Raw genomic sequence first — 230,686 nt, 5'->3', positions numbered from 1 at the left:
CCAGCGCTGCCCGGTTATGTCATGGTGCATCTGGTTCCATCGGCTGCAGCCTTCTGCGGTTTGAGGCATATCGACGGTGTGATCGGCGTCGTCGGCGGGCTGCATTCGCCTCACAGAATCACCGACGAGGACGTGAACAGATTCAAAAGGGTGCTCGGCTCCTGGGATGAGACATCGGAACACGCCGAACGTTTCCATGTGGGCGACTGGGTGCGGTTCGATGAAGGGCCTTTCATTGGCTTCAACGGTCGGCTGGTGAAGCTGAAGCGGGCTGTCCCGATGGCCGGTCTGCGCAAGATCGCCATCGCCGGCAAGGTGGAGTTCGAGGTAGGCGGACAGCAGCACGTGGTGGAAGCCCCCCTTGCTTTGCTGCAGAAGTTGTGACTTTCTGAACGCGGATGATCTGCTGATCCTGTAGCAAGCGTTTGACCAGTCCCGACAGATGCGGGGCCGGAAGAGAGGGAAACCTCCACGTGGGTATGCCGGGCAGACCCTGTCTTGACCGCCTCGATCGAGAGGCGCCGATTCAAGGCCAGTGCGCAAGCTATGTTTGCAGTTCCCCAAGAGGGCCAATTGAGGCGACCGAGAGGTCGCCTTTTCTTTGCATAGAGTATGGGTAGGCTCACGACGTTGAAGCCCCGGCTTTCCACTCTTGCACCACGGTTAGGACGCATGCCCGGCGACGAGGCGGCACGACTTCGTGAGCGTGACCAGAGTGTGAGCTGGCGGGCATGGTACAAAACCGAACGCTGGCGCAAGCTGCGCCACGTCATCCTCCTGCGGGACAATTACACATGCCAGAAGACCGGCGTCTTGTGCATCGGCAAGTATCCCGCACCGAATAGCGCGGTGGTCGACCACAAGGAACCGCATCGCGGTGATGAGCGGTTGTTCTGGGATCAGGGCAACCTGCAGACCGTGAGCAAGGCCTACCACGACAGCGAGAAGCAGAAGCTTGAACGCCGGTCATTCTGATCAACATGTCGATGCGACCGGATATTGGATAGCGGTCTCTCTTGTCGACGATGATGGCCGCGACCCAGTGTGGGTGGCCATGGTGATGCAAGCTAAGGGGCACGGCCACATCGACATCGATCAGGCTCGCGACTGGCTGGGAGCTAACCCGAGGGCGCAATGCTGCTGTCGATCCTGCCGACCGGAGCCGACATTAGTGCAGCTGACCCTGCTCTGACCTTCGAGAAGGCGTAGGTCACAGCAAGCGATAGTGCCTGCAAAACCTCGATAACCTGACAAGGCCGAAACCGTGAGGGGGGGGCGGGTCAAAAGTCTGAAAACCCTCTCCCCTCCGGACCCGCGTCCCCCTCACCATGATATTTTTTTCCGATGACCCCAGATTTTGACCTCTTCGGCAATCCCATTGTGATCGGTGACGCCAAGCGCGGAAGGCCGGAGCATGAGCCGAGTGAAGAAAACATCATATTTGTCATGGTGTTACTGGCTGCTGGTCAGACGAATAAAGAGGTTGCGGCCACACTCGGCCTGTCTGTCCCGACTTTTCGGAAACATTATTTGCATTTGTTGAAGCAGCGGGACCTCATGCTCGATCGTCTCCGCACCAAGCTTCGCGTCTCGCAAATCAAGCAGGGCCTGTCCGGGAATTCGTCCGCGCTCAATGCGGCCTTGGCAACCCTCGATAAGGTCAAGGCCGAGAGCGCTCAGAAGAGCGTCGAGAACCGCGGTAATGCGAAGAGCGAGAAGGCGGCGAAACTCGGCAAGAAGCAACAGCGCCAGCTCACCGCCGAAAATATCGGTGGTAAGTTCGCGCCGCCTTCGGCGCCGAAGCTGATCGTCGACAACCGATGAAACAATGGTCCACAGCCTGCCTCGACTGGGAGAGGCGGATCGTCGAACGCCGATCGCTGATACCGTTCGAGCCGCTCTTTCCCGACGAGGCGGAAGCGGCGCTCGCGGTGTTCAAGTCGCTCCGCATCGTCGATGTTCCTGGAGGGCCGACATTTGGTGAGGCCTGCGAAGAGTATGTTTTCGATTTCGTGCGCGCCGTCTTCGGTGCATACGACCACGAAAGCGCCAGACGGCAAATCGAGGAGTTCTTTCTCCTCATCAGCAAAAAGAACATCAAGAGCACGCTGGCTGCCGGCATCATGCTGACCGCTTTGATCCGCAACTGGCGACACTCCGCCGAATTGCTGATCGTTGCGCCGACTTTGGAAATCGCGGGAAATTCGTTCAAGCCGGCCGCTGACATGGTTCGTGCGGACCCGGAACTCGTGGACCTTTTGCATGTCCAGGACAATCTGAAGCAGATCACGCACCTGACCACCAAGGCAGTCCTGAAGGTTGTGTCGGCCGACGCCAGCACGGTAGGCGGCAAGAAAGCAGCATTCGTTCTGATCGAGGAACTCTGGCTGTTTGGCAAGCGACCTGGTGCCGGTGCGATGCTCCAGGAGGCTACCGGCGGTCTTATATCGCGGCCAGAAGGTTTTGTGATTTATCTCTCGACACAGTCCGATGAGGTCCCGGCCGGCGTATTCAAGGAACGCCTCGACTATTTCCGCAATGTACGGGACGGCAAGATTGACGATCCGCGCAGCCTGCCGGTGCTTTACGAATTTCCGGAGAAGATGATCGAGGACGAGGCCTACCTCGATCCGGCGAACTTCTACATCACCAACCCGAATATGGGCCGGTCGGTGCGGGCGGAGTGGCTTGAGCGCAAACTTGTGCGGGTGAAAAGCGGCGATGACGAGGACGGCGATACCGTCCAGACCTTCCTCGCCAAGCACCTCAATGTCGAGATCGGCATGCGGCTCCGGGCAAACCGTTGGCCGGGAGCAAATTACTGGGAGAAGGCGGCCGATGAAGATCTCGGTAAACTTCCCCATTTTGAAGCGCTGGAACAACTTCTTGACCGCTGCGAGGTGGTAGTAACCGGGGTTGATGGCGGCGGGCTGGACGATCTTTTCGGCTTCAACGTCCTCGGTCGAGAGCCGGCAGAGATACCCATCCGGGTAAAAGTGGATGGTGTTTGGTCGACGCGGTACATGAAGCGCTGGCTGTCCTGGTCACATGCGTGGTGCCATCGCGGTGTCCTCGATATCCGCAAAAAGATTGCGCCTATCCTGCAAGACTTCGAGGCTGCCGGCGAATTGACGATCGTCGATGATGCTCTTCAGGATGTCGGCTCGATTATCGAAATCATCCAGCGCATCAAGGATCGTGGTCTTTTGGGTGGTGTTGCGGCCGACGCCGCAGGCCTGGGGGAATTTGTCGACGCCCTCGAAGATATCGGCCTGACGCAGGAATCGAAACTCGTTGTCGCTGCGCCGCAAGGCTACGGGATGATGAATGCTCTCAAGAGTGCGGAGCGTCGCGTTTCTAGCGGCCTGATCAAGCATTGCGGCGGCCGGCTAATGCCGTGGTGTGTGTCCAATCTGAAGATCGAGCCTACGGCCACGGCGATCCGGGCCACGAAACAAACTGCCGGTGACGCCAAAATCGACCCGGCGATGGCGTTCTTCAACTCCGTCTACCTTATGGGCCGGAACCCTGAAGCGCCGGGGAAGTCGGTATATGAAACCCGCGGCATGAGGATGGTGTAACCGGCATGGGAATTCTCAGCATCTTCAAGCGCGCCGAGGCTGCGCCGGCAGGCCCTGCGGTGGCACCCTCCCGGGTTAGCGCGATGTCTGGTGAGGTCGCGCAGTTCTGGGATATGAGCGATCCCCGCCTCCTAAGCTTCTTGCGTGACGGGAACCAGACGGAAAGCGGCTTCACCGTCACGGCGAAGTCGGCCATGACAAACACGACCGTGATCCGCTGCGTGTCGCTGATCACTTTCGCAATGGGGGCATTGCCGCTTCACCTTCGGGACAAGGACAGCAAGGAGAAGGCTACAGATCATCCTCTGTTCCGCATCCTGCACCGCAAGCCGAACGCATGGCAAACCGCATTCGAATTCCGCTCGCTGATGCAGCAGCGGGCACTCGGCTACAATGGCGATGGCTGCCGAGGCGACGCATTTGCGCGAATAGTTCGTAGCGGCGACCGGCCGATCCAGCTTGTACCGCTTGCCACCGAGAGGGTGCGACCGAAGCAGCGGAGTGATTGGTCGCTGGAGTATGAGTACCAGCGTCCCGATGGTGGCAAGGTCACCCTTCAGCAGAGGGACGTATTGCACCTTCGGTATGGTCTTTCCGAGGACGGCATTTCCGGATTATCGCTGGTGAAGCAGGCGGCCGAAGCCATTGGCCTAGCGCTCCAGACCGAACGTGCCGCCGCCCGATTGTTCAAGAATGGCATGCTCGTGGGCGGCATGATGTCAGTGAAAGAGACATTGTCTGACGAGGCGTTCGAGCGGTTGAAACAGCAGATGGATGAGCGCGAAGGTGCCGAGATGGCGCACAAGTGGATCATCGGAGAGGAAGGGCTGGAGGCGAAACCGTTCTCCCAGAGCGGCCGCGACAACCAGCATATCGAGCAACGCAAGCATCAGATCGAGGATATCGCCCGTGGGTTCGGCGTACCGCGTCCGCTCTTGGGCGTGGATGATACCTCGTGGGGCTCGGGCATTGATGTGCTGGGCCAGTTTTTCGTGCGCTACGCGCTTAACCCATGGTTCGTGGCATGGGAGCAGGCGATCGAGAGATCACTGCTAACCGATGCCGAAGCTGATCGATACGAATGCAAGTTCAACGTCGGGGCCCTGCTTCGGGGATCGATGAAGGACCAGGCTGATTTCTTCGCCAAGGCTCTCGGCTCTGGCGGGCATCAGCCCTGGATGAACTACGAGGAGGTCCGCGAAACCATGGACCTGCCTGAAAAGGAAATCGCACCGAACGCATTGGCGACTGGTGCAGCCCCGTCAAACAGGAGCAATGATAATGAGCCTCCGGAACCTGCCTGAGATCAAGGCTGAGCGGCTGCCGTCAATCTGTGCTTTCGAGCCTGATGCGGACGCAGTCGAACGCTGGAATGCCGGTATATTGGCAACAAAGCAAAGCCCGGAAAACACGATCTCCATCCTTGATATCATCGGAGAGGATTTCTGGACCGGCGGTGGAGTCACCTCGAAACGGGTCTCGGCGGCGCTTCGGGCGATCGGAGATCAGGAGGTCTTTGTCGATCTCAATTCGCCGGGCGGTGATTTCTTCGAGGGTGTCGCGATCTACAATGCGCTGCGCAGCCACCCAAAGAAAGTGACCATCCGCATTCTGGGCCTTGCGGCCTCGGCAGCTTCAGTCATCGCGATGGCGGGGGATGAGATCCAGATCGGCAAGGCCGGGTTTTTAATGGTGCACAATGCATGGGTCGTGGCGATCGGAAATCGGCATGATCTCGCAGAGGCGGCTAAGACGATGGAGCCCTTCGACGATGCCATGGCTACCGTCTACTCCGACCGCGCCGGCGTAAAGAAGACCAAGGCTGCGGAATGGATGGACAATGAGACCTGGTTCAACGGTGAGCAGGCTGTTGCAGAGGGTCTCGCGGACAGCTTTCTGCCGGCCGACCAGGTATCGGAAGACAAGACAAAGGCTGAGGCCGGCAAGTCCGTGAACGCCACCCGGCGCGTGGATGCTCTTCTGGCCAAATCAGGAATTCCCCGCAATGAGCGCCGTAGCCTCATTGGCGAGGTAAAGGGCGGCAAGCATGACGCTGCCGCTTCCGTCACGCAGGACGCTGACGACATCAACGCTGCTCTCGGGCGGCTCGCGAACTCATTCCTCAAGTAAGGAAAACTCACATGAAAAAGTCCTATGTGTTGGCAGGGCTTGCTCTGCTGATCGTCGGCGCCTGCGTCATTCTTGGAGGCGTCCCCGAACTCTATGCTGCCGTCGCTCATCCGTCGGTGCATTTCGACGTTGCAACAGCCATGACGATGGCCCTGCCGGGCCTGCCTCATTCCCGTCGCGGCATCATGGCGGTGCGCGCTGAAACTCCGGTCGACGTAAAGGCGGCGATCGAGGCCGTCAACAAGGCGTTCGAATCCTTCAAATCCGCGCATGCGGATAAGGAGAAGGAACTCCTGAAGAAGTTCGACGATGTCGTGACAACCGAGAAGATGGAGCGCATCAATTCCTCGGTCGGCGATCTTCAGAAGGCGGTTGATGACGCCAACGCCAAGATCGCCGCGATGCAGATGGGCGCCGGCGGTGGAACGGGTGAGGTGCGCGACCGTGAATATACTGACGCGTTCCGCGCCCACTTCCGCAAGGGTGAGGTCCAGGCATCGCTCAACAAGGGCGCCGACGACGAAGGCGGCTATCTTGCTCCGGTGGAGTGGGATCGCACGATCGTCGACAAGCTGGTGGAAGTTTCGCCCATGCGTCAGATCGCGCAGGTGCAGACGATCTCCGGCGCAGGCTTCAAGAAGCTGTTCAATCTGCGCGGGACCGGCTCCGGCTGGGTGGGCGAGACTGCAGCGCGTCCGGAAACCAACACGGCTGAGTTCGGCCCGCTGACGTTTACGCCTGGCGAGCTTTATGCAAACCCGGCCGCCACCCAGCAGATGCTCGACGACGCCGAAATCAATCTCGAGCAGTGGCTGGCAGACGAGGTTGAAACCGAGTTCTCCTACCAGGAGGGCGTTGCCTTCGTCTCGGGCAACGGAACGAACAAGCCGACTGGCTTCCTGACCTACGTCACCGGAGCAGCCAGCGCCGCCGTCCACCCGTTCGGCGCAATCCAGCTCAAGACTGCGGCGGCAGTCGGGGCTGTCACGACTGATGAACTGATCGACCTCGTCTACATGCTGCCGCAGGTCATGCAGCAGAACGCCCGGTTCGTCACCAACCGCAATGCTCTGGGCACCGTCCGCAAGCTCAAGGACGGTGATGGCAATTATATCTGGCAGCCGTCCTTCCAGTTGGGGCAGCCGTCTCAGGTTCTCGGCTATCCGGTGACCGAAATGGCCGCCATGCCGAACATTGCCGCTGGTGCCGTTCCGATTGCTTTCGGCGACTTCCGTCGGGGCTATCTGATCATTGATCGTACCGGCGTCCGCGTCCTGCGCGATCCCTACTCCAACAAGCCCTACGTGATGTTCTACACCACGAAGCGTGTTGGCGGCGGGGTCCAGGATCCGCAGGCGATCAAGGCCCTGAAGATGGCTGCAGCCTAAACCGCATCGGCGATGGAGAAAAGTCGGCGGGCCAATAACGGCCCGCCTGGTTCTCAATCTCAACTAAACAGGAGGCCACCATGGCCAAGAAGACAAAGACCCCGGAGGGGAAGACCCCGGAGCAGGTAGCCGACGAAAATCACGCCAAGCGGGCCGATGCTGCCGAGAAGGCGACGGCGCGTGCCAAGGAAGAGGGCCGGCTGCCCGAAACCATGGCCGTCACAAATCCGGCGCCGGCAACCGAAATGGATGCCGCCAGCGGCGCCTTCATCGAGCCGGAGATCAAGAAGGCTATTCCGGTCGATCATCCCGCGATCGAGAACAATCCGCGTGCGGGAACGTCGGCGATCCAGAATGGCGGCGACTTCAACGATCCGAGCCAGCGCCATCCTTCTGACCCCGATTTTGCCGGCCAGGGTCTGGACCTCAGCGTCTACGGCACGAAGACCGAGAAGTAACCGCCCGAAAGCCGGGCGCTTTGCGGCGCCCGGCTCCGCTCAAATCGAGGCAGACCTATGTTCCGACCGACACTCGTCACGCCCGCCACGGTCCTTCCCGTTACCGTTGCGGAGGCGAAACTCGCTATCCGGACCGACAGCATCGACCTCGACAGCGAGATCGAGAGCGCCATCAAGTCCGCCGTTTCTCACTACGAGGGATGGAACGGCATCTTGGGAATACTGCTCGTCGAACAGACCTGGCGCGCTCGCTTCCGGTGTTTCGAGCGAAGCATGTGTCTGCCGCTTCGTCCGGTGCAAACCATTACCTCCATCGCTTGGCGGGACGCGGAGGGGACGTCCTCTCCCGTAGAGGTCGAAAACTACTCGTTGGATGCAGACGCCGGCGGAACCTATTTCGTCCGTTTCCTCGATGCGTATGGGTTCCCGTCCAGTCTTTATCAGAATGCGCCGATCTCAGTGGATTACGTCGGCGGATGGCCCGTCGTCGATGGCAAGGCAACGACGCCCGATGACATCAAAACTGCGATCAAGATCCGTGTGCAGATGCAGGTCGATGAGGCGGCCACAGTCAACCGCGATCACCTGAAAGCGTTCGAGCGTGAGCTTTCCCGCAAATATCGTCCTCCGAGGATATGATGTCTATCACCGCGCAGCAGCTCGATCGCCGCATCACCATCCAGCGGGTGACGACGGTCAATAACGAGTTCAATGAGCCGGTCGAGACCTGGTCGGATTTGGCAACCTTGTGGGCTCGGCGGAAGGACAGTTCGGACGTGGTCAAGACCGAGCTGCTGGGTGCCGAGCAGATCAGCGCCTATCTGCTCGCTCATTTCACGATCCGGTCATCGACCCTGTCGAAGACGATCACGCCGTTGGATCGTATCAGCTACGACGGCCACGTCTGGAACATCAAGGGCACCAAGGAAGCGGCCGACGGGCGCAACCGGTTTATCGAACTCACAGCGGTGCGGGCGAACAACTGATGGCGCGTGGCGGTTTCACGGTTGGGGTTGACGGTCTCAAGGATCTTGAGAAGGCGCTGAAGGAATTGCCGCAGGCCAATGCGAAGGCCGTTCTGCGCCGGACGATGAAGGAAGCGGGGGAGCCGGTTGCGCGGACAGCCCGTGCCCTTGCGCCGAAGGACGAAGGCCATCTGGCCGAGAGCATCGACGTCAGCACCAAGCTTTCAGAGCGACAGAAGAAGCTCCACAAGAAGCAGTCGCCGGTCGAAATGTTCATCGGCCCCGGCTCGCATCCTTACGGTCCGCTGCAGGAGTTCGGAACCGGTCCGGGCCACCAGGCGCAGCCGTTCATGCGTCCGGCCTGGGATCAGAACAAGGAAAAGGTGCTCGATACCATCGCCAACTTGACATGGATCGAGATCGAAAAGACGGCAACACGGCTGGCCAAGAAAGCGGCGAAGCGTCGCTAACCTCAGGGAGTTGATATGAGAGTTTCTGCATCACCAGATGATCCTGGGTATTTGCGTTGGATCGAGCTCGTCAGCTTTGGTGTCCAAGTTACTCTCAACGGCGAGATCATCGAGAAGGTCATCACTGCCGATGAGGAGGAAGGTTTTATCATCCGCATCAAATGTGACGACGACGGAGAGATGATTGTTTCGGGCTATGAAAGGCTGGAGGGCTCCGTGAAAGTGACATGGGGTCAGGCGTAGCCATGGAACCAGCATTGACCGCGCTACTGCTTGGCGCCGCGCCTTTGACCGCGATTGTCGGCAATCGGATCAACTGGGGCCGCAAGCCGCAGAGCGATGCGAACCGGCCTTACATCGTTCTGCAGCGCATCGACGGCGTGCCGACCTATCACATGACCGGCGCGTCCGATCATGTCGCTAGCCGGGTGCAGGCGGATGTCTATGGCGAAACCTACACCTCGACGAAGCGGGCGTCCTCGGCATTGATCGCTGTCCTCTCCGGTTATTCCGGCGGGATCTTCCAAGGCATGTTTCTCGATTCACAACGTGATTTCCCGGCGGCGGACGCGGGGGAGGTGACCACTCTTTTCCGAACGTCCGTCGATTTTCTCATCCACCACCAAGCCTCATAGGAGAGTTCCCATGACCACTGCCATGATTGGGTATAACACCAAATATCGCATCTGGGATTCCACCCTCACCGTTCCGGCCTTCGTCGAGATTGCCGAAGTTATCAATGTGACGCCCGGCGCTGCGACCGCCGATCGGATCGACGCCACGCATATGCAGAGCCCCGGCCGCCGGCGCGAATATATCGCCGGCCTGATCGATACCGGCGAGGCATCGTTCGAAATCAATTGGGTGCCGGGCAACGGGACTGACGAACTGCTGCGCCGACTGATGGCGTCGGGCGCTGTCGAGCAGCACGAAATCGAGTTCCCGAACGGTGTTACCGTCTCTTATGACGCTGCCCTCACCGGTTATGAAAAAGACATCCCACTTGATGACAAGATGACGGCCACCATCACCGTCGCGGTCTCCGGCGAGGATACCTGGGGAGAGGCCGCGTAAATGGCAAACCCTCTACGCGGCTCCGTCGCGCTCCAGGCTGGCGACAAGGCTTACACCCTCAGCTTTTCCATCAATGCTCTCTGCGAGCTTGAGGAAGAGATGGGACAGCCTGTCGCCAAGATCGCGGCGGGTCTCGGCAAGCCGGAAGAAATGAGGATTGCAACGGTTCGCTCGTTGGTGTGGGCGGCCCTGCGTGACCATCATTCGGAAGTCGACCTGAAATCGGCCGGCGAACTGATCTCCGAAGCCGGCATTTCCAACATCATGCCCGCCATCGGCCAGGCCTTTCAGCTTGCCTTCCCGGCGCCATCGGGGGCGAAAGACACGGCGCGCCCTCAGAAGGCGAAGGACTGAACCCGCATCGTCTGCTCAAGTCATGGGTGGAAAGCGGTCAAGATCCTTCGCATTTCTGGCGCCTCACGCTGAGAGAAATCGGCGTGATCCTCGACGGGGCGGCAAGCCGTCTCAAGCGAGAACACAACGACCGGGCATGGATGGTCTGGCACATCGAGGCGCTGTCCCGGCAGAAGAAGATGCCGAAGTTGGCAGACCTCACCTTCGCGCCGGAGAAGCGGCCGATGAATGCCGCCGAAATCGAAGCGATCACGCGGTCCTGGTTGGGATCTCGAAAAAGGAAAAGCTGAATGGCCGGTAGTGCAGTCATCGGTAGTCTGAGGGTGAACCTCGGCATCGACACGGCAGCCTTTGACAAGGGCCTTGCCGATGCCATGAAAAGCCTCAAGGGCATCGGCAGCTCGATGCAGAACATCGGCAAGTCCATGTCGATGTATCTGACGGCTCCGATCGTCGGCTTTGGTGCGCTGACGGTGAAGACCGCCGGCGACTTCGAAGCGGCCATGAACCGCGTCGGCGCTGCCACCGGTTCGACCGGTGCGCAGTTCGAGGCGCTGGAAACCCTTGCCCGAGATCTCGGCCGCACGACGACGAAGTCAGCGTCGGAATCTGCCGACATGCTGGAGATGCTGGCCAAGAACGGGCTGACGGCCGAGCAAATCCTGGGCGGTGCGGCGGAAGCCGCGATCAAGCTGTCGGAGGCAACTGGCGGCGATCTGTCCAAGTCTGCCGATGTCGCTACCAATATCATGGCGCAGTTCGGCAAACAGGCGAAAGACCTCGCGCCGATCGTCGACCAGATCACCGGCGTCACACTGCAGTCGCAGTTCGGTTTCGAGGACTATGCCCAGGCGATCGGGCAGGCCGGCGGCGTGGCCGGGTCTCTCGGTGTCGACCTGACGGAATTCAATGCGGCGATTGCCGCCACGTCGGACGTGTTCAACTCGGGCTCCGATGCCGGCACGTCCTTCAAGACCTTCCTGCTGCGGCTCGTGCCGCAGAGTGATGGTGCCGCGGCCGCCATCGAAAAGTTGGGGCTGGAATTCTTCGACGCCAGCGGCAAGATGAAGGCCCTGCCTGATATTGCCGAGCAGCTGAAGGTCGCGCTCGCCGGGCTGAGCGACGAGGCGCGAAACGACGCTCTGAATACGATATTCGGCACGGACGCGCTGCGCACGGCGGTCGCCCTGGGCAATGAGGGTGCGGCCGGCATCAATACGATGGTGGAAGCCATCAACAGGAAAGGCATTGCCGACGAACAGGCCGCTGCCCGGATGAAGGGCTTCAATGGCGAGTTGGAGAAGCTCGCCGGCGCTTTCGACGAGTTGAAGCTGGCGATCGCCGATAGCGGGCTGCTGGAAACGATCACGGCTTTCGTCACGAAGCTGGCCGAATGGATGACCAAGCTCGCCAAGACCAGTCCGGAAATCCTGAAATGGGGAACGATCGTCGCTGGCCTGGTCGCGATCATCGGTCCGGTTGTTGTCGTTATCGGAACGCTAGTTACAGCCATTGCCGCCATTGGGCTACCGATCGCTGCGGCTGTCGCCGGCATCGCTGCCATCACGGCGGCCGTTATAGCCTTCTGGCCTGAAATTCAGCGTGCCTGGGAGGTGTTCGTAAAGTTCAACGAGGCGATGGTCCAGATTGGCGCCGGCCTCCTTGAGACGCTTCCGGCGAAGTTCTCCGAACTCACTGCGAAGGTCGGGCAGTTCGTTTTGGACTTTGCGGCTGCATTCGCCGCACTGCCCGGACAGATGCTCACCATCGGCGGGCAAATCATCGACGGGTTGTGGCAGGGTATCCAGGCGAAGTGGGAAGGCCTCAAGGCCAACGTCACCGGGATCGCGTCCAGCATCAAGGATAGCTTCACCGGCTTCTTTGATATCCATTCGCCGTCTCGCGTCATGGCAGAGATTGGCACGAACATCATGCAGGGTCTCGGGATCGGCATGGAAGGCCAAACAGCTGCCGTTGTCGGGGTCGCGCAGACTGCTTCCGATGGCATCACCACGGCAATGAAGGGCGCGGAAACTGCGGTCAAGCAGGTTGGTTCCTCTTCGACGAATGCCTTTTCCGGTCTCGGATCATCCATCGCTGGAGCGATCAAGGGCACCAAGGAATGGTCCGATGTGCTGTCCGATGTCGTCGGCAAGTTTGCCGATATCGCCCTGCAGGGTCTCACATCTTCCTTTGGCGGTGGTGGTGGCGGGATTGGGGGTTTCCTCTCCAGCCTCGTCGGCGGCCTGTTCGGGTTTGCGCGAGGCGGCACAATCATGCCCGGTGGCACCGGCGGCATAGATAGTCAGGTTGTAGCGTTTCGAAAATCCCCAAATGAGCGGGTCGATATCACAAAGCCTGGGCAAACGCTGGATGGTGGACGAGGTGAGATGCAGGTGCATGTCATCCCATCCCCGTACTTTGACGTGCGTGTTGAGGAAATCTCGGACGGCCGAGTGTCCAAGGCCGCTCCCAGCATCGTCGGCCAGGCCAACCGCAACGTCATGCCGACCGTCGCCCATCACCAGACCGCCAAGGCAGGCGGAGATTATCGGAATAGCTGATGAGCGTGATCCCCGTCTGGCCGCACGATCTGTTGATCCCCGCCGAAGTCCGGCCCAACCTTGTCCCGTTCACGCGGACAGGCGGCCGGTCGCTCGGCGGTGCGAAGCCGTCTGTCCGCACGGATCTCGGTTATTGGTCAATCGACTATGCCGGCGTGCTGCTTCACAGCCGCGCCCAGTTGCGGACCTGGGAGGCGATCAAGGACGTCCTGTCGGGATCGTCGGGCCGCATCGCCATTCCGGTCTGGTCGCATCAGACGGCTCCGCGCATCGGCGCCACCGGCAGCTATATCGCATCGCCGGAAGTGCCGCATGACGACGACACGGAATTCTCCGACGAGACCGAATATGAACAGGGCGAGATCTCGGTCGTTGCACATGAGGCGGTTGCTATTGGTGCAACGACAATCATGCTGCGGATCATCAATGCCGAGGACGATCTTGCGGGGGTGCTTTTCAGCTACAATCATGCGCTCTATCGAACCGGGCAGGTGCTCGATGTCGACGGTGATGTCTGGACGATGCGCGTAAGCCCGAGCGTGGTGGCGACTATTCCAGCCGGCGCCAGCCTGGAATTCGATCTGCCGACGTGCCTCTGCAATCTTGCCGACGATCGCGGCATGGACAATGGCGCCAACATCAATGGCAATGAGCGGGTCAATGTAAGCTTCGTCCAGGACATGCAATATTGGAACATCCTGGCTGTGGGCGGTGAGCCCTGATGGCCCTGAAATCCCTTCGCGTCCTCTGCCAGGTTGATCTGCCGTCTGGAACGCTGCGCTGGTATGATGGCTCCGGTGGACCCTTCGTCGACAGTGACGGGGAGATTTATCGCTCCTGCGTGCTCACGGAAGACGCGCTCGACCAGATCGAGCTTGCCATCAATGCCGAGGCGTTCACGCTATCGCTGGTCATTTCCGGGATCGACGGGCCCACATCCGATCAGATCTGGATCGACTACAAGGCAGGCACGATCAAGGGCGCGCGGTTCCGGATCATGATTCAAAAGTGCGACGAATACGAACAGCCGATCGGCGCGCCGACGATCAAGTTTACCGGAAAGATCGACAATCTGATTTTTGGGGACAGTGCCTCCGATACCGAGATCCGCTCGATCATCACCGTGGAAGTCACCAACCGATTTGCCTTGCGCAAGCAATCGAATGGAGGTGTGCTCTCCGACACGAACCAGAGGGCGCGATCGGCCGTGCTTAATCCGACCGCTCCTCCCGACAGGTTTGCAGAGCGTGTCATCATCTACCTCAACAAAGCGATCCGCTGGCCAAAGTGGTGATGCTCGATCAGTGGGTGAGTTTTTCTCGCGCCTATGGCGAATTGCCTTGGGAGCCGGGAAAGGTCGATTGCTGTCTTTGCCTTTCGGCCTGGGCGATGTGGCTCGGCTATTCAGATCCGGCGCGCCATCTGCGCGGCACCTATGACGACGAGGCAGGGTTTCGCCGGATCATAGAACAGGCTGGCAGCGTGACGGCACTGGTCGAGCGTTGCGCCGACAGCATCAGTGCCAAGCGAACCCAGCGCCCGTTCTGCGGCAGCATCGGCGTAATCGGCAGTCCTACCAATATTCACCGGCAGTTCGGCGCCATCCATGACGGGGAGGGCTGGAATGTGCGGTTCATCCACGGGGTCCATCGCATGATCGCCACGCCGCTTGCCATCTGGAGCATCTGATGCCGGGCCTTGAAACGCTTGCGCTGATCATCTCTTCGCTGGCCACCACGACATTCGCGGCGAACGCGCTTTATCTCGGCACCTATGCGCTGGCGCTTGGCGGACTTGCCTATGCGCAATCGCTGTTCGTCGACAAGCCTTCCGTGCCAAAGCCGGAAGACGGCACGTTCAATCTGAAACAGAATGTGCCTTCGCTCGCCTATGTCATGGGCTGGTCAAAAAAGGGCGGCGACTATGCCTTTCTCGAGGAAAAGAACGGTATCGCCTACCACGTCATCGTTGCTGCCGCACACGAGATCGAAGGGTATATCCAGCACTACCTTCACGACGAGCAGGTGTTGCTCGACGAGACTGGCTTTGTCGCAGCTCCCCAGCATTTCACTCCGAATGTCGTCAAGATCCTGGAGCGCACGGGTCTGCCGGCGGAAACGGCCTATCCAGACCTCCTGACCACCTTCCCGACAATCTATTCGGAAGATCATCGGGGCGACGGTTTGGCATCGATCATGATGTCGTGCCGTGGCGTCAGCCAGAAGAACTATATGAAGGTCTATCCGAACCAGATGCCGCAATGGTCTGCGGTGATGGCCGGCTACAAATTCTTTGACCCGAGAACCGAAACCGTCGCCTTCAGCCGCAACATTGCCCTGATGCGCTTGTGGCACCTGACGCATCCTGTTGGTGGAAAGCTCTCGCTCGACGATGTGTATCTGCCGGACTTTGCCCATGCGGCGGATGTCTGCGCCGAGCTCGTTGTCAACCGGGACGGGGAAAACGAGCCGCGTTATTTCGGGGGGTTCTGGTTTCGGGCGAACAATGATCCGACCGAAGTGGGGCGCATCATGGACCAGGCGGCCGAGCTCGTCATCTTCGAACGGCCGGACGGGTTGGTTGGTTGCCATGCGGGCGAGTTCGTCGAGCCGGACATCACGCTCACACGCAACGATGTCATCAGTTTCAACCTCGATGGCAATACGCGCGACACGTCGAATGTGCTGGCGGTGCGCGGCCGCTATGTGCGGCTCGACCTCGATCATGCAACGTCGGATGCGGCGATCTATGGCGATCCCTATGTGGATGGCGACGATACCGAGCGCACCAAGACGATCGACAACAATGCGGTCCAGTCTCACAACCACGTGCAGAGGCTGCAGAAGATCGCCTTTATCCGGGCCAATGCGCCGCGGGTCTCGATCCTGGCGCATTATGAGCCGGCGGAGAATGTGCCCTATCGCCGTTTCGTCTGGGTCAATATCCCACCGAAGCTCGACATGGTACTAGTCGAGATCGCCGAGACGCCGAAGCTTTCGTTGCGCAACCTGACAATGGAGTTTGCCGGCATCATCGTGCCGGCAGATCTCTATGCGTTCGATGCGGCGACCGAAGAGGGTGAACCGGGGAATGATGTGATCCTGCTGGAAAACGGCGGGGTGCCGACCCCGACCGACTTTGATGTGGTGATCCATCGGGACACGGTGAGCGGTTCCAGCGATGTTGCATATGGTCTGGCCTCGTGGGCTCACTATAGCGACGATCTCACCTATGAGCTTGAATGGCAGCCGAGCGACGAGAGCGAACCGCCCCGCTCGATCCTGTCGGAGCCCGAGGAAGACGAGGTCCGTTCCGGTTACCTGATTGATGGGGTCTCCTACCGTTTCCGCTTGCGGGCCTGGGGTGGTGGCACGCAATCAGAATGGACCGATTATGTAACGCGGGTAGCGGTTGCCGACCCGGTCGCGCCGGCGGCGCTTACGGTGTTTACCCAGACTGCAGCTGTGCCCCATCTTGGCAACGCGGTGTTCTCGCTTACAACGGCAAATGACACCCGCTTGAAGAGCGTGAAGCTTTACCGGAAGGCTAGCGGTGCTCCTCTCGATGTTGACGTTGATACGCCGATTGCCACGCTCCCCGTCGCGTCATCCATCGCGGCAACCTACGGCTATACGGACGGAGATGCGAGCCGGGCAAATTTGGTCACCAATGGGACTTTTGGAAGTGACACCGCTTGGACCAAGGGCGCTGGCTGGACGATTGCCGCCGGCGTTGCACACAAAGCATCGGGGTCCGCGACAACCTTGGAGCAAGCAATCGCTACGCTCACCGAAAACCCGGCAGGAGTTTTCCGTGGGTACTTTGAAGTCAGCAACATTGCCGGGGGAAGCACCCGAATGGCGCTTGAAGGCGGCACGCAGAGCAGTGGTGTCTTGCGGACCGTGAACGGCGCTTTCCTGGAGACGCTCGCCAACAACGGGAACACCAAAATTACTATCCGCTCGACGGCACCTTTGGTCTGCGACATCGATAATGTTGCCCTATACCTTCAAACGCTGTCTTGCGTCCCACAGGGCGCGTGGGACTACTACGCAGTTCCAGTCAATGGCTCTGGCGTGGCGGGCCCGCCGAGCGGCCCTGTCGCCGTGGCGATCATTTAAAACATCAAATATTCACTTTCGCGCACCTGCATTAGCAGGACGCTTCTTCATGAGGTATCCGCATGGCTGACGAAATCAAGAACGCCTTCGACAACGCGTTCAGGGACTATGTTTCGACCGGCATCCCAAGTTCCGGGAAATATAAGGTCAAAAAGAGCGAAGTGAGATCGGCGGGCAGAGTAATACAATCTACCATTAACGAGTATGACGCTGCGATCGCGGGCATTGCCCAGGAGGTAAGCAATCTCCTCGCGACTGTCACCACATCCACTCAGTGGAAAACGCCGGTCCGAGCAGCTTCTACCGCCAACGTCAATCTGGCAAATGGCCTTGAGAACGGCGATACGATCGACGGCGTGACGCTCGCGACCGGTAATCGTGTGCTGCTTCTCGGACAGACGGCGCCAGCGGAAAACGGCATCTATACCGTGGTGAGTTCGGGTGCGGCGTCTCGGTCCGCTGACGCCGATCTCGCAACTGAAGTCCTGTTCATGGCTAGTTTCGTGCAGGAGGGGGCAGCGAACGGGAGCAAGGCCTACATCCTCACGACGCCCGGACCGATCACACTCGGCACGACTGCCCTGAACTTCACCTTCATCTTCGATATCGCCACGCTCGTGCCGATCTTTTCCTACCTGCTCGACACGATCAAGGCGCGCCCGGACGGACTGTTCACGGTCTCTGATGAGTATGGAAACGAGATTCTCGGGGCGAGCACCGAGGATGGAGTCTCGTTTGCCGGCATGCGGGCAGTCTCGGCAGATGGATTTCATTGGGTGCTGAAGGACGAACGTGGCAACATCATTGCTGGCTTCGACGAAACTGGTCCGTTCGGCTTCACGTCCGGCGACGACAGCGGCAGTGCCTACACGCCAACTAGTGGCGCCGCTGCGCGCATCTGGACGGGCGCCCTGCAGCCGGACGGTTTTACTGTTGCATGTGATGTCGATGGCGGGACGCCTCAGAGCGTTGCCCAGATAGAGGTGTCAACGGATCAAAACTTCCTCAATGTGGTGCAAACGACTCCAGCGACGGTGCCTTATGCCACCGAGAAATTCGATGGCAGCTACTGGAAATCGATCAAGCAGAGGATTTCCGGACTTTTGGCTGGCACCCAGTATTTCTATCGGGCGCGGGTGGACGGACTTGCGTCACCTGCAATCTCGGTAAAGACGGTGCCGGCCTCCCACGTCGCTACGGCCTTTTCAATCTTGCTTGGGTCCTGCAATGAGTTCGGCGCAGACCCTGGCATCATCGTGCCGAGCTATCGGGCGATGGCAAAAGAGACAGGCATTCTCGGTCTGCTGCATATGGGCGACATCGACTATTCCGATGTGACGGCCGTGGACATCAAGTTGCTGCGGTCGCGCAATGAGCGTCATTTCCGGTCCAACAATGACGTGGCCGCGCTTCTCCGGAAGATCCCGCTGCTGGCCTATATGTACGATGACCACGACTATTTCGGCGGTAACGACAATGATTGGGATAGCTCCAATCCCGGTGGTGCAATCAGGCGACAGGTCTATCGCGAGACAACGCCGCATTACCCGTTCATTCAGCAACAGCTTGGCGAGACTGACCCGGCGAAGATCCTGCCCGTGCAGGTGTTCGATATCGGCAAGGCCCGTTTTGTCATGCTCGACACGCGCTCGCAACGGCGGCTGACCGGCGGTGCGACGATGCTGGGCAACGGCACCAACCCGCCGGGCTCATGGAATCAGCTTGGCTGGTTCACGGGCACATTCCTCCCGCAGGCTGCGACCGACGCTGCTGCCGGAGACATCAACCGGCTGTTCATCGTCTCTCCGACCGGTTGGACCGGCGCGGTCTATGACGGCTGGCAGGACGGATGGTCAACCGAGCAGACGGCAATCTGCAATGCCGTGGTCGCAAATCCGAACCTTCCTCCCATGACGATCCTGAATGGTGACTTCCATTCCTGCGCTGTGGACGATGGCACCAACACCGACTTTTCGACAGCTGGTTCGCTCAACACGAAGCTGACCCAGATCATGGCCTCGCCCTTTATGCGCGACAGCAAGACGGGCGGCGGCCCCTATGTGTGGGATGGCGTCGATAGCCACATTCTGACAGCGCAGGGCTATTGCCGCCTCGACGTTCGCACGGACGGAAGCTGGCTTGCGACATTCAAGGGTGCTCCGTTCGACGGCACCTACACCCCCACTGTGCTCGGCACGTTCGACACCAACGACCTGTAAGGATATCTGACATGGCTACAATATCAGGAACTGGCATCATCGTGTCATCGAACGCCCGTGCCGTTTCAAGCGGATGGACGCCTCCCGTGAGCGACGGCGTCGAACTGATCCATTTCCTCGGAGGAAGTCTTGAGCAGTCCATCCGCAACCGGATGCGCCGCAAGACAAACTCTCAGGTTATCGGCGCTCCGGTTGTGTCTGCCGATTATCTGACGTTCAAGGGGGACACGAACTGGCTGAAGACGGCGTATCGCGACACCGCCGCATTGACCTTCATCGCGGTAGCCAGAACGTCGGATACTCTGGCCGATAACAATACCCGTCCGACGCTTATCGGGACATCCGACGGGTTGGGAAACAGTGGGGCCTCTCTCTATGCCGGAACGGCTGGTCGATGGAGGCAGAACGCATACTATCTCGACGGCACACCTGTGTCTCAGGTGCAGGACAATGTCGCGACGATGACGACATGGAGACTGGTGATCGGCGTTGTCAACACGTCCGGGGTGTCTCTGTATGACCTGACGGATGGTGACGGGGCGACCGCCACCCCGCCATCGTCCACTCGCGTTCTCGGGGGCCAAGCAATCGGGATCGGTGGAAACTACGGCGCGACGACGAAGGGTACTTGCGACATGGCGTTTGCTGCCGTCCTCTCCAGGGCGATGACTGACGCCGACGAGCGCACCGCATGGCTGAACGCACTTCGGGCTGCCTTTGCGGATACGTCGGTGAGTTTCTAGACCAGGAGAATATCTGTGCTGGAAGTAAAGAGTGGGGACCTAGTGGTGGCGGTTTTCGATCCGCGTCGCATGGTAGACCTTAAGCCGAGCGCGCTTGCAGTAGTCGGCTGGAAAGGGGAGTTCGAAGCGTTGTGGATGTTAGAGGAAGGGGAATATCGAGGGGAGTGAGCCATGCGATTGCCTGGAGATTGGCCGGTAGTGGATGCAGTTTGGGTGCCAGAAGGCGACCTCAGGGTCGTTCTTCTATAGATGAATCCCGCCCGACTAGCGCAGCATCAACCGACACATACACGCGAACGGGTTGGTTGCTTGGATCAAAGGCTGCGCGGCGGGCGTATAGTCCGTTTTATCATGGCCATTATACGCGAACTCTGCTCGGTGGGACCGGTGCTTGTCTCTTGATGATCTTTGTCGATTAATTGTGTGAGTTTCTGGGCGACGACGGTCTCTATGTGTTCGTTCAGAACTCGTTCTAACCGATCGCGGGCCGCCTTTAAATTTGCTCCGTCGCCCTTTAGTCCGTAATGATTCCCCCAATCGTCATGACTCATCTCCTTCACAAGTTCGGCGATGGCTTCGGCTATCGATGGCCGCATCTTAAAACCCCCAGCAGGTGCCCATTGTGAGAACAGTATTCTGGTTGCAAACTCGCAATGCGCGATGCCGCCCGATCAGCCCACGTCGGGTCGATAATCGGTTGGGACTCATGAACTGGAGGCATCAGGCGGGCAGTGGACACGATCACCGATAGCGGAACTACTTTCAACTATGCCCCTGCTGGCGGCGTCAATCACTTCGGTCATCACAATCGCCCCATAGTCGGCGTTCATGTGCGCGTATTCTTTCCTCTTGTGGACTACGTTCAGGCCGTCTAGCAGCCGAATTGCTCCCGCGCTGTTTCGATGGTGGGTGAGAAACAAGTTCTGATTTACCGTCTCTACAGGCTGCTCCAAAACCTGGAAGCGGTATTGTTGCTCAAGCTTAGCTAGTTCATCTCTCCATATCGGAGTTATGATCTTCTCGAAGGCCGCTGCATCGCGCCAGACCGACATGCCCTTCTTTCGAATGTGATTACTTGGAAGCGGCTGCTCACAAACGAAGATGGGCTTGTCGGTTGCTTCGCGAAGAAGCTTTACAATTCGGATCGCCAGACACTTTTGGATCCGGCTTCGGACAAGAACTTCGAAAAGCTCGTCAGAAATAATATGATCAAATTCCGATCTGCCCGGGACGGCAGAAACGCGATGCTTTTCCAACGCTTCGATAAGATGGGTTCGTCCAAAATATAGGCCGGCTGTAGCGAATGCGTCAAAATCTGCTGCATCGAAAGACTTGGAGCCTCCCGACGTAAATTGCAGCTGGTGGATAACAACCGGGTCTTTTGAACTGAATACGGTGCCCTTGCGGCGAAGTCTCTTTAGATCGTAGCCCTTGGCGCCGAAGAATGTTGCCTCAGCCTTTGAATGAAGATCGGGCAAAGTGTCCCACCCGGTCTTAAGGGATGCGAGGTGGGAATTCCCGATTATGCAGAGCTTCATGAAAACGCCTCTAGCAATGCTTCTTCGCATACCACATCCTTGGATGAGGCTTTTGCCACTTTCGGCGCCGCGACGATTTTGTGTTGAGAGAAGAACGAGCGCATAACAACTTCGACCCCCTGACTGGCGACCGATCTAAGGTTGTTCTCGTAGAAAAACCCACGAGACGGATGTGCCGCGATGATCTCGTAAGAGGGGAAATAGTCCACATCAGCCAGAGAATCATAAAGGTAGCCGGCCGCGGCACGCAGAACGGACTTGGAATAGATGGTGGCCGGAAGGACATGCGAGGTCGCCCCGGTCGCGGTCAAGGGGACGGGAGAGACAGTCAGAAGAAACCGGACGTTGGGGTTGAAGGTCTTTATTAAATCGCGAAAGGCAATAAAATCCTCAAGCACTTCTGGGTAGCTCAGGTTTTTGAAGCGTATCGAGGCTGGGTCGTGTTCTCCCGCTATAACGCCTGGCGCGCTTGGGTAGACGGTTCCTGATTGGATATGCTCCCAAGTCTCCGTCAGGCCTAACGTGAAAATAAAGACATCAACATCTCTGAACATCTGAGCGACGTGCTTGAGGTGTTGCGTCCGATGGAGGTTCACCTCTTCTTCTGACGGTAATCCAGACGGCTCCACGGACGGCCTCAGAGCGTCAAAGAACCGATCGCCCTTCTGCCACACAGCATTTGACGGGGAGCGTTTTCCACAAGACTCCTGGAACAGCTGCAGCAATTGCCTCGATGTGTAGAGGTTTCCATAGCGGCAAGAATACAGGCCATAACCGAACTTCTGCGCGGTCTCTATGTCGATACCCTTCGGCGCTGGCTCAAGGTCAAGAACTGTGAACCCACTCGCTCGCATGTGACGGGCTATATGCTGTGCAAAGCAGCTTCCTGCCGTTGCAATCCGATCCGTGGCCTTGATCTCGAATTTCTTCTCGTAGAGGTCAACTGGATTCAGCGGATGCTGATCCACAACACCACTGCGCCAATAGGCCTTCTTGGGGAGGTTTTCATATGGGGACGCCATGTCGCTCTCCGTCGCTAGACTGCTTCTTATGGCCATCAGCAAACGGCCCGTCAATCGGTTCGCTTCGCCAAGACCATCAGGACGTGACCAATAGCCAAGGAACCGTCAAGACCGGAGATCATCAGACTTTCATCCACTCCGGCCAGAGCCCTAGCCGTTCGATACAGACAATCGCGGCCGCTGCAGCTATCACGGCCGCCGCGACGTAAATTCTCTGCCGCGACGGAGGGTGCCTGACCCACAAAGCCATCCGCACTATAAGCCGCGCAAAGTAATCCATAAGCCGGGTTAATCGCTTTTCGTGGCTGCGGGTACAGGGTCGTCCGTTGCAAAGTCGTTCACGAATTTCATAATTTGCGATGAAATCATGTGCGCCAAAGCAAGGGAGTCCTGTCGGCGTTCCGTCGCCTTTATGATGCGATCAGCAACGGTGCAGGCTAGGATCGAAAGGCCTTCAGTAGGCGGCAGGGCGTCCATCAGGGCGTCTAACTGCTCGACCGTTCGCTGAGTCTCTGGTTTTGATGTCATTTTGCTAGGCACAGGTGGCATCTCCCTACCGCTCGAACGAAGATTTAAACGGGAAATACCGCTGCAAGAAGTTTTGCACGAGATCATCAACTGCGTTGGTCCGCTCCGGTGGTACGCCGACATCGTTGAGGCAGAAGGTCTTGTATTGACGGGAAGTCAGAACGTTTTTCAATTGCCCCTCTATGGTCGGCTTCCAAAGTGCCAGATACCGGTTGGTAATCGACGCCGGGACGGCCTGTTTCTGTAGGAAGGCGAATTGATACTGCATGAAGGCGATGGGCCTCAGATCCGTGCTTGCGCGAAAACGGTTCGCCGAGCAGGTGGCCCATGCGTCCGGGAATTCTTCTTCAAGCGAAGTCAGCAGGCTTCGGAGCGCCGGCAACGGGGTATGCTCCATGATAAACCGGCTATGGCGCCCACGTGAGCCCTTCATCAGATTGATGGCGTTCCGGTCTGCAACCAAATAGCCTTCGCGGCTATCGTCGATGTCCGGTTCATACGCCCGCTGGGGAGACGGGAAGAACTTCATAAGCCCGTTTGACAGGAAGAAATCATCCGGGGTGCAAAAATCACCGAGAAAAACGTCATCGTTGAAATAAAGGAAGTGCTCGGCCAGCCCCTCGACATGATGCAATTGCGTTTCAATCGAGCTTGAATTGAAGGTCGGAAGATCGCTTTTGGTCTTGTAAATTTCAGAGTGCGGGACAAGCTTGAGGCGCGGGTTATCCAGGTTGAGCCATTCTGGAATCTGCCCGTTCGTCACCAGATAGATGTTTCGCACGAACGGCGCGAACATTTCGATCGACCGCATGGAGTAGCGAAGCTCATCCCTGTTTCTAAACCGTTCGTCATGGTTGGCGCGGTCGGTTAGAACGACCTTGCCGGAATAGGACGCCCGCTCGGCCTGCCAGTTTTCGTCCCTATCGTTGACCCATGTGTAAACAACGTCGATTGGGAAATCATGTTCAGTCGACAAATGTCCGGATGCTCCGGTCAGATCAGAGGATTCCGCCGTCAAGCTATCGAAACTATGCCCCCTCAACCGGCAGACATAAGGGTTATAAACCCCCGTTTCGAAAATCGGCTCCTCTGAAAAATTGTTCATTTTTCGCCAGAAATTGATCGTGATTTGGCCAGACGCAAAAGTACCGTTCTTGCCTTCGCCGTGTTTTTTTTCAATGCACAGCACGTTGAATGCCAGCAACTTCCCTTTGGCTGCTATCTGGATGAGCTTGGATGCTTGAAACGCACTAATGGGTCCCGGGAGCGTGTACATCACATCCGGGTCGTTCTCGAACCAGTTCTTGAAAATGTTGGTAACGATAGGGCGATCGGTCTCCTTCACGCTAATCGACAGCGCCCACGGATCGGAAAGGTTGCCGACGAAAAACGGGATAGACATTTCGCGAAGGATGTTTTTCAACCGCTCGTAAGTCGCCGTCGTTTTTGGGCCCGGCGCGATACGCAAGTGATTGGCGGCCGGCTTGGTCTGAGACTTGCCATTTTGCAAACTGACACCGCGCGCATTGGCCATGACTTCCAGCTTTGAAAGCGGAGGTAGGTATCTGTCGTTGAGGAAATTTCGGAGAGCGATGCCTGGGTGCTTGATGTGCTTGAAGGGATTCATAGGGTTCCTGCTCAAACGACGTTCTCGGTTCATCGGGCCATTGGCCGTTCCAAGGTTGCTACCGAAAAATAGGCTGCGTTGCAATTAATCCATGGCGACGGGCTAGAATTTTTACCAAACAGCTTCCCAACATCAACAGGAGATACCCAATGACACGACGCATCAATGCGGCGGGGCTTTCGCACATCATGCAGTGGGAGGGCAAAGAGCTTGTCGCCTACCGCGATGTGGCGGGCGTCCTTACGATCGGCTACGGCCATACCAGCGCCGCCGGCATCCCGAAGGTGCGTGAGGGCATGCGCATCAATGATACCGAAGCCGCCGAGATCCTGCGGCGCGATCTCGGCAAGTTCGAGGAGCGCGTCGAGCACCTGGTGAAGGTGCCGCTCACCGACAACCAGTTTGCCGTGCTCGTTTCCTTCGACTTCAACACCGGGGCGCTGCACAAGTCCACGCTGCTCAAGAAGCTCAACGCAGGCGACTATGACGCCGTGCCGGTCGAGCTGATGAAATGGGTCAATGCTGGGGGCAAGAAGGTGAAGGGCCTCGTGAACCGTCGTTCGGCTGAGGCTGGCCTGTGGGCCAAGGGCGAGTTCGTGGCCAGCAACACGGTGGACGCGGACAAGGCCGTCAACAAGAAGGACGTGGCGGTCATCGTCGGCACTGGTGCCGGCGGCGCGGCAACCTCCGTTGTTCCGGTGCTGCCGGATCTCATCGATGCGGTGACGAAGCAGCACGACGACCTTACAAGCGGGGAGTGGGCTCGGATCATCGTCGCCGTCGTGATTCTGGGGCTGACCGGCTACGGCATCTATCGCAAGGTGCGGTCATGATCAGCAAGTTCGCAGCCATCGTTGGCGGGGTAGGCGGCCTCCTGCTGGCCTTCGCCATCTTTCAGCTTGCAAACACGCTCTGGCTGCTGCCAGCGGCGCGTGACGAGGGCAGGGCGCTGGAGCGGGCCGACGCCCTCAATAAATCCATGGAACTCATTCAGAAGCGGAGCCAAACCAATGCGGAAATTCGCAACCTTGATAGCGCTGGCTTGTGCGTTGCCCTTGGCGGCCGCTGGGTGCCAGAAGACAGCATCTGTGAATGATGGCGCTGGGTTCGAAGCCTTGACGCCATCAGCCGCGACACGGTCCTTCATCGTCGCCAATGATCAGCCGTTCGCCCGGCAGGTCGCGGGCCATAACCGGACATGCGAAGCGCAGCCGGGGTGTAGAAAATGATGGGCGGGAGCTACGTCGGGCCGGGGATATGGATCAGGATACAGCACCGCTTCGGGCCGCGCATGACCGAGTGGATCTGGGCAACCATCATGTCGCTCTGGGGCGTGTCGCTGCTCTTGCCAGATCCGGTCTTCCATCAGCCGTCATTTGCCTTTTTCCGGTCCTTCATCCGTGAGGACACACTCGGTTGGCTCATGGTCTGCATCGGACTTTTGCGGATCGTCGGCCTGATCATCAACGGCGCCCGAAAAAACGTGACCCCCTGGATACGGGTCTTCTCCGCCTGCATGGGGTTTCTGATCTTTGGCGGGATTGTCTACTGCTTCGCATCTTCCGGCGTCGTCAGCACCTGGATTGCGATTTATCCGATGCTCGCGCTGGTCGAGCTTCTGAACGCTTACCGCGCAGCGCATGACGCCGGAGAGAATTATGCAGTTTCAGGACATCAGTGATCTTCCACCTCTCGCCATCATCGCATTCGGCATATCCCTTGGCATTCTGTATTTCGTGACCAAAGGCGGGTTTGCCAGCGGGCAAAAGGTGAACCCGGCTTCCGCGCCATCGAGCGCACAGGTGGCGGCCGTCATCGTCGATCCCACAGCGCTCAACAAAGCAACGGCGGCGCTTGAAGCGCAGACGATGGAGAACATCAACGGTCGGAAATCGTTTGAGCGTGGGATAGAGGCTCTGTGCAGGTCTGTGGAGCGGCTGTGCGAGGAAGTGGACGACCTCAAGAAAGAAATGATCCGGAAAGGGCACTGACTGTCGCCGCTCGAATCGTGCTATACCGAAGCTGCAGTGCAACTATTCCTGCCCCGCTTGCCCTCACCGGTAAGCGGGGCTTTTTTGCGTTTGTAATGCAATGCTCAATAAGAGTTCTTTCGAACTAAGTGCAGTTCCCAATCGAGCGCGCTGCGGATGATGCCGGCAAGATCGTCATGCTGCGGCACCCAGCCGAGTTCCTCTTTGGCGAGCGACGGGTCGGCGACTACCATGGCCGGATCACCCGGCCGGCGCTCGGAGAAGCTCACGGCAAAGTCGCTGCCGTGCACATTGCGCACCGCGTCGAGCACTTCGAGTACCGAGAAGCCGCGCCCGTAGCCGCAATTGGCGGCCAGCGAGCCGCCGCCGGCGCGCATCCGCTGCAACGCCTTCAGATGCGCCTGCACCAGGTCCCAGACATGGATATAGTCGCGGACGCAGGTTCCGTCCGGGGTCGGATAATCGGTGCCGAAGACGCTGATCGACGGGCGCATGCCGAGCGCCGTGGCGCAGGCCACCTTGATCAGGTGGGTGGCGCCGGCGGTAGATTGGCCGCAGCGACCCGCGGGGTCGGCGCCGGCCACGTTGAAATAACGCAACGCCGTATAAGTGAAGGCATGGGCGCTTGCCGTATCCCGCAACATGATCTCGGTCATCAGCTTGGAGGAACCATAGGGCGATTCCGGTTTCAGGTTGACGCTCTCGGTCACCGGTTCCAGCACGTCGGGCGTTCCATAGACGGCCGCCGTCGAGGAGAAGACGAAATAGGGTATACCCGCCTTCACGGCGCTCTCGATCAGGCTGCGCGATTTGACGGTGTTGTTGTCGTAATAACCGAGCGGGTCGGCCACTGAATCCGGCACCACGACGGAGCCGGCGAAATGGATGATGGCGTCGATCTCATTTTCGGAGAAAATTTGCCGCATCAGCGCGGCATCGGCGATATCGCCCTCATAGAACCGCGCTTCGGGCGCGATCGCCCAGCGAAAGCCGGTCGACAGCCGGTCGATGACGACGACCTCTTCACCAGCATCGATCAGCGCCCAGACCATATGGCTGCCGATATAACCGCCGCCGCCCGTCACCAATACCGCCATCATGCACTCCCGCTGCTCTAAAGCCGCACCATAAATCTGCTTCCCGCAAGATTTGCAAGAGTGTGGAAACCTAGTTTTTAGTCATCACTCTCTATTTTTCGGTCTCTTTCCTCCGCGAGAGCTCTAGCAATTCTCCGAACCAAATCCTCCTGGACAGAGACACTGGGATCGGCTTCCTCACGAAACCACAAATCCACTAAATTGGTTGCCGTTCGTAGTATGTCAGGCGAGATGTTGTCTTCCTGATCAATCCATTCCGGTGAGAGCGACGTAAATCCAGAACCAGGACGGCTGGTATAAAACGCGGGTGTATTCTTTTGTCCATGGTAAATGACATTGCGAGCTTTAGGGCGAGACGGAAACCTGAGAAGTTGGTAGGCAGGATCGTTGTCGTCACCGCTTCGGCTGAGAGGATCATCGGTGAGGCCTTTAGCAACCAAACCGTTCACCGTTTCATCTTCATCGCTCACCACTCTCTCCTTCAGCCAACAACTATTCCAGATAGATCAGTTCGCCATCGGCTTTCAAGATGTGGCGGCATAGGTCGGGCGAATTTCAGATCACTCACTTTGGCCACACCAAGCGCATAGCCCCGACCGAATATCTCAACGCGACCGGAGGTTTTCGGCACAGTCATGGGTTGCCATCCGCCAGGCCGTTATGCGCCATCAAGTGGCTGTAATATTCTTCGACCTTGCGGGATGCGTCTCGGGCCGTGGGTGCATATCCGTAGTGTGGCGTTAGTCGTTCCCGCACCCGGCCGCCGTGGCCGCTCCAATGCCAGAAGCCTTTCTTTGGCCCGTGCGGCTCATACCGAATGCGGCCGACCGGCCTCTCTCCGTCCCATCCCCGAAAATCGGTTTGCCAGCTGTCCTTGTCGCCCTCATCTGGCCAAGTGACGCGCCATTTATAACGGGGCTGGTAGTCGGTCATGGGCCTTCCGTCCCGGTGCATAAGCCTGTGGGCTGTCTGTGTATGTTCTGTTGAAAAGGTTCGCTCACCGTCGAGCGTGTTCTAATTATGTTCTGGTGTGGGAAAGAGTCAAGTCTGCGACGACCGGAGAGGCGCGGGTCGCTCCGCATGTGGGACATTCTGAAAATAAATCGTAATGAAATCGGAGAGCGCTTTATTGTCCCACATTTCAGGAAGCGCTTGACTTAGCGTGGTTCAGGTACTCCGGCATGAGACACATGTTTGCTTATAATCGGCGACGTAACTCCGACACATTGTATTCTCTGTGCAGGCGGGCTAGGCTTTACTTGCTGTCGTTGTGTTTATTAGCGCCTTCAAAACGAGGGTGCCCCTGACCGAAGTTTACACTAAAGCAAATCTGTTCGGCATACCCGCTTCCAATGGTATCCTCGTAGGTAACTCTTGCGACATAGTATAGGCGCTTTGAGGTCGAAGCGATGACTGCGGCGTAGTCCGTAACGCTGACACTCGCCGCTTGGATTACAAAATCGGAGGGCAAGCCAACATGGAGAATAATGTTCGTCCCCAGTGTCGTCCATTTGTCCGGCAGGTTATGATTTGCCGGTAGAGGGAAGTCATCGGTGAATCCTTGCGCTTCGATGTTATGAATCTTCGCAGGAACCACACCGCTGTTGATAATGCCAATTTGGCAACCTGCAGCAGCCGTCAAATTTCGCGGGTCGGGGGCGTTCATTCCGGCCATCCGAATGTAGGACCTGATTTGCGCCCTACCATTAACTCGAGCAATTGTGTTTGCGTCTCGGGCGTGTCGCAGCGCAGTAAGCACTAAGACGACACTAATGAATGAAAGAAGGGCGCTGCCGATCCCAACATAATTGGATATCTTCGTGTAATGCGCGGATTCTTCAGCGGCAATAGCGGAGCGCCACTGAGCGCATAAATCGGCGTCCTCCAAACTGTAAGCATGATAACAATTAGGATCGTCGTAAGCTGGGCGTTTCGGTTCTTTCTCACCGGATGCAATGTCAGGTACTGACCAAGTATTTTCCGTAGCCTGACTAACCCATGGATCAGTGTGTGGCGGATCAGCTTGTGCCGCTCCGGCGATTATCGCTCCAAACGCAATTATGACAAACCAAAACCGCCTAAACATCTCAAAAAACACCACGCTATTTTGCCCGAACACTCATTCCGCACGTTATCTGTTGCTCGTCAACGTATCCCTTGCGGATGCTGGGCGTCGACTAGCAGGAAAACCATCGTGTTGTCGTGAACATACGGGAGATATCGTTGGCTAACCCGGTTATTAGCCCTCTGAAATCGTTCACTTCTGTTAGGCCCTCCGGGCCCACCATCTTCCAATAGAATCAGTATTTGATCACCGATTGGGCATGGCTGCTTATTGCGCGATTCCAGAGATCGGTGCAGGCCTTCTTCGGCGCGGGTCAGGTGTCGAGGGTCTTTAGTGGGGCGGGTTGGTTTTGGAGGGCCCAGGCGGTGAGGGGGGAGAGGTCGTCGGGGCGGACGCAGTTGTTTGCGTAGAGCCAGATGAACCTTTTGATTACATCGATCCCGATTTCCGGTAGAGTTCTGAGCGCATCGCGCAGTTCGGCCTTTGTCCGGGCCCTCGTCGTCGCCAGGCCATATTCCGACTGACCGACAGTGATGACGTTCTTGCCGTGAAGCAGCGCTTCAAGCCCGACGCCGCTGTTCACCGTGACGATCGATCTGGCACGGGGGATGATGTCGTGGATCGAACCGTCCGAGATGAACACGCAAGGAGAGCGGGCGAATCGGGCCAGCGCGTCCTTTACCTTCGAATTCCCGCACAGTGGATGCCGCTTGAGGACCAGCGACATGCCTGTTGGCGCGATCGTTTCGATGACCGTTTCGATCGCTTCCAGCATCGGAATCCAGGCGAGCCCGGAGACGGTGTCCTCCATCAACTGCATTGGAAAGAACAGGTAATCTCCGTTCGGCAGGGAGGTTGCCGGTGGCTGGGCATATTTCGAGATTTTTTTGCCGATGGTCGCTTCGCGGATATCGTTCCAGATGGCGTCCACAGCATCGGGGGGAGCGTCGAGGGCGATCTGCGGCAAATCCCCCAGCGAGGCAAGCGCGGAAAATCCGGCATAGCCTTTGGGGTCGAACCGGTAGTAGCCGGGTATCGCGCTGTCCTTGAGATGAAGCCAGTGCGGCTGGTCGCCTGTCGTGTGGTAGGAGAGGGCGGGCCAGTTCCCCGAAGGGTTTGCGATGTTCAGCCAGAACTGGTGCTGCGGCACAATCGAAAAACCCTGCCTGTCGAATGCGTCGAGCACGTCTCTCAGAAATGTGCAGATGCGGGCATGCGCGGCCGCGTCGGGGCCCGAGGCCGCATCGCCAAAATAGGTGGGCACGAGAAATTTCATGGCCGGGCCGTCCCGGGCATCTTCCAGCCTGGACACCACGCCCGCTCGCTTGCACCAAGGCACGTCTTCCCTGGCATTGCGATTGGCAAGCTCGATCAGGTCGGCCCAGTTTCCGCTGCGGGCGCGAAGCAGGTTCAGGGTGGCTTGCGTCTCGGACCTGATCGCCGGCGCCCCGATCGCCGGCAAAAGCTCTTCGGCATCGCTCCAGAATCTTTGCTGGACGAGGGCTTTTACCGCACGGTGCCGGGATTTGATCGGGAACCGGCTGTCGGCGGCGTCCTTCATCAGGATCTGCCGCGATCGCTCCAGATATTCGTTGGCTCCGTTCATGCCGAGCGCTTCGCAGGTTCGGGCGGCATGCCAGGCGTTGAGAGCAAGGCTTCGCTCCGGCAGGCGTTTGAAAAGGTCATGCAGCTTTGTGAGCAGGGACAGGTTTCTCTGCCGACCCGCTGCCAGCGTGACGGTACCAAGGGCGCGGTCGCTTCCGCGCAGGGCGGCAATTTCCGCAGTCTGGACGGCCGCTGTTTCATGGCCTTTATCCAGCATGGATCTGGCAGCCAGGAACAGCAGGTCGGACGGAAGATGCCTGAACGCATGGCGAAGAAAATTCGGCAATTCCTGGTCGGTGACGGTGCGTTCCGTCAGTGCGGGCGCAGAGGCCACAACTGGCGCCGGGCGCGCGATGACGCTCGAACCGCCATTGGCGATGATCCTGGCGATCCGCAGGAGCCGTTTCGGATTTAGCTGAATATTGGATGGAATGAGCGTCTTGTATTTCTCGATCTGTTCCCGGTTGCGCAGAAGTTCGTCGCGCACATAGAGCTGGTAATAGGCCCTTGGCTCCGTTTTTCCGTTCAGCAGATCGGATATGGCTTCGGCGCCGGCCGCGCCGCATCCTGTCTCCAGCCCGAAACATTCGGATTTCAGCGCACTGTTGACCTCGGCAAAGCGTTCGGGTCGTTCGAACGCCTCCTCGATGGTCGCCGCCAAGGTTTCCGGATCGTCGGCGATCGGCCCGATCTCGTGACGTCTGGCATATTCGATGCTTTCCAGGCCAAATTTCTGCCCTTTCAGCTTTTCCGGCTGGTTCTGCAGGAGAACCACGGGTTTGCGCACATTGACGGCGTCGAATATGGCGCCGGAATAGTCGCTCAACACCATGTCGGAGCAGGCGAGCAGGTAGAGAAGGTCGTCGGAGGCGCCGAAGATCGAGTTCAGGCCGTTCTTTCCCAAGGCGACCTTTTGCTTCAGTTCCAGCGCGTCCGTATTGTGGTGGACCTTCGCAATGACATTGTATCTTTCGGTCAGTTTGCCCAGAGCGGATTGATAAAGGGGAACGGAGGACAACTCGCCCCAGGTCGGAAGATAGAGGATCGTCTTCTTCGACGGGTCGAGATGGGCTTTCGCCCTGTCCAGCCTGCGCTGGTCCAGGGTTCCGTCGAACCAGGGTTCGAACCTCGGATTGCCGATGATCCTGCAGGGCGAAAGCGGCGCGATATGGGCGCGCGAATAGTCGCCATAGACCAGGTTCAGGTCGAACATGGCCCGCCACGCCCCATATTGATGGCCCTCCTTGGTCATCGAATACTGCATGGCGATGCGCCTGGTCTTGCGCAGTCTCTCGATGTGGCGGAAGGGCGTCTGGCAGACGATCGCGGAAAACCGGCCGTCGCTCTGCGCTATGCGCCTGGCTGTGGTTTCGATGACCGGCAGACCCAGTTCGCCAAGGACGGATTTGTCGAAAACCCTGTCGAAATCCATGTTGCCGCGATGCTCGAGCAGGAGCACGCTGTCTGTGTAACTGCGCGCCAGGTCCGCGATCTGGAAGACTTGAAACGGGTTCCAGGCGTGGAAGGCTACTGTCAAGGCCGAAAAATCCCAGGATCGGAGGCGTCGATCGGTGCCGGCGCAGCATGCAAGCGGATGATGTGCTCTTAGGCCAGGCAGCGCGCGATTGCAATGTTCAAGCCGGCCGGCATCTCCTCCGCAGGCGGCATGTCTTCCGGCAAGCAGCGAGCCTCTGTCGCACCAGTGTTACCGTAATGTCATGTGCCTGTCATGGAAGGATGCAAAACTCCGGGTCAATAAAAGGAGATCTCCATGAGATTAGCCGGTTGTTTGTCCTTATTGGTCATTGGCGTGTCTTTCCTGATGCCGTCCGATACCCACAAGTTCCTGCTTTTCCTGCTTGCTGCGGGTTTGGCCTATTTCCTTTTCGAGGACGCCCGTCCTGGTGAGGAAGCAGAAGGTCTAAACGGATTGGAAGGCGACGAGTTCGCCAAGCACTGGTTCGATGAGGGGTTGGCCGAATGTATCGGTGATGCCCGGTCGCGGAAATGAGGAATGGCCGACCGGCGGGCCCGTGACGAGAGCCTGGAATCCTCGGGGTTTTGCGATGCTCGGCTGCCCTGTGAGCGCACTCGACCATCCCAGCTTGCCATATCCCCCATCTCGCCTCGACGTCGCTTGACGGGTTTCTTTGGTGGCCTCGCTTCGGTCGCCAGGCGTCCCGGGGGCAAGTCATGTGCGCGAATTTTCAAACACAGGAAATGATGAATGAAGCCGACCAGCTGGCTCCAACCGTTCAAGGCCATCTATCGTTATGGCCGGATACCCTTTCGAAGATGGAGCGCTAGCGGCAGGCCGACGGCCTATGTGCTTGGCATGTCGCCGTGGAAAACATTCATCAACGACTGGTTTCCGGATCGGAAAATCGTGCGGAGGGATCGAACGGTCTCCAAATGGGAATTCTATACGTCGCTGGTGCCGTGGATGCTCGCGGACAAAAGGTCGGTGCTCTGCGTCTGGGGCTACAAACATCCGCCCTTCATCATTCCGTTCTGCGAGCGCTTCGGCGTGAATTATGTTCGCGTCGAAGACGGGTTCCTGCGGTCGGTCGCGCTTGGGGCGACGAAGGCGCCGCCGCTTTCGCTCTGCTTCGATTCGCCGGCACTCTATTTCGATGCGACGGCGCCCTCGCGGCTCGAGCAAATTCTTCAATCCCATGATTTTGCCGGTGATCCCGTGCTGATGGAGCGGGCGAGGGAAGGGATGCGCTCCCTGATCGAGACGCGCCTTAGCAAGTACAACACGTCCAACGATGTCGACATCGAAACCATCTACGGGCCGAAGGACCGCAAGCGGGTTCTCGTGGTCGGGCAGGTCGAAGGCGATATGTCCATCAAGAAGGGGTGCAATCGCGCGATCAACAACAATGACCTGGTGCGGATCGCAGCCCGCGAAAACCTCGACGCGCAGATCATCTACAAGCCGCATCCGGAGGTTCTTCACGGCACCCGCAGCGCCCCCCCGCAATCCAAGCCCGACGAGGTTCGCGGCATCGCCATGGTCCTCGAGCAGGACATCACGCTTGCCGATGCGTTCGAGACCGTGGATCACGTCTATACGATTACCTCGCTTTCCGGTTTCGAGGCACTAATCCGGGGCATCAAGGTGACCTGCCTCGGCATGCCCTTCTACGCCGGATGGGGGGCGACCGACGATCGTCAGAGATGCGAGCGACGGACCGCCCGGCACACCGCGGAGGAAATTTTTGCGGCGGCCTATATCCTCTATCCCCGTTATTTCGATCCGATCCTGCGCAAGGAAGTCCAGTTCGAGCAGGCCCTCGACCTTCTCTACTGGATGAAGCGAACCCAGCCGGCGAAAAAACCGAGCGCCGTCCCTGCCGTGAAGAAGGTTGCGGCACCCGCCGTGCCGCCGTTGAAACTGGTCAGCAGCAGCGCTCACAAGGCCGAGATACAGGTCATTCGCAAGGTTCTCGATATTCTCGATCCTCCCGCAAAGAAGAGCGTGGCGCCGAAGCCGAAGGAGCCCCTCCTGAAGGTGGTAAAGCCGAAGATGCCGCTGTTGAAGTCGGTGAAGAAAAAGACATGGCGTTAGTGGTAGCAGCCCGTCGCGGACGCGGGGAAACAAGATGAGATTCGCCGAGTTTTTTGCCATGATGCCCGTGTTTCTGGCCAGCATGGTTCCTTACCCGGGAAGGAGCGAGGCCGAAGCTCTTCTGCCAGACAGAAAGCCCCCTAAATTTCGCAACGCGTTCGGGAAGGACAACGCGTTCACCGATCTCGGCGCGACATCGCTGGCAGGCCATGTTTTCGTCGGCAAGGGAACGGGAAATCACCTCTCGATCGGCAAGCAGACGAAATTCAGCGGAACGATCGAGGTCGTCGGAAACAACAACAGTATCATGATCGGCGACAACTGCCACTTCCGGGGAAAAATCGTCGTGAAGGGGAACGGACAGACCATCCGCTTTGGAAACAACTCAACCACTGTCGACGTCTATATCCTGTGCCAGGAAAATTGCGACGTGACGATCGGGGAGTGGTGCATGCTATCGCGGGAAATCGAAATCCGGACGACGGACGCGCATTCCGTGGTCGACCGGGCGACGGGAAGACGTATCAATGCCGCAAAATCGGTGGTCATCGGCGATCACGTCTGGATCGGCGTCGGTGCCATCATCAACAAGGGCGCCGTCGTGCCGTCCGACAGCATCGTGGGGGCAATGGCCTTCGTAAACCGTCGCTTCGAGGAACAGGGCATCGTGCTCGCCGGTGCGCCTGCCGGTATCGTCAAGCGTGGCATTACATGGAACCGCAGCCGCAGGGCGAAGTTCACCTCCGCTGAACTGGATCACTGGAAATCGTCCGACGCGTCATAATCGCGGCAGTCTGCCCAATCACGACCGCTGCTTGTCTCCGGCGCTCTTGCCGTCGGAGCTTCGTGAGCGTTCTTCGACGCGTTCCGCGCCCTTGGCGAGATCGGAGCCCTTGCTGTCCTCGACCTCCTGTTCTTCGATCCTTGTGCTTTCACGCAATCCGCGAGCGGATTGCTTGCCGGTTTCGGTCGGCGCCTGTTCGATGCCCATCTGTCTGTCTCCGGTTGGGGATGCTGTTCAACGTGCAGGTCAACTCATTGTTCCTGCCGTGGCAGGTAGGATTTGACCTGTTCGAGATCCGAAATGAAATGACGTCTCGCCTCGGCCGCGTCACCGCGGCTCCTGATCCGCAGCAGATAGGACGGATGGATGGTCACGAGCAAAGGCGTGCCCGTCACCGTCTCCAGCACCTCGCCGCGCCGTTTCGTCAGGCCGACTGATCTGCCCATCAGGGAATAGAGCGCGGTCGCGCCGAGGGCGACGATCAGGCTGGGGCGAATGAGATCGAGTTCGCCGCCCAGCCAGAATGCGCAGGCCTTTATTTCCCCGGCATTGGGGCGGGTATGAAGGCGCCTTTTGCCGCGAAGTTCGAATTTGAAGTGCTTGACCGCGTTGGTGACATAGCAGAGCGAACGGTCGATTTCGGCCTCGTGCAAGCATTCATCAAGCAACCGGCCAGCCGGCCCAACGAAGGGCCGGCCGGCCAAATCCTCGTGGTCGCCGGGCTGTTCGCCGACAAGAACCACAGCCGCATCCTTCGGACCTTCCCCGAAAACGACCTGCGTGGCGTCGCGATAAAGATCACAGCGCCGGCAATCTTCCGCATCATGATGCAGTTTTCCCAGCGACGATCCCTCTGCGTGGTCGGTGCCGAAGACCGGCGGCAGTTTTGGTGCGCGAAGAGCGGTCACCTTACATCTTATCCCTTGTGGTGCGGGCTCTCCTGGTTGCGTCCGCGCAACTGGTGCCGATCATCGTCCTGGACCGGCTCTCCCGCCCTGAGATCCTGCCCGCGGGCAGCCGGTCCACTCCAGATCCCGTGTCGATATGCGCGCAAGGATGGCCGAGGCGCCACCGGTCGCCTTTCGGCACATGCTGCAATGGCAATATCCGACATGGGCAGGCGCTTTGCGGAGCCGGTAACGCCGGTTTCCGCACAGGCATCCGCCGGTCCACGCGTCCATGCTCATATGGCCATCTCAGGTTTCGAAATGAGACCGTCCGGTCAGTGCTGGCTCTGTTTTTCAGGCGCCGGGTAACCCCAGTGGATTTTTGCAAACCGCTTTGCCGCCTCCTCGGCGGTATCCTTGTTCTGAAAACGATCTTCCAGGACATGGCTTTGGTCGCCGCACTGGAGAAGAACGGTCTTGCTGATGCAGTCATACTGGATGCGGAGATAGTCGGCAGTGTTCATGGTCTTCACCCGTCCCGGCGTTAACTCACTTTCGAACGTTCGAGCGCCAAATAAGTTCCGCGGCACGGCTGATCCGCCTGCCGGCGCAGACGTATTTTCCGCAGCTGCGATCCGCTGAAAATTTCCCCGCGAGACGGGCCATGGACCGGGAACATTGTGACGGGGAGTCAGTTATCGTTGCTGTGTGCGGGTCCAGCCGAAACATCGACTTCAGCCATTGCTTCGCCAGCCAAGGGTTGGCCATGCGGGCACTCTCTCCCGGACGTAAACATGCGCCGGGCAGTGTAGGTTCATGGAAGTCGTTGTGTGGATGGCCCGCACGCGTTCGACGCCGGGACGTCAACGGAATATGTGAGATGGTGCAGCTGAAATGAGAGACATGAACGTCGATTTTCCAAGAGTACAGGAGCGCAAGCCATGAATATTCTTGCGGTTGCTTCCGAGCTTTTTCCCTTGGTGAAAACAGGCGGCCTGGCGGATGTGACCGGCGCCCTGCCGAAAGCCATCGCCCAATATGATATTCGTGTCAGAACGCTGCTGCCAGGCTACCCTCAGGTAATGCGGCCGGTCACCGCCCGCGTGAAACTTGCCGATTTCACCCTGTTGGGGGCCAGGGCATCCCTATGGTCGGTCTTTCACGAGGGACTTGATCTCGTAATCCTCGATTGCCCGGAACTGTATGAACGGCCGGGCGGACCCTATGTCGATGAGGATGGAGTAGACCATCCCGACAATTGGAGGCGCTTTGCCGCTCTCTCCAAAGCGGCGGCCTGCATCGCGGCCGGCCTGCTGCCGGGATGGAAGCCCGACCTCGTGCACATGCATGACTGGCAGTCGGCACTCACCTGCGCCTATTTGCGGGCTGCAGGCGTTTCCATACCCACGGTGTTGACGATCCACAACCTGGCGTTCCAGGGGCAGTTCCCAACATCCGTCTTTCCGGCGCTCGAATTGCCTGATGATTTCCGCGGCATCGATCATATGGAATATTATGATGATATCTGCTTTTTGAAGGCGGGCATCAGGATGGCCGACGCCGTGACGACGGTCAGCCCCACCTATGCCCGGGAAATCCTCGTGGAAGATCTGGGTATGGGGTTGCAGGGGGTGCTCGCCACGCGCCGCGACGTGATGCACGGCATCGTCAATGGCATCGACACCGATGTCTGGAACCCTGCGACCGACCCCCATATCGCGGCGAACTACGATTACCGGTCGATCGGCCGCCGCCGCGTAAACCGCATGAAGCTTGTCGATGCGTGTGGCCTGGAGGACGGGCCGGGTGCGATATTCTCCGTCGTCAGCCGACTTACCTGGCAGAAGGGGCTCGACCTTTTGGTGCCGGTCATCCCGGGAATTGTCGATCGAGGCGCCAAGCTGATCGTCCATGGACAGGGGGACAGGCAGTTCGTCGCCTGGCTCCTCGAGGAGGTGAAGCGCTATCCGGGGAAGGTCAGCGTCAAGATCGGTTATGACGAAGCGACCGCCCATCTCATCCATGCGGGAAGCGATGCGATCATCCAGCCCTCGCGGTTCGAGCCCTGCGGCTTGACCCAGCTTTATGCGCTTCGCTATGGCGCGATCCCGGTGGTTGGGCGCACCGGCGGGCTGGCCGAGACGATCATCGATGCCAATGACGCGGCCATGTCGGCGCGCGTGGCCACCGGTTTTCAATTCCAGGCGGGTTCGGTCGAAGATCTTTATCACGCAATCGACAGGGCGCTCCTCACCTATGACCAGCCGGCCACCTGGCGCAAGTTGCAGACGCAGGCGATGAAAGCCGATTTCTCCTGGGCGAGAAGCGCCAGGCACTATGCCTCCCTGTTCAGCCGGCTAGGTGAAAAGGCACGTCGCGTGCCGTTCCGGCCATTCCACGTGCGCCAGCCCGCGCCTCGCATCGCGCTCCATAGCTAGGGCGGCGCCCCCGCGAAGGGCTCGTCCGGCTTGTAATAGCTTCCGGACCGGTGGTGTTGTTCTCACATCCAAGAGGGTGGTGTCGTACAGCTATATGGGCAGCAATTGCGACAGGCTGTCGGGATAGGTTTCAGATGTATGGCGCAGCTAGGAATGGCCGTGCCAGGTATAGGTGCCGTCGCTTCTGAAGGGAGAGGAGGCGTGGGCCTCGCGCAGCAGCGCAATACGTATCGAGGCTTCAAAAAGGGCGGCAAGGCGGCGTGTGTCGTGGTCGGCCCGCGCAAAGGCGGCATCGAATTTCGCGAGGCGGTTTTGGTGGCGGCCATCGATGGGATCCGCGTGCTTAGCCGGTTCGCGCGCGCCGCCAGGATCGGCCGAAATGGGGATGATCGAAAGTCGCTCTCCGATCCCGCTCTGGAAGCGCGCCAGCATCAGGCCGGCCTTGACAAGTTGATGACGGAAGGCCGGACGGGTTTCCGTAGCGATTGCCAGGCGAAACGCATTTTCCAGCGTACTTTTGCTCGCCGGCAGCATTGCCTCGTCGAGAATGTCATGGCCGATAATTTCGCGCCGCAGGAAGACAAGAAATTCATCGACGAGATCTGAGGCATGATCGAGGATTTCGGCATCGGAAAGCCGGCGCAAAAAGGTTGAACGGCCGTCGTCGGTCGTGGTCGTGTGAGGGTGCGAGGTCGCCATGCAATTGTCTCCGCTTCAAACCGGTAAACGCGTGCGATTCCAAAAGGTTCAATCGCCGCCCCGATATGGAGACGCAGAGCCGGATATGCCGCATGGCAGATGTGCAGATCCGGTGGTTGCCAAGGGCTGGAAATCGCAAATTACCTCCCCATTTCTTTCGCGTGGACAAGAGCGGAGTGGGATATGGCCGGTCTCATCGATTTCAACAGCGCCGAGAAAACAATGGAAATTCTGCCGCCTGAAAGGCGCCGGGAACGACGGGATTTTTTTGAGCGGAGCGTGAGATGCCAATGCTGCCAGCGATGGGTTGATCCGGGTGACGAGCCCTGCCTGGACTATGGAATTTGCGACGATTGCATAGAATGCCCGTGAGGATCGCCACCTACAATGTCAACGGGGTGAACGGCCGGCTGGACGTGCTTCTGCGCTGGCTTGCGGAAACCGGGCCCGATATCGTCTGCCTGCAGGAATTGAAGGCCGTTGACGAGCGCTTTCCCGTTCGCGAGATCGAGGCGGCCGGCTATGGTGCGATCTGGCATGGCCAGAAATCCTGGAACGGGGTCGCCATTCTCGCCAAAGGCCGCGAACCGATCGAAACGCGCCGCGGGCTTCCCGGCGATCCCGATGACAGCCAGAGCCGCTATATCGAGGCGGCGGTCGGGGGCATGCTGATCGGCTGCCTCTATCTGCCGAACGGAAATCCGGCGCCGGGCCCCAAATTCGACTACAAGCTTGCCTGGTTCCAGCGCCTGCAGGACCATGCGGCATCGCTGCTGCAACTGGACGCTCCGGTCGTCCTTACCGGCGACTATAATGTCATGCCCACCGAACTCGACGTCTACAAGCCGGAACGCTGGGTGGATGATGCCCTGTTTCGCCCCGAAGTGCGCGACGCCTACCGGAAGCTCGTCGAACAGGGCTGGACCGACGCGCTCCGAACCCTCAAGGGGCAGGAACGCATCTACACATTCTGGAAATATTTCCGCAACGCCTTTGCCCGCGACGCCGGGCTTCGCATCGATCATGTGCTTTTGAACCCGGTGCTTGCCGGCCGGTTGAAGGCGGGCGGCGTCGATCGGCAGGTGCGAGGCTGGGAGCATACCAGCGACCATGCGCCGGTCTGGGTGGAGATCGCGGACCAATGAACTGCGCCGTGAGCGCGCGAGCGGGCTGGCGGCTTGTCCGTTCCGGGCCGTTAAGGAATATTTTTACCTACGCCGTTATCTAATCGGTTTTCCCTTCGCGCAGGTTCGTCATGTTCCCAGCAAGCCCCAGCCGCCGCTTTTCACTGGTCGTCGCAACGCTTGGCCGGGCCGTTGAAATGGAGCCGCTGCTCAATTCGCTGGTGCTGCAGGCCGGGGTGGATTTCGAGGTCATCATCGTCGACCAGAACAAGGACGACCGGCTTGATGCCGTCATCAAGGCTTATGGCGACAGGCTCGACATCAAGCATGTGCGCACGCCCTTGCCGGGCGTCTGCCGGGCACGCAATCTCGGTGCCGGACAGGCGACCGGTGACTGGCTGATATTTCCCGACGACGACTGCTGGTATCCGCAGGACTTCTTCCTGATGCTTGGGCAGATCATGGACGGCGTAGAGGCCGATTTCTACAGCGGCAGGGCGACCAATATGGCGGGGCAGACGATCATGGGTAGCTTCGCCGATGTACCGGCACCGGTGACCCGCGACAATATCTGGGTGACGCTGATCGAGTGGCTCGTCGTCATCCGCCGATCCGGTTTCGCCGCCGCTGGCGGGTTCGATGAACGGATCGGGCCCGGCTCGGGGACGATCTGGGGCGCCTACGAAATCCAGGACCTGATCCTCAAATGCCTGGCGCAAGGGGCAAAGGGCCACTATTCCCCCGATCTTACCGGCCATCATCCGGAAGACCGCAACGACCAGACGACGCCCGAGAACATCGCCAAAATGTACCGCTACAGCGCCGGCCTCGGCTATGTCATGCGCGGACATGGGTTTTCCGCGCTGGCATTTCTGCCGCGGCTGCTGCGTCCTCTTGCCGGCATGGTCGTCTATCGCCTATCGGGCCGGAGTGGGATGGCGCGCCGTTCGGCGCAGATCCTGCGCGGCCGTATCGACGGCTGGCGCTCCGCGCCAAATCGGCACGGATCGCTCTAATCTTAGCAATTCACCAGAGCAATTTTTAAGTTTTTTCGCCTAGCAATAGGACAGGGCCTTGCGGCGCGGATGGATCGCGCAATTTCGATATGGCAAATGATCGGACGTGTGAATGAGTAAGGGCATCATGACCAATTCGATCATGAACGCCGCGGCGGGCATGATGCTGCTCATTACAGGTTTCCTGTCGTCCATCGTCATTGCCCGCCTGCTCGGGCCGGAGGCGAACGGTATCATCGCCTTCGTTCTTTGGGTGGCGGCCACCGGCGCGCTGGTCGCCGAACTCGGCACCGGCGTCACGCTGCTGCGCATCTTGCCGCAGTTGAAGGTGAGGGGGCTCGACGCCCATCGGCGCCGCGGTTTTGCCGCCTATCTGCTGCATCCGGTCATGGCCGCCACGGTGCTTCTGGTCGCCGCCTATGCCGGCTATTTCCTGAATTTCGGGGACGAGCACTGGATGAGCGCCACGCCGGCGGTCGTTCTCCTGACGGGGATATTGCTGTTCACCCAGTCGATCGGCTCCTACACGAAGAACTATTTCATCGGCGAGCAGAACCTCACGGCATTTTCGCGGATCACCGCCGTGACCTCGGTCATCCAGCTCACCGGCGTCGTCGTCGGCGCCTCCTTTGCGGGTCTCCAGGGCGCTTTGATTGGCTATATCGCCGCGCAGATCGTTCCCTTCGCGGTTGCCGTGCGCATCAGCCTGACGCGACGGGATCGCTGCGGGATCGATGACCGCTATCTGGTGTCCTCCTCCGTGGTGCTGATCTTCGAATTCGTCGTCAGCGCGGTGTTCCTGACGCGGCCGGAACTGTTCTTTCTCCAGCATTTCCAGAGCGTCGAGGCGGTCGGGTTCTATGCCGTCGCGCTGTCGCTTTCGAATATCGCCCTGCAACTGCCCATCCAGCTGACGGGCAGCCTGCTTCCCTTCTATGCCGAGCAGCGCGAACAGGCGAACGGCCATATGCCGTTGAAGATGTTCGAGGGGGTCATTCGCAGCCTGTCCTATATTACGCTGCCCATGTGCTTTGGCCTCGCGGCCATTGCCACGCCGCTGATCGTGGCGCTCTATGGCGAGGCCTTCCGGCCGAGCGGCGAGATTGTGTCGATCCTTTCGCTCGGGGCTCCGATCTTCGTTTTCCTGCAGGTCTGCACGCAATATCTGCTGTCGATGGACCGGGCGAAAGCAAGATTGCTGGTAGCGATCGTCGGCGCGATCGTCATGGTCGCGGGGTGCGTCGCCATCATACCGCTCTACGGAGGCGTGGGAGCGGCCATCGTTCGCAATTGTGTCTTCGCCGTCATGACGATCTTCATCCTTCGGCTGATGCGGTTGGAACGCAGGCCGATGGAGATGTACGGCGTCGTCGCCCGCGTGGCGCTCGCCGCCGCCTTCTGCGGTCTTGTCGCCTTTCTGGTGACGGATGCGGTGGATGGGGTGGCTGGGATCGTTCTAGCGATCGCCGTCGGCGGCATCGTCTATCTCGCAACCTTGCGGCTGCTTGGCGCGGTGCCGGCGCAGGACGCGCTCGTGCTGCAAAGCCTGGCCGGTTCGCTGCCGATGAAGCTGCGGTCGGGTTCCAGGCGGGTTCTCGCCTGGATCGCGCCGGTGGCGCAGCAAAGCCAGCCGGGAGAATAGCGATGCTGGCGGCGCAACTCATCCACGAAGACGAACTGCACCCGGTGCCCCACCCGGAGCCCGACCCTGCCTTGCCAGCCTCGCTGGTCGCGTTGCCGATCAGCTTCAGCCGGACCATCGGCCTGTTCAACGGAGCGTCCGGGCCGCTTTCGACATCGCTTGGCGTCCTGTTTCTCAGTCCCTGGGGGCTGGAGGAAATGTGCACGCGCCGGTTCTGGCGGGAAATGTCCGAGGCGCTTTCGGACGCCGGCATTGCCAATCTTCGCTTCGACTATCCGGGCAGCGGCGATGCACTGGACATAGACGAAACTTCCGGCGGGCTTGGCGTCTGGGAAGAAGCGGCAATGGAGGCTGTCCTGCAGCTGAAGCGGCTTTCCGGCTGCGACCGGGTGGTGCTGGTCGGCCAGGGAGTGGGCGCGCTGATCGCCGCCCGCATCGCCGGACGGATCGAGGCCGTCGAGGGGGTGGCGATGCTGGCACCCGTCGTCAATGGCCGGCGCTATCTGCGCGAACTTTCCATGTGGTCGAACGTCGTCGACGAGGGACTTGGCCTGACCGCGCGGATGCGCGATGACGCCTCCGTATCGATTGCCGGGCTGGTCCTGCCGGATGCGATTGCCGGCGATCTCCGCAAGATCAACCTCAACGATTTCCCGGCCGCGCCGGCGCGCACCTGCCTCGTCTGCGAGCGGCCGGCGAGCGAGGCCGACAGTGCCTATTCCGCCCATCTGGGCGCGCTCGGAGCGACGGTCGAACGCGCTGTGTTTTCGGGTTACGACGAACTCGTTTCCAACCCGGCGATTTCCCGCACACCGCTGACGGTGGTGGGAGATGTCGTCGCCTGGGTGACCGGGATTGCGGGCCCGGTGCAGAACATGCCGCCGGTTGCCGGAGTTGATGACGCCGTGCTGGAGGCAGCCCATTTCAGCGAGCGGCCGGTTCGGTTCGGCGCGGGCGGCCGGCTTTTCGGCATTCTCTGCGCGCCACGGGACGGGCAGGTGCGTGCCAGCGCTTTGCTGATGGGGACAGGCTATGATCGCCATGCCGGCTGGGCCCGCTCGACGGTGGACATGGCGCGCCATTTGGCGGCGTCCGGCGTCGTGTCTCTGCGGTTCGATGCAGCCAATGTCGGCGACAGCCCGCCGGTGCCCGGTGTCGCGCCGCAGGTGCTCTATGCACCGCAGCAGGTGGACGATAGCATAGCCGCGCTCGATCTGATGGCCTCCCTCGGCCTGCCGTCCGCCGTGCTCGTCGGGCGCTGCAGCGGCGCCTATCTCGCCTTCCATACGGCGCTTTCCGACAGGCGCTGCGCTGGTGTCATCGCTGTCAACATCCTCTCTTTCTGGTGGGATCCGCGCGATGATGTCGACAGGATGGTCCGTCATAATCCGCGTTCGCTTGGTGAATACCGGCGCCGGGCCTTCAGCATCGAGACCGTGCGGCGGGCCCTGACCGGCAAGGCCGATCTCCGCCGGGCGGTGATGAATATCGCCAAGCTGGCGCGTCGGCGCATCCTGCGTGTGGTCGCCCCCGTTCTCGGCGGCCTGTCGGCGGATGCACGGCTGCACAATCGGGTTCTCGGTGCGTTTCGAAACCTTCGCGACCGCAATGTGCCGCTGTCGCTGGTCTATAGCGAAAACGATGTCGGACTGGCGCGGCTCGCTGAATATTTCGGCAAACGCCAAGGGCGCTTCGACGCTTATCGCAACCTGTCGCTGACGACGATCGCGCAGGCCGATCACAATGTGACGCCGCTTCAGGCGCGCCTGGTCCTCCAGGCCCATGTCCGCGACACCGTCCTTGCGATGTCGGACGCCAAATAAGCGGTCATTGGCCTGATTTTAAGTCAGAATCGCAGGATCGAAGGGCAGCCGACACTGGTGATTTCGCCGCTTGGCGGCCCACTGCCCTCGTTGCGCCGTTCCATCCGGATGATGCGCGGCTTACCCGGCGCCAGATGGAACCAGTCGTCGGAGGGCAGGAAGCCGTCCGCATCGATATGAACCGACTGGGCAAGGCGATTTGCCGTCAGCTGGAGATGCCAGCCCTCTTCATCCTCTTCCACCTGCGCCGTGATCGCCGCGTCATGGAAGGCCGCGGCCCTGCCCAGGGGAAAATGGAAGGCCTCGGCCAGGCTCTCGCCGGTCTCGGCACCAAGGAGACGCGCCACCGTGACATCGTGGGACGGCGGGCCGAAACGGAAGGCATAGGTGGTATCGAAGAAGGCGCCGAACAAAGCCGTTGCCGGCAGGACTTGATTGGAGCGGGGCGCTAGCACCAGGTCGCGTGAGCCGCCGACCACCTGTTGCTGCCCGCCGCGCAGGCAGGAGAGCTCGATCCTGACCGGCTGCTCGGAAGCCGTCTCGTTGATCAGGTGCACATCGAGTCCGTTGGTGCCCTCATCGGTGAGGGCGACCTGGATCGGGCGGAAGGCGCGTCGCAGCGCGTGCCAGGCGGGTTTCGGGAGGCCGGTTGCATCGACAATTCCCCAGCCGGCGCCGGGCAGGAGATCCTGGAAAGTCCAGACCAGCGCGCCGCCGCAGGTCGAGCCGTGCCTGCGCCACTCGGCAAATGTCGCCTCCATGACCTCGCCGGTCACGGCGCGCGACAGGTCGAGATAGCGGGCGCGATCCTCGCGGCGCAGGCGCGCCGGATCGAAGCCGTAGAGGTCCTGCAGATAATGCTCGCGGATATCCTCGAAATCCCAAGAGGCGCCGCGATCGCGCGGGACGCGTGCCTTCCATAGCGGATCGTGGACCGGGGCCACATCGAGATGGCGGGTCAGCGTTTGCTGCTGCGGCACATGCGCAAAGGCCAGGCATTCGGCGGCAAAGCGGACATTGGCGCGGCGGGCATCCTCGAGCGGACGGCAATAGGCGCCGACGCCGTAATAATGGGTGATGCCGGCATTGGGCGAAAAGGGCATGGCACCGCCCGATGGCGAGTTGGGGACGTAGACGATATCCGGCCGCTCGGCGGCGACGATCTCCGGCAGGATGATTTCGGTCAGCGGGCCTTTCCAGACCGTTTCCGGCAGGCCGAGCATGGCCGCCTGCTGATAGACCTCGCTGCCGCCGCAAAACACGGTCAGCGAGGGGGAGGCGCGAGTGGCGCCAAGAAATTGGCCAATCTCTGTCTTGATGTTTGCAAGGAAGGTCTCATCGCCAGCCGGATAGTCGAAATTGGCCAGCATGCAGTCCTGCCAGACCATAAAGCCCAGTTCATCGCAGAGCGCGAAGAATTCCGGGGTTTCGTAGGCCATGGTGCCGCCGATGCGGATCATGTTCATATGGGCCTTGATGGCCAGTTTCAGCCAGGGCGCATAGTCTTCTCTCGATCCGGAAAGATGGACGATATCGGCCGATGTCCAGACAGCACCCCGGCAAAACACGGGCTCGCCGTTGATTTTCAGCGAGAAGCCGTTGCCGTCTTGCTGGCGATCGACCTCGATCCGTCGGAAGCCGGTGCGGCCGAGCGGCATGACGCCCGCGGCCGTGATCAGGTCGATGGCATGGAGAGCGGGTATTCCATGGGTGTGCGGCCACCATGGGGTGATGGCGGGCAGCGTCATGGTCGCGGTCGATCGCCCGTCCGGTTCAATATTCACCTGCGCCTCGACGCCTGCGCATCGGACACGAAGCGGGCCCGGCATATTGCGGGCGAGGAAGGAGATGTGGAGATACCCGGTTCCGTCGTCGCCGAGGCGGGATTCGATCCGGACATCGTCGGCGATCGGCTCGGCGACGGGGCGTGCGAGGCTGATGGGCCGCCAGGGGCCGACGGCGTGAATTTCGGGACACCAGCCCGGCATGAAGCCGAGGAGCGTCGTGCGCTTGAGACGGACACCGGCCGGGGTAATCATCTGCGGCCGCCAGCGAGCCCGGGGGCCTTTCTTGGCGATCTCCGGCGCCAGCGCCCGGAAACAGATGGCCAGTTGATCGCCGCCTTGCAATGAAACCGGCAGGTCGTGGGACAGGAACATGCTGTCGGAGGACAGAATTCTGTCGCCGTTCAGGAAGACTTCGGCAAGTGTTGCCAGTCCCTCGAAGCGCAGCAATGCGTCACCCGGCGGCTCTTCGTCCAGCACGATGCGATACCAGACATCAACGTCATGCAGTGGCCGTGGCGCCGTGCGGTCGAACCGGCCGGCGGCTTCCAGCGCAGCGGCGGCGGTGCCCGGAACCAAGCCCGGAATATCGCCGGCGTCGTCGGGGAGCGTATCGGGATGCGCATGAGCGCCGGCCGGCGTCAACCGCAATTGCCAGCCTTCACCCAGCAGGCGGGGCTGCCCGAAGGAACGCTCCGTTTGGCTGCCTTGCGCCGCCATGGCCTATCCGATCCGTGCTTCAAGCACGCCCATCATGGCATCCCAGGCATCGGCTGCCGGGTCGAGTGCGGCCGAAAGCGCGTCGAATTTCTTGCGGGAGACGGCGCGGGCGAGCTGGAACTGGACCGTCTTTGCGACCTCGGAGATGCGCAAGGCCTGCAGGCGTGCATCCTCCAGCTGGCCATCCGGGTAAAGCCACTGGAAATGGCTCGCCGCAAGCTCGAAATTGGCGCCGAACTGGCGCAGCGTGTTGAAGGCATATTTGTGGAAGAAGCCGAAGGGCCGCTCTGCAAGCGCCTCGACCTGGGCGGGGAAATCCTTCGAAAAAGCTCGGAAAGGATTGCTGTCGGGGCGCCGGTTGAAATGTTTCGGCAGGAGATCGAGCGCCGCAGCGCGAATGGCCGGCTCGGACGGTGCCGTGCCGGGGAATTTCGCAAATTCCGTATAGGGCAGGAAGGGCAGGGCATCCGGTGTCGCAGCCATCTGGAAGAGCCCGTCGAAATCCTCGCCTGCCAGCTCGAAATAGCCGCCATTGTGGAAATAGCCGAGCCTGCGGGCAGCCATGTCGAGTTGGTTGACGGCGATCGTCGTCTTGCCGTGTTCGATCCGATAGGCGACGCCGGCTGTATCCGGCATGAAATAGCTGTCCATCTCGACAAGGCAGAGCCGGCCGCGCCCGATTTGCGTAGCGATATGGCTTTCCACCCGGTCGTAGATGGCAAGTTCGGTGCAGGTAATGCCGTAGAGGGTTTCGAGATCCTCGAGCGGAACCTTGAAGAAGGTGAATTGGTCGCCCTCACAATCCTGCGTGAGCGTAAAGCCGAGCATCGCCTGCGGCGGCAGGCCGAGCGCGTTCAGAACCTCGATCCACAGATCGACATAGCAATTGGTCTCCGGCCACATGCGCTCCTGCGCGTGGAGGGTATGTGGCCGGTATGTTCCCGGATCGATGTCTGCAAAAATGGCCTGCTTCAAGACATCAGCCCCAAAGCGCCTGGCGCACCGTTTCCGGCCATTCGCCCGAATCGAGGCCATGGTGGTGGAAGAGCGCGAGCGCGATCCGCTCCAGGCCGAAGCCGACGCAGGCGGTATGGGCGGTCTCGTCGTCCTCTGTCTTCAGGTCCCAGGTCTTGCCGAAATGGTCCTGGTGATAATTGAAGCTCATGCAGGCGGTCGGGCTGGCGACCGAATTGATCGGGATCAGCAGTTCGAACTTGAGGTTCTGGCTGCGCTGGTTGTTCTTGTACATCTTGCCGGCGCGGCCGAAGAATGGGTCGTTGGCGACGTCGATCTCGACGGGAAGGCCAACCTGTTCCATCAGTTTCGTGCCGCGCTGCATCCAGTCCTCACGGAATGCCATGACATCCGCCGGCTTGCCCATGCGGACATATTCCCGCATGCGGAAAAGCTGCATGCGGGCCGGATCCTTCGACGGTTCGTGGCGGAAACAGTAGGATTGCAGGTCGAACAGGCCGCCACCGGCCGGCAGGGCGCCGCGCTTGGCAATCGTTGGATAGAGCGGATAGCAGGCTGCCGGCGTCAGCACGATATCGGTCGCCTTCTGCTCGGTCGTCCAGTCCTCGCCGTCGGTCATGCATTGCAGCAGGTTGACGTGGTCAAGCTCGCAGCCGCAGAAACTGTGAATCGTTCCGGCCAGTTGCGGAAAGCTCTTCATGTAGCCGGAGCCCTCGAAATGGGCGCGGTTCATGCCGGGCGGAAAGCGGATCGCCTCGGGGTTGTCGTCGCCGCCGAAGCGGTCGATCAGCCGTTCGAAACGGGTGATCACGTCCTCGAAGGCGCCGCTGCGGCCATAGAGGCCATCGACGCCGGTATCGATCAGCAGGCCGGCGGAGAACAGCCGGTCGAGGAGAGATGATGTCTGCATGTCCATGGTCGGTTACCCCAGAAGGCTGGTGTCCTGTTTGTGAACAAGGAGCAGGTTGGATGTATTGGCGAGAATGCGGTCGTTTGAAATCATCAGCTGCGCCGAATGGGCGTCGCGCAGATGCCGGCCGAGGCTGAAGGGCGTCCCATTCTTGTATCCCATGATGCCGGTGATCTGCAGCGCATGGTTGATGATCGTCAGAATGGTCTGCGACACGCCGATCTTGACGTTGTTCATGGCGACCGCAAAACCCATCGAGGAGAGCAGTTCCGGATCGGCCTTCGCCGCCTCGTTTCGCTCAAGCCCGGCCACGACGCTGGACTTGACCAGTTGCAGCAGGCTTGAGGCTTCAGCGAGATGCAGTGCACCCGGCGGCGGCGCGCCAGGGCTTTTGCGGGCGGCGGCGCGCACGAAGGCCTGGGCGCGCGTGACCGCGTTGACGGCGATCCCGTACCAGACCGCGCCCCAGAGAAGATGGGAGGTTGCAAGCATCGACTGGGCGGCGATCTCGGCGAAGGGTTTTGGCAGGATCTGTTCCTTCGGCGCCTGACCTTTGAAGAGATAGCCGTCCGAGCAGGTGCCGCGCATGCCGAGCGTATCCCAGACATGGGTCCGCTCCAGCGTGTACTGATCCCTGGTGAAGACGGTCATCACCTGGTCGGTCGAAGCGGCCTCGGCATGGGCCCGCGAGGTGATCAGGATCGCATCGGCGTAGTGACCGTAGGAAATGACGGTCGCGTCCTTCTCCAGCCGACAGTCGTCGCCCTCGACGGAAACGGCGCAGATCGAATTGCGCAGATTGCCGCCGATGCCGCCTTCTGTGGTCGCCGAGGCGAGCAGCAGTTGATCGACCACGACCTGGCGCATGAAGCTTCGGTGCCAGGCGCTATCGATGCCGTGGGAAACGAGGCTGGAAAGCTTGATATGGTGCATGGCAAAGACCATGGCGGCCGCGGCGCAGGCCTGGCCGAGCACGGTGCAGATTTCGGCGATCTGCGGAAGGCCTGTATCTTCCCCACCGAGTTCGGCGGGAACCTGGATCGACAGCAACCGCTCAGAGACCAGTGCATCGACGGCCTCGCGCGGAAACCGGCCTTCGGCATCGACGTGATCGGCGTGTTTCTCGGCGATGGCGGCAACGCGGCGGGCGCGTTCGAGAAGATCGGCGCCGCTGGCGTTCAGCGTCAGGTCCATCACGCGGCGTCCCGTTCGCCGACCAGGCCGTTCACTGCGGCCTCGATGGCCGAAATGCTGGCGAAGGTCTTGCGGTTGAGGAGGTTATCAGGAAATTCCACGTCGAATGTATCTTCGAGCGCCAGCATCAGCTGCACGGAACCGTGCGAGGAAAGACCGGCTGCGTAAAGATCCGCATCATTGCCGAGGTCTTCAAGGGCCGCCGGGAGGGAGCCATACTGAGCCAGCAATTGCCTAACCTGCTTATTCATCATGAATTCTCCTTATACGAGGCCATCGTTTCATCGGGTTCGCTCCCCAGAGTTGATACGCCTTCGCCTCTAAAATCGGGCTAAAAGACATGGATAAATTTTCCTAAAGGTTGCAACGCCTTCGGCAACGCGCATCGCGTTACGAGAGGGGAAGAGTGTCCGCCCGCGTAGAGGAATTGTTAACCATGATCTGCGAATTTCGGTTCGTAGCGCAACGCGGCGGCGCCTCCGACGATTGAGATGACAGCGGATGACGCCGGTGGAGCCATCCGGTTTCGAGCCGTTCCTGGACGCCAGCCTGGACAAGAGATGGATATTGATGTTTTCCAATTGCCGGGGATATTGAGGCGTCGCATCCGCTATGTTGTCGCGACCGCTGCCGCCTGCCTGCTGCTCGGCATGGTTTTCATCGTCACGCAAACATCTCTGTACAGCGCCACCAGCCAGATCCTGCTCGACCCGCAGAAACTGCCCGCGGTCGGCGGAACGGTGGCCGACGGCCAATCGCCTACCCAGGTCCAGCAGGATATCGACAGCCAGATCTATGTCATGCAGTCGCAGGAGGTCCTGGCGGAAGCGGTGCGCAAGCTTGGCCTGGAGAAGGATCCCTATCTCCTCGGCCAGCCGGGGTTGCTTTCCCGTCTGTTCGGTAAACCCCAGGCATCGCCCACCCAGGCGCAGACGATCGCCGCCGCCGGGGCGCTCTACAAGCAGGTGACCGTTGCCCGGGCCGAGCAGTCGCTGGTTTTCGACATTACCGTGAAGCACTCCGATGCCGCCCGTTCGGCCGAAATCGCCAACACGATCGCCACCATCTATCTCGACAAGGCAAACAGGTCGCGCTCCGAAAACACGCTGAAGGCGAGCATGAGCCTTCAGGTCCAGGCCGAGGATCTGCGCAAGCAACTGCTTGAAACCGAAGACAAGATCGAGAAATTCCGGATCGAGAACGGCCTGATCAGCACCGGTGAACAGGGCCTTGTCAGCGACCAGCAATTGCAGGATGTCAGCCAGCAATTGGTGACCGCCAGGACCACGCTCGAACAGCAGGAAACCAACTACAACCAGGTCAAGGACCTGACCATGGCCGACATCGAGGCTGGCGCCATTCCCGAGGCGCTGCAATTCACCTCGGTGACGGCGATGCGCACCCGCTATGCGGCCATGCTCGACCGCCAGGTCGAATTGCAGACGCAGTTGGGAAGCCTCCATCCGCAATTGCAGACGGCCCGTTCGCAAGTTGCCGGCATGAAGCAGCAGGTCGAGGCCGAGCTTCGCCGCGTCCAGGCATCGATCCGCAACAATTACGAACGGGCGAAATCGAATGTGGCGGCGCTGCAATCGCGGTTCGACGCCCTGAAGAACCGAAACGGCGAGAACGGCGACGCCCGTACGCGGCTGCGCCAGCTGGAAAGCGAGGCGGCCGCCATCCAGGGCGTCTACAAGTCCTTCCTGACCCGGGCCGAGGAACTGGGTCGCCAACAGGAAATGAGCATCGGCAATTCGCGGATCATTTCGCGGGCCACCCCGCCGACGCGGACGTCGCGTCTATCGGCGCCGCTGGTGCTGGTCGCCTCCCTGCTGTTCGGCGTAGCTGCGGGATCGGTGCTCGCGGTGCTGCGCGATCTGCTCGGCGGCCAGGTCAGCAGCCAGCGGCAGGTGGCCGAGCGACTGGGCATGCCGGTCGTTGCGCGCATCGCCGCGCTGAAGTTTGAAAAACCCGCCCGCCGCCGGAAAATGCCGGACTTTATCGGCCGTTATCTCGATGCGCGCACGCCGGATCAGTCAGGCGATGTCCGCGAAATGGGCATGCTGCGTGTCAGCTACCTGCTGAGCGACGCGCTGGCCGAGCAGACACCGGCAACCGTTCTTTTCATCTCTCCCGGCGGGGAGCGGTCCGATCCGTCGATGGTTGCCGAAATTTCCGTGGCGTTGAGCGCCACCGGTGCGGCGGTGCAGTTTGCGCCCGGAACGGTGCGGCCGCACCGGAAGCGGCAGGCCCATACAAGGCCGATCGGTCTTCTCGGGCAGGGCGGCGTCACCGCCAGGAGCGAGGCGTCTGCCTCCGGCCTCGATTTCCTCGACCTGCAGTCCCTTGATTTCGCCGGTAGCGCCAAGATCGCTTCGATCCGTTCCGGCACGCCGCGCATCTCTACCACCGGCTGGACGCGGCAGATCGATTATACCCTCATCGATGCCTGCGGCACGGATGCCGGACAGCACCTGCCGGTCTTGTTGAAATCGGCTTCGGCCATTCTGGTGGTGGTCAGGCTCGGGCAGACCAGCGGGCGCGATCTCGCCGAATTGTCGGCGATGCTCGCACCCTGGAAGGAACGGATGCTGGGCGGCATCGTCATCGGATGAGCGCCCGCAGGCGGGGTGCGGCCATGGATATCGGGCGGCGCGAGGCAGCCGGGAGCGAATGATTTCGGATGAGCGTTTTTGCAGAAACATCGCGGCGCTTTGCCCTGACGCCCGGGGTGGACCTGCCGATCATCCGAGATGGGCAGGGTGACACCCTTGCCCGGCTTGCGAGTTTCTGCGTCATCGGCGCGCTGGTATTCAACGCGCTTCTCTGCCTGATCAACACGAAGGTCATGGGGATTTCCGACAGTCATGTGATGCTGTCGGAGATGGTGCTCATCGGCTCGATCTTCATCGTCGCGCTCAACCGCCGAACGGGCCTCTATCTCGTGCTCGGCGTCTATATCTCCTACATGCTGTTCCTGTTTGCGCTGCGCGGCCAGAGCGACCTCAAGGCGCTGCGCGATATCCTCATTCCGATCGGCTTCTATTTTGCCGGCCACGGACTTGCCAATCTGAAGCTCGCCGACCGGCTGGTGATTGCCTCGACGGCGATCGTGCTCGGCTTCGGCCTCTTCGAGTATTTCTTTCTCGACCTCTACATCTCCTTCTTCAACGTGATCGGCTACTATCTCGCCCGCGGCAGCGTTACCCTGGACCAACTCTATGGCCAGACGACCGGCCTGTTCATCAGCGGGATGCGCCCGAGCGCACGTACCATCCTGCCCTTTCTCGGCCTGCAGCGCGTGTCCTCGGTGTTTCTCGAGCCGGTATCGGTCGGCAATTTCGGGGCGATCGTCTATGCATGGGCGCTGTTCCGGCCGAGCATGCGGCTGCGCTGGACGACATTTGCCATGGCGCTTGCCATCATCGCGCTCGGCGACGCCCGTTTCGGGCTCTATACCTGCGTGCTGATGACCCTGCTTTACCCCTTCTATCCGCTGATCCCGCGGACGGTCTGGTATGTGCTGCCGTTCTTCATGCTCTCGGTGCTGGCCTATTACGGCATCGTCACGGGGACCAGCGGAGGGCCCAACGATATCGGCGGCCGGTTCCAGGTAACGGCCCATATCCTCACCGAACTCAATCTGCGCGTCGTGCTGGGGGCCGAGACGACGACGCAGTTCACAGCCGATTCGGGCCTCGCCTACACGCTGACGAAATTCGGCCTGTTCGGCTTCATCGGGCTCTGGGCGCTCTTCATCTTCGCACCTGCGCGCGCACCGAAAGCACGGAGCTTCCACTCCATGGTGATCGTCTACCTGATGCTCCTGATGATCATCAGCGATTCCCTCTATTCGATCAAAACGGCAGCCCTTCTCTGGTTCCTGCTGGGCACGGTCAATGCGCTGGACTGGCCCGAAACTTCGGCGAAAGACGGGTTGAAGCCGGGGCAGCAGAGGGTCTTCAAGCGCGGGTTAAGAATAGCCTGACGGCGAGGCTTACTTGCCAGCGGGTGGGGCGAGTGCCGGGCAGGCGGATTTATCGGCGCTTGCGCGTCGGGTCAGAGCCTTCATCTGCAGTCGGTCGCCATCGACGGTTGGCTGGATGTTCAGGGGTTCTTCGGCCGGCCACCAGTCGCCGGCCGCCCAATAGGTCCAGCCGATCCAGACATCGCTCGCCTCGTCGACCGCCTGGGTCATCGTGGCAAGGCCGATCATGCAGTCCGTCGTCGCGGAACCGCCGAACTCGCCCAGAAAGCCGCGCTTTCCGTTGGCGCGGAGCCAGTCGGTCATGTCATTGATCGCAGCAACGGCATCATCGACGCGGGTGCATTCCTTGTGGGTGCCCGAGAAATTCGAATCCAGATACTGGTGCACCTCGAAGGCGTAGTTGTCGGTGGGATCCTCGACATGGATCATGGTGGAGGCGTTGGATGCGCCATCCACATCCGCCTGCCAGCTATGGGCGCCCGTCCAGGCGACTCCGGGCACGAGGACGAGATTGTTCGCGCCGGTCGCCCGGATGGCCGCGAGGCTCGCATTGACCGATTTCAGCCAGAGGCCCGAATCCATGTCGTGCGGTTCGTTCATCAGGCCGAAGAGAACATCGTCCTGCCCGGCAAAGGCCTTGGCGAGACGCTGCCAGAAATCGGCAAAAGCGGAATCGGGCAGGGCAGGCGTGCCGATGATCCTGTCACCGTAGCGCCCGTAGTTGTGGGGGTCGAGAATGACCGTCTGGCCGGCGGCCCTCATGCGTCCGACGCTGTCCTTCAACCGTTCCAGTTCGGCCGCGTCGAGGTCCTTGCCGAGCTGCGGCTGCAGGCGTTCCCAGAGGAAGGGAAGCCGCACCGTGTCAAAGCCGTTGCCGGCAAAATAGTTCACCGTCTTTTTGGAGGGGTAGATATAGCTTTCGCCATAGGCGCCACCCGGCTCGCCGAATTCGGCGCCAGCCAGATTGATCCCGCGCAGGCAGGCGGCCGCGCCAGGCCCGGCCTCCGCCAGGAGAAGGACGGCTGCCGGCAGCAGGGTTTTCAGAGCGCGGCGGCTGCCGTTCCATGCGCTTGGTCGCACCGCGCTCACGGGTTGACGGCCCGTGCGAGGCCGGCGCGCGGCGGTACGGTCGCGCGGGCACCGAGAATGTCCCGGTAAATAGCGGTGTAGCGCTCGACCACGGCGTCCCAGGCATAGGTTTGCGCGGCCTCGATCAGCGCCAGCCGCAGGTTGGGCCCGGTCTCGGACAGCCGGCGATAGGCGGTTTCGATCCGGTCGGCCGCCTGTACCGGCATGGCATAATCGCAAAGCAGAACGTCCGGGTGACGGGTGGCCAGATCGCGATAGGCCTGATTGGCATGCAGGATAGGCAGCAGCCCGGCGCTCATCGCCTCCACGGCGGCAAGGCCGAAGCCTTCATATTCCGAAGCCGAGGCGAAAAGGGAGGCTTCTGCCAGGAGGGCGCCGATTTCCCCGTTGCCGAGGCCGGCATGCACTGTCACGCGGGCCGACAGGCCGCGACCGGCGATCTCGTGGTCGAGATCCTCCAGGCCGAGATCCGAGGCGACGCCGATAATGTCAAGATGCCAGTCGTCATGGCGCCGCGCCAGCACCGCCATCGCGTCGAGCAGCCGGTCCAGCCGCTTGTTGACCGAGAACCGGCCGATAGTGACGATCCGCCGCTTCGGCTCGATGGCGGAGCGGCCTTTGAATTTCCCGGTATCGACGCCGTTCTCGATCAGGCTGGCGCGGTCTCCGGCAATGCCGGCAAACAGCGCCTTGTCCTTGATGCTGCAGGCGATGAGGCGGTTATAACCGCCGGCCGACAGGCGCGTCAGGGTCGAAAACCAGAGTTTCTTCAGCGCTGCATATTTCTGCGTGTGGAAGAAACCGCCATGCGTGGTGACGACCAGCGGGCGGCGATGCAGCCACCGCCCGAGCGACAAAGCGTCGAAAAAGAAATCGATGGCATGCACATGGACGATATCGGCATCGGCAAGATGCCGGAAGACCGCCGGGGCCAGCGGGTATCGCGGCGAACCGGCCCAGGGCACGCGGACCACCTCGACGCCGTCGATGACTTCATGGGCAGGCAGGCGACCGGCCTGTGGGTCCGAGAACAGGCTGTTGCAGGTGACGACGCGCACCCGAAAACCGTTTGCCGGCAGCAGGCGGCAAAGATTGGCGACCACATCCTCGAGCCCGCCGAGATTGGGTTTGTACTGGCGGACGACATGAACGATCAGCGGAGTGTCAAGGGTTTGCGCGGTACTGTCTCTCATGAAGCCTACATTCAGTGTTGAAGAGGAGAGGCCTGCTCGCCGTCGCGAAATGCCGGCCACCAACGCGACTGGTAACGGCGCGGCCGGTAACGCCGCAGCCATCTAAAGCACAAGCCCGTTAAAATTGTGGGAAGCCTATCCCGGCAAATTGAACTATCTGCCGGCGCGGGCCTGCCTTGAACCAATATCCGCCCGTCGGCGCTTTTTAAAAAGGCGTGCATCTTTTTTGAATCGGGCGCGTTTCTCCCCTGATCATATCAGTTGGAGACGAACCATGACGAAGAGAGAACTGATCGATACCGGTACCGACAAACGTTATGTGCGCCGCGACGAAAACGGCCGCTTCGAAGAATCCGTCGATGTCGGCAAGTCACTTTCAGCGGATCGGCGCCGGGTTGCAGAGACCAAGGCAAAGCCGGGTGAAGGCGATCGCGGCGACCATCATCCGAGGAAGTGAGGCGCATCATGCTGGAGCCCAATGACGATACCCAGTTCGCGCCGATGCCGATGCCTGTGGCCGAGTACGACTTGAAACTCAAGCGCGAACTCCTGATGAAGGATCTCAACCTGCTGCGGGCGCGCCTCGATATCCTCAAGCGACAGACGGCGACCGTGGCCCGCTCCGGCGCGTCCTGGGCGCACGGGAGCGCCCGTGCACAGCTCGGACCTTACCCTTGGGCAAAGCTTGCGGCGATCACGGGAGGCTCCTTCCTGGTAGTCTACTTGTTGCGGCGGCCGGCGGCGGCGCTGACGACGAGCCTCTTGCCGCTGCTGCCAGTCATCGCCGCAAAAATCGTCGAGAGGAAAACCTACCATGGCTGATACATCCATTGGAAAGCCGGTGCCGTTGGGCGTGGTCGATGTCGAACATGATTTCGTCGGCATTCCAGAAAATGGTGTGAATGAACACCGGGAGCTGGCGCGCCTGCGCCGGCAGGTTGCCTCCCTCAGAGCGCGGATCGAGGGTGGGCGCGATGCCGCTGATCGCACTGGTGATGGCAGTGGCGGCTACGTCACGCCACTTCTGGTAACGGCGGTCGGACTGGTCAGCCTGGTTTTGACCACGGCCCTTCGCGCACGCCACCAGACGGAAACGCCGATCGGACGTTCAAGAGCGGTTTTCAGGCAAGCCTGGCGGCATTTGCGATAGGTAGTGTCATGATTGCCGATAGCGGGCGTGCCGCCATCGATATATGGTCGTGCGCCATGGTGCGGGCGACCGGCTGGCCTCATGACGCGCTGACGCCGGTCACCCCTCCTTTCGGCGAGACGCTGGTGCTCCTGCCGGAGGGGGCGGAAGCTATTTTTGCATCCTTGCAACCACCATTCCACGAAAACCGTGTCTATCTCTGGTCTGCCGGGCGGGGCTCCACAGGCTTGGCCCTCGGTTTGATACCGGCTCGTATCCACACCAGGCATCCGTATTCTTGCGGCAAGAAAGGCTGAAAAAGCCGATTTTCCGACGTGAGTCTCCGGCCGGCAATCCGCCTGGCCGGCTGGGCGTGGAAAACCGATTGTATCGCTTGCATTTACAACAGTTTATTCCACATTCGTCATGGAATGCGATTTACGCTGAGGCATGAGCTTGCAGTCGCCAAGTTTTGACATCCTGGAGTCCCCATGACCGCCACAATCGATGATGCTGCCGCCGACGAACCGAACCAGCAGGCCGGGGTCGAGGCGGGCGCGCCCGGGTTCGACCTTGCGGATGACGACAACGGCGCGGCGCTGGATCTCGACGCGCTGCTCATGGGGCTCCAGTCCATGCGCAATGGCGATTTTTCCGTCAGGCTGCCGGGCAACCGGATCGGGATCGCCGGCAAGATCGCCGACACGTTCAACGACATCGTCGCCGCCAATCAGCGCATGGCAGAACAGCTCGAGCATGTCGGCCAGGTGGTGGGACGCGACGGCAAGACCAGCACCCGTGTGCGCTTCGGCCTTTCTCACGGCGCCTGGTCGGATATGGAAGGATCGGTCAATTCCCTGATCGACGATCTTCTCTGGCCGACGACGGCCGTTACCCGGGCGATCACGGCGGTTGCCAAGGGCGACCTTTTGCAGACCGTGCCACTGGATGTCGATGGCCGTCCGCTGAAGGGCGAATTCCTGCGCTCGGCCAATATCGTCAATGCCATGATCAAGCAGCTCAGCGTCTTCACCTCGGAGGTGACCCGCGTCGCGCGTGAAGTCGGCACCGACGGCAAGCTCGGCGGGCAGGCGCAGGTGAGCGAGGTCACCGGCGTCTGGAAGGATTTGACCGAGAGCGTCAATTCCATGGCCTCGAACCTGACGGCGCAGGTGCGCAACATCGCCGAGGTGACCATCGCGGTTGCCAATGGCGACCTGTCGAAGAAGAGCACCGTCGATGTGCGCGGCGAGATCCTTCAGCTCAAGGAGGCCATCAACACGATGGTCGACCAGTTGCGTTCCTTCGCCTCGGAAGTGACGCGCGTGGCGCGCGAGGTCGGCACCGAAGGCAAGCTCGGCGGCCAGGCGCTGGTGCCCGGCGTTGCCGGCACGTGGAAGGATCTGACGGACTCGGTCAATGCCATGTGCGGCAACCTGACGGCGCAGGTGCGCAATATCGCCCAGGTGACGACGGCGGTTGCGCGCGGCGACCTCTCACGCAAGATCACCGTCGATGTCTCCGGCGAAATCCTTGAGCTGAAGGAGACCATCAACACGATGGTGGACCAGCTGAACGGCTTTGCCGGCGAGGTGACGCGCGTGGCCCGCGAAGTGGGCACCGAGGGCCGGCTTGGCGGCCAGGCGCAGGTTCCGGGCGTCGCCGGCACCTGGAAGGATTTGACCGACAACGTCAATTCCATGGCCTCGAACCTGACGGCGCAGGTGCGCAATATCGCCGAGGTCTCGACTGCCATCGCCAATGGCAATCTGTCGAAAAAGATTACGGTGACGGTGTCCGGGGAAATCCTTGAGCTGAAGGAGACCATCAACACGATGGTCGATCAGTTGAACGCCTTCGCATCGGAAGTGACGCGCGTGGCGCGCGAGGTAGGCACCGAAGGGCGGCTCGGCGGCCAGGCCAATGTGCGCGGCGTCGCCGGCACCTGGAAGGACCTGACCGAGAACGTCAATTCCATGGCCGGCAACCTGACCTCGCAGGTTCGCAATATCGCCGAGGTTTCCACCGCGATCGCCAATGGCGACCTGTCGAAGAAGATCACCGTCGATGTGAAGGGCGAAATCCTGGAGTTGAAGGAGACGATCAATACCACCGTCGATCGGCTGAACGCCTTTGCCTCGGAAGTGACGCGCGTGGCACGCGAGGTCGGCACCGAGGGCAAGCTCGGCGGGCAGGCGCAGTTGAAGGGTGTTGCCGGGACCTGGAAGGACCTGACGGATTCGGTGAACTCGATGGCGTCCAACCTGACCGGCCAGGTGCGTAACATCGCCGAGGTCGCCACCGCCGTGGCGCAGGGAGACCTTTCGAAGAAGATCACAGTGACGGTCTCCGGGGAAATCCTGGAGTTGAAGGAAACCATCAACACGATGGTGGACCAGTTGAACGGCTTTGCCGGCGAAGTGACCCGCGTGGCTCGCGAAGTGGGCACCGAGGGCCGGCTCGGCGGCCAGGCGAATGTGCTCGGCGTCGCCGGGACCTGGAAGGATCTGACGGACTCGGTGAATTCCATGGCCGGCAATCTGACCGCGCAGGTGCGCAATATCGCCGAGGTTTCCACCGCGATCGCCAATGGCGACCTCAGCCGCAAGATCACCGTGGACGTGAAGGGCGAAATCCTGCAGCTGAAGGAAACGCTGAACACGATGGTGGACCAGCTGAACCGGTTCGCCTCGGAAGTGACGCGCGTGGCGCGCGAGGTCGGAACGGAAGGCAAGCTCGGCGGCCAGGCGCAGGTTCCGGGCGTTGCCGGCACCTGGAAGGATTTGACGGAGAACGTCAATTCCATGGCGTCCAACCTGACGGGCCAGGTGCGCAATATCGCCGAGGTGACCACAGCGGTGGCCCGAGGCGACCTCAGCCGCAAGATCACGGTCGATGTGAAGGGCGAAATTCTCGAATTGAAGAACACCATCAACACGATGGTGGACCAGCTGAATGCCTTTGCCGGCGAGGTGACGCGCGTGGCGCGCGAGGTGGGCACCGAAGGAAAGCTCGGCGGCCAGGCGCAGGTTTCGGGCGTAGCCGGCACCTGGAAGGACCTGACCGACAGCGTCAATTCCATGGCGGGTAACCTGACGGCGCAAGTGCGCAACATCGCCGAGGTGGCGACCGCGATCGCCAATGGCGACCTCAGCCGCAAGATCACGGTGGATGTGCGCGGCGAAATCCTGCTGCTTAGGGATACGCTCAATACCATGGTCGACCAGCTGCGCTCGTTCGCGGGCGAGGTGACGCGCGTTGCGCGCGAGGTCGGCACCGACGGACGGCTTGGCGGCCAGGCCGTGGTTCCGGGCGTTGCAGGTACCTGGAAGGACCTGACCGACAACGTCAACCTGCTCGCCGCCAACCTGACGACACAGGTCCGCAACATCGCCGAAGTGACGACGGCGGTGGCGCGCGGCGACCTCAGCCGCAAGATCACGGTCGATGTGAAGGGCGAAATCCTCGAACTCAAGAACACCATCAACACGATGGTGGACCAACTGAATGCCTTTGCCGGCGAGGTGACGCGCGTGGCGCGCGAGGTCGGAACGGAAGGCAAGCTCGGCGGCCAGGCGCAGGTTCCGGGCGTTGCCGGGACCTGGAAGGATTTGACGGATACCGTCAACGTCATGGCGGTCAACCTTACAGAGCAGGTGCGCGGCATCGTCAAGGTGGTGACGGCGGTTGCCAACGGCGACCTCGAACAGAACCTGACGGTCGCTTCAAAGGGCGAGGTGGCGGCGCTGGCCGAGACCATCAACAACATGACAAAGACGCTTGCGACCTTCGCCGACCAGGTGACCACGGTGGCGCGCGAAGTAGGCGTCGAAGGGCGCCTTGGCGGCCAGGCCAACGTGCCCGGTACCGCCGGCACCTGGAAGGATCTGACCGGCAACGTCAACCTTCTGGCGGCCAATCTGACGACACAGGTGCGCGCCATCGCCGAGGTCGCCACCGCCGTGACCAAGGGCGACCTGACCCGCTCGATCCAGGTCGAGGCGCGGGGCGAGGTTGCCGAACTCAAGGACAACATCAACACCATGATCGGCAATCTGCGCCTGACGACGGAGCGCAATACCGAAGAGGACTGGCTGAAGACGAACCTTGCCCGCTTTACCAGCATGCTGCAGGGCCAGCGCGACCTCTCGACGGTCGGGCGCATGCTGCTGTCGGAACTGGCGCAGCTTGTCGGCGCCCAGCACGGCGTCATCTACCAGGTGGAGGCGGAAGGCGAACTTGCCGGCCTGCGGCTTCTTTCCGCCTATGCCGATGACGGCGTCAAGGGCCATCCCGCGCGCCTGCAGATGGGGCAGGGGCTGATCGGCCAATGCGCCCAGGATGCGCGGCGCATCCTCATCACCGACATGCCGAAAAAGACGGTGCCGATCAGTTCCGGCATCTTCAAGGCGAAGCCGCGCAGCGTCATCGTGCTGCCTGTTCTCTCGGAAGGCCAGGTCAAGGCGGTGATCGAGCTTGCCTCGGTCTCCAGCTTTACGGACCTTGAATTGTCCTTCCTCGACCAGCTGACCACCTCCATCGGCATCGTCCTCAATTCGATCGAGGTAACGATGCGCACCGAAGGACTGCTGACGCAGTCGCAACAGCTTGCGATCGAGTTGCAGACCCAGCAGCGCGAATTGCAGCAGACCAACGAGCAGCTCGAGCAGAAGGCGCAGCAGCTTGCCGAGCGCAATGTCGAGGTCGAGGCCAAGAACCAGGAAATCGAACGCGCTCGCCGGGCGCTTGAGGAAAAGGCGACGGAACTGGCACTGACGTCGAAATACAAGTCCGAATTCCTCGCCAACATGTCGCATGAATTGCGCACGCCGCTGAATTCGATCCTCATTCTCGGTCAGCAGCTGGGCGAAAACCCGGAAGGCAATCTTTCCTCCCGGCAGGTCGAATTCGCCCGCACCATTCATGGCGCCGGCACCGACCTTCTCAATCTCATCAGCGATATCCTCGATCTGTCGAAGATAGAATCGGGCACGGTGTCGGTCGATGCCGAGGAAATCTTCTTCAACAGCCTGCTCGACGTGATGACGCGACCGTTCCGCCACGAGGCGGAAAACCGCAAGCTGTCTTTCCAGGTGGAGCTTGCGCCCGATCTCGAGCGCAGCATCGTCACCGATTCCAAGCGCTTGCAGCAGATACTCAAGAACCTGTTGTCCAATGCCTTCAAATTCACCGACCAGGGCGGCGTCAAGCTGCGGGTCGCGCCGGTGGCAAGTGGCTGGAGCGCCGATCATCCGTCGCTGAAGCACGCGCCGTCGGTGATCGCCTTCGAGGTCTCGGATACCGGTATCGGCATCCCGTCCGAAAAGCAGCGGATCATCTTCGAAGCGTTCCAGCAGGCGGATGCCTCGACCAGCCGGAAATATGGCGGCACCGGTCTCGGACTTGCGATCAGCCGCGAACTTGCCAATCTCCTCGGCGGCGAAATCCAGCTGCGCAGCACGCCCGGTGTCGGCAGCACGTTCACGCTCTATCTGCCGCTGACTTTGGTAGGCGATACGCCGGTCGCCATGCGGCCAAGCGTCAGCGACGTTGCGGCGGTCTCGATCGCGGCACTTGCCACCGGGCTCCTGGGTGACAAGCCGTCCGAGCAGATCGCCGACGATCGCAGCAAGATCGAACCGGGCGACAATGTCCTGTTGATCGTCGAGGACGACCCGCATTATGCCAATGTGCTCATCGATCTCGCCCGCGACAACGGGTTCAAGGTGCTGGTCGCCATGCGCGGCGCCGATGCGCTGGTGCTTGCCCGCGAATATCGCCCGACCGCCATATCGCTCGATGTCTACCTGCCGGACATGCTGGGCTGGACGGTGCTCAACCAGCTGAAGCAGGATCCGGCGACCCGGCATATTCCTGTGCAGATCGTCACCCTCGACGAGGACCGCCAGCATGGGCTGTCGCGCGGGGCGTTTTCGTTCATGAGCAAGCCGACGACCAGCGATGGCCTTGCCCGCTCCCTTGCAAAGCTCAAGGGCTTTGCGCAGCCGCGGCGCAAGCGGTTGTTGCTGGTGGAGGACAATGAGGGCGAACGGCTGGGGGTCACCGAGCTTCTCGGCCATGACGATATCGATATCGTCAGCGTCGATACCGGCGAAAAGGCGCTGGAAATCCTGCGCGAACAATCGGCCGACTGCATGGTGCTCGACCTCAAGTTGCCGGATATGTCCGGTTTCGAGGTGCTGGAGCGCATCCGCGACGATGCCTCGATCGCCGACGTGCCTGTCGTCGTGTTTACCGGTCGGGAGCTGTCGCTGGAGGAGGACGCGAAACTTCACACCATGGCCCGCAGCGTCGTGGTCAAGGGGGTTGAATCGCCCGAGCGCCTGCTCGACGAGACGGCCCTGTTCCTACACCGGGTGGTTGCGGACATGCCCGCATCCAAGCAGGCCATGCTGGAGCGCCTGCATGAATCCGACGACGACCTGATCGGCCGCACCGCCCTGCTTGTCGATGACGACGCGCGCAATATCTTCGCGCTTTCGAGCGTGCTCGAGCGGCGCGGCATGAATGTGCTGACGGCCACCACCGGCAGCGAGGCGATCTCGGTGATCAACGCCCAGCCGGAGGTCGCCATCGTGCTGATGGACATCATGATGCCGGGCATGGACGGCTACGAGACGATGCAGGTCATTCGTTCGAATCCGGCCTTCCGCCGATTGCCTATTGTGGCGCTGACGGCAAAGGCTATGAAGGGTGACCGCGAGAAGTGCCTGGAGGCGGGGGCTTCCGATTATCTGGCCAAACCGGTCAATACCGAGCAGTTGCTCTCCGCGCTTCGCATGTGGCTTCATCGTTGAGGAAGAATGTAAGATGGAACCCGTCAATATCCTGCTTGTCGACGACCAACCCGCAAAACTGCTCAGTTACGAGGTCATTCTCCAGGAATTGGGCGAGAACCTGATCAAGGCGAAGTCCGGGCGCGAGGCGCTGGAGTGGCTGCTGAAGACCGATGTGGCGGTCATCCTGGTCGATGTCTGCATGCCCGACCAGGACGGGTTCGAACTGGTAGCGATGATCCGTGAGCATCCGCGCTACCAGAAGACCGCCATCATCTTCGTGTCCGCCGTCATGATGACCGAACCGGATCGCCTGCGCGGCTACGAGGCCGGGGCGGTGGACTATATGTCGGTCCCGGTCGTGCCGGAGCTTCTGCGCGCCAAGGTCAAGGTGTTTGCCGAACTGTATCGCAAGACCCGCGAACTGGAGCGGCTGAATGCCGAACTCGAACAGCGCGTTTCGGACCGCACCGCCGAACTCGAAGCCTCGTCCGCCCAGCTTCTCGCCCTGAACGAGGTGCTGGAGCATAGGATCGAAGAGCGTACGCGCGAGCGCGAGGAGGCCTTGGCGCAACTGTTCGAAGCGCAGAAACTCGATACTATCGGCCAGCTGACCGGTGGTGTCGCCCATGATTTCAACAATCTGCTCATGGCCATACTCAGCAGCCTGCAATTGCTGAAGAAGCGTCTTCCTCAGGATGAACGCAGCCATCGCCTGCTCGACAATGCCGCCCAGGCGGCGGAGCGCGGCGCGGCCCTGACGCAGCGCCTTCTTGCCTTTGCCCGGCGCCAGGAACTGAAACCACAGGCGGTCGATATCATCCGCGTCGTCACCGGCATGGAAGACCTTCTGCAACGGGCGATGGGGCCCGGCATCCGCTTCCAGAAGGAGCTTCCGGAAAAGCTGGCGGCGGTGCTGGTCGATGCCAACCAGCTCGAGCTGGCATTGCTCAATCTGGTCATCAACGCGCGCGATGCCATGCCGGAAGGCGGCGCAGTGACCATCACGGCGGCCAGCGAAGTGGTTTTAGCGGACGCGCCGCAACTGAGGCTGGCGGCAGGGGACTATGTGCGCGTGCGGGTGGCCGATACCGGCAGCGGCATGGACGAGGCGACCCTGGCCAAGGCCACCGATCCGTTCTTCACCACCAAGGGTCCGGGCAAGGGGACGGGCCTTGGACTGTCCATGGTGCATGGACTGGTGGCCCAGTCGGGCGGAACGCTCGTCCTGTCGAGCCAGCCGCAGGCTGGTACCTCCATCGATCTCTGGCTTCCGGTCGCAGGCGACGCGCCGGTGCGCGCAGTTGCTCCAGCGTCGGCCGAGGCGCCGGCCGACGAAGAAGGCAGAACCTCGCGTACGATCCTGGTGGTCGATGACGATGCCCTGGTCAGCATGGGCACGGCGGCGATGCTGGAGGACCTCGGGCATATGGTCAAGGAGGTCGGCTCCGGCGCAGAAGCGCTTGCCGCGCTCGGTTCCGACCAGCAATTCGACCTGGTGATCACCGATCACGCCATGCCCGGCATGACCGGCGCCGAACTGGCGTCGCGTATCCGCTCCACCTATCCGAACCTGCCGATCATCCTGGCGTCCGGTTACGTGGACCTGCCTGGTGGCGTGGATCTGCCGGATATTCTGAGGCTTTCCAAGCCGTTTTCGCAGCACCAGCTCACCGCGGCACTCTCCGCGTCCCTGGGCGCCGACCTGCCGGGTTGACCACGGACGATCTGCCGCAAGCGTGGGGATTGGGTGCCGCTTCTTGCCATGGCGTCTACTGCCGGTCGGGCAGGTGCGCATAGTAAGCGGCAAGGGCGTCGATATCGGCCTCCTCGAGGTCCTGCACGGCGGCCGCCATGATATGGTGATAGGAGGTGCCGCCGCGTTCGCCGGAAACGAACAGACGCAGTTGCGACGCCAGATAGCGCGACGATAGTCCGTCCAGGCGAGGGAAGAGCGGGTTGCTTCGCCCGGTGCCATGGCAGGCCGCGCAGGCCGGTATCTTTCGCGCCGGATCGCCCGAGACCGCTAGCGTCTCGCCACGGCGCAGCACGACCGGATCGGTGGCGCTGACCGAAGCCGGAACGGCGCTCTGACGCGCATAATGGGCGGCCAGCTTGGAAAAATCCGTATCATCCACGGTTGAAACCGCCGTTTCCATGATCCCGCTGGGCCGGTCGCCGTCATGGTAAGCCTGAAGACTTGCGAGAAGATAGGCTTCTGACTGGCCGGAGAGGATCGGAACCACGCTGTTGCCGACCTGCCGGTCGGCGGCGTGACAGCTGTCGCAATAGGCGATGCGGGCTTCGATCGTCGCCCCTCGCCCGGCAGGCGGTGCGCCGGCCAGGTTTCTGTAGTGGGCCGCATTCATCGACGGCATTTCGCGCAGCAAGGCTACCAGCGCCCAGACCTCGTCGGCACGCGATTGAGATGGCCAGGCGGGCATGCCGGAATAGCGCACGCCGTGCTTGACGATCTCGAACAGCTCCTCATTGCTCCAACTGCCGACAACGTGTGCAAGATCGGGTGCCGGCGGCAGCATGGCAAGGCCAATCGGGGGCCGTTTCGCAGCGGGAGATCCGTGACAGACGGCGCATCCCGTCTCGAAATGCGCCGCCGCTGCCGGCAGCAGGCCGGGATCGTCGAGCGGCGGCGCTTCGGTGGAACCGGCAGCAGCAGTCACCGAGGATCGCATCACCCAGTGCAGGAACCAGTCGGTGACCTGCCAGTGACCGGTGCTCGCGCGCACGTCGATCAGGCCGAGCTGGATAACGAGGAAGCCCGCGACCGGCAAGCCGGCCACGACCGCGACAATGGACTTCCAGCCGATCCGCATCACAGCGCTCCCTTCGCAGGCTCGGGTGGGTCCCGGCCGAGCACGCCGGCAAGGAGCGCGACACCGCCGGCAAGATAGGCGGCCGCGCCGACCAGAAGCATGACGATGCCGCCCAGTTGCTGGTCCTGTCCCGGCGAAAGGGTGAGACCGAAGCAGGTGACGAAATCCTCTCCATAGAGCGGGCGCGGCGACATGGTCAGGAGCACGCCGAGCAGCGTCATATGGATCGAGGTGAGGACGAGCCCGACGGCACCGCCCAGACGCCCCGCCAGCGTCCCGGCTTTCAGGCCGCAGAGGCAGGCAAGCCAGAGGACAAGCCCGCCGGCGAGAAAGGAGGCCTGTTCCAAGGCGCTGACCCAGAAGAACGCATCACTGGCGCGGCGCATCACCGGCGCGTGCCAGATCCAGACGAGCACCAGTTCGAGGAGAGAGGCGGAAAGCGGTGTGATCCAGCGTGTCCGGGCAATCACGTCATACCGGGTGCCGGCAATGCCAAACGCGATCAGCGGGGCGGCGACGGCGACGACGCCCATATGGACCAGCATGTGACCGGTGAAGGAACCGGAGGCAAAATCCAGAAGCAGGAGCAGCCACAGGGCCAGGAGGATGATCGACCCGATTAGAAGCCAACGATGTCTCATGGGAAACATCCCTCGATGAACAGCAGCGGCAAGGCGGTGAAGATCACCGCGATGAAGCTGAGCCCCGACAGGAGCAGGGTCGCAAAGCCTTGGAACAGCCGTCGATCCTTTCGAGTTGCGTCGTCATGCGGGGGATCGTCGGTGCCAAAGCCCCATTGACGCCAGGCCAGCCAGGCCGAAACCACGATGGCCGCGAGGGCAATCGCCGTGACGGCGCCGAGGCCGAGCCGCAGCATGTCATGGTCGAGTCCGGCCGGACGCCGGGCGCAATAGAGCGCCATGCCGACATAGCAGGCGAGGAAATGGAAGGCCCAGACGACAGGGGCGGTGAACAATGTCCAGAGGCTTTCGATCTCGCGCGGGAAAATGGACATGATCTCACCTCGCCAGCGGAAAGAGGCCGATGACGCAAAGCGTCGTGACCGCGGTGACTGTCAGGAAATGCCAGTAGAGCACGACATTGCGCAGATCCATGTCGTAAGCCGCGCTCAAACGGCCGGCAAGGCTGCGGGCAAGGCAATAGAACAGCATGATCAACCCCACTGCCGCATGCGCCATGAGCCAGAGCACGAGAACCCAGACGATGGCCGGATAGACATGCGCCTGCGGATCCATCGCAAAGCTCCAGGGACCGGCAAATGCCGCGATGCCGCCGCCCGCCGTCAATACCGATGCGGCGATCAGCAGGGCCCGGGTCCCCACCGTCCAATCCTTCTCGTTCACCCAGCGGGCAAGGAGCATGGTGAGCCAGCCGGCGACGAACATGGCCAGGCTTGCCATTGGCCAGGCGACGCCCGGACCGGAAATCCCGGCGGTAAAATCCTCGTGGATTGTCCAGTAGAAGAAATAGCCGAAGACCAGGCTTCCGAACGCGGTCCCATCGCCGACCATGGTGATGAACATTCCCCACCAGCCGACGGATTGCGGGCCGGATATGTAGAGCGGCAGGGTAAGACCCAGGCCGACATCCTTTTCCGGTTTTTCCGGAATATCGTTGGTACCGGTCCAGAGCCAGGCCAGGATGGCGGCAAGGGTCACCGCGCCGAAGAGGACGCCGGTGATCCACCAGTGAAAGGTCAGCGCGACGAAGACGCCGCCCAGCGAAAGGGCGCTGACGATGGTGAGCCTTGAGGTTCCGCCGACACGCAGGCACTGGATCGGCTTGGCGTCGAGAACAGAGGTTACCAGTGTTTCGCGACGTCCTTCCCTTGCGTGGGGAAGATAGAAGCGGCCGCTTCTGATGTCGTCCACCAGACCCGGCTGGTCCCACAGGGGATAGCGGCTGTCGATGATCGGGATCGAGCGCACGCCCCAGTTTTCCTCCGGTTCGCTGATCCATTCCAGCGTGCCAGCTCTCCAGGGGTTTTGCTCGCCTTTCGACTGACGGTGCTTGGGACGCACAACGTCGATGACCACGACTGCGACGCCGGCGGCGAAGACGAAGGCGCCGACGGTCGAGAGTAGGTTGAGCCAGTCCCAGCCGATGCCCTCCGGATAGGTGAAGACGCGGCGCGGCATGCCGCGCAGGCCGGTGATATGCATCGGGAAAAAGGCGAGGTTGAACCCGGCGAACATCAGCCAGAAGGCGATCTTTCCGAAACGGTCCGACAGTTTTCGCGAGCCGATCAGCGGATAGTAGTAATAGACGCCGGCGATGATCGGGAACAGCATGCCGCCGATCAGGACGTAGTGGAGATGGGCGACGATGAAATAGGTATCGTGCGCCTGCCAGTCGATCGGCACCAGCGCCACCATGACGCCGGTCAGTCCGCCGATGATGAAAATCGCCAGTCCGCCGGTTCCAAACAGCATGGGCACGGAAAAGATCACCCGGCCGGCCAGCATGGTGGCGATGAAGACGAAGATCTGCACGCCCGTGGGGATCGCCACCGCCTCGGAGGCTGCCGAGAAGAAGGCGAGCGATATCTGCGGCAGGCCGGTCGTGAACATGTGATGGACCCAGAGCCCGAAGCTCAGGAACCCCGTCCCGACCGCCGCCAGCACGATCCAGGAATAGCCGACGATCGGCCTCTGCGCGAAGGTGGGCACGATCATCGCCATCAGGGCGATGGCCGGCAGGAAGATGATATAGACTTCCGGGTGCCCGAAGATCCAGAACAGGTGCTGCCACAAAAGCGGATCGCCGCCGCGCGTCACGTCGAAGAAGGGCCAGTCGAACATGCGCTGCATTTCGAACAGGATGTCGCCGGCGATCAGTGGCGGAAAGGCAAACAGGATCATGCCGGCGACGATCAACAGGTACCAGGCAAAGAGCGGCATCATGTTGATGCGCATGCCGGGCGCCCGGCATTTCATGATGCCGACGATCAGCTCGACCGCAGCCGCGATCGACGCCACCTCGATGAAGGACAGGCCGAGCAGCCAGATATCGGCACCGATGCCGGAATAGTCGGGATCGGTCGATAGCGGCGGATACATGAACCAGCCGCCGTTCGGCGCGGCGTTGAAGAAGATCGAGCCGCAGACGAAGATGCCGCCGAGCAGGAAACTCCAGAAACCGAAGGCTGAAAGGCGGGGGAAGGGGAGTTCGCGCGCGCCGAGCATCGGCGGCAGCAGGAAGACGGCCACGGCCTCGAAGATCGGCACGGCAAACAGGAACATCATTACCGTGCCGTGCAGCGTAAAGGCCTGGTTGAACAGGTCGGCGGAGAGAAAATCATTGTCGGGCACGGCCAGCTGCACGCGCACGAGCAGCGCCAGCACGCCTGCAAACAGCATGAAGGCAAAGGCGGCCGAGCCGTACCAGAGGCCGATCTGCGTATTGTTGACGGAGGTCCAGTAGCCCAATCCGGGAGGATTGCTCCAGACGCGGCGCAGTTGCGCCTCCTCCTCGCGTCGGTTTTCGTCCGTCCGATCGTGCCTGTCGCGGTCGGTCATTGCAAACCTTTCAGATAGGCCGCAAGGGCGGTGAGTTCGGCCTGCGGGATCATCGGGAAGGCCGGCATTTTCACGCCGGGCTTGACCGCGTGGGGGGCGCGGATGAAGCGGGCGATATTCTCCGCCGTATTGGCCAGTGTGCCGGCGGCAATCGTCTGGCGGGCGCCGATATCGGTCAGGTCCGGGCCGATCCGGCCGCGCGCCTGTGTGCCGCGGATCGTGTGGCAGGCGGCGCAGCCATGCCGTGCAAAGAGGCGGGCGCCCTCGGTCTCACGTGGACGCAGCAGGTTTGTCTGCCGTTCCATCCATTCTCGAAACGGCTCCTTTTCCATTACCACGACGGTGAATGCCATCAGCGCGTGCGAGGTGCCGCAGAATTCCGCGCAAGGGGCGCGATAGATGCCCGGGCGGGTGGCCTCGAGTGAGAAGAAATTGGTGCGGCCGGGGATCATGTCCATCTTGCCGCCAAGCGAGGGGATCCAGAAGGAATGGATGACATCCGAGGCCCGCAGCGCGAACCGGATACGCTCGCCGACAGGAAGGCGGAGTTCATTGGCTGTGTCGAACGAGATCCCGTTCTCGGCATCACGATAGGCAAAGCGCCACCAATATTGCTCGCCGGTCGCCTCGATGCGAAATCCACTCGTCTCGTTGTTGGTGAGCCAGGGGCGGGTTGCCGGCATGAGCCAGAGGGCATAGCCGAGCAACAGGCAAAGAATGGACGTGGGCAGGATGGCACCGCCCCAGAGGATGAGCTTCTGGCCCGCGCCGGCACTGTAGACATGCCGCCGTGACCGCCCCGCATAGACGAGCAAGGCTGTGACCAGGCACCATATCACCGCCGCGCCGCAGGTGGTGACGATGAGAAGCAGGTAGATGGAGGAGGCTTCTTCTCCCGCCGGCGAAAGAGCGGATTGAGAGCCCGAGCAACCGGCCAGGCAGAAGGGCAGGATGAAAAGGGGAAGGTGCGGCTTCGCCCGCGGGCGATTTTCCGTCGGCGGCATTGTCCGGTCCCTTTGCAATGTCGCACGACTGCCGCGGATCGCTTCTCTCCAAAACGCCGAAACGCACCGATGGGCGGTTTGGTTCCCTAACTTCCTGGTTTGACTGGCGATTGCCGATTTTCCTGCTGGAGGGAATGCCGTCCCTTTTCTTTGTCGAAAAGACAGCCATATCCGTCTCGCCGACAGCTTGATCGGTGTGAGCGGTGTGATCCACATAGATGGGAGGTTTGCATGACCCTGAGCAATAAAGTGGCGCTTGTGACCGGTGGCGGCTCCGGGATCGGCAGGGCATCGGCGCTGGCGCTTGCGGCAGACGGCGCCGCCATCGGCGTTCTCGGCCGCACCGGCGACGAGGTGAAAAGGACTGCGGACGAGATCGCGGCGTCAGGCGGGCAGGCGATTGCCCTTGTCGCCGATATATCCGTGGAGCAGGAAATGCGCGAGGCGGTCGATCTCCTGATCTCCCGGTTCGGGCGGCTCGATATCGTCGTGGCGAACGCCGGCATCAACGGCGTCTGGGCGCCGATCGACGATCTGAAGCCGGACGAATGGGACAAGACTATCGCGGTCAATCTGCGCGGCACCTACCTCACCATCCATCTCACCGTTCCCCATCTCAAGGCCGATGGCGGATCGATCGTGGTCGTTTCCTCGATCAACGGGACGCGGACCTTCACCACGCCGGGAGCCACCGCCTATACGGCGACCAAGGCAGGCCAGGTCGCCATGGTGCAGCAACTGGCGCTGGAACTTGCGAGACACGGCATTCGCGTCAATGCGGTCTGCCCCGGCGAGATCGAGACGAATATCGATACCAATACCGAATTGCGCGGCGAGGAGGAGACCGCCATTCCCGTGGAATGGCCGGAGGGTCAGGTGCCGATTACCGGCGGCGCGCCGGGGCGCAGCCGGGATGTCGCCGAAGTGGTCGTATTCCTTGCCTCGGATCGCAGCCGCCATGTGACGGGTTCGCCGATCTGGGTCGATGGCGGGCAGGGGCTGTTGCGATAACGGGCAGCCATCCTGCGGGCTGGCCAGGACGATTTAGGAATCTTGGCCACCCGCCGGAACTAAGTGTGCTGCTGATGGTTTGGGAGCAATACTTCCCGGCATACGGAGCTCCCCCATGGCAAAAAATCCATCCACGACCGGCACGCCCCCAAATGCGAGTGCGGAGACGGCGAAAATCCATGACCAGAAACTGCAGCGCGGTGCGGGCGGCGAACTGCATCAGGTGGCCGAAGGCGATACGCCGATCATGACCACGGCCCAGGGTGGGCCGGTTGCGGACGACCAGAACAGCGTGCGTGTCGGCCCGCGCGGGCCGCTCGTAATGGACGATTTCCATTTCCGCGAAAAAATCTTCCATTTCGACCATGAGCGTATTCCAGAGAGAGTGGTCCATGCGCGCGGCTATGGCGCCCATGGCTATTTCGAAACCTATGAATCGCTTGCCGCCTATACGCGTGCCGATCTTTTCCAGCGGCCCGGCGAAAGGACGCCCGCCTTCGTGCGGTTTTCGACGGTTGCCGGCAGCAAGGGCTCCTTCGATCTCGCGCGTGACGTCCGGGGCTTTGCCGTGAAACTCTATACCCAGGAAGGAAACTGGGATCTCGTCGGCAACAATATCCCGGTCTTCTTCATCCAGGATGCGATCCGCTTTCCGGACATGGTGCATGCGGTCAAGCCGGAACCCGACCGTGCCTTTCCGCAGGCGCAAAGCGCCCATGACAATTTCTGGGATTTCATCAGCCTGACGCCGGAAAGCATGCATATGATCATGTGGATCATGTCGGACCGCGCCATTCCGCGATCGTTCCGGTTCATGGAAGGATTTGGCGTCCACACGTTTCGTTTCGTCAACGCCAAGGACGAATCCACCTTCGTCAAGTTCCACTGGAAGCCGAAGCTCGGGCTGCAGTCGGTCGCCTGGAACGAGGCGGTGAAGATCAACGGCGCCGATCCCGATTACCACCGGCGCGACCTCTGGCAGTCGATCCAGTCCGGAAACTTTCCCGAATGGGAATTGCAGGTCCAGCTTTTCGACCAGGATTTTGCCGACAAGTTTGATTTTGACGTGCTGGACGCAACCAAGATCATCCCGGAGGAAATCCTGCCGCCGCAGCCTGTCGGGCGGCTGGTGCTCGACCGCATGCCGGATAATTTCTTCGCCGAGACCGAGCAAGTGGCGTTCATGACCCAGAACGTGCCGCCGGGTATCGATTTCAGCAATGATCCACTGCTGCAGGGGCGCAATTTCTCCTATCTCGATACGCAGCTGAAGCGGCTGGGCGGGCCAAATTTCACCCATCTGCCGATCAATGCGCCGAAATGTCCCTTTGCTCATTTCCAGCAGGACGGACACATGGCCATGCGCAATCCCGTTGGTCGTGCAAACTACCAGCCCAATTCCTGGGGCGAGGGTCCGCGCGAAACGCCGATGCGGGGCTATCGTCATTTCCCGGCAGCGGAACAGGGCGAAAAGGCGCGCCTGCGGCCGGAAAGCTTTGCCGATCACTACAGCCAGGCGCGGCAGTTCTATATCAGCCAGACCCCGCCGGAAAAGCGCCATATCGCCTCAGCTCTGACCTTCGAGCTAAGCAAGGTCGAAACGCCGGTGATCCGCGAGCGCATGGTCGCCCATCTCTTCAACATCGACGAGACGCTGGCGAGAACGGTTGGCCACAAGCTCGGCTTCCAGTCCATGCCCAAGCCCGCCGATGCGGCCATGCCGACACGACAGGATCTCGATCCGTCGCCGGCTCTCAGCATCATCGAGAACGGGCCGAAGCGGTTCGAGGGTCGCAAGCTCGGCATCCTGGCTACAGACGGCGTCGATGCAGCCTTGCTGAGGGCCCTGATCGATGCGGTCACCGCTGAAAAGGCAGTGTTCGAAATCATTGCGCCGAAGGTCGGCGGCGTCACCGCCTCGGACGGGGAATGGGTGCCGGCCCACCAGATGATCGATGGCGGACCCTCGGTGCTCTACGACGCGGTCGCCATTCTGCCGTCCAAGGACGCGATTGCCGATCTGGTCATGGAGGCAACCGCCCGTGATTTCGTCGCCGATGCCTTCTCGCACTGTAAATTCATCGGTTATGTCGAGGTAGCGATGCCGCTTCTGGAAAAGGCGGGCATTGCCGGCGACCTGGACGAAGGGACCATCAAGCTCGGTGCTGCCGCCGATGCGCAATCCTTTGTGGCCGAGCTCGGAAAGCTGCGCATCTGGGGAAGGGAGCCTTCCGTCAAGCTTGGCCAGGCCTCGCCGCCGATCGAATGACACGGTCGCGCGGGGCACAAAGCCCCGCGCGCCTGACGATGGTTGGATTGAGGAAATTGCGTGTGGAGTATCGAGATGCGGTTTTTGCGCGACAATGGATTGACGATCGTTCTGGCGGCCGTCTCGTTGATGACCGTGATCGCCATGATTTTGACTGGCTGGCAGGTCAGCAACCATGAACTGACGGAGCATGGCGCTTCGCCGATGACGCTGGGCGCCTATGCGGTATCGGGGCAGTTTCTGTCCGCCCTGTTTGAAAACTGGGAAAGCGAATTCCTGCAGATGTCGGCCTATGTGATGCTGACGGCCTTCCTCTTTCAGCGTGGTTCGTCGGAATCCCGGGATCCGGACGAGGAGGCGCCACAGGACGAGGACCCTGCGAAACATGCTGATGATCCGGAGGCGCCCTGGCCGGTGAGAGCCGGCGGCATGATCCGTAGCCTCTATTCCTACTCGCTCGGTCTTAGCCTCGCGGCGCTTTTCCTTGTCAGCTTCCTGCTGCATCTGCGCTACAGCGCCGAGGCGGACAATGCCCAGTCCGCCTTGCACGGCCAACCGCCGGCCGGGGTCCTGGAGCATCTCGGCAGCGCCCAGTTCTGGTTTGAATCCTTCCAGAATTGGCAGTCGGAATTCCTGTCGACCGCGGTGCTGGTCGTCCTGTCGATCTTCCTGCGTTTCAAGGGGTCGCCCGAATCCAAGCCGGTGGCTGCGCCACATAGCCAGACCGGCGGCTGACATATGCTTCAAGTGAGTCCCGGTCTTTCCAGGCTGTCTTCGGCTTAAGGTGGGGCGCTCTGTACAATTGCGTGCAAGCGCAGTATGAGGGCGCGCATGTATTGCTGGCGACGTGCCGGCTGCGGCGTCTGCGCTCATCATGGAGCGCATGAATGCCGAATTCCGAGAGATTAAACATATGGCAGAGTTAGACGGCATCGCTCCGGCGATCGCTCAGGCATTGAGCAAGCGCGGTTATTCAGAGTTGACGCCGGTTCAGAAGGCCGTTCTAGGCCCCGAACTCGAAGGCCGCGATGCGCTGGTCTCGGCGCAGACCGGATCGGGAAAGACCGTGGCCTTCGGGCTTGCGCTCGCCTCGACGCTGCTCGACGGCAAGGACCGTTTCGGCGCGGCCGGCGCACCTGTGGCGCTTGCCGTCGCTCCAACCCGCGAACTGGCCCTGCAGGTCAAGCGCGAGCTTGAATGGCTCTACGAGATGACCGGGGCGACCGTCGCCTCCTGCGTCGGCGGCATGGACATGCGCAGCGAGCGGCGCGCGCTCGACCGTGGTGCCCATATCGTCGTCGGCACGCCCGGACGGCTTTGCGACCATATCCGCCGTGGCGGCCTCGACATGTCCTCGCTGAAGGCGGTCGTCCTCGACGAGGCCGACGAGATGCTCGATCTCGGTTTTCGCGAGGACCTCGAATATATTCTCGAAGCCGCGCCCGCCGAGCGCCGCACCCTGATGTTTTCGGCCACCGTGCCGCGTTCGATCGCCAATCTCGCCAAGAGCTACCAGCGCGATGCCGTCCGTATCACCACCCAGGCGGAGCAGAAGCAGCATCTCGACATCGAATACCGTGCCCTGACGGTTGCGCCGTCCGACCGCGAGAATGCGATCATCAACGTCCTGCGTTTTTACGAGGCGAAGAACGCATTGGTGTTCTGCTCGACCCGTGCCGCCGTCAACCATCTGACGGCGCGCTTCAACAATCGCGGTTTCTCGGTCGTTGCCATGTCCGGCGAACTCAGCCAGAACGAACGCACCCACGCGCTGCAGGCCATGCGCGACGGGCGCGCCCGCGTCTGCATCGCGACCGACGTCGCCGCTCGCGGCATCGACCTGCCGGGCCTCGAACTGGTCGTCCATGCCGATCTGCCGACCAATCCCGACACGCTTTTGCACCGCAGCGGCCGTACGGGACGGGCAGGGCGCAAGGGCGTTAGCGCCCTGATCGTGCCGAACAGCGCCCGCCGCAAGGCCGAGCGCCTGTTGCGCGATGCGAATATCAATGCCGATTGGGGGCGCCCGCCCTCGGCCGACGAGGTGAGCCGCCGTGACGACGAGCGCGTCCTGGCCGATCCGGCCCTGACCGAGGCGATCACGCCGGACGAAGCCGATTTCATTCGCGAACTTCTGGAAAAGCACGGCGCCGAACAGGTGGCCGCCGCCTTTCTCCGTCAGGCCCGTGCCGGCCGCTCGGCGCCGGAAGATTTGATGGATACGCCCAACTACACGCCGTCCGGTGATCGCCCGGATCGCGGTGAACGCCCGGAGCGGGGCGAGCCGCGCGCGCCGCGTGGCGATTTCGGCAACAGCACCTGGTTTTCGCTGTCGGCCGGCCGCAAGCAGAATGTCGAGCCGCGCTGGCTGATCCCGATGCTCTGCCGCATCGGCCGCATCACCAAGCAGGAGATCGGCGCCATCAAGATGCAGGCGGAGGAGACCTATGTCGAGATCGCCGCGGACTGGACCGAGCGCTTCATCGAGGCTGTCGGGCCGAAACGGATGCTCGAAAAGGGCATCACCGTGACGCAGCTGAACGGCATGCCGGATCTCTCCGGCGGCCCGCGCGGCGCGCCCTATGCCGGCAAGAAACCGGCGAAAGGGGGCGACTGGAAAAACGACGGCAAGCCGAAGCGCAAGTTCGATGCCCGGCCGGACTTTGCCGGTGCCGAACACCGTTCGCCCGAAAAGACAGATGCCAAGCCCTGGACCAAGAAGTCCAGCAAGCCCGGTTTCGACAAGCCGGGTTTTGACAAGCCGGGTTTTGATAAGCCGGGATCAGAGAAGCCGAAATTCGATAAGCCGAAGTCTGACAAGCCGAAATTTGCCAAGTCGGGCGCCGAGGGCATCAAGCGCAAGCCGAAGAACAAGCCGAACTGAGATCGGCGATTTCAAGCTGTTTCATCCGGTCCAGCCCCGCGTCGAAGGATTGCGGGGCTGATTGCGTTTGATGGCAGCGGTTTTATCGAATGGTGACTGGATATTGGGTCGCCCGATAGGAGCGCATCTCCTCAGCCGAGAATACCGGCCTCGCGGGCGGCGGCGGTGAAGGAGGCATAGGCCTTCTTCGGGCTCAGCATGCCGTCGAGCGCATCCAGGCAGTGCTGGAGCGCGCGGCGATAGGCATTGCCACGCCTGGCCGGCCAGCGGCGCAGGAATTCCACCGCGTCCCAGGCGGTGGCGATGACATTCTCCTGGCTGTGTTTGATCAGTCTGACGGGGGCGGGAAAGCGTATGTTACTCAAGGTCGTTCTCTTGCAGCATTATGACAGGCGCACCCAAACGCATGACGAGGACGAAGGTTCCCGCCTGACCGTCAACTTGATTTGAGGGCTTAACGGTCGAGTTCGGGATAAACGCGATCGAGAAAGCCGGGGCGCAGCTTTTCGCCGGCCATGCAATCGGCGGGCGGCGCGGACTGTACGGGAATGACCTTCGGTGCAGACCAACGGCCGCTCACCTCCATGACCAGTTTCTGCCGGATGGCGACTGCGAAATCTTCCGGGCGGTGGACCGGCAGCACGAAAGAACCGGGGCCGCCGATGACGCAATCGGCGTAATACTGGTCCAGCGTCACGATGCCGCCGGACGGGCGGATGAGGATCGCAAGCCCGTTGATGACGATGCCGCCGGCGACGGTGGCGTCGCGGATGGGGCTCACCGGCGGACCGAGATTGTTGGGGCCGTCGCCGGAGACGTCGATCACCCGGCGCATGGCGTCATGGGGACTGGCCGTGACAAGCCTGGCGGCATAGCTGATCGCATTCGAGATCGAGGTGCCCCTGCGGGTGACGACCGGGCGCGAGGCGATCTGCTCGGCAAAGGCCTCGGCATTGTCCGCATCCTCGATCAGGTGCCAATCGACCAGCGAGGTTTCGTTGACGCTGCCCGCCCATTCGAAATAGCTGATGGCGATGCGCCCGTTGAGGCCGGCGGTCACCGCCGCGATAAAATCGGGGTGGCGCAGGGCATCGACATAGCCCTGGCGCTGCACCTGCGCTTCTCCCATATCCATCGAGCCGGACATATCGACGGCGAGCACGAGCGCAACATCGACGGGGCTGCCGCTCGCCGCGGCAATGTTTCCTGAAAGGCTGAACAGCAGGGCAAGAGTTGTGAACATTTTACCGTCCGATCGCTGCTACCGGTCGCAATGCGTGGAAAAGTGTAGCACAGGTCTCTTGCCGGGCGAGGCCTTCGCTCGTTCAGGTCATCAACAATCGGTGATAACCGCGCCAGTGTTGCAGGGAGGTGGGGACAGCAATTGACCGGGCGATCCGATGCGCGGCAGACGGATAGAGACGTCGATCAGGAACTGTTCGATCGGCTTCAGCGGGCCGCCTTCGGCTATTTTCTGGAGCACGCCAATTCGGAAAACGGACTGATTGCCGATACGTCGCTGCCCGGTGTGCCGTCGAGCATCGCCGCCACCGGCTTCGGTCTGTCCTGTTATCCGGTTGGCGTAGAAAGGGGCTGGATGTCGCGGCAGGATGCGGCTGCGCGGACGGTGGCGACCTTGCGCTTCTTTGCCGGGAGCCGGCAGGGCCGCGCCACCGATGCGACCGGGTATAAGGGCTTCTATTACCACTTTCTCGACATGGCGACCGGACAGCGCGCCTGGCGCAGCGAACTGTCTCTGATCGACAGCGCGCTGCTGATGGCCGGCATGCTGGTGGCGGCCGCCTATTTCGACCGGGACGATCCGATCGAAAAGGAGATCCGATCCTGTGCGGCGGCGCTTTATGCGCGGATGAATTGGGCCTGGGCGACCCACGGCGGCAAGTCCTTCCGGCTCGGCTGGAAGCCGCATGGTGGCTTTCTGCCCTATCGCTGGGAAGCCTATAGCGAAGCGATCATTCTCTATGTGCTGGCGCTTGCTTCTCCCTCTTATCCTGTGGGTCGGGAGAGCTATGAGGCCTTCTGCGATAAATATGAATGGATGACGTTCGGGGAGCGACCATTTCTCTACGCCGGGCCTCTGTTCATACATCTGTTCTCCCATGCCTGGATCGATTTTCGCGGCATCCGCGATGCGGCGATTGCGGTGAAGGACATGGATTATTTCGATAATACCCGCCGCGCCATTGCGCTGCAGCGCGACTATGCCAGCGATAATCCCGGCGCTTTTGCGGGGTACGGGCGCGACCTCTGGGGGCTGACATCCTGCGACGGGCCGCTGCGGCCGCGTCGGCTGCTGGATGGCCGCCGCCAGGCTTTTTCCGGCTATGCTGCACGTGGCGTGCCGCTTGGGCCAGATGACGGCACGATCGCCCCCTGGGCGCCGCTCGCCTGCCTTCCGTTCGAGCCGCAGGCGGCGCTTGCGGCGACCCGCCATGTGATTTCCCGCTATCCCGGCGTCCTCAGGGACGGACGGTTTCTCGGCAGCTTCAATCCGAGTATTCCCGGCAAAACGCCGGAGGGATGGCTCAATTTACGCAGCGTCGGGCTTGACCAGGGCCTGCTGGTAATGATGATCGAAAACCACCGCACCGGGCTGATCTGGAACCTGATGCGCCGGTCGCCAATCATCCGGCGCGGCCTGCGGCAGGCAGGGTTTTCCGGCGGATGGCTTTGAGCGATAAGGGCGCGGGCGATACCGGGAAACAGGCGGGACGATTGGACGACATGCGGAACTGCGAGGACTGGTCCCCGAGCGAGCAGCTAAGGCAGGTGGAAACCGCTATTGCCTGGCAGTCGGCACGGTTTCCGCAGGTTGCCGCCTCCATCGGAGACGCGCTTGCAGGCTTGCTTTCGGCGCGGGCGACATGGAACCGCGTCGAGAGCGTCGATGCCTTTCTCGACTACCAGACCCGGTTCGCGGCGGAGATGGACGATCGTGTGAAGGGCGCGCATCTGATGGCCTTCTACAGTCATCATCTGGCAATTGCCGCCGGTGCGATCCTGCTTCAGACGGGCCTTGTCGCCGGTCTCGATCCCGATGATCTCGCAATCGGCTGGGAGGACGCCAGCCCTGCATCGCTTGGGGTGCCCGTGGATGGGGCGCGGCGGTTCCATTTCAGGCTCAGCCGGGTTCTCGGCACTGGCGACAGCGCGGCGGCCTTTCATGACGGCTTTGTCGAGAGCCTGGCGCCGGTGGTCGAAGCGCTCCAGGCCCGCACGGGCCTTTCACCAGTGGCGCAATGGCGGCTGGCGGGGGACGGCATCGCCGGCGCCTTTCTCGAACTGGGTGTGGCGATGACGGAAACCGAGCGGGCCATGGCGCTGGCGCTAGCCATTGTCGAGCGCGAAGGGTCACCGCTTGCGTCCGGGAACCTGCGCTATGAGCGTATCGAGGCGATGGTCGATGGGCAGCCGGCGGCAGGGATATTTCGCCTCAGGAGCGGCTGCTGCCTCTACTACCGGACGCCGGGTGGCGATGTCTGCGATGTCTGCGTGCTTCTCGATCCCGAGACGCAAAAAAGCCGCCTGCGTGCTCGTCTCGAGCACGCAGGCGGCTGATCATGCCGTCGCGCTGCGTGACGCGACGGGCGGAGGCTCAGGCCGATTTCAGAAAACGGTCGTTCAGGTAGCCGGAGACGACGCCGAGCAGCAGCCAGGAGGCCAGCGCCGTTGCCAGCGCAGCAACGGCGAATTCGGCGCCGAGAACGGCGGGAACCGAGCTTGAAATATCGGTGGGTTGCGGCGCGCCATAGAGATGCGGCGCGGCGATGACCACCAGGCCGATCAGCTTGGCGACGATTTCCTCGCACAGGACGACAAGATAGACGCCAAGTGCGGAAAGCAGCACGGTCGCGATCCACCAGGTCTGGCGATCGCCGAGATCGGCCGCCGGAAAGCCGGGCAGTTCCGGGGGCAGGCCGATTGCCGGCAGCATGTGAACCACAAGCCAGCCGCAGGCGCCCCAGAGCGCGCCGTTGCGCAGCGTGATCGGATGACCGACGACGAGGCTGACACCGGCGAGCAGCAGGCCGAAACCGGCGCCGGTCACCAGATTGGCGAGCAGGCTGCCGGAAAACCGGCTCATGCCGAACATGATGCCGCCTTCCTCGCCGTGTTCGCCTTCATGGGCAAAGGCGGGGGTGATCGGCGAGAGCGCCGAGAGCATCCGGGTAAGCGGCGAAGGGGACAATTGTGACGAATGCTGATGGTCCTGTTCCGTCGACGTGCCTGGCGGCGGCGTCGCGGCCGGTTCCTGGCCTTCATATTCCTCCGCATGGAGGATGAGCGGGACGACGCGCGCATTTTGCGCAACGGTCGAAAAGACACCCGCAATCAATCCAGCCACCAATGCGGCCAGAAGCGTTTTGACGATCATTTTTCCTACTCCCTCTCAGGCGGAGCGCGGCATGCGCATTCTCACGCCCGACATGATTGAATCCCCATGGCAAAGCCTGCCCGGTGCCGAGATACCAGGCGCATTTCACCGATACGTGGACTTGCCACGCAATTCAGATTGGCAATGACTGCGAAAAGCCGATGCTTTCCGCGGCGTGGATCAATGGCAGGGGAAGCCGTAGGAGTGGCGCACGTCGTGGGCGGTGTCGTGCAGCACGGCGGAATTGGCAAGGCCCGCGCCGAAAACCAAAAAACCGCCGATCAACAGGGCGAGAATGCCTGCGGTGAGACGGTCGCTGATGGAAAGGGGAATGCTCGAAACGATAGACGAAGCCATGACAACCTCCGTGATGGCATGTGGGATATCTCCCACCAATTGGGCACCATGCCCTTCATCAACCGGCAGGTTTCCTGGCTCGCGGCGTCAGGTGCATGGCACCAAGGAATTCGCCTCGCCTTCCCAGGGCATGGGCGTGAAGCCCGTCGCCGCAGTGGCTTTTGCCGGACACCGTCCGGCATGACGCATTCTGACCGCTCTACAGTCGCGGGGTCGGCCGTGATGAAGATGCCCAGAATGGGTCCACCCGTCACGTTCCCATTTACTCCCCAACGCCTTTTGCCGCCGGGGAACCAATTGATCCACGATAATTAGGATTTTCGCCGGTCCATGTCAATTCGAGCCTGCGACCTCTCATGCCGCTTTGTCGCCAGAAAACCGTCAGGATTGGCCTCTCGCCGCGCTGGATGTCGGCTTTGGCCGCGCCACCGATCAGGACGCCAGAAGGTCCTGCATGGCGGTAATGATTCTTCGGTGCTGGTGGGCGTGGCGGGTGCGGATGCTGGTGGCGGCATAGACCGCCTGGGCGATCTGCGGCGCATCCTCGACCAGGTGGACCTCTCCCTTCTCCACGAGTTCCTCTGCGGTCAGGGCGGTGACGTAGGCAGCGCCGCCCAGATTTTTGAGCAGTGCGACAATGGCGATGTTCTGTCCCGACGCAACGGACGCGGAGGAGAGTTGCGGCAGGGCAAGCCGATGCGCCCGGTCGAAGGCGGGGGAATAGACTGCCTGTATATAACTTCCCGGTTCGACCGCCGCGATGCTGCGCGCCTGCGTGCCGACCATCCTGTAGGTCAGATCGCCGATCCGCTCATAGTACAGGTCGGGCAGGTAGTGCGGCGTATAGAGGATGGCGAGATCGAGGTCGCCGGCGGCGAGGTCGCGGTTCATCTGGTTGGAATAATCGGCCTCCATATAGATCGAGGTCGAGGGCAGGTCGGCACGGATGACTGCCAGCCAGCGGCCGGCGAAGACTTCCGCCAGATCGTGCTGGACGCCAAGCCGCATGGAGCGCTCATAGGCACCGGCGCTTTCCACCGCCCGCGTGGCCTCATGCCACTGGTGCTGGAGCGCCTTGGCATGATCGAGAAAGCGCAGGCCCGATGCGGTGGGTGCCGTGCCGCCCTTGTTGCGGATGAAGAGCTTGCGGTTGAACAGCGCCTCCAGCGCCTTCACCCGATGGGACACGGTCGATTGCGTGATGTTCAGCCGTTCCGCGGTGCGATTGAAACTGCGGGTCTCCATCAGGTCAAGGAAGGTTTCGATGAGGTCGATCTGCATTTTTCTCCCGCGTCATTCACGATTGCCCCTCACCCTAACCCTCTCCCCGCATGCGGGGAGAGGGGATCACGGAGTTTGCCGCTTGTCTCTTCTCCCCGTTTACGGGGAGAAGGTGCCCGACAGGGCGGATGAGGGGCTTCTCAAGCTCAATCTAATCGAATTCATCGATCAATAAAGCGATTTTCGCCGGCTTGATGGCGGCATGCTTCATTGCCACAAATCTCGTCAAACGAGGGAATGAAGCATGTCTGAACTGCCGTCCGCCGCGCGTGTCGTGATCATCGGGGGAGGTGCCGTTGGCGCGTCCGCTCTCTATCATCTCGCCAAGGCCGGCTGGACCGATTGTGTGCTTCTGGAAAAGAACGAGCTGACGGCCGGCTCGACCTGGCATGCGGCCGGAAATGTGCCGACATTCTCGTCGTCCTGGTCGATCATGAACATGCAGCGCTATTCCGCCTCGCTCTATCGCGAGCTCGGTACGCTGGTCGATTATCCGATGAACTATCATGTCACCGGCTCCATCCGGCTTGGCCATTCGAGGGAGCGGTTGCAGGAATTCAAGCGCGTGGTCGGCATGGGGCGCTACCAGGGCATGGACCTCGACATCCTGTCGCCCGACCAGATCCGGTCGAAATATCCCTTCGCCGAAACCCATGACCTGACGGGTGCGCTCTACGATCCCTATGACGGCGATATCGATCCGGCACAGCTGACGCAGGCTATGGCAAAAGGCGCCCGCGACATGGGCGCGAAAATCTTCCGCTTCTGTCCCGCCACCGGCGCGCGTCGGGAGGGGGATGAATGGGTGATTTCGACGCCGAAGGGTGAGATTCGCTGCGAGAAGGTCGTCAACGCCGCCGGCTATTATGCCCGTGAAGTCGGCAAATGGTTCGGTCGCGACGTGCCGATGATGGTGATGAGCCATCAGTACATGCTGTTCGAGGAAATTCCCGAACTCGCCGCCTGGTCGAAGGAGGTTGGCCACAAGCTGCCGCTGCTGCGCGACGTGGATTCCTCCTATTATCTCCGCCAGGAAAAGTCCGGCATGAATCTCGGGCCCTATGAGAGGAACTGCAAGGCGCATTGGGTGACGCCGGACGATCCGATGCCGGAGGATTTTTCCTTCCAGCTTTTCCCCGACGATCTGGAGCGGCTGGAATGGTATCTGAACGATGCCGTCGAGCGCGTGCCGATCCTCGGCACCGCCGGCCTGTCGCGGATGATCAACGGGCCGATCCCCTATGCGCCCGACGGCAATCCGCTGATCGGGCCGATGCCCGGCGTGCCGAACGCCTTCGAGGCCTGCGTCTTTACCTTCGGTATCTGCCAGGCGGGCGGCGCCGGCAAGGTGCTGGCCGAATGGGTGACCGAGGGCCAGACCGAGTGGGACATGTGGTCCTGCGATCCGCGCCGTTTCACCGATTATACCGACCAGGATTATTGCATCGCCAAGGGCATGGAAATTTATGGCCATGAATATGCGATGCATTTTCCCAAACATGCCTGGCCGGCGGGGCGCAACAAGAAACTCTCGCCGATCCATGACCGGATCGTCGCGCTCGGTGCCCAGTTCAAGCCCTATAATGGCTGGGAGCGGGCCAGCTGGTATGCGAAGCCCGGTGACGATCTATCCGAAGCGGCGACCCAGACCTGGAATCGGGCAGGGCCTTGGGCTGCGCGGATCAAGGAGGAGTGCTGCGCGGTGCACGAAGCCGCCGGTATCCTCGACCTGCCGGGCTTCTCGCGCTTCCGGATCAAGGGCGAGGGTGCGCGCGACTGGCTGCTGGGGCTGATCACCGGCAAGGTGCCGAAGCCGGGCCGCATCGGCCTTGCCTATTTTTCCGACGACAAGGGCCGGATTGTCACCGAAATGTCGGTGATGGCGCTTGCCGAGGATTTCTTCTTCCTGATCACCGCGGCGACGGCGCAATGGCATGATTTCGAATGGCTGAAGACACATCTGCCGAAGGATGCCGCCTTCACGCTCGACGATGTTACCGACAGTTTCGCCTGCCAAATCCTGTCCGGGCCCAAGTCGCGCGAGATTCTCGCAGCCGTCACGGATGCCGATCTGTCGCTGGGCTGGCTGACTCATCAATCCTGCCAGATCGCCGGCCGCTGGCTGCAGCTCGTGCGCGTCTCCTTCGCCGGCGAACTGGGCTGGGAACTGCATACCAAGGTCGAGGACACGGCCATCGTCTTCGACGCCGTCCGGGCGGCGGGCGAGAAGCACGGGCTGAAACCCTTCGGCATGGAGGCGCTGGACAGCCTGCGCATCGAAAAGGGGTATCGCGCCTGGAAGGGCGATCTTTCGACGGACTACACCATCCTGCAGGGCGGGCTCGAGCGCTTCGTCGATTGGACGAAGCCCGACTTCAAGGGCAAGCCGGCGCTCGAGCGCGAGAAGCAACAGGGCGTGGCCAAGCGTTTTGTAACGCTGGTTGTCGAGGCCGGCGATTGCGACGCACCCTATATGTCCACCCTCTGGCACGACGGAAATGTGGTTGGCGAGACGACGTCGGGCAATTGGGGCTATCGCACCGGGAAGTCCATCGCACTCGGCATGCTGAAGGCGGACCTTGCCGTGCCGGGCACCGAAATCGAGGTGGAAATCTACGGCGACCGGTTCAGGGCCACGGTCCAGCCCGACCAGCCGCTGTTCGACCCCAGGAATGAAAGATTGCGCGCATGACGAAGGCGATCCCCACAAAGGCGAGAGCCGTGATCATCGGCGGCGGCGTTTCGGGCTGCTCGGTCGCCTACCATCTGGCCAAGCTCGGCTGGACCGATGTGGTCCTCCTGGAGCGCAAGCAATTGACGTCAGGCACCACCTGGCATGCGGCCGGCCTGATCGGCCAGTTGCGGGCTTCGCAGAACATGACGAGGCTCGCCAAATATTCGCGCGATCTCTACGTCAATCTCGAGGCCGAGACCGGCATCGGCACGGGCATGAAGCAGAACGGCTCGATCACCGTGGCGCTGACCGAGGAACGGAAGCAGGAAATCTACCGGCAGGCGTCCCTGGCGCGCGCCTTCAATGTCGATGTCAGGGAGATTTCTTCGAGCGAAGTCAAGGAGATGTATCCGCATCTGAATGTGTCGGATGTGGTTGCCGCCGTGCATCTGCCGCTCGACGGCCAGTGCGATCCGGCCAATATTGCCATGGCGCTCGCTAAAGGTGCGCGCCAGAACGGCGCGACGATCCTCGAAGGCGTCAAGGTGACGGCTGTGACGCAGCGGGACGGCCGGGTGACGGGCGTCACCTGCGAACAGAACGGCGAAAGCTTCACGATCGAGACCGAAAACGTCGTCAATGCCGCCGGGATGTGGGGACGCACGCTTGCCGACATGTCGGGCGTGACGCTGCCGCTGCATGCCTGCGAACATTTCTACATCGTCACCGAGCCGGTTGCCGGCCTCAAATCGCTTCCGGTCCTGCGGGTGCCGGACGAATGCGCCTATTACAAGGAAGATACCGGCAAGATGCTGCTCGGCGCCTTCGAGCCCGTCGCCAAGCCCTGGGGCATGGATGGCATTCGCGAGGATTTCTGCTTCGACCAGCTGCCGGAGGATTTCGACCATTTCGCGCCGATCCTCGAACAGGCGATCAACCGCATGCCGATGCTGGAGACGGCCGGCATCCACACCTTCTTCAACGGCCCGGAAAGTTTCACCCCGGACGACCGCTATTATCTCGGCGAGGCGCCGGAACTGAAGGGGTACTGGGTTGCCGCCGGCTATAATTCCATCGGCATCGTCTCCTCCGGCGGCGCCGGCATGGCGCTGGCGGAGTGGATGAATGACGGCGAGCCGCCCTTCGATCTCTGGGAAGTCGACATCCGCCGGGCGCAGCCGTTCCAGAAGAACCGCAGATATCTGAAGGAGCGCGTCACTGAGACGCTCGGTCTGCTTTATGCCGATCATTTCCCCTATCGCCAGATGGCGACGGCCCGCGGTGTCCGCCGCTCGCCGCTGCATGAGCATCTGAAGGCGCGCGGCGCTGTCTTCGGCGAGGTGGCCGGCTGGGAGCGGGCCAACTGGTTTGCGAAAGATGGTCAGGAACGCGAGTATCAATATAGCTGGAAGCGGCAGAACTGGTTCGAGAACCAGCGTGACGAACATCTGGCGGTGCGCGAGCGGGTCGGCCTGTTCGACATGACCTCGTTCGGCAAGATCAGGGTGGAGGGCAGGGATGCGCTCGCCTTTCTGCAAAACCTCTGCGCCAACCAGATGGATATCGCCCCGGGTCGCATCGTTTACACGCAGATGCTCAACGAACGCGGCGGCATCGAGAGCGACCTGACGGTTACACGGCTTTCGGAAACGGCCTTTTTGCTTGTGGTTCCCGGTGCCACGCTGCAGCGCGATCTCGCTTGGCTGCGCAAGCATCTTGGCGAGGAATTCGTCGTCATTACCGATGTGACGGCGGCAGAATCCGTGCTTTGCGTCATGGGCCCAAGGGCGCGCCAACTGATGAGACAAGTCAGCCCCAATGATTTCTCCAATAGCGCGCATCCTTTCGGCACGGCGCGCGAGATCGAGATCGGCATGGGGCTCGCCCGCGCCCACCGCGTCACCTATGTCGGCGAACTCGGCTGGGAGCTTTATGTCTCCACCGATCAGGCGGCGCATGTCTTCGAAGCTTTGGAAGAGGCGGGGCGGGATGTGGGGTTGAAGCTCTGCGGGCTGCATACGCTCGATAGCTGCCGGATCGAAAAAGCCTTCCGCCATTTCGGCCATGATATTACCGACGAGGATCATGTGCTCGAGGCCGGGCTCGGCTTTGCGGTGAAGACCGGCAAGGGGGCGTTCATTGGTCGCGATGCGGTCCTACGCAAGCAGGACGAGGGGCTGAAGCGCCGGCTGGTGCAATTCAGGCTCGCCGACCCGGAGCCGCTGTTGTTCCACAACGAGGCGCTGGTCCGCGACGGCCGGATCGTCGGCACGGTGACCTCAGGCAATTACGGCCACCATCTCGGCGGCGCCATCGGGCTCGGCTATGTGCCGTGCGAGGGCGAGACCGAGGCGGATGTGCTGGGTTCGGTTTATGAGATCGAGATTGCCGGGACGCGGATGAAGGCGGAAGCGTCGCTTCAGCCGATGTATGATCCTAAGGCGGAGCGGGTGAGGGCTTAATCGGTCTGCGACCCTCTGGTCCCAAACCAGAAGTGCCCCTCATCCGGCCTGTCGGCCACCTTCTCCCCGTTTTCACGGGGAGAAGGGGCAAGCGGCAAACTCCGTCGTCCCCTCTCCCCGTCAAAACGGGGAGAGGGCTAGGGTGAGGGGCATCCTCGGACTCGCCGGCAAACGAAATGCGCGCACCGGAACGCGATTTTTCCGGGTGTTTTCAGGGAGATGAAGCCATGCTCGCGCCAGAAAAGAAATCGACGGAAAGCCCGATGGATCGCATCGACCAGCTCATCGCCGCGCACAAGCCGGGCCATGGGCTGGCGCGGGCCTTCTACAGGGATCCGGAGATTTATGAGCGGGATCTGGAGCGGGTGTTTCGCCGGCACTGGCATTGCGTCGCCCACGAGAGCGTCGTCCCGAATGCCAATGATTTCGAGCTGTTCCGGATGGCGTCCGAGCAGGTGATCGTCACCCGGCATGCGGACGGCAGCATCCATGCGCTCCTCAATGTCTGCCGCCATCGCGGTGCCGAGGTCTGCACGAAGGACAAGGGCAATGCCCGCGTCTTCGTCTGTCCCTATCACGCCTGGACCTATGGCAATGACGGGGCGCTGAAAGCTGCCCGGCTGATGCCGAAGGATTTCCGTCGCGAGGATCATGGGCTGAAAAAGCTGCATGTGCGGGTCGTCGAAGGGCTGATCTTCATTTCCTTCGCAGACGTGCCGCTCGATTTCTCCGAGGTGGAGAACCTGTTGCGCGCCACCTGCGGCCAATATGGCTGGGCAAGCGCGAAGGTCGCGCATCGGAAAAGCTATCCGGTCGATGCCAACTGGAAGCTGGCGGTGGAGAATTATGTCGAGTGCTACCATTGCGGCCCGGCGCATCCGGAATATTCGCAGACCCATGCGCTGGAGCAGCCGTTGCACATGATCGAGGCGCTGAACACGGCGATGGAGGCGCGCACCTGCGCGCTCGGCATCGAGATCGGCGCGGGCGATCACTGGCAGACATCGGAAAATGGCAGGGAAACGATCCACGCCTTCCGCTATGCGCTCTATGACGGCGTCAAGAGCGGCAGCGAGGACGGCGCGCCGGTGGCGCCGCTGATGGGGCGCTTCCAGGATTTCGACGGTGGCGTCACCTCCGTCCATCTCGGCGGCACCTCGTTCCTCGTCTGCTATCCCGACCATGGCATGATCTATCGCTTCATCCCGAAGGGGCCGGAAGCCTGCGAGATGGAGCTGATCTGGCTGGTGGACGGCAAGGCCGAGGAGGGAAAGGATTATGACCTGTCGCGGCTCACCTGGCTGTGGACGGTGACCACCGACGAGGACAAGGCGATCATCGAGCACACGTCGCGCGGCGTCCGGTCGCATTATTTCGTTCCGGGCCCGATCGCGCCGATGGAGCAGAACGAGCTTCGCTATATCAACTGGTATCTGGACGAGATCAGCCGCGCCTGACGGGCTCGGTTCCTTCAGCCGCCACGACGATCGAAATGGGTTCTGAGCGCCACATGCGTCTGGGCGGTGGCAACGCCGGGTATGGTGGCGATCTGCCGGCGTATGCCGTCGAGATCGCCGTTCGAGCCGCATTCGACCAAAAGCATCAGGTCGGTGGCGCCGGCTAGCGACCAGCAACTGATCACCTGCGGGATACCGGAAATATGCGGCACGACGTGATCGCAGTTCCTGCCCTGCTGGAAGCTCACCGCGACCAGCGCGCGGACGGCTGGATCGAGAGTGTCCGTGCCGAGCCGAACCGTGTAGCCGGCGATCACCCCTTTTGCTTCCAGCCGCCGGATACGCTCGTGGACCGCGCTGCGTGACAAGTCCGCATGCCGGGCCAGCGCCACGAGGCTTTGGCGAGAATCAGCCCTGAGTGCTGCAATCAGCAGGCGATCCTTCTCATCAAGCGCCGTCATTTGCCCTCCTCCCCATCGCGTTTTCCGGACAGATGTCCGGCCCGCCGCCGTCTTGTTCAGTGAAACCGGACGGAATTGCAACTAGGTTTTGGCGAGATAGACAAGGAGCAATCTTCCATGAAATTTTCAGACAGGACAGCCCTGATCCCGATCGATATGCAGCAGGCCTTCGACGATGCGCCCTGGCCCCGGCGCTGGAACGACAAGGTGGACGAGAATGGCCGGGCCTTGCTTGCCGCCTGGCGCAAGGCGGGACGACCGATCATCCATGTCCGGCATGACAGCGTCGAGGATGGTTCGACGCTTCGCCCAGGCGCGGCGGGCAATGCCTTTCGCCCCGGCTTCGAGCCGCAATCCGGCGAGCCACTGGTGACGAAGAGCGTCAACGCCGCCTTCATCGGCACCGATCTCGACCTGCGCCTGCGGCGCGCCGGGATCGACACCATCGTCGTGTTCGGCATCTCGACGGATATGTGCGTTTCTACGACCGTGCGGGTCGGCTCCAATATGGGCTACAAGGTCATCCTGGTGGAGGATGCCTGCGATTGTTTCGATCTTGCCGACAGCCGTGGCGGCACCATCGCCGCCATCGATATTCATCGGGCGCATGTTGCGACGCTTCGCGCGGAATTCGCAACGGTCATCACCACCAGCGACTTGGTGGAGGGGCTGTAAAGCGCCGGTCAGGGCGGGCTTCCACGGACCTCGGTGACCCGATGCGACCATTTCGGCGCAACGGGATCCTTGCCGCGGGGACGAGGGAAGGTAAAGAACGTGTCGAAGGCCTGGCTGGCGCCGGCGGGGATACGGGCAAGCACCAGCGCCGTGTCCTCGCCCACCATCTTGCAGGAACCACCGGGGCAGTCTTCCAGTGTTACGGTCAGCCGGAAATAATCGAGGTCGAAACCGCTGTTGTTGACGGCGGTTCCGGTCGCGCGATAGCTCCTGTCCCTTCCCGAATTGGTGAAGGCCAGGCCCTCGATGGCAAGCTGGTCGGGTGTTGGGGCAGGGTCGGCCTGCTGGGGAGCGGGCACCGTCGGCTTTTTCAACGGGTCGGTATCCTTGAGCCAGATGATGAAAGCGACGATCAATCCCAAGGCGACGATCAGGCTGAGGCCCGGTTCGGCAAACCGCCGGAAGCGCGAGGAGCGCATGGCGAAATATACAATCAAAAGCCCTGCGACGGCAGGCAATATCCAAATCATCGAAATCCTCCAAGCCTTTATATAGGCGGGGCCGCACGGCGAGGGAAGGCGCGCTACCAAACAGCGTGGCGATTGTCGTCCTTGAGCATGTCCGGGGAACAAAGCTCGCAGATGTCCGTTTGTCCCGTGCCGTCCCGGCGCACCATAATCATGCAAAGAGGAGACACCAATGGCAGAGAAAGCCCTGGAAGACCTGTTCTACGACATGCTCAAGGATATCTACTATGCCGAGCGCAAGATTTTGAAGGCCCTGCCCAAGATGGCCAGGGGCGCCAAGAATCCCAAGCTGAAGGCAGCTTTCGAGAAGCATCGCGATGAAACCGAAGGCCAGGTCGAGCGCCTGCAGCAGGTGTTCGAGATTTTCGGCAAGCGTGCCATGGGCAAAACCTGCCCGGCCATCGATGGAATCATCGAGGAAGGCGAGGAGGTTCTGGAGGAATTCAAGAACTCGCCGGCGCTGGATGCCGGGCTGCTGGCCACCGCTCAGGCCGTCGAACACTACGAAATCGCGCGCTACGGCACGTTGAAGACCTGGGCGATGATGCTCGGCCTTACCGAAGCCGTCAAGCTTCTCGACCAGACCCTGCAGCAGGAAGGCAAGACCGATCACGACCTGACGGCCCTTGCCGAAGCATCGGTGAACGCATCCGCCCTGAAGAAGGCGGCCTGATTCAGCGATCCCAAACTGGCCGGATGTCTTATCCGGCCATTTTTTTACTTTAGGCTGATCCAGTATGCGCCGTTGAAGGGCACGGCGGCGAAGCGCGCATTGATCTCCTTCAGACTCTGATCCGGATCGATATCCGCGAACAGGTCGGGGCGGAGCCAGTGCGCGAAGGCTTCCGCGGCCAGAATATTCAGCGGGACGGCATTAAAGAAATTCCACAAGCCATGAACGCGGCCCTCCCGCACGCCTGACAGGTTGGCGAGAACCGGATTTTTCACGACCTCTCCCAGCGTGCTGCTAGCTTCGTCCGCAGAGACCCCCGGACCGACCGAAAAGGCGCTATAGGTGCCGCCCGGCGAGGCGGTGGCGATATAGACCTGCGGATCGGCCGCTATCAGATATTCGCTGCTGACGAGGCCGCCCTGGCGGGGCAGGTTGCCGTCGGTGACATTGCGGCTGCCGGTAATGCCGATGAATTCGCCGAGACCGCCGGTGCCATAGGCAAAGCAGCAACGGTCCGGATTGGGGAAGGCCTCCATCAATACGGTCGGGCCGGGCTGGGGATGGGCGGCGACGCGGTCGGTAATGCGTTTCAGGCGTTCCTCATAGAAATCGGCAAAAGCGTTCGCCTGGTCCTCCCGCTGGAGGATTTTCCCGAGCAGCCGCATGTTTTCTGGCGTGTTCCTGATCGGATCGCTGTTGAAATCGACGACGAAGACCGGCACGCCGGTTGCTTCCAGATAGTCGATCGCCCGCTTGCCGGGCTCGGTATCGGCCTGCCAGTTGGCAAGGATCGCAAGATCGGCTTTCAACGACAGGATCGTCTCGAAGGAGAGACCTTGGCCGGTGCCGTCGCCGATGATCGGGACATCGGCAAGGGCGGGAAACTTCTCTACGAAATCCCGATAGATTTCCGGATTGTCGCCCTTCATGTCGCCGGACCAGCCGGCCAGCAGGCTGACGGGGTCGGGGTGGATAAGCGACAGGGCAACCAGGTTGAAGCCGCTGCCGAGAAGGATCGCGCCCGGTCTTTCCTTGATCGTCACCTGCCGCCCGATCGCGTCGGTGATCGTCATCGGAAAGCGTTGCTCCGCCGCCGCCCCGGGGGCAAGCGCCAGAAACAGGCTGGTCATCAGGAGAATAAGCGTCTTCACATCATTGCTTTCTTTGGGCAGGCAAGGCGCAGAGTTCGCCGCAGCTCGGAATACCGGGCAGCAGGTAGCGCAGGCAGCAGATCTTGCGGCGGCACACCGTCTGTTCGCCGTCCATCTCGTGGCGCAGGCAATCGTGGAAGGGGTTTTTCGAACCGTCCGGCAGGTGCGGACAGGTAAACAGGGCGCGCGCGGCCCAGTTGTCGCCCGCCATGGCCGGACCGGCTTGCGTCGCATTATAGGCGTAGTCGATATAGACGGCGGCATTGTTCCAGGCGAGTTTTGGAGCGATGCCGCCCACCGTCTTCAACTGCGCAACGATTTCGGCAAGATGCTGGCTGACCAGCGGCATGACGAAGGACAGGAGGTTGGCGCCCCTGCCATCGCTCCAGTCGCCTTCGCCGGAGAGACCGAGCGCGCGCGGCAATCCGTCTTCCGCAAGCGCGATTGTCATGTCATTCGCTGCGACAGGCAGGACATGATCGGCCCGTCGAGCGACGATATAGGGGATCGCCAGCGCCGAGAAATAATAGAGCGACCACATGGAGGCGATCGCGCGCCGGTCGGTGCCGCCATGGGCGGCGGCATAGGTATCGAGCGCTGCGGAAAAGCCGCCGGACCTGAAGAACTCCGTCAGCGGGATGGCGCCTTCCAGCTCAGATGAAAGCATCATCTTCTCGCCGCACCAGGCGTGTTCACCGGCAAAAACCGCCTTCAGGCTCGAAGGCCCGAAAGCGGTTGCGTCGCTATGGATGGCCGTTGCGCTCACCGTTTCACCAATTGTATTTGAGAGAGCCGATGACGGTGCGACCCTGATCGCGGTAGCAGAAACCCGCCGAGCAGACGGCATCGCGCCGGTCGAAGAGATTGGTGGCGTTCACCTGCAGCCGCAGGCCGTCGTATTTCTTGTCGATGGCGGCGAAATCGTAGTGGGCGGCGGCATCGAACAGGACGCGCGAGGAATTGCGCGTGGTGTTCTGGTCGTTGCCGTAGCTCGATCCGAGGAAGCGCGCGCCGGCACCGAAGCCGAAACCGGCGCCGGCTCCGTCCTCGGGCAATGTGTAGTCCGCCCAGAGCGAGGCCATGTGGCGCGGCACGGAGGAAACATAATTGCCGACCGTGTCCGCCGGACCCTCGGTGATCTTGATGTCGGTATAGGTATAGGAGGCAATCAGCGACAGGCCATTGTCGAGGCTGGTATTGGCCTCGATCTCAAAGCCGCGGGAGCGCACCTTGCCGCGCTGGACTTGGATGTTTTCAGGGCCAGCGCCGATATCCATGACCTCGTAATAGAGGCTGTTCTTCTGGTCGATGTTGAACAGCGCCGCGGTGATCAGCGTGTTGCTGTTGGGCAGCAGATATTTGACGCCGATCTCTTCCTGCCGGCTTTCCGTTGGCTTGAAGGGCTGGCCGGTTTCTTTGTTCCAGCCTGCATTGGGCGAGAAAGCGGTGGAATAGCTGATATAGGGCGCAAGGCCGAAATCGGTCTCGTAGGTCAGGCCGATGCGGCCGGAAAAGGCCTTGTCCGTCTGCGATATGCTGTCCACCGCATTGGTGGCAAGGTCGGTCGTGTCTGTATCGGTGGAAACCCAGTCATAGCGGCCGCCAAGGGTCAGCGTCCAGGCATCATAGCGGATCTGGTCCTGGAGATAGGTGCCAAGCTGCCATTGGTCCTGATCCACGCGCTTGTCGAAATCGATCGGATCGGTCGGCCGGCCATCGGTCGGGTTCTGGGTGTCGAGCGGCGGCATCGGACCAGTGCCGGCAAGCGAACGGAAGCGCAGCCTGGAATAGTCGATGCCCGCAAGCAGCGTATGATCCAGCGCACCGGTATCGAACCGGGCTTCCATCTGATTATCAATGACGACCGCCGTCAGGCGCTCGTCGAAGGTGCCGGCGTTGCCGTCGAGATATCTCGGGTCGATGGCGTTGGGGCCATAGGCGAAGGCCCAGTCCGTGTCGGTGTTCAGCGTCGAAACGCGCATGTTCTGGCGGAAGGTGAAGACGTCGTTCAGCCGATGCTCGAACTCATAGCCGAGGCGGGCCTGCGTCTGGATGGAATCGTTGAAGTCGGGATTGCCGCCGAAAATGTCGGTCACCTGACCGGTCAGCGGGTCGTTATAATATGCCGCCGTACCGCCAGTCCTGCTGCGCGAATATTCACCGAGGATGGTCAGCTTGGTGTCTTCGTCCGGCTTCCAGGTAAAGGCGGGTGCGATATAGGCGCGGTCGTCGGGAACGCTGACCTGCTCGGTATCGCTATCGCGCAAAAGTCCGGTCATGCGGTAATAGAGCGGATCGGTGTCGTTGACCGGGCCGGAAAAATCGAACTGCCCCTGGTGGCGATTGTCGGTGCCGTATTGGATCTGCAGTTCGCGCAGCGGCACTTCGGTAGGGCGCTTGGTGATGAGATTGAAGAGGCCGCCGGCGCCGGATGCACCATAGAGGGCCGAGGAGGGGCCGCGCAGGATGGAGACGCCTTCGAGGCCATAGGGTTCGTTCTTGAACAGGGAAGAACTGGCGCCCGGCTGGCGCAGATTATCGCGAAAGACGCCCGTATAGGTGACGTCGAAACCGCGCACCGTGAAAGAATCGAAGCGCGGATCGAAGCCGGAGGCTCCGACACGGGCACCCGGCGTATAGGCGAATGTTTCGAGAAGCGTCTGCGGATTGCGGTCCTTCAGCTGCTGTTCGGTGACCGATGAAATCGACTGCGGCGTCTGCAGGAAAGGGGTATCGATCTTGGCGCCGGTGGCGCTGCCGGTCCCGACATAGCCATCGCCGGTGATGACGCCGCCGCTGCCGCCGGTAACGGTCAGTGCCTCTAGTGCCGTTGCGCCATCGGCGTCCTGTGCAAGGGCCGACGAAGCGAAGACGGCTGCCAGTGGCAGGACTGCGGCAAGCGACAGGCGCCGGGTGTTCAGGCGGTGGATATTGCTGGGTGTTTGAGGCATCGGATCGACTTCACTAAACATAATAAGATGAGCTCTATTATCATGTTTGTTTCCGTCGAAAAGAGATTTATGACTATTTTAGTCATGTTTTTTGTCGCGAAATGTCGCAGCCTGAAGCCGCCCCGGTCGTGGACCGTTGCGGCTCCTTGAATGTCGTCGGTGCCTAAAGGACGGCGCTGCCGGCCATCAGGGCGAGCACCAGGAAGATCAGGAAAATCGCGAGCGCGATATAGAACAGGATTTTGGCGATCGAGGCCGTGGCGGCGGAAACGCCGGAAAAGCCGAGAAAGCCGGTGATGAGCGAAATTACAAAGAAAATCAGCGCCCATTTGAGCATGACAGTCCCTCCATGGTTCAACAATGCATTGACGCGCGAAAGGCGGAAAAGTTCCCTCGGGAGCGCAGTGTGGAAGTCTTGCCGGAGCCCGGCGTAGCGTATTGCGGCCGGCAAGAAGCACCCGCCGGCCGCGATGTGAAGGCATCAGCCGTGATTGATCATCACGTGGCGGACGGCGGTATAGTCTTCCAGCGCATAGATCGACATATCCTTGCCATAGCCGGATTGCTTGACGCCGCCATGCGGCATCTCGTTGGTCAGCATGAAATGGGTGTTGATCCAGGTGCAGCCATATTGCAGGCGTGAGGCCGCCTTCATCGCCTTCGAAATATCCTTGGTCCAGACGGAGGAGGCGAGGCCGTAGTCGCTGTCGTTTGCCCATTTTACTGCCTGATCGTCTTCCTTGAACCTCGTCACGGAGACGACAGGTCCGAAGACCTCGCGCCGGACGATTTCGTCTTCCTGGGTGGCGCCGGCCACGACCGTCGGCTTGAAGAAGAAGCCGTCCTTGCTGCCGAGTTCGCCGCCGGTGGTGATTTCGATATGCTTCTGCTCGGTGGCGCGCTCGACGAAGCTTGCGACCCGATCGCGCTGGCGGCGGGAGATCAGCGGGCCGATCTCGTTTTCCGTGTCGTCGGGGAGGTTGTATTTGATCGTCGAGACGGCGGAGGTGAGGTCGGCGACCAGTTTTTCGTAGATGCCGTCCTGGGCGTAGATGCGGCAGGCGGCCGTGCAGTCCTGGCCGGCATTGTAATAGCCGAAGGTGCGGATGCCGTTGACGACGGCTTCGAGATCGGCGTCGTCATAGACGATCACCGGCGCCTTGCCGCCGAGTTCGAGATGCGTGCGTTTGACGGTCTTGGCGGCGGCCTGCAACACCTTCTTGCCGGTGGCGATATCGCCGGTGATCGAGACCATGCCGATCTTCGGGTGGTTGATCAGCGTATTGCCGACCGTTTCGCCGCGGCCGAGCACGATGTTCACCACGCCCTCGGGCAGGATATCGGCGAGCAGGCGGGCCATTTTCAGGGCCGTCAGAGGCGTCTGCTCGGAGGGCTTGAAAACGACGGTATTGCCCCCGGCAATCGCCGGCGCCAGCTTCCAGGCCATCATCATCAGCGGATAGTTCCACGGCGCGATCGAGCCGATGATGCCGACCGGGTCGCGCCGGATCATCGAGGTATGGCCGGGAAGGTATTCGCCGGCCACCGTCGCATGCAACGAGCGGATGGCGCCCGCGAAGAAACGCCAGCAATCCACGATCGCCGGCAGTTCGTCGTTGCGCACGGCATTGATCGGCTTGCCGCAGTTCAGCGCTTCGAGTGCCGCGAAGGCTTCCGCATCCTTCTCGATCGCGTCGGCGATCTTCAGCAGATAGCCGGAACGTTCCCCCGGCGTCGTCATCGACCAGCTGGCAAAGGCTTTTTCGGCGGCATCGACTGCCCGCTCGATCTGCGATTGCGAGGCTTCGGGAAGGGCGATGATCCCAGCGCCGGTGCGTGGATTGAGGATCTGTTCCTCGATCTCGGTGCCTGCCTCGAATGTCGATCCGATCAGCAATTGCGTGTCCATGAGAATTCTCCCTTGATGTCCTAAATTATTTGCCGCCGCCGGCGATCTGGTCGCCATCGCGGGTGAGGTAATAGGCGGCCAGGATCGGCAGGGCGGTCACCAGCACCACCACCATGGCGACGACATTGGTGACCGGCCGCTGGCGTGGGCGGATCAGTTCCTCCAGCATCCAGATCGGCAGCGTCGATTGCTGGCCGCCGGTGAAGGTGGTGACGATGACCTCGTCGAAGGACAGCGCGAAGGCAAGCATGCCGCCGGCGAGTAGCGCCGTGCCGATATTGGGCAGGATGATATGGCGAAAGGTCTGGAAACCGTCGGCGCCGAGGTCCATGGAGGCTTCGATCAGCGAACCGGAGACGCGGCGGAAGCGCGCCACCGCGTTATTGTAGACGACGACGATGCAGAAAGTGGCGTGGCCGAGCACGATGGTCCAGAAGGAAAAGGGGATATCGGCCATCGAGAAGGCGGAGCGCAGCGCGATGCCGGTGATGATGCCGGGAAGGGCGATCGGCAGGATGACCAGCAGCGAGATGGTTTCGCGGCCGAAGAAACGCGTCTGGCTGACGGCGGCGGCGCAGAGCGTGCCGAGCACCAGTGCGATGGCGGTGGCGATCGTCGCGACCTTCACCGAGAGCGCCAGCGCCGCCCAGACATCCGGCCGGTTCCAGGTGACGGCGAACCATTGCAGCGTCAGGCCGGGCGGCGGGAACTGGTAGCTTTTTTCCTCCGTGGTGAAGGCATAAAGGAAGATCAAGAGGATCGGGATATGCAGGAAGGCGAGCCCGCCGATGGCGGCGATCTTCAAGGGCAGCGGGGCGGATGCGGAGCGGTCAGAGCGCATCGAAGGCCCCCATGCGTTTGGCCATCCACAGATAGAGGCCCATGATGACGATCGGCACGACGGTGAAGGCGGCGGCGAGCGGGATATTGCCGGCCGTGCCCTGCTGCGCATAGACGGCCTGGCCGATAAACAGGCGCGAGGAGCCGACGATCTGCGGAATGATATAGTCGCCCAAAGTCAGCGAGAAGGTGAAGATCGAGCCGGCGACGATGCCGGGCAGCGCCAGCGGAAAGAGAACATGCCGGAAGGTTTGGCCGGGATTGCCGCCAAGGTCCGACGATGCCTCGATCAGGTTGCCGGGCACGCGCTCGAGCGCTGCCTGGATCGGCAGGATCATGAAGGGCATCCAGACATAGACGAAGACGAGGAAGGTGCCGGTATAGCTGACCGAGAGCGAATTGCCGCCGATAATCGGAAGCGAAAGCCAGGCATCGAGCAGCCAGGAAAGATGCAGCTTGCCGAAGGCCCAGGTAAGAATGCCTTCCTTGGCAAGGATCAGCTTCCAGGCATAGATCTTGACGAGATAGCTCGACCAGAGCGGCAGCATGACGCCGAGATAGAAGATCGCCTTCCATTTTCCCCGGGCGTAGCGGGCGGCATAATAGGCGATCGGGAAGGCGATCAGGGCCGAGAACAGCGTGACGGCGGCAGCCATGGTGACGGTGCGCAGGATAATGTCGAAATTCGCGTCCGAGAACAGTTGCCTGTAGGTCGCCAGCGTAAACTCGTAATTGATCAGGCCCGAGAAATCATCGATCGAGAAGAAGCTCTGAAGCAGGAGGGCAAGCAGCGAGCCGAGATAGATGATGCCGAGCCAGAGGACGGGCGGCCCGAGCAGGATCAAGAGCAGGAGATGCGGGTGCTTCCACAAAAAATCCGATATCCGGCCCGTCACACCGGGTCTGTTCGGCTGGATGGGGGCTCCGGTGGCAAGCGCGCTCATGCGTCCTCCATCAGGTGAAGGTCGTTGCGCGAGAAGGCGAGCTCGACATCCGCACCGATTTCCGGAACCGGCATGGAGGCGGGGCTGGCGACAATGATCTTTTCGCCGTCACAATCAACGGTGATGCGATTGACGGCGCCGAGGAAGCTGCGCGAAATCACCTTGCCCGGCAAGGTGAGCTGTTCGGCCCAGGACGTGCCGATGGCGATCGCCTCCGGGCGCAGGCTGGCGGCCTTCGCCGGCACGCCGAGCTTCGCGCAGATAGCGCTGGAGAGGACATTGGACGAGCCGACGAAATCGGCGACGAAGCGGGTTTGCGGGCGCTTGTAGATATCTTCGGGCGTTCCGAGCTGCTGGATCCTGCCCTCGTTGAAGACGGCGATGCGGTCGGCCATCGACAGGGCCTCGCCCTGGTCATGGGTGACGAAGACGAAGGTGATGCCGAGCGATTTCTGCAGGCTTTTCAGTTCCTCCTGCATCTGCTCGCGCAGCTTGAGATCAAGCGCGCCGAGCGGTTCGTCGAGCAGCAGCACCTTCGGCTTGTTGACGAGCGCGCGGGCGAGCGCCACTCGCTGGCGCTGGCCGCCGGATAGCTGGCCCGGCCGCCGCTGGCCATAGCCCGGCAGCTTGACCATGGCGAGCGCATCCTCGGCTGCCCTGCGGCGTTCTTCCTTGCCGGCACCCTTGACCATCAGCCCATAGGCGACATTGTCGAGAATGGAGAGATGCGGGAAGAGGGCATAGTCCTGGAACACCGTGTTGACGCTGCGGCGATACGGCGGCACGCCTTCGGCAGTCTCGCCGAAAATCTCTATATGGCCGTGTGTCGGCTGCTCGAAGCCGGCCATCAGCCTGAGGCAGGTGGTCTTGCCGGAGCCGGACGGGCCGAGCATGGCGAAGAATTCGCCAGCCGCGATTTCAAGATCGACCGCATCGACGGCTTTGACTGCGCCGAAATGGCGGGAGACGTTTTGAAAAAGGACGGCGGCGGTCATGGGGGCTCCGGAAATTGCGAGAACTGCCCCTCATCCGGCCTGTCGGCCACCTTCTCCCCGTAAACGGGGCGAAGGGGCAGGCAGCGAACTCCGTCGTCTCACTCTCATAAGGTGAAACGAAGTGCGGTTGGCAGTCTCTGTCGTTCCCTCTCCCCGCAAGCGGGGAGAGGGTTAGGGTGAGGGGCGTTCCAGGTTCTAAAACTACCGCCCGCCGATGACGCCGATATAGTCGGAGACCCAGCGGTGGTAGGGCACGCATTCGCCCTGGCTTTCGCATTTGGACACCGGCGTCTTCCAGAACTTGATCTTCTCGAAGTCGTTGTAGCCGTTGTTGGCGCAGCCTTCGTCGGTCAGCAATTCATTGCCCTTGCAGGCGGCGGGGACCGAGGGAACGGTGCCGAACCAGGCGGAGACATCGCCCTGGACCTTGGGCGACAGCGTGTGCTCCATCCACATATAGGCGCAGTTCGGATGGGTGCTTTCGGCATGCAGCATGGTCGTATCTGCCCAGCCGGTGGCGCCTTCTTCCGGGAAGACGGAGGCGATCGGCTGTTTTTCGGCCTTCAGGAGATTGACCTGGAAGGGCCAGGAGCCGGAGGCGACGACGCCTTCGTTCTTGAAATCGTCGATCTGGATCATCGCGTCGTGCCAGTAGCGGCTGGCAAGGGTGCGCTGGACGCGCAGCACGTCGAGGGCTGCCTTGTACTGATCCTCGTTGAGTTCGAAGGGGTCCTTGATGCCGAGTTCAGGCTTGTGCGCCATCAGGTAGTTGGCAGCGTCGGCCACGTGGATCGGACCGTCATAGGCCTGGACGCGGCCCTTGTTGGACTTGCCGTCGGGCAGGGTCATCTCCTCGAAGACGACCTTCCAGCTCTTCGGTGCCTCGTCCTTGAAGGCTTCGGTATTGTACATCAGAACGTTCGGACCCCAGACGTAAGGGGTGCCGTAGTGCACGTCCTTCACCGTGTGCCAGGGCGCGTTCTGGAGGCGTTCGTCGATGGTCGACCAACTCGGGATGAGCGCGGTGTTGATCGGCTGGACGCGCTTGCCGGCGACCAGCCGCAGCGAGGCATCGCCCGAGGCGGTGACGAGGTCGAAGCCGCCCTCGTTCATCAGCGCGACCATTTCGTCGGAGGTCGCGGCGGTCTTGACGCTGACCTTGCAACCGGTCTTCTCCTCGAAGCCGGTGACCCAGTCATAGGCCTTGTCGGTTTCGCCGCGCTCGATATAGCCAGCCCAGGCGACGATCGACAGTTCGCCTTCACCCTTGCCGAGCTCCTTCAAAGGTTCCTGTGCGAAGGCAGGGGCGGAAAAGGCAAGCGAAAGCGTAAGCGCGGTGCAGGATTTCAGAATCTTCTTCATAGAAGTCTCCCCGTTTGATGCCCGATTACTTCGGTCTTGTTCCCGTAGATGAAGGTGCCCCGGTTTCGCCGCTTTCGCAAATTCATTAATTAGAACGGCGGTATCGGAAATTCCGATATCGGGGCACTATCGGCCGCGACCGCTGCGCAAGGCTTCGGCGACGCCGATGAAATCCTTTGCCGATTGGGGCAGGCCGGAGCCCTTGCGCCAGACCATACCGACCTGGACGACGGGCAGGGCGCCGGAGACGTCGCGGCTTTCGATGCGGTCGCCTTCCAGCGACCAGGGCCGGTAGACCAGGTCCGGCAGCAGCGCGATGCCGGCGCCGGTGGCGACGAGGCTGCGCACCGCCTCGACGGAGCGGGTGCGGAAGGCGACATGAGGGCGGGCGCCGAGCGCGGTGAGGAGCTTGCCGGTATTCTCCTCGATTTCATCCACCGTCAGCATGATCAGCGGTTCCTTGGCGATATCGGCGACCGAGATGATATCGGCCGAAACGAGCGGATGGCCGAGCGGCAGCCAGAGGCGATAGGGCGAGGTCTCGATGATCTCGGCCTGCAGGGCCATGCGGTCGCGCAGATTGGAAATGACCATGACCGCGACATCCAGTTCGCCGCCGACGAGGAGGTGCTCGAGATAGGAGCCATTGTCCTCGATGGCGCTGACCTCGACGCCGGGGCAGGCGCGGCGATATCGGGCCAGCAGATCGGACAGCACATAGCCGGCGACCAGCGAGGTGACACCGAGATTGAGCTTGCCGCCGGTGCGCTCCTCCCGCTCCTGCGAAAACGAGCGGCGCGCATCCGAGACGCCGGCAAGGATCTTCGTCGCATGGCGCAGGAACTGGTGGCCGTTATGAGTGATATGCAGCCCGCGCGGATGGCGCTCGAACAGTTCGACGCCGAGATCGGTCTCCAGTTCCTTCACCGCTTCGGTGATCGAGGATTGCGAGATCGACAGATTCTGCGCCGCCCGGGTGACGCTGCCCTGTTCGGCGACCGCGATGAAATACTGGAGTTGACGGAGGGTGAAGGCCATGTCTCAGCTAACACGGCAGGAGGGGGGAATGGCAAGAGTTGTGCAGGAGGTCAGCGATAGCACCGATCATCCGTCCGTCCAGTCCTCCGGGAAATCCCTGCCACCATAGAAAATGCGCAATATGCGAACGGTATCTTGCTCCACCGTTCTTGCTCCACCGTGAATGCAATCGACGCGCGGTGCTCGAAACCGGTGATCCGCAGGCCGGGATAAAGGTCATTGCGCTGCGTGCCGCGAAGAGGGAAGTTGGAAAGTGCCATGCAGGCCTTCTCTATGCGATCGAGATAGGCGCCGGCTCGTTCAAGACCGCTGTTCTCAGCGATATAGCGATAGATTTCCGCAAGGTCGTTTTCCGCTGCTGGTCGGAAGACGACATTTGCCAAGCTTACCGGCTTTCAAGATGAATGGAGCGAAGCCGTGCAAAAACCTCGGCGGCCGGAATGTCGGGATGAGGATCGCTGATCGCTTCATGAATTTTGGCGCGCATGGTTTTGTTCACGGCCGTTTCCTCGCGATCAAGCGCGCGCAGGCCTGCGCGCACCACTTGACTTGCGTCCTCATAGGTGCCGGCTTGCAGTCGGGCATCCAGCAGCGCCTGCTGCTCGCCAAGTGTGACGGTAATGGATTTTCCTGTTCGCATGCGACAAAGGTAACATGGCCGCACCACATTGTCATATTCGAAAATCTCGGGAATTTGTCGGATCGAGAACAGAGGCGGCCTGAGTTTCCGCTATGCTGAATTTTCGAAGAATGATGGCCCAGACATGACAACCAAACCGCCTTTCCCCACCGAACCCGGCATCCTCGCCTTCCACAGGCGTTGCGAGGATTTCTATCCGGCGGATGCGGTGGATGCCTCCATTCAGCAGCAGCGCGCGTGGTATGATGCGCTGTGCGCCGAGTTCGATGCGCCGTCGCCGGAAGGGTTGACGCGGGAGGATCAACTCGTGGCCGAACGTATTCCGGTGCGCCGTTACCGGCCTGCCGAGATCGCGACGCAGACGCGGATTTTCTATATCCATGGCGGTGGTTTCGTCGTCGGATCGCTGCAAAGCCATGATGCGATCTGCGCCGAAATTGCGCATGTCGCTAGGGCGGAGCTCGTTTCCGTCGATTACCGGCTGGCGCCGGAACATGTCTGGCCGGCGGCCTTCGAAGATTGCTTCGAGGTACTGCAATGGCTGCTTGCCGATGGACGGCCGCTGGTGGTTGTCGGCGACAGTGCCGGCGGCAATCTGGCAGCAGGCCTGGCGCTGAAGGCCAGGACCGAAGGGCTTGCCGGCATTGTCGGACAGGTGCTGATCTATCCCGGATTGGGCGGCGATCTCGTGTCGGGATCCTATGTCGAGATGGCGCAGGCACCGGGCCTGTCGACGGCGGATGTCGCCTATTACCGCGATATCCTGAAGGCGCCGGCGGAAAACGCCGTTGCCCATCCGTTGAAGGCGGCTGATCTTTCCGGCCTGCCGCCGGCCTATATCACCTCGGCGCATTTCGATCCGTTGCGTGACGATGCCGCGCTCTATGCGCAGCGCCTGGCGGCAGCGGGGATTGAGGTTACCTATCGGAACGAACCGCAGATGATCCATGCCTGGCTGCGCGCCCGCCATAGGAGCGAGGGCGCGCGGGAGGGGTTTGCGCATCTGTGCTGCGGCATAGGCAGGCTCGTCGGAACGAGTTGGTTACCCCTTCGCCTTGCCGACTAATACCGGATCGGGGCTGAACTTTGCCGGGAAGAGGGCCTTGAGGTTCCCGATCTTCGGCATGTCGTTGTAGACGATATAGGGATAGGTCGGGTTGAGCGTCAGGAAGTCCTGATGGTAATCCTCGGCCGGATAGAAGGCTTTCACGTCCGATACTTTGGTGACCACCGGCTCGCTGAAAACGGCTGCTTTTTCAAGCTGGGCGATATAGCTCTGCGCAATCTGCTTCTGCTCGCCGCTGGTGGCGAAGATTTCCGAGCGATATTGCGTGCCGTGGTCGGGCCCCTGGTAGTTCAACTGCGTCGGATTGTGGGCAACCGAGAAATAGATCTGCAGCAACTGGCCATAGGTCACCTGCCCGGGGTCATAGGTGACCTCCACCGCTTCGGCATGGCCCGTATCGCCGCCGCCGACCGCCTCGTAGATGGCCGTTTCGCTGCTGCCGCCGGAATAGCCGGAAACGGCGTTCTTCACGCCTTTGACATGCTGGAAAACCCCCTGTACGCCCCAGAAGCAACCACCGGCGAACACTGCTTTTTCGGTGGTCGTCTTGGCCGCTTCGTCGATCGCGGGCGGGGGAATGACGACGGCTTCTTCGGCGGCCTGGCTGAAGGTCGAGGTCATCACGAGGAAGGTGGCGGCAATGACGGTTGCGCCGGCAATGGCGAAAAACGGTGTGGATTTCTTTAGGGTTTTGAGCGCTGCGGCAGTGGACATGGGATTCCTCCGGAATGGGCTTGCGGCAGGCCGGCTGCCGGATGCCTGGACATGCGTTCTTGCTTTATGAGCAGAGACTGACCCGATCCCGGCTTGTCGGTCAAATCGCAAATACGTGCGTCACGCCGAATTGAGCGGCCGGTGGCGGCAATACACGCCGGCGTGATGCCGGCTCAAGGCAAGGAAACGGAATGACCGGCATTACCGATCTGGACCTGCTCTTGCGCGAGATGCGGCCGCTTCTGCGCCCCGGCGATTATGTCTATTGCAGTGTGCCGCTGGAGGATGAAGGATGGCTGGCGCTGTCGCCGCTGTGTACCTTCCGCGAGGACGAAGGGCTGACGCTGATCCTCGAGCGCGATGCTGCGGATCGGGCGGGCCTTGCCTACGGGCCGGTGATGCGCTGCATCACGCTCAGCGTGCATTCGGCGCTGGAGGCTGTGGGGCTGACGGCTGCGGTAGCAGCTGCGCTGACGCGGCACGGCATCAGCGCCAATGTGGTCGCCGCCTTCCATCACGATCATGTGTTCGTGCCCGCTCCGGATGCGGAGCGGGCACTTGCAGCACTTGCCGAGGCGGTGCCTGTCTGACCTCAGGTGAAATCGCGGGCGATGCGCTTTTCGAAGGTTTTTTGATAGACCTGTTCTTCACCTTCGAAGGCCGTCACCGAAGCGGAGGTCAGCCATTCCGTCGCCGTGCAGCCGATGCGCGAGACGGAGACGGTTTTCACCGACCAATTTTCCCGTTTGGCGATGCAGGTCCAGGTGGCGAGGCCGGTCATCGACAGGGGATTGTCGGCGGCGATCGTCCAGGTCTCCTCGCGGATGTCCTGCGTGGCAAAGCCGCTATCTGGATGTTCGGAAAGCCCGCTATCCTCGTGGATGTGATAATGAGTCTTGCCGGTCGTCAGGTCGCGCTCGACCCGGCGGCTGGTGCTGCCGGCCGCATGCTCGATATATTTCGGCAGCGGATCGGGGTTTTCCGGCTCCGGAAGGGTGATTTTCCGGTGTTCGCCGAGTTTTGGCAGGGCAAGGCCGAGCGAGGCCAGATCGAGCGTCAGGCCCGGATCGCCGGGGGCCGGTAGGACCATCGGCCAATAGGCGGTGGAGAGCGAGAGCCGAATGCGATGGCCGGCGCCGAACCGGTAGCCGCAGGCATCGAGCACCAGTTGAACTCGTGTCTTCTTTCCTTTTTCCATCGGTTTCGGATCGGCATTGCCGTCGCGATGGGCAAGGTTCAGCACACCGAAACTGACGCGGGTCGCGGAACCGTCCGGATGAATATCGACCAGCCGGGCGATCAGATTGGCCCATTCCCCGTCGCAGGCCAGCTCCACCGTTAAGACCGGTTGGCCGAGATAATCGACCGCTTCCACCAGCGGTGCGGTTTCGAAGGTCAGCGAACCGGCATCATCGACACGCTGGTCGCCGGCCATCTCAGCATCCGGCTTCAGCGTGAACCATTCGCCCGACGCAGTGCCGGTGTCGAGCGGCGATTTCAGATAGGCGGCCTGGTCGTGGGCGCCGGCGATCGACATGCCTTCGAGTAGGGTTTTGAACTGATCGATATAGAAGGTCTGCATCTCCGGCTTCTGCCAGCGATCCTTGGCAATCCAGAAGCCCGGCTCGACATCACGCCGGAGCTGTGGCTTCGGGCCATCCAGGATGAAGGCGCGCATCTGCGGCAGGTCTTCGACGCCGGTGTCTTCGTCGCGCAACCAGCGGTTCCACCAGGCAATCGCCTCGCCATGGAAATCGGCGCGGGGCTTGGGCCAGGCGAAATGCGGATATTTGTGAACCCAGGGGCCGATCAGCGCCTTGACCTTGTCGCCGAGGCCTTCAGCCGCCTTCATCGGCGTGTTGCGATAGCCGTCCGCCCATCCGGCAATGACCATGGCCGGCACCGGGAAACCACCGAAATCCTCGCAGATCGAGCCATGGTCCCAGAAGCCATCGCGGCGCTGGTGTTTTAGCCATTCCTCTAGGAAGAAGGGTTCGTCCCTGAGTCGCTCCAGCCACATCTCCTTCCATCTGTCGCCGACCAGTGCCGGGTCCGGCGCGCGCGACTGATAGGCGAGCATGGTCGCCGCCCAGGAAAGCTGGGCCGAAAGATGGGTGCCGTTCTTGTAATGGATATCGTCATTGTAGCGATCGACCGTCGAGGCGATGGAGATCACCGCCTTGAGGGCAGGCGGCTTCAGGGCCGCCACCTGCAGGCAGTTGAACCCGCCCCAGGAGATGCCCATCATGCCGACCTTGCCGTTCGACCAGGGCTGTGCGGCGATCCAGGCGACCAGTTCGCAGCCGTCCGCCAGTTCGCGTTCGGTATATTCGCCATCGATGACGCCATCGGATTCGCCGCTGCCGCGAATATCGACGCGAACGCCGGCGATGCCGGCTTCGGCGAAGACGGGATAGGTCGATTCGTCCCGCGCATTCGTGCCGCCGCGCTTGCGGTAGGGCAGAAATTCGAGAACGGCCGGAACCGGATCGGTCCCGGTTCCCTCCGGCATCCAGATGCGCGCGGCAAGCCGCGTGCCGTCCTTCAGGATGATCCATTCATTTTCGATGACAGTAAAACCGCGTCTGGACATGGATTCTCTTCCGTTCATTTTCTTCACGCGTCGAACCAGACGCGGCTGCCGATATAACCGTTCGACATGTCATTGCCGATGTCCTCGACAAAGCCCTTGAGGGTCTTGGAGGCCGCCATGATGTAATCGTTGAAAACCGGCAGGATGAGGCCGCCTTCGTCGCGCACCATCACGGCCATCGTGTGGTAAAGTTCCTTGCGCTTGGCGTCATCCAGCTCGGAACGGGCCTGCAGCAGGATCTTGTCGAAATCCTCGCGCTTGAAACGGGTGTCGTTCCATTCCGCCGTCGACAGATAGGATGTCGAGTAGCGGCTGTCCTGCGTCGGGCGGCCGCCCCAATAGGAAGCGCAGAAGGGCTGGACGTTCCAGACATTCGTCCAGTAGCCGTCTTCCGGCTCCCGGCGAACATCGAGCGTGATGCCCGCCTTCCTGGCGCTTTCCTGATAGAGCACGGCCGCATCGACGGCGCCGGCGAAGGCAGCGTCTGAGGTGCGCAGCAGGATCGGACGATCATGGCCGGATTTCTTGTAGTGGAAAGCTGCTTTGTCCGGGTCGTAGGCGCGTTGCTCGATGCCCTCGGGCGCCAGCGCATAGTTGCCGTTGACGGGATAATCGTTGCCGAGCGTGCCGAAGCCGCCGAGTACCCGGTCGAGGATCGCCTGCCGATCGATCGAATATTTCAGTGCAAGGCGCAGGTCATTGTTGTCGAATGGTGCGGTGTCGCAATGCATCAGGAAGGAATAGAAACCCTTGCCGGCATTGCGGATGATCTCGACATTGGGCGCGCGCTTCAACAGCGGCACGGTCTTCGGGTCGATATTGTTGATGAAATGCACCTGGCCGGAGGAGAGTGCCGCAATGCGCGCCGTCGCATCGTTCATGACGATGATCTCGACACTGTCGACAAAACCGCGATCGGAGCGCCAGTCGTCGGCATTCTTCTCGAAAGTGGCGCGAATGCCCGCCTCGAAATTCGTCAGCTTGTAAGGGCCGGTGCCGATGGGCGAATCCGGCTTCTCGACGCCGCCGCCCGGCTGGATGATCAGGTGATAATCGGTGAGGAGCAGCGGCAGGTCGGCATTGCCTTCGCTGAGCGTCAGGACGAGATCGCCGCCCTTTTCCTCGATGGTCTTGATCGAGCGCATCAGGCCGAGTGCGCCGGACTTGGAGCCCTCGTCGGAATGGCGCTTCAGCGTCGCGATGACGTCGGCCACCGTCATCTTCCTGCCGTCGTGGAAGGAAATGTCGTCGCGGATCTTGAAGGTCCAGACGGACGCATCGGCGGACGGTTCCCAGGAGATGGCGATGGAGGGCAGCGGTGCACCCGTCTTCGGGTCCGATTCCACCAGCGTATCGCCCCAGAGATGACCGATGACGAAGAGGACGGAGGCGCTGTAGGTGGCTGGATCCAGCGTGTCTGTGGCGGCGCCGCCCTTGAGGCCGAGTTTCAGGTGCCCGCCGCGCTTGGGTTCCTGCGCCTGCGCCCTGCCGGCCGCCATCGTGCCGCCGAAGGTCGCGGCAAGGCCGAGTGCCACGGTGCCGCCAAGAAAGCCGCGACGATTGACGTCCGCGGAAATGCCGAAGTCCCTGGTGAAATCTCGCATCGGAATGTCCCCTTTTATTGCCGGTTGATGCGGCGGAGCCTAACGCCAAACGGGATGGCCGCAATTTCGCGACTTGACGCTGTTTTTCGCTAGTTTACGCTAGCTTGGCCCATGGAGGATACGCCGCTGCCTGAGATCGACACTTTCACCGAAAATCTGCGTTTCGCCTGCGCCACGCGGCGCTCGATCTCGGAAATCTGCCGGGAGATCGGCCTGAACCGGCAACAGTTCAACCGTTATATTTCCGGCGAGGCGCGTCCCTCGGCGCATAATCTCGCACGCATCGCCAAATTCTTCGGCGTGGCGGCACAGGATTTCGATCTGCCGTCCGGCGATTTCCAGATACGGCTGGCACGGACGGATCGGCCTCTTGGCGATGGCGGGCAATTGCTCGAAGGCTTGCCGGGCGACCTTCCGGCCCTGCGCCGGCATCTGGGCTATTACCAGACCTATCATCTGTCGCTGTCCTGGCCGGATTTCGTCGTCTGCTCCTGTGCAAGGCTCCAGGAGGACGGCGGTCTGGTGCATGTCAAATCGATCGAGCGCATCCGCGATGCGGCAAACGAGATCCGGCAATATTCGAAATATGTCGGGCTGGCGGCGTTTTGGCGCAACCGCATCTTCATCACCGAGCGAACCCTGTCCCGCCAGCCGATGATGTCGCAGACGATCCTGATGCCGTTCGAGGTGCATCAGCGGGTGTTTCTCAGGGGGACGACCATGGGCGTTTCCTGGCGAAAGGAACATCTTCCCTACGCCTCGCGCGTCATCTGGCGGCATATCGGCATGGAGCCGGACAAGCGGCAGATGCTGTCACGCTGCGGCGTCCTGCCGTTCAGCTCGCGGCTGCTTCCCGCCAGTGTGCGGACGTTTCTGCTGACACCGTCAGCCGAGGTGTTGACGGTGTCGAGCGGGTACTGAGGCCCATCGCTTCAATTCCCCGCGCTCTCCATGCGCCGCGATGCCAACACTTTCTCCAGCCAGCCGAGTTCCATTTCCGGCACGGATTTGAGGAGCAGGTCCGTGTAGTCGTCGAAGGGCGGCGACAGCACTTTCGATTTCGGCCCGAAACGAACAAGTTTTCCCCGATGCATGACCGCGACGCTGTCGGCAATGGCGCGCACGATGGCGATGTCGTGGGTGATAAAGACATAGGAAACAGCGGTTTCCTCCTGAAGCTTCAGAAGGAGATTCAGAATCCCCTCGGCCACAAGCGGATCGAGCGCTGAGGTCGGCTCGTCGCAGAGGATCAGCTCCGGCTTTGCCGCCAGCGCGCGGGCGATCGCCACGCGCTGCTTCTGACCGCCCGACAGTTCGGCCGGATAGCGGTCGAGGAAACCGTCGCCCATCTCGATCTGGTCGAGCAATTGCCGCACCCGTTCCGTCTTCTTTGCACCGTGCAGGCCGTAGTAGAAGGAGATCGGCCGGCCAATGATATCGCGGACGGTCTGGCGCGGATTCATGGCCGTGTCGGCCATCTGGTAGATCATCTGGACCCGGCGCAGTTCTTCCTTGGTGCGCGCGCTCAAGGCCTTCGGCAGTTCCTTGCCGTCGAAGGTGACCCGGCCTTCGCTGGGCGGCAGAAGACCGGTGATGACGCGCGCCAGCGTCGATTTGCCGGAGCCGCTTTCTCCGACAATCGCCAGCGTCTGGCCTTTCGGCAGGTGCATGGAGACGTCGTGCAGCACCTTGAAGCCATTGGAATAGCCGGCGCTGACATGCTCGATATCCAGGAGCCTGTCGCTCTGGTCGCCGGCTTCCTTGCGCTTCGTCTGGCGGACGCTCACCAGCGCCCTTGTATAGTCTTCCCGGGGCGCTTCGATGATCTGGCTGGTGGTGCCGTATTCCACGGTCTTGCCGTGCCGCAGCACCATGATGTCGTCGGAAATCTGGGCGACGACGGCGAGGTCATGGGTGATGTAGAGCGCAGCCGTGTGCGTTTCCTCGATCGCGTGCTTGATGGCGGCAAGAACGTCGATCTGGGTGGTAACGTCGAGCGCCGTCGTCGGTTCGTCGAAGACGATCAGTTCGGGGTTGGGGCAGAGCGCCATGGCGGTCATGGCCCTTTGCAACTGGCCGCCGGAGACCTGATGCGGATAGCGGTCGCCAAAACTTTCCGGATTGGGCAGGCCGAGCACCTGGAAGAGATAAAGCGCCCGCTTTTCGGCCTCCGCGCGGCTCATGATCCGGTGGCGAAGGGAAGCCTCGATCACCTGCTCGCCGAGCTTGTGGGCCGGATTGAAGGCGGCGGCCGCCGATTGCGCGACATAGCAGACCTTGCAGCCACGGATGCCGCGGATGCCGTTTCTGTCGAGTGCCAGGATATCCTTGCCGTTCAGCAGGACCTGTCCGCCGGTGATCGATGCACCGCCGCGGCCATAGGCGAGGGCGGAAAGGCCGATGGTGGACTTGCCGGCGCCGCTCTCGCCGATCAGGCCGAGCACCTTGCCTTTTTCCACATCGAAGGAGACATCCTCGACCAGCGTCACCGTTTTCGGCGGCTCGCCGGGCGGATAGCTGGTCGCCTCGATCTTGAGGTTGCGGACGGAAAGCAGCCCGCTTGTGGCGGATGAGGTCTCAGGCATCGCCGCGTCCTCCCTTCAGGCTCGAGGTCCGTTTCATCAGCCAGTCGACGACAAGATTGACGCAGATGGCAAGGCCGGCGATCGCGGCGCCGGGCACCAGTGCGGCTGAAATGCCGAAGATGATGCCGTCCTTGTTGTCCTTGACCATACCGCCCCAATCGGCGGCCGGCGGCTGGATGCCGAGGCCGAGAAAGGAAAGGGTGGAGAGAAACAGGATCGAAAAGGCGAACCGCAGGCCGAATTCGGCGAGCAGCGGCGACAGTGTATTGGGAAGGATTTCGCGAAAGATGATCCAGCCCGTTCCTTCACCGCGTAGGCGCGCCGCCTCGACGAACTCCATCACCGCGACATCGAGCGCGACCGCCCGGCCGATGCGGAAGACGCGGGTCGAGTCGAGAACCGCCATGACGAGGATGAGGATCCACAATTGCTGCGGCAGGACGGCCAGCACGACAAGCGCGAAGATCAGCGTCGGGATGGCCATCATTAGATCGTTGAAGCGGGAAAACAGCTGATCGACCAAGCCGCCGGTGACGGCGGCCGTGAAGGACAGGAGCATGCCGAGGGAGAAGGAAATGACTGTGGCGGCAAGGGCGACGAAGATCGTCGTTCGCGCGCCGTAAACGAGACGTGAAAACAGGTCGCGGCCGAGATTGTCGGTGCCGAGCAGGAAATCGCCGCCCATCGGCAGCCATATGTCGCCGACCACCTCGCGTTCGCCAAAGGGCGCGATGAAGGGTGCGAACAGGGCGCAGATCAGGGCAAGCGCGATGCCGATCATGCCGATCCAGGCACTGAGGGGGATGGAGCGCAGGTTCATCGGGGGTGCCTCAATCTCGGATTGGCGAGGATGGCGAGAATATCGGCCGCCATGTTGAGGAAGATGTAGAAGGCGGCGAAGATCAGGCCGCAGGCCTGCACCACCGGCATGTCGCGCACGGTGACCGCATCGACCATGTACTGGCCCATGCCCGGATAGACGAACACCACCTCGACGACGACGACACCGACGACGAGATAGGCGAGGTTGAGCGCGATGACATTGATGACCGGCGCGACCGCATTGGGTGCGGCATGCCGGGCGATGATGCGGAAGGCGCCGAGCCCTTTCAGTTCCGCCGTCTCCACATAGGCCGAGGACATGACGTTGAGGATCGCGGCACGGGTCATGCGCATCATATGGGCGAGAACGACCAGCACCAGCGTCGCCACCGGCAGCGCGATCGCCGAAAGCCGGTCGGTAAAGCCCATGCCGTCATAGACGGTGGCCGGAAAGGTCGCCACGCCCATCTGGACCGCGAAGAACAGGATCAGCAGATAACCGACGAAGAATTCGGGCAGGGAAATCGCCGCCAGCGAAACGACATTGATGATCCTGTCCGGCAGGCGATTGCGGAATTGCACGGCAAGCATGCCGAGCGCGACGGCGAGCGGAACCGAGACGATGGCGGCAAAGAATGCCAGGAACAGTGAGTTTCCAAGCCGATTGCCGATCTGTTCGCTGACGGAATTCCTGCTTGCCCAAGAGGTTCCGAAATCGCCCTGCACGGCGCCGCCGAGCCAGCTGAGATAGCGTTCGGTCAGCGGCCTGTCGAGGCCGAGATCCTTGCGGATATTTTCCACGGCCTGCGGCGTTGCCGACTGGCCGAGATAGGTGGTGGCAAAATCGCCGGGAAGGGCCTCCACGCCGCCGAAGATCATCAGCGAGACGGCAAAGAGCAGGCCGACGCTGAGGCCCAGCCGCTGGATGATGAGAGCGGCAAGTGGCCGCCCAAGGGTGAAACGATGCCAGAACGAACCGGTGACGTCGCCCGTTGCCGCCGAGCCGGTCGTGGCCGTGGCGGCGCCGGATGGCGGAAGGCTTTCGCCTCCCGCATCCTTGGGTATTGTCAGCGCCGGACCGGTATCGGGTCCCAGCGCAGCCATCAGGCGTCCAGCCAGACGCGGGTGGCGACATAGCCGTTCGACATGTCGTTGCCGATGTCGTGGACATAGCCCTTCACCGACTTGGTGGAGGCGTTCACGAAATCGTTGAACATCGGCAGGATCAATCCGCCTTCGTCGCGAACCATCATGGCCATCGTACGGTACATGTCCTTGCGCTTGGCTTCATCCAGTTCCGAGCGGGCTTCGAGCAAAAGCTTGTCGAAATCGGGACGCAGGAAGCGCGTGTCGTTCCAGTCCGCCGTCGACAGATAGGCGGTCGAATACATCTGGTCCTGGGTCGGGCGGCCGCCCCAGTAGGAGGTCGAGAAGGGCTGGACGTTCCAGACGTTCGACCAGTAGCCATCGCCGGGTTCGCGCTTGACCTCGATCTCGATGCCGGCCTTCTTGGCGCTCTGCTGATAGAGCACGGCCGCATCGACGGCATTGGGGAAGGCGACGTCGGATGTGCGCAGGAGGACCGGGCCGCTATGGCCGGACTTCTTGTAGTGGAAGGCCGCCTTGTCCGGATCGTAGGCGCGCTGCTCAATGCCTTCCGGGAAGAGGGCATAGGTCGAGTTGATCGGAAAATCGTTGCCGACCTTGCCGTAGCCGCTCAGAATGGTCTGGACCATGTTTTCGCGGTCCATCGAATATTTCAACGCCATGCGCAGGTCGCTGTTGTCGAAGGGCGCCGTGTTGCAGTGCATGATGAAAACGTAGTGGCCGCGGCCGGAGGTCGAGAGGATCTCGACAGACGGCGCCCGCTTGAGAAGATCGACCGTCTTCGGGTCGACGCGGTTGATATAATGAACCTGGCCGGAAGAGAGGGCGGCGATGCGGGCGGTCGCATCGTTCATGGCGATCATTTCGATGGAGTCCACGAAGCCGCGGTCCTGGCGCCAGTCGTCCGCGTTGCGTTCGAAGGTCGCGCGCACGCCGGCTTCGAAGCTGGCGACCTTATAGGGACCGGTGCCGATCATGGCGTCCGGATTGTCGAAGCCGCCGTTCGGCTGGATGACGAGATGGTAGTCGGTCAGGAGCAGTGGCAGGTCGGCATTGCCTTCCGTCAGCACCAGCACCAGCTTGTCGCCGTCCGCCTTGATCTCCTTGATCGACTTCATGACGCCGAGCGCGCCGGATTCCGATTTCTCGTCGGTGTGGCGCTGCAGCGTCTTGATGACGTCATCGATCGTCAGTTCCTTGCCGTCATGGAATTTTACGCCCTTTCGGATGGTGAAGGTCCAGGTGGCGGCGTCGGCGGACGGTTCCCAGCTTTCGGCAAGCGCCGGGACCGGCTGACCCGTCAGCGGCTCGGATTCGACCAGCATGTCGCCCCAGTTGCGGCCGACGACGAACATGAATTGCGAAAGCGCCTTTGCCGGATCCTTGGAGTCGGTTGCGGCCGCACCTTCGAGGCCGAGCTTGAGGTGGCCGCCTTTTTTCGGTTCCTGCGCCAAGGCGCTGGTTGCAAACAAAGTGCCGGCACTCGACAGGGCAACGCCCGCGGCAAGCGACCGGCCGATGAATTCGCGCCTGTTCATCTTGCCGAGCATGACCTGGTTTGCCAGATAGTTCTTATAATCGCTCATTCCCCTGTTCCCTTTTTTAATGGCTTTTCGCCGTTTTGATTTTGTCGACTGCTGTCGAGCGGTTGTCCGCTAGCATGCACGTGGCAAGGCAGTCAGGCTAGCAATTTTTGCGGATTCAAATGTCGCTTTTGGGTTCGGTCCCGCTAATCCTCCATTTTCGACCGTTACAAACGGGCTGTCCCGCATGGTTCGGGAGCCCGCTGCGGTTGGGTCATTTTCCCTTCCAGACCGGATCGCGCTTTTCGGAGAAGGCTCTCGCGCCCTCCAGCTGGTCCTCGCTGGAATAAAGGATATCGACGGACTTGAACTGCCGCCGGGTGATCCTGTTCATCGTCGTCTGGAAATCACTGCCCTCGGCGGCGCGCACCACTTCCTTGATGGCGGCATAGACGAGCGGCGGTCCGCTTTCGAGCAGGCGGGCAAGCTCCCAGGCGCGGTCCATCAGCTTTGTTGCCGGTAGAATTTCATTGACGAAACCCCAGCGATGCGCCTCCGCCGCATCCAGCCAGCGGCCGGTCAGCAGCATGTCCATGGCGATGTGGTAGGGAATACGCTTGGGCAGCTTGATCGAGGCGGCGTCGGCGACCGTTCCCGAGCGGATTTCCGGCAGGGCGAAACTTGCGTGCTCGGCGGCGAGGATCAGATCGGTTGAAAGTGCGATCTCCAGCCCGCCGCCGCAGCAGATGCCGTTGACGGCGGCGATGATCGGCTTGTTGAGATCGCGCAGTTCCTGCATGCCGCCAAAGCCGCCGACGCCATAGTCTCCATCGACCGCATCGCCGGCGGCAGCTGCCTTCAAATCCCATCCGGGGCAGAAGAATTTTTCGCCCTGGCCGGTGATGATCGCCACGCGCAGGCTTTCGTCGTCGCGGAAATCGCGAAAAATCTCGCCCATGATCCGGCTCGTTACCAAATCGATCGCATTGGCTTTCGGCCGATCGATGGTGACTTCGAGAATGCCGCCTTCGCGGCGGGTGGCGATCGGTCCGGTCATGGCGTCATTTCCTTCTGCGGATCAGGGCATCGACGGCAACGGTTCCCAACCCTTGCGGCAAGACCATGATGGGATTGATATCGAGTTCCTCGAGTGTCGCGGCGTTTTCGATGACATAGGCAGCGATTGCGGAGATCGCAGTCGTCAGGGCTTCCAGGTCACCCTTCGGGCCACCCCGATAACCGTCGAGCAGCTTTTTGATCTTCAGGCCGGATAGGGCCTGCCCGATCGCTTCCGGTGTCGTCGGCAGGGTCAGGATCGCCGAATCCTCGAGCAGCTCCACCAATATGCCGCCCGCGCCCACGGTCAGCACCAGGCCGGCGACCGGATCGCGCAAAGCCCCGACGATGATTTCGGCAACGGGCTTGGGGATCATCTTCTCGACCAGATAACCGGTGGCGACGTGTTTCATGGCGAGTGCCGCACCGAGCACCGCCTGGCGGTCGGCAAGATCGAGCCGGACGGCGCCCGCCTCGGTCTTGTGAGCGACGCCCAGGCCCTTCAGCACGACGGGAAATCCGAGCGCCTCGGCGGCATTGGCTGCTTCTTCCGCGGTCTGGACCGACCGGCCCGTGGGTACGACCAGGCCGAACCGCGCCAGTTCGGCCTTGGCCTCGCTTTCGCTGATGGTGACGATGTCTCCGTCGGTCAGGGTCACGGGAAGGAGCGGGGCCGGGGCCGGCCTTGCCCAGGCAGCGCCGATACCTGCCGAGATTTCGGCCGCGGCCAATGCTTCGTCGATTCCGGAGAAGGCGACGACGCCGGCGGCCATCAGGGAAAGCGCCGTTTCCTCGGGCATGTTCTCGCCAAGGCTGGCGACGATGCCGGCGACGGCGCCCGTTGTCTGCGCCGAGGTGATGACCGCCTCGCAGGTGGTGTCCCAGTCGGCCGCGTCGCAGCGATCCTGGCGGGGGAAGTCGAGAACGATGAGATTGAGCGCATAATCGCCCTTCATCATCGCGGTAAAAGCCGTCGTCTGCTTGTCGAGATTGCCCCAGACGAAGGTGTGGTAATCGAGCGGATTGGCGATGGTTACCATCTCGCCCAGGCTCTCGCGCAGGGGCTGGCGCTGCTCGTCCTTCAGTGCGCGGAAGATGGTTTTCCGCTTCACGCCGGCATCGGCCATCAGCGAAGCTTCTCCGCCCGAACAGCTCATCGAGGAAATATCGAGGCTTTTGAGCGGCGGATGCAGATGCAGGAGTTTTAGCGTTTCCAGCAGTTCCGGCAGGGTATCGACGCGGCCGATGCCGAGATGCTCCAGCACGGCGCTGGAAACCGCATCATTGCCGGCGAGCGAAGCCGTGTGCGAGACGGTTGCCTGCCGCGCCTGCTCGGATTTACCGACCTTCAGCGTCACTACAGGCTTTTTCAGTTCGCGGGCCCGGGTGGCAAGCCGCTGCAGATCCTCCATGCTGTCGAAGCCTTCGATATGCAGGCCGACCGCGGTGACCCGCGGGTCTTCGAGTGCTGCGATGGCGAGTTGCGAAAGGCCGGTCTGCGCCTGGTTGCCGGCCGTCATGATATAGGCGAGCGGCAGGCCGCGCCGCTGCATGGAGATGTTGCAGGCGATATTGGAGGATTGGGTGAGGACGGCGACGCCCCTTTCGACGCGCTGCATGCCGTGCTGGTCCGGCCAGAGCAGGGCGCCGTCCAGCGCATTGATGAAGCCGTAGCAATTGGGGCCGACGATCGGCATGTCGCCGGCGGCGATAACCAGGGCATCCTGCAGGTCGTTGCCGTCTGCCAGTTCGCTCGCCGCCTCGCGAAAGCCGGAGGCGTAGCAGATGGCGCCGCCGGCGCCACGGGCGGCAAGCGCGCGGATGATCTCGACGGTGAGCTGGCGATTGACGCCGACGAAGGACGCATCCGGTGCGGCAGGCAGTTCGGCCACCGAACGGTAGCATCTGCGGCCGAGGATCTCGTCCTCGCGGGGATGAACAGGCCAGATTTCGCCGGAATACCCCATCTTGTCGCATTGCTCGATGACCCGCCGCGCTTCCTTGCCGCCGAAGACGGCGATCGAGTTTGGACGGATCAGCCGGGTGAGGGCGCGGGTCATGAAGACGCTCCAGGTGCTGTACATTCCTTCTCCCCACCGGGGAGAAGGTGGCCCGGAGGGCCGGATGAGGGGCGCGCGCCGCCGGTTCGGGCTTCGTGGATAGACCCCCTCATCGCCTCGCATGCGCTCGGCACTTCTCCCCGCCGGGGAGAAGGGAAGGCAAGTGGCATTTGCTCTTCATATGTCACCATCCTCACGCCCCCAGCGGCCGCAAAAGATCGCGGCTGATGATGTGGCGCTGGATTTCGGAAGTGCCGTCCCAGATGCGCTCGACGCGGGCATCGCGCCAGAAGCGGGCAAGCGGCAGGTCGTCCATCAGCCCCATGCCGCCAAAAATCTGGATCGCCTGGTCGGTGACGCGGGCAAGCATTTCGGAGGCGTAGAGCTTGGCCGAGGCAATCTCGCGGTTGGCCGGAAGTTTTTGGTCCAGCCGCCAGGCGGCAGCCAGCGTCAGGTAATCGGCGGCGTCGATCTCGGTGATCATGTCGGCGAGCTTGAAGGAGACGCCCTGATTGGTGCCGATCGGCTTGCCGAACTGTTTTCGCTCGGCCGCATAGGGGAGCGCATAGTCGAACACCCGCCGCGCCCGGCCGACGCAGGTTGCGGCAACCGTGATGCGGGTGGCGTAGAGCCAGTCATTGGCGATATCGAAACCCTTGTGGACTTCACCGAGGATGGCCGAGGAGGGCAGGCGGCAATCGTCGAAGGAGAGGATGCAGTTCTTGTAGCCACGATGGGACACGGAGGCATAACCGTCGCGGATTTCGAAGCCGGGCGTGCCGCGATCGACGAGGAAGCAGGTGATCTTCTTCTTCGGCCCGCGCGGCGTCTGCTCCTCGCCGGTGGCGATGAAGACGATGACGAAATCGGCGATATTCGCATGGCTGATGAAATGCTTGGTGCCATTGACGATCCAGTCGTCGCCATCGGGTTTTGCAAAGCACTTCATGCCGCGCACGTCGGAGCCGGCATCCGGCTCGGTCATCGCCAGTGCATCGAATTTCTCGCCCTTGACCGCCGGGATCAGGTATTTTTCGCGCTGTTCCGCATTGCAGGCCATCAGGATGCCGGAGGGGCGGCCGAAGAACACGGTAAGGCCCATGGAGCCGCGGCCGAGTTCCCTTTCGACCAGGGTAAAGGTCTGGTGGTCGAGCCCGGCGCCGCCGACCTCTTCGGGCATGTTGCAGGCGAAAAAGCCGAGATCCCGGCATTTGCGGGCGATCTCCTGGCCGAGTTCCTTCGGCACGACGCCGGTGCGCTCGACCTCGTTTTCATGCGGATAGATTTCCGTCTCGACGAAGCCGCGAACGGTATCGACGATCATCTGCTGTTCTTCGGTCAGTGCGAAATCCATGATGTGTTCCCTCGTTTTTTTATGAGGACTAGACTTTCGAACGGCCCCTCACCCTAGCCCTCTCCCCGCAGGCGGGGAGAGGGGACGACAGAGGTTGCCGCCCAACCTTCCTACAGACGAGGAGAAAGGGACGACGGAGGATGCCACCTCGTCCTTCTCCCCGCTTGCGGGGAGAATGTGCCCGACAGGGCGGATGAGGGGCAACCATCTCCCGGATCAGCGCTTCTGCCCCACGCTCCGTCCAACCCCGTCGGGCTTCGCCAGCCCGGCATGCGCCTGTGCGATCGCCTTCACCCTTTCGATCACCTCCGGCAGCGCGGTAACCGCCTTGCCGGCCTTGGCATCGACATGCAGCAGCATCTGTTCGGCGGTCGCCACCGGCTTATTGGTCGCTGCGTTGTAGATCGTCGAGAAGATATGCAGTCGCTTGTCGTCGTGTGACAGGATCTGGCAGGTGGAATAGAGGCTGTCGCCGAGCTTGGCCTCGTCCAGATTGCGGATATGGGTTTCGACCGTGTAGTAGCTGTGGCCGTTCTTCACATAGTCGAGGTCGACGCCGATCAGGCGCAGCAGGCCGTCGGAGGTATCGCCGAAGACCTGCAGATAGCGGTGCTCGGTCATGTGGCCGTTGTAATCGACCCAGGCTGCGTTGACCCTGGTATCGAGGATGCGGATTGGCTGGGCTTGACCGAGATCGGCCTGCGGCTTTTCGGCATTGGCCCAGAGGCGCTGTTCGAAATCGGCCAGCAGCTTGCCCGCGCCCCAGCCCTTGCCGCCATCGCCGCTTTTCAGCGCATGCATGATGCCGACGAGGTTTTCGTCTCTGATGCGCTCCAGTTCGCGGATCGAGCGACCGGCGGCCTGGTCGTCGGATTGCTTCCCGATCTTTTCCACCAGGTCGTCAGTCAAATCGACGACATCGGTGAATTTCGTCCAGGGCCATTTCAGGCAGGGGCCGAACTGGGCGAGGAAATGGCGCATGCCGGCTTCGCCGCCGGCAATGCGGTAGGTTTCGAACAGGCCCATCTGCGCCCAGCGCATGCCGAAGGAATAGCGCATGACATTGTCGAGCGTCTCGGTGTCGCAGATATCGTCCTTGATCAGCCAGAGCGCTTCGCGCCAGAGCGCCTCCAGCAGGCGGTCGCCGACGAAGGCCTCGATCTCCTTGGCGATGACGACGCCCTTCATGCCGATCTGCTCGACGGCCAGATTGGCGCGGGCGATCGTGTCCTTGGAGGTCTTTTTGCCGCCGACGAGTTCCACCAGCGGCAGGAGATAGACGGGGTTGTAAGGGTGCGCCACGAACATGCGCTCGGGATGCTTCATCTCCGCCTGCAGGTCGGAGGGCATCAGGCCGGAGGTCGAGGAGCCTATCAGCGCATCGGGAGACGCCGCCGCATCGATCTCGGTTATCACTCCGCGCTTCAGTTCCAGCCGCTCGGGCACGCTTTCCTGAATCCATTCAGCGCCTTGCACGGCTTGCTGAACGCTGTCGCAGAAGGTCAGCGTGCCCTTTTTCGGCAGCGGCGCCATGGTCAGCATGGCATAGGCCTTTTCGGCATTGGCCATGACCTCGCCGACGATGCGTTTGGCCTCGGGATGCGGGTCGAACATGGCGACATCGATGCCGGCCAGGATAAAGCGGGCCGCCCAGGCCCCGCCGATAACGCCGCCACCGATACAGGCTGCCTTGGTGATCTTGGTCATGATGTATACATTCCCCTCGAATTTTGTGTCGCGGCTCCCCCTCATCCACCCTTCGGGCACCTTCTCCCCGCTGGGGAGAAGGGGAGAATATCCGCCGTTCTGTCTTCCATCACGCTGTTGCTTGAGGCGAACCGGGTTGCCCAGCCACATCTCTTCTCCCCAGCGGGGAGAAGGTGGCCCGAAGGGCCGGATGAGGGGGTGTTCACCTCACCGCAGTCTTACCGCTTCACCAGCTTCAGCTTCTCGCGCACTTCAGCGGGGCCGATCACGCGGGCGCCCATGCCCTCGATGACGGTCACCGCTTTTTCGACAAGCTGGGCATTGGTGGCGAGCTTGCCCTTGCCGACATAGAGATTGTCCTCCAGGCCGACGCGGACATTGCCGCCGGCAAGGATTGCGGCTGCCGGATAGGCCATGGCGTTGCGGCCGATCGAGAAGGCCGAGAATGTCCAGTTGGCAGGCACATTGTTGACCATGGCCATGAAGGTGTTGAGATCGTCCGGCGCGCCCCAGGGAATGCCCATGCAGAGCTGGATCAGCACCGGATCCTCGATCAGGCCTTCATCGACCAGTTGCTTGGCAAACCAGAGATGGCCGGTATCGAAGGCCTCGATTTCCGGGCGCACGCCGAGCGCCGTCATCTGGCGGGCCATCTCGCGCAGCATCGAGGGCGTGTTGGTCATGACGTAGTCGCCGAGCGAAAAGTTCATGGTGCCGCAATCGAGCGTGCAGATTTCCGGCAGGCATTCGGCCACATGGGCGACGCGCTCGGTGGCGCCGGCCATGTCGGTGCCCTTCGCATTGAGCGGCAGGGGGTTCTCGACATCGCCGAAGATCAGGTCGCCGCCCATGCCGGCGGTCAGGTTCAGCACCACGTCAATGTCGGCCGAGCGGATGCGGTCGGTGACTTCCCGGTAGAGATCGAGGCGGCGTGCAGGGGCTCCGGTTTCCGGATCGCGCACATGGCAGTGGACGACGGCAGCTCCCGCGCGCGCCGCCTCGATGGCCGAATCGGCGATCTGCCTGGGGGTGATCGGTACATGCGACGACTTGGAGACCGTATCGCCGGAACCCGTCACGGCGCAGGTGATGAAAACATCGCGGTTCATACTTAACGGCATCAGATCCTCCCTCATTCCTTCTCGCCATTACGGATCAAGAACGAAGGCACTGCTTTTCCTTTTCGGTTCTATTCTATACATTATCGGAATTGTTTGCAGCAGGAGGAGACATGCGGGATCAACCGCCGGAAACGCACCATCTTGATCTGCTGATATTGCCGGAGACCAATCTGATCCTGGTCGCCTCGGTCATCGAGCCCCTGCGGGCGGCAAACCGGATCGCCGGGCGGACGCTCTACGACTGGACCATCTTCAGCCCCGACGGCCGCGCCATCGAGACGAAGAGCGGCATTCCCATACCCGTTGCCGGCGCCTTTCGGCCACAGAAGGAAACGGCGCCGCTCTTCGTTCTTTCGAGCTATAACTGGCAGGCTCATGCCACCGCGCAGTTGAGGATGAGCCTCTCCCGCACCGCGCGACACCGCGAGCTCATGGCGGGCATAGAGGCGGGCGCCTGGCTTCTTGCAGAGGCCAGCCTTCTCGACAATCATCGGGCAACGAACCATTGGGAGGATTTCGAAGATTTCGCCACTGCCTATCCGCAGATCACCATGGTGCGCGAGCGCTTCGTCATCGACGGCAAGCGGATCACCACCGGCGGCTCGCTGCCGACGCTCGACCTGATGCTGGAACTGATCCGTCGGCAGCACAGCTATTCGCTGGCGCTCGAAGTGTCGCGGCTTTTCATCTACGAGCAGGAGCGCATGGGCGGCGACCTGCTGCAGGTGCCGGCGATCGGAAATATGCGCATCCTCGACAACCGCGTCGGCGCGGCCGTCAAATTGATGGAGGAGACCGTCGATGCGCCGCTGACGCTTGCCCGTCTTGCCCGCCGCGCCGGTGTCAGCGCCCGGCACCTGCAGGGTCTGTTCCAGGAATCCATGGGCGTGACGCCGCATGCGCATTACCTTGCGCTCCGGCTCAATGCGGCGCGTCGGAAGGTCATCGAAACGCGGGCAGGCTTCGCCGATATCGCCGCCGCCACCGGTTTCAATTCCTCCTCCGCCTTTTCCCGCAGCTACCGCGCCCAGTACCGTGAAAGCCCGAGCGAGACGCGCCGGCGGCTCAAGTTGATGAACTGATTCAACTCTTTCATGTGATGAATCAGCGGGGCGGATTGGTGAATCCGATCAATCGCTTGCGAAGCGTCCCGGAAAAAGTGATTCACCCTGCGATCAGGAGAAATCCCGACGGCAAGCATCAGGCCCAAATGGCGTTTGACGTATCGCCGCCTGCGCCAGGCGCATATCCTATTCGCGGATGATCAAAAGGTCGCTGGCGGTAAAGCGCAGCGTCACCGTTTCACCGACGGCGGGCGGGCTGAGGCCCGGCGCATTGAACATGTCGAAGGAAATGACCGCGTCGCCGACTTTCATGCGGGTGCGGATGACGGAGCCGAGAAAATTGCTGGAGACGACTTTTCCGGTCAGCGCCGTGTCGCCCTTGGCGCCTTCGGCGATCGAGCCCGCTTCCGGGCGGAGGGCGAGCGATACCGTGTCGCCGGCCTTGACGGCGCCGAGCGGTTCGCGAAGCGTGATGGCCTGATCGCCGATCGCGATCCGGTTGGCGGCCGGATCGATCACCTTCGCTTCGATGAGGTTCAGCGTGCCGACGAAGGAAGCGACGAAGCGCGTCGCCGGCCTGTTATAGATTTCGAAGGGCGATCCGATCTGGTCGGCGCGGCCGCCGTTCATCACCACGATGCGGTCGGAGATCGACAGCGCCTCTTCCTGGTCGTGGGTCACGAAGACAGTGGTGATGCCGAGCTGCTGCTGGATCATCCGGATTTCCTCGCGCAGCGACACGCGGATCTTTGCATCCAGCGCCGATAGGGGCTCATCGAGGAGCAGCACCTGCGGCTTGGGCGCGAGCGCGCGGGCCAGCGCCACGCGCTGCTGCTGGCCGCCGGACATCTGGTAGGGGTAGCGATCGGCGAGATGGTCGAGCTTGATCAGACCGAGCATCTCGTTGACGCGGGCATCGATCTCGGCCTTCGGCTTGCCGGCGACCTTCAGGCCGAAGGCGACATTTTCCGCCACGTTCATATTCGGGAACAGCGCATAGGCCTGGAAGACCATGCCGATATTGCGCTGGTTCGGCTTGAGGTTCGCCTGGCTCCTGCCGTCGATGCTGATCTCGCCGCCGCTGGGGCTCTCGAAGCCCGCGATCATGCGCAGTACCGTCGTCTTGCCGCAACCCGACGGTCCGAGGAAGGAGACGAATTCGCCTTTCTCGATCGTCATGTCGAAGTCGCGGACGACCTGGACCGCGCCGAAGGATTTCTGGATTTTGCTCAGTGTCAGGAACGTCATGGCAGTAAAATCCTCAGGCCTTGCGCGGCGCGGTTTTCTGGAGGCGGGAGACGAGCTGAAGCAGACCCATGCTCAACCAGGTGATGGCAAAGGCGATGATTGCAAGCGCGGATGGTTCATAGGCCTTGTTGGCGCCGACCAGTTGCAGGTAGGGGCCGAAGGCCGGACGGTTAAGCAGCGCTGCCATGGTGAACTCACCCATGACGATAGCGAAGGTGATGAAGGCGCCCGAGAGAACGCCGCTCATGACATTCGGGAAGATGCAGCGGAACATGATGGTCGGCCATCTGGCGCCCAGGCTTTCTGCCGCCTCCGTCAAGGTCGCCACGTCGATCGACCGCATGGCTGTATCGATCGCGCGATACATATAGGGGAGGGAGAGGGTGATGTAGGAGAGCATCAGGAGGGCATTGGTGCCGCTGGTCGAATTGGTCAGCGGTATGAAGGATGAGGAATTGTAGAGCCGCAGATAGCCGAAGACGATGACGATCGCCGGAATGACCAGCGGCAAAAGCGTGATAAACTCGACGACCGGCCGGATCTGCGGCAGGCGCAGGCGGACCCAGTAGGCGGTGGGTACGACCAGCAGGATGCCGAAGATGATGGTGAAAAACGCCATCAGCATGGAATAACCGAAAGTCGCCCGGAACTGCATGTCGGAGAACACCGACTGGTAGGCATCGAAGGAATATTCGCCGCGCCGCATGCGCAGCGAAAATTCGAAGGTGCCGATCAGCGGCACGATGAAATAAACGACGCCGATGGCGATAGCGACCCAGGCGAGAAGGCGGTTCGTCTTCATTTCTGCCACCGTTCGGCGCGCGAGCGCAGCCAGATATAGAGCACGTTTGACAGGCCGGTGATGACGATCATGCCGAGTGCCAGCGCATAGCCGAGATTGGGATTGTGCAGGACGTCGCCGCGGATCTGCGCATAGAGAAGAATGGGCACGATATTGAGCGAGGAACCGGTCAGCGCATAGGCCGTGGCGATGGCGCCGAAGGCATTGGCGAACAACAGCAGCGTCGTGCCCATCAGGCTCGGCCACAGGATCGGCAGGCCGATCATCCGCCAGTATTGCCAGGTGGAAGCGCCGAGGATCTCGGAAGCCTCGCGCCATTCCTTCTTCAGCCCGTCGAGCGCCGGCGTCAGGATCAGCACCATCAGCGGAATCTGGAAGAACATGTAGGTGATGGTCAGTCCGAGGAAGGACAGGAGGTTGAAGCCGGTGCCGTAGAGATTGAAGCCGAACCATTCTCGCAGCAGCAGCGTCACCAGGCCGGTGCGCCCGAGCGTGGCGATGAAGGCGAAGGCAAGCGGCACGCCGGCGAAGTTCGAGGCGACACCCGAGAAGGTCAAAAGCCCCGACCGGATCCAGGACGGCAGTCCGCCCAGCACCACCGCCCAGGCGAGCATGAAGCCGATCACCGCGCCACCCAGCGAAGAGGCGACGGAAACCTTGATGCTGATCCAGTAGGCGCTGAGGATCGTGGGATGGGCGAGATCGGCGATGTTCTTGAAGGTGAACTCGCCGGCCGGATTGAAGAAGGCGCCCGTGACGAGATAGAGCGTCGGCAGGATCAGGAACATGAAGGCAAAGATCATGAACGGCGCGATGCCGAGCCAATCGACGATCTTGCGGCGGTCTATGAGGTTTGCGGTGTTCATGAAAGGCGGCTATCCCGACTGGAGGCATTGAACGAATGGATGCGGACAAGGCCTCGGTGCAAACCTGTTGCACCGAGGCCGGAAGCTGATCCCCACCGTTCGGCGGGGATCGTCCGGGCTTGGCCGGCTTACTGGACGTTGGCGCCGACGACGCTGTCCCATTTTGTAGTGATCACGGCCTTGCCGGCTTCCTGCTCCTCGAGCGTCGGGAAGACAGCCTTTTCATAGGCCGCTGCCGGCGGCAGCTTGTCGAGCATTTCCTGCGGAACCTTGCCGTTCTTCACGAGATCGTTGAAGCGGATCGGGTGGCAATAGCCCTTCAGGTAACCGAGCTGGCCTTCGTCCGAATAGAGATATTCCATCCAGAGCTTGGCGGCGTTCGGATGCGGAGCGAAAGCGGAGATCGCCTGCACATAGACGCCGGCGACGACGCCCGTTTCCGGAACGACGACTTCGAGCGGCGGGTTGCCGGCCAGCGTGTCGCGCCAGGAAAGGCCGTTATAGTCCCAGGCGACGACGATCGGGGTCGAGCCCTGGGCAAGCGAAGCGGACTTGCCGATGACCGGAACGAAGTTACCGGCCTTGTTGATCTCGGAAAACAACGCAAGGCCTGCTTCGCCGGCCTTGGTCGCATCCGTTTCACCGGCGGCAAGGCCGGCGGCATAGGCGGCCTGCACGGCCTGGTTGGAGGTGCGCGGGTCGCCGGCGAGCGCGACGGCGTTGGCATAGTCGGCCTTGGTCAGGTCTTTCCAGTCCTTCGGCACTTCCTTGATGATGTCGGTGTTCACGATGAAGGAGAGAACGCCGTAATAATCGCCGTACCAGTGGCCATCGGCATCCTTGGCACTGTCCGGGATCGAATCCCAGGTTTCGACCTTGTAGGGCTGAATCAGGCCTTCGGCCTTGGAGGACGGGCCGAAGGACAGGCCGACGTCGATGACGTCGGGCGCCTGGTCGCCGGTATTGCCCTTGTTGGCCTTGATGGCCTCGATCTCGTCGCCCGAACCGGCGTCCGGGTTCAGTTCGTTGACCTGGATCTCGGGATATTTCGCCTTGAAGCCGGCGATGACGTCGCCATAGCCGCACCAGCTATGCGGCAGGGCGATGGTGGTCAGCTTGCCTTCGGCCTTGGCCGCGGCCACGAGTTCGGCGCTGGGCTCGGCAAAGGCAACGGCGCTCGAAGCCATCACCATGGCGGTCGAGAGCGAGAGCAGGCGGCGCAAATGTAAAGTCATTGTCTTCTCCTTTGGGTGTTTCAGTCAGTTTCGGTCGAAGCTGATACTGGGGTCCGATGAAGCTAATGTGACGATCGATGTTTCCTTCGCGGCCTATGGGCCGCATCCGGAACATATTAATTTCATTTCAAAAATTTCATTCCGATACGATGTGGGACAAACATTGCGTCCCTGAACCTCCATGCCTTGGAATGCTGTTGGCAACTACCGATGCAATATCTCCTGCCGTGCTCCTCCTAAGCCGGCTTTCGAAAAAGCTTTGTTGAATCGAACAGCCCTTCGAGCATTTTCATGCGGTCGTGTGTTTCGGTCCAGATGGTGCTTTGCACGGCTTCGATCAGTGCCTCGACAGCAAACAGGGTGACGACCGAACTATCCCAGGCGGAGGGCGCCTCGATCTGGATGCGAAAGACGCGGCGCGCCGATTTGGCGACGGGTGAACTCCACTGGTCGGTGAAAAGGATGATCTCGACGCCCCGCCCGCGGGCGGTACGCGCCAAGGTTTCCATTTCCTGCTCATAGCGGCGGATGTCGAAGATGATCAGGACGTCGCCCTTTTTCATGTCCAGCACGTAGTGTGGCCAGGAACTGGAATTGGCGGCGACTTGGGTAACGCCGGAGCGGACGACCTGCAGATGGGTGAAGAAATAATCGGCTAGCGCGCGGGTGATACGACCACCGACCAGATAGATGTTGCGCCTGGGATCGGCGATCATCGCCGCCGCTCCGTCGAATTCCGCCGTTTCCAGCTGTGCCAGGGTTGCGCGCAGATTGTTGATCGTGGCGTCGGCGAAGCGGTTGAGAATATGCGTGCCCGGCGCGTTGGCAGCCCAGCGATCATGCTTGTTGATGGGATTGGAAATCGTCGCTTCCAGTTCCTGGCGTAGGTGTGACTGGAAATCGGGGAAGCCGCGAAAACCGAGCTTCTGGACCATGCGGGCAACTGTCGGCGTCGAAACGCCGGCGTTCTCGGCGACAGTGGTGATGCTGCCGAGCCCGGAAACCGGGTAATTGTCGAGAAGTGTCTCCGCCAATTGCCTTTCCGCGCGGGTGAGCACGGTAAAATGGGCGTTGATCACATCCGACACCGTCATGGCGCCTGTAGAGCTTGTCAAATCCGGTCCCCTGGCCGGTCTCTGCCGGCTTTGTGACAGAGTAAACATCGCTGTCACAATTCGAGTCAATTGATTTTTTGAAGAGATCGTTTCAGATTCCGGTTGACAGACGCGTGATGGTGAAGAATTCTCTTCAGAATTAACAATCTGGCAAGTTTTGGGGACGCCGGGTGCTGCAAATTCTGACGCTGGCTGATGGCGATCCGGTCGCCTGGGAGAATGAGGATGGGCAGGGGCCTGTCCTTCTGGTGTGCGAGCATGCGTCGCGCCGGCTGCCGTCGCGCTTCGGAACGATGGGGCTTTCCCCGGACATCCTTGAAAGCCATATCGCCTGGGATCCGGGAGCGCTGGCCGTGGCGCGGCTGCTGTCCGAACGGCTCGATGCGGCCCTGATCCACCAGCGATTTTCGCGGCTTGTCTATGACTGCAATCGTCCGCCGGAAGCCGAGGCCGCGATGCCGGCGGTCAGTGAAATATTTTCCATTCCTGGCAATGCCGACATTTCGCCGGAGGAGCGGCAGGCGCGGGCCGAAGCTTTGTATTTTCCGTTCCGGGATGCGCTTGCGGCTTTTGTAGCCGGGCGCCGGAAAGCCGGCCGGCCCTGCGTGCTTGTGACGGTTCACAGCTTCACGCCGGTCTATCACGGCGTTGCCCGCCCCGTGGAAGTCGGTATCCTGCATGACACGGACAAGAGACTGGCCGACCGGATGCTGGCGCATGGCGTCGCGGACGGGCGCTACGACATTCGCCGCAACGAGCCTTACGGCCCGACCGACGGGGTGACGCATACACTGATCGAGCACGGCATCAGAACCGGGCAGTTCAACGTGATGATCGAGATCCGCAACGATCTCGTAAAGGACGAGGTCGGCCAAAGGGTCATGGCCGACTACCTGGCGGATTTGCTGCTGAAAAGCATTGCGGATCTCGCCAAGGCGCAAAAATAAGACTCGAAAAGGGGAGCGGCATGTCCGCGAAAGACAGGGTTCAATTCTCGAACGGGGAGGAGAAAACAGATGGACCGGCTTATCTGCCAGGAGGTTTTTCCACGAACTGAATATGCCCGGTACGGGAGGTCCGGGTAGATGCCTGATTTCATAAAATCCTATGTGAGGGCCGTCGACGGGTTCAATCGGCGTGTCGGCCTTTTCGCGATGTATCTGATTTTCGCGATGTTCGCGATCCTGCTTTATTCTTCCGTCTCGAAGGCGTTCCACCTGCCGGCGAACTGGACGCTGGAATCGGCGCAGTTCACCATGGCCGCCTACTATATGCTGGGCGGAGCCTTTGCCATGCAGACGAGCGACCATGTGCGCATGGACCTGTTCTACGGGTCATGGTCGCTGCGCAGACGGGCGGCTTTCGACCTCGTCACGGCGATCGCGCTGATCGTGTTCCTCGGCTTCATGCTGTATGGCGGCATTAGCAGCACGGCCTACGCCATCGCCTACAAAGAAAAGAGTTTCTCCGCCTGGGCACCCTACATGGCGCCGATCAAGATCGTCATGACCTTCGGCGTCGTGATGATGCTGGCGCAGGCCAGTTCGTCGCTCTTCAAGGATATCGCTGAATTGCGGGGAAGGCCTATCGCATGAGTTATGAATTCATCGCCATCACGATGTTCGCCGCCATGATGGTGCTGCTGCTCACGGGGCAGCGCGTCTTTGCCGTCATCGGTTTTGTCGGCGTTGTGGCGGCCTATCTGCTATGGGGCACGGGCGGGTCCGAGATGGGCTTTGCCTCCGCAATGAAGCTCGTCAAATGGTATCCAATGCTGACGGTGCCCATGTTCATTTTCATGGGTTACATGCTGTCGGAATCCGGCATCGCCGAAGACCTCTACAAGGCTTTCCACGTCTGGATGGGCCCGATCAATGGCGGTCTTGCGCTTGGCACGATCGGCCTCATGGTGCTTATCTCGGCCATGAACGGCCTGTCCGTCGCCGGCATGGCCATCGGCGCAACCATCGCGCTGCCGGAACTGCTGCGCCGCGGCTACGACAAGGTGATGACGACCGGCGTGGTGCAGGGCGGTTCGACGCTCGGCATCCTCATTCCGCCGAGTATCGTTCTCGTACTCTACGGCATGATTGCCCGCGTACCGGTCGGGCAGCTCTGGCTTGCCGGCGTCTTCCCGGGCCTGTTGATGGCCGCGCTGATGGCGATCTATGTCTATGTCCGCTGCCGGATCAATCCGTCGCTTGGCCCCGCACTGCCGCCGGAAGAGCGAACAGTGCCCCTGGGCGAGAAACTGAGACTCCTGACGGCGGGCATCCTGCCGCTCGGCATCTTCACGCTAATGATGGGACTGTTCCTGAGCGGCACCGCCAGCCTAGTGGAAAGTTCGGCCGTCGGCGCGATTTCCTCGGCGCTTGTCGCCTGGGCCCGCGGTCGTCTGACGGCACGGCTCTGGAATGACGTGCTTCAGAAAACGCTCGGCATCACCTGCATGTTCATGTGGATTCTGATCGCCTCGCTCTGCTTCGGCGCCGTTTTCGATGGTCTCGGCGCGGTGAAATCGATCGAGCGCTTCTTCCTCGGCGATCTCGGCCTGGAGCCCTGGCAGGTGCTGGTGCTGATGCAGCTCTCCTTCCTGATCATGGGGATGTTCCTCGACGACACGGCAATGCTCGTCATCGTCGCGCCGCTCTACATTCCATTGGTGCAGAAGCTGGGCTTCGATCTGGTCTGGTATGGCATTCTCTACACGATCACCTGCCAGATCGCCTATATCACGCCGCCCTTCGGCTACAACCTGTTCATGATGCGCGCCATGGCGCCGCCCGGCATCACGATGTCCGACATCTACAAGTCGATCTGGCCGTTCGTCGGGATCATGCTTGCCAGCCTGATCATCATCGGCTGCTTCCCGGAGATCGCGACATGGCTGCCGGAGAATTTTTACGCGAAGTGACAATGAACGACATCCCGGCGGGAAACCGCCGGGATGCAACGGAGTAATGAGGCCGACAGAAGAAAAACACGATCGATCGACCGGGATGAACGGCCGTTTCCGGTAAAAACGAGACCTATAACCAGAGGGATAGAAACATGACCAACAGACGGCAATTTCTCACACGGGCTGGGGCGGTGACATTGGGCGCGGCCGGCGCCGCAACGCTCTCCACGCCGGCGATCGTGAAGGCACAGACGGCCATCAAATGGCGTTTTCAGACCTATGCCGGTGCGGCACTCGGCGAGCACGTGACCAAACCGATCGTGGATGCGATCAATGCTGCGGCCAAGGGTGAGCTTGAAATCGAGCTCTATTACGCGGACCAGATCGTGCCGACCGGCGAACTCTTCCGCGCGCTTCAGGCCGGCACCATCGATGCCGTCCATTCGGACGACGATTCCATGGCCTCGCCGGCGGAGGTCGCCACGTTTGGCGGCTATTTCCCGCTTGCCACCAAGCAGATTCTCGACGTGCCCGTGCTCTTCAAGCAATACGGTCTCGCCGACATCTGGAAGTCGGCCTATGAGAAGGTCGGCGGCGTCGTCTGGCTCTCGTCTTCGGGCCAGGATCCCTGCCACTTCAATACCAAGAAGCCGATCACCTCGCTCAAGGACCTCGAAGGACTGCGGCTCTACACCTTCCCGACCGCCGGTCGCTTCCTCAGCCAGTTCGGCGTCGTGCCGGTCACCATTCCCTACGAGGATGCGCAGGTGGCCGTCCAGACCGGCGAACTCGACGGCATGGCCTGGTCGGGCATCACCGAGGACTACACGGTGGGCTGGGCCGATGTGACCGACCATTTCCTGACGAACAATATTTCGGGTGCCTGGATCGGCTCCTTCTTCGTCAACGAGCAGAAATGGGCGGAACTGCCGGAGCACCTCAAGGGGCTTGTCCTGACCGCAATCGAAGCCGGCAACAACTACCGCAACCAGTGGTACTGGGGCGGCGAGGCGAAGCTGCGTGCCGGCGGAGACAAGCTCAAGCTGACCAGCATACCGGCTGCCGACTGGAAGCCTGTCGAGGATGCCGCGAAAGTGTTCTGGAAGGAGATCGCCGGGCAGAGCGAGACCGCGGCAAAGGTCGTCAAGATCTTCGAAGACTACAATGCCGTCCTCGAGAAAGCCGGACCGCCCTACACGAATGGCTGACGGGGCAAGCCCGCACAATGAAGGCCCGGGAGCAATCCCGGGCCACCTCCAAACGAGAAACCCGAGAAGGGTCTGAACCACCAAGGTAGCGTCATGAGCACGACTTATACATTCGAAGACTTGAAAAAAGATGTTGCCGAAGGCCGCATCGATACGGTTCTGGCCTGCCAGGTGGATATGCAGGGGCGCCTGCTGGGCAAGCGTTTTCATGCGCAGTTCTTCGTCGACAGCGCTTGGGAGGAAACCCACAGCTGCAATTATCTGCTGGCGACCGACATGGAGATGGAAACCGTCTCTGGCTACAAGTCCACCAGTTGGGAAGCGGGCTATGGCGATTATACCATGAAGCCCGATCTCTCGACGCTTCGCCGCATTCCCTGGCTCGAAGGCACCGCACTGGTGCTTTGTGACATGCTCGACCACCATACCCATAAGGACGTGCCGCATTCGCCGCGCGCCATCCTGAAGAAGCAGATCGCCCGGCTGGAGGCCATGGGGCTGATGGCCTTCATGGCGACCGAACTGGAATTCTTCCTCTTCGACCAGACCTATGATGATGCCCGCAGGAGCGGCTATCACGACCTCAAGCCGGTCAGCGGCTACAACGAGGACTACCATATCTTCCAGACAACCAAGGAGGAGGATGTGATGCGGGCGATCCGCAATGGTCTGCACGGGGCCGGCATTCCGGTGGAAAATTCCAAGGGCGAGGCTTCGGCCGGCCAGGAGGAAATCAATGTCCGCTATGCCGACGCGCTGACCATGGCCGACCGGCATGTGATCATCAAGAACGGCTGCAAGGAAATCGCCTGGAGCAAGGGCAAGGCCATCACCTTCCTGGCCAAATGGAATTACGACGCGGCCGGCTCTTCGTCGCATATCCACCAGTCGCTGTGGAGCGCCGACGGCAAGACGCCGCACTTCTTCGACAAGGATGCCGAGTTCGGAATGTCGCAGATGATGCGCCATTATGTGGCGGGGCTTTTGAGCCATGCCAGCGAAATCACCTATTTCTTGGCGCCCTATATCAACTCCTACAAACGCTTCATGGCCGGCACATTCGCACCCACCAAGGCGGTGTGGAGCAAGGACAACCGCACCGCCGGCTATCGTCTCTGCGGCGAGGGCTCGAAGGCGATCCGCATCGAATGCCGCGTCGGCGGCTCCGACATCAATCCCTATCTCGCCATGGCGGCGCTGATCGCCGCGGGCATTGCCGGCATCGAAGGCAAGATGGAGCTTGAAGCTCCCTTTGTGGGGGATGCCTATGGCGGCAACAATATCCGCGAAATCCCGGGAACCTTGCGTGATGCAACCGCGGCGATGAATTCCTCGAAAATGCTGCTGGATGCCTTCGGTGAAGATGTCATCGAGCATTATACCCGCTGCGCCGAGTGGGAGCAGGAGGAATATGATCGCCGCGTGACGGATTGGGAGGTAGCGAGGGGATTTGAAAGAGCGTGAGATAATCGCAACGATAGCAAAAATTGTTGCTTTTCTCGCACTTTCTTGCGATTGTAACGCAGTTTTGTTGTGGAATTTGAAGAGCGCGCATGATCGACACGGTATGGTTCAATCATAAACTCACTGAGAAAGGCGTTTCACAGAGTGATCTTGCTCGGTTTCTCGGACTTGATAGGAGCGCTGTGTCCCGAATGCTGAAGGGAGGGCGAGGAATGAGTGCCGAGGAGCAAGACTTGATCGCCGCTTATCTCGGTGTCGGCCTGGTGGAAGTCGCGGCCCGGCGGCGTGGTGAGTTGACAGGTTTTGAGGAGAGCAAACAGCAAGGCTATGTTCATGACACCGCAAAATCGAAAGAACAGGATTCTTTGGTCAAAACGGTGAGACGCGATACGGCAAACGAAGACAGTGGTTCATTGTTCGTGCATCCCGCCTTCGGCTGCATGACGGGGACTATGACAATACCGGACGATTTGGATTTGACGGCGCCGATCGATGTCGAGTGGAGCGATAAGCTTTATAATGAATGAGGGACTTCTGCTCGATACCTGCGCGATCATCTGGATGGCCAATAGAAAACAAATGTCGCAGGCAGCAATGGATGCATTTAAGGCATTGTCGAACAATGGCGGCATGCTCTGCGTGTCCGCAATGTCCGCGTGGGAAATAGGAATGTTGATATCGCGCGGCCGGCTGTCGGCAACGAAAGATGCGCTACCGTGGTTTGAGGATTTTGTCGTCGCCGGCGATATCCTGGTTCATGAAGCCACCCCCGCCGTCTTAATTGACGCTGCGTATCTTCCAGAACCACTGCATCGAGACCCAATGGACCGCATCATCATCGCCACCGCCCGAAAACACGACCTTACCATCATCACCCGCGATCGCGCCATTCTCGCCTATGGCGCGGCCGGACACGTCAAGACCCTGGCCTGCTAGGCTTTCGGAGAAAAAAGAATGACCATGATCCAATGTATTTCACCCGTGAACGGGGAGGTTTATGCCGAGCGGCCAGCCGCCGACAAGGCTACCGCTTCGGCTGTCGTCGCGCGGGCCCGACATGCCCAGAAGGACTGGGCAAAACGTCCGGTCGAGGACCGTGTCAAGCTGGTGCTTGCCGGCGTCGCGCGGCTCAATGAGATGGTCGATGAGGTCGTGCCAGAACTGGCCTGGCAGATGGGTCGTCCGGTTCGCTATGGTGGCGAGTTCCGCGGTTTCAACGAGCGCTCTAATTATGTCGCGACGATCGCCGCCGATGCGCTCGCTCCGATCATCGTGGAAGACAGCGCCAGTTTCGAGCGCCGCATCGAGCGCGTCGCGCATGGCGTCGTCTTCGTCATCGCGCCCTGGAACTATCCCTACATGACGGCGATCAACACGGTCGCGCCGGCCCTGATGGCGGGCAATGCCGTCATCCTCAAGCATGCCAGCCAGACGATCCTCGTTGGCGAGCGCATGGTTCGGGCCTTCGTGGAGGCCGGTGTTCCGGAAGACGTCTTCCAGAATATCTTCCTCGACCATGAAACGACGTCGGCGCTGATCGGCGCCAGGAGCTTCGATTTCGTCAACTTCACCGGCTCGGTGGAAGGCGGACGGTCGATCGAGCGGGCGGCAGCCGGCACCTTTACCGGTCTTGGTCTCGAACTCGGCGGCAAGGATCCCGGCTATGTCATGGAGGACGCCGATCTCGATGCGGCCGTGGAAACGCTGATGGACGGCGCCATGTTCAATTCCGGGCAATGCTGCTGCGGCATCGAACGAATCTATGTGAACGAGAATCTCTATGACGGGTTCGTCGAAAAGGCCGTCGCCTTTGCCTCTGCCTACAAGCTCGGCAATCCGCTGGAGAAGGAAACCACGCTCGGGCCGATGGCGCACAAGCGCTTTGCAGCGGAAGTGCGCGCGCAGACGGCCGAGGCCGTTGCCAAGGGTGCCAGGGCCCTGGTCGATCCGAAGCTTTTCCCCGAAGACGACGGCGGCGCCTATCTTGCGCCCCAGGTGCTCGTCGATGTCGATCATTCGATGCGAGTGATGACGGAGGAGAGTTTCGGCCCGGTTGTCGGCATCATGAAGGTGAAGAACGATGCCGAGGCACTGTCCCTGATGAACGACAGCCCCTATGGGCTGACGGCTTCCCTCTGGACGAAGGACGCCGAACGTGCCGCGCGCATCGGCCGCGATCTCGAAACCGGCACCGTCTTCATGAACCGCGCCGATTATCTCGATCCGGCCCTGTGCTGGACCGGCGTCAAGGAAACCGGCCGCGGCGGCTCGCTGTCGGTCATCGGCTTCCAGAACCTGACTCGCCCGAAATCCTATCATCTGAAGAAAGTCTGAGTGATGACCATCACAGCCAATTGGAGCTATCCGACCGCCATCAAGTTCGGCGCCGGCCGGATCAAGGAACTTGCCGACCATTGCCGGGCGCTCGGCATCAAGAAACCGCTCCTGGTCACCGACCGAGGGCTGGCGCCGATGCCGATCACCCAGAACGCGCTCGACATTCTCGAGGCCGCCGACCTGGGGCGAGCCCTGTTCGCCGATGTCGACAGCAATCCGACCGACATCAACCTTGAGGCCGGCGTCAAGGCGTTCAAGGCCGGCGGACATGACGGCGTCATCGCCTTTGGCGGCGGCTCCGGTCTCGATCTCGGCAAATGCGTTGCCTTCATGGCAGGCCAGAGCCGGCCGGTCTGGGATTTCGAGGATGTAGGCGACTGGTGGACGCGCGCCAGCGTCGAGGGCATCGCGCCGATCATCGCCGTGCCGACGACGGCCGGTACCGGCTCGGAAGTCGGCCGCGCCTCGGTGATCACCAATTCGCAGACGCATACGAAGAAGGTGATCTTCCATCCGAAGTTCTTGCCTGCCGTCACCATCTGTGATCCGGAGCTGACAGTCGGCATGCCGAAGGTGTTCACCGCAGGCACCGGCATGGATGCCTTTGCCCATTGCCTGGAAGCCTATTGCTCGCCCTTCTATCATCCGATGTCAGCCGGTATCGCCCTCGAAGGCATGCGGCTGGTCAGGGACTATCTGCCGCGCGCCTATCGCGACGGCGCGGATATCGAGGCGCGCGCCCATATGATGAGTGCCGCCGCCATGGGCGCCGTCGCCTTCCAGAAGGGGCTTGGCGCCATTCATTCACTATCGCATCCGGTCGGCGCCATCTACAATACCCACCACGGCATGACCAATGCGGTGGTGATGCCGCCGGTCCTGCGGTTCAACCGGTCGGCGATCGAGGACAGGATCGGCAAGGCGGCGGCCTATCTCGGCATCTCCGGCGGCTTTGACGGCTTCTACGACTATGTGCTCAAGCTGCGCGAAGAACTCGGCGTGCCGGACAAGCTGTCGGCGCTCGGCGTCGGCACGGATCGCATCGACGAAATGGCGGCCATGGCGATCGTCGATCCGACGGCGGGCGGCAACCCGGTCGAGCTGACGCTCGAAGCGGCAAAGCAGCTCTTCAGGGACTGCATTTAACCTTTATCCAACTGGCCAACGACATTGACAGCCCGGAAAACTTCGGTTTTCCAGGCTGTTTTCATCTGTCGGTGCCAATACGAAGCCGAACTAGTTAATTCTCGTGAGAGGTGCATTCAGACTTTGTTAACCATGAACTGGAAGATTTGGTTAACCGGAGCGCGATGGTTTCCAGCGTTTTACGGGAGCCATGCGGGGCTCGAATTCTTTCAGACGGGGTGAGACATGCCAGTCATTACATTCGCGAATACCAAGGGCGGGGCGGGTAAGACGACCGCGGCATTGATCCTGGCGACGGAGCTTGCGCGCCAGGGTTCGCGCGTCACCATTCTCGATGCCGATCCGCAGCACTGGATTTCCCATTGGCACGAGATTTCCGGCAAGATCGCCAATATCGACGTGATCTCCTCGGTATCGCTCGCCTCCATCCAGGGGCATATCAACGAGAACAGGGCGAAAACCGATTATTTCATCATCGATCTCGCCGGTGCCCGCAATACGCTGATGGCGTCGGCGATCGGGCTTTCCGACCATGTGATGATCCCCATCCAGGGATGTGCCATGGATGCCAAGGGCGGCGCCCAGGTACTTGAACTGCTCTGTCACCTCAGGGAGAAGGCCGGCATCCACATCGCGCATTCGGTCGCCCTGACCCGCGTCAACTCGCTGGTGACGACCCGGGCGCTGCAGGTGGTCAAGCAATTGCTGGCCCAGCGCTCGGTCCATGTTCTGGAAACCCCGATCGTCGAGCGCTCCGCCTTCCGCGATATTTTCGATTGCGGCGGCACGCTGCAGACGATGGACGCCACCCGCGTCAGTAATCTTGACAAAGCCCGCGACAATGCCCGCGCCTTTGCCGACGAAGTGCGCCGGCTTGTTCCCGCCCGCGCCCTCGCGACCCTGCGCCGCGCGGCCTGATGGATCAGCGGCACACCGGCCGCGCGTCCTTGCGCGGCCTTCGGCGTCACAACCTGCGGTCGATGAAGTGCTTGGCCTGTGCGCCGGCATGGTAGAAGGCCGACTTGAAACGCCGCCACGGATCGGGCGTCACCGGGCTTTCGGCAAGCGGCAATGCATTGGCCTCGCCGGTCACATGATTGGCCAGCGCCCGGCCGAAGACGGTGCCCGGCGCGATGCCGCGACCATTATAGCCGCTCACCGAAAACACGTTCGGGGCCAGCACATGCATCTGCGGCAGGTTGTTCGTGGTCATGCCGATGCGACCGTCCCACCAGTATTCGAAGCGGATATCGCCAAGCGCCGGGAAAAGCTTGCGCAGCGAGCGTTCGGCAAAGGCGCGGTGCGTCCCCTCAGCCAGCGCGTCGAGGCGTCCGACACTGCCAAAGATCAGGCGGTTCTGCTGGTCCATGCGGAACGAGGTCATCACCAGGCCGGTGTCCCAGCAGCCCTGCCGCTCGGGCAGGATGGCCGCAGCTAGATTGTCCGAAAGCGGCGTGGTGGCAAACTGGAAATAGGGCAGGATGGTCAGTTCCTGCGTATAGCCGGTCCAGGGCGTCTGGCTCAGCATGTCGCCATAGGCATTCGTCGCGACGATGACGGATTTCGCGGTGATCGTGCCTGCACCGACGCTCAGTTTCCACAGGTCGCCCTTGCGCTCGGCCGACCTTAGCGGGGTATCCGTGTAAATCTGCGCACCGGCGGCAAGGGCTGCGCGGGCAAGGCCGCGGGCATAGGCAAGCGGCTGGATCGTTCCGGCCCGACGGTCGAGAAGGGCGCCGGCAAATCCTGCAGCCCCGGTCAGCGTCCGGGTCCGGTCGGCCGACATGACCTCGACCGGCGCGCCGAAGTCCTTCCATTGACTTTCCCGGTCGCCGATGTCCTTCAAGCCTTCCGGCCCGACGGCCAGATGCAGCGTGCCGTTGCGCACCGCCTCGCAGGACATGCCGTGTTTCTCGACAAGCTGGTAGACCAGCGACGGGCCATCGCCCAGTTCCCGCAGAAGCCGGGTGCCCCGATCCGTGCCGAGCGTCGCGATGAGGTCCCTGGGCTTCGTCCACATGCCGGCATTGACGAGGCCGACATTGCGGCCGGACCCGCCGAAGCCGATCGTCTTCGCCTCGGCCACCGCCACCTTGACGCCCTTTTCGGCAAGGTGCAGGGCTGCTGACAGGCCGGTAAAGCCGCCGCCGATCACAGCGACATCGACGACGATGTCGGTCGAGAGCGCGGCGGTAACGGGCGCCGCCGGCGCCGTGGCAAACCAGAGATTGGGAAGGGAGCGTTCGGCGGCCATCAAGGCGTCCTCATAGTCGGAATGGGCTTGCATTTCTCCGACAGATAAAGCATCGCCGCAATGTCTTTTAATGACAATATCTGATGATGTCATGACCCGGCGGCGCGGCCGGCAGCAACGACCGGATACTTAGTCGAGGAATTCGACGGTGGTGCCGACACTGACCATCTTGGCGAGTTCCGTCGCATCCCAATTGGTCAGGCGCACGCAGCCGTGGCTTTGTGTCTTGCCGATCTTGGAGGGTTCCGGTGTGCCGTGAATGCCGTAGGTCGGCTTCGACAGCGCGATCCAGACCGTGCCGACCGGGCCGTTCGGGCCCGGCTGCAGGGTCAGGACCTTGTCGTTTTCGCCCTGCTTGAAGTTGATCTTCGGATTATAGGTGTAGCCCGGATCGAAGGCGATGCGGCTGACTTCGACAGTGCCGGAGGGGGAAGGCGTGTCGGAGGAGCCGATCGTTGCCGGATAGGCGGCGATCAGCGCACCGGCGTCGTCATAGGCAAAGACCTGCTTGCGATATTTGTCGGCGACGATGCGCGCCACCTTGCCCTTCTTCATCTGGCCGGGCTCGATTACCTTGATGGTGGTGCCGGGCACTGAAAAATCCACGCCGGGATTGAGCTCGCGCAGATAGGCCTCGTCCATGTGGAATTTCTCCGCGAGCATTTCCGACGTCGCGGTGAAGGAAAGATGCGGCAGGGCGGCCTTATGGGCGTAGTCCTCGGGGATAGAGGCGACATAGGGACCGGCGGCGTCGGCCGCGGTAATCGTATAACTGATGATCGGCAGTCCGCCGGAAAAGCGCAGCCGTTCCAGGATATCCTCGGTATTGTTGGGATCGAGCGTTTCGCCGGTCGCCTGCTGCCAGGCCTCGATCGCCTTGCTGACGTTGGAGCCCTTCTTGCCGTCGATGACGCCAGGAGAGAAGCCCTCGCGGTCGAGGAAAACCTGCAGGGCGGTGATTTCGGCGCTCGATTTTTTGCCGATCTGGGTCGCCGCCGGCAGGGACTGGCGCTCAGGCATGGCTTCCTCGGGGGGCAGGGCGGCCATGTCGTTTTCATCGGGCAGGTTCGGCAGGGCATCCGGCAATTCCTGTCGTTCGACGCCCGGCGGGCGGACATCGCGGAAATCGGGGATCGAGCCGGTAACGGCGCCGGGTTCTGAAAAGCCGTATCCCTGGTCGGAATGGAAATCCCGGTTTCCATATTGGCGGCGCTCGGCCTGGCGCCGCTGTCCCGACCCCATGACGGTTGCCACGACATTGCCCCAGCTATCGACCAGTACGGTACGACCGCGGCCGTCGCGCATCATCTGCACCTCGCCGGCCTCGGGAATATAGTCGAGAATTTCGCCGCGCGGCGTGACAAGCACGGCATCGGCCGGAAGGCGGCCAAAACTATCCTGTGCCTGCGCTGCGGGGGCAAGCGCGATCATGCTGACGGCGGCGAAAAGGGCGAAGCCGGAACTGGAAACGAACGTCACGGTAAACCTGTTGTCTGGCAGTTGATCTCGGGGCGTACAAATCAAATAGGACGGTAATATGAAGAAACTGAATTCATTATGAACAGTTCCCTAAAATCCCGTTTTCATTCGAACCTTTCCTTTTCGAAGGAGATGTTGCGCGGCTCGCTTTACGCTAGGTTTGCGTGAGGAACCCAGCCGATTCCCGGAACGGAAGCAGTGGAGAACGCGCAAATGTCCATCAGGATCGGCAGTAGTGGCCGGGACGACGATGTCCAAATTCTTCTCGACCGGCAATCCGCGCTGGATATCGGCGCCTTTGTCGTCGATGGCGTGGATCTCTCTCCCGGCGTCACCATTCCTTCCGACGGTGACCGGCGCATCGATCATGCCCTGCAGGGTTTCTTCTTCACCTGCGGGCCGGACCATATCCGCCACCCCGAGCCGATTGCGGCGGGCGAGGGGGGCAAATATCCCCTGCACGGTTCCCTCTGTGGAACAGCGATCACGCATTCGCGGATGGCACCCGAGGGAGAGGTGCCCGGCTGCGCGGCCGAGATGGAGCTTCGCCTTGCCGATGGCGCAATGGCGCGAATGTCGCGACGCTGGACGATCGATGCCGATACGAACGAGGTCGCACTCTCGGACCGGATCACGAATATCGGCGAGACGCCGTTTGCACCCATGCTGATGTATCACATGAATATCGCCGGCCGGCTTCTGGACGAGGATACGCATATCGGCGGGTCCATGTTTGGCGATGAAAAACAATCCTGGCGCTTCGGCGACGGTGAAAGCGCGCATTTTTGCGTTTCCGCCATGCCGGGGGCGGATGATGGCTGGGCGCAGATCGCTCTCGGACCGTTCGCCGCCCTGTCCGGGCGCTCGCTGGTCGTCCGGTTTTCTACGGCGACCCTGCCGTTCCTGCAGATGTGGCGCTGCCAGCGGGGCGCGGCCGACGTGATCAGTATCGAACCGGTTTCGCACCGCCTGGCAAGCCGGACCGAACTCTCGGCGGCCGGCGAAATGCCGTTGTTGCAGCCGGGGGAGGCGATCGACTATGCGCTGGCTTTCCGAGTCGCCTGACCGCTGGCTTTGCAATTGACGCATCCGGCCGGTGGTTCTACATCAGGGCGGACATTGTTTTTGAGGAAGCACAGCCATGGACATTCGCCAGATCGACGATGAATATTCGGTCACCGGACAGATTTCCGTCGAGGACCTCGATGCGATCAAGGCGATGGGATTTCGGTCGATCGTCTGCCATCGCCCGGATTTCGAGGAGGCCGGCCAGCCGCAATTCGAAACCATCGCCGCCCGCGCGCGCGAACTCGGGCTTTCGATCACCCATATCCCGGTCGGTCCGATGGGCGTGACGCCGGAAGCGGTGAGCGGCATGGTCGACGCGCTTGACGATTTCGAGCGGCCGATGCTCGGCTATTGCCGCTCCGGCGCCCGCTCGACCAATGTCTATCAGCAGACAAGGTCCATCCGTAATTGATGATTGCGACACGCGCCATAAAGGCGCGTGTCGCCTGAACCGTTCGGCAATCAGCCGTTCCGGATCTGGCTCAGCGTGCGCGTCGGCGTGATCGCCTCCGGATCGAGCCTGATCTCGATGATCGATGGCTTTCCGCTCGCACGGGCGCGTTCGAAGGCGCCGGCGAAATCCTCCGTCTTTTCCACGAGTTCCCCATGGCCGCCATAGGCGCGGGCAAAGGCGGCAAAATCCGGATTGGTGAGATCGGTGCCGCTGACCCGACCGGGATAATCCCGCTCCTGGTGCATGCGGATCGTGCCGTAGATCCCGTTGTTGACGACCACCGTGATGATCGGCAGGCCGTAGCGCACGGCGGTGGCGAATTCCTGTCCGTGCATCATGAAGCAGCCGTCGCCGGCAAAGCAGATCACCTCGCGCTCGGGAAAGAGCTGCTTGGCGGCGACCGCGGCCGGCAGGCCATAGCCCATCGAGCCGGAGGTCGGCGCGGCCTGCGTGTTGAACCGGCGGAACCGGTGGAAGCGGTGCACCCAGGTGGCGTAATTGCCGGCGCCATTGGTGAAGATCGTGTCCTCGGCGGTGTTTTCCTCGATGAACCGCATGATCGGCCCCATCTGCACCGGACCCGGACCCGTTTCCGGCGGCGTCGACCAAGCGAGATAGGCCTGGTGCATTTTTGCCGCGCGCCCCTGTGAGGCCGGCGCTTTTTCCGGCTTCACGTTTTCAAGAGCGGCTGCGAAATCGGCGGGTGCCGCGACGATTGCCAGGTCCGGGCGGTAGACACGACCAAGTTCGCTCGGATCGGGATGCACATGAACCAAAGTCTGGTTCGGATAGGGTACGTTCAGCAGCGTATAGCCGGATGAGGGCATTTCGGAGAAGCGGCCGCCGACCAGGAGTACGAGGTCGGCCTTGCGGATTTCCTCGGCGAGCGCCGGATTGATGCCGATGCCCACGTCTCCGGCGTAGTTCGGATGCTGATGGTCGAACAGCATCTGCCGGCGGAAGGAGCAGCCGACCGGCAGGTCGAAACGCTCGGCAAAATCCTGGAATTGTCTGACCGCCTCTTCGCTCCAACGGGTGCCGCCGAGAATGGCGATCGGTCGCTCCGCCTGGGCAAGCAGCGTTTCGAGCGTCTTGACCTGGGCAGGACCCGGATGGCTTTCCACTGGCATATAGGGTTTGGCAGCCGGCGCCTCGGTCTCCTGGGTCAGCATGTCCTCGGGCAGGGTGAGCACCACCGGGCCGGGGCGCCCCGATGTCGCGATCGCGAAGGCACGGGTGACGAATTCGGGGATGCGGGCGGGGTCATCGATCTCGCCGACCCATTTGGCGATTTCGGTGAAGGCGCGGCGATATTCGATTTCCTGGAAGGCTTCGCGTTCGCGCGCGTCGCGCTGGACCTGGCCGATGAACAGGATCATCGGGATCGAATCCTGCCTCGATATATGCAGGCCGGCCGAGGCGTTCATGGCGCCGGGGCCGCGGGTGACCATGCAGATGCCCGGCTCGCCGGTCAGCCTGCCCCAGGTGTCGGCCATCATCGCTGCGCCGCCTTCCTGGCGGCACACCAGAACCTCGATATCGGTATCATACAGCGCGTCGAGCACGGCGAGATAGCTTTCTCCCGGCACGCAGGAGACCCGCTTGACGCCGTTTGCCTTCAGGGCTTCGACGATCAATTGTCCGCCTGTCTTCATGTTCATTCCTCCAAAGTCCTTTAAAATGTCAGATGGTTGGCGATACCGGCGCGACGCCGGCACTCTTTCCGATGCTGCGCTCTCGCCAGATGATGTAGAGGCCGGACGCGATGATGATCGCGATCCCCAGCCATTTCAGGGCATCCGGAAAATGCTGGAAGACCAGCCAGCCGAAGATGGTTGCCGAGACGATCTCCAGATATTGCAGCGGCGCCAGAACCGAGGCGGGGGCCGCCCGGTAGGCATAGACGCCGAGCACGCCGGAAATGGTGGCGGCGACGCCGACGCCGAGCAGGTAGAACGCCGCCGTGACGTCCGGCACGACCGGATCGAAGACCTCGGAACCACTGCCCTGGCCGGCATAAAGAATGATGCCGCAGAAGACCGCGCCCCAGATGCCGGCATGGAGTTGCATCGACCAGGGATCCTCGTTCTGCGCGACCATGCGGGTGATCAGCAGGAAGACGGCAAGCCCGAAGGCCGAGACGACCGGCAGCAGCGCGATCCAGCCGACCTCCTGCATGCTCGGCTGAATGACCAGCAGGGCGCCGAGGAAGCCGACGGCGCAGGCGGTGTAGCGCCGCCATCCGATGGTTTCCTTGAGGAAGATGCTGCCGAGGATCGTCAGGATGATCGGCTCGACGAAGAAGATCGCGATGGCATCGGCCACCTCCATGACCTTCAGTGTGGTGATGAAGGTTATCATGGTAACAACGAGAAGGCCGCCGCGCAGCATATGCAGTCCGGTTTTCCGCCAGGTCAGATCGAACAGCGTGCCGCGCATGAGAACGATCGGCAGGATAAAGAGGATCTGCAGGACGAACCGTGCGGCGGTGATCTGCGCCGCCGGGACGGTTGCGATCGCAAGCTTGGCGAAGATATCGATGAGCGGCGAAATCAGCACCGAGATCACCATCAGCACCAGGCCGAACGAGATATCGCCGTCCCTGCCGTTCGCTTGGCCTGTTGCGGAGATCGTGGTCATGCCGGCACCTGCCGCCGCTCTCGAGCGACCGTCAGGCACCAGTTCGCAAACTCTTCCATGGCGCCGTCACGATCGATCTCGTTGAGCGTTTCGTGGCGCATGGTGGGATAGACCCGCGTGCTGACGCGGGAAAAGCCGAGAGCCTGGAGGCGCTTTGCCAGCCAGCGGATTTCCCGTCCGCCGTTGGTGGCCGGGTCTTCGCCGCCGCCGACAAGATGGATTGGAAGCGCGCGAGGAAGCCTGCGCAGCCGCTCCGCTCTTGCGCCGGAAAATGTAAGGTCGAACAGGTCGATCCACAGCGAGACGCTGGCATCGAAGCCGCAGAGCGGGTCGTCGACATATTTTTCGACTTCGGCCGCATCATGCGACAGCCAGTCGAAGTCCGTCTTCGGATTGGCCACCGACTTGCCCCAGGCTCCGAATGTCAGTCTCGGCAGCAGGCCGCTCGGAACGTCGGAGCCTTTCAGCATCTTCTCGATAGCGAGGATGACCTGCGCGGCGCGTCCGGCTGAGCCCGGGTTGAAATTCGAATTCCACACCGCAAGACCGTCATAGAGAAGAGGATCCTCTTCCGCCGCATTGAGCGCGATCAGGCCGCCCATGGAATGGCCGAACAGGATGAGCGGCAGCCCCAGATGCCGGCCGGCGGCCAGGTCCCGCATCGCACGAACATCGGAAAGCACTTTTTTGACGCCGCCCTCAGCGGCATAGCGGCCAAGCGGCGCATCGGCTGCACGGGTGGCGCCATGGCCCCTATGGTCATGCGCATAGACGTGGAAGCCGCGCTCGGCCATGAAGCCGGCAAAGCGCTCGTAGCGGGCGGCGTGCTCCGACAATCCGTGGCTGATCATCAGCACGCCCTGTTCGGACGCCGCCGCGGGCTGAAAGCGCCAGGCAAGGCGGGCGCCGCTCGGGCTATCAAACGTCTCGACCTTGGCAAACACCCCAATCCTCCACAAGCGAGGTTTCCGCGCCTATCCATTTATCAACTTGATTTGTCAGGCAAAGGCAATCGCGGCTTTGTGCTTGTTTCGCATCAGGTCAGAAAATATCCGTCGGATGCAAATTGAGAGTTGCAATATTCCCGTTTTCACCCTTTAATGATCTTGTTTTGTTCTTGTGGAGGAAGGGCAATGAGGGGGAAATTCAAAATACGACCGGTCTTGCTTTGGCGTCGGCTCGGCCTAGTCATGATGCTTATAATGGCTGCCGGTCCATGCCTCGCACAGGAGACGGCGGCCTCGCTGAAAGGAAGGACCGAACATATCCTGGCCGTCAGCTGGCAGCCCGGATTCTGCGAAACGCGGCCGGATCGCAAGGAATGTTCCGGACAAAAGGCGCAGCGGTATGATGCGACGCATTTTTCCCTGCATGGCCTGTGGCCGATGAAGAAGAGCTACTGCGGCGTGGCCGCCGATATGCGAGCCCTCGACCGCAAGGGCAACTGGCTGGACCTGCCGAAGCCGGCTGTGGACGAGGATATTGCCGCAAGGCTGCTGATCGCCATGCCCGGAACGCAATCCGGTCTCGACCGGCATCAATGGTTGCGCAGCGGCACTTGCCAGGGCGGTACGGCACAGGATTATTTCACCCGGCAGCTCTCGCTCCTTGACGAACTCAACCGGTCCGCGGTGCAGGCGCTGTTTGCCGGGCGCATTGGCAATCAGGTAACGGAGACCGAGATCAAGCAAGCCTTCGATGCAAGCTTCGGCAAGGGAGCCGGCGAGCGGGTGCGGATGCGCTGCCGGAAGGCAGGTGCGCGTAGCGTCATCACCGGCCTGACGATCGGACTTGCCGGCGATCTTTCCGCCGGCACCGGCCTTTCCGGCCTGATCCTTGCCGCCGGCAGCACCGATTTCAAATGCGGCAAGGGGATCGTCGATATGGCCGGCATTCAGTGAATGGCGTGGCTGGAGCCGGTTTCTTCATTGCTCCCAGGGGATAATTCGCCTACATAGCGGGCAAAATTCCATTCCCTCGGAGCAGTCTCTCTATGGCACGTCAATTCATCTATCATATGTCCGGGCTGAACAAGTCCTACGGCGCCAAGAAGGTGCTGGAGAATGTCAATCTGTCCTTCTACCCGGACGCCAAAATCGGTATCCTCGGCCCCAACGGCGCCGGCAAATCGACGGTGCTGCGCATCATGGCCGGCCTCGACACGGAATATACCGGCGAGGCGTGGGTGGCGGAAGGCGCGACCGTCGGTTATCTCGCGCAGGAGCCGCAGCTCGACCCGACGAAGACGGCGATGGAAAACGTCATGGAGGGCGTGGCCGACAAGACCGCCATCCTCGAGCGCTACAACGAGCTGATGATGAACTATTCCGACGAAACGGCGGAAGAGGGCTCACGGCTTCAGGACATCATCGACGGGCAGAACCTCTGGGATCTCGAAAGCCAGGTGGAAATGGCGATGGACGCGCTTCGCTGCCCGCCGGGCGACGCCGATGTCACCAGCCTGTCGGGCGGCGAGCGCCGCCGGCTGGCGCTGTGCAAGCTGCTCCTGTCGAAGCCCGACCTTCTGCTGCTCGACGAGCCGACCAACCATCTGGACGCCGAAACCATCGGCTGGCTTGAAAATCATCTGCGTCAATATCCGGGCGCCGTGATGATGATCACCCACGACCGCTACTTCCTCGACAATGTCACCGGCTGGATTCTCGAGCTCGATCGCGGCCGCAGCATTCCCTATGAGGGCAATTACTCGGCCTATCTGCTGGCCAAGGCCAAGCGCATGCAGCAGGAAAATCGCGAGGATGCCTCGCGCCAGAAGGCAATCAGCCGCGAGCAGGAGTGGATCGCTTCCAGCCCGAAGGCACGCCAGTCGAAATCGAAGGCCCGCATCAAGGCTTATGACGAGTTGGTCGAAGCCGCCGACAAGATGCGCCCGGGCGACGCGCAGATCATCATCCCGGTCGGCGAGCGGCTTGGCCAGGTGGTCATCGAGGCCGAGAACATCACCAAGGGCTATGGCGACCGCGTCCTGATCGAGGACCTGACGCTGAAGCTGCCGCCCGGCGGCATCGTCGGCGTCATCGGTCCGAACGGCGCCGGCAAGACGACCTTGTTCCGGATGATCACCGGCCAGGAAAAGCCGGACAGCGGCTCCTTCCGCGTTGGCGATTCGGTCAAGCTCGGCTATGTCGACCAGAGCCGCGATGCGCTCGACGGCGACAAGACCGTCTGGGAGGAAATCTCCGGCGGTGCCGAAGTCATCAAGCTGGGCAAGTTCGACATGAACTCGCGCGCCTATTGCGGGGCCTTCAACTTCAAGGGCGGCGACCAGCAGCAGAAGGTCGCCAATCTCTCGGGCGGCCAGCGCAACCGCGTCCATCTCGCCAAGATGCTGAAGAACGGCGGCAATGTGCTTCTGCTCGACGAACCCACCAACGACCTCGACACCGAGACGCTGGCGGCGCTCGAGATCGCGCTCGAGAATTTTGCCGGGTGCGCCGTCATCATCAGCCATGACCGCATGTTCCTCGACCGGCTGGCCACCCATATCCTCGCCTTCGAAGGCGACAGCCATGTCGAATGGTTCGAAGGCAATTTCGAGGATTACGAAAAGGACAAGATCCGCCGCCTCGGTCCAGAATCGGTCAATCCGAGCCGGGTCAGCTACAAGCGGCTGACGCGCTGAATTTGTCGGGCCCGCCCATCAAGGATGGCGTCATTCGGCATATCTGTTGGAGAGGCGGTCCTGGTGGCCGCCTTTTCGTTTTGGAGGAGCGGTCTCCGACATATTTCATCTTGCAGGCGACAGGAAAATCACATAAACATATCTTTATGTGTTGATGAGGTGTGTGAATGGCTGCGGAACCGGGTCTGGGACTGGACGAACTGGTCGATATTCTGAAGGCCGCCGGCGAGCCGACGCGCCTGCGGCTCCTGGCTCTTCTTGCCGCCGGGGATCTTACCGTCACCGATCTTACCGAAATTCTCGGCCAATCGCAGCCACGGATTTCCCGCCATCTGAAGCTCCTGGCCGAAGTCGCCCTGATCGATCGCTATCAGGAAGGTGCCTGGGCCTATTTCCGCCTTAAGGGGGAAGGATCGGGCGTCGCGCTGGTGCGCGACCTCCTTTTGGTTGCCGATGGCGGTGATGCCGTGTTGAAGCGGGATGCCGAAAGGCTTTCGACGCTCAAGCATGCGCGCTCGGAAAAGGCGCAGGCCTATTTCAGCCGCAACGCGTCCGAATGGGATGAACTGCGCCGGCTGCATGTCCGTGAGGAGGATGTCGAGGCGGCACTCAAGGCCGTTGTCGGCTCGGAGGCCGTCGATGGCCTTCTCGATCTCGGCACGGGCACCGGCCGTATCCTGCAGTTGTTCGAGGGCATCTACGAGCGTGGGGTCGGCGTCGATGCCAGCCGCGACATGCTGGCGGTGGCCCGCGCCAATCTTGATCGCGCCGGCATCACAAAGGCCTCGATCCGTCACGGCGATATTTTCAATCTGCCGCTCGACGGGCGCCAGTTCGACCTCGTCACCATCCATCAGGTCCTGCACTTCCTGCAGCAGCCGGATGCGGCAATTGCAGAGGCGGCCCGCATGCTTTCCCCGGGCGGTCGCCTGGCGATCATCGATCTTGCCCCGCACACCCTGGAATATCTGCGCGACGAGCACGCTCATATGCGCCTCGGCTTTTCGCGCGAAACGATGGCGGACTGGCTGGAAAAGGCGGGCCTGAGCGTCGAGCAGGTCGTCGATCTCAAGCCGGAAACGGACATGGACCGGCAATTGACGGTCACCATCTGGCTTGCCCGCGACCTCCGGCAGGCCGCAGTCTCAGATGCATCCGCCGGCGCGCGTGCGCTGGCCCGTGCCGGGAGGGCATGACATGGCGATCCACACTCTCTATCCGGCCGAGCGCGGCAATCTGCGGCTGTCCTTCGAATATTTTCCGCCCAAGACCGACGAGATGGAGGCGCAACTTTTCCAGACCGCTGCAGACCTCTGCGCTTTCGATCCGCATTTCGTGACGATGACCTATGGCGCCGGCGGCTCCACCAAGGCGCGCTCCCTGACGGCCGTGCGCCGGATGATCCATGAGATGGGCGTCGCCAATACGGCGGCGCATCTGACCTGCGTCGGCGCCACCAAGGTGGAGGTCGATGCGATCGTCACCGAATTCATCGACAGCGGCGTGCGCCATTTCGTGGCGCTGCGCGGTGATCCGCAAGGCGGCATCGGCGCCTGCTACGAGCCGTTTCCGGGCGGTTATGAAAGTTCCGCCGCCCTGGTGGCAGCGATCCGCGCAAGAGGCGATTTCGAGATTTCGGTTTCCGCCTATCCGGAAAAACATCCCGAAAGCCGCGATGTCGATGCCGATATCGATATGCTGAAGCGAAAGGTCGACAGCGGCGCGACGCGGGCATTGACCCAGTTCTTTTTCGACAATGACGATTTCGAGCGCTATCTCGAACGCGTGCGGCGCGCCGGCATTGCCATTCCTGTCGTGCCGGGCATCCTGCCGATCAACAATCTGGCCCAGGTGCGAAAATTTGCCGGTCTGTGCGGCGCGAGCGTCCCCGATGCCATCATCGCGCGGCTCGCCCATCTGGACGAGAGCCCACAGGAGCGTCTCAAGGAGGCGACCCATATCGCTGCTGAACAGATCGTGGATCTGGCGCGCCGGGGCCTGCGCGACTTTCATATCTATACGATGAACCGCTCGCCGCTTGTCGCCGGCGTCCTGGATCTCGTCGGCTTCGAGCGCCGGGCACCTGCCTCGGCGCAACGATCGGCCGGGGCCGCCGCCTGATTGGTGTTCGTTCAATGAAAAAACCCTTGAAGCCGCCGGCTTCAAGGGTTTTTTGATTTTCGGCAGACTTCCGCGAACTACGCTCCTGAAAGAGCCTCTATCCGTCGCTGCTGCAATTTATGTGTGTATTAAAAGTCCCTGTGTGACCGACTGAACTGCTCGTCTTGTACTCGTCAGATGAAAAGCATGGTCGCTACGAATACGAACGCTGCACTTATCAAGAGGACATTCAACGAATGTGTAATTCCCATAACCGGCCCTCCTTGCGTGGACGATTAAAAGATAGGGTGAAAATGTCACGCGCGAAAGGAAAAGTTATGCTGCGATGCAGCATCTAGGGGTGGAAAAATGGTTATGCACAGGCCTAACTCCATGATGAAAAAACTCTTTCTGGCGCGCCACAATTTTTTCACAATGTCTTCAAATCGGTTAATGTAACGCAGTGAAACCTGCCGTGAGTGGCCGATAAGGCACATTCCGGCATCAACTGATTCCGCGATTTCCAGCTCGCCGCTGCAGGATGCGCCCGTCGAGCACGACCAGCCCGATCGTGATCAGCAGCATGCCGGCCATGTCGGTCGGCTGGAGCGTTTCCCCTAAGAACAGGAAGCCGAGCAGGATGGCGCTTGGCGGCACCAAAAGGGTGACGAGCGAGGTATTGGTCGCTCCGGCCCGGCCAAGGATGCGGAAGAACAGAATATAGGCATAGGCCGTCGAGACCAGCGCCAGCGCCAGCACAGAAAGGATCGTCGTCAGCGGCGGAACCGGCAATTGCCATGGCGTATCGACGACCAGCGACAGCGGCAGCATGATCAGCGCCGAGGCGGTCAACTGCCCCGCGGCCGTCACCGGTGGCGCAAGCCCGCGGAAGCGCTTGCTGTAGGTTCCGGCAAAACCGTAGCTGACGGCTGCAACAACCGGAAACAGGAGCGCCCAGAGAGGGATGCCGCCATCCGTGCTTGTGAGGCCGGGCAGGGCGCTGGGGCCGACCAGCACCGCCGTTCCGGCAAGCCCGAGCAGGCAGCCGGCAATCTTGGCGATGCTCAGTTTCTCGTCCTGGGTCATCGCATTGGCGATCAGCACAGTCCAGACCGGCGTCGTGGCATTGAGGATAGCGGCAAGGCCGGCGCCGATCTCCGTCTGACCGAGAAAGATGAGGGTATGGGGGATCGCGTTGTTGACCAGCCCCAGCAGCAGGAATTGGCGCCAGCGGGCCCGCAATTCGCGGTAGATGTCGTAGCGGCCGCGAATATAGACATGCAGCGCAAGAGCCGCCAGCGCCACCCGCAGAAGGACGAGCGTGAAGGCCGGCACATGCTGGATGGCAATACGGGCGAAGAAGAATGAGCCACCCCAGATGAGCCCCAACAAGACCAGAAGCCCCCAGGTGGCAAGGGTCATCCGGTTCTGTACGCCGTCAATTTTTGCATGCATGCGACTTGACCTTGCCCCGCCCATTCGGATCATGGCGGAGATTAGAGTTCGCGGAATGGTTTCGCCACCCGATTCTCGATGTCTCCCATGGAAACGAAGGACGATCTGCTGGAGCCCCTGACAACATTTTTGACGACGACCCATTCTGTCACCACGCATGCGGCTGCGGGTGCCGCACATGACGGGCAGGGACTGATCTCCATCGCGATCGTGATTGCCGTCGCGGCCTTTCTGGGGCTGGGGTTCCTGCGGCTGCGCCAGCCGCCGCTGGTCGGCTTCATCCTGGCCGGTATTGCGCTCGGGCCAACCGGGCTCGGTTTGATCTCCAGTAGCGGCAATGTCACGCTTCTTGCTGAAATGGGCGTGGTGGTGCTTTTGTTCTTCGTCGGCATGGAATTGTCGATCAAGGCTTTCGTGCTGAGCCTGCGCCAGGCGGTGCCGGTTGCCGGCGGCCAGATCGTCGCTGCCCTTTTCGCCGCCGGGCTGATCAGCCTGATCACCGGGGCGAGCCTGGCGGAAGGGCTGATCCTCGGTTTCGTCATCGCCATGTCGTCTACCGTCGTCGCCATGAAGATGCTGGAGGACATGGGAGAATTGCGCAGCGACACCGGCCGGATCGCCGTCGGCGTGCTGATCGCGCAGGATATCGCTGTGGTGCCCATGCTGATCCTGGTCTCCAGCCTTGGCGGCGAGACGCTCGAGATCGGCACGATCGTCGTCAAGATGCTGATCGCCATCGGCCTGCTGGCGGCGCTGCTCTGGTGGTTCGGCCGCCATGGCAAGCTGCGCGTCCCGTTCAGCGAGACCGTCGAGGACAAGGTCGAGATTCTGGCGCTGGGCGGGCTTGCAGTTTGTTTCGGCGCGGCCGCGATCTCGGGCATAGCCGGGATGTCGCCGGCCTATGGCGCCTTCCTGTCTGGTATCGTGATCGGCAATTCCACCCTGCGCAGCCGTATCATTCCCGTCATCGAGCCGATCCAGAGCGTGCTGCTGGTGGTTTTCTTCCTGTCGATCGGCCTGCTGATCGACCTTGCCTTCGTCGGCGAGAATTTCTGGACGGTTCTGAGCGCCGCCCTGATCGTGATCGCCGCCAAGACGGTCCTCAACATCTTCCTGTTGCGAAAGACCGGATCATCGCCGCATGTGGCGCTGGTCGCCGGCCTGTCGATGGCGCAGATCGGCGAGTTTTCCTTTGTGCTGGCGGCCGCCGGCCTTGGCGCCGGCGTGCTCCAGTTCGATACCTACAAGGTGGCGATCGCGGTCACTGCCGTTTCGCTGCTGGTATCGCCGCTCTGGGTCAGCATGATGCACCGGCTGGAAAATATCGCTTCCGAACATCTGTCGACCTATCGCAAGGCCTTTTCCGTTGCCTATGCAGGCGAACTTCGCGAATTGTCGAGGCACAGGGCGGCGCTTGCCGGCGCCCGGCGGCTGCTGAAACTGCGCTATCGCGCCTTCCGCAAGGCGCGCCACCACCGGCGCCGCGCAAACGCGCAACGTCGGGACAGCGGTGCGGATATCAAAGGGCGTTGAGAATGCCTTCCGTCGCCCAGCCATCGGCGGGCAGGCCGAGGCGCTGCTGCTCTTTCTGCAGAGCGGCGCGCGTGCCGGAGCCCAGAATACCGTCGATCTTGCCGACATCGTGCCCCTTGGCCTGCAATTTGGCCTGGAGCGTTTTCATGCCCTCGTCGCTCAGCCCCGGTTCGGGCGAACCCGCCTCATAGGGCGGGGCGCCGGCCAGCCGCGTGGCGAAATAGGCGGCCGATGTCGTGTAGATGAAGGACTGGTTCCATTCCAGATAGACATTGAAATTGGGGTAGGTCATGAAGGCGACGCCGCGGCGTCCCTGCGGCACGACGACGGAGGCAGGCAGGTCGGCGAAGGCGGTGTTGCCGTCGCGTGGCGCGACGCCGAGCGCGAACCAGTCACCCGCCGTCATGCCCGATTGCAGCCCGGTCTTTTCCCAGGGCAGGTTTTCCGGCAGCTTAACCTCCTGGATCCAGGGCTGGCCTGCGACGAAACCAAGGCTCTTGATGAATTTCGCGGCCGTCAGGATGGCGTCGGGGGAGCTTTGCTTGAGGTTGACATGGCCGTCGCCGTCGCCGTCCATGCCTTGTGCGATAATGTCTTCCGGCAGCATCTGGACCTGCCCGATTTCGCCGGCCCATGCGCCCGTGGTCGTTTCCGGGTCGAGGTCGCCATGCTGGACCATCTCGATGGCCGCGATCAGCTGCGGGCGGAACATTTCCGGGCGGCGGCAGTCATGGGCCAGCGTGACGAGCGCGTTGCGGGTGTTGAAATCGCCCTGCACGGCGCCGAAATCGGTCTCCATCGCCCAGAAGGCGGCGATCACCGGCGCCGGGACGCCGAACTCCTTTTCCGCGCGCTGGAAGACGGCGGCATATTCCTTCATCTTTTTGGCGCCGATATTCAGCCGCGCCTTGCTGACGGTGCGTTCTGAAAATTCTGTGAAACTCTGCTTGAAGACGCCCTGTGCCCGGTCGCGGCTAAGCACCTTTTCCGAGATCGCCGCGCCGGCCAATGCGCGCTCGACGGTTTGCACCGGAATGCCCTTGGCCACCGCCTCGGCTTTCACGCCCTCGAGGAATGTCGCGAGATCGCCACCGCAAGGCGCCGCCGGCTGCTGTGCGAGCGCGCCCGTGGCGAGTGTGAGGAAGCCGAATGAAAAAAGGGAGCGCAGTGTGCCGCGTGTCATCGCAAGTCCTTGCTGTCGTGCCGCCGTCCCGGGAGGAACACGGCATGGCCCGGAAAACGGGCCGTTCTCGGTTTGAAACTCATAGCGGCCGCTGTCGCACGCCAATGGGGCGGAAAGAAGAAACCGGCACCTTCGAAAGGCCTAATTCGAGGCCTGTTCGCGGGCTTTCGAGACCGCTGCCACCCAACTGGTCCAGTTCTTCTTCGAGCCGGCAAAGACGTTGATGTCAGTATTGCCGCCAATGCCCGGAATGACGCCGGTGCTGGTATATTGCCAGAAGGCCCAGCGGCGCTCCGGATAGATCTCGGTCGGATGCGCCGCGACCGAGCGGACCCAGAAATGATAATCGTTGAACTGCCCGACGAGATTGTCGCGGTGGAAATCGACGGACGTATAGATGATGGGTCGCTTTCCGTAGTGTCGCTCCAGCCGGTCCATGAAGCGCTTCATCTCCGTCTGCACGGTCAATGGCGAGGGGCGGTAGCGGCAGGTCTTGGATTCGCTGTTCCATTCGACGTCGAGCACCGGCGGCAGCTGGACTGCGTTTTTCGGTACATTGGCGATGAACCAGTCCGCTTGCTGGTCGGCGGTCGAGCAGAAGTAATAGAAATGGTAGGGCGCATAGGGCAGGCCGGCGGCACGGGCCTGTGGCCAGTATTCGCTGAACTTCGCATCGATCCTGTCCTTGCCTTCGGTCGCCTTGATGAAGGCAAAGGAGACGCCGGACGCCTTCACCTTGCCCCAATCGATATCGCCCTGCCATTTCGAGACGTCGATGCCGTGGATGGTGTGGTGATGCGGCGTGCGCTGGCCGAAATCCTGCGGATCCTTGTCCTGGAATTTTGGCGGAATGGATGCGGTGGAAACGAGATCGTAATCCGTCGAGGTGCAGCCGGCAAGAAGCGTCAGGATAGGCAGAAGAGCCAGGTATAGCCGGCGCATGAGGTCCCCGTTCCGAAACGATCGATTGTGCTGCCTCACACGATGATATCCGCTGATGTGAATTCCCCGGAGGCCCTTGCCTCATTTCCATCATATCATCGTAAAAAATGAGTTAGTTTCAAGCGGCAATTGTCAAAGCGATGCCGCAATCGCGAAACAGGCGATACCGCAGCTTCATCGACTATCAATCAAGATCATTACGTGGGGCTTACGGCGGCGCACCGGCGGGGCGGCGCAGGATGAAAAGCCAGGCATAGCCGCGACCGATCGCGCGGTACCCGATCGAGCCGCCGAGCCTTGAGGCCTGATCGGCAAGGACCGTCTGCAGCCTATCGCGCGGGGTGACGTCGAACCGCTTCAGCCAGGCCTGCAGGACCCGCCGGCAGAGAGGCGGCAGGCACTCCTGCTGGCCAAAATCGACGATGTGGAGCGAGCCGCCCGGATTGAGCGCCGCGACGGCGGCCTCGATTGCCCCTTCCCAGTCCGGGATCATCGACAGCGCATAGGAAATGAGGATGCGGTCGAAGCCTGTTTCGCCGAAATCGCCCGCGTCGAAATCGGTCGCGTCGGCGATGCGCAGGACCGCGCCGGATGTCTCGCCCAGTTTCGCCCGTGCGGAGATCAGCATCTCCGCCGAGATATCGAGCCCGAACAACCGGGCGCGGGGAAATCGTCGGCCTGTCAGCGCCAGATTGCGGCCGGTGCCACAGCCGATTTCCAGCACGCTGCCGCCGGCGGGAATGTCGAGCCCGAGGATCGCCGTATCACGGCCGAGAAGATAATATTTGCGCGTCGCATCATAGATGTGCCGCTGGAGGCGGTACATCCGGTCCATGCGGTGGGCATGCTCGCGCGATCTGTCGTCGACGGCCGTCATGCGGCCTTCCGGTAGATATGAAATCCGCCATAGATCGCCGACCGATCCTTCAGGTTGAGCGCCTGCGAACGATCGGCCTCATAGTGCCACTGCGAAAGCAGGGCCGGCGAGACGCGGCCTTCGACAAGGCTGGCGCAGGCAGCGGTGCGGAAGATGATCATGGCGCCCTCTGCGGCCGTGCGGCTGATTTCCGTCCACAATGCGTCCAACTGCGCGTCGGACATCCAGTCCTGCGCGTCGAGCAGCACGTAGCGATCGACCGACCCTGCCATTTTTCCGGCCAGGAGGGTGGTGATGCTTTCCTGATGGACGCGGACGCGCTCCGTATTGGCGCGGATCGTCTCGTGACGGCCGGCCTGCAGATAGTCCGGAAGCTCGCCCTCCTGCGGCAGGGGGTAACGGCGGGCAAAGGCCTGCCAGGCAAAATAGTTTTCCTTCAGCGGGAAGTGGCAGGCGAGCTTTTCGAGCCTCTGCCGCAGGACGTGGGCAAGCGATCTTTCGTCGCTCAGGCTTGCCAGCGCATCGAATTGCTGCGGCGGGATCCCCAGCCCGAAGAGCGAGCTTTTGCGACGGGTGATCCAGCGGATCAGCGGCCGCTCGAACAGCGGCGCCAGGCGCTCGTCGAAGAACCGCCTTTGTTCGCGCATTGACCGGGCCTCGGCGAGGCCGCGCGGATCGACGCCGTGCAGCCGGGCGATAAGATGGCCAAGGCCGATAAAGCGGCCGAGAAGGCCGGTGCGATAGATGTTCCTGCCGAAAACCGCGATGCGTCTTTGCCCGTTCAGGCCGCGGGCATTCCAGTATCGGCGTGTCGCGGCATCGAGTTTCGGCGCGATGAACAGATCATAGGCGTGGATATTGCTTTGAAGATCATGGCGCGCGAGGAAGCGCACCACGTCCGGATGTCCCGGCAGATGGCGGAAGGCCGCAAGCTTCAGTCGGTTGAGCGCCACATGATGGGCGTTGAGATCAACCACGTCGATGCGCTCGGGCGCTGCCGACAGATAGGCGAGCATGTTGCAGCCGCCCGATCCGATGGTGACGATGTGATGCTCCGGGCGGATCTGCATCGCCTCCATATCGACAGCCGGATCCTCCCATATCTGCGGATAAACGAGACCTGAAAAGAGCAGTCCAAAGACCCGTTCGGAAAGCCCGGCCGGCGTCAGCGCGGCGTGCTGGACCAGCGCGGTCTTCAATTTGTGATTTGAGGTGCGATAGCCTGCATCGGGGGCGAGATCGGTCATGTAAGCCTGCCATCCGTTGACGATGGGCGAGCTTCTAAGGCATGCACGCTACACTTTCATGACGGCGCGCTTATGTGAATTCTCATCCATAAGAATTGATTAAGTTTGTACATGTTAAATAAGCCCTCTTCTTCGAGGCGCTAGCATGATGTTGAAAGCTATTTTGCCGAAATCGGAGCGATGCTATGCCGTCGCCGGCGCAGCAATCGGGGCGCTTTCCCCGGCTTTGTGCATCTTCTATGATCGGCTGGCGCAAACGTCCGGCGGGCTCTGGGCCAATGGAATGCCGGCTTCGGCGGTGATCGCCGCCGGTGTCATGCCGCTTGTCGGCGGAATGCTGTTCCATCAATGGGGAGCCTGCCGCAGCCGGCTGGTGCGGGAACTCGACCTGCGCCGCCGGACCGAGGAAAATCTGTCGCGCATCGTGCACACCGACCAGTTGACCGGCATGGCCAACCGCTTCGCGCTGGAGCGCGACATTCGCGACCGGCTGTCCGGTGGCTCGGCGGTTGGGGATCGCAGCGCGCTGCTGCTCCTTGATCTCGACCGCTTCAAGTTCGTCAATGATTCCATGGGGCACGATGCCGGCGATGAATTGCTGGTGGCGCTCGGGCAACGGTTGATCGAGGCGATGGCGGGAACCGCCACTGTCTATCGGCTAGGCGGCGACGAATTCGTCATCGTTATTGCCGGCACGCCTTCCGACGGCAAGATCGAAGACATCTGCCTGACCATCAAGAACCTGTTTGCCGAACCCTTCCAGCTTTCCGCCGCGCAATTCTGGACGGGCGGCAGTGTCGGTGTCGCCTATATCGAACCGGACGACCGCTCGATGTCGGCGGTGCTCAAGCGGGCTGACCTCGCGCTCTACAAAGCCAAGGAAATCGCCGGCAACAGCCACAGGGTCTATGAACCGCATATGGCCGTGGAGGCGACGCGGAAGGGAGAGATCGAATATGATCTTTCTCGGGCCTTGGCGGCCGGCGAGTTCTTTCTCGAATACCAGCCGATCGTCGGCATCGAAAGCCGCGCCATCCGCTCCTTCGAGGCGCTGATTCGCTGGCGGCATCCGCAAAAGGGCATCATTCCGCCGGACCGGTTCATCGGTGCCGCCGAGAAGACCGGCCTGATCCTGCCGATCGGCAACTGGGTGGTTCGGACGGCCTGCCTGGAGGCCGCGCGCTGGCCGGCGCCGACCGGCGTGGCCGTCAATGTCGCCGGAGACCAGTTCAAGGATCGCGCCTTCGTTGCGCATGTAAAGGCCTGCCTGGCCGAGGCCGGCCTTGCGCCCGGACGCCTGACGATCGAGGTTACCGAATCGATTTTCTCCGTCGATGCCGCCATCATCAGCGACAGTCTTACCGAACTGCGCGCCCATGGCGTCCGCATCGCGCTCGACGATTTCGGCATCGGCTTCTCCTCGATCAACAATCTGAGGCGGTTCCCGCTCGACCAGCTCAAGGTAGACCGGTCCTTCACGCGCTCGATGATGGGCAATCAGCGCGATGCCGAACTCGTCGATATCATCCTGCAGCTCGGAAACACGTTTCAGGTATCGACCACGATCGAGGGGATCGAAACCGAGGGGCAGATGGAGTTCGTGCGGGCACTCGGTGCTTCGGAAGCCCAGGGTTTCCTGATTTCCCGGCCGGTTTCCGCGCAGGAGGCAATGGCGATTTTGAAGCGCGAGCCGCAGAAGATCGCGGCCGTCTCAATGGGTTAGAGCCCTATCTCGCCAAAGTGATTGCGATCAAGCCTTTCTAAAAACCGAGAATCCTGTTTTGCTGGCGGCAGTAAAGCAGGGAAGTGCATATGGGCAGGAAATGGTTATGGCTTGCGGGATCGGTGTCGACCGCCATTGCGGGCGTCGTCGGCTGGCTGGTCGTTGCACCGCCGGAGCTCCTGAGCGTCGGCGATGGCTATGCGGCAAAGATCGTCTGCTCCAATGTCTTCATTGCCGGCCGGGACGCCGACGCGGTCCTTGCTGAGGATGTCCAGGCACCCGGACACCCGCTTCTGCGGCTGGTGCGCATATCGGTGGACGAGACCCGCAAGACGGTGACGGCGCGCATGTTCGGGTTCGCCGCGCCGGGCCATGCAATCTATCGCGAAGGACTCGGCTGCACCAATGTTACCCAGGGGGAGTTCGCGGCCTTTCCCGGAAACCGCCAGCTTCGCCGCAGGCCGTTGCAACTGGACGAAGCGAAATCCTGGCCGGATGGCAGTGGCACGGCCGTCGTTCCGGCGGTGCAGGCGCTGGTGGCCGATACGCAGCTCGCCGGTCCCGGCATGCGGGCCATCGTCGTCGTCAAGGACGGCCGGATCATCGCCGAGGACTATGGCAAGGGGTTCAGCCACGCCACGCCGCTTCTCGGTTGGTCGATGACCAAATCGGTGACGGCCGCGCTGGTGGGGCTTCGCATCCGTGACGGCGAGATGGCGCTCGACCGGACCGAGCTTCTGCTGCAATGGCGCAATGACCAGCGCAGCAAGATCGCGCTTGCCGATCTCATGGCCATGCAGAGCGGCCTTCAATTCAACGAGGATTATGGCGACGTCACGGATGTCACCCGGATGCTCTATCTGGAGGGCGACATGGCCGCCTTTGCCGCGGAGAAGCCGCTGGAGGCGGAACCCGGCCAGCGCTTCAGCTATTCAAGCGGCACCTCCGCGATCCTGTCGCGGCTGTGGATGAGCACGTTCGACAGTGTAAGAGAGGCGCTGACCTTTCCGCGCGCTGCCCTGTTCCGTCCGCTCGGCATGGCAAGCGCGGTGCTGGAGCCGGATGCGCACGGCACCTTCGTCGGCTCCTCCTATATGTATGCGACGGCGCGGGACTGGGCGCGATTCGGGCTTTTCCTGCTTCAGGACGGCAATTGGAACGGCGAGCGGATATTGCCGGAAGGCTTTGTCGCATTCATGCATACGCCCACCAAGGCATCCGGCGGTCGCTACGGGGCAGGGCAGGTGTGGACGAAGTTCGGCAAGGGGGAAGGGCCGCCGCTGCCCGATGACGCCTATTGGCTTCAGGGGCATGACGGACAGACGATGATGCTGGTGCCCTCGCTCGGTCTGGCCGTGGTGCGGCTCGGCCTCACCCCGTCGCGCAGCGGCTACGATGCGCGCCTGTTGCAAGCCAGGATCGTCGAGGCGGTCGATTGATCGCGTAGGGAATGTGGAGGGCGCGGCTCGCGCCTATTTCATGCCGAGCTTTTCGAGCAGGCCTTTGCGCTTGGCATGGTAATAATAGCCGCTCGCATAGAGCTTGACGGCGCCGTCATTCTGGTTGTCGGCCACCATCCAGGCGCCGGCCAGGTATTTGGTGGCGTATTTCAGATTGGTTTCGGCGTCGAACAGGCCTTCGGCCGTTCCGGTATATCCGAGCCCCTTGGCGGTGTTGTAGCGGATCTGCATGAGTCCGTAATTGCCGCTGTTATAGGCGCGCGGATTATAGGTGCTTTCGCGCTTCACGACGCGATGAACCAGCTCTTCCGGGATATTGTTCAGCTTGGCATAATAGGCGATCAGGCGATCGAGTTCCGGACGGGAGCTCGTCGGCTTTTCAACGAGGCCGAGCGAGGCGGGGATGGCCTTGGCCGCGGCATAGGCCTTTTCGCCAAGCGTCGGCTTTGCCATCGGCACGATCATGTTCCTGGCGACCAATGTCTCGAGCCCGACCGGTTCGCCGGTATCGAAATCCGAATCCATGGCGGCGCCCATCATGAGGCCCGGCGGTATCTGCTGCGTGCGATCGCCTTTGGTCGGAACCAGGGCATTTGCGGTTTCAGGCAAGGCGGGCGGCGTTGCCGCCTGCGCGGATGCGGAAGCCTGCGGCGTTGTCGACACATCGGCCGCGACCGTATCGACTGGCTTCGCTTCCGCAGGGTTCATCATCGCCGTCTCGGCGGCAAGGGCAGCGCTTGTCGCGGTGGCCGCTCCATCCGGCGTCGGCAGGGCATAGGCCGTCATCTCCGTGCCCGGCTTTGCAACCGGCATGGCAGTCTGCACGGCCATCAACTGTTCCATCGGTGTTCGCTCGACGCTGGAGCAACCGGCCGCAAGAGCAGCCGAGATCAACGCGCAGGCCGTAAGAGCCGGTTTTGAAACGGAAAAACGATGTCTAGCCATGCTGTCGCTTTCGTGCTGTCAGGCCCCGCAGCCCCCGCAAATCAGCAGCTAGAAGCCGCCATTTGGGGAACTCCATTAACCCATGGGGCAATCGACCGCAAGCGCGGACGGATTTTTCAGGCCGTTGCCCGCTTCATGCCGGCCGTCAAAAGCCCGGCGCCGATCAGCAGGGAGCCGCCTGTCCGGTTGACGATGGCCTGGACTTTCGGCTTGCGGATCGTCTTTCCGGCAGCCGCTGCCAGCAGCGCGTAACCGGTCGCATTGAGCGTCGCGAGCGTCAGGAAGGTCACTTCGAAGATCAGCATCTGGTTGAACAGGGGACGGGCGGGATCGAGGAACTGCGGCAGGAAGGCGACGAAGAAGACGATGCTCTTCGGGTTCAGCGCCGTGACGATATAGGTGTGCAGGAAAATCCGCCCGGGTTTTTCCGCGGTGACGGAAGGCAGGCTGCCATCTGCGGCCTCGGCGACGATCGGTGCCCGCCACAGCTTGATGCCGAGCCAGACGAGATAGGCGGCGCCGACCCATTTCAGGACGGTGAAGATCGTGGCCGATGTCGAGAGCAGGGCGCCAAGGCCAAGCATGGAGGCGGTCATCGCCGTGAAATCGCCAAGCGCCACGCCCGCGACCGTTGCCGCGGCCACCTTGCGTCCATGCCCCAGCGCATAGGAAATCACCAGAAGAATGGTCGGGCCGGGTATGGCCAGGAGAATGGCGGATGCGGCGACAAAAGCCAGCCAGTGTTCGATCGACATGAAGGCCCCGTTTGCGAATTGGCGTCCCGGCGAGGGAGCCACGAACAAACGGAGCCGTCAACAGGTTTTGTCGGGCGTGGTCAGGCCGCCGGCGACCATTTCTGGCCGATGGCATCCATCACCTCGCCGAACCACTTTGCCGAGGTGTCGAAATGCTTGCCACCGCGGATGCGGGGGAATTCGATCGTACGCAATTTTCCGCCCTGGTCCTCGTCATGGCCGGTGACGCCGGAGACCTTGTTGAGAGCGCTTTCCACAGCCAGATCGACCATGCCCTGGATCAGCCTGAGGTCGTCGGGGTTGGCAGGTGCGGAACGGGCGTAATAGCCCGATTTCTGCACCATTGCGCGTTCTGCCCCGAGCAGCGAGGCGAACTGCTTGGAGAACCAGCCGCCGACATTGATGGTGTCGATCTTGACATGGCCGAAGGCGTCGCGCTTGACCGGTTCGCCGGAGGCTTCACGCTCGGCGACGACGGCGTCGAGGCAGGCGCCTTCGCTGACGAACAGGGTGACGAAGCCGGCCTTGTCCATGATCGCGCGCAGCCGTTCGGCCTCGGCTTCCAGGTTGAAGGCGGTTTCCGGCAGGTAGAGGCCGTCGATATTCTTCATCCTGGCGTTCATCATGAAGCCGTCGACGAATTCCTTGTCTTCGGTCATCTGGATATACGCGCGGGCGGTGGCAGCCGTCAGCCAGCCGCAATGGCGCCCCATTACCTCGTGCACGACGAGGGTGCGGGGAGCGGCACTCTGCTCGTTGCTGACGTGGTCGAAAAATTTCGCCCCATATTCCGCCGCCGTCCAGGCGCCGAGCGACTGGCGAATCGGCACCACGTCGTTATCGACGGTCTTGGGCAGGCCGACGACCGTGAGGTCGTAGCCATTGGCGCCGAGATAGGCGGCAAGATCGGCGGCCGTCGTATTGGTGTCGTCGCCGCCGATCGTGTGCAGGATGGTGACGCCGTCGCTGGCCAATCGCTCGGCCGCCACTCGCAACGGGTTCTGCCCCTCCGTGACCAGCTTGCGCTTGATGCAGTCGGCGGTATTGGTGAGCTTGACGCGGCTGTTGCCGATCGGCGAACCGCCGTGGCGATGGAGGATATGGGCCTTCTCGCGCATCCCTTGCGTGATCTCGATGCGGTCGGCGAGAAGGAGGCCCTGGTAGCCGGAGCGGTAGGCCACAAGTTCGATGTCGGGCGCGACATCGGTGTAGCGCTCGATCAGGCCGCCGACTGCGGATGAGAGGCAGGGCGCAAGCCCGCCCGCGGTCAGCATTGCAACTTTCTGTTTGGCCATTGTTCCTCCTCGGGGGTACGGCGAGATCGTCGGAGGCTTCTAGCGCAATTCCTGTGGAAGTTAAATGACAGTTGCCGGACGGTTTGACGAAGCAGGCGAACCGGACGACGAGCGGCCAAGCCATCATGGCTCCCGCGCGGGAAAAGCAATTTGGCGAGGCTCGATAGTTTGATGTCATCTGCCCGGAATGCCGGGCCGGACGGCGGGTTCAATGGCTTGCGCCGGAATTCACGGAATTGAGTGGCTAATAGTGAGGGCCATCACAAATTTGTCATTTTGGCCTTTTGTGCTACCCTGCAGCCTTGCATTTGAGACCGACTTCTGGTCATGCTGTATAGCGCGCCACCTGCCGGTCCGTGGCGCAGATCATGTCTGCCGCTTTGCCTTTCGTCGCATGGACGCCTGCCCGTGCCGCCGTTTCCTCAACGCGAGCTGGAACCAGCAACCATGGGAAAGAACGTGCCTATGTCATTGTGGGATCGTATCCTCAGCATCGTCGCCGCAACGGGCAATGCGCTTGCCGGTGTGGTCGAGGCCGTGCGGACGCTGCTGGAGGGAGATCCGGAAACGCGCCGCAAGGTGGCTTTCTCCGTCGCCATGATCGCCCTTTCCGCCAAGATGGCCAAGGCCGACGGCATCGTCACCGAGGCCGAGGTTTCGGCCTTCCGCGACATTTTCAAGTTTCCCGACGATCAGGCCCAGAATGTCGCCCGGCTCTACAATCTGGCCCGCCAGGATATTGCCGGCTACGAGGCCTATGCCGAGAAGATGGCCTCGCTCTGCGCCTCCTGCGATCAGGACTGCGCCATGCTTGAGGATATTATCGACGGGCTTTTCCACATCGCCAAATCCGACGGTGCCGTTCACGACAAGGAAATTGCCTTCCTGACGCGCGTTGCCCAGATATTCCGGATGGAGGAGCAGCGGTTCGAGGCGATCAAGGCGCGCCATGTCCATTTGGACGGAGCCGATCCCTACAAGGTGCTTGGCGTCTCCCCAAAGGATGATTTTTCGATCATCCGCAGGCGTTACCGGGTTCTGGTTTCGGAAAACCATCCCGACATGCTGGTCGCACGCGGCGTGCCGAAGGAGCTTTACGCCATTGCCAATGATCGCATGGCCGCGCTCAATGCTGCCTATGAAGCCATCGAGAAAGAACGCCGGGCTGCATGACGGGTTTTGCCTGCGATTATCCCGATGCGCGCGCCGTGCCGTCTCCCAATCACGGAGAGCGGGCTGACGGACGGGCGCCCGACATGATCATCCTGCACTATACAGGCATGGAGACCGCAACGGCGGCTCTCGACTGGCTCTGTCGCGAGGAAAGCCAGGTTTCTTCCCATTATTTCGTCCATGAGGATGGCAGGATAGATCAACTGGTGTCCGAGACCCGCCGTGCCTGGCATGCCGGGAAAAGCAGCTGGAAGGGCGAGACGGACATCAATTCCCGTTCGATCGGCATCGAAATCGCCAATACCGGCCATCCCGGCGGCCTGCCTGATTTCCCCTCCGAACAGATCGATGCGGTCGCGAAATTGTGTCGGAACTGCGGCGAACGCTGGTCTGTGGCGCCGGAAAGAGTGCTTGCCCACAGCGATATAGCCCCTATCCGCAAGGTCGATCCGGGAGAAAATTTCCCCTGGGAGAGACTGCATCGCGAAGGTGTCGGCCATTGGGTCGAGGCGGCGCCTATCGGCGGCGGCCGGTTTTTCCAGCGCGGCGACCAGGGACAGCCGGTCGAGGCGGTGCAGACGATGTTGTCGTTTTATGGTTACGCAGTTGAAGCAACAGGCATTTTTTGCGAGAAGACCGAGGGTGTCGTGGCCGCGTTCCAGCGCCATTTTCGGCAATCGCAGGTTGATGGCATCGCCGATATTTCGACGATCGATACGCTTCACCGACTGCTGACGGGATTGCCGGATTTCCGCCGGTGAAACGACCGCGCCATAGTGCCGGGGCGATCCGCCTTTAGGTCGCAATCTCATTAATTCCAGGGTCTGCCACATCATCACCACGATGCCCGGGTCTTTTGCCGGCACACCGAACCGCAGGCGTTGGGGGCCCAAGGCCTTGCCTGTTGATGATGAGAATTGGGGCGTGTGACGGCCGGGCGGGGTGCGCCCTTCGATCCGCCGCGCCTATATGTGGAGACTTCAAGCTAAATGAGAATATCGCATCTTGCTGCGGCTGCGGCATGCGTCTGCATGCTGTTTTCCGGGGTTTCGACGTCGTATGCCGGGGGCACCGACAAGACAATTACATCCAAGATCAAGCCGGTTACCCGCACCACGGGCTATGCGGCGCCGGGCACCTCGCTGAAATCCTCGGTCTATAGCGCATTGATCCAGAGCTACGCCAAGCAGTATGGCGTTCCCGCCGATCTCGCCCATGCCGTCGTCAAGGTCGAAAGCAACTTCAATCCGAAGGCGCGCGGCAGTGCCGGCGAAGTCGGGCTGATGCAGATCAAGCCGGCAACGGCGCGCATGATGGGCTATTCGGGCGGCAAGAGCGGTCTCTTCGATCCCGAGACCAATATCAAATACGGCATGAAATATCTCGCCGGCGCGCACAAGCTGTCGGGTGGTTTCACCTGCGGCACCATCCTTCGCTACAATGCCGGCCATGGCGCCAAGAAGATGAACCCGGTCTCGCGCCGCTATTGCGGCAAGGTCCAGAGCATCATCAACTGATCCAGGTGGCGGCGGCGGCGGCGGGGCGGGCGCTCTTTGCGCTCGCCGGGCTCCCGATCATCCGTCCTGGATTCCCGATCGCTGTCCGGACGTGATCCGCCAGCGATGGGATCGGCGGGGGATTTTCACATTTTCCTGTGGCAATCGGCCGGTTGGTCGGTTATCACCGCCTGCCAGTTGGCCGGGCAGCCGCGCTCCGCTAGGGCCGAAAGGCTGCGGGGGGAGGAAAGTCCGGGCTCCACGGAAAGACGGTGCCGGATAACGTCCGGCGGGGGCGACCCCAGGGAAAGTGCCACAGAGAGAATACCGCCTGCCTCGGCAGGTAAGGGTGAAAGGGTGGGGTAAGAGCCCACCGCGCGCATGGCAACATGGGTGGCAAGGCAAACCCCACCGGGAGCAAGACCGAATAGGGATGACGCGGACCGCGCAAGCGATCCGGCCTTTTCCGGGCCAGTCATCCGGGTGGGTTGCAGGAGGCAGCGCGCAAGCGCTGTCCCAGATGAATGGCTGCCACGTTCCGGCTTTCGGGCCGGAGCCATACAGAACCCGGCTTACAGGCCAACTGGCAATTTCCCTCTTTTTCCAGCGTCCCGAAGCGGATTCGCGAAATCGCGTATCCGCTTGAATGCCCGTTTCATTTAGGGTTATCTAAAATAAAATCCGCTATTTTTGTGAAGTAGGATTCACTCATGAATCCAGTGTCTTGGGTAGGCAATCGTAACTTTTCGTTAAACTTAACAGACTATCAATATCTGCTCACGACGCAGGCTGAACAGAGCAAATCCCATTGACGCCCATATGGTCCCATGCTATCCCAATCATGCACCGCACAAGGGCTGATTAAAGCTCATTCTCCGCAAGCTTCGGAAGTGCCCCGCAAGGGGTTTTCGAGCGGGCATACTGCCTGCCGGGGGATTGCTGTGCGATTTTTCGAGGGTTCGCGCGGGCTTCCAAGGCCCGCATGTGGCCCGGGAACGGCAGTATGGCGTCATGAACCGCTTCCTATCGCATGCGACAAACAGGATCGATTCCAAGGGGCGGGTTTCCGTTCCTTCGGCGTTTCGTTCTGTCCTGTCGGCGCTCGATATCCGGGAGCTCTACTGCTTTCAGGATTTCGTCTTTCCGGCGATCAGTGCCGGCGGTCCGGAGCTGTTGGATCGGTTCGAAAAGCAAATCGGCGGCGAGGATCCGTTTTCGCCGCAGGCCAATCAGATGTCGCTCCTGGTTCATGGGGGCGGGGTCTTCATGAAGCTCGATCAGGAGGGCCGGTTGATGGTGACGGATTTCATCCGCGACTTCACCGGCATCACCACGGAGGTGACCTTCGTGGGGCGAGCGGATCATTTTCAGTTGTGGGCGCCGCAGGTGTTTATCGAGTGTCAGGCGGCGGCACGGGAGGAGCGCAGGTTGCGAGGTCTGCGTTCGGGCTAGGGTGGAGAGACGGAATGATGGCGGATCAAGGCGGAGGTTTTTCTGATGCCGATGGCGGACCGGTTCGCCACATTCCGGTTCTTCTCCCCGAAGTCCTCGCAAGTCTCGATCTTCAGCCCGGTAAAATCATCCTCGACGGCACATTCGGTGCTGGCGGCTATACGGCGGCGATCCTGGCGGCCGGCGCGGACGTGATCGCGCTCGACCGTGATCCGGCGGCCATTCGCGCGGGCCAGCCCATGGTGGCGGAAAATGCCGGTCGTCTCACGCTTGTTCATTCCCGATTTTCCGATCTCGCCAGTCATGCGCCCGATGGTGGCCTCGATGGCGTCGTGCTCGATATCGGTGTTTCCTCGATGCAGATCGACGAGGCCGATCGCGGCTTTTCCTTCCAGCGAAAGGGGCCGCTCGACATGCGCATGTCGTCGGATGGGGTTTCGGCCGCGGATGTCGTCAATCGGGCGAAGGTGAGCGATCTCACCCGCATCTTCGGGTTTCTCGGCGAGGAGCCGCAGTCGGGCCGTATCGCCCGCGCCATCGAAAAGCGGCGCCTCGAGGATCCCTTCGTCACCACCCGCGATCTCGCCGGCCTGATCGAGATCGTCACGCCGCGCAAGGCCAAGGACAAGATCCATCCGGCGACCCGGGTTTTCCAGGCGCTGCGCATTTTCGTCAATGACGAACTTGGCGAACTGGCGCGTGCACTGTTTGCGGCCGAGCGCGCCTTGAAGCCCGGTGGGCGGCTGACTGTCGTCACCTTCCATTCGCTCGAGGACCGCATCGTCAAGAAATTCTTCCAGGATCGCGCCGGAAAGGCGTCTGGGTCGCGGCATTTGCCGCTGGTCCATGAGCGGGCGGCAACCTTCGCACCAGTTGGCAAGTCTATGGTGGCGGCCAGTGAAGAAGAAGCGTCCCGCAATCCGCGCGCCCGATCCGCCAAGATGCGGGTCGGTGCGCGCACCGACTCCCCGCCGGAGGCAGATGATCTGTCCATCTTCGATTTGCCGAACCTTGCTAGCCTTGGAAAGATTGGGGGCTGAGACATGTTGCGTAGTTTTGACATCGTCCTGATCGTCGTGATGACGGCGGCTGCCACCGTCACCTACACGATCAAGCACAAGGCGGAAAACAAGCTGGAAGAGGTGCGCAGGCTCGAAGCGGAAATCAAGCTGGAGGAAGATACGATCGACCTCCTGCGTGCCGACTGGGCGCTGCTGTCCCAGCCCAACCGGCTGGAGAAGCTCGTGACCATCTATCAGCAGGATCTGCAACTTGCGCCGACCGCTTCGACGCAGCTTGCCCGGCCCGAAGAGCTGCCGATGCTGCGGGCCGAGCTGCCCCCGCCGGATGATGTTCTGGAGGCAATGGGAATGGCCAAGGGCAAGTCGAAGAAGCGGGCCACCAAAGTCGATGGCATGGCAACGGGATCGGTGGCGCGCTGATGTCCTTTCTCTCCCGCATCATGGTCGTCAAGAGCAAGGCTCATTTCTCCGCCGGCGGCAATAATCACCCCGGCGATCTCGGCATGCCCTTCGAGGGGACGCGCAAGCGCAGCAGCAATCAGGCGAAAAGCCGGGTCGCCATCGTCATCGCCGGCTTCGCGGTCGTCTATTGCATCGTCGGCGGTCGCCTCGTTCAATATGGCCTGGCCCAGCCCGATACGGTTTCAAGCATCGGTCGCGCCGATAATCTGATGGCGTCACGCCCGGACATTCTCGACCGCAATGGAGAAATCCTGGCAACGGACATTCGCACCGTCTCGCTCTATGCGGAACCGCACAAGATCGTCGATGCCGACGAGGCCGTCGAGCATCTTGCGACAGTGCTGCCCAATCTCGACATTGCTGACATCTATAACAAGCTCAAATCGCCGTCGCGGTTCCAATGGCTTCGCCGCCAGTTGACGCCGAAGCAGCAGAGCGAAATCCTGGCGCTCGGCATCCCCGGCATCGGCTTTCGTCCGGAAAAGCGCCGCTTCTATCCCGGCGGCGCGACCGCGTCGCATGTCGTGGGCCATGTCAATGTCGACAATCGCGGCATCGCCGGCATGGAACGCTATATCGACAACCAGGGGCTTGCCGATCTGGCCGCCATCGGCATGACCAGCAATGCCAAGCTGGAGCCCGTAAAACTGTCGATCGATCTGCGTGTCCAGAACATCGTCCGGGATGTCATTGCCAACGGCATGACGGAATTCAAGGCGATCGCCGCCGGCGCGGTGGTGCTGGATGTCAGGACGGGCGAAGTTCTCGCCATGGCCTCGGTCCCCGACTATGACCCGAACAATCCGGCCGGCGGCGCCAAGGACGGCTGGCTGAACCGTATGTCGAACGGCACGTTCGAGATGGGCTCGACCTTCAAGTCGTTTACGACGGCGATGGCGCTCGATTCCGGCAAGGTGACGCTGAAGGACAGTTTCGACGCGCGTTTCCCCATCCGCATTGGCGGCTTCACCATCAAGGATTTCCACGGCAAGCGGCGGGTGCTGACCGTTCCGGAAATCTTCCAGTATTCTTCCAATATCGGCACGGCCAAGATGGCCGACATCGTCGGCATTCCCGGTCACAAGGAATTTCTCACTCGCCTTGGCCTCCTGACCCGGATGCAGACGGAACTGCCCGAGGTGAAGACCCCGAGCCAGCCGCGCGAATGGAAGAAGATCAATTCGATCACGATTTCATTCGGCCACGGTGTCTCGACCACCCCGCTGCAGACAGCCGTCGCTGGCGCGGCGCTGATGAACGGCGGTAAGCTGATCGAGCCGACTTTCCTGCCGCGCACCGTTGAAGAGGCGGAAGCGGCTTCCACGACGGTGATCAAAAAGAGCACCAGCGACGACATGCGCTACCTGTTCCGCTGGAACGGCACCCACGGTTCGGGCAGAAACGCGCTGGTTGCCGGCTTCAACGTTGGCGGCAAGACCGGCACCGCCGACAAGGTGGTCAACGGCCGTTATTCCAACGATCTGAACTTCAACGCTTTCCTCGCGGGCTTTCCGATCGACAACCCGCAATATATCGTCCTGGCCTTCATCGACGAGCCGAAAACCGGTGAAAGGGGTATCCGCACCGCTGCCGGCAACGCCGCGCCGCTGGTCCGTGACATCATCAGCCGGTCCGCCTCGCTGCTGGGCGTCGAGCCCAAATTCGGCGAGGACGGTTCTGCCTTGCTTGTGTCTTATTGACCATGGAATGACAATCAGGAGGATTCGCCGCCCGGCGCATCGGTTCGTTTTGAAAAGTGCATCCATGAAGATCAAAGACCTTATCGGGACGGATTTTCCCGAAATTGCCGCGCAACTGGGTCCGGCAACCGGCGAAACCGAAATTACCGCCATCACCGCCGATAGCCGGCGGGTCGTTCCGGGCGCGCTGTTCGTAGCCCTTTCCGGCAGCAAGGCCGATGGCAAGGCTTTCATCGAAGACGCCATTTCCCGGGGCGCCACTGTTGTGGTCGCGGATGGCGGATCGCCTGGCAATGGCTCTGTCCCGGTTCTCGCTGCGACCACGCCGCGCCGGGTCCTGGCCATCGCGGCGGCGAATTTCCATGCGCACCAGCCGAAGACCATGGTGGCCGTCACCGGCACGGCCGGCAAGACCTCCGTCGCTTCATTTACCCGCCAGATCTGGGCCCATTGCGGCCATCCGGCGGCGATGATCGGCACCACCGGCGTTATCGCGCCCGGCCGCAACGATTATGGATCGCTGACCACGCCCGATCCCGTTTCGCTGCATCAGCTTCTCGCCGAACTTGCCGATGCCGGCGTCACCCATGCGGCGATGGAGGCTTCCAGCCACGGGCTCGATCAGCACCGTCTCGACGGTGTGCGGCTTTCGGCGGCCGGCTTCACCAATCTCGGCCGCGATCATATGGACTATCACCCGACCGTCGAGGACTACATGGCCGCCAAGATGCGGTTGTTCGACGGCGTGCTGCCGAAGGGCTCGCCGGCGGTGATCTTCTCGGACGATTCCTGGTCGGCACAGGCCATCGCAGCGGCCAAGGCGGCAGGGCATGAGGTGCTCACGGTCGGACGCAAGGGAGAGTATCTCTCCCTCAAGCGCGTCGAGCATTTCCGCCACAAGCAGATCGCCGAAATCCATGTCGGCGACGAGATCTTCGAAGTGCATGTGCCGCTGGCCGGCGATTTCCAGATTTCCAATGCGCTGGTGGCGGCCGGGCTCGCCATGTCCACCGGCATCAGTGCCAAGCAGGCGATGGCGGCACTCGACAAGCTCCAGGGCGCGTCCGGGCGCCTCGAACTGGTCGGGCAGACGAAGGACGGCGCGCTTGCCTATGTCGATTATGCCCATAAGCCGGATGCGCTGGAAAATGTCCTGTCCTCGGTGCGTCCCTTCACCACCGGTCGCATCGTCGTGGTTTTCGGCTGCGGCGGCGACCGCGACAAGGGCAAGCGGCCGCTCATGGGCGAGATCGCCACGCGACTGGCGGATGTGGTGATCGTTACCGACGACAACCCCCGTTCCGAAGTGCCGCAGGTCATTCGCGGCGAGATTATGGACGCGGCCCCGGGCGCGACGGAGATCGGCGATCGGGCCGAGGCGATCAGGGCGGCGGTTGCCATGCTGAAGGCCGGCGACACGCTGATCGTGGCCGGCAAGGGGCATGAGGAGGGGCAGACCGTCGGGTCCGTGACCCTGCCGTTCTCCGATCATGCCGAGCTGAAGAAAGCCTTGGGAGGTCAATGATTTGAGCTTTCTGTGGACCACCAGCGATCTGATGGCGGCAATGAACGGCCGGCCGATGGGCAAACTGCCTGAGGGCATCACCGGCATTTCGATCGACAGCCGTTCGATCGACACGGGCGAGGCCTTCTTCGCTATCAAGGGCGACCGGGTGGATGGCCATGACTATGCCGGGATAGCGGTTGCCAACGGCGCCAGCCTTCTGGTCGTCAGCGAGGCGAAACTGCCGGCGCTCGGCCGGGTGACCGCACCGATGATCGTCGTCGACGACGTGCTGGATGCCATGGTGCGGCTCGGTTGCGCGGCGCGCGATCGAAGTGCCGCCAAGATCATTGCCGTCACCGGCTCGGTCGGCAAGACCACCACCAAGGAAATGCTGCGCCACATTCTTGCGCCGTCCGGGCGGGTGCATGCCTCGGTCGCTTCCTTCAACAATCACTGGGGCGTGCCGCTGACCCTGTCGCGCATGCCGGAAAATACCGATTTCGGCATTTTCGAAATCGGCATGAATCATGCCGATGAAATCCGGCCGCTGGTCAAGATGGTTCGTCCGCATGTCGCGATCATCACCACGATCGCCGCCGCCCATCTCGGCAATTTCAAGAATCTCGACGAGATTTCCGCTGCCAAGGCGGAAATCATGGAAGGTCTGGTCGAGGACGGCCATGTGATCCTCAACCGCGACAACGATCAGTTCGAGACGCTGGAAAAAGCCGCCACGGCGCTCGGCATCGCGCATGTCCACAGCTTCGGTGCGAGCGCCAAGGCCGATGTCCGCATGGTGGAGTTTTCCGGTGGTTCGAGCGATGCCGTTCTCTGGGCGGCGGTCGAGGGCCAGACCCTGGAAATCCAGATCGGCGCGCCCGGCCGGCATATCGCTGAAAATGCCCTTGCCGCCCTTGCCGCCGCTCGCCTGGTCGGCGCCGATATGCAGGCGGCGGTTACAGCCCTCGCCAGTTTGCAGCCGGAAAAAGGACGCGGCGCACGCCACCGCCTGTCCATCGGCGCGGGTTCCTTCGTGCTGATCGACGAGAGCTACAATGCCAACCCGGCCTCGATGCTGGCCGCCATCGCTCTCCTCAGCGACACGCAGCTTGCGGATGACGGTCGCCGGATCGCCATTCTCGGCGACATGCTGGAAATGGGCGAATTTTCCGACAGCGTCCATGCCGATCTCGCGCAGCCGCTGATTGACGCGGGCATTCGCGACGTCTGGCTGGCCGGACCGCAGATGGCGCATCTGCGCGATGCCCTGCCGGACGATATTCGCGTGGAATATCGTGAAAATGTCGATGAATTGAAGGATTTTGCGGTTTCTTCCGTCACCGCAGGGGATGTGGTGATGGTCAAATCGTCCAAGGGAACGGGTTGCGGCAGGATCGTCTCGGCCCTGCTCGACGCCCATCCCGTGCTCGCCGATGGGAAACGCTGAATAAGGGCAGTGCGCCCGGCCGACACTATTGATACGACGCGATACTTCTTCCAGTCGGTGATTCTGACCGATGGATTCCGAAACGCACCTTTGGGGAAAGGTCCCTTATGCTCATCTGGCTTGTCGAACTGGCGGACCATTTTCAGTTTTTCAACCTGTTCCGGTACATCACCTTCCGGACCGGCGCCTCGCTGTTCACCTCGGCGCTGATCGTCTTCCTGTTCGGGCCGCGGATGATCTCGTCGCTCAGGGTACGGCAGGGCCGTGGCCAGCCGATCCGCGCCGACGGGCCGCAGACCCATTTCAAGAAGGCGGGAACGCCGACCATGGGCGGCCTGATGATCCTCGCCGGCATTGTCGGCAGTTCGCTGCTCTGGGCCGATCTCTCCAGCGTTTATGTGGTCTCCACGCTGCTGGTGACCCTCGGCTTCGGTGCCATCGGCTTCTATGACGACTATCTCAAGGTAACCAAGCAGTCGGACAAGGGCTTTTCCGGCAAGGCGCGGCTTGGCCTCGAATTCCTGATCGCGGCTATCGCCGTCTTCTTCATGATGCGTGCGGCCTTGCTTGCTGGGGCTGCGGGATCGACCTTCGGGTCGTCGCTGACCTTCCCGTTCCTCAAGGATTTCACTCTCAATCTCGGCTATTTCTTCATCCTGTTCGGCGGCTTCGTCATCGTCGGGGCCGGCAATGCGGTCAATCTGACGGACGGGCTGGATGGCCTAGCCATCGTGCCGGTGATGATCGCGGCGGCCTCCTTCGGCGTCATCGCCTATCTGGCCGGCAACGCGGTGTTTGCCAATTACCTGCAGATCCATTTCGTGCCCGGCACCGGCGAACTCGCCGTCATTCTAGGCGCCGTCATCGGCGCCGGTCTCGGTTTTCTCTGGTTCAACGCGCCGCCGGCGGCGATCTTCATGGGCGATACCGGCTCGCTGGCACTCGGCGGGCTGATCGGTACGGTGGCCGTCGCCACCAAGCACGAGATCGTCATGATCATCATCGGTGGGTTGTTCGTCATCGAAACGCTGTCGGTGATCATCCAGGTGTTCTGGTTCAAGCGCACCGGCCGGCGCGTCTTTCTGATGGCGCCGATCCATCATCATTTCGAAAAGAAGGGCTGGACGGAAAGCCAGGTGGTGATCCGGTTCTGGATCATCGCGGTCATTCTCGCCATGATCGGCCTTTCGACGCTGAAGCTCAGGTAACACCATGATCCCGGCCACGACATTCAGGGACAGGCAGGTCGCGCTCTTCGGTCTTGGCGGATCGGGGCTGGCGACGGCGCAGGCGCTGGTTGCCGGCGGCGCGTCGGTAACGGCCTGGGACGACAATCCCGACAGCGTCGCCAAGGCGGCCGCGCTCGGGATCGGCACCGGCGATCTGCGCCAGGCGGACTGGTCGGGTTTCTCCGCCTTCGTACTGTCGCCCGGCGTTCCGCTCACCCATCCGAAGCCGCACTGGACCGTCGACCTTGCCAAGGCCGCCGGCGTCGAGATCATCGGCGATGTCGAGCTTTTCGTGCGCGAGCGCCGGGCCCATGCGCCCGGTTGCCCGTTCATCGCCATTACCGGCACCAATGGCAAATCGACGACGACGGCACTGATTGCCCATATCCTGAAATCGAGCGGCCGCGATACGCAGCTCGGCGGCAATATCGGCACCGCGATCATGACGCTCGATCCGCCGGCGGCCGACCGGTTCCATGTCGTCGAGTGCTCTTCCTACCAGATCGATCTGGCGCCGACGCTCGATCCGTCCGTCGGCATCCTGCTCAACCTGACGCCGGATCATCTCGACCGGCACGGCGACATGCAGCATTATGCCGGCATCAAGGAACGTTTGGTGGCGGCAAGCGACACGGCGATCATCGGCGTCGATGATCCCTATTGCGAGGCAATTGCCGATCGCGCCGCGCTCGCAGGCCGGCCGGTGGTGCGCATCGCCCGTCATCGCCCGCTCGGCGAGGGGCTCTATGCCGATGGCAGCCGCGTCATTCGTGCCGAAGGCGGGATCGCGACGGTGCTTGCCGATCTCGACGGCATCGCGACACTGCGCGGCAGCCACAATGTCCAGAACGCGGCGGCGGCGATGGCGGCCTGTCTTTCCGTCGGCGTTCCTGAAAGCGAGATACTGACGGGGCTTTCCTCCTTTCCCGGCCTCCGGCACCGCATGCAGCCGGTCGCCCGCAAGGATCGGGTGATCTTCGTCAACGACAGCAAGGCGACCAATGCCGAGGCCGCAGCGCCCGCATTGGCGAGCTATGAGCGGATCTACTGGATTGCCGGCGGATTGCCCAAGGAAGGCGGCATCGCCGCGCTTGCGCCCTTCTTCCCGAGGATCGCCAAGGCCTATCTCATCGGCGAGGCGGCTCCGGTCTTCGCGGCGACATTGGGCGAGGCGGTTGCCTTCGAGATTTCAGGCACGCTGGAACAGGCCGTCGGCCATGCCAGCGCCGATGCGGCCAGGGATGAAGCAGGCGAGGCCGCTGTCCTGTTATCCCCGGCTTGCGCAAGCTTCGACCAGTACAAGAATTTCGAAGTCCGCGGAGATGCCTTCGTCGCCCATGTCCGGGCGATCGACGGCGTGACGATGCTGATATGAGACCGGGCCGGGCTTGAATGCCCGGCTGGATGAGAAGTCTGGCGCAGTCTGCGCCTTGAAGGGGAACGAAGAAATGGTAAGCCGTGCCGAACGTGGCCCTGTGGCCGACTGGTTCTGGACGATCGACAGGTTCTTCCTGGCGACCTTCATCCTTCTGATGGGGATCGGCTTCATGCTGTCCTTTGCGGCAAGCCCCGCCGTCGCCGAGCGCATCGGCCTCGACAGTTTCCACTTCGTCAAGCGTCACGCGGCCTTTCTCTTGCCGTCGCTTGCCGTGATGATCGGCATTTCCTTCCTGACGCCGCGGCAGGTGCGCCGCGCGGCGATGATCCTGCTCCTGGCATCGCTTGCCATGATGGTTCTGGCGCTGTTCTTCGGCGCCGAGGTCAAGGGATCGCGGCGCTGGATCTCGCTGATGGGCCTGTCCGTCCAGCCGTCGGAATTCCTGAAGCCCGCCTTTGTGGTCGTCTGCGCCTGGCTGTTTTCCGAACATGCGCGCCAACCGGAAATTCCCGGCAATCTCTTCGCCATCCTGCTCTACGGCATCGTCGCGGCCCTTCTCGTTGCCCAGCCGGACCTTGGCCAGACCATCCTGACGACCGCTGTCTGGGGCGGCATGTTCTTCATGGCGGGGATGCCCTGGCTGTGGATCGTCGTGCTCGGCGGTCTTGCCGTCGGCGGCTTCGGCGTTGCCTATACGATGCTGCCCCACGTTACCGGCCGTATCGACCGGTTCCTGACCGGGGAGGGCGACACGTTCCAGGTCGATACGGCGCGGGAAGCCATTATTCGCGGCGACTGGCTGGGGCAGGGTCCGGGCGAGGGCATCGTCAAGCGGATCATTCCCGACAGCCACACCGATTTCATCTTCTCGGTCGCTGCGGAAGAGTTCGGCATCATCTTCTGCATGGTCATCGTCCTGATCTTTGCCGTCCTGGTCATGCGCGGGCTCAACCATGCTTTCCGCGAGCGCAATGATTTCAACCGTTTTGCCGTTGCCGGCCTAGTGTTGCAGATCGGCATCCAGTCGATGATCAATATCGGCGTCAATCTCGAACTGCTGCCCGCCAAGGGTATGACCCTGCCGCTGATTTCCTATGGCGGCTCTTCCATGGTAGCGATCTGCGTGACGGCCGGGTTCATCCTGGCGCTGACCCGCCATCGCCCGGAAAAGCGTGCCGTCGAGCGCAGCCTGTTCCGGTCCGGCGTGGGCGTTGCGGCGGAATAAGGATCGATCATGACCAAGGGCATCATCATGCTTGCCGCCGGCGGTACCGGCGGCCATCTGTTTCCAGCCGAGGCGCTGGCGCATGAACTGAAGGCATCCGGCTATTCGGTGCATCTGGTCACCGACAGCCGGGCGGAACGCTATGCCGGAAAATTCCCGGCCGACGAAATCCATGTCGTGCCATCCGCCACCATCGGCTCGAAGAACCCCGTGAAAATCGTGGGCGCATTGTGGACGCTGTGGTCCGGCATGCGCGCTGCGCGCCGCCTGATGGCGCGATTGCGGCCGAAGGTCGTGGTTGGTTTCGGCGGCTATCCCACCGTGCCGCCGCTGCTGGCGGCCAAGGGGTTGCGCATCCCCACGATGATCCACGAACAGAATGCGGTGATGGGCCGGGCCAACCGGATGCTGGCGAAGGATGTCAAGGCGATCGCTGGCGGTTTCCTGCCCGAGACGGCGGGCGCTTACGCCGCAAAGACCGTGGCCACCGGCAATCCCGTCCGCCCCGCCGTGCTCACGGCTGCCGAAATACCCTATCGCCCGTCGGGCGAAGGCGAGGAATTTCGTCTGGTCGTTTTCGGCGGCAGCCAGGGCGCGCAGTATTTTTCCAAGACCGTGCCGACGGCCATCAGCCTTCTCGATGACGACCTGAGAAGGCGCCTGAAGGTGACCCAGCAGGCGCGCGCCGAAGACATGGACATGGTGCAGGCCTGCGCGCGCAAGCTGGAGATGGATGCCGAGATCGCGCCGTTCTTCACCGACATGGCGGAGCGCATCGCCGCCGCCCATCTCGTACTTTGCCGTTCCGGCGCCTCGACCGTCTCGGAAATCTCGGTCATCGGCCGCCCGGCGATCCTCGTGCCCTATCCTTATGCGCTGGATCACGACCAGGCTGCCAATGCGGCGGCGCTCGCGGCAAGCGGCGGCGCCAAGGTCATCGCGCAGGCCGAACTTTCCGCCGAGAAGCTGGCGCGAATCCTGACCGACGCGATGCGCAATCCGGCAAAGCTCTCGGACATGGCGGCGCGGGCGAAACAGGCGGGCAAGCCGGATGCCGCGCGCTTGCTTGCAGCAATGGTTGAAGCTATTGCGGGCGGCGCGACGATTGCACAGTTCAAGGAAACACGCTCATGAAAATGCCGCAGACGATCGGCCTCGTTCATTTCATCGGTATCGGTGGTATCGGCATGAGCGGTATTGCCGAGGTGCTGCACAATCTTGGCCACAGGGTCCAGGGGTCCGATCAGGCCGACAGCGCCAATGTCCAGCGCCTGCGCGACAAGGGCATCGGGGTTTTCGTCGGACACCAGGCGGCCAATATCGGCGATGCCGAGGTCGTGGTCGTCTCGACCGCGATCAGGAAAGACAATCCGGAGCTTGTCGCCGCTCGGGAAAAACTCTTGCCGGTGGTGCGTCGCGCCGAAATGCTGGCCGAACTGATGCGATTCCGCAATGCGATCGCCATCGGCGGCACCCATGGCAAGACCACCACCACCTCGATGGTGGCGACGCTGCTGGAGGCCGGCGGGCTCGATCCGACGGTCATCAATGGTGGCATCATCAATGCCTATGGCACCAATGCCCGCATGGGCGAGGGCGAGTGGATGGTGGTGGAGGCCGACGAATCGGACGGCACCTTCCTGAAACTGCCGGCAGACGTCGCCGTTGTCACCAATATCGACCCCGAGCATCTCGACCACTACGGAAATTTCGATGCGGTGCGTGCCGCCTTTCGCCAGTTCGTCGAGAACGTGCCCTTCTACGGTTTCGGCGTCATGTGCCTCGATCATCCAGAAGTGCAGACCATGGTGTCGAAGATCGAGGACCGCAAGGTCGTTACCTATGGCGAAAACCCGCAGGCCGATGTGCGTTTCTCGAATATCCGCATGGACGGCGCGACTTCGGTCTTCGACGTCGAAATCCGCCGCCGCCGCACCGGCAAGGTGATCCTGATGCAGGATCTGCGCCTGCCAATGCCGGGCCGCCACAATGTTTCCAATGCCACGGCCGCCATTGCAGTTGCCCAGCGGCTGGGCATTTCCCCGGAAGATATCGCCAAGGGGCTGGCCTCCTTCGCCGGCGTCAAGCGTCGCTTCACCTTTACCGGCGAATGGAACAATGTTCGCGTTTATGACGATTACGGCCATCATCCGGTCGAGATCAAGGCTGTGCTGAAGGCAGCGCGCGAGGCCTGCCAGGGCCGGGTCATCGCCGTCCATCAGCCGCATCGTTTCTCGCGCCTGCACAGCCTGTTCGAGGATTTTTCCGCCTGCTTCAACGAGGCCGACACTGTTCTCCTGGCGCCAGTCTATTCGGCGGGCGAAGACCCGATCGAAGGCGTCAATTCACAGGAACTCGTCTCCCGCATCAAGGCCGGCGGGCACCGCGACGCGCGTTTCGTCGAGGGGCAGGAGGCAATAGCGCCGATCGTCGCCGCCATTGCGCAGCCCGGCGATTTTGTGGTTCTCTTGGGGGCTGGTAGCATTACCTATTGGGCGGCGGCGCTACCGCGCGAACTTGAGGGCATTTCGGGACATTCCGCATGAAACAGGTAAATGGTGAAAAACTTCTGGCCTCGCTCGGAGCGGGCGTCAACGAATTGCGCGGGCGCCTGACGCCGGACGCGCCGATGGACCGCGTGACCTGGTTCCGCGCCGGCGGCCTTGCCGAACTGATGTTCCAGCCGCATGACATCGATGATCTCGTCACCTTCCTGAAAATGCTGCCCGACGAAGTGCCGGTGATGGTGATGGGGGTCGGTTCGAACCTTCTGGTGCGCGACGGCGGCATCGAGGGTGTCGTCATCCGCCTGTCGGCCAAGGGCTTTGGCGATATCGAGCTTGTCTCGGAAAACCGCGTGAAGGCGGGCGCGATCTGCCCGGACAAGAACCTGGCGGCAATGACGCTCGATCACGGCATCGGCGGCTTCCATTTTTTCTATGGCATCCCCGGCAGTATCGGCGGTGCGCTTCGCATGAATGCTGGCGCCAATGGCGGCGAGACGCGCGAGCGGGTGGTCGAGGTTCATGCGGTGGACCGCAGGGGCAACCAGCATGTGCTCTCCAATGCCGATATGGGCTATGGCTATCGCCATTCCCAGGCGTCTAAGGACCTGATCTTCACCCATGCCGTCTTCGAAGGCTATCCGGAGGACCGGGCGAAAATCCGGACCGACATGGATGCCGTGCGCCAGCATCGCGAGACGGTCCAGCCCATTCGCGAAAAGACCGGCGGCTCGACCTTCAAGAATCCCGACGGCCATTCCGCCTGGAAACTGATCGACGAGGCGGGGTGCCGCGGCATGATGATCGGCAGCGCGCAGATGTCGCCGATGCACTGCAATTTCATGATCAACACCGGCCAGGCCAGCGGCTATGAACTGGAATATCTCGGCGAAACCGTGCGCCAGCGGGTTTTCGAAACATCGGGCATCTCGCTCGAATGGGAAATCAAGCGCATCGGCAATTTCATGCCGGGCTACGAGGTCAAGGGATTTCTAGGCGAGCTGACGGCCTAGACACCAGCGCAGTTTCAGACTGATCGAACCTCTTGAAGCCACTGTCTTTCAAGCCCTGCGGACCCTGCCGCAGGGCTTTTGCATTTTTGGCGGCGTCGATGGACGGCTGAAAATTCTGGTGTTCCGCCTGGTCGAGTTAACCAAAGTAAACGGTTCATTAACCATAATGACGCTCTAGTGGGCCCGTGTCGGATGAGCGCGACTCGATGCGTCAACAAGCTCGGCGCAAGCAGGAATTCGTAAGGCTGGCGTGATGTCGGGGGTTTTGATGAGTGGTAAGCATGTTGCTGTCCTGATGGGCGGATTTTCCTCGGAGCGGCCGGTAAGCCTGTCCTCCGGGGCGGCGTGCGCCGACGCCCTGGAGGCGGAAGGCTATCGGGTTACGCGTATCGACGTCGAGCGCAACATCGCCTCGGTGCTTGCGGACCTGCGCCCGGATGTGGCCTTCAACGCATTGCACGGCCCGTTCGGCGAGGATGGCACCATTCAGGGCGTTCTCGAATATCTGGAAATTCCCTATACGCATTCCGGCGTTCTCGCCTCGGCGCTGGCCATGGACAAGGCGCAGGCCAAGCATGTTGCCCGCGCGGCCGGCATCCCTGTCGCCGAAGAACGGGTCATGGACCGGCGCGATTTCGGCTCCGATCATCCAATGAAGCCGCCCTATGTCGTCAAGCCGGTGCGCGAAGGCTCGAGCTTCGGCGTGGTCATCGTCAAGGAGGATCAGTCGCATCCGCCGCAGGTCATCAATTCCGGCGAATGGCGCTACGGCGACCGCGTCATGGTCGAGCGCTATGTCTATGGGCGCGAATTCACCTGCGGTGTGATGGGTGATACGGCGCTCGGGGTGATCGAAGTGATTCCCCAGGGCCACACCTTCTACGATTATGACTCGAAGTATGTGAAAGGTGGTTCAAAACACGTTCTTCCTGCGAATGTTTTACCGAATATTTACCAAAAAATACAAACACTCTCGGTCAAGGCGCATCAGGCGATTGGATGCCGCGGCGTAAGCCGCTCCGACTTCCGCTTCGACGATCGTTTCTCAGAAGATGGAGAGCTCATCTGGCTTGAGGTCAACACCCAGCCGGGAATGACTCCAACCTCTCTGGTGCCCGAAATGGCGGTTCATGCCGGCCATACATTTGGTGAATTCCTCAAGTGGATCGTGGAGGACGCGTCGTGTTTGCGTTGAGAGGCAGGAAGGCGGGAAGGCTACGCGCACCCCTGGAGGCAGCTGATCTCGATGGTCAGTTCGTGCTGCCGCGGCCGCTGCGCCGCGTCGCTCGTTTGCTCGTCAGTCTGGGCACCGGTCGCATTCATTTCGTGCCGCATACCGGCACCGCTTCTGCCCTCGCATTCCTTGCTGCAACCGGCTTCTATGGAATGGCTATCGGCGGGCACAGCCAGAGTTTTGCGCAGGCCACCACCACGGCCGCCGGCTTCGCGATCGAGGACGTCAAGGTTTCGGGCAACGAGCAGACCTCGGAAATCGACATCCTGCAGCAGTTGGGCCTCGATGGCACGACTTCGCTGGTTGCGCTCGATATCGACATTGCCCGCAAGCTGATCAGCGAAATGCCCTGGGTCGAGGACGTTGCGGTGCGCAAGGTCTATCCTGGTACGATCGAGGTGACGCTCAAGGAGCGCAAGGCCTTCGGCATCTGGCAGCATGGTTCCGACCTGTCCCTGATCGAGGAAAGCGGCAGCGTCATCGCGCCGCTGCGCGACAACAAGTTTTCCGAATTGCCGCTGTTCGTCGGCCGGGACGCCGAAACCGCGGCTGCCGATTTCTACGAGCGGTTTTCGCAGTGGCCGGAGATCAGCCGGCATGTGAAGGCCTATGTGCGTGTCGCCGGTCGCCGCTGGGACCTGACGCTCGATAACGGCATCACCATCAAGCTGCCGGAACATGATCTGGAGCGCGCCATGCAGGTGCTCTCGACCATGGAAGAGGGCCAGCAATTGCTGGAGCGCGATATCGCCGCAGTCGATCTGCGGCTGGAGGATCGCACCACCATCCAGCTGACGCCCGAGGCCGCCGCCCGCCGCCAGGTCGTGCTGGAGGCCCGTACGAAACTTCTGAAAAAGCTGGAGCAGGAAAAGCGGATATGAGTATTTTCGGCTCCTCGCATTTCGGCTTGCCGCGCCTCAAGCCGCTTTCCTCCAAGCGGTCGCACATCGTTTCGGTTCTGGATATCGGTTCCACCAAGGTGGTCTGCATGATCGGTCGGCTGACGCCGCGCGCCGAAAGCCAGATCCTGCCGGGCCGCACCCATTCGGTCGAGATCATCGGCATCGGCCATCACAAGTCGCGTGGCATGAAGAACGGCGTGATCGCCGATCTCGACGCCGCCGAAAGTGTCGTGCGCCTCGCGGTCGATGCGGCCGAGCGCATGGCCGGACTGACCATCGACAGCCTGATCGTCAATATCTCCGCCGGCCGCCTGCAGAGCGACATCTACACCGCCTCGATCGATCTGGGCGGCCAGGAGGTCGATGCCGCCGATCTGAAGAAGGTGCTTGCCGCCGCCGGGCAGCAGTCGCTGCGTCAGGATCGGGTCATCCTTCATTCTCTGCCCACCGGCTTTTCGCTCGACGGCGAACGCGGCATTCGCGATCCGCTGGCGATGTTCGGCGACGCGCTCGGCGTCGACATGCATGTGCTGACGGCCGAACGCGCGGCGCTGAAGAATCTCGAGCTGTGCATCAACCGGGCCCATCTTTCGGTCGAAGGCATTGTCGCCACGCCCTATGCCAGTGGACTTGCTGCACTTGTCGACGATGAGGTCGAACTCGGCTGCGCCGCCATCGACATGGGCGGCGGCACCACGACGATCTCGGTCTTTGCCGAAGGCAAGCTGGTTCATGCGGACGCGATTTCGCTTGGCGGCCACCACGTCACTACCGATCTCGCCCGCGGTCTTTCGACCCGCATCGAGGATGCCGAACGCCTGAAGGTCGTTCACGGTTCGGCGCTGCCCAACAGCATTGACGAGCGCGACATCGTCGCTGTCGCGTCGATCGGCGAGGACGAACTCGACCAGCCGACCCATGTGCCGCGCGCACTGGTCTCGCGCATCGTCAGGGCGCGCATCGAGGAAACGCTCGAACTGATCCGTGACCGGATCCAGCGTTCAGGCTTTTCGCCGATCGTCGGCAAGCGCGTCGTGCTGACCGGTGGCGCCGCGCAACTGACGGGGCTCCCGGAAGCCGCGCGTCGTATCCTGGCGCGCAATGTGCGCATCGGCCGACCGCTCGGCGTCTCCGGCCTCCCGGCTGCGGCGAAGGGCCCTGCCTTTTCGACGGCCGTCGGCCTGATGATCTATCCGCAGGTTGCGGACATGGAAACACATGCGACACAGGGCGGACTGCTCACGTCGCTTGCGGGAAACAACAGCCGCATCGCCCGCATGGGACAGTGGCTGAAGGAAAGCTTCTAAGCCCTTGGCTTCGGCCTGAAGGGACATGAGTACGGGTTTAGTGATTCGGCCGGCTCGGCAAGGCGGCCAGAACCAGGAAGGAACGGGTAAAATGACGATCAACTTGCAAAAGCCGGATATCACCGAGCTTAAGCCCCGCATCACCGTCTTCGGTGTCGGCGGGGGTGGCGGCAATGCCGTCAACAACATGATTACCGCAGGCCTCGAAGGCGTCGATTTCGTCGTCGCCAACACCGACGCCCAGGCGCTAACCATGACCAAGGCCCAGCGCATCATCCAGATGGGCGTCGCGGTCACCGAAGGCCTCGGCGCCGGTTCGCAGCCGGAAGTCGGCCGCGCGGCCGCCGAAGAGTGCATCGACGAGATCATCGATCACCTGAACGGCACCCATATGTGCTTCGTCACCGCCGGCATGGGCGGCGGCACCGGTACGGGTGCGGCTCCGGTCGTTGCCCAGGCAGCCCGCAACAAGGGCATCCTGACGGTCGGCGTCGTCACCAAGCCGTTCCATTTCGAGGGCCAGCGCCGCATGCGGCTCGCCGACCAGGGCATCACCGAACTGCAGAAGTCGGTGGATACGCTGATCGTCATCCCGAACCAGAACCTCTTCCGCATCGCCAATGACAAGACCACCTTTGCCGACGCCTTCGCGATGGCCGACCAGGTGCTCTATTCGGGCGTTGCCTGCATCACCGACCTGATGGTCAAGGAAGGCCTGATCAATCTCGACTTCGCGGACGTTCGCTCCGTGATGCGCGAAATGGGCCGCGCCATGATGGGCACCGGCGAGGCATCCGGCGAAGGCCGCGCAATGGCCGCAGCCGAGGCCGCGATCGCCAATCCGCTGCTCGACGAAACCTCGATGAAGGGCGCGCAGGGCCTGTTGATCTCGATCACCGGTGGTCGCGACCTCACCCTGTTCGAAGTCGATGAAGCCGCCACCCGTATCCGCGAGGAAGTCGATCCGGACGCCAACATCATCCTCGGCGCCACGTTCGACGAAGAACTCGAAGGCCTGATCCGCGTGTCGGTGGTGGCGACCGGGATCGACCGCACGGCAGCAGAGGTGGCCGGTCGCAGCGCCGACTTTCGCCCTGTAGCCGCAAAGCCGATCATCCGTCCGTCGATCGCCATCCCGGCCGCCCCCGTGCAGCAGGTCCAGCAGCCGGTTGCAGCGCAGCCGCAGCCTGCCCCGGTGGCCCAGCAGCCTGCCGCACAGCCGGTCGCCCAGCAGCCCGCGCCGCAGACCACGGACGCCATTGCCGCTGCCATCCGCGAAGCCGAACTGGAACGCGAACTGTTCCTGTCCATGCCGCGCGGCGACGTTGCTGCTGCCGCTCCGGCGCCGCAGGTCCAGGACGAGTTCCGCCCGCAGAGTAAGCTTTTCGGCGCCGCTCCGATCGAGCAGCCGGTCGTCCAGGCGGCGGCTCCGGTCCAGCGCGTCGTCGAAATGCCGGCCTACCAGCCGCAGCCGGTCGCCCAGGCGCCGGTCCGCCAGGAGCCTGTCATGCCGGTGGTCCGCCAGCAGGCCGAGCAGGTCCGCATGCCGAAGGTGGAAGATTTTCCGCCGATGGTGAAGGCCGAGGCCGAGCATCGTTCGCAGCCGACCGCCCATGAGGAACGCGGCCCGATGGGGCTTCTGAAGCGGATCACCAATTCGCTCGGCCGCCGCGACGAGGAAGAGCAGAACGTGACGGCGGACATGACCGCCGGTGCGCCCGCAGCCGCCTCCCAGCAGCGCCGCCCGCTGTCGCCCGAGGCAAGCCTCTATGCGCCGCGCCGCACGACCGCTCTCGACGACCGCGCCCGCGCTGCCTCGCAGCCGCGTGCCCACGAAGACGACCAGCTCGAAATTCCGGCCTTCCTGCGCCGCCAGTCGAGCTGAGTTTCCACCCACCTTCCTCCTTGCCGAAATGCCCGGGTTCGCGCCCGGGCATTTTTTATAATATGTCATTTTTTTCAATGGCTTCCGTGCGTCGCCGCCGCGCGTAACAAAGCGAAAGAAACAGTGATTTGGAATGACGGGCCGCTAACCTTATCTTCAGGCTCGGGACTGATGGGGCAAGATTGCGATTCGTATCGCTGGTTTGCAGGTCGGACCGGTCGGTGGCGCGCGGCGCTTCTGTCCGGCTGTATCCTCTGCGGCTTATAGCGCGCAGCTCTGGTTCGTAAAAACATTTCGGCGACCCCGCAATCGGGTGACGCCAGGACATATTTGAAGGCGAATGGCATGGGACTGGGAATTGGAATGCTGGGATTTCAGACGACGATCGCAAGCTCGGTAACGCTGAGCGGCACGGGCGTCCATTCCGGCGCTGAGGTGGCGATCACCTTTCATCCGGGCGAGGCCGATAGCGGCATCATCTTCCAGCGTGTCGTCGACGAGCAGGTGATCAGCGAGTTCAAGGCTGTTTCCTCGCAGGTCGGTAATACCGATCTTTGCACCATTCTCGGTTTTTCGCCGGCCACCTCGATCGCCACGATCGAGCATGTGATGGCAGCAATCTATGCGCTCGGCCTCGACAATCTCTTGGTCGAGGTGCACGGCGCCGAAATGCCGATCATGGACGGAAGCTCGGCACCCTTCATCGAGGCCATCGAGCAGGCCGGCATCCGGCCGCTCGCCGTCAAGCGTCGCTATATCCGTATCCTGAAGCCGATGCGCATCGAATCGGGTGCGTCCTGGTCGGAATTCACGCCCTATGAGGGCATGCGCTTCGAGGTCGAGATCGATTTCGATTGCCCGCTGATCGGCCGTCAGGCCTGGAAAGGCGACATCACCCCGTCGGTGTTCAAGACCGAACTTTCGCGCGCCCGCACCTTTGGCTTCATGCGCGATGTCGAGCGCATGTGGGCGGCCGGTCGCGGGCTTGGCTCGTCTCTCGAGAATTCCGTTGTGATTGCCGACGACAATACCGTCATCAATGTCGAGGGTCTGCGCTACACGGACGAGTTCGTGCGCCACAAGACGCTGGACGCGGTGGGCGATCTGGCACTTGCCGGCGCGCCGTTCCTCGGCTGCTACCGGTCCTATCGTGGTGGCCACAAGATGAACGCCAACGCCCTGAAGGCGCTGATGAGCGATCCGTCCGCCTATGAACTGGTGGAAACGGCGATGCCGCGCCAGCGCGTCGCCACGCGGGAGGCGATCGCGGCCAGTGCGCCGTAACAGCCGCTTCGTCCCGGCCAAGGATGAATAAGGTTTTGATGACGACGGAGCCGGCCTTTTGGTCGGCTTTTTCATGATCAGGCCGCCACAAAATTGCGTTAATCCATCATCATGACGTTGCGGTCTTGTTGCATCTTGATCTAAAACGCGGTTCATAGGCGGCGGTATTCTTACCGATGCGCGAGTTGGGATTTACGAATGGTAATTGCAGGCCAGTTTGAATTGAAGAAGATGGCGCGTGTTGCCGTCATTGCGCTTGCGGCGTCCGCGACCAGCGTACTGGTCACCGCCTGCCAGAACGATCCTGATATCGACATCACCAAGCTGGCGGCCGAGACCGATCCGCCGGAGGTCCTCTACAACCAGGGTCTTGCCAATCTGAACGCCGGCAAGACGACGGAAGCGGCGCGCAAGTTCGACGCGATCGACCAGCAGCATCCCTTCTCCGAATATGCCCGCAAGGCGCTGGTGATGCGCTCCTTCGTCAATTATCGCAACGGCCAGTACCAGGACGCCATCAATGGCGCGAGCCGCTATCTGAGCCTCTACCCGGAATCCGAGGATGCGGCCTATGCGCAATATATCGTCGGCCTTGCCTATTCCAAGCAGATCCCCTCGGTAACGCAGGACCAGAAGCCGGCCTTCAAGACGATCGAGGCGATGCAGGCGGTCATCACCAAATACCCCGATTCCGAATATATCGAGGATGCGCAGGCCAAGATCCGTTATGCCAAGGACCAGTTGGCCGGCAAGGAAATGCAGGTTGGCCGCTATTACCTCGAGCGCAAGGAATATCTTGCCGCCGTGACGCGCTTCCGTACGGTTGTCGAGCAATATTCCAGCACCAACCAGGTCGAAGAGGCACTGGCGCGCCTGGTGGAATCCTATTTCGCCATGGGCATCACGAGCGAAGCCCAGACCGCGGCGGCCGTGCTTGGCCACAATTACCCCGACAGCCAATGGTATGCCGACAGCTACAAGCTTCTGCAGACAGGCGGCCTCGAGCCGCGTGAAAGCGGCAATTCGTGGATTTCACGCGCGGGCAAGAAGCTTCTGGGCGTCTGAGCGAAGAGATTTGAGACGGAATGCTTTCACAGCTCTCGATCCGCGATATCGTCCTGATCGAACGGCTTGATCTGTCCTTCGATGCAGGCCTTTCCGTCCTGACGGGCGAGACCGGGGCTGGAAAATCCATTCTTCTGGACAGTCTTTCGCTGGCGCTTGGTGGGCGCGGTGATGGTTCCCTGGTGCGCCACGGCGGCGACAAGGGCCAGGTGACGGCGGTCTTCGATGTCGGCATGGACCATCCGGCCCGCCTGATGATCCGTGAAAACGGCATAGACGACGATGGCGACCTGATTTTCCGCCGGGTCCAGTCGGCCGATGGCCGCACCAAGGCCTATGTCAACGACCAGCCGATCTCAGTCCAGCTGATGCGCCAGGCCGGCCAGCTTCTCGTCGAAATCCACGGCCAGCACGACGACCGCGCCCTGGTCGATACCCATGCGCACCGCACCCTGCTCGATGCCTTCGGCGGCCTTGCCGACGAGGCGCAGGCGGTGGCCGGTCTCTACCGTGTCTGGAAGGATGCCGAGCGCACGCTGAAGAAACATCGCGACAAGGTGGAGGCGGCGGCCCGCGAGGCCGATTATCTTCGCGCTTCCGTCGAAGAGCTGGAAACTCTTTCGCCCGAGGATGGCGAAGAGGACGATCTTGCCGAACGGCGCTCCCGGATGATGAAGGCGGAGCGCATCGCCGTCGATATCAACGAGGCGAGCGAATTCCTGAACGGCAACGCGTCGCCGGTACCGCTGATCGCGTCGCTGGTTCGCAGGCTGGAGCGCAAGAGCCACGAGGCGCCAGGTCTGCTCGAGGAAACGGTGGAGTTCCTCGACGCCGCGCTCAATCAGTTGTCCGACGCGCAGATGGCCGTCGAGGCGGCGCTGCGCAGAACCGAATATGATCCGAAGGAACTGGAGCGGGTGGAGGAGCGACTGTTTGCCCTGCGCGCCGCCGCCCGCAAATATTCCGTGCCGGTGACAGAGCTTCCGGCGCTGGCCGCGCGGATGATCGCCGATCTTGCCGATCTCGATGCCGGCGAGGAGAAGCTGAAACAGCTGGAGTTGGAACTCGGACTCACCAAGGGTGCATTCGACGCGGCCGCTTCGGCCCTCTCCCTCAAGCGCCATCATACGGCAACCGCGCTTTCTGAAGCGGTGATGGCCGAGCTTCCGGCGTTGAAGCTCGAGCGCGCCCGGTTCATGGCGCAGGTGACCTCGGATGCGAACGCGGCAACAGCTGACGGTATCGATGTCGTCGAGTTCCATGTCCAGACCAATCCCGGCACCCGGCCCGGGCCGATCATGAAGGTGGCGTCCGGCGGCGAGCTTTCGCGCTTCCTGCTGGCGCTGAAAGTGGCGCTTGCCGATCGCGGCTCGGCGCCGACCCTGGTTTTCGACGAAATCGACACCGGTGTCGGCGGCGCGGTGGCGGATGCGATCGGCCAGCGATTGAAGCGCCTGTCGGGCAATGTCCAGGTGCTTTCCGTCACCCACGCGCCGCAGGTGGCGGCCCGTGCGGCGACACATCTGCTGATTTCCAAGGGCCCGTCGGCGGAGAAATCCGAGACGATCGCTACCCGCGTCGCCCGCATGGACGAGAAGGCCCGCACCGAGGAGATCGCCCGCATGCTGGCCGGCGCCCATGTCACCGACGAGGCGAGGGCAGCGGCGCTCCGGCTGCTGGCGGGGAACGTTTAGTTTCTGCGTTCTTGCGACGGAAACTGCATCTTCCCATTCCGCGAAATTTCTCTAAAAACGACTTCGAAACCGGAGCCCTCGCATGTCCTTCGAAACCGTCGCCGTAGACACTCTCACGCTCGATGAGGCCGCAGCCGAATTGGAGCGGCTGGCGAGGGATCTGGCGCGTCACGACGCTCTTTATCACGGCAAGGACGCGCCGGAGATTTCCGATGCGGACTATGATGCGCTGAAGCGCCGCAATGAGGAGATCGAGGCGCGGTTTCCCGAACTCGTGCGGACCGACAGCCCGTCGCGGAAGGTGGGTGCGGCGCCTTCCGGTATTTTCCAGCAGATCACCCATGCCCGGCCGATGCTGTCGCTCGACAATGTGTTTTCGGATGCCGATGTCCGCGATTTCATCTCCAGCGTCTATCGGTTTCTTGGTCTCCTGCCGGACGATTCCATCGCCTTTACCGCCGAGCCGAAGATCGACGGGCTGTCCATGTCGCTGCGCTACGAGAAGCGCAGGCTGGTCAGCGCCGCCACCCGCGGCGACGGAACGACCGGCGAGAATGTCACCGCCAATATCCGCACCATCCAGGAAATTCCGCAGACGCTTCCTGTCGATGCGCCCGATATCGTCGAGGTGCGCGGCGAGGTCTATATGGCCAAGAGCGACTTCCTGGCGCTGAACGCGCAGATGGCGGCCGAGGGGCGTCAGACCTATGTCAATCCGCGCAACACGGCCGCGGGCTCGCTCCGCCAGCTCGACCCGACGATTACCGCCAGCCGCAAGCTGAAATTCTTCGCCTATGCCTGGGGAGAGATATCGGACATGCCGGCCGACACCCAGGCCGGCATGGTCGAGGCTTTCCGCCGTTGGGGTTTCCCGGTCAATCCGCTGACGCAGCGGCTGTCCTCGGTCGAGGCGATCCTCGACCATTACAACGATATCGGCCTCAAGCGCCCTGATCTGGATTATGACATCGACGGCGTCGTCTACAAGGTCGACCGGCTCGACCTGCAGCAGCGCCTTGGCTTCCGCTCGCGCTCGCCGCGCTGGGCAACAGCCCATAAATTCCCGGCCGAGCAGGCCTTCACCACCGTCGAGAAGATCGAGATCCAGGTGGGACGGACCGGCGCTCTGACGCCGGTGGCGCGGTTGACGCCGGTCACCGTCGGTGGCGTGGTCGTTACCAATGCGACGTTGCACAATGCCGATTATATCGAGGGCATCGGCAATGGCGGCGAGCGCATCCGCGAGGACGAACACGATATCCGCGTCGGCGATACGGTGATCGTCCAGCGCGCCGGCGATGTGATCCCGCAGGTCCTCGACGTGGTTATGGAGAAGCGTCCCGAGACCGCCGAGCCTTACCAGTTTCCCAAAACATGCCCGGTCTGCGGCAGCCATGCGGTGCGTGAGAGAAACGAAAAGACCGGCAAGCTCGATTCGGTGACGCGGTGCACCGGCGGCTTCGTCTGCCGTGCCCAGGCGGTGGAGCATCTGAAGCATTTCGTCTCCCGCAACGCCTTCGATATCGAAGGGCTGGGCGCAAAGCAGATCGATTTCTTTTTCGAGGCGGAAGATCCAGCGCTCACGATCAGGACCGCGCCCGACATCTTCACCCTGGAAAAGCGCCAGGCGGATTCCGCCTTGACCAAGCTCGAAAATATCGACGGCTTCGGCAAGGTCAGCGTCCGCAAGCTCTATGACGCGATCGATGACCGCCGGCACATCGCCTTGCACCGGCTGATCTATGCTCTCGGAATCCGCCATGTGGGGGAAACGACGGCAAAGCTTCTTGCCCGCTCCTATGGCAGCTATGAGGCTTTCTCGGACGCCATGACGGCCGCCGCCGACACGACGTCCGAGGCCTGGAGCGATCTCAACACGATCGACGGCATCGGCGAAGTCGTTGCCCGGGCGATCGTCGAATTCTACAAGGAGCCGCGCAACAGGGATGTAGTGTCGCGCCTCCTTGTCGAGGTGACGCCGCAGGATGCGGAGGCACCGGTCGCCTCGTCGAGCCCGGTTGCCGGCAAGACCGTTGTGTTCACCGGTTCGCTCGAGAAGATGACGCGCGACGAGGCGAAAGCCATGGCAGAGCGGCTGGGCGCGAAGGTGGCAGGCTCCGTGTCGAAGAAGACCGACCTTCTCGTTGCCGGTCCCGGCGCCGGTTCCAAGCTGGAGAAGGCTCGCGAACTGGGGGTGGAGACCACGGACGAGGACGGCTGGTTTACGCTGATCGGTGGGTAACTGCGGGCATCGGGGCGTAAAAGCTTTCCTTCCCCACTTGTCTTCTTTATGAGGACTGCCAGATTTATGACAATTCCGTGACAACGGCGAAGACGGGTGGTTGGACGATGCTGGGTTGGTTTCGCAAGCTTTTGCCGCGCGAGGACAAGTTCTTCGAGCTTTTCGAGGCGCATTCGCGCACCGTCGTCGGCGCGGCGGACGCGCTGAAGGCGCTTCTGGCGGGAGAGGGCGATCATGAGGCCCATTGCAACCGTATCATCGCCCTCGAGGACGAGGCCGACAACATCACCCGCGACGTCATGCTTGCCGTGCGCCGCAGCTTCATCACCCCGTTCGATCGCGGTGACATCAAGGACTTGATCCAGTCGATGGACGACGCCATCGACATGATGCACAAGACGGTCAAGACGATCCGGCTGTTCGAGCAGAAGAGCTTCGATCCCGGCATGCGTGAAATGGGCGTGCTGGTGGTCGATGCCGCCCGCCTGATCGCCGAGGCCATTCCCTTGCTCGACCGGGTCGGCAACAATGCGGCCCGTCTCAGCGCCATCGCCGAGGAGGTGACGCGCGTCGAGGGGCGCTCGGACGAACTGCACGACGAAGGGCTGAAGGATCTGTTCCGTCGTCACGGGGCCTCCAATCCGATGGCCTATCTCATCGGCAGCGAGATCTATGGCCAACTCGAGAAGGTGGTCGATCGTTTCGAGGACGTTGCCAATGAAATCAGCGGCATCCTGATCGAGAACGTCTGATGGATGCCACGCTCGCCCTGCCGTTGCTTGTGGGCCTGATAGGCATCGCATTGTTCTTCGACTTCCTGAACGGCCTGCACGATGCCGCCAATTCGATCGCCACGATCGTCTCGACGCGGGTGCTTCGACCGCAATATGCCGTCATGTGGGCGGCCTTCTTCAATTTCATCGCCTTCCTGTTCTTCGGTCTGCATGTGGCCGAAACGCTCGGCACCGGCATCATCGATCCCGCCATCGTCACGCCGCAGGTGATCTTTGCCGCGCTGATGGGGGCGATCATCTGGAATATCGTCACCTGGATCTTCGGCATTCCCTCGAGTTCGTCGCATGCGCTGGTCGGCGGCCTTGTCGGTGCCGGCCTTGCGAAGACCGGCGGCGACGCCATCGTGCTTGGCGGCCTCATGAAGACCGTCGCCGCCATCTTCATGTCGCCGATGATCGGGTTCTTCCTCGCTCTCATGCTCGTGCTGCTTGTTTCCTGGATCTTCGTGCGCCAGACGCCCTTTGCCGTCGACCGTACCTTCCGGGTGATGCAGTTCATTTCCGCCTCGCTCTATTCGCTCGGTCATGGCGGTAATGATGCACAGAAGACCATGGGCATCATTGCGGTCCTTTTGTTTTCGCAAGGTTATCTGGGAGCCAATTTCTACGTGCCGTTCTGGGTGGTGATCACCTGCCAGTCCGCCATGGCGCTCGGAACCCTGTTCGGCGGCTGGCGCATCGTCCATACGATGGGTTCGAAGATCACCCGGCTCAACCCGATGCAGGGTTTCTGCGCGGAAACTGGCGGTGCCATCACGCTCTTCGGCGCCACCTGGCTCGGTATTCCGGTCTCGACGACCCATACGATCACCGGTTCGATCATCGGCGTTGGCGCCGCGCGGCGTGTCTCGGCGGTGCGGTGGGGCCTTGCTGGCAACATCCTTATCGCCTGGATCATCACATTGCCGGCGGCGGCGGCGATCTCCGCGATGTTCTATTTCATCGTAACCGCTTTCTAGCCGGTCGCGGGCCGGGATACGGCCCGCAATCCCGCCCCGTTTTCCCGGCGGCCTCCACCATCGCCCGGGATTTGCAAATTCGACGCGACACCCGCCGCCAAATAGTGCCACTATGGCATCGGGCGGTCAGCCGACCGTCGATGAAACGCGATAGCGGGGGACAGGCGAGCGATGAAACTGGCGACTTTGAAAGACAGCACCCGCGATGGCAAACTGGTCGTGGTCTCCCGTGATCTGACCCGGTGCTCCGAGGTCGGCCATATCGCCCGGACGCTGCAAGCGGCCCTGGATGACTGGGAGCATGCGGCGCCGCGGCTGGCACGGGTCGCCGAAGGCGTGGAAACCGGTTCCGAGCCGACCATGCGCTTTCACGAGCATGCCGCTGCGTCCCCCTTGCCGCGGGCCTTTTTCTGGTCCGGCGGCCCGGGCGGGTTCAACGACCCGCGCCAACCGGTGCCGGCGATACCTGGCGCCTCCGACTTCATCCTGACGTCGCAGGTCGCGGTCATCACCAACGATCTCAGTGCGCAGTCCGACAAGGCGCTCGCGAAGACTGCAATCCTTCTCGTGCTTCTCGCCAGCGATATCAGCCTTGACGGCGTGGCCGCCGCATCGACCTTCTCGCCGGTGGCGGTTACGCCGGACGAACTCGGCGCGGGCTGGACCACGGGCGATCTGCCCTTGCAGGTCCGCCGCAACGGCACGATCCTGGATGGTGGCGACATCGGTGCCAGGGATGCTGCCGAGATTGTCGCCACGGCCGCCAGGGTGCGGCCGCTCGTTGCCGGCAGCATGGTTGCCACCGGTTTGTGCAGGACAGCATCGGCGTTGCAGACCGGCGACACGGTGCGCATCGAGATGAACGACCGCAGCGGCCATTCCATCTTCGGCGCGATCGAGCAATCGCTCGAAACCCATGGAAAATAACGGCTGAGAAGCAAGAACAGGGGGCATGCCACGCCTTCCGCGATTCTTGATTTGTCTTTTTGCACTGCACACGTTAGGAAACCGGACCGGGGTCATGCGGGTGCTTTCCCATGAGCCTGGCAGGGATGGGCCGCCGGTATCAGGGCGGCCGGTCTTATGGATTGGAGGATCCCGGGATGGACACGGTCACCAGCATTGCGGAACTGCGGGCCCGCCTGGCGCCGCAGCGGCGGGCCGGCAAGACGATCGGCCTGGTGCCGACCATGGGCTATCTTCATGTCGGCCATATGAAGCTCGTTGCCCAGGCACGGGCGGAGAACGATATCGTCGTGGTCAGCCTGTTCGTCAATCCGCTGCAGTTCGGCGCAAGCGAGGATCTGAGCAAATATCCGCGCGACCTGGCCCGCGACCAGGCGATGCTTGCCGAAGCCGGGGTCGATCTGCTCTTTGCTCCTGGCGTTGCCGATATGTATCCGCGGCCGATGGAAACGGTGGTGGATGTACCGAGCCTCGGCGGCGAACTGGAAGGGGCTGTCCGGCCCGGCCATTTCTCCGGGGTGGCGACCGTCGTGAGCAAATTGTTCAATATCGTCGGACCCGACCGCGCCTATTTCGGCGAGAAGGATTTCCAGCAATTGCAGATCATCCGCCGCATGGCGGAGGATCTCGCCCAGCCGGTTACGGTGATCGGCGTTCCCACCGTACGGGAAGCGGACGGGCTCGCCTGTTCGTCCCGCAATGTCTATCTGACGCCCACCGAGCGGGCCGCCGCCGTGATTGTCCCCAAGGCGCTCGACGAGGCCGGCCGGTTGATCGCCGCCGGCCATACGGATGTTCCGGTGCTTGAACGGGCCATCACCGATTTCATCGCCGCCGAACCATTGGCGACGCCGGAAGTGGTGGCGCTGCGCGATCCGGAAACGCTGGGTGAATTGACCGAAATTGGCGCCGGGCCGGTGCTCCTGCTGCTTTTTGTCCGCTTCGGAAACACCCGGCTCCTCGATAATCGGGTTTTCGACCCGCAAACCGCAAATTTTGCAAAGGTGGCCTAGCATGAGTGTACAGGCAGTAAAGCGGCGTCTGAGCCCCGGTCATATCGAAGCGTTGAAGGGCGAGCGGCCAATCGTCAGCCTGACGGCCTATACGACCCCGATCGCCCGCCTGCTCGATCCGCATGTCGATTTCATGCTGGTCGGCGATTCGCTCGGCATGGTGCTCTACGGTCTCGATTCGACGGTCGGCGTCACGCTCGACATGATGATCGCCCATGGCCAGGCGGTCATGCGTGGCTCGGAAAAGGCCTGCGTCGTCGTCGATCTGCCGTTCGGTTCCTATCAGCAGTCCAAGGAACAGGCCTTTGCCAGCGCTGCCCGCATCCTCAAGGAAACCGGCTGCAGCGCCGTGAAGCTCGAGGGCGGGGCGGAAATGGCCGAGACGGTTGATTTCCTCACCCAGCGCGGCATACCTGTGCTCGGCCATGTCGGCCTGATGCCGCAGCTCGTCAATACGATGGGCGGCTACCGGTCGGTCGGTCGCAGCGACAAGGAAGCGGCCAAGATCAGGCGCGACGCCAAGGCCATCGACGATGCCGGGGCCTTTGCCATCGTCATCGAGGGCACGATCGAACCGCTGGCACGCGAAATATCCGAGGCATTGCGGGCGCCGACCATCGGCATCGGCGCATCGCCGGCCTGCGATGGCCAGATCCTCGTCTCCGACGACATGCTCGGCATTTTCAGCGATTTCAAGCCGCGCTTCGTCAAGCATTTCGCCGAACTGGCGCCGCAGATTTCCGCGGCCTTCGAGGCCTATGCGCAGGAGGTGAAGGCGCGCAGCTTTCCCGGTATCGAGCACACCTTCCAGGTGAAGCCGAAGGCCTGACGGTCGCATCGCCGGCCGCAGTTTCCATCAGAAATTTGCACCGCTGTATCAATCTTATTGAATTGTCGGTGGGCTGGCCGAAGCCTATCTGTGGCTCCCATAGCTGACATATCTAGGGATGTTCGGGTTCGGCCGTGGCCGCCCGTTCCGGAAGGATTCTCATGACGAAAGACGATTTCTGGCAGGGCGTGCGTGGCGGCTTCCCGGTCATGCTGTCGGCATCGCCGTTCGGGGCGCTGTTCGGCGCGCTGGCGGTGGACAACGGATTTTCGGTCTATGACGCCATGCTGATGAGCGCCACGGTCTATGCCGGCGCCAGCCAGATGGTCGGGATCGAGCTGTTCGGCAACAATATCCAGCCATGGCTGATCGTGCTGTCGATCTTCGCGGTCAATTTCCGGCATATTCTCTATTCGGCATCGATTGCCCGCCACATCCGCCATTTTTCCGGCCTGCAGAAGTTTTTCGGCTTCTTCCTGCTGGTCGATCCGCAATATGCCGAGACGGAGAAGCGGGCCGAGCGCGGCGAGCCGATCAGCTTTGCCTGGTATCTCGGCTTCGCGATGATCATCTATCTGCCCTGGCAGATGATGACGCTGCTCGGGGCGATCTTCGGTCAGATGATCGGCGACCCCAGGGCCATCGGGCTCGACGTGCTGCTGCCGATCTATTTCATGGGCCTGGTGCTCGGGTTCCGCCGGCGTGACAACTGGCTGCCGGTGGTGGCGGTAAGTTCCGTCGTGTCGGTCGCCGCCATGCATGTCGTCGGTTCGCCCTGGCATGTCAGCATCGGCGCCATTGCCGGTATCCTGCTTGCCGCCTGCCTGCCGCTGCCCGCCGGCGCCCGGCCCTCGGTCAATGTCGAGCAGGAGGCATGAGCATGGACAGCGCGCAGCATATGCAATTGATCTATGTCATCCTCGCCGCTGCACTCGCGACCTTTTTCACGCGCATCGGCGGTTATGTGATGATCACTCGGCTGAAGCGCATTCCGCCGCGCATGGAGGTGGCGCTCAGCGCCGTCCCGGCCGCCGTGCTCTCGACACTGGTGGCGCCTGCCTTCCTGTCCGGCGGATGGGATGGGGCGCTTGCCATGCTTGTCGCCCTTGTCGTCGGCCTGCGGTTTTCTTCCCTGTGGATGCTGTTTGCCGGCTGGCTCGTCGTCATGGCGGTGCGTCACACAGTGATGTAGCAAGGCCCGCTTCGTGAGGAAGCGGGCCGGGTGTCATGGTTCGTACTCAGCGGGCAAGTGGCGCAGTTGCCGCCTCCAGCCAGACCCGCACAGCCTCGTCCGAAATTAGAGGCAAGAGTTTTTCGCGGGTCTCGGCGTGGTAGTCGTTCAGCCAGGCCAGTTCCTCCTCCGTCAGAAGAGCCGGCATCACCAGACGCCGGTCTATCGGGCAGAAGGTCAGAGTTTCAAAGCCGAGCATCTGCAGGTCGCCGCCCTCGACCGGGCTTGCGTCGCGCACATGAATGAGATTTTCGATGCGGATGCCGAAGGCGCCTGGCCGGTAATAGCCGGGCTCGTTGGAAAGGATCATGCCGGGCAGGATTTCCTGCATCGAGGCCCGGGAAATACGCTGCGGCCCCTCATGCACGGACAGGTAGGACCCGACCCCATGGCCGGTGCCATGGGCGTAATCCGCACCGGCCTTCCACAGCGCGATGCGGGCCAGCGGATCGAGATCCACGCCGCGCGTGCCCACCGGGAACCGGGCAGTGCTGATGGCGATCATGCCCTTCAGGACCAGCGTGAAGAAATGTCTCTGCTCTTCCGGCACGGTGCCGATGGCGACCGTCCGGGTGATGTCGGTGGTGCCGTTGACATATTGGCCGCCCGAATCGATCAGGAACATCGAGCCATCGGCAATGGTGAGATCGCTTTTCGTGGTGACCCGGTAGTGCATGATCGCGGCATGTTCGCCGGCGCCCGAGATCGAGGCGAAGGAAACATCCCTTAGCGGGTTCTGCATGCGCTCGCCGACCACAGTGCGGCAGGCCTCGAGCTTCTTCACGGCGGCAATCTCGGTGACGGTCCCAGGCTGCGTGCCGTCGAGCCAGGCGAGGAATTCCACCATGGCGGCGCCGTCCTGCAGATGGGCGCGGGCGGAGCCTTCCAGTTCCGTCGCATTCTTGCGGGCGCGGGGCAGGCGGGCCGGATCGATGGCCTCGATCACCTTGCCGCCGCCGGTGCGGATAAGCTCGGCGAGCGCAAAGGGGGCGAGGTCCGGGTCGATCATGACCCTGGCGCCGGCCGAGGCGAGTGCCGTGATGTCCTCATCGAAGGAGGACGGCGCCTTGAGGGCGGCAAGCTGGGTCAGATAGGCCTCTTCCTCGATGCCGGCCTTGCGCTTGTCGAGAAACAGCTCGGCACGACCGTCCTTGTGGATGATGGCGCGGGCGAGCGGATGGGGCGTGTGCGGCACGTCGCTGCCGCGGATATTGAAGGTCCAGGCGATCGACGACGGATCCGTCAGGATAACGGCATCCGCGCCGGCCTTTGCGATATCCGCTGTCATCGCCGCCAGCTTGTCGCGTGCCAGAAGACCGGCCTGGTCGAGAGGCTGTATCCTGACGCGGCCCAGCGGAGCCGCCGGGCGATCCGTCCACAGCAGGTCGAGCGGATTATGGTCGAGCAGGACCAGTGCGCCGCCAAGGGTCTGCAAGGCGCTTTCGAGCTTCCTCACCTCGGCGCCGGTGTGCAGCCAGGGGTCGATGCCGAGGCGAAAGCCCTTGGCGCCATACCGCTCCAGCCAGAGATGCGGCGGCTCGCCGACAAGGTCCCCGCCGGTGAAGACGTCAGCATCCACCTGTTCGGCGAGCTGGGTAACATAGCGGCCGTCGACGAACACGATCACCTGCTTTCGGGTGACGAGCGCAATGCCGGCTGAGCCGGTGAAGCCGGTGAGCCAGGACAGCCGCTCGGCCGAGGCCGGTACATATTCCCCCTGGAATTCATCGGCCCGGGGAACGAGGAAGCCATCGACCTCGAGGGCGACAAGCGCCGCGCGCAGGGCTTCGACACGCTGCCTGCCGAATTGCGGTGTAGAGGTTTCTTCGAAAGACTGGAACATCTGATTTTCCTGCGGGTGGCCCGGATGGGAAAGGGGAGGGTGAAGAAGCGGCAGGGAAGGTTGATTCCCGGCGGTGGGTGCATTCTAGCGGAAACAGCGGCGCCTGTGGAAGCGGCCTATATCCGGCAAGCGGGGATTTTCCCGGTCGTCCTCCGGCGAAGAACATGTCCGGAATCCGCCTTATGCATGTCGCGCATGGCTCCTATGTTGCAATGCACCTAGCCAGATTTCGAAAATAGTCTATAAAACCACTCAACGAACACGGACGCAGATTCGTTGTTCCCGCGAATGCCGAAAGGCAAGAGCTACACGGTTTGAATACGGTTGGTCATCCTTCTCCTCCTCCCTCCGGATGGCCAATTTCAGACCGTGAAGTGTCCGCTTGAGCGCTCCTCCTCCTCAAGCTCGCGGACATGACCGGCTTGCCGGTCAGCGGGCGGTGCTTCGGCATCGCCTTTGTTTCGAAAAAGCCCGCCTGTCCATGATGGACAGGCGGGCTTTTTCATTTCCGGTTCCGGGAGCGAAACGATGGCGACCGTCAGGGACGGTCGAGATGGATGGTCACCCAGCCATTGCGCCAGATGGTGCGCACATGGCGCAGGCGCTGGCTGTTATAGGCGGAGAGAACCTTCCAGCGCTGTGCAGCGAGAATGCCTGAAAGAATGACCGAGCCGCCCGGTGCCAGATGACTTGCCAGTTGCGGCGCCATCTTGATCAGCGGCCGGGCCAGAATATTGGCGATGATCAGGTCGAAGGGGCCGTGCGCCGCGAAGGCCGGGGAGTGAAATCCGGCGGCGGTGACCGTGGTGATGCCGGTGGCGATGCCGTTGCGCCGGACATTTTCGGCGGCCACGCGGGTGGCGATCGGGTCGATATCAGTGGCGAGCACGGGGATTGGGCTCAGCTTGCGGGCGGCAATGGCCAGCACGCCGCTACCGGTCCCCAGATCAAGCGCATTACGGATCTTCCTGGCGCGCATCACCTGCTCGATCACCTCCAGGCAACCGGCCGTCGTGCCGTGATGGCCGGTACCGAAGGCCTGGCCCGCGTCGATCTCGATGCCGATGTCATTGAGGCGGACCTTGTCCCGATCGTGGGAGCCATGGACGAGGAAGCGGCCGGCCCTGACCGGCGACAGGCCCTCCAGCGACTTGGCGATCCAATCGACATCCGGGATGATCTCCCGCTCGATGTGGACTTGCGGGAAATGTGGTGCCAGCACTTCGGCGAAACGGACGCGCATGTCGTCCTCCTCGTCGAAGTCGATATAGAGCGAGGCTTCCCAGATATCGTTCTTCTCGTCCATCTCCATTGTGGCGATGGCATAGCCTTCATCCTCGAAGGCTTCCGTCATCAGGTCCATCATGGCTTCGGACTGTTTTTCGGTGGTGGTAACGAAGAGACGCAGGTCGCTCAAATCTTCTGTCCTTGTCGGCGGCGGCTTGCGCGGGCTCTAGCATGCCCGCCGATCAAAGGTAAAGCGCGCTTGCGTCCTCAACTCTTGGCCAGGTTTTCCAGCTTTTTGACCGCAGTGTCCGGATTTTCGCCATAGGCGATGGTGCCGGTGAAACGGCCCGTCGAATCAAGCAGGAATACCGAGGCGGTGTGGTCCATCGTATAGTCGCCGTCCGGCTCCTTCTCATCGAGCGGAACCTTTCGCGCATAGACGCGGTAGCCCTTGATCATCTCCAGCACCTTGTCCGGCGGGCCGGAAATGCCGGTGATGCGCTTGGAGACGTTGGAGATATAGTCGCCAAGGATCTGCGGCGTATCGCGTTCGGGATCGACGCTGATGAAATAGGCCTGCAATTTCGTGCCGTCCGGATCGACCTTTTCAAGCCAGCCGTTCAATTCGAACAGGGTGGTCGGGCAGACTTCGGGGCAATGGGTAAAGCCGAAGAAAAGCGCGGTCGGCTTGCCGGTAAAGGCCTTTTCGGTAATCGGTTCGCCGTTCTGGGAAACGAGTTCGAAGGGTACGCCGAAGGGGCCGGCCGCCGCCTGGTCCGTCGACAGGAATTTCCCGTAACTGATCCAGCCGAGCGTGGCGGCGACCACGACGACGGCGGCCCAGAGAACGATGCGAAGTGCTTTCATGGTCATGTCCGCTCATGGCTGGCTGATCTTGACTACCAAATAGAGGTTCGGCGGGGAGGTTGCAAAAACTTAAGCGCCCCAGCGTCAAAATGCGGCAGGGGCGACTAAAGGCACCAGGAGAGACCGCTTTCGGCCATGGTCAGGAACATTTCCGGTCCCTGGACGATCCAGCCGAGAAAAGCCGCCAGCGACAATAGCAGGCCGGCGCCGGCGAGGGCGGTGATCAGCAGGGGCGGCAGGCGTCTGTGCGTTTGAGCGTCCATCGCGCCATGATAGCGCCGGACAGACGATATTGAAAGCGGGTTTCGATCCTTGCGCGGCATGGTTGCCACCGATCCAGGTCTTCGTTTTAGCAAATGTTTAATTTCTGTTTGCCATGTTCGAATTGCGTGAAGAGACGAGAGCGCCTGCGAAATTGCCCTTCCGCAGCCTCGCGTCGTCCGTGCCAAGGCATCGGTTGCCTAGAAATTGGGAAGATTCTGACATGTCCAATACCATCAAGCAGTCCGGCGCCTATCTTGAGATCGTTTCCTTTCATCTGGGCGACCAGGAATTCTGCATCGACATCATGGCGATCCGCGAAATCCGCGGCTGGGCGCCGGTGACCCCGATGCCGCACACGCCGCCCTATGTACTTGGTCTCATCAACCTGCGCGGCGCCGTCATTCCCGTTATCGACATGGCCTGCAGGCTCGGCATGAAGATGACCGAACCTTCCGAGCGCTCGGCCATCATCGTCACCGATATCGCCGGCAAGCTGGTGGGCCTCCTGGTCGAGCAGGTCTCCGACATGATGACGATCAAGAGCGAAGACCTGCAGCCGGCGCCGGAAATCATTCCCGAGACGCAGCGCGCCTTCTGCCGCGGCATCGTTGCCCTTGAAAAATCGATGGTCTGCTTCCTCAATCTCGATACGGTCATCGCCGACGAACTGGCGCAGGCTGCTTAAGCAGGCCGGGCCCTATCGAGAGAAGGGCGGCCAGCGACTTGGCGCGCCCGTCCCGGCGGTTTAAGCTCGTCCATGTCCACGCATCACGATGGAGATGGCCCGATGAAATGCCTGCTGCTTGTCGATATCCAGAACGATTTCTGCCCCGGCGGCAAGCTGGCGGTGCCGGAGGGCGACGCGGTGGTGCCGCTTGCCAACCGGCTGATCGCACAAGGCGGCTATGATCTCATCGTCGCCTCGCAGGACTGGCATCCGCGCGATCATGGCAGCTTTGCCTCCCAGCATCCGGGTGCTGCGCCCTTCACCATGGGCATGCTCGGCGGCAAGCCGCAGATGCTGTGGCCCGATCATTGCGTGGAGGGCACGCCGGACGCCGACTTTCACCCCGACCTCGACGTGTCCAGCATCGATCATGTGCAGCGCAAGGGCGAGAATCGTGCCGTCGACAGCTATTCGGCCTTTCGCGACAATGATCGCTCGGCGCTGACCGGACTTGCAGACTTCCTCGCCGGAAAAGAGATCGACCGGCTGGATCTCTGCGGGCTGGCGACCGATTATTGCGTCAAGGCTTCGGCGCTGGATGCGCGGGCGATGATGCCCGGTGTCGAGATCCGTTGCATCATCGATGCGAGCCGCGGGATCGATCCGGCCGGCGTGGCCGTGGCCGTGGCGGAGATGGAGGCGGCAGGCGTGCGGGTCATGACCTCGGCCGAGGTGCTCGACGCGGCGTAGCTCTCGTTTGACGGCGTTATTTCGGCGGGCCGTTTTCCCAGGTCACCTGCCGGTCGAACAGGGGCACGGTGGAGATCGACATCTTGGCGGAACCGTCGGTCACCTGGCGTGAATGGGCGAGATAGATCAGCGTGTTGTTCTTCTTGTCATAGATGCGGTTGACCACAAGCGACTTCCAGATGAGGGAGAGGCCTTCGCGAAAAACTTCCTCGCCCTCTCGTGAAAGGTCGATATCGCCGATCGTCACCGGTCCGGTCTGGCGGCAGGCGATGGAATTGTTGGACGGATCCTCGAACCAGTTGCCGTTCTTCAGCCTGTCGATGACGCTGCGGTCGAAATAGGTGACATGGCAGGTGACGCCGGAGACTTTCGGATCGCTGACCGCATCGATGGTGATGTCGTTGCCCAGCCAATCGACGCCGACCTCGCCGACCGTTTCGGCGCGGACGGGCATGGCCAGGAGTGTTGCGGTCAATAGTGCAGCGGCTGAGAGCGCAAGACTGAAACGGCGGACGAAAGGCGGCATGCAGGTTCTCCAGATGGCGGGTGTTCCTGACATAGGTTGGCCGGAGGACAATACAAGCGGGCATCCGCTTCTGCGAAGCCCTCAGGCTACGCCGGAGAGGATGGCGGTTGTATCCGGTGGGGCTGCCGAAGCCCGCATCTGGGCGGCGACGCCGGCAAGCGCGCGGCTGCTGGCAAATGAGGCGGGATGGAGACTGCCGGCCATGCTGGGTCGGTCGCGGCCCATCGCTTTCGCCTCATAGAGTGCCATGTCGGCCCGCGCCATGATCTCCAAGGGAGCGGCGCCCGGTTCGCCAATCGCAACACCGATGCTAACCGTCAGCGCGATAGCCGAAGCGGTATCCGTCCGGGTGCTGCGGACGGCGGCGCAGATCGCGTCGGCGATCCCGGCTGCCTCCAGCCGGCCGGTGCCGGCAAGCACGATGCCGAATTCCTCGCCGCCCAGCCGTCCGAGAATGCCGCGTCCGGCAAGGGTCTTGCGCACGGTGTCGGCGAAAAGGACAAGGGCGGCATCGCCGCCGGCATGGCCGTGCTGCTCGTTGATCTGCTTGAAGCGATCGAGATCGAGCATCATGAAGGCTGTCGGTTGATCCGTGGCAGCAGCGACTGCCAGGCATTGCTTGAACCTGGCGAGGAAGGCCGGCCGCGACAGGGCGCCGGTGAGATCGTCATGGGCGATGATATGCTGCAGATTGGCAATGATCCGCCCGTGCAGCATGAGGACGATGCCGAGCAGGAACAGCGGCGTGGTGAGGATGCGGGCGGCCAGCACGACGGAGGTCAGGACCTGCGGTTCGCCGGCCCCCGGACTGCCAAGGCCGGAGGATGTGACCACCGCCTGAAGCCCGCTCAGGAGGCCGAGCGCGACGGCTGCGAGGCAGGAGAACAGGATATAGGGCGCGATGGCTCGCTCGCGCCGCCAATGGCGGATGATGGTCGCGGCGGTCAGCAGGTGGATGACGCCGGCCAATCCGGTCCCGGCTGCGGCGCCGGCAACGGGATTTTCCACGACATGGGCGAAGAAGACCAGCACGGCCGCGGCGCCGGCAAGTGTGGCGACGACCGACCAGGGCGCGAGCGATCGACGCCTGAGGAACTGGCGAAAGCCGTTGAGAATCATCAACCCTGCGGCGATCGACAGCAGGGCGCTCAAGAGGACGCCGACCCAGAGCGGCGCTATGCCGGTCGCCAGCCCCGCTGCCGAGGAGAGCGCACTGAGCAGGCAGGCCGCGCAGAAGCTTCCAATGCCGGCGATACCGGCTCGGCGCGAGGCCAGGAGCACGGGAAACATCACGATGAATGTCATCGCGGCAATGGCCGAAAGGAGGCTCATGAGGGTAATTCCTGCGTGGCCGGTTCAATGGTCCTGGTTGGTCTTCTCGGATAGGCGGTCAGTCCTAGTGGCGGCGGTTTAATTTTCTCGGCCGAAATTCGCTGCAATTTTAACAAAGCCGCTCACCTTCCGGTCATTTCCACAGGGACCGATAGGAGGTGCGGGGCTTCCGTCTTCCGGTGGGAGGTACCGGCCTTGACCACGCGGATTGCGGAAAACGCCGTTCCTGCGCCGGTCTCCTTAATATGGCCAAAAAGAGCAGGCCTAAGGCCGGACGCACTATCCCCATCCTGAACCTCAGGACCAATGCCGGCCGAATGGGCCGAGCCGCCAGCCGACCGTCCGGTCGCGGGCGGGGAGAATGCCGTTTTCGCTTTTTCCGCCCGCAGCCCCCGCTGTGCCTCGCCCGTCCCATGCTTCGATATCGCGGAGCCAGCGTAAAGGAATTGGTTACCATAGTTTGTCATTCTTTCGATCGAGCGGCCTGCCCGGAGACGCATCGAGATGCGCATTCCCAAGGCAATGGTCCGGCCTCGTCGGCAAGCGGTTTTGTTGCCTTCGGTTCGAGTAATGCGTTTCGGGTAACGGGTATCATGGCGTTTGCGGTCGAAAAATTCAGTCATATCGCGCCTCGCGGCACGTCGGGTTCGACGGCAAAGGCGACGCGAAAGAGATTTTCCGGCGGCGTGCTGCTCGGCGTCGGCATTGCCGCCGGCCTCTGGATGGTCGCAACCTTCGCGGCGGTACAGACCATCGGCCCGTCGCTGCCCTCGGGCGCGGAAGCGCGGCTCGAAACCTCGCTCGGCCTGAACCCGATCATCCGCAAGGCGCCGCAGGAGCGGCTGGTGCGGCTCGCCAAATTCTCCCGGTTGACCGTGCGTCCGCGCATGCAGCTTGCCGCAACGGCGACCACGCAAAAGCAGGTCGCTGCCGTGGCGACGGCTCGGCCTGCCGGCGATTTCATCGAGAAGACACAGGTGCTGGCGCTTGCCAGGGCGGCGACTGCCACTGATGATGGACTGACGACCGGATCGACGCCGGTCTCGGCAAATGCGCTGGTCGAGACGGTTTCGCTGGCAGAGCAGGGCGTCACGAAACCGTTCAACCTGGTCATATCGGAGGCGGCGCAAGCCGATGGGTTGCCGGATCTCGGGCCGCTGCCGCTGGCAAAGCCACGCGATCTCGCCGCCTCGCGCAAGCCGGCCGAAAAGCCGGTGGAACTGGCCTATGCGCGCCCCGGACCGTCCGCCATGGACGATGAGGAGCGGGAAGCGCAGACAAGTTTCCGCGGCCGCAAGGGCACGGCCTACTACGATATTTCGGCCGGCGTGGTCTATATGCCGAACGGCGAGAAGCTGGAGGCCCATTCGGGCATCGGCAAGATGCGCGACAATCCGAAATATACGCATGTGAAGATGAAGGGGCCGACGCCGCCCGGCACCTACAAGGTGACGATGCGCGAGGCGCTGTTCCACGGCGTGGCGGCCGTGCGGCTGACGCCGACCAACGGTATCGCGCCGCTCGGCCGGACCGGGCTGCTTGCCCATAGCTATCTCCTGCGCAGCAATCCCGGCGATTCCCACGGCTGCGTCGCCTTCGCCGACTATCCGCGCTTCCTCAAGGCCTTCCGCCGCGGCGAGATCACCCATATGGTCATCGTTCCCAGCATGAAGGGTAAGATGGCCCCGAACCGGACGCTGGCCTCGCTGTTTTCCCGCAAGCGGTGACGTTCCGCATCGGATGAAGGGAATGGATAAGACCCGTCCCCACCATCTCCCATAAGGGGCTCGAATGGCCGCACCCGCCGGGCAGGGGGCGAGGCTGGAGACGGTGCAGCGCATTGGCTGAGGCTTAGGCGATCCTCGTCCTTGCGAGGTGTGGCAGGTCGGTTGCTCCATGCTTTTTGCTGATCCCCAAGATGTGGCGCGCGTTCGCGTTCACGCGCGATGTCTCGCCGTGGTTTGGCTATAAGTTCGGACGGGGCGCTGGAAGCTGCCTCGTTGGGTAGTTTAAAAGTGACACGAAAGATGTTCGTCTGACCTGATGGAGCCCGGCCGAACCAATTTATCGGCAACACTCCACAAGGCCGCCGCCGGATCTTTCAACCCGGCGAAACCCTTCGCTGGCGCACCCTATGTGCCGCACAGGCACGCCCGGCGCGCGCTTTCGGGCATCAAGAGACAGGAGCAAAACTCCCGTCTCTCCCCGTGTCGCCGGAGGGAGACCATTTTCCGCGAACCCCAGATTTGAGGACTTCCGTCCTTTCCCCAAGCCCGGCGCCGGCCCCGCCTCGCTGCCACGGCTGGCAGTGTATCCGAGGGCGGAACGAGATGAGTGTGGCACAGATGCGAGGGGCGGGGATGAGCGGGGATGATTTTTTTGGAGAGGGTCGAAGAGGCGCCGTCTCCGGTCGGCCGTCGCCGCCTATGCAATCGGACCGTGATGATATAGGATAATGCTAGGTATTACCTTTTACTCCGGAGTGAAAAAAATGGCAGTGGCGACATCCGTCAAGCTTGAAGACGAGTTGAAAGCACGCGTGCAGAGCCTTGCCGCGGCGCGCCGCCGCACGTCTCACTGGATCATGCGCGAAGCCATCGCGCAATATGTCGAGCGCGAGGAGAGACGCGAGGCTTTTCGCGAGGAGACGCTCAGGGCCTGGGAGGAGTTTCAGCAGGGCGGCTTGCATGCCAAAGGTGAACAGGTTGAAGAATGGCTTTCGAGCTGGGGCGCGGAAAATGAGCAGCCGGCGCCGAAATGCCGGCCGTAATTTTCACGCTTGCCGCGATCCGAGACCTCGAACGGCTACGTGAATTCCTGCGGACGAAAAACCTGCAAGCGGCGCGACGGGCCGGCGAGGCGATCCTGGGCGGGGTGCGCATTCTCGGCTCGCAGCCGCAGATCGGGCGTTTGATCGAAGGGCTGCCGGATGAATTTCGTGAATGGCTGATCGATTTCGGCGATAGCGGCTATGTGGTGCGCTACCGGCTTTCCGCGGAGACCGTGGCGATTCTGGCGGTGCGGCATCAGCGGGAGGTGGGGTTTTAAGTAACTGGTATGGCTAGCTTTCTACCAAATCGATTGTGGTGAATTTCGACGCTTTCATGGTTTCGCGCACTACCAATCAAACCCATATTGATCTGGATTGGGCGTGTCCGGCTTTTTGCCGGGGCGTATTTCTCTCTGCGGCATTTCCCTCAAGATGGCCTTGGCAGCTTCCAGTGCTTGGGAATACATATGAAGGCAGTCGCTCAATTCTTCTGCGGGCAGCTTATCCATATCGCCGCGTTTCCAAATCACCGCTTTGCGGGCAGCATTTTTATGTTTGCTTTCTCGCGGGAAGAAAACGAATTCCCCGGTGGACATCCGAAAGTCTGTCAACGAAAAGATTGCGTCTTCAAGAACCGTTTCAAAAAGACGCTGCTGGAATTTGTTAAAAGGGAGTGACGCCCAACCAACAGAAAAGATCGGTATCAGTTTTCCATTCTCAACGATGTTCACCAGCGGCTTGACGGGAACGGATAAGCCTTTGCCAATGCGGAATGGTTCAATCATTTCATCGTAAGTGGGCTTCCCCGAGTATCGACGAGAGTCATCGAAGTCACAGAAGGCATTTACATATTCGGCCACAAGCGATCGGCTGTTGATCCGTCCCGTGGTCATCGCGGCAATCGCCGCCGTTTCACGATCCAGAGAATAAACTATACGGTCTCTTATAATTGGTGCCGCTGCGCCGTAGGTTTTCGTCGGAAAGCCCAAAGCCAATCTAACGAGTATCTTAATCGTGCTTTGCAGATCTGGGCCAATATTCCTAACCCAGTTATGTATGTAGGGAGGACGCTCAAGTTTCTTTTCAAGCCGATTCATTTCGATCAATGCCTCGTTTGTTTGTCAAAATACGCTTGTATTAACTCGTTTGATATCTCCATGCCGGGATTTATTCGACCCGATCTGTTATACACCACGTCCCACGGCCCGCCCTGTTCGTGGGATATGCTCACCAATTTCCGGGCACCCATATGCCCATACCTCGAAAACTGATCATTAATAAATATCAGATCAGCGTTGGAAATATTATCTTCGCAAAGGACCTTTTTGAGTTTATCCACATCAAACCGAAGGGCGCGACAATTTATCTCATTAGCTCCAAGATGTTTGAATTCTGAATAAACCTCACGTATTACCGGGCCATAATCCCAAGCTTCTATCTTCGCTTCAATTAACGGCCTCTGGTTTCTTGCCAGGTACCAAGCGTGCATAAAATATAAAATCTTATTGAGCGATAAATTGGTAATCTTTACGCCCTTAGATTCCGCTATTTCAAGTACAACGTTTGCAATTGTTCTCGGGTCGTAGGCCATAGTATTACCCCTCAAACCCTTTCCACAAACCCGTCCAGCACCCGCTTCTGTCCGGCGCGATCGAAATCGATCGTCAGCTTGTTGCCCTCGATCCCCGATATGTTGCCGTTGCCGAACTTGATGTGGAAGACGCGGTCGCCGAGGGTGAATTTCGAGGGTTCGTCGATCTTTGACTTGGCGACCAGTTCGCCGTCGATGGTGCGGGCCTTGGGGCCCGATTCACCGTAGCCGATGCGGTCGATGGAGACGCCGGAGCGGTTGCCCCAATTGTCGCGGGTGGCATCGGTCCTGTTGGCCTGGGCGCGCTTCCAGCCGGGGGTGGAATAGGTGTTGGAGAAAGGCTCCTGCTTGTCGAAGCGGGACTGGCCATAGCCGCCGCGATTGTAGCCGCCATAGGATTGTTCGGTCTCGGCGACATCGACATGGGTGACCGGCAATTCATCGAGGAAGCGCGAGGGCAGGGTCGATTGCCAGAGGCCGTGGATGCGGCGGTTGGAGACGAACCAGATATGGCAGCGGCGCTTGGCGCGCGTCAGGCCGACATAGGCGAGGCGACGCTCTTCTTCGAGGCCCGAGCGGCCGCCCTCGTCGAGTGCGCGCTGGTGCGGGAACAGGCCTTCCTCCCAGCCGGGCAGGAAGACGGTCTCGAATTCCAGGCCCTTGGCGGAATGCAGCGTCATGATCGAGACGGCGTCGAGGTTTTCGTTCTGCTCGACATCCATGACCAGCGCGATGTGTTCCAGAAAGCCGCGCATACTCTCGAAGGCTTCCATCGAGCGGATGAGTTCCTTCAGGTTTTCGAGCCTGCCGGGGGCTTCGGCCGACTTGTCGTTCTTCCACATGTCGGTATAGCCGGATTCCTCCAGGATGGTCTCGGCAAGCTCGGTATGCGGGGTGGTTTCGAGGAGGCCCTGCCAGCGGGCGACCATGGTGACGACGTCGAACAGGGATTTGCGCGGCTTGGCCTTCATCTCGTCGGTTTCGATGAGGTCGGCGGCGGCGGCGAGCATCGGGATATTGCGACCGCGGGCATAATCATGGAGCGCGCGCACGCTGGTATCGCCAAGGCCGCGCTTGGGCGTGTTGACGATGCGCTCGAAGGCGAGGTCGTCGGCCGGCTGGCAGACGAGGCGGAAATAGGCGAGCGCATCGCGGACCTCCATGCGCTCATAGAAGCGCGGGCCGCCGATGACGCGGTAATTCAGGCCGAGGGTGACGAAGCGGTCTTCGAATTCGCGCATCTGGAAGGAGGCGCGCACCAGGATGGCCATATTGTTGAGCGCATGGCCGCCGCGCTGAAGCTGCTCGATCTCCTCGCCGACGGCGCGGGCTTCCTCCTCCGAATCCCAGGCGGCGTGGACCTGCACCTTGTCGTCATCGGGATCGGTGCGATCGGTGAACAGCGTCTTGCCGAGGCGGCCTTCATTATGGGCGATCAGATGGGCGGCGGCACCCAATATATGCTCGGTGGAGCGGTAGTTGCGCTCCAGCTTGATCACTTTCGCGCCGGGAAAATCCTTCTCGAAGCGCAGGATGTTGTCGACCTCGGCGCCGCGCCAGCCATAGATCGACTGGTCGTCGTCGCCGACACAGCATACGTTCTGCGGCACACCCTTGGGGCGCTGGGCAAGGAGCCGCAGCCACATATATTGGGCGGTGTTGGTGTCCTGGTATTCGTCGACGAGGATGTAGCGGAACTTGTCGTGATATTCGCGCAGCAGATCCGGATGGGCGCGGAACATGCGGATCGGATGAAGCAGAAGGTCGCCGAAATCGCAGGCGTTGAGCGACGTCAGCCGGGCCTGGTAGGCGGCGTAGAGTTCGCGGCCCTTGCCATTGGCAAAGGCGCGGGCATCGCCTTCGGGGATTTCGGCGGGGCCGAGTCCCTTGTTCTTCCAGCCGTCGATCAACTGGGCGAACTGCTTGGCAGGCCAGCGCTTGTCGTCGATGCTCTCGGCCTGGATCAACTGCTTGACGAGGCGCACGACATCATCGGTATCGAGGATGGTGAAGGAGGATTTGAGGCCGACGAGCTCGGCGTGGCGGCGCAAGAGCTTGACGCCGATCGAATGGAAGGTGCCCATCCAGGGCATGCCCTCGACGGCGCCGCCGACGAGCACGCCGACGCGCTCCTTCATCTCCCGGGCCGCCTTGTTGGTGAAGGTGACGGCGAGGATCTGGCTCGGAAAAGCCCTGGAGGTGGCGAGGATATGGGCGATACGGGTGGTGAGCACGCGGGTCTTGCCGGTGCCGGCGCCGGCGAGCACGAGGACCGGGCCGTCGAGCGTTTCGACCGCCTCGCGCTGCTCGGGATTGAGGCCGGAGAGATAATCAGGGACGCGTCCGAAATCTCTTGCGGCCATAGCACGTGCGGCGATGCTCCCGGGCGCGTACCCTGGGGACTCGATGTCACTGGGTCTTCTTCGTGCGGGTGCCTGCGGCTCCTCGTCGAAGAAGGGAATATCGTCAAAACCATTGCTCATGCGGCTCAATGTAGTGATTCGGGGGCGAAAGGCCAGAATTTCGTTCTGCTTTCATTCCGCTTGTCCAGCTTCTTCACCGAAACCGGCGCCCGGTTCGGCGGTGTTCACCGACGGTCGGTACCGATGACGGCACTTCCTGTCTTGCGACGGCGATCATGATTTCTCCAATCAGCGGCGGCCGGGATGGCCTCGCCCTTGCCGAAATTCGTTTCTATTACAATTACGTAATGATGGATTTGAAGGATTGCCTGGATCGCGGCAAAGGCAGATAGTCGCATCAGGGACATCCCGTGCGCCGCAGCGGCCGGGACCGCCGATTTCAACTGGAGTTTCATATGCCGCTTTGGAAGCAGCTGACCGTCAGCCTGATTATTCTCGTCCTGGCCGCCGGTCTCCTTGTCCGCTTCGTGCCGGGCGCCGGCGCCCTGTTCCTGAAGGCCGGCGTGCCGGAGCAATTGATCGGCTTTGCCGCGAAAACGGCAAAGGATGGGGAGGGCAGCGGCGCAGCTGGCCGGCGCAATGCAGGCGCCGGCAACAGCGCGCCGCTGGTCGTCACCCAGGAGGTGGAGATCGCCACCGTCAATGACCGGTTGAACGCCATCGGCAATGGCGAGGCGATCCTTTCGGTGGCGGTGACGCCGCAGGCGACCGGCAATCTCACCGAAGTGCTCGTCAAGTCCGGCGACCGGATCGAGGCGGGGCAGGTGATCGCCCGTCTCGACAGCGGCGACCAGAAGGTGGCGGCGGCGCAGGCGCGGCTTGCGCGCGACAATGCACTGGAAAAGGTCGAGCGCAACCGCAAGCTCGGCAATGCCGTGGCGATCGTCGCGATCCGGGACGCGGAATTCGCCCTGGAGGCGGCCGAACTGACGCTGCAGCAGGCCGAGCTCGACCTGAAGCGGCGCGACATCACGGCACCTTCCAAGGGCATTGTCGGCATCATCACCGTCAATCCGGGCGATTACGTCACCACATCGACGTCGATTGCGGTGGTCGACGACCGCTCGCAGATCCTTGTCGATTTCTGGGTGCCGGAACGGTTTTCCAACAAGATCTCGGTCGGCCAGGAGATTTCGGCAACGGCGATCGCATTGCCGACCACGGACCTGTCCGGCGTCATCGACGCGATCGACAATCGCGTCGACCAGGCAAGCCGGACGCTGCGGGTGCGGGCGCGGATCGACAATCCGGACGACAGGCTGCGGGCCGGCATGTCCTTTTCGGTCAGCGCGCGGTTTGCCGGCGACGACTATCCGACGGTCAATCCGCTGGCGATCCAGTGGAGCGCCGACGGCTCCTATGTCTGGCGGGTCGAAGACAGCAAGACCGAGAAGGTGCCGGTCAAGATCATCCAGCGCAATTCCGACAAGGTGCTGGTCGATGCGGAACTGGCAAAGGGCGAGACGGTGGTGACCGAGGGCGTGCAGCGGCTGCGCGACGGCGGCACGGTGCGCATCGCCGGCGAGGACAAGCCGGCCGGAGAAAAGCCAAGGGCTGACGGCGAGGGGCAGAAGCTCACCAGGGCGGAGGCCGGCCAGTGAGCGGCGCCAAGATGCAAGGGGAAAGCGGCGGCAAGGCCGGGTTCACGGCGCTGTTCGTGCGCCGGCCGATCCTGGCGCTGGTGGTCAATACGCTGATCATCGTCGCCGGGCTCGCGGCGCTGAACGGCATCGAGATCCGCGAATTGCCGCAGGTCGACCGGCCGGTGGTGTCCGTCAGCACGAATTTCGACGGCGCCTCGCCGGAAACGGTGGACCGCGAGGTGACCTCGGTGATCGAGGGCGCCGTCTCGCGGGTGCAGGGCATCAAGGATATTTCCTCGACCTCGCAATATGCCCAGAGCCGGGTGACACTGCAGTTTTCCGATACGACCGATATCGGCCAGGCCGCCAACGATATCCGCGACGCGCTCGGGCGGGTGACCGGGCAATTGCCCGAGGATGCCGACGAGCCGCGCATCATCAAGGCCGATTCCGATAGCCAGGCGGTCATCCGCCTGTCGCTCACATCCGACACGCTGTCGATGGAGGACCTCACGCTTCTTGCCGAAAACGAGGTGACCGACCGGCTTGCGGCTGTCGAGGGCGTCGCGGACGTGCAGCTCAACGGCGAGCAGGAAAAGATTTTCCGCATCGACGTCAACCAGTCGAAGCTCGCCGGGCGCGGGCTGACGGTGGTCAGTCTTCGCGACGCGCTGGCGACGGCCGCGCTCGACGTGCCGGCGGGATCGCTGACCAGCGCCGACCAGGAAATCTCGGTCAGGGCGACCGCCGACCTGCAGACGCCGGACCAGTTCGAAAAGCTGATGCTCGGCAACAATGTCCGCCTCGGCGACGTGGCGACGGTGACGCTCGGGCCTGATCTCGGCACCTCCTCCCTGCGCTCGGACGGACGCCAGGGCATCGGCCTTGGCATTATCCGCCAGGCACAGTCCAACACGCTCGATATTTCCGAAGGCGTCAAGAATGCGGTTGCGACGATCTCCAAGATCCTGCCGGAAGGCACGCGGCTGGAGGTTTCCATCGACGATGCGGTGTTCATCGAAGGCGCCATCCACGAGGTGGAGATCGCGCTTGCGGCCTCGGTGATCATCGTCACCCTCGTCATCTACCTGTTCCTGCGCGACTGGCGCGCCACGCTCATTCCGACTCTGACCATGCCGATCGCGCTGATCGGCACCTGTGCGGCGATCTACATGGCCGGGTTCTCGATCAATATCCTGACATTGCTGGCCATCGTGCTCGCGACGGGGCTGGTGGTCGACGACGCCATCGTCGTGCTCGAAAACATCGTCCGGCGGCGAGGCGAGGGCATGGGCGCGCGGGCGGCGGCGGTGCTGGGCACGCTCGAAGTGTTCTTCGCTGTGATCGCCACCACGGCGACGCTGGCGGCGGTGTTCGTGCCGCTTTCCTTCCTGCCGGGGCAGACCGGCGGCCTGTTCCGGGAATTCGGCTTCGTGCTTGCCTTTGCCATCCTGCTTTCGGCCTTCGTCTCGCTGACGCTCTGCCCGATGCTGGCCTCGCGCATGCTGAAAGCCCATAGCGAGGAGCACGCGCAGACCGGCTTCCTGGCGCGGGTCGGCCGGTTTTCGTCCGGTTTCTATCGCCGTACGCTCAGGGCCTGCCTGAATGCGCCGCTGATCGTCTTCATGGTTGCGGCCATGGTGACGCTGGCCGGGGCCGGGGCCTTCACGCTCCTGAAATCGGAACTGACGCCGACCGAGGACCGTTCGCGCATCTTCGTGCGCATCCAGGCGCCGCAGGGTGTCTCGCTCGATTATACGCAGGCCCAGATGCGCCGTGTCGAGGAGGGGCTGCAGCCGCTGGTCGATAACGGCGAGGTGGCCAGCGTGTTTTCGATCTCCGGCCAGGGCGGCTCGGTCAACAGCGGCTTCATGATCCTGGTGCTGGCGCCCTGGAACGAGCGCGAGCGCAGCCAGCAGGAGATTTCCGACGACATTACCAAAATGGCGGCTGAAATACCCTCGATCCGCGTCTTTCCGGTGCAGCCAAACAGCCTGGGCATCCGCGGTGCCGGCAATGGCCTGCAGGTGGCGCTGGTCGGCAACAACTATGACAAGCTGGGTGCCGCGGCGGCGCAGCTGGTGCGCCAGATGGAAGACAGCGCCGCTTTCGAGAATGTCCGGCTGAACTACGAGGCCAACCAGGCGCAATTGTCGGTGACGATCGACCGGGAGCGGGCGTCGGATCTCGGCATCGACATCAAGGGCCTTTCCTCGGCCTTGCAGGCCATGCTCGACGGCAACAGCGTGCTCGATGTCTTCGTCGAGGGCGAGGCCTATCCGGTCAAGCTCCTGTCGACGACCAATCCGGTCAACGATCCCACAGACCTGCAGAACATCTTCCTCAAGACCGGCGACGGCAAGATCGTGCCGATCTCCACCATTGCCAGCATCGAGGAGAAGGCGGTGGCGCCGCGCCTGTCACGCGAATCGCAGCTTCGCTCGGTTTCGCTTTCGGCCGGCCTGGCCTCCGGCGTCGGGCTTGGCGATGCGCTCTCCATGGTGGAGGACATGGCCGAGCCGCTGCTGCCGCCGGGCTCGCGCGTCGTGCCGCTGGCGGAAGCCGCGACCCTGAACGAGAATGCCAGTGGCCTGTTCATTACCTTCGGCTTTGCGCTAGTGATCATCTTCCTGGTGCTGGCAGCCCAGTTCGAAAGCCTGATCAGCGGGTTGATCATCATGACGACGGTGCCGCTCGGGCTTGCCTGCGCCGTCTTCGCCATGCTGATGACCGGCAATACGCTCAATATCTACAGCCAGATCGGGCTGGTGCTCCTGGTCGGCATCATGGCGAAGAACGGTATTCTCATCGTCGAATTCGCCAACCAGCTGCGCGATCGGGGCGAAGATTTGCGCTCGGCCATCGAGAATGCGTCGAATATCCGCCTGAGGCCGGTGATGATGACGATGATCGCCACCATTGTCGGCGCCCTGCCGCTGGTGCTGGCAAGCGGTGCCGGTGCGGAAGCCCGCGTGGCGCTCGGCTGGGTGCTGGTCGGCGGGCTGGGGCTGGCAACGGTGGTGACGCTCTACCTGACGCCCGTCGCCTATCTGGTGATCGCACGCTTCACCAAGCCGCATGCGGACGAGGAACGCCGCCTTGCCCGGGAACTGGCGCAGGCGGAACAGCTGGAACTGGCGAAGTCCGACGACCTGGGCCTGGCGAAGGCCGCCGAATGACATTGGATGCGGGGATTTCGGCCGACAGTCCGCCCGCGCCATCCACCCGCTGCCCGTGAACATGGCGGGTGGCCATGCGGCTGTGACCGGACAGTCTCACCCCGACGCAATTTGAGGCTGAGGCGTTCAGCTTCCGGATGAGGTTCTGGACAAAATGATTCCGGTTTGCACAGTAGCGCCTTGAAATCCAAGAATTTCCGCGATGGCCAAGAGGTCGCGGAGGGAGCGGACATGGCATTGAAGGCAATCAAGGCGGGCAGTCGCAATGAAGCAGGCATGGCGGTGGCGCTGCGGCTGATGGGCGAGCGATTCGGCAACCGGTTCCAGACGAGCGAGGCCGTTCGCGCCCAGCATGCGCACACAACGACCTATCTTCCGGCGCAACTGCCCGACGGGGTGGTCTTTCCCGAGACGGTTGCCGAGGTGGAGGCAATCGTCGGCATTGCCGCTGAGCACGGCGTGCCGCTGATCGCCTACGGCACGGGGTCCTCGCTCGAGGGCCATATCAATGCGCCGCATGGCGGCATCAGCGTCGATACGAGCCGGATGGACAAGGTGCTGGAGGTCAATGCCAGCGATTTCGACTGCACGGTACAACCGGGCGTGACCCGCGAGGCGCTCAACATCCATCTGCGCGATACGGGGCTTTTCTTCCCGATCGATCCGGGCGCCAATGCCTCGATCGGCGGCATGGCGTCGACGCGGGCCTCGGGCACCAATGCGGTGCGCTACGGCACGATGAAGGACAATGTGCTCTCGGTCACCGCCGTGACGGCGGCGGGCCGGGAAATCCGCACCGCCCACCGTGCGCGCAAATCCTCCGCCGGTTACGACCTGACCCGGCTTTTCGTCGGCGCCGAAGGCACGCTCGGCATCCTGACCTCGATCACGCTCAGGCTGCAGGGCATTCCCGAAATGATCGCCGGCGGCGTCTGCTCCTTCCCGACGGTCGGCGATGCCTGCAATACCGTCATCCTGACGATCCAGTCGGGCATTCCGGTTGCCCGCATCGAACTGCTCGACGCGCTGCAGATGAGGGCGAGCAACGCCTATTCCGGGCTGTCTTTCGCGGAGGCGCCGACCCTGTTCGTGGAGTTTCACGGCAATGCCGAAAGCGTCGCACTGCAATCCAGGCAATTCGGCGAGATTGCCGCCGAATTCGGCAGCTCGCCGTTTCTCTGGACCGCCAATACCGACGAGCGCAATGCGCTGTGGAAGGCGCGCCACAATGCCTATTGGGCACAGAAAAGCCTGGCGCCGGGCCTTGCCATCCTTTCGACCGATGTCTGCGTGCCGATCTCGCGGCTTGCCGATTGCGTCGAGGCGACGCATGCGGATATTTCCGCCCATGGGCTGATCGCCCCGATCGTCGGCCATGCCGGCGACGGGAATTTCCATGTCGGCCTCCTGTTCGACGACAAGGACGAGGCCGATGTCGTTCGCGCCGAGGCCTTTGTCGCAAGGCTCAACGAACGGGCACTCTCCATGGACGGGACCTGCACCGGCGAGCACGGCATTGGCCAGGGCAAGATGCCCTTTCTCGAAGCGGAACTTGGCGACGCGCTCGACCTGATGCGCCAGGTGAAGCGGGCGCTCGACCCCGGCAATATCTTCAATCCCGGCAAGATTTTTGCCATGTGAAAATGTCGCCCGGATGCTAAGGAGTGGTCGGCGCCGCCGGTGGCGCTATCTGCCATGGTCAATGGTGAGGGTCTTCAACTGGTGCTTTCGCGAATTCTGGTTTCCGTTGGTGGTCTTCTGGTGGTGGCGCTGTTTGCGGCGCTGATCGCCCCGCTGTTCGTGGACTGGACCGATTTCCGCAAGGATTTCGAGCGCGAGGCGACGCGCATCATGGGCAAGCCGGTGGTGGTGCATGGCAGCGTCGATGCGCGGCTCATTCCCTTTCCCTCGGTGACGCTCAACGATGTGCGCGTCGGCCAGTCCGAAACCGGCGAGCCGCTGATCCAGGTCGAGCGTTTTTCCATGGATGCCGAACTGGCGCCCTTCCTTTCCGGCGAAGCGCTGATCTTCGACATGCGGCTGGAGCGGCCGAAGGCGAAGATCCGCTTGCTGCCGGACGGCACGCTCGACTGGGCGCGGGGCCGCAGGGCATCGATCCCCGCAAAGACGGTCGTGCTTGAAAACGTCGCCATTACCGACGGCCAGATCGATTTCATCGACGAGCAGACCGGTCGCACGAGGCGCATTACCGGGCTGGAGGCTGATCTTTCCGCCCGCTCGCTGGCCGGGCCGTGGAAGATGGAGGGGCGGGCAGCCCTTGACGGGGAGGTGGGCAGCTTTGCCTTCTCCAGCAGCGAAGCGGACAAGGAAGGCTCGCTGGGCCTTCGGGCGCGGCTAACGCCCGACAACCGTCCTTTCGGGGTCGAACTCGACGGCGACCTCAAGATCGTCGATTTCAAGCCGCTCTACGAAGGCAAGTTCACGCTGACGGAGAACAAAGACCAGAAGGACGCCGAGGAGAGCGCGGCGCTTCGGGTGAACGGCGAATTCCAGCTAACCAACGAGCGCATCCGGGTGCCGGATTACCGGCTGGAGATCGGCCCAAAGGACGATCCCTATCTGGTGACCGGCGAGGCGACGCTGGACACCGGCAAGGACCAGGAATTCCTTCTGCTCGCCGACGGCCAGCAGATCGATGTCAGCCGCATCGGCAATACCGGCGTGGCCGGCAAGACCGGGCGCGATCCGGCGATCTCGGTGCGCCAGAGGCTGGCCGCGATGCTGGCGATCGCCGCCGACATCCCGATCCCGCAGGTGCCGGGCCGGGCGAGCCTGAAACTGCCGGCGATCGTCATCGGCGATACGACGGTGCGCGACGTGCGGCTGGACTTGAGGCCGGACCGCGGCGGCTGGATGATCGACAAGGCGGTGGCGCAATTGCCCGGCCGCACCCAGCTGGAGGCAAGCGGACGGCTGCAACTGAACGGCCAGCGGGCCTTTCGCGGGGATTTGCTGGTTGCCTCCAACCAGCCATCCGGCCTTGCCGCCTGGCTTGCCGGCTCCGTCGATCCGGCCATCCGCAAGCTGAAGACCGCCGGTTTTTCGGCGACCGTGAACATTACCGACCGGCTGCAGCAGTTCGAGCGGCTGGAGGTGGCGGCGGGACCTGCCGTGTTGCGCGGCCGGATCGAGCGGCAGGCGCTCGACGACGTGCCGCCGACGCTTTCGCTGCAGCTCGAAGGCAACCGCATCGACCTGGAGGCGCTGCAGGCGCTGGCCGGTCTGGTGGCGGGCGATGCCTCGAATGCGACCGTGCTTTCCCATACGATCGCCGCCGATCTTTCCGCCGAGCATTTCTCCGCCTTCGGAGAGGAGGCCAGCGATGTGCAGGTGGTGGCGACCTTGAAGAACGGCCAGTTGCAGGCCGAGCGGGTTTCGGTCGGCGCCATTGCCGGCGCCCAGCTTGCCCTGTCGGGTCGCATGGGCGGCGATCTTTCGGCGCCATCGATTACCGCCAAGATGAAGCTTGCCTCGCCGGACCTCACCCCCTTCCTCGAGATGCTGGCGCGGCATGCGCCCGCCCATCCCGCCATGGCGCGGCTGGTGGCGAGCGGTCCCTATTACGCCGACACGGCGCTTGATTTCACCCTCACGGCAGGCGGCCCGGACGGCAAGGCGCCGGTCACCTTCGGTATTGTCGGCACGGCGAACGGCACGAAGATCGCCGCCAACTACCAGGCGCCCGATCTTGCCCAGGCGCTCAAGGGGCAGGGGCTTTCGCTGGAGGCGACGCTCGAAAACCCCTCGACGCCGATCCTTCTGGGGCAGGCGGGTTTCGACCCGCTGCCTTTCGACGCAGATCCGAACGGACTGATATCGCTGAAGCTGAAAAGCACGGAGGACGACAAGGCGAATGCCGCGCTGACCTTCACCACCGGGCAGACCTCGCTGTCGCTGAATGGCGATATCGACCTCGCGCGCGACGCTTTCCTGTCCGGGCAATCGAAGCTGACGCTGGAAAGCCGCGATTTCGAGCCCTTCCTGCTCCTGCAGGGCATCGGCCTGCCGCAGATGGGCACCGGCCTGCCGCTGGCGCTGACGGCCGATATCGCAACGACGCCTGAGGCCGTGGCGCTTTCGAATATAAGCGGCAAGGCCGACGGCAATGGCTTTTCCGGCGCTGTTACTCTCGACAGGACGAGCCCGGGCAAGGCCGGCGGCAAGATTTCCGTGGATGTGCTCGATCTTGCCTGGCTCGGCGAGGGCATTCTGGGTCAGGTACAGGAAGGCGCGACGGGCGCCCTGTCGGCGGCCACAGTCGTCGGGCCGGCCTGGAGCGGGTTCGACGTGGCGATCGACCTGACGGCGAAGCAATTCTGGCCGGGTCTCTACAGCGCCGTTTCCGATCTTGCCGGCAGGTTCACCTGGAAGGGCGACCAGGTCGAGATCGACGGGCTTTCGGGACAATGGCTGGGCGGGACGGTGAAGGGCCGGCTTCTCCTCGGCAACGGCAATGGCGCCGGCTTCCTCCAGACGCGGCTCGATCTGACGGGCGGCGATCTTGCGGCCGTCGGCTGGACCTCCGGCGGGCAACCGGTCGCAACCGGCCGCTTCGACTTGGCGCTGGCGCTGGAAGCCTCCGGAAAAAGCCCGCGAGCCATGGCCGAATCGCTGAGCGGCTCGGGCACGGCGGTGCTGCACGATGTGATCGTGCATGGATTGAACACCGGGGCGTTGCCGGCCATCATGGTCGCCGCCGACCGGATCGAGGGCGACATCACGCCCGAGGCGGTGCAGCCGCTGGCGGCGCGGGCGATTTTTTCGGGGCAGGCGGCGATCGGGGCGGTGAAAATGCCCTTCAACATTGCCGGCGGCATGCTGCGGGCGCAGAACGTGACAGCGGGAGACGCCGCCGCTGCCCTGACCGGCGACCTCGAGATCAACTTTCCCGACGAGCGCATGCGGGCCGGTATGGACGTGAATTTTCGCCCGGGCGAGGCGGCGGTGACAGGTGCCGAAGCGCAGGCGCGGCTCGATTATGCCGGGCTGCTGTCATCGCCGGGCGTAACGCTTGACGTTACCGACCTCACCAATTTCCTCTCGCTCAGGGCCTTCGAGCGCGAGCGCCGCCGCGTCGATATCCTGCAGGCGAATGTGCTGGAGAAACAGCGGCTGCGCCGTGAAGTGGGACTCTACAAGGCCAAGGCGGCCGAGCGCGAGGCGGAGCGCCTGCGGGCGGTGGAAGAGCAGAGGCGGCGGCAGATGGCGGCCGAGGCTGCGGCGCAACAGAAGGCCGAAGCCGCCGCAAGGGCGCTGGCGGAGAAGAAGGCGGCGGATGAGGCGAGGGCTGCCGAGGAGGCCGCCCGCAAGGCCGAACAGCAGAACCTCGATCTGCTGCCCTTCGATCCGGGCGGCGTGGTGCGGGGCGGCGAACTGACGCCGCCGCAGGATGGCGCCGTCATATCACCGCCGGTCGAGGAGCCGGCGACCCGCAACCCGGTGCTCAATTTCGACGCGCTTCCCGGCGTCACGCCCTAGCGGCAAAGCGCCCGATTGCTGAATGAACGAGGCGGTGGCCCGGCATTCGCGGACCGTCTGCGCGCTGGTATTGCGAGCCGGTCTTCCCGGCGCATGGCGCGGCAACGGTGCGGCAGACGTCAGGATGGGTCGCCGGCTCTGTCGGATGGCGGGGTCTTGAGCCAGGTGAGCACATGGACGCGAAGCGCCGAGGAGAGATTGCTGGCGGGATCGCGACTGTCGTCTATTTCTGCGATCAGGCCGGCCAACGGCATGCCACGGCTTGCGGCGATCGCCTTCAGTTCCTGCCAGAAGGGCTCTTCCAGCGAGAAACTGGTCCTGTGGCCGTGCAGCGTGGCGGAATGCTTGCGGATCACGGGCATGTCGGCGGCCGCTTTCGCTGGGAGGGGTCAGTTCTTGTCGGCGGGGCGGTCCAGCCGCCCCTGGTCCAGGGATTTTTCGGCCTTGTCGTTCAGTTTCCCGGTCAGCAACTTTTCGTCCTTGGTGCGGCCGAAGCTGATGCGGTTCTGTTCGGCGTTCCTGTCCTTCTCCGCCCGCGCCTTGCGCTTGCGGACCTGGCGCAGATTGACCACATCGCCTGTCATTGCGACCCCCCAGGGAAAGGCAAGCGCCTCTGTTCTTCTTGCGCCTCGGTTTTTCTTGCGGCTCAGTTTTTCTTGCGGAACGAATCGAGCGAGACGACGGAGCCGCCTTCCTTCTTGCCGTCTTCGGCCGGCTTCGCGGCGACTTCGGCTTCCGGCTCGCCGGGCTTTTCGACCGAAGCAACGGGAGCGACCGGATAGGCGGTGATCTCGGCGCCTTCGTCCTCCTCGGCGGCGGCGACATCGAATTCAAGCTCGAAATTCACCGACGGATCGTAGAAGCCGCGAATGGCGTTGAAGGGGATGACCAGTTTTTCCGGCGTATCGGAGAAGGACAGGCCGATCTCGAACAGGGTTTCCGTGACCTTGAGTTCCCAGAACTGGTGCTGCACGACGATGGTCATCTGCTCGGCATATTTGGCCTTGAGATGCTGGGAAATGCGCACGCCCGGCGCGCCGGTGAGGAAGGTGATGAAGAAATGATGATCGCCGGGGAGGTGACCTGTGGCTGCGACCTCGATCAGGACCTTGCGGATGACGCTGCGAAGCGCGTCCTGCGCGAGAATGTCGTAGCGGATATGGTCTTGACCCATCGGATCCCCGTCTTTCTTGTCACTCAACACTGTCACATGATGCCGTCGGCTCTGTACACGGGCCAAGGCGCGCATGCTAGCTAATTTGCATGATCTATAGACCATTTCAAGGCGGGGGAGAAGGTGAAGGCTTCTGTTGCCAGGTGCCTTCGGACCCCGCCCAAGAGTGCGACCCCTTAGGACTTGATTTGAAGTGTCACACTGCGATTAAGCAGCGAGACGAGCTTCCGCATAGTTGTCGTTTGCAACTACTAGTTTAGCCCGATAACGGTGGTACAATGCCGGGTAAAAAGTCGATCTTTACGCCCTTGTCGATCCTATTTCGCCCCCATCAAAAGCCGGTCCATCGAAACGACCGGTTTTTGGTGGAGGCGCCGGGTACCGCCCCCGGGTCCAATAGGTTTATTTCACCGCCTATTTATCACCATAGCCGCCCGAAGACGGCATAACAGATATAGGTGTTTGCGATGTTCAAGAAAAGGGGGCCTGTCGAAATTAGATGATTTGCGCCTTTCGGTTGAAAAGCCTCGCCTTGACTTGTGCGCGGAGCGTGAAAAACTCGGATCGCGCCGTCATGAGGCCGGCGTATTGAACCCATGCTTATGAAGGAAACATCATGACCGACTATCTCGCGGATGTGCAGAAATACGATAGCGGCGCCGATCAGGCGGTGGTGAGCAAAATCGTCAAACATCTCGGTATTGCGCTGCGCAACAGGGATTCCTCGCTGGTTTCCGCTTCGGATCCGGCGGAACTGGCGCGCGTCAAGGAAAAATGGTGCGGCAAGAAACTCGGCGTTACCGGAGCCGATGCCGATGCTGCCATCGACGCCGCCGCCAAGGCGATGGCTGCGGATCGCTCCAAGTCGCGGGTGACCTTCTATTATCTGGTGGCAAAGAACCTCGGCAAGCTGGAAACGGTCTGACGCACCGCGCGTTCCCCGACTGAGTGAAGCAGAGCTGGGGAAACCGGGGATTGGATATTGGTTCGCCGTCGTGTTGGGCCTAGAAGAGAATCAATCAGGGCAGAGGACTCGGCGGCGACCCATGAAGCAATATCTCGATCTCCTGGCCCATGTGATGGAGAACGGTTCCGACCGCGGCGACCGGACGGGGACCGGCACGCGCTCGATCTTCGGCCACCAGATGCGGTTCGATCTTTCGGAAGGCTTTCCGGTGCTGACCACCAAGAAGCTGCATCTCAAGTCGATCATCCATGAATTGCTGTGGTTTCTGAAGGGCGATACCAATATCGGCTATCTCCAGGAAAACGGCGTTAACATCTGGAACGAATGGGCGGACGAGAACGGCGATCTCGGTCCCGTCTACGGTTACCAGTGGCGGTCCTGGCCGACCCATGACGGGCGGCATCTCGACCAGATAACCGCCCTGCTGGACGGGCTGAGGACGAATCCCAATTCGCGCCGGCACATCGTTTCGGCCTGGAACCCGGCGCTGGTGGACGAGATGGCGCTGCCACCCTGCCATTGCCTGTTCCAGTTCTATGTGGTGGACGGCAAGCTGTCGTGCCAGCTCTACCAGCGCTCGGCCGATATTTTCCTCGGCGTGCCGTTCAACATCGCCTCCTATGCGCTGCTGACCTTGATGGTGGCGCAGGTCTGCGGCCTCCAGCCGGGCGATTTCGTCCACACTTTCGGGGATGCCCATATCTACCACAATCATTTCGACCAGGCGCGCGAACAGCTTTTGCGGGCGCCAAGGCCGCTGCCGGTGATGAGGCTCAATCCCGAGGTCAGGGATCTTTTTTCATTCCAGTTCGACGATTTCGAACTGGTCGGCTACGAGGCCGCGCCACATATCAGGGCGCAGGTTTCAAAATAACCGCGACGGTGGCATGGTGGCAGCCGGAGCGTCATCCAACCTTGGCCGGAGGAACACATGCTGACACTGATCCACGCGCCGCAGTCGCGCTCCTCGCGCATCATCTGGCTGCTTGAGGAACTGGGCGCCGACTACGACATACGCTATGTCTCGATCCGCCGCTGGGACGGCTCCGGCGGGCCGGACGACAACAATCCGCATCCGCACAAGCAGGTGCCGGCGCTCTTGCACAACAATGCGCTCGTTACCGAATCCACGGCGGTCGTGCAGTACCTGACCGAGCTTTACCCGAATTCAGAACTGGGCCGCCCACCCGGTCATGCGGAGCGCGGCGCCTATCTGAGCTGGCTCGCCTATTACGCCGGCGTCATCGAGCCGTCCGGAAGCGCCTTTCTTGGCGGACTTGCCGCCAATAATCCGCAGATGACGAAGATCTACGAGGAAATGTGCGTGCATGTGATCGAAACGCTGTCGAAACAGCCGTTCCTGCTTGGAAAGACGGTCAGCGCCGCCGATCTGCTGCTTGCCAGCGCGCTCGGCTGGATGCGCAGACTGCTGCCGGAAAGCGCCGTCGTCGACCGCTATGTCGAGACCATGACGGCACGGCCGGCACTGGCCCGCGCGCGTGCCATCGACAGCAAGCCGGACGAACTTCATGTCTGATCCGAAGATCGTCCTCGTCGTCGCCGTTTCATCGAACGGGGTCATCGGCCGCGACGGCGACCTGCCCTGGCGGTTGCCGAGCGAT

General features: G+C 61.8%; 206 protein-coding genes, 2 other RNA genes and 1 riboswitch (2 of these 209 running past the window's edge). Of the genes, 122 read left to right on the top strand and 86 right to left on the bottom strand.

Annotation, left to right across the window (positions count from 1 at the left end; all coding sequences use genetic code 11):
- The 23 genes from nusG to ASD31_RS03030 form a co-directional block, all read left to right on the top strand.
- Window positions 1-384, top strand: partial view of a transcription termination/antitermination protein NusG gene (gene nusG / locus ASD31_RS03140; protein ID WP_056329128.1) — the 3' portion only. 285 nt of this gene lie to the left of the window's left edge; 384 of the gene's 669 nt are visible here — the last part of the coding sequence; the start codon falls outside the window, past its left edge; its stop codon occupies window positions 382-384.
- Between the two features lie 288 nt (window positions 385-672).
- Window positions 673-975, top strand: a complete 303-nt coding sequence (locus ASD31_RS03135; RefSeq protein WP_244483738.1) for an HNH endonuclease — start codon at window positions 673-675, stop codon at window positions 973-975.
- A gap of 369 nt (window positions 976-1,344) precedes the next feature.
- Entirely contained in the window at window positions 1,345-1,824 is a 480-nt protein-coding gene (locus ASD31_RS03130; RefSeq protein WP_056329123.1) for a hypothetical protein, read from the top strand.
- Window positions 1,821-3,581 (top strand): terminase large subunit, encoded by a 1,761-nt coding sequence (locus ASD31_RS03125; protein ID WP_056329120.1) that lies wholly within the window; start codon window positions 1,821-1,823, stop codon window positions 3,579-3,581. The genes ASD31_RS03130 and ASD31_RS03125 overlap by 4 nt, the downstream gene beginning before the upstream one ends.
- Before the next feature lie 5 nt (window positions 3,582-3,586).
- Window positions 3,587-4,885, top strand: a complete 1,299-nt coding sequence (locus ASD31_RS03120; protein ID WP_082520380.1) for a phage portal protein — start codon at window positions 3,587-3,589, stop codon at window positions 4,883-4,885.
- Entirely contained in the window at window positions 4,833-5,711 is an 879-nt protein-coding gene (locus tag ASD31_RS03115; RefSeq protein ID WP_244483737.1) for a head maturation protease, ClpP-related, read from the top strand. The genes ASD31_RS03120 and ASD31_RS03115 overlap by 53 nt, the downstream gene beginning before the upstream one ends.
- Window positions 5,712-5,722: 11 nt before the next feature.
- A complete protein-coding gene (locus ASD31_RS03110) occupies window positions 5,723-7,099 on the top strand; it encodes a phage major capsid protein (RefSeq protein ID WP_244483736.1) in 1,377 nt (458 codons plus the stop codon).
- Between the two features lie 80 nt (window positions 7,100-7,179).
- Window positions 7,180-7,557: a hypothetical protein gene (locus ASD31_RS03105; RefSeq protein WP_056329115.1), complete on the top strand. Its 378-nt coding sequence runs from the start codon at window positions 7,180-7,182 to the stop codon at window positions 7,555-7,557.
- Between the two features lie 57 nt (window positions 7,558-7,614).
- Window positions 7,615-8,196, top strand: coding sequence for a head-tail connector protein (locus tag ASD31_RS03100; RefSeq protein WP_056329113.1), 582 nt, complete (start codon window positions 7,615-7,617; stop codon window positions 8,194-8,196).
- Window positions 8,196-8,543 (top strand): phage head closure protein, encoded by a 348-nt coding sequence (locus ASD31_RS03095; RefSeq protein ID WP_244483735.1) that lies wholly within the window; start codon window positions 8,196-8,198, stop codon window positions 8,541-8,543. Before ASD31_RS03100 ends, ASD31_RS03095 begins: the two co-directional genes overlap by 1 nt.
- Window positions 8,543-8,992: an HK97-gp10 family putative phage morphogenesis protein gene (locus tag ASD31_RS03090; protein ID WP_056329107.1), complete on the top strand. Its 450-nt coding sequence runs from the start codon at window positions 8,543-8,545 to the stop codon at window positions 8,990-8,992. Before ASD31_RS03095 ends, ASD31_RS03090 begins: the two co-directional genes overlap by 1 nt.
- A 15-nt stretch (window positions 8,993-9,007) precedes the next feature.
- Complete coding sequence (locus ASD31_RS03085) at window positions 9,008-9,235, top strand: hypothetical protein (RefSeq protein ID WP_156392472.1); 228 nt, start codon at window positions 9,008-9,010, stop codon at window positions 9,233-9,235.
- Window positions 9,236-9,237: 2 nt separating this feature from the next.
- Window positions 9,238-9,627: a tail completion protein gp17 gene (locus tag ASD31_RS03080; RefSeq protein ID WP_056329102.1), complete on the top strand. Its 390-nt coding sequence runs from the start codon at window positions 9,238-9,240 to the stop codon at window positions 9,625-9,627.
- A 10-nt stretch (window positions 9,628-9,637) separates the two neighbouring features.
- Window positions 9,638-10,066 carry a phage tail tube protein gene (locus tag ASD31_RS03075; RefSeq protein WP_056329099.1) on the top strand — a complete coding sequence of 143 codons (429 nt, stop codon included), beginning with the start codon at window positions 9,638-9,640 and terminating at the stop codon, window positions 10,064-10,066.
- Entirely contained in the window at window positions 10,067-10,420 is a 354-nt protein-coding gene (locus ASD31_RS03070) for a GTA-gp10 family protein (RefSeq protein WP_056329097.1), read from the top strand.
- 26 nt (window positions 10,421-10,446) lie between these two features.
- Window positions 10,447-10,710, top strand: coding sequence for a hypothetical protein (locus ASD31_RS03065; protein ID WP_244483734.1), 264 nt, complete (start codon window positions 10,447-10,449; stop codon window positions 10,708-10,710).
- Window positions 10,711-12,984, top strand: a complete 2,274-nt coding sequence (locus ASD31_RS03060; protein WP_056329092.1) for a phage tail tape measure protein — start codon at window positions 10,711-10,713, stop codon at window positions 12,982-12,984. It begins immediately after the preceding gene.
- The gene (locus tag ASD31_RS03055) at window positions 12,984-13,706 is read left to right on the top strand and encodes a hypothetical protein (RefSeq protein ID WP_056329089.1); all 723 of its coding nucleotides are present in this window, start codon (window positions 12,984-12,986) and stop codon (window positions 13,704-13,706) included. Before ASD31_RS03060 ends, ASD31_RS03055 begins: the two co-directional genes overlap by 1 nt.
- Window positions 13,706-14,278: a hypothetical protein gene (locus tag ASD31_RS03050; protein WP_056329086.1), complete on the top strand. Its 573-nt coding sequence runs from the start codon at window positions 13,706-13,708 to the stop codon at window positions 14,276-14,278. The genes ASD31_RS03055 and ASD31_RS03050 overlap by 1 nt, the downstream gene beginning before the upstream one ends.
- A complete protein-coding gene (locus ASD31_RS03045; protein ID WP_156392489.1) occupies window positions 14,278-14,673 on the top strand; it encodes a DUF6950 family protein in 396 nt (131 codons plus the stop codon). Before ASD31_RS03050 ends, ASD31_RS03045 begins: the two co-directional genes overlap by 1 nt.
- Window positions 14,673-17,105: a hypothetical protein gene (locus ASD31_RS03040; protein ID WP_056329074.1), complete on the top strand. Its 2,433-nt coding sequence runs from the start codon at window positions 14,673-14,675 to the stop codon at window positions 17,103-17,105. Before ASD31_RS03045 ends, ASD31_RS03040 begins: the two co-directional genes overlap by 1 nt.
- 62 nt (window positions 17,106-17,167) lie before the next feature.
- Window positions 17,168-19,324 (top strand): hypothetical protein, encoded by a 2,157-nt coding sequence (locus ASD31_RS03035; RefSeq protein ID WP_056329072.1) that lies wholly within the window; start codon window positions 17,168-17,170, stop codon window positions 19,322-19,324.
- An 86-nt stretch (window positions 19,325-19,410) separates the two neighbouring features.
- A complete protein-coding gene (locus ASD31_RS03030) occupies window positions 19,411-20,067 on the top strand; it encodes a hypothetical protein (RefSeq protein WP_156392471.1) in 657 nt (218 codons plus the stop codon).
- A 704-nt stretch (window positions 20,068-20,771) separates the two neighbouring features.
- Here the strand turns inward: ASD31_RS03030 and ASD31_RS03020 are convergent.
- From ASD31_RS03020 to ASD31_RS03005, 3 genes are all read right to left on the bottom strand, one after another.
- Entirely contained in the window at window positions 20,772-21,545 is a 774-nt protein-coding gene (locus tag ASD31_RS03020) for a hypothetical protein (RefSeq protein WP_156392470.1), read from the bottom strand.
- A gap of 56 nt (window positions 21,546-21,601) precedes the next feature.
- Window positions 21,602-22,627, bottom strand: a complete 1,026-nt coding sequence (locus ASD31_RS03015; protein WP_056329060.1) for a GSCFA domain-containing protein — start codon at window positions 22,625-22,627, stop codon at window positions 21,602-21,604.
- Between the two features lie 553 nt (window positions 22,628-23,180).
- On the bottom strand, window positions 23,181-24,782 hold the full coding sequence (locus ASD31_RS03005; protein WP_056329052.1) for a stealth family protein: 1,602 nt from the start codon (window positions 24,780-24,782) through the stop codon (window positions 23,181-23,183).
- 149 nt (window positions 24,783-24,931) lie between these two features.
- On the opposite strand from ASD31_RS03005, the gene ASD31_RS03000 reads away from it, so the two are divergent.
- The 4 genes from ASD31_RS03000 to ASD31_RS02985 all read left to right on the top strand — a co-directional run bounded on the left by ASD31_RS03000 (window position 24,932) and on the right by ASD31_RS02985 (window position 26,773).
- Window positions 24,932-25,615: a lysozyme gene (locus ASD31_RS03000; RefSeq protein ID WP_056329050.1), complete on the top strand. Its 684-nt coding sequence runs from the start codon at window positions 24,932-24,934 to the stop codon at window positions 25,613-25,615.
- Window positions 25,612-25,878, top strand: coding sequence for a hypothetical protein (locus tag ASD31_RS02995; RefSeq protein WP_056329049.1), 267 nt, complete (start codon window positions 25,612-25,614; stop codon window positions 25,876-25,878). Before ASD31_RS03000 ends, ASD31_RS02995 begins: the two co-directional genes overlap by 4 nt.
- A gap of 195 nt (window positions 25,879-26,073) precedes the next feature.
- A complete protein-coding gene (locus ASD31_RS02990) occupies window positions 26,074-26,463 on the top strand; it encodes a hypothetical protein (protein ID WP_056329047.1) in 390 nt (129 codons plus the stop codon).
- Window positions 26,441-26,773 carry a hypothetical protein gene (locus tag ASD31_RS02985; RefSeq protein ID WP_056329045.1) on the top strand — a complete coding sequence of 111 codons (333 nt, stop codon included), beginning with the start codon at window positions 26,441-26,443 and terminating at the stop codon, window positions 26,771-26,773. The genes ASD31_RS02990 and ASD31_RS02985 overlap by 23 nt, the downstream gene beginning before the upstream one ends.
- 104 nt (window positions 26,774-26,877) lie before the next feature.
- Here the strand turns inward: ASD31_RS02985 and galE are convergent, their stop codons facing one another.
- From galE to ASD31_RS02970, 5 genes are all read right to left on the bottom strand, one after another.
- Window positions 26,878-27,870 carry a UDP-glucose 4-epimerase GalE gene (gene galE, locus ASD31_RS02980; protein ID WP_056329042.1) on the bottom strand — a complete coding sequence of 331 codons (993 nt, stop codon included), beginning with the start codon at window positions 27,868-27,870 and terminating at the stop codon, window positions 26,878-26,880.
- Between the two features lie 77 nt (window positions 27,871-27,947).
- A complete protein-coding gene (locus tag ASD31_RS25730; protein WP_156392469.1) occupies window positions 27,948-28,340 on the bottom strand; it encodes a hypothetical protein in 393 nt (130 codons plus the stop codon).
- A 163-nt stretch (window positions 28,341-28,503) separates the two neighbouring features.
- Window positions 28,504-28,803: a hypothetical protein gene (locus ASD31_RS25140; protein WP_082520378.1), complete on the bottom strand. Its 300-nt coding sequence runs from the start codon at window positions 28,801-28,803 to the stop codon at window positions 28,504-28,506.
- Between the two features lie 322 nt (window positions 28,804-29,125).
- On the bottom strand, window positions 29,126-29,989 hold the full coding sequence (locus ASD31_RS26475; RefSeq protein WP_210168911.1) for a hypothetical protein: 864 nt from the start codon (window positions 29,987-29,989) through the stop codon (window positions 29,126-29,128).
- A gap of 259 nt (window positions 29,990-30,248) precedes the next feature.
- On the bottom strand, window positions 30,249-33,077 hold the full coding sequence (locus ASD31_RS02970) for a CDP-glycerol glycerophosphotransferase family protein (RefSeq protein WP_056329036.1): 2,829 nt from the start codon (window positions 33,075-33,077) through the stop codon (window positions 30,249-30,251).
- Between the two features lie 234 nt (window positions 33,078-33,311).
- Here ASD31_RS02970 and ASD31_RS02965 point away from each other — a divergent pair, with 234 nt between their 5' ends.
- The 3 genes from ASD31_RS02965 (at window position 33,312) to ASD31_RS02955 (ending at window position 35,898) form a co-directional block, all read left to right on the top strand.
- Window positions 33,312-33,551, top strand: a complete 240-nt coding sequence (locus ASD31_RS02965) for a hypothetical protein (RefSeq protein ID WP_056329033.1) — start codon at window positions 33,312-33,314, stop codon at window positions 33,549-33,551.
- A 216-nt stretch (window positions 33,552-33,767) separates the two neighbouring features.
- Window positions 33,768-35,114 (top strand): beta-3-deoxy-D-manno-oct-2-ulosonic acid transferase, encoded by a 1,347-nt coding sequence (locus ASD31_RS02960; protein WP_082520377.1) that lies wholly within the window; start codon window positions 33,768-33,770, stop codon window positions 35,112-35,114.
- Window positions 35,115-35,148: 34 nt separating this feature from the next.
- A complete protein-coding gene (locus ASD31_RS02955) occupies window positions 35,149-35,898 on the top strand; it encodes an acyltransferase (protein ID WP_056329030.1) in 750 nt (249 codons plus the stop codon).
- Window positions 35,899-35,916: 18 nt separating this feature from the next.
- Here the strand turns inward: ASD31_RS02955 and ASD31_RS02950 are convergent, their stop codons facing one another.
- The 3 genes from ASD31_RS02950 to ASD31_RS02940 all read right to left on the bottom strand — a co-directional run bounded on the left by ASD31_RS02950 (window position 35,917) and on the right by ASD31_RS02940 (window position 37,309).
- A complete protein-coding gene (locus tag ASD31_RS02950; protein ID WP_056329025.1) occupies window positions 35,917-36,105 on the bottom strand; it encodes a hypothetical protein in 189 nt (62 codons plus the stop codon).
- Between the two features lie 44 nt (window positions 36,106-36,149).
- The gene (locus ASD31_RS02945) at window positions 36,150-36,806 is read right to left on the bottom strand and encodes a UdgX family uracil-DNA binding protein (RefSeq protein ID WP_082520376.1); all 657 of its coding nucleotides are present in this window, start codon (window positions 36,804-36,806) and stop codon (window positions 36,150-36,152) included.
- A gap of 314 nt (window positions 36,807-37,120) precedes the next feature.
- Window positions 37,121-37,309 (bottom strand): hypothetical protein, encoded by a 189-nt coding sequence (locus ASD31_RS02940; protein WP_056329022.1) that lies wholly within the window; start codon window positions 37,307-37,309, stop codon window positions 37,121-37,123.
- Window positions 37,310-37,726: 417 nt separating this feature from the next.
- Between ASD31_RS02940 and glgA the strand changes: the two genes are divergently transcribed.
- The 6 genes from glgA to ASD31_RS02910 all read left to right on the top strand — a co-directional run bounded on the left by glgA (window position 37,727) and on the right by ASD31_RS02910 (window position 45,527).
- Window positions 37,727-39,223, top strand: coding sequence for a glycogen synthase GlgA (gene glgA, locus ASD31_RS02935; RefSeq protein ID WP_056329019.1), 1,497 nt, complete (start codon window positions 37,727-37,729; stop codon window positions 39,221-39,223).
- Between the two features lie 138 nt (window positions 39,224-39,361).
- Window positions 39,362-39,829: a hypothetical protein gene (locus ASD31_RS25725; protein WP_156392468.1), complete on the top strand. Its 468-nt coding sequence runs from the start codon at window positions 39,362-39,364 to the stop codon at window positions 39,827-39,829.
- A 461-nt stretch (window positions 39,830-40,290) separates the two neighbouring features.
- Window positions 40,291-41,067, top strand: a complete 777-nt coding sequence (gene xth / locus ASD31_RS02925) for an exodeoxyribonuclease III (RefSeq protein ID WP_156392487.1) — start codon at window positions 40,291-40,293, stop codon at window positions 41,065-41,067.
- Window positions 41,068-41,177: 110 nt separating this feature from the next.
- Window positions 41,178-42,062 carry a glycosyltransferase family 2 protein gene (locus ASD31_RS02920; RefSeq protein ID WP_056328999.1) on the top strand — a complete coding sequence of 295 codons (885 nt, stop codon included), beginning with the start codon at window positions 41,178-41,180 and terminating at the stop codon, window positions 42,060-42,062.
- 112 nt (window positions 42,063-42,174) lie between these two features.
- The gene (locus ASD31_RS02915) at window positions 42,175-43,704 is read left to right on the top strand and encodes a polysaccharide biosynthesis C-terminal domain-containing protein (protein WP_056328997.1); all 1,530 of its coding nucleotides are present in this window, start codon (window positions 42,175-42,177) and stop codon (window positions 43,702-43,704) included.
- Window positions 43,705-43,706: 2 nt separating this feature from the next.
- Window positions 43,707-45,527 (top strand): hypothetical protein, encoded by a 1,821-nt coding sequence (locus tag ASD31_RS02910; protein ID WP_056328995.1) that lies wholly within the window; start codon window positions 43,707-43,709, stop codon window positions 45,525-45,527.
- Window positions 45,528-45,550: 23 nt separating this feature from the next.
- On the opposite strand, the gene ASD31_RS02905 is transcribed toward ASD31_RS02910, so the two are convergent.
- The 5 genes from ASD31_RS02905 to ASD31_RS02885 are packed head-to-tail and all read right to left on the bottom strand — an operon-like array spanning window position 45,551 to window position 51,361.
- The gene (locus tag ASD31_RS02905) at window positions 45,551-48,031 is read right to left on the bottom strand and encodes a glycoside hydrolase family 2 protein (RefSeq protein ID WP_056328991.1); all 2,481 of its coding nucleotides are present in this window, start codon (window positions 48,029-48,031) and stop codon (window positions 45,551-45,553) included.
- A gap of 3 nt (window positions 48,032-48,034) precedes the next feature.
- Window positions 48,035-49,006 (bottom strand): DUF1839 family protein, encoded by a 972-nt coding sequence (locus ASD31_RS02900; protein WP_413813777.1) that lies wholly within the window; start codon window positions 49,004-49,006, stop codon window positions 48,035-48,037.
- Between the two features lie 4 nt (window positions 49,007-49,010).
- On the bottom strand, window positions 49,011-49,922 hold the full coding sequence (locus tag ASD31_RS02895; protein ID WP_056328985.1) for an amino acid--[acyl-carrier-protein] ligase: 912 nt from the start codon (window positions 49,920-49,922) through the stop codon (window positions 49,011-49,013).
- 6 nt (window positions 49,923-49,928) lie between these two features.
- Complete coding sequence (locus ASD31_RS02890; RefSeq protein ID WP_056328983.1) at window positions 49,929-51,110, bottom strand: acyl-CoA dehydrogenase family protein; 1,182 nt, start codon at window positions 51,108-51,110, stop codon at window positions 49,929-49,931.
- Window positions 51,110-51,361, bottom strand: coding sequence for an acyl carrier protein (locus tag ASD31_RS02885; RefSeq protein WP_056329366.1), 252 nt, complete (start codon window positions 51,359-51,361; stop codon window positions 51,110-51,112). The genes ASD31_RS02890 and ASD31_RS02885 overlap by 1 nt, the downstream gene beginning before the upstream one ends.
- A gap of 309 nt (window positions 51,362-51,670) precedes the next feature.
- Between ASD31_RS02885 and ASD31_RS02880 the strand changes: the two genes are divergently transcribed.
- Window positions 51,671-53,725 carry a GumC family protein gene (locus ASD31_RS02880; protein ID WP_056328981.1) on the top strand — a complete coding sequence of 685 codons (2,055 nt, stop codon included), beginning with the start codon at window positions 51,671-51,673 and terminating at the stop codon, window positions 53,723-53,725.
- 68 nt (window positions 53,726-53,793) lie between these two features.
- Window positions 53,794-55,098 carry a hypothetical protein gene (locus ASD31_RS02875; protein ID WP_056328978.1) on the top strand — a complete coding sequence of 435 codons (1,305 nt, stop codon included), beginning with the start codon at window positions 53,794-53,796 and terminating at the stop codon, window positions 55,096-55,098.
- A gap of 9 nt (window positions 55,099-55,107) precedes the next feature.
- On the opposite strand, the gene ASD31_RS02870 is transcribed toward ASD31_RS02875, so the two are convergent.
- Window positions 55,108-56,187 (bottom strand): glycoside hydrolase family 5 protein, encoded by a 1,080-nt coding sequence (locus ASD31_RS02870; protein WP_244483733.1) that lies wholly within the window; start codon window positions 56,185-56,187, stop codon window positions 55,108-55,110.
- The gene (locus tag ASD31_RS02865; protein ID WP_056328973.1) at window positions 56,184-57,380 is read right to left on the bottom strand and encodes a glycosyltransferase family 4 protein; all 1,197 of its coding nucleotides are present in this window, start codon (window positions 57,378-57,380) and stop codon (window positions 56,184-56,186) included. The genes ASD31_RS02870 and ASD31_RS02865 overlap by 4 nt, the downstream gene beginning before the upstream one ends.
- Window positions 57,381-57,654: 274 nt before the next feature.
- Between ASD31_RS02865 and ASD31_RS02860 the strand changes: the two genes are divergently transcribed.
- The 6 genes from ASD31_RS02860 (at window position 57,655) to ASD31_RS02835 (ending at window position 67,023) form a co-directional block, all read left to right on the top strand.
- The gene (locus ASD31_RS02860) at window positions 57,655-57,837 is read left to right on the top strand and encodes a hypothetical protein (protein WP_056328969.1); all 183 of its coding nucleotides are present in this window, start codon (window positions 57,655-57,657) and stop codon (window positions 57,835-57,837) included.
- Between the two features lie 8 nt (window positions 57,838-57,845).
- A complete protein-coding gene (locus tag ASD31_RS02855) occupies window positions 57,846-58,202 on the top strand; it encodes a hypothetical protein (protein ID WP_056328966.1) in 357 nt (118 codons plus the stop codon).
- Window positions 58,195-58,530, top strand: a complete 336-nt coding sequence (locus ASD31_RS02850) for a hypothetical protein (protein WP_056328964.1) — start codon at window positions 58,195-58,197, stop codon at window positions 58,528-58,530. Before ASD31_RS02855 ends, ASD31_RS02850 begins: the two co-directional genes overlap by 8 nt.
- 8 nt (window positions 58,531-58,538) lie before the next feature.
- Window positions 58,539-58,826, top strand: coding sequence for a hypothetical protein (locus tag ASD31_RS02845; protein WP_056328961.1), 288 nt, complete (start codon window positions 58,539-58,541; stop codon window positions 58,824-58,826).
- Window positions 58,827-59,000: 174 nt separating this feature from the next.
- Window positions 59,001-65,327: a HAMP domain-containing protein gene (locus tag ASD31_RS02840; protein WP_056328958.1), complete on the top strand. Its 6,327-nt coding sequence runs from the start codon at window positions 59,001-59,003 to the stop codon at window positions 65,325-65,327.
- Between the two features lie 13 nt (window positions 65,328-65,340).
- The gene (locus ASD31_RS02835) at window positions 65,341-67,023 is read left to right on the top strand and encodes a response regulator (protein ID WP_056328956.1); all 1,683 of its coding nucleotides are present in this window, start codon (window positions 65,341-65,343) and stop codon (window positions 67,021-67,023) included.
- 55 nt (window positions 67,024-67,078) lie between these two features.
- Here the strand turns inward: ASD31_RS02835 and ASD31_RS02830 are convergent, their stop codons facing one another.
- The 5 genes from ASD31_RS02830 to coxB are packed head-to-tail and all read right to left on the bottom strand — an operon-like array spanning window position 67,079 to window position 72,683.
- Window positions 67,079-68,140 carry a c-type cytochrome gene (locus ASD31_RS02830; protein WP_056328952.1) on the bottom strand — a complete coding sequence of 354 codons (1,062 nt, stop codon included), beginning with the start codon at window positions 68,138-68,140 and terminating at the stop codon, window positions 67,079-67,081.
- Window positions 68,140-68,781, bottom strand: coding sequence for a cytochrome c oxidase assembly protein (locus ASD31_RS02825; protein ID WP_056328951.1), 642 nt, complete (start codon window positions 68,779-68,781; stop codon window positions 68,140-68,142). The genes ASD31_RS02830 and ASD31_RS02825 overlap by 1 nt, the downstream gene beginning before the upstream one ends.
- Complete coding sequence (locus ASD31_RS02820; protein WP_056328948.1) at window positions 68,778-69,155, bottom strand: hypothetical protein; 378 nt, start codon at window positions 69,153-69,155, stop codon at window positions 68,778-68,780. Before ASD31_RS02820 ends, ASD31_RS02825 begins: the two co-directional genes overlap by 4 nt.
- A 4-nt stretch (window positions 69,156-69,159) precedes the next feature.
- Entirely contained in the window at window positions 69,160-71,679 is a 2,520-nt protein-coding gene (gene ctaD, locus ASD31_RS02815; protein ID WP_056328946.1) for a cytochrome c oxidase subunit I, read from the bottom strand.
- The gene (gene coxB / locus ASD31_RS02810) at window positions 71,676-72,683 is read right to left on the bottom strand and encodes a cytochrome c oxidase subunit II (RefSeq protein ID WP_082520373.1); all 1,008 of its coding nucleotides are present in this window, start codon (window positions 72,681-72,683) and stop codon (window positions 71,676-71,678) included. The genes ctaD and coxB overlap by 4 nt, the downstream gene beginning before the upstream one ends.
- 231 nt (window positions 72,684-72,914) lie before the next feature.
- On the opposite strand from coxB, the gene ASD31_RS02805 reads away from it, so the two are divergent.
- The 4 genes from ASD31_RS02805 to ASD31_RS02790 all read left to right on the top strand — a co-directional run bounded on the left by ASD31_RS02805 (window position 72,915) and on the right by ASD31_RS02790 (window position 78,847).
- On the top strand, window positions 72,915-73,694 hold the full coding sequence (locus ASD31_RS02805) for an SDR family oxidoreductase (protein WP_056328943.1): 780 nt from the start codon (window positions 72,915-72,917) through the stop codon (window positions 73,692-73,694).
- A gap of 115 nt (window positions 73,695-73,809) precedes the next feature.
- Window positions 73,810-75,963: a catalase C gene (gene catE / locus ASD31_RS02800; protein WP_056328940.1), complete on the top strand. Its 2,154-nt coding sequence runs from the start codon at window positions 73,810-73,812 to the stop codon at window positions 75,961-75,963.
- A 75-nt stretch (window positions 75,964-76,038) separates the two neighbouring features.
- Entirely contained in the window at window positions 76,039-76,698 is a 660-nt protein-coding gene (locus ASD31_RS02795) for a DUF6766 family protein (protein WP_056328939.1), read from the top strand.
- A gap of 178 nt (window positions 76,699-76,876) precedes the next feature.
- Complete coding sequence (locus ASD31_RS02790) at window positions 76,877-78,847, top strand: DEAD/DEAH box helicase (RefSeq protein WP_056329361.1); 1,971 nt, start codon at window positions 76,877-76,879, stop codon at window positions 78,845-78,847.
- 131 nt (window positions 78,848-78,978) lie between these two features.
- Here ASD31_RS02790 and ASD31_RS02785 read toward each other — a convergent pair whose 3' ends face one another.
- Window positions 78,979-79,212 carry a DUF982 domain-containing protein gene (locus ASD31_RS02785; RefSeq protein ID WP_056328936.1) on the bottom strand — a complete coding sequence of 78 codons (234 nt, stop codon included), beginning with the start codon at window positions 79,210-79,212 and terminating at the stop codon, window positions 78,979-78,981.
- An 89-nt stretch (window positions 79,213-79,301) separates the two neighbouring features.
- Window positions 79,302-80,090: a DUF1194 domain-containing protein gene (locus ASD31_RS02780; RefSeq protein ID WP_056328934.1), complete on the bottom strand. Its 789-nt coding sequence runs from the start codon at window positions 80,088-80,090 to the stop codon at window positions 79,302-79,304.
- A gap of 141 nt (window positions 80,091-80,231) precedes the next feature.
- Between ASD31_RS02780 and ASD31_RS02775 the strand changes: the two genes are divergently transcribed.
- Window positions 80,232-81,542: a glucoamylase family protein gene (locus ASD31_RS02775; protein WP_056328931.1), complete on the top strand. Its 1,311-nt coding sequence runs from the start codon at window positions 80,232-80,234 to the stop codon at window positions 81,540-81,542.
- Entirely contained in the window at window positions 81,533-82,426 is an 894-nt protein-coding gene (locus ASD31_RS02770; RefSeq protein ID WP_156392467.1) for a (2Fe-2S)-binding protein, read from the top strand. The genes ASD31_RS02775 and ASD31_RS02770 overlap by 10 nt, the downstream gene beginning before the upstream one ends.
- Window positions 82,427-82,463: 37 nt before the next feature.
- Here ASD31_RS02770 and ASD31_RS02765 read toward each other — a convergent pair whose 3' ends face one another.
- The 3 genes from ASD31_RS02765 to ASD31_RS02755 form a co-directional block, all read right to left on the bottom strand.
- Window positions 82,464-83,243: a CbtA family protein gene (locus ASD31_RS02765; protein WP_056328927.1), complete on the bottom strand. Its 780-nt coding sequence runs from the start codon at window positions 83,241-83,243 to the stop codon at window positions 82,464-82,466.
- A gap of 180 nt (window positions 83,244-83,423) precedes the next feature.
- Window positions 83,424-83,600: a CbtB domain-containing protein gene (locus tag ASD31_RS02760; RefSeq protein WP_056329359.1), complete on the bottom strand. Its 177-nt coding sequence runs from the start codon at window positions 83,598-83,600 to the stop codon at window positions 83,424-83,426.
- Between the two features lie 46 nt (window positions 83,601-83,646).
- Window positions 83,647-83,913: riboswitch (cobalamin riboswitch) on the bottom strand.
- A 119-nt stretch (window positions 83,914-84,032) separates the two neighbouring features.
- Window positions 84,033-84,881, bottom strand: a complete 849-nt coding sequence (locus tag ASD31_RS02755; RefSeq protein ID WP_056328925.1) for a LysR family transcriptional regulator — start codon at window positions 84,879-84,881, stop codon at window positions 84,033-84,035.
- Between the two features lie 244 nt (window positions 84,882-85,125).
- On the opposite strand from ASD31_RS02755, the gene ASD31_RS02745 reads away from it, so the two are divergent.
- From ASD31_RS02745 to ASD31_RS02735, 3 genes are all read left to right on the top strand, one after another.
- Window positions 85,126-87,573, top strand: a complete 2,448-nt coding sequence (locus ASD31_RS02745) for a GcvT family protein (RefSeq protein ID WP_056328921.1) — start codon at window positions 85,126-85,128, stop codon at window positions 87,571-87,573.
- On the top strand, window positions 87,570-90,017 hold the full coding sequence (locus tag ASD31_RS02740; protein WP_056328918.1) for a GcvT family protein: 2,448 nt from the start codon (window positions 87,570-87,572) through the stop codon (window positions 90,015-90,017). Before ASD31_RS02745 ends, ASD31_RS02740 begins: the two co-directional genes overlap by 4 nt.
- Window positions 90,018-90,244: 227 nt before the next feature.
- A complete protein-coding gene (locus ASD31_RS02735) occupies window positions 90,245-91,474 on the top strand; it encodes an aromatic ring-hydroxylating oxygenase subunit alpha (RefSeq protein ID WP_056328915.1) in 1,230 nt (409 codons plus the stop codon).
- Between the two features lie 14 nt (window positions 91,475-91,488).
- Here ASD31_RS02735 and ASD31_RS02730 read toward each other — a convergent pair whose 3' ends face one another.
- Window positions 91,489-91,935 (bottom strand): Lrp/AsnC family transcriptional regulator, encoded by a 447-nt coding sequence (locus ASD31_RS02730; RefSeq protein ID WP_056328913.1) that lies wholly within the window; start codon window positions 91,933-91,935, stop codon window positions 91,489-91,491.
- 117 nt (window positions 91,936-92,052) lie between these two features.
- Between ASD31_RS02730 and ASD31_RS02725 the strand changes: the two genes are divergently transcribed.
- The gene (locus tag ASD31_RS02725; RefSeq protein ID WP_056328910.1) at window positions 92,053-92,610 is read left to right on the top strand and encodes a cysteine hydrolase family protein; all 558 of its coding nucleotides are present in this window, start codon (window positions 92,053-92,055) and stop codon (window positions 92,608-92,610) included.
- Between the two features lie 8 nt (window positions 92,611-92,618).
- Here the strand turns inward: ASD31_RS02725 and ASD31_RS02720 are convergent, their stop codons facing one another.
- The gene (locus ASD31_RS02720) at window positions 92,619-93,140 is read right to left on the bottom strand and encodes a hypothetical protein (protein ID WP_056328908.1); all 522 of its coding nucleotides are present in this window, start codon (window positions 93,138-93,140) and stop codon (window positions 92,619-92,621) included.
- A 169-nt stretch (window positions 93,141-93,309) separates the two neighbouring features.
- Here ASD31_RS02720 and ASD31_RS02715 point away from each other — a divergent pair, with 169 nt between their 5' ends.
- Window positions 93,310-93,810, top strand: a complete 501-nt coding sequence (locus ASD31_RS02715) for a ferritin-like domain-containing protein (RefSeq protein WP_056328905.1) — start codon at window positions 93,310-93,312, stop codon at window positions 93,808-93,810.
- A 44-nt stretch (window positions 93,811-93,854) separates the two neighbouring features.
- Here ASD31_RS02715 and ASD31_RS02710 read toward each other — a convergent pair whose 3' ends face one another.
- The 12 genes from ASD31_RS02710 to ASD31_RS02660 form a co-directional block, all read right to left on the bottom strand.
- Window positions 93,855-94,940: an ABC transporter substrate-binding protein gene (locus ASD31_RS02710; RefSeq protein WP_056329356.1), complete on the bottom strand. Its 1,086-nt coding sequence runs from the start codon at window positions 94,938-94,940 to the stop codon at window positions 93,855-93,857.
- A gap of 22 nt (window positions 94,941-94,962) precedes the next feature.
- A complete protein-coding gene (fhuF, locus tag ASD31_RS02705; RefSeq protein WP_244483748.1) occupies window positions 94,963-95,631 on the bottom strand; it encodes a siderophore-iron reductase FhuF in 669 nt (222 codons plus the stop codon).
- A 100-nt stretch (window positions 95,632-95,731) separates the two neighbouring features.
- Window positions 95,732-97,912 (bottom strand): TonB-dependent siderophore receptor, encoded by a 2,181-nt coding sequence (locus ASD31_RS02700; RefSeq protein ID WP_056329353.1) that lies wholly within the window; start codon window positions 97,910-97,912, stop codon window positions 95,732-95,734.
- Window positions 97,913-98,075: 163 nt separating this feature from the next.
- Window positions 98,076-98,249: a DUF1328 domain-containing protein gene (locus ASD31_RS25130; protein ID WP_082520371.1), complete on the bottom strand. Its 174-nt coding sequence runs from the start codon at window positions 98,247-98,249 to the stop codon at window positions 98,076-98,078.
- A 144-nt stretch (window positions 98,250-98,393) separates the two neighbouring features.
- Window positions 98,394-99,821: a gamma-aminobutyraldehyde dehydrogenase gene (locus tag ASD31_RS02695; protein ID WP_056328901.1), complete on the bottom strand. Its 1,428-nt coding sequence runs from the start codon at window positions 99,819-99,821 to the stop codon at window positions 98,394-98,396.
- Between the two features lie 25 nt (window positions 99,822-99,846).
- A complete protein-coding gene (locus ASD31_RS02690) occupies window positions 99,847-100,662 on the bottom strand; it encodes an ABC transporter permease (protein WP_056328898.1) in 816 nt (271 codons plus the stop codon).
- The gene (locus tag ASD31_RS02685) at window positions 100,652-101,605 is read right to left on the bottom strand and encodes an ABC transporter permease (RefSeq protein ID WP_056328896.1); all 954 of its coding nucleotides are present in this window, start codon (window positions 101,603-101,605) and stop codon (window positions 100,652-100,654) included. Before ASD31_RS02685 ends, ASD31_RS02690 begins: the two co-directional genes overlap by 11 nt.
- A complete protein-coding gene (locus ASD31_RS02680; RefSeq protein ID WP_056328893.1) occupies window positions 101,602-102,600 on the bottom strand; it encodes an ABC transporter ATP-binding protein in 999 nt (332 codons plus the stop codon). Before ASD31_RS02680 ends, ASD31_RS02685 begins: the two co-directional genes overlap by 4 nt.
- Before the next feature lie 201 nt (window positions 102,601-102,801).
- The gene (locus tag ASD31_RS02675; RefSeq protein ID WP_056328890.1) at window positions 102,802-103,962 is read right to left on the bottom strand and encodes an ABC transporter substrate-binding protein; all 1,161 of its coding nucleotides are present in this window, start codon (window positions 103,960-103,962) and stop codon (window positions 102,802-102,804) included.
- 126 nt (window positions 103,963-104,088) lie between these two features.
- On the bottom strand, window positions 104,089-105,000 hold the full coding sequence (locus ASD31_RS02670; RefSeq protein ID WP_056328889.1) for a LysR family transcriptional regulator: 912 nt from the start codon (window positions 104,998-105,000) through the stop codon (window positions 104,089-104,091).
- A 50-nt stretch (window positions 105,001-105,050) separates the two neighbouring features.
- On the bottom strand, window positions 105,051-105,383 hold the full coding sequence (locus ASD31_RS02665) for a type II toxin-antitoxin system RelE/ParE family toxin (RefSeq protein WP_244483732.1): 333 nt from the start codon (window positions 105,381-105,383) through the stop codon (window positions 105,051-105,053).
- A 2-nt stretch (window positions 105,384-105,385) separates the two neighbouring features.
- Window positions 105,386-105,640 carry a type II toxin-antitoxin system ParD family antitoxin gene (locus ASD31_RS02660; protein ID WP_056328885.1) on the bottom strand — a complete coding sequence of 85 codons (255 nt, stop codon included), beginning with the start codon at window positions 105,638-105,640 and terminating at the stop codon, window positions 105,386-105,388.
- Between the two features lie 124 nt (window positions 105,641-105,764).
- On the opposite strand from ASD31_RS02660, the gene ASD31_RS02655 reads away from it, so the two are divergent.
- Window positions 105,765-106,706: an alpha/beta hydrolase gene (locus ASD31_RS02655; RefSeq protein WP_056328882.1), complete on the top strand. Its 942-nt coding sequence runs from the start codon at window positions 105,765-105,767 to the stop codon at window positions 106,704-106,706.
- Here the strand turns inward: ASD31_RS02655 and msrA are convergent.
- Window positions 106,683-107,327 carry a peptide-methionine (S)-S-oxide reductase MsrA gene (gene msrA, locus ASD31_RS02650; RefSeq protein WP_244483747.1) on the bottom strand — a complete coding sequence of 215 codons (645 nt, stop codon included), beginning with the start codon at window positions 107,325-107,327 and terminating at the stop codon, window positions 106,683-106,685. The genes ASD31_RS02655 and msrA overlap by 24 nt on opposite strands.
- Before the next feature lie 284 nt (window positions 107,328-107,611).
- Here msrA and ASD31_RS02645 point away from each other — a divergent pair, with 284 nt between their 5' ends.
- The gene (locus tag ASD31_RS02645) at window positions 107,612-108,010 is read left to right on the top strand and encodes an ACT domain-containing protein (RefSeq protein WP_056328875.1); all 399 of its coding nucleotides are present in this window, start codon (window positions 107,612-107,614) and stop codon (window positions 108,008-108,010) included.
- Between the two features lie 2 nt (window positions 108,011-108,012).
- Here the strand turns inward: ASD31_RS02645 and ASD31_RS02640 are convergent, their stop codons facing one another.
- Entirely contained in the window at window positions 108,013-110,013 is a 2,001-nt protein-coding gene (locus ASD31_RS02640) for a CocE/NonD family hydrolase (protein WP_056328872.1), read from the bottom strand.
- A gap of 23 nt (window positions 110,014-110,036) precedes the next feature.
- Window positions 110,037-111,617 carry an ABC transporter substrate-binding protein gene (locus ASD31_RS02635; protein ID WP_056328869.1) on the bottom strand — a complete coding sequence of 527 codons (1,581 nt, stop codon included), beginning with the start codon at window positions 111,615-111,617 and terminating at the stop codon, window positions 110,037-110,039.
- Window positions 111,618-111,728: 111 nt separating this feature from the next.
- Between ASD31_RS02635 and ASD31_RS02630 the strand changes: the two genes are divergently transcribed.
- Window positions 111,729-112,538: a helix-turn-helix domain-containing protein gene (locus ASD31_RS02630; RefSeq protein WP_056328866.1), complete on the top strand. Its 810-nt coding sequence runs from the start codon at window positions 111,729-111,731 to the stop codon at window positions 112,536-112,538.
- Between the two features lie 11 nt (window positions 112,539-112,549).
- On the opposite strand, the gene ASD31_RS02625 is transcribed toward ASD31_RS02630, so the two are convergent.
- The 9 genes from ASD31_RS02625 to ASD31_RS02585 form a co-directional block, all read right to left on the bottom strand.
- Complete coding sequence (locus ASD31_RS02625; protein WP_056328863.1) at window positions 112,550-114,202, bottom strand: ABC transporter ATP-binding protein; 1,653 nt, start codon at window positions 114,200-114,202, stop codon at window positions 112,550-112,552.
- Window positions 114,195-115,022: an ABC transporter permease gene (locus ASD31_RS02620; RefSeq protein WP_056328860.1), complete on the bottom strand. Its 828-nt coding sequence runs from the start codon at window positions 115,020-115,022 to the stop codon at window positions 114,195-114,197. The genes ASD31_RS02625 and ASD31_RS02620 overlap by 8 nt, the downstream gene beginning before the upstream one ends.
- Window positions 115,019-116,128, bottom strand: coding sequence for an ABC transporter permease (locus ASD31_RS02615; RefSeq protein WP_056328857.1), 1,110 nt, complete (start codon window positions 116,126-116,128; stop codon window positions 115,019-115,021). The genes ASD31_RS02620 and ASD31_RS02615 overlap by 4 nt, the downstream gene beginning before the upstream one ends.
- Window positions 116,128-117,717 (bottom strand): ABC transporter substrate-binding protein, encoded by a 1,590-nt coding sequence (locus tag ASD31_RS02610; protein WP_056328854.1) that lies wholly within the window; start codon window positions 117,715-117,717, stop codon window positions 116,128-116,130. The genes ASD31_RS02615 and ASD31_RS02610 overlap by 1 nt, the downstream gene beginning before the upstream one ends.
- Window positions 117,718-117,928: 211 nt before the next feature.
- Window positions 117,929-118,711 (bottom strand): carnitinyl-CoA dehydratase, encoded by a 783-nt coding sequence (locus ASD31_RS02605; RefSeq protein ID WP_056328851.1) that lies wholly within the window; start codon window positions 118,709-118,711, stop codon window positions 117,929-117,931.
- Window positions 118,712-118,715: 4 nt separating this feature from the next.
- Window positions 118,716-120,794, bottom strand: coding sequence for an acetate--CoA ligase family protein (locus ASD31_RS02600; protein ID WP_413813776.1), 2,079 nt, complete (start codon window positions 120,792-120,794; stop codon window positions 118,716-118,718).
- Between the two features lie 169 nt (window positions 120,795-120,963).
- On the bottom strand, window positions 120,964-122,124 hold the full coding sequence (locus ASD31_RS02595) for an acyl-CoA dehydrogenase family protein (RefSeq protein WP_056328848.1): 1,161 nt from the start codon (window positions 122,122-122,124) through the stop codon (window positions 120,964-120,966).
- Window positions 122,125-122,340: 216 nt separating this feature from the next.
- Complete coding sequence (locus ASD31_RS02590) at window positions 122,341-123,831, bottom strand: carnitine 3-dehydrogenase (RefSeq protein ID WP_056328845.1); 1,491 nt, start codon at window positions 123,829-123,831, stop codon at window positions 122,341-122,343.
- Window positions 123,832-124,049: 218 nt separating this feature from the next.
- Entirely contained in the window at window positions 124,050-124,952 is a 903-nt protein-coding gene (locus ASD31_RS02585; protein WP_056329349.1) for a 3-keto-5-aminohexanoate cleavage protein, read from the bottom strand.
- 110 nt (window positions 124,953-125,062) lie between these two features.
- On the opposite strand from ASD31_RS02585, the gene ASD31_RS02580 reads away from it, so the two are divergent.
- On the top strand, window positions 125,063-126,034 hold the full coding sequence (locus tag ASD31_RS02580; RefSeq protein ID WP_056328842.1) for a GlxA family transcriptional regulator: 972 nt from the start codon (window positions 125,063-125,065) through the stop codon (window positions 126,032-126,034).
- 168 nt (window positions 126,035-126,202) lie between these two features.
- Here ASD31_RS02580 and ASD31_RS02575 read toward each other — a convergent pair whose 3' ends face one another.
- The 5 genes from ASD31_RS02575 to ASD31_RS02555 all read right to left on the bottom strand — a co-directional run bounded on the left by ASD31_RS02575 (window position 126,203) and on the right by ASD31_RS02555 (window position 131,261).
- Entirely contained in the window at window positions 126,203-127,264 is a 1,062-nt protein-coding gene (locus tag ASD31_RS02575; protein ID WP_056328839.1) for an ABC transporter ATP-binding protein, read from the bottom strand.
- Window positions 127,265-127,277: 13 nt separating this feature from the next.
- Complete coding sequence (locus ASD31_RS02570) at window positions 127,278-128,066, bottom strand: ABC transporter permease (protein ID WP_056328838.1); 789 nt, start codon at window positions 128,064-128,066, stop codon at window positions 127,278-127,280.
- The gene (locus ASD31_RS02565) at window positions 128,063-128,932 is read right to left on the bottom strand and encodes an ABC transporter permease (RefSeq protein ID WP_056328835.1); all 870 of its coding nucleotides are present in this window, start codon (window positions 128,930-128,932) and stop codon (window positions 128,063-128,065) included. The genes ASD31_RS02570 and ASD31_RS02565 overlap by 4 nt, the downstream gene beginning before the upstream one ends.
- Window positions 128,933-129,060: 128 nt before the next feature.
- Complete coding sequence (locus ASD31_RS02560) at window positions 129,061-130,167, bottom strand: ABC transporter substrate-binding protein (RefSeq protein WP_056328832.1); 1,107 nt, start codon at window positions 130,165-130,167, stop codon at window positions 129,061-129,063.
- Window positions 130,168-130,403: 236 nt separating this feature from the next.
- Window positions 130,404-131,261: a MurR/RpiR family transcriptional regulator gene (locus ASD31_RS02555; protein WP_056328829.1), complete on the bottom strand. Its 858-nt coding sequence runs from the start codon at window positions 131,259-131,261 to the stop codon at window positions 130,404-130,406.
- Between the two features lie 191 nt (window positions 131,262-131,452).
- Here ASD31_RS02555 and ASD31_RS02550 point away from each other — a divergent pair, with 191 nt between their 5' ends.
- The 10 genes from ASD31_RS02550 (at window position 131,453) to ASD31_RS02505 (ending at window position 141,254) form a co-directional block, all read left to right on the top strand.
- Entirely contained in the window at window positions 131,453-132,229 is a 777-nt protein-coding gene (locus ASD31_RS02550; RefSeq protein WP_056328826.1) for an N-formylglutamate amidohydrolase, read from the top strand.
- Window positions 132,230-132,367: 138 nt separating this feature from the next.
- On the top strand, window positions 132,368-132,877 hold the full coding sequence (locus tag ASD31_RS02545; RefSeq protein ID WP_056328823.1) for a TRAP transporter small permease subunit: 510 nt from the start codon (window positions 132,368-132,370) through the stop codon (window positions 132,875-132,877).
- Entirely contained in the window at window positions 132,874-134,196 is a 1,323-nt protein-coding gene (locus ASD31_RS02540) for a TRAP transporter large permease (RefSeq protein WP_056328820.1), read from the top strand. Before ASD31_RS02545 ends, ASD31_RS02540 begins: the two co-directional genes overlap by 4 nt.
- Before the next feature lie 137 nt (window positions 134,197-134,333).
- Window positions 134,334-135,389, top strand: a complete 1,056-nt coding sequence (locus tag ASD31_RS02535; RefSeq protein WP_056328816.1) for a TRAP transporter substrate-binding protein — start codon at window positions 134,334-134,336, stop codon at window positions 135,387-135,389.
- Between the two features lie 93 nt (window positions 135,390-135,482).
- A complete protein-coding gene (locus ASD31_RS02530; RefSeq protein WP_056328813.1) occupies window positions 135,483-136,853 on the top strand; it encodes a glutamine synthetase family protein in 1,371 nt (456 codons plus the stop codon).
- Between the two features lie 89 nt (window positions 136,854-136,942).
- Window positions 136,943-137,380, top strand: coding sequence for a helix-turn-helix domain-containing protein (locus ASD31_RS02525; RefSeq protein ID WP_056328809.1), 438 nt, complete (start codon window positions 136,943-136,945; stop codon window positions 137,378-137,380).
- On the top strand, window positions 137,373-137,789 hold the full coding sequence (locus tag ASD31_RS02520; protein ID WP_056328806.1) for a type II toxin-antitoxin system VapC family toxin: 417 nt from the start codon (window positions 137,373-137,375) through the stop codon (window positions 137,787-137,789). Before ASD31_RS02525 ends, ASD31_RS02520 begins: the two co-directional genes overlap by 8 nt.
- Before the next feature lie 18 nt (window positions 137,790-137,807).
- The gene (locus ASD31_RS02515; protein WP_056328803.1) at window positions 137,808-139,187 is read left to right on the top strand and encodes an aldehyde dehydrogenase family protein; all 1,380 of its coding nucleotides are present in this window, start codon (window positions 137,808-137,810) and stop codon (window positions 139,185-139,187) included.
- A gap of 3 nt (window positions 139,188-139,190) precedes the next feature.
- Window positions 139,191-140,336: an iron-containing alcohol dehydrogenase gene (locus ASD31_RS02510; protein ID WP_056329346.1), complete on the top strand. Its 1,146-nt coding sequence runs from the start codon at window positions 139,191-139,193 to the stop codon at window positions 140,334-140,336.
- 225 nt (window positions 140,337-140,561) lie between these two features.
- Window positions 140,562-141,254, top strand: a complete 693-nt coding sequence (locus tag ASD31_RS02505; RefSeq protein ID WP_056328801.1) for a ParA family protein — start codon at window positions 140,562-140,564, stop codon at window positions 141,252-141,254.
- A gap of 46 nt (window positions 141,255-141,300) precedes the next feature.
- Here ASD31_RS02505 and ASD31_RS02500 read toward each other — a convergent pair whose 3' ends face one another.
- Window positions 141,301-142,590: an NAD(P)/FAD-dependent oxidoreductase gene (locus ASD31_RS02500; protein ID WP_056329343.1), complete on the bottom strand. Its 1,290-nt coding sequence runs from the start codon at window positions 142,588-142,590 to the stop codon at window positions 141,301-141,303.
- A 129-nt stretch (window positions 142,591-142,719) separates the two neighbouring features.
- On the bottom strand, window positions 142,720-144,021 hold the full coding sequence (locus ASD31_RS02495) for a L,D-transpeptidase family protein (RefSeq protein ID WP_082520387.1): 1,302 nt from the start codon (window positions 144,019-144,021) through the stop codon (window positions 142,720-142,722).
- Between the two features lie 261 nt (window positions 144,022-144,282).
- Between ASD31_RS02495 and ASD31_RS02490 the strand changes: the two genes are divergently transcribed.
- Together ASD31_RS02490 and ASD31_RS02485 are read left to right on the top strand one after the other, a co-directional pair.
- The gene (locus ASD31_RS02490) at window positions 144,283-145,134 is read left to right on the top strand and encodes a DUF4432 family protein (RefSeq protein ID WP_056328795.1); all 852 of its coding nucleotides are present in this window, start codon (window positions 144,283-144,285) and stop codon (window positions 145,132-145,134) included.
- Between the two features lie 76 nt (window positions 145,135-145,210).
- On the top strand, window positions 145,211-145,549 hold the full coding sequence (locus ASD31_RS02485) for a TIGR01244 family sulfur transferase (protein ID WP_056328791.1): 339 nt from the start codon (window positions 145,211-145,213) through the stop codon (window positions 145,547-145,549).
- A 50-nt stretch (window positions 145,550-145,599) separates the two neighbouring features.
- Here ASD31_RS02485 and ASD31_RS02480 read toward each other — a convergent pair whose 3' ends face one another.
- The 3 genes from ASD31_RS02480 to ASD31_RS02470 are packed head-to-tail and all read right to left on the bottom strand — an operon-like array spanning window position 145,600 to window position 149,175.
- On the bottom strand, window positions 145,600-147,246 hold the full coding sequence (locus ASD31_RS02480; RefSeq protein WP_056328788.1) for a thiamine pyrophosphate-binding protein: 1,647 nt from the start codon (window positions 147,244-147,246) through the stop codon (window positions 145,600-145,602).
- Between the two features lie 28 nt (window positions 147,247-147,274).
- Window positions 147,275-148,231 (bottom strand): DMT family transporter, encoded by a 957-nt coding sequence (locus ASD31_RS02475; protein ID WP_056328784.1) that lies wholly within the window; start codon window positions 148,229-148,231, stop codon window positions 147,275-147,277.
- Window positions 148,228-149,175: an alpha/beta fold hydrolase gene (locus ASD31_RS02470; protein WP_056328780.1), complete on the bottom strand. Its 948-nt coding sequence runs from the start codon at window positions 149,173-149,175 to the stop codon at window positions 148,228-148,230. Before ASD31_RS02470 ends, ASD31_RS02475 begins: the two co-directional genes overlap by 4 nt.
- A 258-nt stretch (window positions 149,176-149,433) precedes the next feature.
- Here ASD31_RS02470 and ASD31_RS02465 point away from each other — a divergent pair, with 258 nt between their 5' ends.
- From ASD31_RS02465 to metF, 4 genes are all read left to right on the top strand, one after another.
- Entirely contained in the window at window positions 149,434-150,132 is a 699-nt protein-coding gene (locus tag ASD31_RS02465) for a ribonuclease T2 (RefSeq protein ID WP_244483731.1), read from the top strand.
- Window positions 150,133-150,224: 92 nt separating this feature from the next.
- On the top strand, window positions 150,225-151,874 hold the full coding sequence (gene ettA, locus ASD31_RS02460) for an energy-dependent translational throttle protein EttA (RefSeq protein WP_056328774.1): 1,650 nt from the start codon (window positions 150,225-150,227) through the stop codon (window positions 151,872-151,874).
- A gap of 167 nt (window positions 151,875-152,041) precedes the next feature.
- Window positions 152,042-153,070: an ArsR/SmtB family transcription factor gene (locus tag ASD31_RS02455; RefSeq protein ID WP_056328772.1), complete on the top strand. Its 1,029-nt coding sequence runs from the start codon at window positions 152,042-152,044 to the stop codon at window positions 153,068-153,070.
- Between the two features lies 1 nt (window position 153,071).
- Window positions 153,072-153,995: a methylenetetrahydrofolate reductase [NAD(P)H] gene (gene metF / locus ASD31_RS02450; RefSeq protein ID WP_056328769.1), complete on the top strand. Its 924-nt coding sequence runs from the start codon at window positions 153,072-153,074 to the stop codon at window positions 153,993-153,995.
- A 483-nt stretch (window positions 153,996-154,478) separates the two neighbouring features.
- Here the strand turns inward: metF and ASD31_RS02445 are convergent, their stop codons facing one another.
- The gene (locus tag ASD31_RS02445; protein WP_056328766.1) at window positions 154,479-155,429 is read right to left on the bottom strand and encodes a DMT family transporter; all 951 of its coding nucleotides are present in this window, start codon (window positions 155,427-155,429) and stop codon (window positions 154,479-154,481) included.
- Window positions 155,430-155,516: 87 nt separating this feature from the next.
- Between ASD31_RS02445 and ASD31_RS02440 the strand changes: the two genes are divergently transcribed.
- Entirely contained in the window at window positions 155,517-156,962 is a 1,446-nt protein-coding gene (locus tag ASD31_RS02440; protein ID WP_244483730.1) for a cation:proton antiporter, read from the top strand.
- On the opposite strand, the gene ASD31_RS02435 is transcribed toward ASD31_RS02440, so the two are convergent.
- From ASD31_RS02435 to ASD31_RS02420, 4 genes are all read right to left on the bottom strand, one after another.
- Window positions 156,949-158,145: a lytic murein transglycosylase gene (locus ASD31_RS02435; RefSeq protein WP_056328762.1), complete on the bottom strand. Its 1,197-nt coding sequence runs from the start codon at window positions 158,143-158,145 to the stop codon at window positions 156,949-156,951. The two genes, ASD31_RS02440 and ASD31_RS02435, sit on opposite strands and share 14 nt — an antisense overlap.
- A 141-nt stretch (window positions 158,146-158,286) precedes the next feature.
- On the bottom strand, window positions 158,287-159,087 hold the full coding sequence (locus ASD31_RS02430) for a GH25 family lysozyme (protein ID WP_056328759.1): 801 nt from the start codon (window positions 159,085-159,087) through the stop codon (window positions 158,287-158,289).
- A 208-nt stretch (window positions 159,088-159,295) separates the two neighbouring features.
- The gene (locus tag ASD31_RS02425) at window positions 159,296-159,964 is read right to left on the bottom strand and encodes a class I SAM-dependent methyltransferase (RefSeq protein ID WP_056328756.1); all 669 of its coding nucleotides are present in this window, start codon (window positions 159,962-159,964) and stop codon (window positions 159,296-159,298) included.
- The gene (locus tag ASD31_RS02420; RefSeq protein ID WP_056328753.1) at window positions 159,961-161,211 is read right to left on the bottom strand and encodes a DUF3419 family protein; all 1,251 of its coding nucleotides are present in this window, start codon (window positions 161,209-161,211) and stop codon (window positions 159,961-159,963) included. Before ASD31_RS02420 ends, ASD31_RS02425 begins: the two co-directional genes overlap by 4 nt.
- Before the next feature lie 145 nt (window positions 161,212-161,356).
- Between ASD31_RS02420 and ASD31_RS02415 the strand changes: the two genes are divergently transcribed.
- Both ASD31_RS02415 and ASD31_RS02410 read left to right on the top strand, forming a co-directional pair.
- On the top strand, window positions 161,357-162,934 hold the full coding sequence (locus tag ASD31_RS02415) for a putative bifunctional diguanylate cyclase/phosphodiesterase (RefSeq protein WP_082520369.1): 1,578 nt from the start codon (window positions 161,357-161,359) through the stop codon (window positions 162,932-162,934).
- A gap of 89 nt (window positions 162,935-163,023) precedes the next feature.
- The gene (locus ASD31_RS02410) at window positions 163,024-164,373 is read left to right on the top strand and encodes a serine hydrolase domain-containing protein (protein WP_056328746.1); all 1,350 of its coding nucleotides are present in this window, start codon (window positions 163,024-163,026) and stop codon (window positions 164,371-164,373) included.
- A 33-nt stretch (window positions 164,374-164,406) separates the two neighbouring features.
- Here the strand turns inward: ASD31_RS02410 and ASD31_RS02405 are convergent, their stop codons facing one another.
- From ASD31_RS02405 to ASD31_RS02395, 3 genes are all read right to left on the bottom strand, one after another.
- A complete protein-coding gene (locus ASD31_RS02405) occupies window positions 164,407-165,339 on the bottom strand; it encodes a lytic transglycosylase domain-containing protein (RefSeq protein ID WP_056328743.1) in 933 nt (310 codons plus the stop codon).
- Window positions 165,340-165,455: 116 nt separating this feature from the next.
- Window positions 165,456-166,094, bottom strand: coding sequence for a LysE family translocator (locus tag ASD31_RS02400; RefSeq protein ID WP_056328740.1), 639 nt, complete (start codon window positions 166,092-166,094; stop codon window positions 165,456-165,458).
- A gap of 80 nt (window positions 166,095-166,174) precedes the next feature.
- Window positions 166,175-167,389: a pyrophosphate--fructose-6-phosphate 1-phosphotransferase gene (locus tag ASD31_RS02395; protein WP_056328737.1), complete on the bottom strand. Its 1,215-nt coding sequence runs from the start codon at window positions 167,387-167,389 to the stop codon at window positions 166,175-166,177.
- A gap of 465 nt (window positions 167,390-167,854) precedes the next feature.
- Here ASD31_RS02395 and ASD31_RS02390 point away from each other — a divergent pair, with 465 nt between their 5' ends.
- From ASD31_RS02390 to ASD31_RS02245, 31 genes are all read left to right on the top strand, one after another.
- The gene (locus ASD31_RS02390) at window positions 167,855-168,562 is read left to right on the top strand and encodes a J domain-containing protein (protein WP_056328734.1); all 708 of its coding nucleotides are present in this window, start codon (window positions 167,855-167,857) and stop codon (window positions 168,560-168,562) included.
- Window positions 168,559-169,323, top strand: a complete 765-nt coding sequence (locus ASD31_RS02385) for an N-acetylmuramoyl-L-alanine amidase (protein ID WP_056328732.1) — start codon at window positions 168,559-168,561, stop codon at window positions 169,321-169,323. The genes ASD31_RS02390 and ASD31_RS02385 overlap by 4 nt, the downstream gene beginning before the upstream one ends.
- 228 nt (window positions 169,324-169,551) lie before the next feature.
- Window positions 169,552-170,079, top strand: a complete 528-nt coding sequence (locus ASD31_RS02380) for a lytic transglycosylase domain-containing protein (RefSeq protein ID WP_056328729.1) — start codon at window positions 169,552-169,554, stop codon at window positions 170,077-170,079.
- Window positions 170,080-170,252: 173 nt separating this feature from the next.
- Window positions 170,253-170,649, top strand: an RNA gene (rnpB, locus tag ASD31_RS03315) — RNase P RNA component class A.
- Between the two features lie 420 nt (window positions 170,650-171,069).
- The gene (gene mraZ / locus ASD31_RS02375; RefSeq protein WP_056328726.1) at window positions 171,070-171,510 is read left to right on the top strand and encodes a division/cell wall cluster transcriptional repressor MraZ; all 441 of its coding nucleotides are present in this window, start codon (window positions 171,070-171,072) and stop codon (window positions 171,508-171,510) included.
- A gap of 14 nt (window positions 171,511-171,524) precedes the next feature.
- Window positions 171,525-172,550, top strand: coding sequence for a 16S rRNA (cytosine(1402)-N(4))-methyltransferase RsmH (rsmH, locus tag ASD31_RS02370; protein ID WP_056328724.1), 1,026 nt, complete (start codon window positions 171,525-171,527; stop codon window positions 172,548-172,550).
- A 3-nt stretch (window positions 172,551-172,553) separates the two neighbouring features.
- Window positions 172,554-172,952 carry a hypothetical protein gene (locus ASD31_RS02365; protein WP_056328720.1) on the top strand — a complete coding sequence of 133 codons (399 nt, stop codon included), beginning with the start codon at window positions 172,554-172,556 and terminating at the stop codon, window positions 172,950-172,952.
- Window positions 172,952-174,694, top strand: coding sequence for a peptidoglycan D,D-transpeptidase FtsI family protein (locus ASD31_RS02360; protein WP_056328717.1), 1,743 nt, complete (start codon window positions 172,952-172,954; stop codon window positions 174,692-174,694). The genes ASD31_RS02365 and ASD31_RS02360 overlap by 1 nt, the downstream gene beginning before the upstream one ends.
- Before the next feature lie 64 nt (window positions 174,695-174,758).
- Window positions 174,759-176,219 carry a UDP-N-acetylmuramoyl-L-alanyl-D-glutamate--2,6-diaminopimelate ligase gene (locus tag ASD31_RS02355; protein ID WP_056328713.1) on the top strand — a complete coding sequence of 487 codons (1,461 nt, stop codon included), beginning with the start codon at window positions 174,759-174,761 and terminating at the stop codon, window positions 176,217-176,219.
- A 1-nt stretch (window position 176,220) separates the two neighbouring features.
- The gene (locus ASD31_RS02350; protein WP_056328711.1) at window positions 176,221-177,648 is read left to right on the top strand and encodes a UDP-N-acetylmuramoylalanyl-D-glutamyl-2,6-diaminopimelate--D-alanyl-D-alanine ligase; all 1,428 of its coding nucleotides are present in this window, start codon (window positions 176,221-176,223) and stop codon (window positions 177,646-177,648) included.
- A 107-nt stretch (window positions 177,649-177,755) separates the two neighbouring features.
- Window positions 177,756-178,856, top strand: coding sequence for a phospho-N-acetylmuramoyl-pentapeptide-transferase (gene mraY / locus ASD31_RS02345; RefSeq protein ID WP_056328708.1), 1,101 nt, complete (start codon window positions 177,756-177,758; stop codon window positions 178,854-178,856).
- A 4-nt stretch (window positions 178,857-178,860) separates the two neighbouring features.
- Window positions 178,861-180,252 carry a UDP-N-acetylmuramoyl-L-alanine--D-glutamate ligase gene (gene murD, locus ASD31_RS02340; RefSeq protein ID WP_056328705.1) on the top strand — a complete coding sequence of 464 codons (1,392 nt, stop codon included), beginning with the start codon at window positions 178,861-178,863 and terminating at the stop codon, window positions 180,250-180,252.
- Window positions 180,253-180,325: 73 nt separating this feature from the next.
- The gene (gene ftsW, locus ASD31_RS02335; protein WP_056329337.1) at window positions 180,326-181,480 is read left to right on the top strand and encodes a putative lipid II flippase FtsW; all 1,155 of its coding nucleotides are present in this window, start codon (window positions 180,326-180,328) and stop codon (window positions 181,478-181,480) included.
- A 9-nt stretch (window positions 181,481-181,489) separates the two neighbouring features.
- Window positions 181,490-182,614, top strand: coding sequence for an undecaprenyldiphospho-muramoylpentapeptide beta-N-acetylglucosaminyltransferase (gene murG, locus ASD31_RS02330; RefSeq protein WP_056328703.1), 1,125 nt, complete (start codon window positions 181,490-181,492; stop codon window positions 182,612-182,614).
- Entirely contained in the window at window positions 182,611-184,026 is a 1,416-nt protein-coding gene (murC, locus tag ASD31_RS02325) for a UDP-N-acetylmuramate--L-alanine ligase (RefSeq protein ID WP_056328700.1), read from the top strand. The genes murG and murC overlap by 4 nt, the downstream gene beginning before the upstream one ends.
- The gene (gene murB / locus ASD31_RS02320) at window positions 184,023-184,997 is read left to right on the top strand and encodes a UDP-N-acetylmuramate dehydrogenase (protein WP_056328697.1); all 975 of its coding nucleotides are present in this window, start codon (window positions 184,023-184,025) and stop codon (window positions 184,995-184,997) included. The genes murC and murB overlap by 4 nt, the downstream gene beginning before the upstream one ends.
- A gap of 268 nt (window positions 184,998-185,265) precedes the next feature.
- Complete coding sequence (locus ASD31_RS02315; protein WP_056328694.1) at window positions 185,266-186,192, top strand: D-alanine--D-alanine ligase; 927 nt, start codon at window positions 185,266-185,268, stop codon at window positions 186,190-186,192.
- The gene (locus ASD31_RS02310; RefSeq protein WP_056328692.1) at window positions 186,180-187,112 is read left to right on the top strand and encodes a cell division protein FtsQ/DivIB; all 933 of its coding nucleotides are present in this window, start codon (window positions 186,180-186,182) and stop codon (window positions 187,110-187,112) included. Before ASD31_RS02315 ends, ASD31_RS02310 begins: the two co-directional genes overlap by 13 nt.
- Complete coding sequence (gene ftsA / locus ASD31_RS02305) at window positions 187,109-188,440, top strand: cell division protein FtsA (protein WP_056328689.1); 1,332 nt, start codon at window positions 187,109-187,111, stop codon at window positions 188,438-188,440. The genes ASD31_RS02310 and ftsA overlap by 4 nt, the downstream gene beginning before the upstream one ends.
- Window positions 188,441-188,531: 91 nt before the next feature.
- The gene (ftsZ, locus tag ASD31_RS02300) at window positions 188,532-190,325 is read left to right on the top strand and encodes a cell division protein FtsZ (protein ID WP_056328687.1); all 1,794 of its coding nucleotides are present in this window, start codon (window positions 188,532-188,534) and stop codon (window positions 190,323-190,325) included.
- A 351-nt stretch (window positions 190,326-190,676) separates the two neighbouring features.
- Window positions 190,677-191,609, top strand: coding sequence for a UDP-3-O-acyl-N-acetylglucosamine deacetylase (gene lpxC / locus ASD31_RS02295; RefSeq protein ID WP_056329335.1), 933 nt, complete (start codon window positions 190,677-190,679; stop codon window positions 191,607-191,609).
- A 231-nt stretch (window positions 191,610-191,840) separates the two neighbouring features.
- A complete protein-coding gene (locus ASD31_RS02290) occupies window positions 191,841-192,674 on the top strand; it encodes an outer membrane protein assembly factor BamD (RefSeq protein WP_413813787.1) in 834 nt (277 codons plus the stop codon).
- A gap of 20 nt (window positions 192,675-192,694) precedes the next feature.
- Entirely contained in the window at window positions 192,695-194,368 is a 1,674-nt protein-coding gene (gene recN / locus ASD31_RS02285) for a DNA repair protein RecN (RefSeq protein ID WP_056328681.1), read from the top strand.
- An 82-nt stretch (window positions 194,369-194,450) separates the two neighbouring features.
- Window positions 194,451-196,610 (top strand): NAD-dependent DNA ligase LigA, encoded by a 2,160-nt coding sequence (ligA, locus tag ASD31_RS02280; RefSeq protein WP_056328678.1) that lies wholly within the window; start codon window positions 194,451-194,453, stop codon window positions 196,608-196,610.
- 107 nt (window positions 196,611-196,717) lie between these two features.
- Window positions 196,718-197,362, top strand: coding sequence for a DUF47 domain-containing protein (locus ASD31_RS02275; RefSeq protein ID WP_056328675.1), 645 nt, complete (start codon window positions 196,718-196,720; stop codon window positions 197,360-197,362).
- Window positions 197,362-198,363 carry an inorganic phosphate transporter gene (locus ASD31_RS02270; RefSeq protein WP_056328673.1) on the top strand — a complete coding sequence of 334 codons (1,002 nt, stop codon included), beginning with the start codon at window positions 197,362-197,364 and terminating at the stop codon, window positions 198,361-198,363. Before ASD31_RS02275 ends, ASD31_RS02270 begins: the two co-directional genes overlap by 1 nt.
- A 171-nt stretch (window positions 198,364-198,534) precedes the next feature.
- The gene (locus ASD31_RS02265; protein ID WP_056328670.1) at window positions 198,535-199,290 is read left to right on the top strand and encodes a fumarylacetoacetate hydrolase family protein; all 756 of its coding nucleotides are present in this window, start codon (window positions 198,535-198,537) and stop codon (window positions 199,288-199,290) included.
- Window positions 199,291-199,466: 176 nt separating this feature from the next.
- Window positions 199,467-200,342, top strand: coding sequence for a pantoate--beta-alanine ligase (panC, locus tag ASD31_RS02260; protein WP_056329332.1), 876 nt, complete (start codon window positions 199,467-199,469; stop codon window positions 200,340-200,342).
- Window position 200,343: 1 nt separating this feature from the next.
- Entirely contained in the window at window positions 200,344-201,171 is an 828-nt protein-coding gene (gene panB / locus ASD31_RS02255) for a 3-methyl-2-oxobutanoate hydroxymethyltransferase (protein ID WP_056328667.1), read from the top strand.
- Between the two features lie 161 nt (window positions 201,172-201,332).
- Window positions 201,333-202,049, top strand: coding sequence for an AzlC family ABC transporter permease (locus ASD31_RS02250; protein ID WP_056328663.1), 717 nt, complete (start codon window positions 201,333-201,335; stop codon window positions 202,047-202,049).
- A 2-nt stretch (window positions 202,050-202,051) separates the two neighbouring features.
- Complete coding sequence (locus tag ASD31_RS02245; protein WP_056328660.1) at window positions 202,052-202,363, top strand: AzlD family protein; 312 nt, start codon at window positions 202,052-202,054, stop codon at window positions 202,361-202,363.
- A 46-nt stretch (window positions 202,364-202,409) separates the two neighbouring features.
- On the opposite strand, the gene ASD31_RS02240 is transcribed toward ASD31_RS02245, so the two are convergent.
- From ASD31_RS02240 to ASD31_RS26265, 4 genes are all read right to left on the bottom strand, one after another.
- On the bottom strand, window positions 202,410-204,245 hold the full coding sequence (locus tag ASD31_RS02240) for an aminopeptidase P family protein (protein ID WP_056328658.1): 1,836 nt from the start codon (window positions 204,243-204,245) through the stop codon (window positions 202,410-202,412).
- A gap of 538 nt (window positions 204,246-204,783) precedes the next feature.
- Window positions 204,784-205,662 carry a 50S ribosomal protein L11 methyltransferase gene (locus tag ASD31_RS02235; RefSeq protein WP_056328656.1) on the bottom strand — a complete coding sequence of 293 codons (879 nt, stop codon included), beginning with the start codon at window positions 205,660-205,662 and terminating at the stop codon, window positions 204,784-204,786.
- Between the two features lie 77 nt (window positions 205,663-205,739).
- Window positions 205,740-206,339: an SCO family protein gene (locus ASD31_RS02230; RefSeq protein WP_056329330.1), complete on the bottom strand. Its 600-nt coding sequence runs from the start codon at window positions 206,337-206,339 to the stop codon at window positions 205,740-205,742.
- Window positions 206,340-206,443: 104 nt separating this feature from the next.
- Complete coding sequence (locus ASD31_RS26265; RefSeq protein WP_200952115.1) at window positions 206,444-206,602, bottom strand: hypothetical protein; 159 nt, start codon at window positions 206,600-206,602, stop codon at window positions 206,444-206,446.
- A gap of 221 nt (window positions 206,603-206,823) precedes the next feature.
- Here ASD31_RS26265 and ASD31_RS02220 point away from each other — a divergent pair, with 221 nt between their 5' ends.
- The gene (locus ASD31_RS02220; protein WP_056328650.1) at window positions 206,824-207,288 is read left to right on the top strand and encodes a chemotaxis protein CheW; all 465 of its coding nucleotides are present in this window, start codon (window positions 206,824-206,826) and stop codon (window positions 207,286-207,288) included.
- Between the two features lie 102 nt (window positions 207,289-207,390).
- Window positions 207,391-208,020, top strand: a complete 630-nt coding sequence (pncA, locus tag ASD31_RS02215) for a bifunctional nicotinamidase/pyrazinamidase (RefSeq protein ID WP_056328648.1) — start codon at window positions 207,391-207,393, stop codon at window positions 208,018-208,020.
- Between the two features lie 16 nt (window positions 208,021-208,036).
- On the opposite strand, the gene ASD31_RS02210 is transcribed toward pncA, so the two are convergent.
- Together ASD31_RS02210 and ASD31_RS02205 are read right to left on the bottom strand one after the other, a co-directional pair.
- Window positions 208,037-208,474 carry a CreA family protein gene (locus ASD31_RS02210; protein WP_413813786.1) on the bottom strand — a complete coding sequence of 146 codons (438 nt, stop codon included), beginning with the start codon at window positions 208,472-208,474 and terminating at the stop codon, window positions 208,037-208,039.
- 153 nt (window positions 208,475-208,627) lie between these two features.
- A complete protein-coding gene (locus ASD31_RS02205; RefSeq protein ID WP_056328644.1) occupies window positions 208,628-209,878 on the bottom strand; it encodes a sensor domain-containing diguanylate cyclase in 1,251 nt (416 codons plus the stop codon).
- 593 nt (window positions 209,879-210,471) lie between these two features.
- On the opposite strand from ASD31_RS02205, the gene ASD31_RS02195 reads away from it, so the two are divergent.
- From ASD31_RS02195 to ASD31_RS02185, 3 genes are all read left to right on the top strand, one after another.
- Entirely contained in the window at window positions 210,472-211,605 is a 1,134-nt protein-coding gene (locus ASD31_RS02195) for a DUF2778 domain-containing protein (RefSeq protein WP_056328639.1), read from the top strand.
- Between the two features lie 764 nt (window positions 211,606-212,369).
- The gene (locus tag ASD31_RS02190) at window positions 212,370-212,648 is read left to right on the top strand and encodes a CopG family ribbon-helix-helix protein (protein WP_056328637.1); all 279 of its coding nucleotides are present in this window, start codon (window positions 212,370-212,372) and stop codon (window positions 212,646-212,648) included.
- Complete coding sequence (locus ASD31_RS02185) at window positions 212,636-212,926, top strand: type II toxin-antitoxin system RelE/ParE family toxin (RefSeq protein ID WP_056328635.1); 291 nt, start codon at window positions 212,636-212,638, stop codon at window positions 212,924-212,926. The genes ASD31_RS02190 and ASD31_RS02185 overlap by 13 nt, the downstream gene beginning before the upstream one ends.
- Before the next feature lie 69 nt (window positions 212,927-212,995).
- Here ASD31_RS02185 and ASD31_RS02180 read toward each other — a convergent pair whose 3' ends face one another.
- From ASD31_RS02180 to ASD31_RS02165, 4 genes are all read right to left on the bottom strand, one after another.
- Window positions 212,996-213,745: a hypothetical protein gene (locus ASD31_RS02180; protein WP_056328633.1), complete on the bottom strand. Its 750-nt coding sequence runs from the start codon at window positions 213,743-213,745 to the stop codon at window positions 212,996-212,998.
- A gap of 5 nt (window positions 213,746-213,750) precedes the next feature.
- Window positions 213,751-214,239, bottom strand: coding sequence for a Panacea domain-containing protein (locus ASD31_RS02175; protein WP_056328630.1), 489 nt, complete (start codon window positions 214,237-214,239; stop codon window positions 213,751-213,753).
- 11 nt (window positions 214,240-214,250) lie between these two features.
- Complete coding sequence (locus ASD31_RS02170) at window positions 214,251-216,722, bottom strand: ATP-dependent helicase (protein ID WP_056328628.1); 2,472 nt, start codon at window positions 216,720-216,722, stop codon at window positions 214,251-214,253.
- 104 nt (window positions 216,723-216,826) lie between these two features.
- A complete protein-coding gene (locus tag ASD31_RS02165) occupies window positions 216,827-217,057 on the bottom strand; it encodes a hypothetical protein (protein ID WP_056328626.1) in 231 nt (76 codons plus the stop codon).
- On the opposite strand from ASD31_RS02165, the gene ASD31_RS02160 reads away from it, so the two are divergent.
- From ASD31_RS02160 to ASD31_RS02145, 4 genes are all read left to right on the top strand, one after another.
- A complete protein-coding gene (locus tag ASD31_RS02160; RefSeq protein WP_056328624.1) occupies window positions 217,058-218,263 on the top strand; it encodes an efflux RND transporter periplasmic adaptor subunit in 1,206 nt (401 codons plus the stop codon).
- Window positions 218,264-218,274: 11 nt separating this feature from the next.
- Window positions 218,275-221,424 (top strand): efflux RND transporter permease subunit, encoded by a 3,150-nt coding sequence (locus tag ASD31_RS02155; protein WP_056329327.1) that lies wholly within the window; start codon window positions 218,275-218,277, stop codon window positions 221,422-221,424.
- A 231-nt stretch (window positions 221,425-221,655) separates the two neighbouring features.
- On the top strand, window positions 221,656-223,065 hold the full coding sequence (locus tag ASD31_RS02150; protein WP_056329324.1) for an FAD-binding oxidoreductase: 1,410 nt from the start codon (window positions 221,656-221,658) through the stop codon (window positions 223,063-223,065).
- An 81-nt stretch (window positions 223,066-223,146) separates the two neighbouring features.
- Window positions 223,147-226,923 carry an AsmA-like C-terminal region-containing protein gene (locus tag ASD31_RS02145; protein ID WP_056329321.1) on the top strand — a complete coding sequence of 1,259 codons (3,777 nt, stop codon included), beginning with the start codon at window positions 223,147-223,149 and terminating at the stop codon, window positions 226,921-226,923.
- A gap of 119 nt (window positions 226,924-227,042) precedes the next feature.
- On the opposite strand, the gene ASD31_RS02140 is transcribed toward ASD31_RS02145, so the two are convergent.
- From ASD31_RS02140 to ssrA, 4 genes are all read right to left on the bottom strand, one after another.
- Window positions 227,043-227,279 (bottom strand): ribbon-helix-helix domain-containing protein, encoded by a 237-nt coding sequence (locus ASD31_RS02140; RefSeq protein ID WP_056329318.1) that lies wholly within the window; start codon window positions 227,277-227,279, stop codon window positions 227,043-227,045.
- 33 nt (window positions 227,280-227,312) lie between these two features.
- Entirely contained in the window at window positions 227,313-227,507 is a 195-nt protein-coding gene (locus tag ASD31_RS02135; protein ID WP_056328621.1) for a DUF4169 family protein, read from the bottom strand.
- Between the two features lie 62 nt (window positions 227,508-227,569).
- Window positions 227,570-228,097: an SspB family protein gene (locus tag ASD31_RS02130; protein WP_056328619.1), complete on the bottom strand. Its 528-nt coding sequence runs from the start codon at window positions 228,095-228,097 to the stop codon at window positions 227,570-227,572.
- 122 nt (window positions 228,098-228,219) lie between these two features.
- Window positions 228,220-228,581: a transfer-messenger RNA gene (gene ssrA, locus ASD31_RS25125) on the bottom strand.
- Window positions 228,582-228,713: 132 nt separating this feature from the next.
- Here ssrA and ASD31_RS02125 point away from each other — a divergent pair.
- The 4 genes from ASD31_RS02125 to ASD31_RS02110 all read left to right on the top strand — a co-directional run.
- A complete protein-coding gene (locus ASD31_RS02125; protein ID WP_056328616.1) occupies window positions 228,714-229,022 on the top strand; it encodes a DUF2853 family protein in 309 nt (102 codons plus the stop codon).
- Between the two features lie 121 nt (window positions 229,023-229,143).
- Complete coding sequence (locus ASD31_RS02120) at window positions 229,144-229,938, top strand: thymidylate synthase (RefSeq protein WP_056328615.1); 795 nt, start codon at window positions 229,144-229,146, stop codon at window positions 229,936-229,938.
- A 57-nt stretch (window positions 229,939-229,995) separates the two neighbouring features.
- A complete protein-coding gene (locus ASD31_RS02115) occupies window positions 229,996-230,601 on the top strand; it encodes a glutathione S-transferase (protein WP_056328612.1) in 606 nt (201 codons plus the stop codon).
- A protein-coding gene (locus ASD31_RS02110) for a dihydrofolate reductase (protein WP_056328610.1) crosses the window boundary here: on the top strand, window positions 230,594-230,686 show its 5' portion. It continues 423 nt past the right edge of the window; only the first 93 of its 516 coding nucleotides appear in the window; it begins with the start codon at window positions 230,594-230,596; the stop codon falls past the right edge of the window. The genes ASD31_RS02115 and ASD31_RS02110 overlap by 8 nt, the downstream gene beginning before the upstream one ends.

It is taken from the genome of Rhizobium sp. Root482, from assembly GCF_001426565.1.
Lineage (GTDB): Bacteria > Pseudomonadota > Alphaproteobacteria > Rhizobiales > Rhizobiaceae > Pararhizobium.
The sequence above is the reverse complement of the archived record's forward strand: the minus strand, read 5'-3'. Positions and strand labels throughout refer to the sequence as shown.

Coding starts and splice junctions, on each gene's coding strand:
- ASD31_RS03050 (WP_056329086.1), top strand. CDS start 13,706: ATGGCCCTGAAATCCCTTCGCGTCCTCTGCCAGGTTGATCTGCCGTCT.
- ASD31_RS02420 (WP_056328753.1), bottom strand. CDS start 161,211: ATGACCGATCTCGCCCCCGATGCAGGCTATCGCACCTCAAATCACAAA.
- recN (WP_056328681.1), top strand. CDS start 192,695: ATGCTTTCACAGCTCTCGATCCGCGATATCGTCCTGATCGAACGGCTT.
- ASD31_RS02890 (WP_056328983.1), bottom strand. CDS start 51,110: ATGGACCTGACGCTGAACGCCAGCGGCGCCGATCTTCTCGAACGCGCC.
- ASD31_RS03070 (WP_056329097.1), top strand. CDS start 10,067: ATGGCAAACCCTCTACGCGGCTCCGTCGCGCTCCAGGCTGGCGACAAG.
- ASD31_RS02580 (WP_056328842.1), top strand. CDS start 125,063: ATGCGGGATCAACCGCCGGAAACGCACCATCTTGATCTGCTGATATTG.
- ASD31_RS02700 (WP_056329353.1), bottom strand. CDS start 97,912: ATGCCTCAAACACCCAGCAATATCCACCGCCTGAACACCCGGCGCCTG.
- ctaD (WP_056328946.1), bottom strand. CDS start 71,679: ATGACCGACCGCGACAGGCACGATCGGACGGACGAAAACCGACGCGAG.
- ASD31_RS02860 (WP_056328969.1), top strand. CDS start 57,655: ATGACGAAGAGAGAACTGATCGATACCGGTACCGACAAACGTTATGTG.
- panC (WP_056329332.1), top strand. CDS start 199,467: ATGGACACGGTCACCAGCATTGCGGAACTGCGGGCCCGCCTGGCGCCG.
- ASD31_RS03090 (WP_056329107.1), top strand. CDS start 8,543: ATGGCGCGTGGCGGTTTCACGGTTGGGGTTGACGGTCTCAAGGATCTT.
- ASD31_RS02570 (WP_056328838.1), bottom strand. CDS start 128,066: ATGAAGACGAACCGCCTTCTCGCCTGGGTCGCTATCGCCATCGGCGTC.
- ASD31_RS02615 (WP_056328857.1), bottom strand. CDS start 116,128: ATGGCTGCGCTGGGACCCGATACCGGTCCGGCGCTGACAATACCCAAG.
- glgA (WP_056329019.1), top strand. CDS start 37,727: ATGAATATTCTTGCGGTTGCTTCCGAGCTTTTTCCCTTGGTGAAAACA.
- ASD31_RS03130 (WP_056329123.1), top strand. CDS start 1,345: ATGACCCCAGATTTTGACCTCTTCGGCAATCCCATTGTGATCGGTGAC.
- ASD31_RS02135 (WP_056328621.1), bottom strand. CDS start 227,507: ATGACAGGCGATGTGGTCAATCTGCGCCAGGTCCGCAAGCGCAAGGCG.
- ASD31_RS02845 (WP_056328961.1), top strand. CDS start 58,539: ATGATTGCCGATAGCGGGCGTGCCGCCATCGATATATGGTCGTGCGCC.
- ASD31_RS02270 (WP_056328673.1), top strand. CDS start 197,362: ATGGATGCCACGCTCGCCCTGCCGTTGCTTGTGGGCCTGATAGGCATC.
- ASD31_RS02430 (WP_056328759.1), bottom strand. CDS start 159,087: ATGCGCCGGCTATACCTGGCTCTTCTGCCTATCCTGACGCTTCTTGCC.
- ASD31_RS03075 (WP_056329099.1), top strand. CDS start 9,638: ATGACCACTGCCATGATTGGGTATAACACCAAATATCGCATCTGGGAT.
- murG (WP_056328703.1), top strand. CDS start 181,490: ATGACCAAGGGCATCATCATGCTTGCCGCCGGCGGTACCGGCGGCCAT.
- ASD31_RS02485 (WP_056328791.1), top strand. CDS start 145,211: ATGGACATTCGCCAGATCGACGATGAATATTCGGTCACCGGACAGATT.
- ASD31_RS02670 (WP_056328889.1), bottom strand. CDS start 105,000: ATGGCCTTCACCCTCCGTCAACTCCAGTATTTCATCGCGGTCGCCGAA.
- ASD31_RS02245 (WP_056328660.1), top strand. CDS start 202,052: ATGGACAGCGCGCAGCATATGCAATTGATCTATGTCATCCTCGCCGCT.
- rsmH (WP_056328724.1), top strand. CDS start 171,525: ATGATGGCGGATCAAGGCGGAGGTTTTTCTGATGCCGATGGCGGACCG.
- ASD31_RS02720 (WP_056328908.1), bottom strand. CDS start 93,140: ATGATTTGGATATTGCCTGCCGTCGCAGGGCTTTTGATTGTATATTTC.
- ASD31_RS02780 (WP_056328934.1), bottom strand. CDS start 80,090: ATGTTCACAACTCTTGCCCTGCTGTTCAGCCTTTCAGGAAACATTGCC.
- ASD31_RS03000 (WP_056329050.1), top strand. CDS start 24,932: ATGACACGACGCATCAATGCGGCGGGGCTTTCGCACATCATGCAGTGG.
- ASD31_RS02905 (WP_056328991.1), bottom strand. CDS start 48,031: ATGGCGGCGCAAGGCAGCCAAACGGAGCGTTCCTTCGGGCAGCCCCGC.
- panB (WP_056328667.1), top strand. CDS start 200,344: ATGAGTGTACAGGCAGTAAAGCGGCGTCTGAGCCCCGGTCATATCGAA.
- ASD31_RS02955 (WP_056329030.1), top strand. CDS start 35,149: ATGAGATTCGCCGAGTTTTTTGCCATGATGCCCGTGTTTCTGGCCAGC.
- ASD31_RS02440 (WP_244483730.1), top strand. CDS start 155,517: ATGGAAACGAAGGACGATCTGCTGGAGCCCCTGACAACATTTTTGACG.
- ASD31_RS02940 (WP_056329022.1), bottom strand. CDS start 37,309: ATGAACACTGCCGACTATCTCCGCATCCAGTATGACTGCATCAGCAAG.
- ASD31_RS02240 (WP_056328658.1), bottom strand. CDS start 204,245: ATGTTCCAGTCTTTCGAAGAAACCTCTACACCGCAATTCGGCAGGCAG.
- ASD31_RS02575 (WP_056328839.1), bottom strand. CDS start 127,264: ATGACGTTCCTGACACTGAGCAAAATCCAGAAATCCTTCGGCGCGGTC.
- ASD31_RS02540 (WP_056328820.1), top strand. CDS start 132,874: ATGAGTTATGAATTCATCGCCATCACGATGTTCGCCGCCATGATGGTG.
- ASD31_RS03045 (WP_156392489.1), top strand. CDS start 14,278: ATGCTCGATCAGTGGGTGAGTTTTTCTCGCGCCTATGGCGAATTGCCT.
- ASD31_RS02910 (WP_056328995.1), top strand. CDS start 43,707: ATGCTGGCGGCGCAACTCATCCACGAAGACGAACTGCACCCGGTGCCC.
- ASD31_RS02625 (WP_056328863.1), bottom strand. CDS start 114,202: ATGCCTGAGACCTCATCCGCCACAAGCGGGCTGCTTTCCGTCCGCAAC.
- ASD31_RS03015 (WP_056329060.1), bottom strand. CDS start 22,627: ATGGCGTCCCCATATGAAAACCTCCCCAAGAAGGCCTATTGGCGCAGT.
- ASD31_RS25140 (WP_082520378.1), bottom strand. CDS start 28,803: ATGACCGACTACCAGCCCCGTTATAAATGGCGCGTCACTTGGCCAGAT.
- ASD31_RS02950 (WP_056329025.1), bottom strand. CDS start 36,105: ATGGGCATCGAACAGGCGCCGACCGAAACCGGCAAGCAATCCGCTCGC.
- ASD31_RS02380 (WP_056328729.1), top strand. CDS start 169,552: ATGAGAATATCGCATCTTGCTGCGGCTGCGGCATGCGTCTGCATGCTG.
- ASD31_RS02390 (WP_056328734.1), top strand. CDS start 167,855: ATGTCATTGTGGGATCGTATCCTCAGCATCGTCGCCGCAACGGGCAAT.
- murC (WP_056328700.1), top strand. CDS start 182,611: ATGAAAATGCCGCAGACGATCGGCCTCGTTCATTTCATCGGTATCGGT.
- ASD31_RS02830 (WP_056328952.1), bottom strand. CDS start 68,140: ATGCGGATCGGCTGGAAGTCCATTGTCGCGGTCGTGGCCGGCTTGCCG.
- ASD31_RS02640 (WP_056328872.1), bottom strand. CDS start 110,013: ATGTCCAGACGCGGTTTTACTGTCATCGAAAATGAATGGATCATCCTG.
- ettA (WP_056328774.1), top strand. CDS start 150,225: ATGGCACGTCAATTCATCTATCATATGTCCGGGCTGAACAAGTCCTAC.
- ftsW (WP_056329337.1), top strand. CDS start 180,326: ATGGTAAGCCGTGCCGAACGTGGCCCTGTGGCCGACTGGTTCTGGACG.
- ASD31_RS02710 (WP_056329356.1), bottom strand. CDS start 94,940: ATGACCAGCCTGTTTCTGGCGCTTGCCCCCGGGGCGGCGGCGGAGCAA.
- murD (WP_056328705.1), top strand. CDS start 178,861: ATGATCCCGGCCACGACATTCAGGGACAGGCAGGTCGCGCTCTTCGGT.
- ASD31_RS02840 (WP_056328958.1), top strand. CDS start 59,001: ATGACCGCCACAATCGATGATGCTGCCGCCGACGAACCGAACCAGCAG.
- ASD31_RS02400 (WP_056328740.1), bottom strand. CDS start 166,094: ATGTCGATCGAACACTGGCTGGCTTTTGTCGCCGCATCCGCCATTCTC.
- ASD31_RS02530 (WP_056328813.1), top strand. CDS start 135,483: ATGAGCACGACTTATACATTCGAAGACTTGAAAAAAGATGTTGCCGAA.
- ASD31_RS03055 (WP_056329089.1), top strand. CDS start 12,984: ATGAGCGTGATCCCCGTCTGGCCGCACGATCTGTTGATCCCCGCCGAA.
- ASD31_RS02505 (WP_056328801.1), top strand. CDS start 140,562: ATGCCAGTCATTACATTCGCGAATACCAAGGGCGGGGCGGGTAAGACG.
- ASD31_RS02355 (WP_056328713.1), top strand. CDS start 174,759: ATGAAGATCAAAGACCTTATCGGGACGGATTTTCCCGAAATTGCCGCG.
- mraZ (WP_056328726.1), top strand. CDS start 171,070: ATGAACCGCTTCCTATCGCATGCGACAAACAGGATCGATTCCAAGGGG.
- ASD31_RS02990 (WP_056329047.1), top strand. CDS start 26,074: ATGACCGAGTGGATCTGGGCAACCATCATGTCGCTCTGGGGCGTGTCG.
- ASD31_RS03095 (WP_244483735.1), top strand. CDS start 8,196: ATGTCTATCACCGCGCAGCAGCTCGATCGCCGCATCACCATCCAGCGG.
- ASD31_RS02960 (WP_082520377.1), top strand. CDS start 33,768: ATGAAGCCGACCAGCTGGCTCCAACCGTTCAAGGCCATCTATCGTTAT.
- ASD31_RS02230 (WP_056329330.1), bottom strand. CDS start 206,339: ATGAAAGCACTTCGCATCGTTCTCTGGGCCGCCGTCGTCGTGGTCGCC.
- ASD31_RS02895 (WP_056328985.1), bottom strand. CDS start 49,922: ATGGACATGCAGACATCATCTCTCCTCGACCGGCTGTTCTCCGCCGGC.
- ASD31_RS02995 (WP_056329049.1), top strand. CDS start 25,612: ATGATCAGCAAGTTCGCAGCCATCGTTGGCGGGGTAGGCGGCCTCCTG.
- ASD31_RS02275 (WP_056328675.1), top strand. CDS start 196,718: ATGCTGGGTTGGTTTCGCAAGCTTTTGCCGCGCGAGGACAAGTTCTTC.
- fhuF (WP_244483748.1), bottom strand. CDS start 95,631: ATGATGCTTTCATCTGAGCTGGAAGGCGCCATCCCGCTGACGGAGTTC.
- ASD31_RS03100 (WP_056329113.1), top strand. CDS start 7,615: ATGTTCCGACCGACACTCGTCACGCCCGCCACGGTCCTTCCCGTTACC.
- ASD31_RS02585 (WP_056329349.1), bottom strand. CDS start 124,952: ATGCCGTTAAGTATGAACCGCGATGTTTTCATCACCTGCGCCGTGACG.
- ASD31_RS02595 (WP_056328848.1), bottom strand. CDS start 122,124: ATGGATTTCGCACTGACCGAAGAACAGCAGATGATCGTCGATACCGTT.
- ASD31_RS03035 (WP_056329072.1), top strand. CDS start 17,168: ATGGCTGACGAAATCAAGAACGCCTTCGACAACGCGTTCAGGGACTAT.
- ASD31_RS03135 (WP_244483738.1), top strand. CDS start 673: ATGCCCGGCGACGAGGCGGCACGACTTCGTGAGCGTGACCAGAGTGTG.
- ASD31_RS02405 (WP_056328743.1), bottom strand. CDS start 165,339: ATGGCTAGACATCGTTTTTCCGTTTCAAAACCGGCTCTTACGGCCTGC.
- ASD31_RS02555 (WP_056328829.1), bottom strand. CDS start 131,261: ATGACGGTGTCGGATGTGATCAACGCCCATTTTACCGTGCTCACCCGC.
- ASD31_RS02435 (WP_056328762.1), bottom strand. CDS start 158,145: ATGACACGCGGCACACTGCGCTCCCTTTTTTCATTCGGCTTCCTCACA.
- mraY (WP_056328708.1), top strand. CDS start 177,756: ATGCTCATCTGGCTTGTCGAACTGGCGGACCATTTTCAGTTTTTCAAC.
- ASD31_RS02175 (WP_056328630.1), bottom strand. CDS start 214,239: ATGGCCTACGACCCGAGAACAATTGCAAACGTTGTACTTGAAATAGCG.
- ASD31_RS02850 (WP_056328964.1), top strand. CDS start 58,195: ATGGCTGATACATCCATTGGAAAGCCGGTGCCGTTGGGCGTGGTCGAT.
- ASD31_RS02875 (WP_056328978.1), top strand. CDS start 53,794: ATGAGCGTTTTTGCAGAAACATCGCGGCGCTTTGCCCTGACGCCCGGG.
- ASD31_RS02915 (WP_056328997.1), top strand. CDS start 42,175: ATGAGTAAGGGCATCATGACCAATTCGATCATGAACGCCGCGGCGGGC.
- ASD31_RS02205 (WP_056328644.1), bottom strand. CDS start 209,878: ATGAGCCTCCTTTCGGCCATTGCCGCGATGACATTCATCGTGATGTTT.
- ASD31_RS02985 (WP_056329045.1), top strand. CDS start 26,441: ATGCAGTTTCAGGACATCAGTGATCTTCCACCTCTCGCCATCATCGCA.
- ASD31_RS02715 (WP_056328905.1), top strand. CDS start 93,310: ATGGCAGAGAAAGCCCTGGAAGACCTGTTCTACGACATGCTCAAGGAT.
- ASD31_RS02125 (WP_056328616.1), top strand. CDS start 228,714: ATGACCGACTATCTCGCGGATGTGCAGAAATACGATAGCGGCGCCGAT.
- ASD31_RS02610 (WP_056328854.1), bottom strand. CDS start 117,717: ATGAGCGATTATAAGAACTATCTGGCAAACCAGGTCATGCTCGGCAAG.
- metF (WP_056328769.1), top strand. CDS start 153,072: ATGGCGATCCACACTCTCTATCCGGCCGAGCGCGGCAATCTGCGGCTG.
- ASD31_RS25130 (WP_082520371.1), bottom strand. CDS start 98,249: ATGCTCAAATGGGCGCTGATTTTCTTTGTAATTTCGCTCATCACCGGC.
- ASD31_RS02630 (WP_056328866.1), top strand. CDS start 111,729: ATGGAGGATACGCCGCTGCCTGAGATCGACACTTTCACCGAAAATCTG.
- ASD31_RS02635 (WP_056328869.1), bottom strand. CDS start 111,617: ATGCGAGATTTCACCAGGGACTTCGGCATTTCCGCGGACGTCAATCGT.
- ASD31_RS03040 (WP_056329074.1), top strand. CDS start 14,673: ATGCCGGGCCTTGAAACGCTTGCGCTGATCATCTCTTCGCTGGCCACC.
- ASD31_RS03110 (WP_244483736.1), top strand. CDS start 5,723: ATGAAAAAGTCCTATGTGTTGGCAGGGCTTGCTCTGCTGATCGTCGGC.
- ASD31_RS03105 (WP_056329115.1), top strand. CDS start 7,180: ATGGCCAAGAAGACAAAGACCCCGGAGGGGAAGACCCCGGAGCAGGTA.
- ASD31_RS03085 (WP_156392472.1), top strand. CDS start 9,008: ATGAGAGTTTCTGCATCACCAGATGATCCTGGGTATTTGCGTTGGATC.
- ASD31_RS26265 (WP_200952115.1), bottom strand. CDS start 206,602: ATGGACGCTCAAACGCACAGACGCCTGCCGCCCCTGCTGATCACCGCC.
- msrA (WP_244483747.1), bottom strand. CDS start 107,327: ATGACCTCGACCTTCAGCCAGGCCGCCGAAGAAGCCGTCGTCATTCCC.
- ASD31_RS02490 (WP_056328795.1), top strand. CDS start 144,283: ATGTCCATCAGGATCGGCAGTAGTGGCCGGGACGACGATGTCCAAATT.
- ASD31_RS03120 (WP_082520380.1), top strand. CDS start 3,587: ATGGGAATTCTCAGCATCTTCAAGCGCGCCGAGGCTGCGCCGGCAGGC.
- ASD31_RS02745 (WP_056328921.1), top strand. CDS start 85,126: ATGTCTGAACTGCCGTCCGCCGCGCGTGTCGTGATCATCGGGGGAGGT.
- ASD31_RS02655 (WP_056328882.1), top strand. CDS start 105,765: ATGACAACCAAACCGCCTTTCCCCACCGAACCCGGCATCCTCGCCTTC.
- ASD31_RS02425 (WP_056328756.1), bottom strand. CDS start 159,964: ATGACGGCCGTCGACGACAGATCGCGCGAGCATGCCCACCGCATGGAC.
- ASD31_RS02180 (WP_056328633.1), bottom strand. CDS start 213,745: ATGAATCGGCTTGAAAAGAAACTTGAGCGTCCTCCCTACATACATAAC.
- ASD31_RS02920 (WP_056328999.1), top strand. CDS start 41,178: ATGTTCCCAGCAAGCCCCAGCCGCCGCTTTTCACTGGTCGTCGCAACG.
- ASD31_RS02315 (WP_056328694.1), top strand. CDS start 185,266: ATGAGTGGTAAGCATGTTGCTGTCCTGATGGGCGGATTTTCCTCGGAG.
- ASD31_RS02220 (WP_056328650.1), top strand. CDS start 206,824: ATGTCCAATACCATCAAGCAGTCCGGCGCCTATCTTGAGATCGTTTCC.
- ASD31_RS25725 (WP_156392468.1), top strand. CDS start 39,362: ATGGCGCAGCTAGGAATGGCCGTGCCAGGTATAGGTGCCGTCGCTTCT.
- ASD31_RS02620 (WP_056328860.1), bottom strand. CDS start 115,022: ATGAACCTGCGCTCCATCCCCCTCAGTGCCTGGATCGGCATGATCGGC.
- ASD31_RS02545 (WP_056328823.1), top strand. CDS start 132,368: ATGCCTGATTTCATAAAATCCTATGTGAGGGCCGTCGACGGGTTCAAT.
- ASD31_RS02115 (WP_056328612.1), top strand. CDS start 229,996: ATGCTGACACTGATCCACGCGCCGCAGTCGCGCTCCTCGCGCATCATC.
- catE (WP_056328940.1), top strand. CDS start 73,810: ATGGCAAAAAATCCATCCACGACCGGCACGCCCCCAAATGCGAGTGCG.
- ASD31_RS02475 (WP_056328784.1), bottom strand. CDS start 148,231: ATGACCACGATCTCCGCAACAGGCCAAGCGAACGGCAGGGACGGCGAT.
- ASD31_RS02735 (WP_056328915.1), top strand. CDS start 90,245: ATGCTCGCGCCAGAAAAGAAATCGACGGAAAGCCCGATGGATCGCATC.
- ASD31_RS02410 (WP_056328746.1), top strand. CDS start 163,024: ATGGGCAGGAAATGGTTATGGCTTGCGGGATCGGTGTCGACCGCCATT.
- ASD31_RS02395 (WP_056328737.1), bottom strand. CDS start 167,389: ATGGCCAAACAGAAAGTTGCAATGCTGACCGCGGGCGGGCTTGCGCCC.
- ASD31_RS02465 (WP_244483731.1), top strand. CDS start 149,434: ATGGCTGCCGGTCCATGCCTCGCACAGGAGACGGCGGCCTCGCTGAAA.
- ftsA (WP_056328689.1), top strand. CDS start 187,109: ATGAGTATTTTCGGCTCCTCGCATTTCGGCTTGCCGCGCCTCAAGCCG.
- ASD31_RS02675 (WP_056328890.1), bottom strand. CDS start 103,962: ATGAAGAAGATTCTGAAATCCTGCACCGCGCTTACGCTTTCGCTTGCC.
- ASD31_RS02820 (WP_056328948.1), bottom strand. CDS start 69,155: ATGTCCATTTTCCCGCGCGAGATCGAAAGCCTCTGGACATTGTTCACC.
- ASD31_RS02765 (WP_056328927.1), bottom strand. CDS start 83,243: ATGATCGTCAAAACGCTTCTGGCCGCATTGGTGGCTGGATTGATTGCG.
- ASD31_RS02385 (WP_056328732.1), top strand. CDS start 168,559: ATGACGGGTTTTGCCTGCGATTATCCCGATGCGCGCGCCGTGCCGTCT.
- ASD31_RS02445 (WP_056328766.1), bottom strand. CDS start 155,429: ATGCATGCAAAAATTGACGGCGTACAGAACCGGATGACCCTTGCCACC.
- ASD31_RS02660 (WP_056328885.1), bottom strand. CDS start 105,640: ATGCGAACAGGAAAATCCATTACCGTCACACTTGGCGAGCAGCAGGCG.
- ASD31_RS02825 (WP_056328951.1), bottom strand. CDS start 68,781: ATGAGACATCGTTGGCTTCTAATCGGGTCGATCATCCTCCTGGCCCTG.
- ASD31_RS02480 (WP_056328788.1), bottom strand. CDS start 147,246: ATGAAGACAGGCGGACAATTGATCGTCGAAGCCCTGAAGGCAAACGGC.
- ASD31_RS02790 (WP_056329361.1), top strand. CDS start 76,877: ATGGCAGAGTTAGACGGCATCGCTCCGGCGATCGCTCAGGCATTGAGC.
- ASD31_RS02165 (WP_056328626.1), bottom strand. CDS start 217,057: ATGAAACTCCAGTTGAAATCGGCGGTCCCGGCCGCTGCGGCGCACGGG.
- ASD31_RS02265 (WP_056328670.1), top strand. CDS start 198,535: ATGAAACTGGCGACTTTGAAAGACAGCACCCGCGATGGCAAACTGGTC.
- ASD31_RS02210 (WP_413813786.1), bottom strand. CDS start 208,474: ATGCCCGTCCGCGCCGAAACGGTCGGCGAGGTCGGCGTCGATTGGCTG.
- ASD31_RS02535 (WP_056328816.1), top strand. CDS start 134,334: ATGACCAACAGACGGCAATTTCTCACACGGGCTGGGGCGGTGACATTG.
- ASD31_RS03060 (WP_056329092.1), top strand. CDS start 10,711: ATGGCCGGTAGTGCAGTCATCGGTAGTCTGAGGGTGAACCTCGGCATC.
- ASD31_RS02560 (WP_056328832.1), bottom strand. CDS start 130,167: ATGACTTTACATTTGCGCCGCCTGCTCTCGCTCTCGACCGCCATGGTG.
- ASD31_RS02760 (WP_056329359.1), bottom strand. CDS start 83,600: ATGGCTTCGTCTATCGTTTCGAGCATTCCCCTTTCCATCAGCGACCGT.
- ASD31_RS02495 (WP_082520387.1), bottom strand. CDS start 144,021: ATGATCGCGCTTGCCCCCGCAGCGCAGGCACAGGATAGTTTTGGCCGC.
- ASD31_RS02500 (WP_056329343.1), bottom strand. CDS start 142,590: ATGGCCGCCGAACGCTCCCTTCCCAATCTCTGGTTTGCCACGGCGCCG.
- ASD31_RS02600 (WP_413813776.1), bottom strand. CDS start 120,794: ATGTACAGCACCTGGAGCGTCTTCATGACCCGCGCCCTCACCCGGCTG.
- ASD31_RS02365 (WP_056328720.1), top strand. CDS start 172,554: ATGTTGCGTAGTTTTGACATCGTCCTGATCGTCGTGATGACGGCGGCT.
- ASD31_RS02360 (WP_056328717.1), top strand. CDS start 172,952: ATGTCCTTTCTCTCCCGCATCATGGTCGTCAAGAGCAAGGCTCATTTC.
- ASD31_RS02725 (WP_056328910.1), top strand. CDS start 92,053: ATGAAATTTTCAGACAGGACAGCCCTGATCCCGATCGATATGCAGCAG.
- ASD31_RS02690 (WP_056328898.1), bottom strand. CDS start 100,662: ATGCGCTCTGACCGCTCCGCATCCGCCCCGCTGCCCTTGAAGATCGCC.
- ASD31_RS02645 (WP_056328875.1), top strand. CDS start 107,612: ATGACCGGCATTACCGATCTGGACCTGCTCTTGCGCGAGATGCGGCCG.
- ASD31_RS02455 (WP_056328772.1), top strand. CDS start 152,042: ATGGCTGCGGAACCGGGTCTGGGACTGGACGAACTGGTCGATATTCTG.
- ASD31_RS02880 (WP_056328981.1), top strand. CDS start 51,671: ATGGATATTGATGTTTTCCAATTGCCGGGGATATTGAGGCGTCGCATC.
- ASD31_RS02740 (WP_056328918.1), top strand. CDS start 87,570: ATGACGAAGGCGATCCCCACAAAGGCGAGAGCCGTGATCATCGGCGGC.
- ASD31_RS02250 (WP_056328663.1), top strand. CDS start 201,333: ATGACGAAAGACGATTTCTGGCAGGGCGTGCGTGGCGGCTTCCCGGTC.
- ASD31_RS02290 (WP_413813787.1), top strand. CDS start 191,841: ATGGCGCGTGTTGCCGTCATTGCGCTTGCGGCGTCCGCGACCAGCGTA.
- ASD31_RS02520 (WP_056328806.1), top strand. CDS start 137,373: ATGAATGAGGGACTTCTGCTCGATACCTGCGCGATCATCTGGATGGCC.
- ASD31_RS02805 (WP_056328943.1), top strand. CDS start 72,915: ATGACCCTGAGCAATAAAGTGGCGCTTGTGACCGGTGGCGGCTCCGGG.
- ASD31_RS02185 (WP_056328635.1), top strand. CDS start 212,636: ATGCCGGCCGTAATTTTCACGCTTGCCGCGATCCGAGACCTCGAACGG.
- ASD31_RS02835 (WP_056328956.1), top strand. CDS start 65,341: ATGGAACCCGTCAATATCCTGCTTGTCGACGACCAACCCGCAAAACTG.
- ASD31_RS02120 (WP_056328615.1), top strand. CDS start 229,144: ATGAAGCAATATCTCGATCTCCTGGCCCATGTGATGGAGAACGGTTCC.
- murB (WP_056328697.1), top strand. CDS start 184,023: ATGAAACAGGTAAATGGTGAAAAACTTCTGGCCTCGCTCGGAGCGGGC.
- ASD31_RS02130 (WP_056328619.1), bottom strand. CDS start 228,097: ATGGGTCAAGACCATATCCGCTACGACATTCTCGCGCAGGACGCGCTT.
- ASD31_RS02195 (WP_056328639.1), top strand. CDS start 210,472: ATGGCGTTTGCGGTCGAAAAATTCAGTCATATCGCGCCTCGCGGCACG.
- ASD31_RS02770 (WP_156392467.1), top strand. CDS start 81,533: ATGGCTTTGAGCGATAAGGGCGCGGGCGATACCGGGAAACAGGCGGGA.
- ASD31_RS02590 (WP_056328845.1), bottom strand. CDS start 123,831: ATGACCAAGATCACCAAGGCAGCCTGTATCGGTGGCGGCGTTATCGGC.
- ASD31_RS02755 (WP_056328925.1), bottom strand. CDS start 84,881: ATGCAGATCGACCTCATCGAAACCTTCCTTGACCTGATGGAGACCCGC.
- ASD31_RS02730 (WP_056328913.1), bottom strand. CDS start 91,935: ATGACGGCGCTTGATGAGAAGGATCGCCTGCTGATTGCAGCACTCAGG.
- ASD31_RS02190 (WP_056328637.1), top strand. CDS start 212,370: ATGGCAGTGGCGACATCCGTCAAGCTTGAAGACGAGTTGAAAGCACGC.
- ASD31_RS02510 (WP_056329346.1), top strand. CDS start 139,191: ATGACCATCACAGCCAATTGGAGCTATCCGACCGCCATCAAGTTCGGC.
- galE (WP_056329042.1), bottom strand. CDS start 27,870: ATGGCGGTATTGGTGACGGGCGGCGGCGGTTATATCGGCAGCCATATG.
- coxB (WP_082520373.1), bottom strand. CDS start 72,683: ATGCCGCCGACGGAAAATCGCCCGCGGGCGAAGCCGCACCTTCCCCTT.
- ASD31_RS02170 (WP_056328628.1), bottom strand. CDS start 216,722: ATGAGCAATGGTTTTGACGATATTCCCTTCTTCGACGAGGAGCCGCAG.
- ASD31_RS03125 (WP_056329120.1), top strand. CDS start 1,821: ATGAAACAATGGTCCACAGCCTGCCTCGACTGGGAGAGGCGGATCGTC.
- ASD31_RS02415 (WP_082520369.1), top strand. CDS start 161,357: ATGATGTTGAAAGCTATTTTGCCGAAATCGGAGCGATGCTATGCCGTC.
- ASD31_RS02685 (WP_056328896.1), bottom strand. CDS start 101,605: ATGAGCGCGCTTGCCACCGGAGCCCCCATCCAGCCGAACAGACCCGGT.
- ASD31_RS02515 (WP_056328803.1), top strand. CDS start 137,808: ATGACCATGATCCAATGTATTTCACCCGTGAACGGGGAGGTTTATGCC.
- ASD31_RS02795 (WP_056328939.1), top strand. CDS start 76,039: ATGCGGTTTTTGCGCGACAATGGATTGACGATCGTTCTGGCGGCCGTC.
- ASD31_RS02525 (WP_056328809.1), top strand. CDS start 136,943: ATGATCGACACGGTATGGTTCAATCATAAACTCACTGAGAAAGGCGTT.
- ASD31_RS02155 (WP_056329327.1), top strand. CDS start 218,275: ATGCAAGGGGAAAGCGGCGGCAAGGCCGGGTTCACGGCGCTGTTCGTG.
- pncA (WP_056328648.1), top strand. CDS start 207,391: ATGAAATGCCTGCTGCTTGTCGATATCCAGAACGATTTCTGCCCCGGC.
- ASD31_RS02855 (WP_056328966.1), top strand. CDS start 57,846: ATGCTGGAGCCCAATGACGATACCCAGTTCGCGCCGATGCCGATGCCT.
- ftsZ (WP_056328687.1), top strand. CDS start 188,532: ATGACGATCAACTTGCAAAAGCCGGATATCACCGAGCTTAAGCCCCGC.
- ligA (WP_056328678.1), top strand. CDS start 194,451: ATGTCCTTCGAAACCGTCGCCGTAGACACTCTCACGCTCGATGAGGCC.
- ASD31_RS03005 (WP_056329052.1), bottom strand. CDS start 24,782: ATGAATCCCTTCAAGCACATCAAGCACCCAGGCATCGCTCTCCGAAAT.
- ASD31_RS02865 (WP_056328973.1), bottom strand. CDS start 57,380: ATGAGAGACAGTACCGCGCAAACCCTTGACACTCCGCTGATCGTTCAT.
- ASD31_RS02160 (WP_056328624.1), top strand. CDS start 217,058: ATGCCGCTTTGGAAGCAGCTGACCGTCAGCCTGATTATTCTCGTCCTG.
- ASD31_RS02885 (WP_056329366.1), bottom strand. CDS start 51,361: ATGAATAAGCAGGTTAGGCAATTGCTGGCTCAGTATGGCTCCCTCCCG.
- ASD31_RS02695 (WP_056328901.1), bottom strand. CDS start 99,821: ATGGACACGCAATTGCTGATCGGATCGACATTCGAGGCAGGCACCGAG.
- ASD31_RS02150 (WP_056329324.1), top strand. CDS start 221,656: ATGGCATTGAAGGCAATCAAGGCGGGCAGTCGCAATGAAGCAGGCATG.
- ASD31_RS02565 (WP_056328835.1), bottom strand. CDS start 128,932: ATGAACACCGCAAACCTCATAGACCGCCGCAAGATCGTCGATTGGCTC.
- ASD31_RS03080 (WP_056329102.1), top strand. CDS start 9,238: ATGGAACCAGCATTGACCGCGCTACTGCTTGGCGCCGCGCCTTTGACC.
- ASD31_RS02965 (WP_056329033.1), top strand. CDS start 33,312: ATGAGATTAGCCGGTTGTTTGTCCTTATTGGTCATTGGCGTGTCTTTC.
- ASD31_RS02605 (WP_056328851.1), bottom strand. CDS start 118,711: ATGACCGGACCGATCGCCACCCGCCGCGAAGGCGGCATTCTCGAAGTC.
- ASD31_RS02680 (WP_056328893.1), bottom strand. CDS start 102,600: ATGACCGCCGCCGTCCTTTTTCAAAACGTCTCCCGCCATTTCGGCGCA.